This window comes from Mesorhizobium sp. M0904, from assembly GCF_040319475.1.
Classification (GTDB): domain Bacteria; phylum Pseudomonadota; class Alphaproteobacteria; order Rhizobiales; family Rhizobiaceae; genus Mesorhizobium.
Window position 1 is genome coordinate 1 of the sequence record NZ_JAMYOC010000006.1, and the last position, 230686, is coordinate 230686.

At 62.7% G+C, this 230686-nt stretch carries 200 protein-coding genes, 2 tRNA genes and 6 pseudogenes (1 of these 208 cut by a window edge); 99 read left to right on the forward strand and 109 right to left on the reverse strand.

Going from position 1 to position 230686, the window contains the following annotated elements; all coding sequences use genetic code 11:
- The first annotated feature begins 167 nt into the window (after positions 1–167).
- Complete coding sequence (locus NKH80_RS08125; RefSeq protein WP_352877600.1) at positions 168–782, forward strand: alpha/beta hydrolase; 615 nt, start codon at positions 168–170, stop codon at positions 780–782.
- 317 nt (positions 783–1099) lie between these two features.
- Here NKH80_RS08125 and NKH80_RS08130 read toward each other — a convergent pair.
- The 3 genes and pseudogenes from NKH80_RS08130 to NKH80_RS08140 form a co-directional block, all read right to left on the reverse strand.
- Positions 1100–1221, reverse strand: a pseudogene (locus NKH80_RS08130) (DUF4326 domain-containing protein); the annotation flags it as partial.
- Positions 1222–1797: 576 nt separating this feature from the next.
- A complete protein-coding gene (locus tag NKH80_RS08135) occupies positions 1798–2514 on the reverse strand; it encodes a pentapeptide repeat-containing protein (protein WP_352990851.1) in 717 nt (238 codons plus the stop codon).
- Positions 2515–4715: 2201 nt separating this feature from the next.
- On the reverse strand, positions 4716–4877 hold the full coding sequence (locus NKH80_RS08140) for a hypothetical protein (RefSeq protein ID WP_167522729.1): 162 nt from the start codon (positions 4875–4877) through the stop codon (positions 4716–4718).
- 224 nt (positions 4878–5101) lie between these two features.
- Between NKH80_RS08140 and NKH80_RS08145 the strand changes: the two genes are divergently transcribed.
- A complete protein-coding gene (locus NKH80_RS08145) occupies positions 5102–5773 on the forward strand; it encodes a Crp/Fnr family transcriptional regulator (RefSeq protein ID WP_352478425.1) in 672 nt (223 codons plus the stop codon).
- Between the two features lie 36 nt (positions 5774–5809).
- Here the strand turns inward: NKH80_RS08145 and NKH80_RS08150 are convergent, their stop codons facing one another.
- The gene (locus NKH80_RS08150) at positions 5810–6037 is read right to left on the reverse strand and encodes a hypothetical protein (RefSeq protein WP_352506240.1); all 228 of its coding nucleotides are present in this window, start codon (positions 6035–6037) and stop codon (positions 5810–5812) included.
- Between the two features lie 81 nt (positions 6038–6118).
- Here NKH80_RS08150 and NKH80_RS08155 point away from each other — a divergent pair, with 81 nt between their 5' ends.
- Positions 6119–6391, forward strand: coding sequence for a hypothetical protein (locus NKH80_RS08155; protein WP_352478423.1), 273 nt, complete (start codon positions 6119–6121; stop codon positions 6389–6391).
- Position 6392: 1 nt separating this feature from the next.
- Here NKH80_RS08155 and NKH80_RS08160 read toward each other — a convergent pair whose 3' ends face one another.
- From NKH80_RS08160 to NKH80_RS08175, 4 genes are all read right to left on the reverse strand, one after another.
- Positions 6393–6662 (reverse strand): hypothetical protein, encoded by a 270-nt coding sequence (locus NKH80_RS08160; protein WP_352478422.1) that lies wholly within the window; start codon positions 6660–6662, stop codon positions 6393–6395.
- 246 nt (positions 6663–6908) lie between these two features.
- Positions 6909–7088 (reverse strand): YodC family protein, encoded by a 180-nt coding sequence (locus NKH80_RS08165; protein ID WP_352478420.1) that lies wholly within the window; start codon positions 7086–7088, stop codon positions 6909–6911.
- Positions 7089–7168: 80 nt separating this feature from the next.
- The gene (locus NKH80_RS08170) at positions 7169–7405 is read right to left on the reverse strand and encodes a DUF982 domain-containing protein (RefSeq protein ID WP_352478418.1); all 237 of its coding nucleotides are present in this window, start codon (positions 7403–7405) and stop codon (positions 7169–7171) included.
- A gap of 98 nt (positions 7406–7503) precedes the next feature.
- The gene (locus tag NKH80_RS08175; protein ID WP_352478416.1) at positions 7504–7764 is read right to left on the reverse strand and encodes a hypothetical protein; all 261 of its coding nucleotides are present in this window, start codon (positions 7762–7764) and stop codon (positions 7504–7506) included.
- Between the two features lie 50 nt (positions 7765–7814).
- On the opposite strand from NKH80_RS08175, the gene NKH80_RS08180 reads away from it, so the two are divergent.
- On the forward strand, positions 7815–8198 hold the full coding sequence (locus NKH80_RS08180) for a DUF6894 family protein (protein WP_352478415.1): 384 nt from the start codon (positions 7815–7817) through the stop codon (positions 8196–8198).
- Between the two features lie 211 nt (positions 8199–8409).
- On the opposite strand, the pseudogene NKH80_RS08185 reads toward NKH80_RS08180, so the two are convergent.
- From NKH80_RS08185 to NKH80_RS08195, 3 genes and pseudogenes are all read right to left on the reverse strand, one after another.
- A pseudogene (locus tag NKH80_RS08185) lies at positions 8410–8577 on the reverse strand (DUF982 domain-containing protein); the annotation flags it as partial.
- 166 nt (positions 8578–8743) lie between these two features.
- Positions 8744–8986, reverse strand: coding sequence for a DUF982 domain-containing protein (locus tag NKH80_RS08190; protein WP_352478412.1), 243 nt, complete (start codon positions 8984–8986; stop codon positions 8744–8746).
- Positions 8987–8990: 4 nt separating this feature from the next.
- Complete coding sequence (locus tag NKH80_RS08195; protein WP_352478410.1) at positions 8991–9167, reverse strand: hypothetical protein; 177 nt, start codon at positions 9165–9167, stop codon at positions 8991–8993.
- Positions 9168–10785: 1618 nt separating this feature from the next.
- Between NKH80_RS08195 and NKH80_RS08200 the strand changes: the two genes are divergently transcribed.
- The 11 genes and pseudogenes from NKH80_RS08200 (at position 10786) to NKH80_RS08245 (ending at position 20809) form a co-directional block, all read left to right on the forward strand.
- Positions 10786–11988 carry an ABC transporter substrate-binding protein gene (locus NKH80_RS08200; RefSeq protein ID WP_352478408.1) on the forward strand — a complete coding sequence of 401 codons (1203 nt, stop codon included), beginning with the start codon at positions 10786–10788 and terminating at the stop codon, positions 11986–11988.
- A gap of 77 nt (positions 11989–12065) precedes the next feature.
- On the forward strand, positions 12066–12932 hold the full coding sequence (locus tag NKH80_RS08205; RefSeq protein ID WP_352478406.1) for a branched-chain amino acid ABC transporter permease: 867 nt from the start codon (positions 12066–12068) through the stop codon (positions 12930–12932).
- 5 nt (positions 12933–12937) lie between these two features.
- Complete coding sequence (locus NKH80_RS08210) at positions 12938–13912, forward strand: branched-chain amino acid ABC transporter permease (RefSeq protein WP_352506249.1); 975 nt, start codon at positions 12938–12940, stop codon at positions 13910–13912.
- Between the two features lie 4 nt (positions 13913–13916).
- Entirely contained in the window at positions 13917–14696 is a 780-nt protein-coding gene (locus tag NKH80_RS08215) for an ABC transporter ATP-binding protein (protein WP_352478402.1), read from the forward strand.
- A gap of 2 nt (positions 14697–14698) precedes the next feature.
- Positions 14699–15421 carry an ABC transporter ATP-binding protein gene (locus NKH80_RS08220; protein ID WP_352478401.1) on the forward strand — a complete coding sequence of 241 codons (723 nt, stop codon included), beginning with the start codon at positions 14699–14701 and terminating at the stop codon, positions 15419–15421.
- An 8-nt stretch (positions 15422–15429) separates the two neighbouring features.
- On the forward strand, positions 15430–16170 hold the full coding sequence (locus tag NKH80_RS08225; protein ID WP_352896956.1) for an aspartate/glutamate racemase family protein: 741 nt from the start codon (positions 15430–15432) through the stop codon (positions 16168–16170).
- A 102-nt stretch (positions 16171–16272) separates the two neighbouring features.
- A complete protein-coding gene (locus NKH80_RS08230; RefSeq protein ID WP_352478397.1) occupies positions 16273–16977 on the forward strand; it encodes a GntR family transcriptional regulator in 705 nt (234 codons plus the stop codon).
- 680 nt (positions 16978–17657) lie between these two features.
- Positions 17658–18800 (forward strand): MFS transporter, encoded by a 1143-nt coding sequence (locus tag NKH80_RS08235; RefSeq protein WP_352991093.1) that lies wholly within the window; start codon positions 17658–17660, stop codon positions 18798–18800.
- 812 nt (positions 18801–19612) lie between these two features.
- Entirely contained in the window at positions 19613–19804 is a 192-nt protein-coding gene (locus NKH80_RS08240; RefSeq protein ID WP_023679340.1) for a DUF6494 family protein, read from the forward strand.
- A 178-nt stretch (positions 19805–19982) separates the two neighbouring features.
- A pseudogene (locus tag NKH80_RS30095) lies at positions 19983–20103 on the forward strand (AAA family ATPase); the annotation flags it as partial.
- A gap of 478 nt (positions 20104–20581) precedes the next feature.
- The gene (locus NKH80_RS08245; protein WP_352478395.1) at positions 20582–20809 is read left to right on the forward strand and encodes a hypothetical protein; all 228 of its coding nucleotides are present in this window, start codon (positions 20582–20584) and stop codon (positions 20807–20809) included.
- 14 nt (positions 20810–20823) lie between these two features.
- Here the strand turns inward: NKH80_RS08245 and NKH80_RS08250 are convergent, their stop codons facing one another.
- The 3 genes from NKH80_RS08250 to NKH80_RS08260 form a co-directional block, all read right to left on the reverse strand.
- Positions 20824–21024, reverse strand: a complete 201-nt coding sequence (locus NKH80_RS08250; RefSeq protein WP_352702909.1) for a hypothetical protein — start codon at positions 21022–21024, stop codon at positions 20824–20826.
- Positions 21025–21222: 198 nt separating this feature from the next.
- Positions 21223–22317 carry an S-adenosylmethionine:tRNA ribosyltransferase-isomerase gene (locus NKH80_RS08255; RefSeq protein ID WP_352990857.1) on the reverse strand — a complete coding sequence of 365 codons (1095 nt, stop codon included), beginning with the start codon at positions 22315–22317 and terminating at the stop codon, positions 21223–21225.
- Complete coding sequence (locus NKH80_RS08260) at positions 22314–23036, reverse strand: SDR family NAD(P)-dependent oxidoreductase (RefSeq protein ID WP_352990860.1); 723 nt, start codon at positions 23034–23036, stop codon at positions 22314–22316. Before NKH80_RS08260 ends, NKH80_RS08255 begins: the two co-directional genes overlap by 4 nt.
- An 85-nt stretch (positions 23037–23121) precedes the next feature.
- Here NKH80_RS08260 and soxR point away from each other — a divergent pair, with 85 nt between their 5' ends.
- A complete protein-coding gene (gene soxR, locus NKH80_RS08265) occupies positions 23122–23556 on the forward strand; it encodes a redox-sensitive transcriptional activator SoxR (protein ID WP_127862987.1) in 435 nt (144 codons plus the stop codon).
- A gap of 924 nt (positions 23557–24480) precedes the next feature.
- Here the strand turns inward: soxR and NKH80_RS08270 are convergent.
- Positions 24481–25002 carry an OmpA family protein gene (locus tag NKH80_RS08270; protein WP_352990863.1) on the reverse strand — a complete coding sequence of 174 codons (522 nt, stop codon included), beginning with the start codon at positions 25000–25002 and terminating at the stop codon, positions 24481–24483.
- Positions 25003–25012: 10 nt separating this feature from the next.
- Complete coding sequence (locus tag NKH80_RS08275) at positions 25013–25672, reverse strand: L,D-transpeptidase (RefSeq protein ID WP_352736943.1); 660 nt, start codon at positions 25670–25672, stop codon at positions 25013–25015.
- 583 nt (positions 25673–26255) lie between these two features.
- Between NKH80_RS08275 and NKH80_RS08280 the strand changes: the two genes are divergently transcribed.
- Positions 26256–26507, forward strand: coding sequence for a hypothetical protein (locus NKH80_RS08280; protein WP_352647464.1), 252 nt, complete (start codon positions 26256–26258; stop codon positions 26505–26507).
- A 66-nt stretch (positions 26508–26573) separates the two neighbouring features.
- Here the strand turns inward: NKH80_RS08280 and NKH80_RS08285 are convergent.
- Together NKH80_RS08285 and NKH80_RS08290 are read right to left on the reverse strand one after the other, a co-directional pair.
- Positions 26574–26752 (reverse strand): annotated as a pseudogene (locus NKH80_RS08285) (FAD-dependent oxidoreductase); the annotation flags it as partial.
- 93 nt (positions 26753–26845) lie between these two features.
- The gene (locus NKH80_RS08290) at positions 26846–28195 is read right to left on the reverse strand and encodes a PQQ-dependent sugar dehydrogenase (RefSeq protein ID WP_352990866.1); all 1350 of its coding nucleotides are present in this window, start codon (positions 28193–28195) and stop codon (positions 26846–26848) included.
- A gap of 399 nt (positions 28196–28594) precedes the next feature.
- On the opposite strand from NKH80_RS08290, the gene NKH80_RS08295 reads away from it, so the two are divergent.
- Positions 28595–29557, forward strand: coding sequence for a DMT family transporter (locus tag NKH80_RS08295; RefSeq protein WP_352647721.1), 963 nt, complete (start codon positions 28595–28597; stop codon positions 29555–29557).
- Positions 29558–29704: 147 nt separating this feature from the next.
- Here the strand turns inward: NKH80_RS08295 and NKH80_RS08300 are convergent, their stop codons facing one another.
- From NKH80_RS08300 to NKH80_RS08325, 6 genes are all read right to left on the reverse strand, one after another.
- Positions 29705–30430: an ABC transporter ATP-binding protein gene (locus tag NKH80_RS08300; protein WP_352478380.1), complete on the reverse strand. Its 726-nt coding sequence runs from the start codon at positions 30428–30430 to the stop codon at positions 29705–29707.
- On the reverse strand, positions 30430–31578 hold the full coding sequence (locus NKH80_RS08305; RefSeq protein ID WP_352478379.1) for an ABC transporter permease: 1149 nt from the start codon (positions 31576–31578) through the stop codon (positions 30430–30432). The genes NKH80_RS08300 and NKH80_RS08305 overlap by 1 nt, the downstream gene beginning before the upstream one ends.
- Positions 31575–32711: an efflux RND transporter periplasmic adaptor subunit gene (locus NKH80_RS08310; protein ID WP_352478377.1), complete on the reverse strand. Its 1137-nt coding sequence runs from the start codon at positions 32709–32711 to the stop codon at positions 31575–31577. The genes NKH80_RS08305 and NKH80_RS08310 overlap by 4 nt, the downstream gene beginning before the upstream one ends.
- Before the next feature lie 58 nt (positions 32712–32769).
- On the reverse strand, positions 32770–41937 hold the full coding sequence (locus tag NKH80_RS08315; RefSeq protein ID WP_352990870.1) for an SDR family NAD(P)-dependent oxidoreductase: 9168 nt from the start codon (positions 41935–41937) through the stop codon (positions 32770–32772).
- A 272-nt stretch (positions 41938–42209) separates the two neighbouring features.
- The gene (locus NKH80_RS08320; protein WP_352990873.1) at positions 42210–42947 is read right to left on the reverse strand and encodes a 4'-phosphopantetheinyl transferase family protein; all 738 of its coding nucleotides are present in this window, start codon (positions 42945–42947) and stop codon (positions 42210–42212) included.
- Positions 42948–43206: 259 nt separating this feature from the next.
- A complete protein-coding gene (locus NKH80_RS08325) occupies positions 43207–44445 on the reverse strand; it encodes an ROK family transcriptional regulator (RefSeq protein ID WP_352736949.1) in 1239 nt (412 codons plus the stop codon).
- Positions 44446–44546: 101 nt separating this feature from the next.
- On the opposite strand from NKH80_RS08325, the gene NKH80_RS08330 reads away from it, so the two are divergent.
- From NKH80_RS08330 to NKH80_RS08360, 7 genes are read left to right on the forward strand one after another with little or no spacing between them, the layout of a single operon-like run.
- On the forward strand, positions 44547–45812 hold the full coding sequence (locus NKH80_RS08330; protein WP_352990877.1) for an ABC transporter substrate-binding protein: 1266 nt from the start codon (positions 44547–44549) through the stop codon (positions 45810–45812).
- Positions 45813–45868: 56 nt separating this feature from the next.
- A complete protein-coding gene (locus NKH80_RS08335) occupies positions 45869–46807 on the forward strand; it encodes a carbohydrate ABC transporter permease (RefSeq protein ID WP_502900932.1) in 939 nt (312 codons plus the stop codon).
- Positions 46800–47702, forward strand: a complete 903-nt coding sequence (locus NKH80_RS08340; protein ID WP_292660005.1) for a carbohydrate ABC transporter permease — start codon at positions 46800–46802, stop codon at positions 47700–47702. The genes NKH80_RS08335 and NKH80_RS08340 overlap by 8 nt, the downstream gene beginning before the upstream one ends.
- A gap of 10 nt (positions 47703–47712) precedes the next feature.
- Entirely contained in the window at positions 47713–48810 is a 1098-nt protein-coding gene (locus NKH80_RS08345; protein WP_352664522.1) for an ABC transporter ATP-binding protein, read from the forward strand.
- A 3-nt stretch (positions 48811–48813) separates the two neighbouring features.
- Positions 48814–49587: an SDR family NAD(P)-dependent oxidoreductase gene (locus NKH80_RS08350; RefSeq protein ID WP_352896825.1), complete on the forward strand. Its 774-nt coding sequence runs from the start codon at positions 48814–48816 to the stop codon at positions 49585–49587.
- Positions 49588–49624: 37 nt separating this feature from the next.
- Positions 49625–50626 (forward strand): sugar phosphate isomerase/epimerase family protein, encoded by a 1002-nt coding sequence (locus NKH80_RS08355; protein ID WP_352990880.1) that lies wholly within the window; start codon positions 49625–49627, stop codon positions 50624–50626.
- Positions 50623–51435 carry an SDR family NAD(P)-dependent oxidoreductase gene (locus NKH80_RS08360; RefSeq protein ID WP_352506266.1) on the forward strand — a complete coding sequence of 271 codons (813 nt, stop codon included), beginning with the start codon at positions 50623–50625 and terminating at the stop codon, positions 51433–51435. The genes NKH80_RS08355 and NKH80_RS08360 overlap by 4 nt, the downstream gene beginning before the upstream one ends.
- Before the next feature lie 139 nt (positions 51436–51574).
- On the opposite strand, the gene NKH80_RS08365 is transcribed toward NKH80_RS08360, so the two are convergent.
- Both NKH80_RS08365 and NKH80_RS08370 read right to left on the reverse strand, forming a co-directional pair.
- Entirely contained in the window at positions 51575–52015 is a 441-nt protein-coding gene (locus tag NKH80_RS08365) for a DUF2267 domain-containing protein (protein ID WP_352990883.1), read from the reverse strand.
- A 119-nt stretch (positions 52016–52134) separates the two neighbouring features.
- Positions 52135–52548 carry a type 1 periplasmic-binding domain-containing protein gene (locus NKH80_RS08370; protein WP_352990885.1) on the reverse strand — a complete coding sequence of 138 codons (414 nt, stop codon included), beginning with the start codon at positions 52546–52548 and terminating at the stop codon, positions 52135–52137.
- 150 nt (positions 52549–52698) lie between these two features.
- Here NKH80_RS08370 and NKH80_RS08375 point away from each other — a divergent pair, with 150 nt between their 5' ends.
- Together NKH80_RS08375 and NKH80_RS08380 are read left to right on the forward strand one after the other, a co-directional pair.
- Positions 52699–53070, forward strand: coding sequence for a VOC family protein (locus NKH80_RS08375; RefSeq protein WP_352506268.1), 372 nt, complete (start codon positions 52699–52701; stop codon positions 53068–53070).
- A gap of 848 nt (positions 53071–53918) precedes the next feature.
- On the forward strand, positions 53919–54383 hold the full coding sequence (locus NKH80_RS08380) for a hypothetical protein (RefSeq protein WP_352689994.1): 465 nt from the start codon (positions 53919–53921) through the stop codon (positions 54381–54383).
- A gap of 39 nt (positions 54384–54422) precedes the next feature.
- On the opposite strand, the gene NKH80_RS08385 is transcribed toward NKH80_RS08380, so the two are convergent.
- The 3 genes from NKH80_RS08385 to NKH80_RS08395 form a co-directional block, all read right to left on the reverse strand.
- A complete protein-coding gene (locus NKH80_RS08385; protein WP_352689993.1) occupies positions 54423–55097 on the reverse strand; it encodes a response regulator in 675 nt (224 codons plus the stop codon).
- A complete protein-coding gene (locus NKH80_RS08390) occupies positions 55094–56512 on the reverse strand; it encodes a sensor histidine kinase (protein WP_352991100.1) in 1419 nt (472 codons plus the stop codon). The genes NKH80_RS08385 and NKH80_RS08390 overlap by 4 nt, the downstream gene beginning before the upstream one ends.
- A 172-nt stretch (positions 56513–56684) precedes the next feature.
- Complete coding sequence (locus tag NKH80_RS08395) at positions 56685–58202, reverse strand: S10 family peptidase (protein WP_352689992.1); 1518 nt, start codon at positions 58200–58202, stop codon at positions 56685–56687.
- Positions 58203–58481: 279 nt separating this feature from the next.
- On the opposite strand from NKH80_RS08395, the gene NKH80_RS08400 reads away from it, so the two are divergent.
- Complete coding sequence (locus tag NKH80_RS08400; protein WP_352689991.1) at positions 58482–58985, forward strand: hypothetical protein; 504 nt, start codon at positions 58482–58484, stop codon at positions 58983–58985.
- 62 nt (positions 58986–59047) lie between these two features.
- On the opposite strand, the gene NKH80_RS08405 is transcribed toward NKH80_RS08400, so the two are convergent.
- Positions 59048–60439 carry a four-carbon acid sugar kinase family protein gene (locus tag NKH80_RS08405; protein ID WP_352990888.1) on the reverse strand — a complete coding sequence of 464 codons (1392 nt, stop codon included), beginning with the start codon at positions 60437–60439 and terminating at the stop codon, positions 59048–59050.
- A 4-nt stretch (positions 60440–60443) separates the two neighbouring features.
- Positions 60444–61706: a 3-oxo-isoapionate-4-phosphate decarboxylase OiaX gene (gene oiaX / locus NKH80_RS08410; RefSeq protein WP_352990891.1), complete on the reverse strand. Its 1263-nt coding sequence runs from the start codon at positions 61704–61706 to the stop codon at positions 60444–60446.
- Positions 61707–61889: 183 nt separating this feature from the next.
- Between oiaX and NKH80_RS08415 the strand changes: the two genes are divergently transcribed.
- Together NKH80_RS08415 and NKH80_RS08420 are read left to right on the forward strand one after the other, a co-directional pair.
- On the forward strand, positions 61890–62603 hold the full coding sequence (locus tag NKH80_RS08415) for a transcriptional regulator NanR (RefSeq protein ID WP_023720267.1): 714 nt from the start codon (positions 61890–61892) through the stop codon (positions 62601–62603).
- Between the two features lie 277 nt (positions 62604–62880).
- Positions 62881–63849: a GlxA family transcriptional regulator gene (locus tag NKH80_RS08420; protein ID WP_352689988.1), complete on the forward strand. Its 969-nt coding sequence runs from the start codon at positions 62881–62883 to the stop codon at positions 63847–63849.
- A gap of 77 nt (positions 63850–63926) precedes the next feature.
- Here the strand turns inward: NKH80_RS08420 and apnL are convergent, their stop codons facing one another.
- From apnL to NKH80_RS08455, 7 genes are all read right to left on the reverse strand, one after another.
- The gene (gene apnL / locus NKH80_RS08425; RefSeq protein WP_352990894.1) at positions 63927–65834 is read right to left on the reverse strand and encodes a D-apionate lactonase; all 1908 of its coding nucleotides are present in this window, start codon (positions 65832–65834) and stop codon (positions 63927–63929) included.
- Entirely contained in the window at positions 65831–66865 is a 1035-nt protein-coding gene (locus NKH80_RS08430) for a Gfo/Idh/MocA family protein (protein ID WP_352877656.1), read from the reverse strand. Before NKH80_RS08430 ends, apnL begins: the two co-directional genes overlap by 4 nt.
- 1 nt (position 66866) lies before the next feature.
- Entirely contained in the window at positions 66867–67931 is a 1065-nt protein-coding gene (locus NKH80_RS08435) for an ABC transporter permease (protein WP_352702875.1), read from the reverse strand.
- Complete coding sequence (locus tag NKH80_RS08440) at positions 67928–69472, reverse strand: sugar ABC transporter ATP-binding protein (protein ID WP_352990899.1); 1545 nt, start codon at positions 69470–69472, stop codon at positions 67928–67930. The genes NKH80_RS08435 and NKH80_RS08440 overlap by 4 nt, the downstream gene beginning before the upstream one ends.
- Positions 69469–70119, reverse strand: coding sequence for a DUF2291 family protein (locus NKH80_RS08445; RefSeq protein ID WP_352990902.1), 651 nt, complete (start codon positions 70117–70119; stop codon positions 69469–69471). Before NKH80_RS08445 ends, NKH80_RS08440 begins: the two co-directional genes overlap by 4 nt.
- A gap of 111 nt (positions 70120–70230) precedes the next feature.
- On the reverse strand, positions 70231–71172 hold the full coding sequence (locus tag NKH80_RS08450; protein ID WP_352647513.1) for a D-ribose ABC transporter substrate-binding protein: 942 nt from the start codon (positions 71170–71172) through the stop codon (positions 70231–70233).
- A 264-nt stretch (positions 71173–71436) separates the two neighbouring features.
- Entirely contained in the window at positions 71437–72264 is an 828-nt protein-coding gene (locus NKH80_RS08455; RefSeq protein WP_352990905.1) for a phosphogluconate dehydrogenase C-terminal domain-containing protein, read from the reverse strand.
- 334 nt (positions 72265–72598) lie between these two features.
- On the opposite strand from NKH80_RS08455, the gene NKH80_RS08460 reads away from it, so the two are divergent.
- The 3 genes from NKH80_RS08460 to NKH80_RS08470 all read left to right on the forward strand — a co-directional run bounded on the left by NKH80_RS08460 (position 72599) and on the right by NKH80_RS08470 (position 75119).
- On the forward strand, positions 72599–73273 hold the full coding sequence (locus tag NKH80_RS08460) for a DUF2161 domain-containing phosphodiesterase (protein WP_352990908.1): 675 nt from the start codon (positions 72599–72601) through the stop codon (positions 73271–73273).
- A 163-nt stretch (positions 73274–73436) separates the two neighbouring features.
- Entirely contained in the window at positions 73437–73862 is a 426-nt protein-coding gene (locus tag NKH80_RS08465; RefSeq protein ID WP_352990911.1) for a hypothetical protein, read from the forward strand.
- A gap of 66 nt (positions 73863–73928) precedes the next feature.
- Entirely contained in the window at positions 73929–75119 is a 1191-nt protein-coding gene (locus tag NKH80_RS08470; protein ID WP_352990914.1) for an NADH-quinone oxidoreductase subunit D, read from the forward strand.
- 263 nt (positions 75120–75382) lie between these two features.
- Here the strand turns inward: NKH80_RS08470 and NKH80_RS08475 are convergent, their stop codons facing one another.
- Positions 75383–75814 carry a hypothetical protein gene (locus NKH80_RS08475; protein ID WP_254817079.1) on the reverse strand — a complete coding sequence of 144 codons (432 nt, stop codon included), beginning with the start codon at positions 75812–75814 and terminating at the stop codon, positions 75383–75385.
- 350 nt (positions 75815–76164) lie between these two features.
- Here NKH80_RS08475 and NKH80_RS08480 point away from each other — a divergent pair, with 350 nt between their 5' ends.
- From NKH80_RS08480 to NKH80_RS08490, 3 genes are all read left to right on the forward strand, one after another.
- Positions 76165–77268 (forward strand): HlyD family secretion protein, encoded by a 1104-nt coding sequence (locus NKH80_RS08480; protein WP_352990917.1) that lies wholly within the window; start codon positions 76165–76167, stop codon positions 77266–77268.
- On the forward strand, positions 77265–78878 hold the full coding sequence (locus tag NKH80_RS08485; protein WP_352736960.1) for a DHA2 family efflux MFS transporter permease subunit: 1614 nt from the start codon (positions 77265–77267) through the stop codon (positions 78876–78878). The genes NKH80_RS08480 and NKH80_RS08485 overlap by 4 nt, the downstream gene beginning before the upstream one ends.
- A gap of 93 nt (positions 78879–78971) precedes the next feature.
- On the forward strand, positions 78972–79151 hold the full coding sequence (locus NKH80_RS08490) for a hypothetical protein (RefSeq protein ID WP_352736961.1): 180 nt from the start codon (positions 78972–78974) through the stop codon (positions 79149–79151).
- Positions 79152–79199: 48 nt separating this feature from the next.
- Here the strand turns inward: NKH80_RS08490 and NKH80_RS08495 are convergent, their stop codons facing one another.
- On the reverse strand, positions 79200–79952 hold the full coding sequence (locus NKH80_RS08495; RefSeq protein ID WP_352478321.1) for a metallophosphoesterase family protein: 753 nt from the start codon (positions 79950–79952) through the stop codon (positions 79200–79202).
- Positions 79945–80757: a nucleotidyltransferase family protein gene (locus NKH80_RS08500; RefSeq protein ID WP_254817010.1), complete on the reverse strand. Its 813-nt coding sequence runs from the start codon at positions 80755–80757 to the stop codon at positions 79945–79947. The genes NKH80_RS08495 and NKH80_RS08500 overlap by 8 nt, the downstream gene beginning before the upstream one ends.
- 711 nt (positions 80758–81468) lie before the next feature.
- On the opposite strand from NKH80_RS08500, the gene NKH80_RS08505 reads away from it, so the two are divergent.
- On the forward strand, positions 81469–82332 hold the full coding sequence (locus tag NKH80_RS08505; RefSeq protein ID WP_352689986.1) for a hypothetical protein: 864 nt from the start codon (positions 81469–81471) through the stop codon (positions 82330–82332).
- A gap of 59 nt (positions 82333–82391) precedes the next feature.
- Here the strand turns inward: NKH80_RS08505 and amaB are convergent, their stop codons facing one another.
- From amaB to NKH80_RS08585, 16 genes are all read right to left on the reverse strand, one after another.
- Entirely contained in the window at positions 82392–83903 is a 1512-nt protein-coding gene (gene amaB / locus NKH80_RS08510) for an L-piperidine-6-carboxylate dehydrogenase (RefSeq protein ID WP_352689998.1), read from the reverse strand.
- Between the two features lie 183 nt (positions 83904–84086).
- Complete coding sequence (locus NKH80_RS08515) at positions 84087–85349, reverse strand: RNA polymerase sigma factor (protein ID WP_254817008.1); 1263 nt, start codon at positions 85347–85349, stop codon at positions 84087–84089.
- Complete coding sequence (locus NKH80_RS08520; protein ID WP_254817007.1) at positions 85346–85720, reverse strand: YciI family protein; 375 nt, start codon at positions 85718–85720, stop codon at positions 85346–85348. Before NKH80_RS08520 ends, NKH80_RS08515 begins: the two co-directional genes overlap by 4 nt.
- 81 nt (positions 85721–85801) lie before the next feature.
- Complete coding sequence (locus NKH80_RS08525) at positions 85802–86923, reverse strand: DNA topoisomerase IB (protein WP_352820682.1); 1122 nt, start codon at positions 86921–86923, stop codon at positions 85802–85804.
- 118 nt (positions 86924–87041) lie between these two features.
- Entirely contained in the window at positions 87042–87926 is an 885-nt protein-coding gene (locus NKH80_RS08530; RefSeq protein ID WP_352689984.1) for a transglutaminase family protein, read from the reverse strand.
- 7 nt (positions 87927–87933) lie between these two features.
- On the reverse strand, positions 87934–90345 hold the full coding sequence (locus tag NKH80_RS08535; RefSeq protein WP_352689983.1) for a circularly permuted type 2 ATP-grasp protein: 2412 nt from the start codon (positions 90343–90345) through the stop codon (positions 87934–87936).
- A gap of 6 nt (positions 90346–90351) precedes the next feature.
- Positions 90352–93723: a transglutaminase family protein gene (locus NKH80_RS08540; protein WP_352689982.1), complete on the reverse strand. Its 3372-nt coding sequence runs from the start codon at positions 93721–93723 to the stop codon at positions 90352–90354.
- Between the two features lie 447 nt (positions 93724–94170).
- Positions 94171–95376 carry an acyl-CoA dehydrogenase gene (locus tag NKH80_RS08545; protein WP_352689981.1) on the reverse strand — a complete coding sequence of 402 codons (1206 nt, stop codon included), beginning with the start codon at positions 95374–95376 and terminating at the stop codon, positions 94171–94173.
- A 238-nt stretch (positions 95377–95614) separates the two neighbouring features.
- Positions 95615–97927, reverse strand: coding sequence for a Tex family protein (locus NKH80_RS08550; protein WP_352990921.1), 2313 nt, complete (start codon positions 97925–97927; stop codon positions 95615–95617).
- A gap of 123 nt (positions 97928–98050) precedes the next feature.
- On the reverse strand, positions 98051–99232 hold the full coding sequence (locus tag NKH80_RS08555; RefSeq protein WP_352990924.1) for a serine hydrolase domain-containing protein: 1182 nt from the start codon (positions 99230–99232) through the stop codon (positions 98051–98053).
- A gap of 25 nt (positions 99233–99257) precedes the next feature.
- On the reverse strand, positions 99258–100454 hold the full coding sequence (locus NKH80_RS08560; RefSeq protein ID WP_352990927.1) for a serine hydrolase domain-containing protein: 1197 nt from the start codon (positions 100452–100454) through the stop codon (positions 99258–99260).
- A 64-nt stretch (positions 100455–100518) separates the two neighbouring features.
- Positions 100519–101553: an ABC transporter substrate-binding protein gene (locus NKH80_RS08565; protein WP_352990930.1), complete on the reverse strand. Its 1035-nt coding sequence runs from the start codon at positions 101551–101553 to the stop codon at positions 100519–100521.
- Positions 101554–101576: 23 nt separating this feature from the next.
- Positions 101577–102377, reverse strand: a complete 801-nt coding sequence (locus NKH80_RS08570) for an ABC transporter permease (RefSeq protein ID WP_352478301.1) — start codon at positions 102375–102377, stop codon at positions 101577–101579.
- The gene (locus NKH80_RS08575) at positions 102370–103290 is read right to left on the reverse strand and encodes an ABC transporter permease (protein ID WP_352478299.1); all 921 of its coding nucleotides are present in this window, start codon (positions 103288–103290) and stop codon (positions 102370–102372) included. The genes NKH80_RS08570 and NKH80_RS08575 overlap by 8 nt, the downstream gene beginning before the upstream one ends.
- Complete coding sequence (locus NKH80_RS08580; protein WP_352478297.1) at positions 103290–104384, reverse strand: ABC transporter ATP-binding protein; 1095 nt, start codon at positions 104382–104384, stop codon at positions 103290–103292. The genes NKH80_RS08575 and NKH80_RS08580 overlap by 1 nt, the downstream gene beginning before the upstream one ends.
- A 139-nt stretch (positions 104385–104523) precedes the next feature.
- Positions 104524–106191, reverse strand: coding sequence for an amidohydrolase (locus tag NKH80_RS08585; protein WP_352990933.1), 1668 nt, complete (start codon positions 106189–106191; stop codon positions 104524–104526).
- A gap of 141 nt (positions 106192–106332) precedes the next feature.
- On the opposite strand from NKH80_RS08585, the gene NKH80_RS08590 reads away from it, so the two are divergent.
- The 6 genes from NKH80_RS08590 to NKH80_RS08615 all read left to right on the forward strand — a co-directional run bounded on the left by NKH80_RS08590 (position 106333) and on the right by NKH80_RS08615 (position 113209).
- Positions 106333–107364 carry a histone deacetylase family protein gene (locus NKH80_RS08590; RefSeq protein ID WP_352702840.1) on the forward strand — a complete coding sequence of 344 codons (1032 nt, stop codon included), beginning with the start codon at positions 106333–106335 and terminating at the stop codon, positions 107362–107364.
- 201 nt (positions 107365–107565) lie between these two features.
- Positions 107566–109209 (forward strand): MFS transporter, encoded by a 1644-nt coding sequence (locus NKH80_RS08595; protein ID WP_352702838.1) that lies wholly within the window; start codon positions 107566–107568, stop codon positions 109207–109209.
- Positions 109210–109346: 137 nt separating this feature from the next.
- The gene (locus tag NKH80_RS08600; RefSeq protein WP_352702836.1) at positions 109347–110207 is read left to right on the forward strand and encodes an FAD binding domain-containing protein; all 861 of its coding nucleotides are present in this window, start codon (positions 109347–109349) and stop codon (positions 110205–110207) included.
- A complete protein-coding gene (locus NKH80_RS08605) occupies positions 110207–110683 on the forward strand; it encodes a (2Fe-2S)-binding protein (RefSeq protein WP_352478287.1) in 477 nt (158 codons plus the stop codon). Before NKH80_RS08600 ends, NKH80_RS08605 begins: the two co-directional genes overlap by 1 nt.
- A 16-nt stretch (positions 110684–110699) precedes the next feature.
- A complete protein-coding gene (locus NKH80_RS08610) occupies positions 110700–112964 on the forward strand; it encodes a xanthine dehydrogenase family protein molybdopterin-binding subunit (RefSeq protein ID WP_352689976.1) in 2265 nt (754 codons plus the stop codon).
- Positions 112964–113209 carry a MoaD/ThiS family protein gene (locus tag NKH80_RS08615; protein ID WP_023675441.1) on the forward strand — a complete coding sequence of 82 codons (246 nt, stop codon included), beginning with the start codon at positions 112964–112966 and terminating at the stop codon, positions 113207–113209. The genes NKH80_RS08610 and NKH80_RS08615 overlap by 1 nt, the downstream gene beginning before the upstream one ends.
- A 193-nt stretch (positions 113210–113402) precedes the next feature.
- Here NKH80_RS08615 and NKH80_RS08620 read toward each other — a convergent pair whose 3' ends face one another.
- The 7 genes from NKH80_RS08620 to NKH80_RS08650 all read right to left on the reverse strand — a co-directional run bounded on the left by NKH80_RS08620 (position 113403) and on the right by NKH80_RS08650 (position 119987).
- Positions 113403–113822, reverse strand: coding sequence for an Ohr family peroxiredoxin (locus tag NKH80_RS08620; RefSeq protein ID WP_112563035.1), 420 nt, complete (start codon positions 113820–113822; stop codon positions 113403–113405).
- A gap of 56 nt (positions 113823–113878) precedes the next feature.
- Positions 113879–114913: an alpha/beta fold hydrolase gene (locus NKH80_RS08625; RefSeq protein ID WP_502900929.1), complete on the reverse strand. Its 1035-nt coding sequence runs from the start codon at positions 114911–114913 to the stop codon at positions 113879–113881.
- A 28-nt stretch (positions 114914–114941) separates the two neighbouring features.
- Complete coding sequence (locus NKH80_RS08630; RefSeq protein WP_352990940.1) at positions 114942–116060, reverse strand: redoxin domain-containing protein; 1119 nt, start codon at positions 116058–116060, stop codon at positions 114942–114944.
- Positions 116061–116132: 72 nt separating this feature from the next.
- Positions 116133–116729, reverse strand: a complete 597-nt coding sequence (locus NKH80_RS08635; RefSeq protein WP_352702832.1) for a VOC family protein — start codon at positions 116727–116729, stop codon at positions 116133–116135.
- Positions 116730–116778: 49 nt separating this feature from the next.
- Positions 116779–118113 (reverse strand): epoxide hydrolase family protein, encoded by a 1335-nt coding sequence (locus tag NKH80_RS08640; RefSeq protein WP_352702830.1) that lies wholly within the window; start codon positions 118111–118113, stop codon positions 116779–116781.
- Complete coding sequence (locus tag NKH80_RS08645) at positions 118110–118538, reverse strand: DUF6130 family protein (protein ID WP_352647557.1); 429 nt, start codon at positions 118536–118538, stop codon at positions 118110–118112. The genes NKH80_RS08640 and NKH80_RS08645 overlap by 4 nt, the downstream gene beginning before the upstream one ends.
- An 87-nt stretch (positions 118539–118625) precedes the next feature.
- Positions 118626–119987, reverse strand: a complete 1362-nt coding sequence (locus tag NKH80_RS08650; protein WP_352702826.1) for an epoxide hydrolase family protein — start codon at positions 119985–119987, stop codon at positions 118626–118628.
- A 224-nt stretch (positions 119988–120211) separates the two neighbouring features.
- Here NKH80_RS08650 and NKH80_RS08655 point away from each other — a divergent pair, with 224 nt between their 5' ends.
- Positions 120212–123064 carry an ATP-binding protein gene (locus NKH80_RS08655; protein ID WP_352877717.1) on the forward strand — a complete coding sequence of 951 codons (2853 nt, stop codon included), beginning with the start codon at positions 120212–120214 and terminating at the stop codon, positions 123062–123064.
- Between the two features lie 403 nt (positions 123065–123467).
- On the opposite strand, the pseudogene NKH80_RS08660 reads toward NKH80_RS08655, so the two are convergent.
- The 3 genes and pseudogenes from NKH80_RS08660 to NKH80_RS08670 all read right to left on the reverse strand — a co-directional run bounded on the left by NKH80_RS08660 (position 123468) and on the right by NKH80_RS08670 (position 127154).
- Positions 123468–124549, reverse strand: a pseudogene (locus NKH80_RS08660) (aminopeptidase).
- 302 nt (positions 124550–124851) lie between these two features.
- Positions 124852–125271 carry a DOPA 4,5-dioxygenase family protein gene (locus NKH80_RS08665; RefSeq protein ID WP_352702823.1) on the reverse strand — a complete coding sequence of 140 codons (420 nt, stop codon included), beginning with the start codon at positions 125269–125271 and terminating at the stop codon, positions 124852–124854.
- Between the two features lie 149 nt (positions 125272–125420).
- Positions 125421–127154 (reverse strand): chloride channel protein, encoded by a 1734-nt coding sequence (locus NKH80_RS08670; protein WP_352990946.1) that lies wholly within the window; start codon positions 127152–127154, stop codon positions 125421–125423.
- A gap of 342 nt (positions 127155–127496) precedes the next feature.
- Between NKH80_RS08670 and NKH80_RS08675 the strand changes: the two genes are divergently transcribed.
- Positions 127497–127781 (forward strand): SCP2 sterol-binding domain-containing protein, encoded by a 285-nt coding sequence (locus tag NKH80_RS08675; protein WP_352478267.1) that lies wholly within the window; start codon positions 127497–127499, stop codon positions 127779–127781.
- Positions 127782–127841: 60 nt separating this feature from the next.
- Here NKH80_RS08675 and NKH80_RS08680 read toward each other — a convergent pair whose 3' ends face one another.
- Together NKH80_RS08680 and odc2 are read right to left on the reverse strand one after the other, a co-directional pair.
- Complete coding sequence (locus NKH80_RS08680) at positions 127842–128405, reverse strand: GNAT family N-acetyltransferase (RefSeq protein ID WP_352702960.1); 564 nt, start codon at positions 128403–128405, stop codon at positions 127842–127844.
- A 265-nt stretch (positions 128406–128670) separates the two neighbouring features.
- Positions 128671–129804 carry an ornithine/lysine decarboxylase gene (odc2, locus tag NKH80_RS08685; RefSeq protein WP_352506312.1) on the reverse strand — a complete coding sequence of 378 codons (1134 nt, stop codon included), beginning with the start codon at positions 129802–129804 and terminating at the stop codon, positions 128671–128673.
- A gap of 564 nt (positions 129805–130368) precedes the next feature.
- Between odc2 and NKH80_RS08690 the strand changes: the two genes are divergently transcribed.
- The 4 genes from NKH80_RS08690 (at position 130369) to NKH80_RS08705 (ending at position 134375) form a co-directional block, all read left to right on the forward strand.
- A complete protein-coding gene (locus NKH80_RS08690) occupies positions 130369–131568 on the forward strand; it encodes an amidase (protein WP_352506313.1) in 1200 nt (399 codons plus the stop codon).
- Between the two features lies 1 nt (position 131569).
- Entirely contained in the window at positions 131570–132469 is a 900-nt protein-coding gene (locus tag NKH80_RS08695; RefSeq protein WP_352688077.1) for a LysR family transcriptional regulator, read from the forward strand.
- An 86-nt stretch (positions 132470–132555) separates the two neighbouring features.
- Entirely contained in the window at positions 132556–133224 is a 669-nt protein-coding gene (locus NKH80_RS08700) for a DUF1007 family protein (RefSeq protein ID WP_254816980.1), read from the forward strand.
- On the forward strand, positions 133221–134375 hold the full coding sequence (locus tag NKH80_RS08705) for a nickel/cobalt transporter (protein ID WP_352506400.1): 1155 nt from the start codon (positions 133221–133223) through the stop codon (positions 134373–134375). The genes NKH80_RS08700 and NKH80_RS08705 overlap by 4 nt, the downstream gene beginning before the upstream one ends.
- A gap of 25 nt (positions 134376–134400) precedes the next feature.
- On the opposite strand, the gene denD is transcribed toward NKH80_RS08705, so the two are convergent.
- The 4 genes from denD to NKH80_RS08725 form a co-directional block, all read right to left on the reverse strand.
- Positions 134401–135378, reverse strand: a complete 978-nt coding sequence (denD, locus tag NKH80_RS08710; RefSeq protein WP_352702815.1) for a D-erythronate dehydrogenase — start codon at positions 135376–135378, stop codon at positions 134401–134403.
- Position 135379: 1 nt separating this feature from the next.
- Positions 135380–135586 carry a hypothetical protein gene (locus NKH80_RS08715; protein ID WP_254816978.1) on the reverse strand — a complete coding sequence of 69 codons (207 nt, stop codon included), beginning with the start codon at positions 135584–135586 and terminating at the stop codon, positions 135380–135382.
- Between the two features lie 62 nt (positions 135587–135648).
- A complete protein-coding gene (locus NKH80_RS08720; protein ID WP_352702813.1) occupies positions 135649–136632 on the reverse strand; it encodes a cation diffusion facilitator family transporter in 984 nt (327 codons plus the stop codon).
- Between the two features lie 111 nt (positions 136633–136743).
- Entirely contained in the window at positions 136744–137430 is a 687-nt protein-coding gene (locus tag NKH80_RS08725) for a GNAT family N-acetyltransferase (RefSeq protein WP_352702812.1), read from the reverse strand.
- 82 nt (positions 137431–137512) lie between these two features.
- Here NKH80_RS08725 and NKH80_RS08730 point away from each other — a divergent pair, with 82 nt between their 5' ends.
- The gene (locus NKH80_RS08730) at positions 137513–138697 is read left to right on the forward strand and encodes a pyridoxal phosphate-dependent aminotransferase (protein WP_352990953.1); all 1185 of its coding nucleotides are present in this window, start codon (positions 137513–137515) and stop codon (positions 138695–138697) included.
- A gap of 22 nt (positions 138698–138719) precedes the next feature.
- Positions 138720–139100, forward strand: a complete 381-nt coding sequence (locus NKH80_RS08735) for a YciI family protein (RefSeq protein ID WP_352702808.1) — start codon at positions 138720–138722, stop codon at positions 139098–139100.
- A gap of 22 nt (positions 139101–139122) precedes the next feature.
- Here the strand turns inward: NKH80_RS08735 and NKH80_RS08740 are convergent, their stop codons facing one another.
- Together NKH80_RS08740 and NKH80_RS08745 are read right to left on the reverse strand one after the other, a co-directional pair.
- On the reverse strand, positions 139123–139878 hold the full coding sequence (locus tag NKH80_RS08740) for an SDR family oxidoreductase (protein ID WP_352688061.1): 756 nt from the start codon (positions 139876–139878) through the stop codon (positions 139123–139125).
- A gap of 222 nt (positions 139879–140100) precedes the next feature.
- Positions 140101–140847 carry a tellurite resistance TerB family protein gene (locus NKH80_RS08745; RefSeq protein WP_352469546.1) on the reverse strand — a complete coding sequence of 249 codons (747 nt, stop codon included), beginning with the start codon at positions 140845–140847 and terminating at the stop codon, positions 140101–140103.
- Between the two features lie 276 nt (positions 140848–141123).
- Here NKH80_RS08745 and NKH80_RS08750 point away from each other — a divergent pair, with 276 nt between their 5' ends.
- On the forward strand, positions 141124–141489 hold the full coding sequence (locus NKH80_RS08750; protein ID WP_352990957.1) for a Cif family virulence factor: 366 nt from the start codon (positions 141124–141126) through the stop codon (positions 141487–141489).
- A gap of 16 nt (positions 141490–141505) precedes the next feature.
- Here the strand turns inward: NKH80_RS08750 and trhO are convergent, their stop codons facing one another.
- A complete protein-coding gene (gene trhO / locus NKH80_RS08755) occupies positions 141506–142426 on the reverse strand; it encodes an oxygen-dependent tRNA uridine(34) hydroxylase TrhO (RefSeq protein WP_502900930.1) in 921 nt (306 codons plus the stop codon).
- A 171-nt stretch (positions 142427–142597) separates the two neighbouring features.
- On the opposite strand from trhO, the gene NKH80_RS08760 reads away from it, so the two are divergent.
- On the forward strand, positions 142598–143236 hold the full coding sequence (locus NKH80_RS08760; protein WP_352990963.1) for a 2-dehydro-3-deoxy-phosphogluconate aldolase: 639 nt from the start codon (positions 142598–142600) through the stop codon (positions 143234–143236).
- Between the two features lie 41 nt (positions 143237–143277).
- On the opposite strand, the gene NKH80_RS08765 is transcribed toward NKH80_RS08760, so the two are convergent.
- The 3 genes from NKH80_RS08765 to NKH80_RS08775 form a co-directional block, all read right to left on the reverse strand.
- Positions 143278–143351: transfer RNA gene (locus NKH80_RS08765), tRNA-Gln, on the reverse strand.
- A gap of 83 nt (positions 143352–143434) precedes the next feature.
- Positions 143435–145279 carry a peptidoglycan L,D-endopeptidase MepK gene (gene mepK / locus NKH80_RS08770; RefSeq protein ID WP_352990966.1) on the reverse strand — a complete coding sequence of 615 codons (1845 nt, stop codon included), beginning with the start codon at positions 145277–145279 and terminating at the stop codon, positions 143435–143437.
- 360 nt (positions 145280–145639) lie between these two features.
- Complete coding sequence (locus tag NKH80_RS08775) at positions 145640–147217, reverse strand: sigma-54-dependent transcriptional regulator (RefSeq protein WP_352832445.1); 1578 nt, start codon at positions 147215–147217, stop codon at positions 145640–145642.
- Between the two features lie 152 nt (positions 147218–147369).
- Between NKH80_RS08775 and NKH80_RS08780 the strand changes: the two genes are divergently transcribed.
- From NKH80_RS08780 to NKH80_RS08805, 6 genes are all read left to right on the forward strand, one after another.
- On the forward strand, positions 147370–149205 hold the full coding sequence (locus NKH80_RS08780; RefSeq protein ID WP_352742847.1) for a M3 family oligoendopeptidase: 1836 nt from the start codon (positions 147370–147372) through the stop codon (positions 149203–149205).
- 391 nt (positions 149206–149596) lie between these two features.
- Positions 149597–150403 carry a helix-hairpin-helix domain-containing protein gene (locus NKH80_RS08785; protein WP_352742849.1) on the forward strand — a complete coding sequence of 269 codons (807 nt, stop codon included), beginning with the start codon at positions 149597–149599 and terminating at the stop codon, positions 150401–150403.
- A gap of 155 nt (positions 150404–150558) precedes the next feature.
- A complete protein-coding gene (locus tag NKH80_RS08790; RefSeq protein ID WP_352990969.1) occupies positions 150559–151710 on the forward strand; it encodes an aminodeoxychorismate synthase component I in 1152 nt (383 codons plus the stop codon).
- Positions 151659–152321, forward strand: a complete 663-nt coding sequence (locus NKH80_RS08795; RefSeq protein WP_352990971.1) for an aminotransferase class IV family protein — start codon at positions 151659–151661, stop codon at positions 152319–152321. The genes NKH80_RS08790 and NKH80_RS08795 overlap by 52 nt, the downstream gene beginning before the upstream one ends.
- Before the next feature lie 17 nt (positions 152322–152338).
- Positions 152339–152626, forward strand: a complete 288-nt coding sequence (locus tag NKH80_RS08800) for a YciI family protein (RefSeq protein WP_352990973.1) — start codon at positions 152339–152341, stop codon at positions 152624–152626.
- Positions 152623–153561: a heme-dependent oxidative N-demethylase family protein gene (locus NKH80_RS08805; protein WP_352990976.1), complete on the forward strand. Its 939-nt coding sequence runs from the start codon at positions 152623–152625 to the stop codon at positions 153559–153561. The genes NKH80_RS08800 and NKH80_RS08805 overlap by 4 nt, the downstream gene beginning before the upstream one ends.
- A gap of 122 nt (positions 153562–153683) precedes the next feature.
- On the opposite strand, the gene NKH80_RS08810 is transcribed toward NKH80_RS08805, so the two are convergent.
- A complete protein-coding gene (locus NKH80_RS08810; RefSeq protein WP_352688043.1) occupies positions 153684–154127 on the reverse strand; it encodes a hypothetical protein in 444 nt (147 codons plus the stop codon).
- Positions 154128–154141: 14 nt separating this feature from the next.
- Positions 154142–154471 carry a MoaF-related domain-containing protein gene (locus NKH80_RS08815; protein ID WP_352688041.1) on the reverse strand — a complete coding sequence of 110 codons (330 nt, stop codon included), beginning with the start codon at positions 154469–154471 and terminating at the stop codon, positions 154142–154144.
- Positions 154472–154660: 189 nt separating this feature from the next.
- Between NKH80_RS08815 and NKH80_RS08820 the strand changes: the two genes are divergently transcribed.
- The 8 genes from NKH80_RS08820 (at position 154661) to NKH80_RS08855 (ending at position 164403) form a co-directional block, all read left to right on the forward strand.
- The gene (locus NKH80_RS08820; RefSeq protein ID WP_352990978.1) at positions 154661–155710 is read left to right on the forward strand and encodes a LacI family DNA-binding transcriptional regulator; all 1050 of its coding nucleotides are present in this window, start codon (positions 154661–154663) and stop codon (positions 155708–155710) included.
- Between the two features lie 158 nt (positions 155711–155868).
- Positions 155869–157107: a hypothetical protein gene (locus NKH80_RS08825; RefSeq protein ID WP_352990981.1), complete on the forward strand. Its 1239-nt coding sequence runs from the start codon at positions 155869–155871 to the stop codon at positions 157105–157107.
- A gap of 122 nt (positions 157108–157229) precedes the next feature.
- A complete protein-coding gene (locus tag NKH80_RS08830; protein WP_352990984.1) occupies positions 157230–158675 on the forward strand; it encodes a homospermidine synthase in 1446 nt (481 codons plus the stop codon).
- Positions 158676–158862: 187 nt separating this feature from the next.
- Positions 158863–159237: an outer membrane lipoprotein Omp10 gene (omp10, locus tag NKH80_RS08835; protein ID WP_352991107.1), complete on the forward strand. Its 375-nt coding sequence runs from the start codon at positions 158863–158865 to the stop codon at positions 159235–159237.
- 291 nt (positions 159238–159528) lie between these two features.
- Complete coding sequence (locus NKH80_RS08840) at positions 159529–161640, forward strand: 5'-nucleotidase C-terminal domain-containing protein (RefSeq protein ID WP_352990987.1); 2112 nt, start codon at positions 159529–159531, stop codon at positions 161638–161640.
- 150 nt (positions 161641–161790) lie between these two features.
- Positions 161791–162855 (forward strand): ferrochelatase, encoded by a 1065-nt coding sequence (gene hemH, locus NKH80_RS08845; protein ID WP_352990990.1) that lies wholly within the window; start codon positions 161791–161793, stop codon positions 162853–162855.
- A 131-nt stretch (positions 162856–162986) separates the two neighbouring features.
- Complete coding sequence (locus NKH80_RS08850; RefSeq protein WP_352990993.1) at positions 162987–163934, forward strand: SPFH domain-containing protein; 948 nt, start codon at positions 162987–162989, stop codon at positions 163932–163934.
- 4 nt (positions 163935–163938) lie between these two features.
- Positions 163939–164403: an NfeD family protein gene (locus NKH80_RS08855; RefSeq protein ID WP_254816927.1), complete on the forward strand. Its 465-nt coding sequence runs from the start codon at positions 163939–163941 to the stop codon at positions 164401–164403.
- A 13-nt stretch (positions 164404–164416) separates the two neighbouring features.
- Here the strand turns inward: NKH80_RS08855 and NKH80_RS08860 are convergent, their stop codons facing one another.
- Positions 164417–165418, reverse strand: a complete 1002-nt coding sequence (locus NKH80_RS08860) for a KpsF/GutQ family sugar-phosphate isomerase (RefSeq protein ID WP_352991110.1) — start codon at positions 165416–165418, stop codon at positions 164417–164419.
- Positions 165419–165568: 150 nt separating this feature from the next.
- Between NKH80_RS08860 and NKH80_RS08865 the strand changes: the two genes are divergently transcribed.
- A complete protein-coding gene (locus tag NKH80_RS08865; protein ID WP_352990996.1) occupies positions 165569–167326 on the forward strand; it encodes an outer membrane beta-barrel protein in 1758 nt (585 codons plus the stop codon).
- Positions 167327–167457: 131 nt separating this feature from the next.
- Here the strand turns inward: NKH80_RS08865 and galU are convergent, their stop codons facing one another.
- Complete coding sequence (galU, locus tag NKH80_RS08870; protein ID WP_352990999.1) at positions 167458–168363, reverse strand: UTP--glucose-1-phosphate uridylyltransferase GalU; 906 nt, start codon at positions 168361–168363, stop codon at positions 167458–167460.
- Between the two features lie 207 nt (positions 168364–168570).
- Here galU and NKH80_RS08875 point away from each other — a divergent pair, with 207 nt between their 5' ends.
- On the forward strand, positions 168571–169797 hold the full coding sequence (locus NKH80_RS08875) for a lytic murein transglycosylase (RefSeq protein WP_352564889.1): 1227 nt from the start codon (positions 168571–168573) through the stop codon (positions 169795–169797).
- A gap of 26 nt (positions 169798–169823) precedes the next feature.
- Complete coding sequence (locus NKH80_RS08880) at positions 169824–171071, forward strand: SGNH/GDSL hydrolase family protein (protein WP_352991001.1); 1248 nt, start codon at positions 169824–169826, stop codon at positions 171069–171071.
- Between the two features lie 22 nt (positions 171072–171093).
- Here NKH80_RS08880 and NKH80_RS08885 read toward each other — a convergent pair whose 3' ends face one another.
- Both NKH80_RS08885 and gltB read right to left on the reverse strand, forming a co-directional pair.
- Complete coding sequence (locus NKH80_RS08885) at positions 171094–172548, reverse strand: glutamate synthase subunit beta (protein WP_352469525.1); 1455 nt, start codon at positions 172546–172548, stop codon at positions 171094–171096.
- A gap of 143 nt (positions 172549–172691) precedes the next feature.
- Positions 172692–177422, reverse strand: coding sequence for a glutamate synthase large subunit (gltB, locus tag NKH80_RS08890; protein WP_352991004.1), 4731 nt, complete (start codon positions 177420–177422; stop codon positions 172692–172694).
- Positions 177423–177897: 475 nt separating this feature from the next.
- Here gltB and NKH80_RS08895 point away from each other — a divergent pair, with 475 nt between their 5' ends.
- Complete coding sequence (locus NKH80_RS08895; RefSeq protein WP_352501928.1) at positions 177898–178950, forward strand: threonine aldolase family protein; 1053 nt, start codon at positions 177898–177900, stop codon at positions 178948–178950.
- Between the two features lie 89 nt (positions 178951–179039).
- On the opposite strand, the gene NKH80_RS08900 is transcribed toward NKH80_RS08895, so the two are convergent.
- Positions 179040–179504 carry an Hsp20 family protein gene (locus tag NKH80_RS08900; RefSeq protein ID WP_023675381.1) on the reverse strand — a complete coding sequence of 155 codons (465 nt, stop codon included), beginning with the start codon at positions 179502–179504 and terminating at the stop codon, positions 179040–179042.
- Positions 179505–179980: 476 nt separating this feature from the next.
- Between NKH80_RS08900 and NKH80_RS08905 the strand changes: the two genes are divergently transcribed.
- Both NKH80_RS08905 and NKH80_RS08910 read left to right on the forward strand, forming a co-directional pair.
- Entirely contained in the window at positions 179981–180955 is a 975-nt protein-coding gene (locus NKH80_RS08905) for an alpha/beta fold hydrolase (RefSeq protein WP_352991006.1), read from the forward strand.
- Between the two features lie 133 nt (positions 180956–181088).
- Positions 181089–181547, forward strand: a complete 459-nt coding sequence (locus tag NKH80_RS08910) for a styrene oxide isomerase (protein ID WP_352682506.1) — start codon at positions 181089–181091, stop codon at positions 181545–181547.
- Positions 181548–181692: 145 nt separating this feature from the next.
- Here the strand turns inward: NKH80_RS08910 and hisN are convergent, their stop codons facing one another.
- Together hisN and NKH80_RS08920 are read right to left on the reverse strand one after the other, a co-directional pair.
- On the reverse strand, positions 181693–182466 hold the full coding sequence (gene hisN, locus NKH80_RS08915; RefSeq protein ID WP_352682504.1) for a histidinol-phosphatase: 774 nt from the start codon (positions 182464–182466) through the stop codon (positions 181693–181695).
- Between the two features lie 328 nt (positions 182467–182794).
- Positions 182795–183736: an N-formylglutamate amidohydrolase gene (locus NKH80_RS08920; RefSeq protein WP_352539364.1), complete on the reverse strand. Its 942-nt coding sequence runs from the start codon at positions 183734–183736 to the stop codon at positions 182795–182797.
- A 153-nt stretch (positions 183737–183889) separates the two neighbouring features.
- Here NKH80_RS08920 and cpdR point away from each other — a divergent pair, with 153 nt between their 5' ends.
- Positions 183890–184252, forward strand: a complete 363-nt coding sequence (gene cpdR / locus NKH80_RS08925) for a cell cycle two-component system response regulator CpdR (protein ID WP_006199474.1) — start codon at positions 183890–183892, stop codon at positions 184250–184252.
- Positions 184253–184356: 104 nt separating this feature from the next.
- A tRNA-Val gene (locus NKH80_RS08930) sits at positions 184357–184431 on the forward strand.
- A 66-nt stretch (positions 184432–184497) separates the two neighbouring features.
- Here NKH80_RS08930 and fcl read toward each other — a convergent pair.
- A complete protein-coding gene (gene fcl / locus NKH80_RS08935; protein ID WP_352991011.1) occupies positions 184498–185460 on the reverse strand; it encodes a GDP-L-fucose synthase in 963 nt (320 codons plus the stop codon).
- A 161-nt stretch (positions 185461–185621) separates the two neighbouring features.
- Positions 185622–186776 carry a dihydrodipicolinate synthase family protein gene (locus NKH80_RS08940; protein WP_352991015.1) on the reverse strand — a complete coding sequence of 385 codons (1155 nt, stop codon included), beginning with the start codon at positions 186774–186776 and terminating at the stop codon, positions 185622–185624.
- 243 nt (positions 186777–187019) lie between these two features.
- On the opposite strand from NKH80_RS08940, the gene NKH80_RS08945 reads away from it, so the two are divergent.
- From NKH80_RS08945 to NKH80_RS09005, 13 genes are all read left to right on the forward strand, one after another.
- Positions 187020–188075 (forward strand): LacI family DNA-binding transcriptional regulator, encoded by a 1056-nt coding sequence (locus NKH80_RS08945; protein WP_352991018.1) that lies wholly within the window; start codon positions 187020–187022, stop codon positions 188073–188075.
- Positions 188072–189088 (forward strand): Gfo/Idh/MocA family protein, encoded by a 1017-nt coding sequence (locus NKH80_RS08950; protein ID WP_352991021.1) that lies wholly within the window; start codon positions 188072–188074, stop codon positions 189086–189088. Before NKH80_RS08945 ends, NKH80_RS08950 begins: the two co-directional genes overlap by 4 nt.
- Entirely contained in the window at positions 189085–190686 is a 1602-nt protein-coding gene (locus NKH80_RS08955) for an acyl CoA:acetate/3-ketoacid CoA transferase (RefSeq protein ID WP_352991024.1), read from the forward strand. The genes NKH80_RS08950 and NKH80_RS08955 overlap by 4 nt, the downstream gene beginning before the upstream one ends.
- The gene (locus NKH80_RS08960) at positions 190679–191455 is read left to right on the forward strand and encodes an enoyl-CoA hydratase/isomerase family protein (protein ID WP_352991027.1); all 777 of its coding nucleotides are present in this window, start codon (positions 190679–190681) and stop codon (positions 191453–191455) included. The genes NKH80_RS08955 and NKH80_RS08960 overlap by 8 nt, the downstream gene beginning before the upstream one ends.
- A 15-nt stretch (positions 191456–191470) precedes the next feature.
- Positions 191471–192982 (forward strand): aldehyde dehydrogenase family protein, encoded by a 1512-nt coding sequence (locus tag NKH80_RS08965; RefSeq protein WP_352991030.1) that lies wholly within the window; start codon positions 191471–191473, stop codon positions 192980–192982.
- Between the two features lie 60 nt (positions 192983–193042).
- Positions 193043–194296 carry an ABC transporter substrate-binding protein gene (locus tag NKH80_RS08970; RefSeq protein WP_352991033.1) on the forward strand — a complete coding sequence of 418 codons (1254 nt, stop codon included), beginning with the start codon at positions 193043–193045 and terminating at the stop codon, positions 194294–194296.
- A 140-nt stretch (positions 194297–194436) separates the two neighbouring features.
- Positions 194437–195396, forward strand: a complete 960-nt coding sequence (locus NKH80_RS08975) for a carbohydrate ABC transporter permease (protein WP_352991036.1) — start codon at positions 194437–194439, stop codon at positions 195394–195396.
- A complete protein-coding gene (locus NKH80_RS08980) occupies positions 195393–196337 on the forward strand; it encodes a carbohydrate ABC transporter permease (RefSeq protein WP_352991040.1) in 945 nt (314 codons plus the stop codon). The genes NKH80_RS08975 and NKH80_RS08980 overlap by 4 nt, the downstream gene beginning before the upstream one ends.
- 4 nt (positions 196338–196341) lie before the next feature.
- A complete protein-coding gene (locus NKH80_RS08985) occupies positions 196342–197457 on the forward strand; it encodes an ABC transporter ATP-binding protein (RefSeq protein ID WP_352478183.1) in 1116 nt (371 codons plus the stop codon).
- A 5-nt stretch (positions 197458–197462) separates the two neighbouring features.
- On the forward strand, positions 197463–198977 hold the full coding sequence (locus tag NKH80_RS08990; RefSeq protein WP_352991043.1) for a GMC oxidoreductase: 1515 nt from the start codon (positions 197463–197465) through the stop codon (positions 198975–198977).
- Positions 198974–199735 (forward strand): 3-ketoacyl-ACP reductase, encoded by a 762-nt coding sequence (locus tag NKH80_RS08995; protein ID WP_352991046.1) that lies wholly within the window; start codon positions 198974–198976, stop codon positions 199733–199735. The genes NKH80_RS08990 and NKH80_RS08995 overlap by 4 nt, the downstream gene beginning before the upstream one ends.
- Before the next feature lie 12 nt (positions 199736–199747).
- Positions 199748–201376 (forward strand): GMC family oxidoreductase, encoded by a 1629-nt coding sequence (locus NKH80_RS09000; protein ID WP_352991049.1) that lies wholly within the window; start codon positions 199748–199750, stop codon positions 201374–201376.
- Positions 201377–201386: 10 nt separating this feature from the next.
- A complete protein-coding gene (locus NKH80_RS09005; RefSeq protein ID WP_352991052.1) occupies positions 201387–201698 on the forward strand; it encodes a Dabb family protein in 312 nt (103 codons plus the stop codon).
- Here the strand turns inward: NKH80_RS09005 and NKH80_RS09010 are convergent, their stop codons facing one another.
- From NKH80_RS09010 to NKH80_RS09065, 12 genes are all read right to left on the reverse strand, one after another.
- Positions 201699–202544, reverse strand: coding sequence for an EamA family transporter (locus NKH80_RS09010; RefSeq protein ID WP_352506363.1), 846 nt, complete (start codon positions 202542–202544; stop codon positions 201699–201701). It abuts the gene before it with no gap.
- Between the two features lie 7 nt (positions 202545–202551).
- Positions 202552–203466 carry an endonuclease/exonuclease/phosphatase family protein gene (locus NKH80_RS09015; RefSeq protein WP_352991055.1) on the reverse strand — a complete coding sequence of 305 codons (915 nt, stop codon included), beginning with the start codon at positions 203464–203466 and terminating at the stop codon, positions 202552–202554.
- Positions 203467–203555: 89 nt separating this feature from the next.
- Entirely contained in the window at positions 203556–205106 is a 1551-nt protein-coding gene (locus tag NKH80_RS09020) for a cation:proton antiporter (RefSeq protein ID WP_352702750.1), read from the reverse strand.
- Positions 205107–205266: 160 nt separating this feature from the next.
- On the reverse strand, positions 205267–206331 hold the full coding sequence (locus NKH80_RS09025; RefSeq protein WP_352991058.1) for an ABC transporter ATP-binding protein: 1065 nt from the start codon (positions 206329–206331) through the stop codon (positions 205267–205269).
- A 16-nt stretch (positions 206332–206347) separates the two neighbouring features.
- A complete protein-coding gene (locus tag NKH80_RS09030; protein ID WP_352478173.1) occupies positions 206348–207139 on the reverse strand; it encodes an ABC transporter permease in 792 nt (263 codons plus the stop codon).
- A complete protein-coding gene (locus tag NKH80_RS09035; protein WP_023675356.1) occupies positions 207136–208050 on the reverse strand; it encodes an ABC transporter permease in 915 nt (304 codons plus the stop codon). Before NKH80_RS09035 ends, NKH80_RS09030 begins: the two co-directional genes overlap by 4 nt.
- A 64-nt stretch (positions 208051–208114) precedes the next feature.
- The gene (locus tag NKH80_RS09040) at positions 208115–209221 is read right to left on the reverse strand and encodes an ABC transporter substrate-binding protein (protein WP_352991061.1); all 1107 of its coding nucleotides are present in this window, start codon (positions 209219–209221) and stop codon (positions 208115–208117) included.
- Positions 209222–209463: 242 nt separating this feature from the next.
- Positions 209464–210636 carry an iron-containing alcohol dehydrogenase gene (locus NKH80_RS09045; protein ID WP_352991064.1) on the reverse strand — a complete coding sequence of 391 codons (1173 nt, stop codon included), beginning with the start codon at positions 210634–210636 and terminating at the stop codon, positions 209464–209466.
- A 17-nt stretch (positions 210637–210653) separates the two neighbouring features.
- Positions 210654–212042 (reverse strand): aldehyde dehydrogenase family protein, encoded by a 1389-nt coding sequence (locus NKH80_RS09050; protein WP_352991066.1) that lies wholly within the window; start codon positions 212040–212042, stop codon positions 210654–210656.
- Positions 212043–212222: 180 nt separating this feature from the next.
- Positions 212223–213593, reverse strand: a complete 1371-nt coding sequence (locus NKH80_RS09055) for a glutamine synthetase family protein (RefSeq protein ID WP_352752563.1) — start codon at positions 213591–213593, stop codon at positions 212223–212225.
- Positions 213594–213693: 100 nt separating this feature from the next.
- Positions 213694–215256: an amino acid permease gene (locus NKH80_RS09060; protein ID WP_352752565.1), complete on the reverse strand. Its 1563-nt coding sequence runs from the start codon at positions 215254–215256 to the stop codon at positions 213694–213696.
- Positions 215257–215278: 22 nt separating this feature from the next.
- Positions 215279–216103, reverse strand: coding sequence for an N-formylglutamate amidohydrolase (locus NKH80_RS09065; RefSeq protein WP_352991069.1), 825 nt, complete (start codon positions 216101–216103; stop codon positions 215279–215281).
- Positions 216104–216248: 145 nt separating this feature from the next.
- On the opposite strand from NKH80_RS09065, the gene NKH80_RS09070 reads away from it, so the two are divergent.
- The 3 genes and pseudogenes from NKH80_RS09070 (at position 216249) to NKH80_RS09080 (ending at position 218950) form a co-directional block, all read left to right on the forward strand.
- On the forward strand, positions 216249–217076 hold the full coding sequence (locus tag NKH80_RS09070; RefSeq protein ID WP_352991071.1) for a MurR/RpiR family transcriptional regulator: 828 nt from the start codon (positions 216249–216251) through the stop codon (positions 217074–217076).
- A gap of 522 nt (positions 217077–217598) precedes the next feature.
- A pseudogene (locus tag NKH80_RS09075) lies at positions 217599–218416 on the forward strand (SDR family oxidoreductase).
- 39 nt (positions 218417–218455) lie between these two features.
- Positions 218456–218950 carry a MaoC family dehydratase gene (locus tag NKH80_RS09080; protein WP_031211357.1) on the forward strand — a complete coding sequence of 165 codons (495 nt, stop codon included), beginning with the start codon at positions 218456–218458 and terminating at the stop codon, positions 218948–218950.
- Between the two features lie 22 nt (positions 218951–218972).
- On the opposite strand, the gene NKH80_RS09085 is transcribed toward NKH80_RS09080, so the two are convergent.
- Positions 218973–219680, reverse strand: coding sequence for a hypothetical protein (locus NKH80_RS09085; protein WP_352991073.1), 708 nt, complete (start codon positions 219678–219680; stop codon positions 218973–218975).
- Between the two features lie 192 nt (positions 219681–219872).
- Between NKH80_RS09085 and NKH80_RS09090 the strand changes: the two genes are divergently transcribed.
- Together NKH80_RS09090 and NKH80_RS09095 are read left to right on the forward strand one after the other, a co-directional pair.
- Positions 219873–220514, forward strand: a complete 642-nt coding sequence (locus NKH80_RS09090) for a TetR/AcrR family transcriptional regulator (RefSeq protein ID WP_352991076.1) — start codon at positions 219873–219875, stop codon at positions 220512–220514.
- Between the two features lie 177 nt (positions 220515–220691).
- Complete coding sequence (locus tag NKH80_RS09095) at positions 220692–220931, forward strand: DUF680 domain-containing protein (protein ID WP_352752569.1); 240 nt, start codon at positions 220692–220694, stop codon at positions 220929–220931.
- A gap of 101 nt (positions 220932–221032) precedes the next feature.
- Here the strand turns inward: NKH80_RS09095 and NKH80_RS09100 are convergent, their stop codons facing one another.
- From NKH80_RS09100 to NKH80_RS09125, 6 genes are read right to left on the reverse strand one after another with little or no spacing between them, the layout of a single operon-like run.
- A complete protein-coding gene (locus NKH80_RS09100; RefSeq protein ID WP_352506379.1) occupies positions 221033–221257 on the reverse strand; it encodes a hypothetical protein in 225 nt (74 codons plus the stop codon).
- Between the two features lie 53 nt (positions 221258–221310).
- Positions 221311–221889 carry a sarcosine oxidase subunit gamma gene (locus tag NKH80_RS09105; protein WP_352877831.1) on the reverse strand — a complete coding sequence of 193 codons (579 nt, stop codon included), beginning with the start codon at positions 221887–221889 and terminating at the stop codon, positions 221311–221313.
- The gene (locus tag NKH80_RS09110; RefSeq protein WP_352991082.1) at positions 221882–224875 is read right to left on the reverse strand and encodes a sarcosine oxidase subunit alpha; all 2994 of its coding nucleotides are present in this window, start codon (positions 224873–224875) and stop codon (positions 221882–221884) included. Before NKH80_RS09110 ends, NKH80_RS09105 begins: the two co-directional genes overlap by 8 nt.
- Entirely contained in the window at positions 224872–225168 is a 297-nt protein-coding gene (locus tag NKH80_RS09115; protein WP_254816882.1) for a sarcosine oxidase subunit delta, read from the reverse strand. The genes NKH80_RS09110 and NKH80_RS09115 overlap by 4 nt, the downstream gene beginning before the upstream one ends.
- An 8-nt stretch (positions 225169–225176) precedes the next feature.
- Complete coding sequence (locus tag NKH80_RS09120; protein ID WP_352991085.1) at positions 225177–225599, reverse strand: hypothetical protein; 423 nt, start codon at positions 225597–225599, stop codon at positions 225177–225179.
- Positions 225599–226852 carry a sarcosine oxidase subunit beta gene (locus NKH80_RS09125; protein WP_352991088.1) on the reverse strand — a complete coding sequence of 418 codons (1254 nt, stop codon included), beginning with the start codon at positions 226850–226852 and terminating at the stop codon, positions 225599–225601. The genes NKH80_RS09120 and NKH80_RS09125 overlap by 1 nt, the downstream gene beginning before the upstream one ends.
- Positions 226853–227052: 200 nt before the next feature.
- On the opposite strand from NKH80_RS09125, the gene NKH80_RS09130 reads away from it, so the two are divergent.
- From NKH80_RS09130 to NKH80_RS09155, 6 genes are all read left to right on the forward strand, one after another.
- Positions 227053–227427, forward strand: coding sequence for a YrdB family protein (locus tag NKH80_RS09130; RefSeq protein ID WP_254816879.1), 375 nt, complete (start codon positions 227053–227055; stop codon positions 227425–227427).
- A 106-nt stretch (positions 227428–227533) separates the two neighbouring features.
- Complete coding sequence (locus NKH80_RS09135) at positions 227534–228292, forward strand: SDR family oxidoreductase (protein WP_352991090.1); 759 nt, start codon at positions 227534–227536, stop codon at positions 228290–228292.
- A gap of 107 nt (positions 228293–228399) precedes the next feature.
- Positions 228400–228786, forward strand: coding sequence for an SET domain-containing protein (locus tag NKH80_RS09140; protein ID WP_254816877.1), 387 nt, complete (start codon positions 228400–228402; stop codon positions 228784–228786).
- A gap of 266 nt (positions 228787–229052) precedes the next feature.
- Entirely contained in the window at positions 229053–229325 is a 273-nt protein-coding gene (gene rpsU / locus NKH80_RS09145; protein WP_023675331.1) for a 30S ribosomal protein S21, read from the forward strand.
- 161 nt (positions 229326–229486) lie between these two features.
- On the forward strand, positions 229487–230332 hold the full coding sequence (locus tag NKH80_RS09150) for a tetratricopeptide repeat protein (RefSeq protein WP_254816876.1): 846 nt from the start codon (positions 229487–229489) through the stop codon (positions 230330–230332).
- Positions 230333–230468: 136 nt separating this feature from the next.
- A protein-coding gene (locus NKH80_RS09155) for a DUF992 domain-containing protein (RefSeq protein WP_254816875.1) crosses the window boundary here: on the forward strand, positions 230469–230686 show its start. Its footprint extends 256 nt past the window's final position; the window shows 218 of its 474 coding nt (coding positions 1–218); the start codon lies at positions 230469–230471; its stop codon lies beyond the right edge, outside the window.

Genomic DNA, 230686 nt, shown 5'->3' on the forward strand with positions numbered 1-230686 from the left:
CACGGCATCAACACCTCCCGGCAAAAACCGAAAAGTGTTACCTATGTGTCCGGTACAAATCGTCACCTATGTCTCGGGCCGCTCAAATAAGTTACTGAAATAACTAGTAAATCATGCATATGTGGTAGCGCCCCCAGACGGCTCCAGCTGGAGCAAGGTCATTTCCATTGCTGCAGAGCGCCGGACTTCGCGTCGTTGCCGTCCAGAACCCACTGACCTCGCTTGCAGACGACGTCGCTGCCACTGAACGGGCCATCGAGGCCGCGCCGGGAGATGTGATCCTCGTTGGCCACTCCTGGGGCGGAATGGTGATCACCGAGGGCGGAACGGCGGACAAGGTCAAAGCCTTGGTCTACGTTGCCGCCTTCGCCCTGCCGAAGGGCCAGTCAGTCACCAGCGCTACGGCGGGAAGTCCGCCGGCGCCTTGGACGTCGACCCTGCAGAAGGACAGCGGCGACTTCCTGACCGTACCCCAGGAGGGGCTGGGCAAGTATTTCGCTCAGGACGCGACGCCCGAGGAGGTTGCGGTTCTCGCGGCGACGCAGCAGCCATCGGCGGCCCGTCTCTTCGACGAACGGCTGACCCGGGCGGCGTCCGAGACCAAGCCCAGTTGGTTCGTGGTTGCGAAGGCTGACGGTGCGATCCCGCCGGCGTTCGAAGAGTCGATGGCCAAGGCCATCAAAGCGCATATCACCGAGCTCGAGGGCAATCACTTGATCATGTTGACCAAACCTCGTTCGGTCGCAGACGTGATCATCGACGCTGCAAAATCGGTGCGGTAGCTGTGACGGCGATGTCTCGATAGCGGTGGCAGCGCGCCTAGTGTGCGCTGTCGCTTAGGACTGTGCGAGTGGCGCCCTCTCGTGACCATCCAGCGACGCTTGCCGCGGGTCAAACTTAGCTATCCACATGCCATTGTGCGCCAAGGCCCGACACGGTGACTTACGGGCCCCTAGCGCGACTAATTCCGCTATGAAGGGACCCTGTCGATTTCAGTTCGTTGCTAGGTCTTTTGGTTCAATAGGTCCGCCAGCAAGTGCCTGCTTGGAACTACGGGCCAAGAGCGAGGGAGGGGGTTCGTTTCTTTCACTCCAAGGCGCCAGCAGGCGAGGTTCTTGTTGCGCAGCCGTCGGCGTTCTCGGCGACGAACTGGCATGTTCGCTCCAGCGCCTCAATATCGGGATCGGCGCCGACGCGCAGAAGGCCGGCGAGCAGCGCCTGCACCTCAACGGTCAACGGTCACGATCTGCGCGAGATGGCCGTCGAGGAGCGCCGCGAGTTCCTGGGCGTCATCCCGCTGGACATCCGTATCCAGTTCAGCTAGGCGCTGCCGATGCGCTTCGATACCATGCCCTCCAGTCCGGCCTGATAGAGGAATATCACCTGCACGTGAGGCCGTTCGTGCTCGGCAGGGGCAAGCAAGGCCTCCGCTGCAACTGGTGTCGAGCACATTGATCGATGACGATACGGTTCATTTGATCTATGTGTGCCGCGAGACTGAACGATAAGGCGCTTCGGCGCCAACAGGCGAACCAACACGTACGTCCGCAATGGGCCTGATCCCGGACCTTCGCACCGAGGTCTCACATGTCCGCTCGCGTGCTGGGTACCCTAGCAGCGGACGGTCTGCTCGGCCCCATTTCTGCCGCCTCGGACCGCGTGGGTAGTGGAGAAATACGCCCGATTCCATTCATCCGCCCCCGGCTGTCGCAAAAGTTATATAGCGCAAACGATGACATAGGGGTTCTCAGTTTCATCCTGTCGGGCGCAGCATTGCCGCGGTTCGCTTGCCGACAACTATTCCTGCTGGAATTGACAGGGCCAATCTTCAGGCCTCGTCAGGCCAGAAGGCAACTCGGTCCGGGCGTCTCCGCAAGCCATGTTGAGCTGCCACTGGGACAGACCCACCGAATTGGAAAGGTCGACGCCCTCGATACGGGTCAGAAAGAAAAAGGCGCGGTCAAAGTCTATCGGCGCGGTGAACCTCGCTCCTCGGAAGTCCGCCCGTGCGAGATTGGCAAACGAGAAGCGGCTGCCGCTGATATCGGCGTCATGGAACTGCGCACGCCCCAATTCTGCCTTTGTGAAATCAACATTGGTCAGATTGGCGTCCTGGAAATTCGAGCGCTGTATTTCCGCGCTCGCAAACACAGCGCCCTGCGCGTCCATACGGCTGAAGTCGGTCCTGTAGCCCTCGATTCTGTCGAACCGGGCGCCTTTGGCGGTCGAGTCGGCCAGGGAAGCACGCACAAGAGTTGCCTTCTCAAGATTTGCCGCACGGAGATTGGTGTTCCTGAGGTCGGTCGAAGTGAAATCAACACCGAACAGGTTCGCCCCGCTCAGGTCCTGTCCATCTAGGATGAGAAGCTTCTTGTCACACTCCTGCCAATTGACGCCAGGCGTCGCGGCTGCGTCGCAATTTTGAGCGGCAGTGGCGTTCTGCCAAGCAAACACAGTGCAAACCGCTAGAACCAAGCCGGATGCGCCGTAAGCTCTGGTTCGTCTCAAAGTCATTGTTGCTGGACCTCTGCCACTCGCCGACACTCAACCTTACCACATCTGCTGACACACGAGCCACGGTGACCACCGCCGTCACAGTTGGCGCATTTCTGATATTCAAGCTTTGATGTTAATCAACCGATCAACCCGCGCGTAGGGCGCGATTTGCGAGCGCCTCCCCATATCATCCGCGGTCCAGCAGAGATTCATTTGTCACCGGCCAGGCGCATCATTCCGCAGGTATGTTTGACTAAGCCGAGGAGAGCGGTCGTTCAGGATGGCGCAGTCGCGTGCCAAGATTGGCCTCCGCTCTGGACGTTTGTCTTGCTAATGAGGAGCCTGCTCGGGTGCTGATCGCCACCGCCGGCGTCCGCTGCCGACAAGCGTGATTCCGCTTGGTTCCGCACCGATCGGTACTTGCCGACGGCGAGGTTGACCCGGCACGGGGTGCTCGTCGCGTATCCTGATTCCGCTGTCGGATAAACCCCACGACTTCGCTTAGCGAGGCCGAAGTTGATCTCTGCCATCTACCAGGTCGAACCATCAACCCCGCATATTTGTGTCGTAAGCTGACGTGCCGCGAATACGCCGTTTTCGGTGAGGGAGGATTCGAACTCCGCGCTTGGAAGAGCGTCCTTCTCGTCTTCACCGTGCATGCCGGTTACGTGGGCGGCCGAGTGCCCTTCCGCGCTTCGCCAAACCTGCCGTGGAAAAGGCCCTGCCGTTTTTTTCCGGCGGGGCTTTGGTCAGATCGCGACTATTAGTGATTTATGCTGAAACTGGTTGCGGAGTCCGGAGTCGGACTTATTTGCACTGATTAAGAGGCCCCGTCAGCAAACGAACTCGGTCACAGCACTGTATTGGCGGTATCCCTCTACCGACTCGAACCGCGACCGTTTCTTAGGTCGCGCCTACCGTTTTGCACGCCCTCCCCTGCCCGGCCGTGGCGGAAGGTTGAACCAGTTGGGCGACTGCTAGGTTCCAGACTGGAGGTAAGGTCGGCTCGCTGAAAGCGCGGCAGGTGGCACGCGGCACATGCGCGACAACGGCGGTGGAGGGTTTGAGAGGGCCGGAGCCCCGACAGCTTTCGGGAGTTCGAACGATATAGTCGAACGGGCGAAATCGGGGCGCAAAGCTGCCATTCGGCACAAAGATAACAAATAGCATCGGCGATCGGCTGAAGCCGCTCCTTCTCAGTCTGCTGGCGAACCGCGTAACCGGGGCAGATTTCCGGGCGAAGGGGTTTGCAGGCGAGCGCGTTCGTGATTCACCCTATGCGTGACGCTACCACCGACTGATTCGTTTGAAGGCTGTCGCTCGCGGAACTCCGCGGGTTGGTTACTGCGCTGATCGGCGAAGTGCGCGGTCCAAACATGGTTCGAAGTGGCCGATCGCAGGGCCGCGTCGCACGGTGCAGAAGGCCATGCATCGTTGATTATGCGCAAACTGCTATCGCGCGCCTAGTCGGAACTCGCGCATCGAACAGTACATCACATCGTCCGTCCCCAGCGCACCGGCGGCCTCCCCGCTCGCAATCCAAATAGACGTCTTTCAGCTGTTTGATTGGCATGTCAGCGTGAGCGAACGCGAGGTCCTGGGCGTCAGAAGCCGACAATGAAGCCGGACTGATTGCGATCAGCACGGTGCCGAGCGTCACAGGCGCGAGGGACTTAACAACTGACATGATCATTTTGAGATCCTCCCCAGCTCCCGTCGGTCAACATCCAGTCCTTGGGGTCGCAGGTGTAGTGCCGTTCGAAGGTCCCGTCCGCGCGCCGCTGCTTGTCGAAACCTCGATGTAAGGCTCGATCGCGCGCTCGTGGACCAGCCAAAGGGGATCTCGGCCGAGGCGTAGCCACTGCCGGCGGCCAACCGTTTCGGGATCGAGGCCGAAGCGATCCTGGTGCGCTCGATCGTCGTGCCGGCCGCGCCTGCCTCCGCATGACGGATGGCGCGGCTTCGCAAATCGCACATGATTTCGTCACGTGAGATGCCGATGTCGCCAAGGACGTCATCGGGTAAACGGCTCAACTGGTCCGTTGCCGACAAGAGAGCTTTTCGCTCGGCGCGGAGGCGTAACCACCTGCGAAATGGACCAATGGCGGCAGCATGAATTATAACCATGATTAGATCCTCCCTTCATTGATCTGAATTGACCGGTACGGAACGGCGCGAACGGCACTCCGGGCGAGAGCGTCAGCCGTCCGCGAGGCAAATTAGGCGTAGTGGTCGATGGATTGGTTTTGCCGCGGCGTGCCCATACGGCGGGCGGTGGCTGGCCCCGGGCCACGCATGTAATAAAGCTCCGGGCGGTAGCGCGGCGCGACGAATTTGCGAAACCCCGCAGCAAGTTTTGTGACGGGAGCCAAGAATTTCATGACTGTTCCCTTTCCCTTCGCCGGCTTGCACACGAGCCGGCGGGCCTGACGTTGCAACAAGGATATGACAGTCGAACCAGGCTCGGCTGTGGGAATTCCCACACCGGGAAAAAGATTGGCGAAATCCGCTCCCAGTTTGCATCCCGGAAAGCGGGGCCTGCGGCCATCAAATTTCCTTGGATAGGGAGTAAGGTGAAGTACACTTGATTGAACAAGAGACCGTTGTGACAGGCTCTCTGGCCTTCATCTCAAGACTTTGCGATGCCGACCTCGCCGCGCTGACCAAACGGTGGCACGAGCGCAGCTATCGACACAACGAGCTAATCATTTCCCACGGCGACACTGGTCGCGATGTCTTCTTCCTGCTGGAAGGACGTGCTCGCGTGACACTGGTTTCAGCGGACGGCAGGGAGATAGCGTATCGCGATGTCGAACCGGGTGACATTTTCGGGGAGCTCGGAGGCATTGACGGGATTGCACGCTCCGCCAGCGTAGTCGCGCTGGAGGCAACCCGCGCTGCACGGCTGTCCGGCACAGCATTCCGGGATATCGTGATGACCCACCCGACTTTTGCCTGGGTGCTGCTTGAGCATCTGTCTGCCCAGCTCCGGCGCATGACCGAGCGGGTATTCGAATACAGCACTCTGGTCGTGCGAAAACGGCTGATCGTCGAGATCCTGCATCGGGCGGAGAAAGCCGCACTCGTGGACGGCGAGGTGTCCATAAGCCCGGCACCGACGCATTCCGAGCTGGCGGCAACGATGAGCACGCACAGGGAAGCGGTCTCGCGCGAAATGAGCGACCTCGCCAAGAGAGGCCTGATCGAAAAGCGCGGCAGCAGGTTATTGCTGCATGACGTCTCGGCACTACGGGCGCTGGTCGACAAGAAGGAATAGCGAAGGCTGTCGCTGCGGCGGGGGGCACCGCACGTTTCATACTCCTCGGCCGCAAGTGAAGCGTTCCCGCATCTCCCGGTTCAAGGTGATAAAGGCGCTCCCGACATAGCGTCCTGTGCCACGCTCGGCCATTAGGGCGAAAGCCGGCTCGGCGTAGATGATCGACTGGATGTAGAACGCTTCGTGAGGGGGATAAATCCCGCCATACTGAACTGCAGTCAGCGTCTCCCGCCGTTTCCGAGTGTCTTCGTCCAAACCTTCCACGGCAATGCTCCCGATCCCGTCTTCTGGCCCCACTTAGTCCTTCCCGAGGACAAGGCGCAATCGTCGGTCGAAGTAACGCTTGTGAAAGACCTCACGGCCGCTCCGGAGCTTATAGGTCGTCCAGAAGTAAATGGCGTTTCTGTTGCTGCCGGCGAGATCAATCCCGGCCATTGCCTCCATGTTCGGCCTCGAAGCGGTTCGGCGGCATTCCTCAAGAAGTGCCTCGAATGGCACCGTCAGAAACTGCTTCAGTTCCGCTTCCGCGAACAGGTCCTCCACGGGATCGAACTTGCCGATGCCGACCCGCTCGCATTCGCCCAGCGGCCTAGCTGGCTTAATGCTGCGAAACGCTAGTTCAAAACCCCTGATTTCCCCCCTCCACCGGTCGCCGGTCCATCACCTCGCATACCCGCGCGGCGTGTTCAGGTTTGACACGGGGACCCAGGCACACGCGACGAAGCGCATCGTCGAGAAAGTGCTTAGGCCCGGCTTGGCCAGTAACGAAGCGCCATTCCTTCTCGTGAGCCCATTCACCGCGCTTGCGCGTGATGCGAGCGATCACCGCCTCTTCGAGATGCTGCGCCCCCATGTCGGCGAGCGTGAGCGATGGCAGAGCGTTGCGCACGCATAGGTCACCGGGCGCAGTTTCTCTGCATGGAAGTCACTGATCATGAGGTCAGCAGTATCGAACTCTAGGCACATGCCCGCGAAGTTGCTGCCGTGATAAGCCCACATCGGCAGATGGGTGGGCCGATCTTGCTCATGAGGTTCTGGGCTTTGGTAACGTTCTCCAAGATCAGCGCCATCAAGCAATGCTCCGTTCGTAACAATCAAAGGCAACGTGGGACCCCCTGTCAGGAAGGCGCGGCGACTACTTCGGCACGGCTTTGAGCATTTCACCTTTAATCCTGACGGTCTCAAGCTTGTACGCCCCGCCGTCGTTGTTGAACCATTGACACATAAACCCGCCGGCACTCTGCGCCTCGTTGATCGTCATGTTAGGACCGCCAGACTTTAGCTCCACCACATCGCCAACTTTGAAATCAGACATAAATTCTCTCCCAATGTTTGAGAACGACCAGTAATCAGACGTGGGACGCGGTGGAAAGCGGAATGGAGACCTAGCTAGATTTAGCGTAGCACCCCCTCCTCCTCGGCAGCTTCCTCGAAGGCTTTACGGACATCGTTGGGCGAGACCCGGCCCTCAAAGGCGTCGCTGCAGGCTTGCACCGCCAGATTCCACTTCGGTCCCCTCTCGGTCCACTTCATGAGTTCCTCGGCGGCACCCTCGACATTGTTGCAGCCGTAGGTGATCCCAGGTCGGTCGGTCTTGACGTACACCGGAGGGGAGAACCAATGGGTTGCCATGAGGGGGCCGCTCTGCGCTCATCATCGAAGGCCGTGGGCATACCGCTTCGCGAGCCAGAGGTCCGCTTTCGTTGCCAGACGGGCAGAGCGCCTAAACTTCAAATCGCACGGCCCAGAGCAGATGAAACTACAGCCGCATGTGTTGCCGGCAGTTCGAACAGCATGGGCAGGTGGCGACACTCGGCTTCGTCCACGATCAGCGCCTCAATAGTCGCAATGGAAAGATGGCTTCTGAGGCGCAGCCGGACAACCGCGGCGAGCTTGTGAACGGGCACCGGTACCGCCCCTGCGTACTGGTCTAGAAGATTGTTGATCTCGGCAACTACTTTTGGATCGACGGCGTGGGGCAATGGCAGCATGAGAGCGCTTCCTTTCGGAAGTAACTCTAAGCCGATCGGGGCGATGAGTCTTGGCGCGTACGTTTTTAACCAATGTCGCGGACATCATTGGACGTCAGGTCACGCTCGTTAGCGTTGCGCACATTAGAGCGGCAAGGGCCCGCTGCACAGCCAATCGCAACGCAAGCGTGAACCATTCTCGCGTTACTGTGTTTGTAGGGACGCCGCGCTATTTCTTCGACTTCACCGACACTGGCAAAGTCTTCCTTGACGTTGTGGGTACCGATCTCCCGGACCTCGAAGCTGCAAAGGCGGAGGCGGTAAAGGCCTTGGTTGAGATTACTAAGGATAAGCTGCCGGATGGCCCCTCTCGAGAATTTGTGATGACCGTTCGCGACGAGTCCAACGAAACGTTCTTAGAGGCTATGATCAAGTTTGAGATGCGGGCGCGCTAGTCTAGCTCTGCAAAGATGGTTTCCGATTGGTATCACTTAATAGACAGCTCTCGCTTACAAATGGACAGTTCTCGGTTGAATGAGCGTCGCGCGCGCGCAGACATCGATGACCTTCGGCTCTCCCTTGATGAAACCCGCCGCGTAATTGCGGCATCCCGTAAGCTGCTGGACCGGATCGCGAACCGGGTCGATGAACACGAGTGGAGGGTTCCTACTCTCGTGAGAGATACACCTTGGCTTCCTTGGCGGCAGCCTCAAAGGCCTTTCGTACCACCTGAGGGTCAATCGGATCGCCCTCTAGATCTGACAGGCAAAGGTTCACCGCCTTGTGCCAGCGGGGTCCTCTGCGGGTCCACCTCTTGAGTTGCTCAAGGGCTGCCCTCGCATTGTTGCAGCCTGCCTGTCGCCGGTTTCAGTCTTCACGAACACCGGAGGGACGAACCAATGGGTTGCCATTGAGGGATAATTAGAGGGGGTGGGAATGTTTGGTAGAGATGTCTGGGCCGGTGATCGAATTTGGCTCGCGCGAAGAGCGACGCGACCTGCTAATCAGGAAAAAGCCTACCCTCCTCCTTAGCGGCAGCCAGGAATGCCTTACGGGCCTCCTCAGCTTCCATCTCGTCGAATATCACGGCCATGCAAACGCTCACCGCGAGGTCCCAGCAAGGGCCACGCTTCGTCCACTTCAGCAGCTCCTCGCCGGCTGTCTCGGCGTTGTTGACGTTGCGAAGGGTCCCGGGACGCTCGGTCTTGACGGGGACCGGAGGGGAGAACCAATGGAGTGCCATACAGTCACTCTTTGTCGGCCCTATCAAGTTCCTGCAGCAAATGCTTTTGCTCAGCCGGCAGCTCCCGTTCTACAGGCAGATTTAGCAGGTTGCGAAGGTGATTGCGGATTACCTCTGAAGTGATCCACCGCCGCACAACTTCGGCAATAACCTTCTGTTTGGCTTTATCGATTTCAGCCATGTTCGGGCCTGCATGCTTAAAAGGACCGAACTGCACCGCGAGCGGATTTGTTCCTTTGAATGATGGGCGGAATGTTTGGTAGAAATTTCTCAGCAGGGGATCGGATTACTGGCTCGCGCGAGGACCCCCTGCCCTCTCGACCCTATAGAGCGCGCCTCGATCCGCCTTTGGTCCCACAACCCCGGATCGGTCGTCCCGACGTACACCTGAGGTCGAACCAATGGGCTGCCGGGAGGACTATTCGTGGAGGTCGAACGCGACTGACAGTCCGAAGGCCGGGGCCGCAGTGACTATAAGGTAGACCAGCCCATCGTCAGCTTAGCGCGCTGTTTCCGCCCGGGTGGAGCTAGGCTGTCAGTTTAGTGAAGTCGTGGCGCCGCGCGCGAACATGTGCCAGCAAATTCGTTTCGTTTACGACCCCTGATTGAAAGAGATTCAGCGTGGTCGAGACCAGAATCTGACCGTCTATCGAAGTGCTGTACCATTTAGCGTCGGCGGTTATCTGGTCGACAACCCGCTGGCAAATCGCCCGATCTTTAGGTCTAGGGAACTGACTTTTCAGTGCTCGGAGCATCTCGATGCCTTTAAAGGGGAGTCACTTGTCTCCCACGCGACCACGCGTGGGTCTCCCGAGAATGGATACTAAACGCATCTAGACAGAAAATTGCCATTCGTTTGAGCGGTACCGATGCGGGGCGTTGGGTCGATGACGTGGTTGCGATCCTGGCCGCGGTACGGAGGCGGGTCACCGACGACCGCCTCAGGGATACACGCACTTCCTTAGGGGGCGGCCCAGCAGCTTGGGTTAGGGGGCCGCTTGGCCTGACCAGCGAGCGTTCGGGAATGCTCGACTGACTGGTTAGTACATTAGACAAATCTAATGTACTTGAACCATGCGAACGAAGTACGCGGCGGTAAGAAAGTGGCTGGCACGATTCACTTACCGCGCGCTTTTGCCTTGGGTTCTGGCGAGCTTTCTGACGGGTTTGCAGCCAATTTTGCAGATCGCCGATCTGTTACCCACAGGGACTTTTTCCTCGCCACCAAATCGTCACGATCGCCCTCAGCGGTCGCTCGGCTATGCATCGCAGCTGTGGCGTAGTCGGCTCTGTTGGTTCGATAGTCTTCTTTTTGGACAGTCATCGTTTGCTCCCAGTTTCATAGCCCCTCTTTTTGCCCTGGCGGGGAGATTAACTGCCGGTGCATTACGCGAGTCAATCGATTAAACGACCACCCCGCAGTCGCGAGGGGCGGGAATCAAGCCGACAATTTTAACGTTGGAACGGCTTACAATGTGCCGGCAACACAGCCGCCCTTTCGTCGGTGTGCGTTGATCGCGTCCATGTTGCCCTTCAGCTCCCCGATACGAGCATGCGCTGAGGGCGGGACGAAGTCTATGTGCCTTGACGGCGGAATATAATCCTATTTTGTGGATGCCGCACCCTCGCCGACACGAAGCCGTTTCGGTCCTACGACCTTCATCTACGACCGCATAAGATTGTCAACAATCTGTAAAAGTTTTGTTGACAGATAATTGATTTGAGCCTTGACTCACAAAAGTCCGCGTATCGGTCGAGTTCTGTCGCAACAATGCGCGGCCTCCAAAGGGGAAAGAACAATGATCAACAGACGTTCAATAATCACATTCGCCGCACTCGGCGCCGTCTCTGCGCTGGCAATCATGGCCGGCGGCACAATCACAGTGCAAGCCGCCAACAAGGAACTCAAGATCGGCTTTGTCGGCGTGACGAGTGGCGCGGCCGCTGCGTGGGGCACATCCAACGTCCGCTCGATGCAGACGCGCGCCGCCTGGATCAACGAAACCGGAGGTGTGAAGATTGGTGACGAGACCTATGACATCAAAATCGTCACCTTTGACGATCAGAAGGACCCGAAGCGGGCGATCGCCGGCATGGAGAAGATGGCCCAGGAGGGCATCCACTATGTCGTCGGTCCGAATGTCGACGACGGCGCGGCGGCGGTGCGTCCTGTGGCTGAATCCAAGGGCATCATCTATTTTCCCTACGCATTCCCGAAGGAACTCTACACCCCGCCGGCGTCCAACGCCGTGCTCGGCATGATCGCCAACTACCAGTCAGCTCCGGCGATCTACAAATATCTCATGGAAAACAGGGGCGTGAAAAAAGTTGCCTTTGTCGCCGCCAACGAATCCGATCCGCTGAGCCAGCGAGATGGCGGTGTTGCCGCGGCAAAGGCGCTCGGGCTTGAGGTTGTGGCTGCCACGGACGTCTACCAAAACGATACCCGCGACTTCACGCCGGTACTGACGCCGATCGTTTTGCAAAAACCGGACCTGCTGGTGCTTTCGGGTGTCGCGCCCGGCAATGCTCCGCTGCTGATCCGCGCCGCGCGCGAGCTCGGCTACGAAGGTCTGATCTCCACCGAAACGGCGCAGGATGCCAAGGTGCTGGAAGAGGGCGCGGGCGAGTTGGCCAACGGCTTCATCTCAGTCGGCGGCGCATCGACGCCCGAAATCGCGTCCGACATGATGAAGGAGTTCGTCGACCGCTATACGAAAATGTTCGGCGAATACAATGACGAGTCCAACACCAAGGTCTACGCGCTCGAATACATCATCGAGACGCTGAAGGCGAATCCGGCCGCGATCGACAATGTCGAGGAGTTCAAGAAGACGATCGACACTTTCTCGGCGCCCAATCCCTATCTGAAGGGCGATGCCAAGCTGACCTATGTCGGAATGACGTCGTTTGGCCAGAAGCGCCAGCTTTCGGTCCCGATGGTGGTCACGGAATACCGCGACGGCAAGTTCGAGACGCTCTTCGTCGCTCAAGTCGATTGACGCAATTGCACTGAAGCGGATTGCCGCAGAGGCTCGTGCATTCGCCTTGAGCCTCTGAATGGCCGGGAACCATCCTGATGGAACAAGTCATCGCCAACGGGCTTTATCTTGGTGCGCAATACGCCTTGATCGCGCTCGGTCTGACCCTGATCTTCGCTCTGATGAACGTGCTAAACTTTGCCCATGGGCAGATGTACGTTCTCGGTGGCTTCATCACCTACACCGTCTATGGCCAGCTCGGCATGCCTTTCGTCGTCGCGCTCGTCGCGTCCGGGATCACGCTGCTGGTCATTGGAGCGCTGGTCGAGAAATTCCTTTTCAGAACGGTGATTAGGCGAAGCGTGCGGGAGGAAAGTACGATGCTTCTCGCGGCGGCGGTCGCATTCTTCCTCGACGCCGTGATCCTCCTCCTGTTCGGCGAAAAGCAGCGCGGCGTGCCGAAGATCGTCAACGGCGTCTTCGTCTCCGACAGCCTCATAATGCCTTACGACCGGCTGCTGGTCGGCGCACTCGCCATACTGTTCATCGCCTCCTTCGTGCTTTTCATGCAGTACAGCAAGCCGGGACGCGCCATGCGGGCGCTGGCGCAGGACCGGGTCGCGGCACAGCTTATGGGCGTCGAGGTCGACCGCTATTCGATGATCGGCTTTGCGCTCGGCGCGATGCTTGCCGGCATAGTCGGCGGGCTGCTGGTCGCCATCACCGGCGTCAATTCGGGCATCGGCGGGCCGATCTCGATCAAGGCGTTCTTGATGGTGATGATCGGCGGCGCCGGCGTGGTCAGCGGAGCGATCGCCGGCGGCTTCATCCTCGGCATGATGGAATCGGTCGGCCTGACGGTGCTACGCCAATATGGCGACGTCACTTATCTCGTCATCTTCGCCGCGCTGATGGTGTTCCTGAGCATCCGCCCGAACGGGCTCATGGGCAAGCCGTGGGGGTGATCGACATGAAGCGTACACGCAACATCCTCGGCGTCGCTGTCTTCCTGCTGGTCGTACTCATCGGCGTGCCCTGGCTGATCGAGGCGACGGGTCGGCTCGACCTCTACTACACGCTGACTTCGGTCGCGCTGCTCAGCATCGCCAGCGCCGGGGTGTGGGTGACTTTCTACATCGGCCGCATCAATATCGGCCAGGGTGCCTTCGCGCTTATGGGCGGCTATGTTTCGGCCATCCTTGTCGTCCAGTATGGTGTGTCGTTCTGGCTGACACTGCCGCTGGCTGGGCTATTCTGCGCCGCTGCAAGCGTGCTGATCGGGCTGCCCATCCTCAGGCTTCGCGGCGTCTATTTCGCCATGGTCACGCTGGTTTTGACCGAAGTGGCGCGGCTGCTCGCACTGGCACTGCCGATCACCAACGGAGCCAAGGGCATGGTCAGCATTCCGCTCCCCGGCGGCATCTCGATATTCGGGCTGACCATCCTTCCGGATTTCGCGACGCTCGCCAATCCGCGTCCCGCCTTCTATCTGGTGTCGGTTGTGCTGATGGTGCTGTGCTTTGCAGCGCTCTACCGCCTAGTCCATTCGCGCATCGGCAAACTCTGCCAGTCGTTGCAGCAGAACGAGGAACTGGCCTCCTCGATCGGCGTCAATATCGCCTATCTGCGCGTCATCGCCTACGCCATCTCCTCGTTCCTCGGCGGTCTCGGCGGCGCGATGTTCGTCGCCATCTCTCAGTCGATCTATCCGTCCAGCTTCACCGTCACCGACTCGGTGAACTTCATGCTGAACTGCTTCCTCGGCGGGCTCAGCTACGTCTTCGGGCCGATGATCGGCACCTTCGTGCTCTATTTCGGCTGGGATTTCCTGTTCGAGACCGGCGAGTTCCAGTTGCTGATCTTCTCGTCGGTGCTGATCGCGCTGATGCTGTTCCTTCCCAACGGCCTGCTCAGCCTCCGGCTGTTCGGCAAGAAGCAGGGCTAGGACCATGACTGACCTTCTCCAGATCAAGGCAGTGACCAAACGCTTCGGCGGGCTGGTCGCGGTCAACAATGTTTCCTTCGCGGTCCGCGAACGCGAGATCCTTTCCGTCATCGGCCCCAACGGCGCCGGCAAATCGACGCTGTTCAAGCTGATTTCCTCTTTTCTCAATCCGACCTCGGGCGAAGTGCTGTTCCGGGGAGAGCGGATTTCAGGCCTGGCGCCGCATATCGTCGCCCGGAAGGGCGTCGTGCGCACGTTCCAGGAGACGACGATCTTCAAGGGCATGACGGTGCGCGACAATGTCATAATCGCGCATCACCTGCGTTCCAATGCCAGCCTTGCCGGCTTCTATCTCGGCACGAATACCGCACGGCGCGACGAAGATGAATTCGGCCGCTCGGCCGACGAGATCATCGACTTCCTCGGTCTCGGCGCGCAACGGCATGAGATCGCCAGCACGCTGCCGCACGGCCATCTGCGCGCGCTCGGGATTGCCATCGGGCTCGCCACGAACCCGACCGTCCTTCTGCTCGACGAGCCCTTCGCTGGCATGAACCATGACGAAACCGTGCGCGCGGTGGAGATGGTGCGCGGCGTGCGGAAGCGCGGCGTGACTGTCCTGCTGGTCGAGCACGATATGCCCGCCGTCATGAACATTTCCGACCGAATCGTCGTCCTGAACTTCGGTGTGAAAATCGCCGAGGGAACGCCGAAGGAAATCCAGGAGAACGAAAAGGTCATCGAGGCCTACCTCGGCGCCGAAGATGAGACGATCGGATTTTAGCCATGAGCGAACTGCTGAAAGTCTCCGACGTCGAACTCTACTACGACCATGTCTATGCACTGAAGGGTGTGTCGCTCAACGTCAACGAGGGCGAGACCGTCGCGCTAATCGGCGCGAACGGCGCGGGCAAATCTTCGATCCTGCGCGCCATCACCGGCCTGAAGAAGGTCCGCAGCGGCGAGATTCATTTCCAGGGCCACCGCATCGACGGAACGCGCCCTGACGAGCTGGTCAGGATGGGCATCGCCATGGTGCCGGAGGGTCGGCGCGTCTTTTCCTACATGACGGTGCGCGACAATCTGATGATGGGCGCCTTCACCCGCATCGACAAGGCCGAAATCGCAAGGACGCTGGACATGGTGCTCGGGCGCTTCCCGCGCCTGAAGGAACGCTATTCCCAGACGGCGGGTACGATGAGCGGCGGCGAACAGCAGATGCTGGTGATCGGGCGGGCGCTGATGGCCAAACCGAAGCTTCTGCTGCTCGATGAACCCTCGCTCGGCGTCGCGCCGAAGCTCGTTCAGGACATCGCCCGCTCCATCGTGGCGATCAATCGCGACGAAAAGGTCAGTGTTCTCTTGGTCGAGCAGAATTCGCGCATGGCGCTGCGCATCTCGCAGCGCGCCTACGCACTGACGACCGGAAAGATCGCGCTGGCCGGACATTCGGCTGAGCTGCTTGGCGACGACCGGGTCAAGAAACTCTATCTCGGCGGCGAAATATGAAAGCGCAAATGGACGTACTCGTCGTCAATCCCAACACCACCGCGTCCATGACCGAAAAGATCGGCGAGGCGGCGCGCCTTGCGGCTTCGGCCGGCACCAGGATCATCGCCGTCAATCCGAAGGACGGGCCGCCGAGCGTCGAAGGCTATTTCGACGAGGTCTTCGCCATCCCGGGAATGATCGGCGAGATCCTGAGACATCCGGCGGCGAGCGCCTGCGTCATCGCCTGCTTCGACGACACCGGCCTCGACGCAGTACGCTGCGTCGGCGAGATGCCGGTGGTCGGCATCGGCGAAGCGGCGTTTCACATGGCGAGCCTGATTGCCGGCAAGTTCAGCGTGGTGACGACGCTGTCGCGTTCGGTGCCGGCGATCGAGCACAATCTGGTGCGCTACGGCCTCGCCAGCCGCTGCGCCAGGGTGCGGGCAAGCGACGTTCCCGTTCTGGAGCTCGAAGTGCCCGGCTCCAACGCCCGCCATCGAATTTCGGAGGAGATCGAGCGCGCCATCCGCGACGACCGGGCCGAAGCGATTGTGCTGGGATGCGCCGGCATGGCCGACCTCGCCGCCGCGCTCAGCCGCGAACATAGCCTTCCCGTGCTCGACGGCGTCGCCTGCGCAGTAAAACTCTGCGAGAGCCTCGTCGGCCTTGGCCTGTCGACCTCAAAGCGCGGCGGCTACCAGGTTCCACTCGAAAAATCCTTCGCCGGAATCTTTGCGCCCTTTTCGCCCTCCGGCCGTGTATCCTGATGCGTGCAAAATTGTTGACATTCCCACACAGGATGTTCGATGTGCGGCCGGAAACGCGGTGTTCGTGCCGCTATGCGATCCGGCCGCCGGGACAATGAGACGATGGACCTGCTTGGGCCAAAGCCACGGGATGGCGACAAGCCGACGATGCGCTGGTTTCCGGTCTATGCCGGCCTGCGCGACGCCATCGTCAGCCACCGCCTCGCACCGGGCACAAAACTACCCGAGGACGAACTCGCCTCGATCTATTCGGTGAGCCGCGCGGTGATACGCGCGGCGCTGCAGGCGCTGTCGCATGACCGCTTGGCTCGGCTCGAGCCGAACCGCGGCGCGTTCGTCGCCCAGCCGACCAAGCAGGAAGCGCGCGAGGTCTTCGAGGCGCGGGCGCTGATCGAGCCCAAGGTCGCGGCGCTTGCCGCCGAAGTGGCAAAGCCGGCCGAGATCGCGCAACTGCGGCTTCATCTCGAAAAAGAGCACGAGGCCCTGCATGCCGGCCGCGACAGCGACGCCATCATGCTGTCGGCAAAATTCCATGTCGGCATAGCCGAAATCGCCGGCCATTCTATCCTGACCGGTTTCGTCAAAGACCTGCTGTCGCGGTCGTCGCTGATCATCGCGCTCTACTGGCGCCGCCGCGACACCACCTGCGAAAGCCACGCCCATCACGCCCTCGTCGATGCCATCGAAAAGCACGACGCACAAAACGCGTCCGACCTGATGCGAAGCCATCTCGTCGAACTTCTGTCCGGCCTTGATCTGTCGCTTGGCGAGAAGAAGCCCGAGAGCCTGTCGGACATCTTGCGCTGATCTGCGCTGTCAAACTCTTCGCCAAGCTTCGCATTGCAGATGTCGTCGCGATGCTGGACGAATATCGGATCACCCGCAACCGACACCGGCCAACGAAGCTCGCGCGTAAGTGGCCGCTCTCAAAGCTAGTAAAGCCGAAGTGCCATACTTGATCGCCCCCGATCGGGCGCTCACGGCGAAGCCAGGATGCACGTCACCCCGCAATCCTGACTTGGCGCCTACCCCTGAAACGTCCCAATGCGACATTTCTACTTGCCAGCAACGCGACATTCGAACTTGGTTGCAACATGATCCCAGGTTGATTGGCGATCCTGCCCCCGGTCCACCCGGTTCCGAAACGGCACTATGCGCCATCTTGGGACGTTCAATGCGGCGGGGAACTTCGCGATCCGACCCTTCTTCCCGACCTTGACAGCCAAGTGCAATATGCGCCAGTTGCGTCTTCGGTCGTTGCAAGCCGTTGACACGATATGATTCAGCATTGTTGGGCGGTAGCCCGAGGATTGAATCCGATATTCGCCTTGCTGGAATGTCTAATGCGACTCCGTCATGATCTTTCCGGCCCTGTCGAGCGACGCTGCCAAAGCCGGTGACGCCAATGCAGGTGACGAGGTCAGGCTAGATCAGTGCAGCAGATCCGCCCGGCGACTTTTCTTTTTGCGGCCCGAGCCCTGCGGGACATGGGCGACGGCTTCGTGGCCGTTCTGTTGCCGGTCTATCTCCTCGCATTAGGCTTCGCGCCTCTGCAGGTCGGCATCATTGCAACCGCATCGCTGCTCGGTTCAGCGCTCTTGACCATCGCCGTCGGACTCCTTGGTGCCCGACACGATCACCGCCAACTCCTGCTTACCGCCGCCAGTCTGATGGTCGCCACGGGTGTGGCCTTTGCTGTCGTCCACGACTACGCGCTGCTTTTGGTGATCGCCTTCGCAGGCACCATCAACCCGTCGGCCGGCAGCGTCAGCGTATTCGTGCCCTTAGAGCATGCCGTGCTAACACGCGAAGTCACCGACGCCGCGCGGACCAAGATGTTCGCGCGCTACAGCCTTGTGGGTGCGCTCGCAGCCGCGGTTGGCGCGCTCGCTTCGGCGACACCTGATCTTCTGGCTCCAGCCGGCCTCGATCAACTCACCGGCATCAAGGCGATGTTCGTGCTCTATGCGTTGCTGGGCCTGCTCGGCGGTCTCCTTTACGCGCAGGTCCCGCAGCGCCGTCCAACGTCGGACTCCGGCAGCACGTCCGCGCTTGGCCCCTCGCGGAATATCGTTTTCAGGCTTGCGGCCCTTTTTAGCCTTGATGCCTTTGCCGGCGGCTTCCTCGTCCAGTCGTTGCTTGCCCTGTGGCTTTTCGAAAAATTCGACCTGTCGCTTTCGGAAGCGGGCTTTTTCTTCTTCTGGTCCGGCGTCCTTTCGGCGTTCTCATCCCCCGTTGCCGCCTGGCTGTCGCGGCACATCGGACTCATCGACACGATGGTGTTCACACACATTCCGTCCAGCATCGCCCTGATGCTGGCGGCGCTTGCGCCGACGCTCCCTCTGGCGCTCGCCCTGCTGCTGATCCGTGCCGCGCTTTCGCAGATGGACGTCCCGACGCGCTCATCTTACGTCATGGCAGTCGTCACGGAGGCGGAGCGGGCAGCCGCCGCGAGCTTCACATCGGTACCGCGCAGTTTGGCTGCCGCAGCCAGTCCCGCCCTGGCGGGCGCTCTGTTCGCTGCCTCGTTCCGGGCATGGCCCCTCCTGATCTGCGGCACACTCAAAATCATTTATGATCTGCTGCTGCTGATGCAGTTCCAGAACGTCAAGCCGCCAGAGGAACGCTGATATTTGGGTTGCTTGACCGGGAGGGGTCAATGGCGAAGGCAAATGTTGGAAAGGTCGTCGATCATTTCGGCTCTGACTCCGGACTTGTTGAATGCCTAATGTGACCCGACATCCTCGACGCGAGGCCTGCAGACCATCACCCGCCAGCGCAGCAGACAACGAAATTCTCCGCTGGGCTCTGCCGATCAGGCAGGCCGTGCTTTGTAAAAGCGGCACCAACCATCGGGGCTAATTTCACCGGCGACAATCTCGGATGCATTCGGCTTCAGGAAATGGGAGCACCCGGCGCAGCGGCGACCTTTCTTTGGAACATCCTAATAAAGCGCCACAGGCTTTTGGGGTTGTTTCGGCGCCGCGCCGCAGGCTGACCTGTCATGCAGGAAGCAAGCCCACCTGCACCGGCAGTCGCCGCGCCGGTCATCGACACCTTAAGAATTTCCGGCGAGACAGCGCTTGGCCTGGCTCACGTTGTGCCGACCCGCAATTTATCTCACCACGATCTTCTTTGATGATCTTTCCTCCCAATCGTACCCAAAGAAGCGCCGAGTGCTGATCAGATCGATTTGAGGTACTCGATCAGATCACTCTTTTCCTGGTCGGTCAGAGCAAGGCCGAGATGGCCGTCATAGTGCTCCTTCTGCGCAAGACGTCGATCGGTTCCACTCCTCCTGCCAGGGGTCGATCAAGTTTAAGGACCCGACGTCTCCTCCCGGCTCCAGGTCTATTTCTATAAAACCGTGCGTCACACCGTCCTGCTTCCTTGATCCCTTGCCTTCCCTTACAATCCCTTCCGGATACAGAGGAGTTCCGCCATGAGCGAAGACGCCGTCAACATGTCGATCCGCAAGTTCCTGAAGGAAGTCGGCGTCACCTCCCAGCGCAAGATCGAGGAGACGGTGCGCGAAGGGCAAATCGGAGGCAAGAAGCTGAAGGTCCGCATGACGCTGACGGCGGAAGGCACCGGCCTCAACCACGTGGTGGACGGCGAGATCGAACTTCCATAAGCGGGGCGAAGCGACCTAGCGAAACGGCCGAGGCGGCCGAAAGCGTCGAGACGGATCAGCGGTTGGAATGGCGTCTGGCCGGGTGGATGTAGTACCGCTCACCCCGCGCTCTTGCGACTCTGACGGAACGCGAAACACCGATCCTTTCCAGTCGTTGGTTCAACGAATCTATGGAGGCGCCCGACGAGGATATGCGGTTGTCGAGGAACCGGGCCGACGTGTCGTCGCGGAGGAACTTGATCGGAACGGCGATGTGCTACCCCTGGGTTGACGGGGCGGCGTTCGCCCGCCGCGCCGTTATGTGAAGCGGCCGGGCGACCGTCTCCAACGCCGGTTGCCCGTTTGAAACTCGAGCGCGGCCGCAGCATCGATTTGATCTGTCGCCGGCGCGCAGCCTCTCCAGCGCCTCCAATTTGCCGTGCAACCATTTCCAAGGCTGGCAGGCTAATTTCGATGGGGCGCACCTCGTCCACTCTGGCGCCCGATCCCATATCGCGTTGCCCAACGACGAATGGTCCTGTCATCGCGGCCAGCATAGTCGGCGGCTGATTTGATATCCCGCACTTCATCGGGCCGCATCAGGATGGATCGAGGGGGGCGCCTTGTTTCTGGCGCTGTTTTGACAGGGAGCGCGTTGGTCATTCGGCCCATCGCGCCTGTCGCGGCTGCAAAGACGGCCGGACCATATTGGCAGCGCTCATCACCTGATAGAGGAACGGCGGCACCCCGCTCGCCCGATATCAGGGAACGATATCGCCCCCCATGTATTAGAAACTGATGGACACTATGGAACCCCACGGCCACGGGATAGCGGCCGATATTTTGACATCGGAAGTTGCCATTGCCAGGCAGCGCATCCATCGGACCGAGCTCGCGCTTCAACGCACTGAAGAAATGCTGGCCAAGAATCTCGCGCTGCGCAGCAGGATACGAGCTGCGGTCGAGGCCGCAGACCGCTTGGTGAAGATCGATCCCCCCAGCTTTGAACGGCGTCGCCCAGGTTGAACTGGGCCGGCGCTTCATTCGTCGCGCCCCACCGGCCACCGGCGCCACCACTCAAGCACCGCGGCAACCATGTCCACAGACGGCGAGCGCGGTTCATCGTGGGCGGACTGGTGCTCGGCCAGGAACCGATCGTCGTCCATGCGGCCGATGGCTTCAGCGACGTGGGCCAGCGGTTGGTCGATCCAGGCCGCCGCGGAGCGATCGGTCGACGTCATGCCGACGGCTCGGTGTCGGGAATGCTCGGGGCGGCGGTGGGTAGTGGTACACTCGCCGGAAAGGTCGGCAATTGGCGCGTTGTGCCGGTTCGGAACCGGGTGGACCTGGGGAGAACCGTCAATCAACCTTCGGTCTGTTACACTTCTCCGAAGCTGACGTTCGCGGTGCGGCCCGGAATGCCACCGAACCTGCCGACATCATAGCCACGCCTCGAGTAGAGGCTTCGTCTCGAGCACCTCGGCACGGTTCTGTTCGCGCGATAGAAGCAGCGGTTGGCGATTGAGCAGCATGGAATCGCCGAATTCATGCGCGCGGTATCGATACGCGGTGAAGGCTGCGGAGGCCTTAGCGAGCAGAGCATCGTCGGCAAAGGCGCGCAGGAGCTCGAAATGGCTTTCGCCGGGCTGGTGGACGCCTGTGAGAATCGCATCGACCACGCGAAGCCGCGTGCCCCGCGCGATGCACCCTGTCGCAATGCCATTTCCGGCACGCACATTGCCGCCGGGATTGGCGGCTGCCTCAAGTGCGCGCACTACGCTCGTGCCGATCGCAATGATGCGGCTGCCGCGCAGCTTCGCCCGCGCGACCTGCGCCGCGGTGCGCCCAGGGATGCGGTATGGCTCGTCGAAGGGAAGGCGCGAGTCGAGCGCGGGATCGCCGGTGGAAGACACGCCCGAAGCATGCGTGAGTGTTGCAAAGCCAACGTCGTGCCGACGCCAGGCTTGGAGCGTGCGCCAGTCGAGCGCGAAGCCTGCCGACGGCGCCTCGAACGCGACCGGCCCGGCGGCAATCTTCGTCCAAACATCCCACAGTGCCAACGGCTCGGGAACATGCGCGTATTGGATCGGCCGGCCGTGCTGCGCCAATCCTGCAAGCACTGCTGCGCGGTTGCCGGGGAAGTGCAACTCGAGAAGGCGTGGATGGTCGAGAAGGCGCTCGACGACGGCGTCAAGCGAGCCGAGCCGGAGGCGATCGCCTGGTGACAGCGGAGGTGGGGGCAGCCGGTCTTCCGTGCGCGTGCGGTGATCGCCCGAGCCGAAGGCAATCGCCACGAAACGGGTTGGATCGGGAAGTGACAGCCAGCCCGCCAGGCGGATCTCGATCGCCTCACCGCTTGGGACATGCGTGCCGTGCAAGCTGGCAGGCAAGGTCGCGGCGTCATTGGCGACGACCTGATCGCCGGGACCGAATAGCGTTGCGATTCCAGCGCGCGGCAGGTCGCGTATCGTGCCGTCCGCCTCGACGACCAACAGCCTGCCTGCGCGCCGATCGGAACGATCGGCGGCAATCATGCGCATGCCCCGGCGTGAAGCGTAGCGCGGACCTGTAACGCGTCGATCATCTTTTCGATGATCTCGGCAGCAGCCAGCTCGGGGCGTTTCAATGTAGACGGATCGGCGTCAGGAAGCGCTAGCGCGTGCAGCGGGGTGTCCATGTCGCCAGGGTCGGGTGCGAGGAGCTGTATGCCGTCGGCTTTCGCCTCCTCCTCCCAAATCGCCGTCAGATGGGCAAGAGCGGCCTTGCTCGCCCCATACGCGCCCCAGCCGGGATAGGCGTTCACCGCCGCGTCGCTGGAGATGTTGATCACCATCGCGCCACGGCCCTCGCGTGCGGACGCGGCAAGCGCACCGAACAGGGCCTTCGTCAGCCGGAACGCGCCGACCAGGTTGACCGCGAGCGCCACTTCCAGCTCCTCGCACTCAGTATCGGCGAGGAGCGCCAGAGGGACAGGGCCGAGGCTCGAGGCATTGTTGATCAGGACGTCGAGCCCGCCGAGGCTGGCAGTGACCTGTAGCGCGATCGAGTAGGTGTCCTCCTTCTTGCCGACGTCGCCGACAATGCCGTGCGCGCCCGTCTCGTCAGCGATGCGTTCGACATTCGCGGCGGTGCGAGCGACGAAGGCCACGCACGCACCCTGCGCGGTCAGCTGCCGCACAAGCGCCATTCCGAGCCCGGAGGTGCCGCCCGTGACCGCCACGCGAAGTCCTTGAAGATCAATATTCGACTGCATTACCGGTGCTCCTTCAAGCTTTATGGCCCTTGCTACAAGTTCAAGTTAACTTGAAGTCAAGCGGGAATCGTGCTTTCGTTCATGCATGGATTCCATGCTGACCATCACCGACGTGTCGCGGCGCAGCGGCGTCGCCTCATCGGCCCTGCGCTTCTACGAGGAGCGCGGCCTAATCGCGTCCGAGCGGGCCGGCTCGGGACACAGACGCTATCCGCGATCCGTGCTGCGCCGGATCGCCTTCATCGTCTTCGCGCAGCGAATTGGGCTGACGCTTGAGGAGATCGGCGCCGAGCTCGCCAAGTTGCCAGCCGATCGCGTGCCGTCGCGTCGGGATTGGTCGCGGTTGTCGGGCCAGTGGACTAAGCGCATCGACCAGCGCATCGCCGAGTTGCAGCGCCTGAGGTCCGGGCTTACCGAGTGCATCGGTTGCGGCTGTCTGTCGATCGACCGGTGTAGCCTTGCGAACCCTGCCGATATGGCAGGACGCAAGGGGCCGGGGCCGAGGTATTGGCTGGGGTGAGTTGGCAGCGTGCCTGTCACTATTGCAGGACTCGGCAGCGCAAGACTTCGCCAAGTGCGAGACGTTGCGGCCCGGTAAGGTTCAGCGGCGGTATTGTTCGTCGCTGACTTTCTCCATCCGCTCGACGGCCTTGCCATCAAGTGCTTGCGTCGTCCTGCCAGACGGTCGTTCCTTCTAAAAACGCGGCTGCATTTCAGCAGGCCAAGCGAAATAAGGAAATACGTCGAACTGCTCCGGGTGCGGCAGTCATCAACCTCTTCAGTCCCGCCCGAAACGTTTGAGTATTGGAGCCGTTGCGCGTTGGCACAGGCTGATCGGATTGATCCGGCGGTTGGGGAACCTTTCTTGCGGCAACGAAGGACGAAGATGGTGTTTAGGCCATCGGTAATGGTAGCCCGTTCAAAATTTCGCCAATCGTTGGTTGATCGCCCGAACGGTACTGCATTCGGTACCGCATGACCCAAGGTTTTACGTTAAGTATCCGAATTTGTCAGCTTTTTCGGCGCAGTTCGTCCCATCCATCATCGTCGAGTTCGTGGTTGCTCGATCTCGATTTGCTGTCAGGCCGCTTGCCAACGATAGCAAAAAAGCGCCGCCTCAATAGTGGGTGTCGCGATGTAGCGGTCTCCCACTACCAAGAATTTCTCAAGTAAACTTGACAATCGGCTAGCCCTTAAAGCTGGCCGATTGTGTTTCGCGCCATGTTGCAAGCAGCTACCGGTGATTTGCAAGGATTTCCTGCGACACTCGGCAAATCCACGCGACACGCGCGCGACATGGATTGACCTTTTCAGGAACCGGCTTCGAAACTGGCCCTGGCAGCTTGGTTCCTTTCGTTATGCTTGCCACCGAGGCTGCGGGCGTATCCCAGCGATCCGGAACAGCGTTATCGCCGCACACAGGGCGCTCCCTTCAACGTCCGCTTCAAAGTGTCGGCATTGAGTCCCTCTCATCGCGCAAATTAGACACAACGCGGCGGTTCTGCGACCTGCAGGCGGTGTCGGGGCAGTCGCGGACGAGCCTGTCCTTGCCGTAGCCCTTGGCCCACATGCGATTGCGGTCTATACCGCCGGCGGCGAGGTAGTCCATCACCGCATCGGCGCGCTGCTGCGACAGCGCCATTTCACTTGCGCCGGGATCGTCGGCGAACCCCTGCAGCTTGAGCAGCCAGCGCGGATGCTTTGCTAACCAGGCGATCTGGGTGTCGAGGGTGGCCTTGGCGACAGAATCGAGCGCGGCCGAACCTTGCGTGAAATAGGTGCGGCGGCCGACATTGAGGATAAAATCCTCCTCGCTGCCCGGCTGCACGTTCTGGAAGCCGGCAACCTCGGTGTTGGTGATGTCAGGCGTGGAAGGGGCGAGCGTGTTGCTGGTCGAGCAGGATGCGACCAGCATCAGCAGGCCGGCAGCGAGCAGCCGGCGCGTGTTTTCAATCATGCGGTTCATGAGGCGCCAATCATTCGACAGTGGTGGAAGCGGGCGCCTGGTCGGCGATATGCGGCAGGACCTGCACCGCGGTGCCGATCGGGCAGCGCTGGTAGAGGTCGATGATGTCTTCCGGGAACATGCGGATGCAGCCGCTGGAAGCGTCGGTGCCGATGCTCCATGGCTCCAGCGTGCCATGCAGGCGGTAGCCGGTGTCAGCGCCGTCGCGGTGCAGATAGAGCGCGCGCGGCCCGAGCGGATTGTTGGACGCGCCGCCTGCGATCATGGGCGGTAGTTCCGGCCTGCGCTTACGCATTTCGGGGGGCGGGACCCAATCCGGCCACAGCGCGCGGCGGTCGATCGTCGCGCGGCCGTACCATTTGAAGCCGTCCTTGCCGACGCCGACGCCGTAGCGGATGGCGGTCTTGTTTTCCATGATGACGTAGAGGAAATGGTGGCGGGTATCGACCACGACGGTGCCGACCGGCTCGCTGCTGAAATACTTGACGATCTGGCGATGCCATCTCTTGTCGATCTTGGCGAAGTTGGTCTTGCGATAGACAAAATTGTTGTCGCTGGCGGTACCCGCGAAAAAGGATTTTGCCGCCGCGGCTTGAGCAATATTGCTGGTTGCACCCACCGCGACCAGCGCCAGGCCGCCGAGCACGACACCCCTGCGTGACGAAACCATCGGCAATATCCCCCATGCCAAAAGCCTAGCTCAAGCATAGTTGAGAATTACTTCGCCTCAAAGTGGAAAATGCCGCGTTGCTGCAGTCCGCCGGAAGCGGACTGGCGGGAGGTGAATAGCTGCCATTCCAGCACTCCGCTGTACGCGCCCGCCGGTGCCGCAACGAAGCTGCGCCGAGTGAGCCTTGAGCACGTATGTCCATGACGGAGACGAGCCAAATCCCGTCGTCGACTTTGGTGATTCCGAGCCTCTGGCCGGCGAGCGTTGCGCTCGAAGCAGAGCTGTCGGTCTATTCTGCCAGCCTCCTGCATAGCCGCATTCCGTCGCGATCGACTGCGTCGCTCTCAGAAGGCGCCCGGCGGCGGAAACGGCTAAAACGCCTGCCTTTTCGCCGGCAGCTCAGCCGCTTTCCGTCGAAGGGTGAACCCGCTGCCTAGTCCGAAATGGTTACTTGCGCTTCAGCTAATGTAGTCACATTCTTGGGCAGTCGGAAGCCGCATGGATCGGCCAGGCGCGAGTAACCTCTTCGCCGGCGTCTCAAGGCAGTCGACCACACGTTTTCGGTGCTCTAAGGGGGAAATCAATGAGATTGGTGATTATTTGTGCGGCAATGGTGATTGCCGTATCCACCGCCGCCGTTGCGCACGAGAAAAAGAGGGTGGTCAACACAGCGTCGGCCTGCGCCGACCTGTCGCGCAGCACGATCAAGAAAACCAGGGAAACAAAGCTGGATCGCAGTTCAACCGGAACTGTCTCCAGCGGGATTTCGAAAGACAAATCGGAGCCGCGCCTGGGCTATGAAATGGTTAATCCTGCAATCATATCTATCTATTAGCTGCGGAAAAGCAGGCACGTCTACGCAGGCTTGATCCTGCGGGACAGAAGTTGCCACTGCCTGCGCTCAATGTTTGATGCGGTCGCGCAGTGCGTACCAAAGCATGCCGAGCACGTGGAGCGGGCCGCTCAGCGCCGTGCCGCCGAGGAACGGCAGCGTCGACAGGATCACCCCTGGCCCGAATAGCCATGCGCAAAATAGACCTCGCCGTAGCGGCCGACATGCGGCAGGCGCGGTGTCGTCAACTGGCATTTGCATCGAGTCGCAGCCGAATGAAGTCATATCGGGCGTGGCGCTGTAGCCGAAGGCTGAGGTCGGAATCAGAAAGGCACCTGCGCTCAACGGCCATTCGCCCGGCGGACCCGCCAGATGACATTACCGACGTCGTCGGCGACGAGCAGTGCGCCAGTCTGATCGATAGCTACGCCGACCGGACGGCCCATCGCCTCGCCATTACGCCCGATGAAGCCAGTGAGCACATCTTTCGGAGGGCCGCTCGGTTTGCCACCACGGAACGGCACGAAGATCACCTTGTAGCCGCTATGCACGCTTCTATTCCACGAGCCGTGCTGGCCGACGAAGGCGCCGTTGCCGTAGGCCGGACCGAGCCGGGCGCCTTTGGAGAAGGTCAGTCCCAGCGAGGCGGTATGAGAGCCCAGGGCGTAATCGGGCTTGATCGCCGTCGCCACGAGATCGGGGCGCTGCGGCTTGACGCGTTCGTCGACGTTCTGTCCGTAGTAGCTGTAGGGCCATCCGTAGAAAGCGCCGTCACGAACCGAGGTCATGTAATCCGGCACAAGGTCGTCGCCGATTTCGTCACGCTCGTTCACGGCGACCCAAAGCTCGCCAGTTTCAGGATTCCAGGAGAGCCCGTTTGGGTTGCGCAGGCCCGAGGCGAAGACCCGAGTGCGGCGGGTAGACCGATCCACTTCAAGAACGGCGGCGCGGTTCTTCTCCGCGGCTATGCCGTTTTCTCCAACGTTGCTGTTGGAACCAACGGTGACATAGAGCTTGCGTCCATCCGGACTTGCGATCACGTCCTTGGTCCAATGATGGTTGAGGTCCCCGGCCGGCAAGTCGATGATCTTTTCCGGCGACGCGCTGACTCGGGTCTGGCCGTTGGAGTAGGGGAAAGCGACGAGTGCGTCGGTATTCGCGACAAAGAGCTTGCCTTTGGACAGCGTCATGCCGAACGGCGAATTGAGGCCTTCCGCGAACGTCGTGCGCACATCCGCAATGCCATCGCCATCTGTGTCGCGCAGGAGCGTGATGCGGTTAGCACTTTTGGTCGCGGCGCCGGCCCGCTTCATAGCCAGGTCCATGAAGACCTTTCTGAGACTAAAGCCTTCGTCATGCTTGGCAGGGGCATTGGTCTCAGCAACCAGCACGTCGCCGTTCGGAAGCACATGCAGCCAGCGCGGATGGTCGAGGCCGGTGGCGAAGGCGTTCACTGTCAGCCCCTTCGCCGGGGTCGGCATACCTCCTTTCTGCCAGCCTTTCGCCTCGGCGATGTTAACAGTCGGGATCAGCGTCGGCCTTGGTTTCGGTAAGGTGGGGTTGGGGCCATAGCCGGTTATTGCCCCGGTTTTTTGCGCCGGCCCGGTTTTTTGCGCCGGAATACCGACGCAGCTCGCCATGACGGCTCCCAATACCGCCACGAGTACGCTTCCTCGGAAGCCGGCATGCATCGGACGTCCTCCGCATGGATCTGTGTCGCGCTCTTTGTGCAAACGGAAGTCAGTGGCTTATTCTTCCAATTGCTTCGAAACAGCGGCGCTCGTGATCCGCGGACCAGGAATTCGCGACAGATCTGCTCTCGGTAGAAATATGGCGCGAGGAGATTGTGGCAACCGCCCGAATATCTGTCGCGCGATATGAATCTCACATTCGTATCGCGCGAAATCGATACGGCTTGCGCTTTTCGGTATCGAGTTGCTCAATGGGCCAACATGCGTTGGAATGGAGCGAGACCGTGAACGGCGGGACCCACAATGACCCACCGATTGCACTGGCTGGTGAAACAGCTGTTGTCGCTGCTTAGCAAGGCGCTGCAAATCTGCTAAAGTCCGCGGTGGGAGGAGACGGATATCCAATCGCTGCCGATAGCACATCCAAGTGTAGCGAAGGCGAGACCCGACGCATCACTCCCGCTCGCCTATTCTCTCGCGACGCTCTGCTGGCTCCTGTCGGCCGGCGTCTATATCGCAGCCAAGTGGGTTGCCCCCGAGATGCCGCCTTGGGCACTCTGCTTCTGGCGGCTGACGCTTGCCTGCGCGATCCTGCTGCCTATCGTCCATCGTCATCACGGGGCGATGCTCGAGCTGATCCAATCCCGGGTGATCGAGGTGCTGGTCATCGGCGCCATCGGGCTGACCTTGTGTCAGGGCATGATCTACACGGGCCTCAACTACACCAACGCGACAACCGCCGGCATCATCATGGCGCTGTCGCCGATCATGACCATGGTGCTTGCCCGCTTCGTGCTCGGCGAGCCCCTCGGTGTCTGGAAAGCGCTTGGAGCGCTGGTCGCTCTGGCCGGGATGGTGGTGATCGTGGCGCGCGGCGACCTTGCCGCGCTGATGCAACTGCAATTCAATCCCGGCGAGTTGTGGATCGTCGGCAGCGCCTTTTGCTGGGGCCTCTACACCGTGCTGCTGCGTCGCGCCAAATTCGCTATCGAGCTTCTGCCGATGGTGGTCCTGCTGCTGGGAGCCGGCGCGCTGGCCGCACTGCCCCTTTATCTCTGGGAACTGTTTTCCGGGGATCGTTCGGCGCTGCATGCGAACGGCCTGCTGGCCCTCGCCTATGTTGCTGGCCCGGGCGGCGCCCTGATGTACTATCTCTACAACCGTAGCGTCGAGACGCTTGGCGCCGGGCGCGCCAGCATGCTGCTCTATCTGCAGACCGCCTTCGTCGCCGTTCTCGCTTATCTGTTCCTCGGCGAAAGCTTGCACGACTACGATCTCGCCGGCGCCGCCCTCATCATCGCCGGCCTGCTGCTCGCCACCGCGATCAAGCCGAGGCAGCGCACGGTGCGTGTCGCGTGGTGAACCTCAGCACCGCCGCTTCGGCCAGCAACTCGTAAGTCTTTGACAGTCCTTTCGGCCGGTGCAGCCCATGACATTGAAGGCGGCGCGTGTTGGATCGCGATAACATCTTCTCTGCGGAAATACCGCCATGGCCGCGTCGAGCGGTGATCAATGCCGTTCAGCCATCATGCCAAAGGGAGACGGCTCTCGTGCCCGCCCATCCTCGAGCTCGAGCATCGAATCGAAATAAGTCTTCCAGCGCGTATCGTGGGTCACAACGCAGATCGCGACATTGCGGCTGTCCGCCAGATGCCTGAACACCTTCATCACCATCTCCGCCCGTGTACCATCCAATGCGGCGGTAGGTTCGTCGGCTAGAATAACGGTGGGATCGTTTGCCAAGGCCCTGGCGATTGAAACGCGCTGCTGTTCGCCGCCGGAAAGTTGGGAAGGATAATTGGAGCCGCGATGTTCGATGCCCAACGCGGCGAGAAGCCGGCTGGCTCGCGCCTGCGCCTGCTGGCGACCGACATCATTGACCTGCATGGCGATGGCAATGTTTTCGGCGGCCGTGAGAAAGGGGATCAGGTTCGCTTTCTGGAACACAAACCCAAGATGGGTCCGCCTGAAGGCCCGTAGCTCGTTGAGCTTCGCACCGGGACGCGAAATCACCTTGCCGTCGAACAGGACCTCTCCCGTTGTCGGTGTCTCCAGCAGACCGGCGATCATCAGCAGCGTCGTCTTGCCAGAGCCGCTGGGCCCGACGATGCCGGTAACACTGCCGGGGCTCAAGGTCAGCGAACCTGCCGCCAACGCGGTGACCGGCGAGCCGCCGCTCTCGTAGACCTTGCTGGCATTCCGAACCTCCAGCGTGGCGAGGCGGCGCTTCGACATCAGGCCAACACTTCCTGGGCACGGACCGCGAGCGCGCGACGAATCGCAAACCAGCTGGCCGCAAGGCTGAGTGCCATCAGCACGAACGACAACACGCCAAGATCGGATTCGGTCATCAGCACAGTTCTCGGAAATCTCGGATAGATCGTAAACGAGATGGCTATGGCCAGAACGAGGCTGCAAAAGCCGATCAGCCCCGCCTGCTGCGCAATCATGCCGATGATCACCCGGTCACGGGCGCCGATCAGCTTCAGAAGTGCTATCTGCGCGACCTTCTCGATTGTCATCGTATAGATGGTCAGTGCTATGACGGCGCAGCAGATCAGCAGCGTCATCGTCGTGAAAGCCAGGATCTGGACGCGGAGCTTGCCGAGGCGGCCGTCCAGTAGAAGCGTTTCCTGGTCCTGCTGCGTGAGGACCTCGACGTCGCCCCAGCGTTTGATCGAGTCACGCACGACCTCCTTGTCAGCGCCCGGGAGAGTTTCGACGATGACCGCAGCGACACTTCCGGTCTCGTCGCCGAGACCCATGCGCGTCTTGCCCTTGGCCGCACGGTTGAGGAGGATCGCCTCGCTGGGCAGCAGTCGGTTGATGACCTGCGCGTCCGGGATGGTGACGAACAACAATCCGTCGCCACCCATGTCGACCTGCCCGGCCGACACGCCGACAATCGTATAGCTATCTCGTCCAAGCCGGATCTCGTCACCCACAACCAGGCCTAAAGTCTTGTCGGCTATGGCCTCGTAGCGATTTGATTGGAAGTACCGGCCGGCGATCAACGGTATCCAGCTGCCACTGTCGCTTGGATAGTCCACACCAGTGACGGACATTCGCAGCGGAAGCCCGTCAATTTCGAACTGCTGGTTGTATTGGATGAACCGCCGCGTTGCCGCCACACCGGCCACACCGGCCACGCGGCGATCGAGATTCGCCGGTACGGCGGAGGATTCGGCGAACGGTCCGGACTTTCCCCCTTCGACGACCCAGAGGTCGGCACCAATGCCGTCGATCACGATCAAGGCTTCGTAGACGATGCCGCGATACATGCCCAGCATGCCGATCGTCGCCGCCATCAGCAGGCCGACGCCGAAAACGGTCAGGATGAACCTCAGCAGGTTATGCCTGATATCTTTGACCGCGAGATTCACCTGCTCAATGCCTGGAGGTTAACCGCTTGGTACTGGAAGCGGCCTGTCGGACTGAGCACGACATCACCGACCTTTAGGCCGCGCGTGATCTCGATATCGGTGCCGCTGGAGTAGCCCAGCGAAACAGGAGCCCAATAGGCCCGCCCGTCATGTGCAATCCAAAGACCCACCCGTCCCTGGTTTCTCGCCAGGAATCGCTGTGGCACCGCGATGCCCGGTGACGGCGATTCCGCTTGGATGGTGACGCTTGCACGCTGACCCACAGCCCAGTTCGCCGGCACCTCGCGCAATTTAAGATCGACCGTGAACTCGCGCGTCTCTTGATCGACCTGCCGGCCGATCCGCGCAATGGAAGCAGCGTAGGGCCGTTGCGGATCCGATGAGAAGGTGACTTTGGCTACTTGCCCCGGCCGAAGCGACCCCATCGCGGATTCGTCGAAGCGCGCCATGACCAGCAATGACGTCGGGTCGACGATCTGCATCAGTTCGACGCCCGGAGAAAGCAGGTCTCCCACCGTGCGGCTGCGGGAAACCACCACCCCATTGACAGGCGAGCGTATCGAGGTTTCGCCGAAACGGCTCCTTATCTGCTCGACCTCGGCGGAGGCGGCCGCGGCCTGGGCCTTTGCGCGCTCGATGCTAGCGGTCGCTCGCGCCAATGCGGCCTCGGCTTGCTTCTGGGTGCCTTCGAAGAGGTCGAACTCGGCCTGAGAAATCGATTTGCTGGCGAGCAGGCTCTTCCTGCGATCCAGATCTGCCTTTGCAGTACGGGCGGCGATAACCAGCCGGTCACGCTCCAATTCGGCCTCGCGCACGCTCTCCGCCGCGGCCCGGTCGTTGGCGACCGCTGCGGCAAGCTGATACTCGATTTCAGTCGCGTTTAGCGTGGCGAGGATATCGCCGGTCTTTACCTCGTCATTCCGGTCGACGCGAACGTCGGCCAGGAATGCCTGGATCCTTGCCGTCACGACGACCTGGTTGGTTGCACCAAGGAGGCCGGGTCCGGCGATTTCACGCGCGATCAGCCTTCGCTGGGCGACATAGGACTCCACCTGAGCAGGCCAGATATACCAACCAGAAAAGAGCCCGACTGCCGCCAGAACGGCAAACAAGATTAAGATGAAGCGAATCACGTGCCTTTTACCTGCACCGGCTTCCACCGGCCCCGCTGACCCCTGAATCGACGCATCACTATATCGCCGCCTGCTCGGCTGCATCGACCGCCGGTTGCCCAGCCAACAGTCGTTCGATGACTTCCCTCAGGATATCTTCTGCTTCTGCACGGTCATAGCCCAATTGGTCGAATATCAAGGTCAGACCAAGACCGTTCGCGGTCGGAAAGGTACGCAGATCCATCTCGCTGGTACGTGGTTTTTCTCGTCGCATGTCAGGCAGGGGCGTCACTTTGAACATGCCGAGATCAAGTTCGCCACCGGCATGGGCCCTTTGAAGGGGGGCCGACTGCGTGGCGCGTGTCCATCTGTCGACTGTTTGGGTGCCGGCGACGAAGAGGGAGGTATAGGAGCCCTTGGCCACGACTTCGTCATGCACGTCTCCGAAGTAGTTCGAATCCATGAAGGGCGCGAACTGGATAGCCTCTTCGATCCCTTCTCCGAGCGAACCGGCTAACGCTTCGATTGTCTCGAACCGAGACAGCCGCGCACGCACAGGGACGTCCGAGGCGACGAAATTGACATAGTTCTCCAGCCGCCGGTCGTGGCGCAACGCTGCTGGAACCTGCATCACCATATCGTCCACGCCGCCGCGCGACCCGATGGTCTGCGCAAAGGCCGCGATGATCATGGCCGTTTCCGTCGTGCCGGCTGCCCTGGCACGCTTGCGCAGCGCATCCTGCTGGTCGCTGGCTATCGAGAGCGTCACGTCCTCGCTAAGGCTGCAATCGATCAGGTTGACATTCGTCCGGCGGCCTTTCGCCTTGCGCCCGAGATTGGGAATTTGCGGCAAGGGCTCGGCGAATACCTTGCGCAGGAATGCGTCGCGCCGTTCGAACGAACCAGGCTTTCCGACATGGTCGAAATCCCGGATGAATCGGTCGATACTCATTTCCACCGGATCAAGAGGCAGGCCGAGATAAGCCTTGACTGTTTCCTCGACGATGAGGCCGAGGGAATAGCCGTCAACAACGAGATGATGTGCCTTGGCGACGATAAGGTCGCTCTCGGAGCCGAACCGGATGACGGTGACACGGAACATCGGCGCCTGGATATCTATGCCTTCCTGCGCGAGTTCGGTTGCGCGCTCTAACGCTTCGGATTCGTCGGCGACTTGCTCGACCCTGAAGAAATCGGTCGGGGTCCTTTCCAGATACGCGCCGTATCTAGCCCCCTTGCGGAAGAACCGGGTACGCATCACCTCGTGTCGCGCCATGACCGTTTCGATCGCCCGTCTGAGACGATCGGCGTCCATTTGCGGCCGGATCTTGAACTCCTTGCTTACAATGAATGCGGCACGCGCATGCGAAGTCGCGTCTGGATGTTCCTGGAAACGCAGTAATCCCAATTGCGTGCTAGTTACTGCTATCTCTCTTTCGACGTTGGGCACGCCGTTGAGCGGTGAGCGCTCGACATCCTGGCCTCCACTCGGCTGACCGGACCACTCGCGCAGACTCCAGCCCATTGCGATGGGCACCAGGCGGCCTGACGTTTCGAGCTCGGAGGAAAGCTCGTCGAGAAACTGATCGAGTAGCAACCGCGCTGCTGCTTCTTCGACAACGTCGAGATCCACGGTCAGCCGGCAGACAACGCCGGCTTCGCTGGTCGCTACGGACAATTGTATCTCGTGCGCGGATGCGGGGATCGCATCGAGAGGATGGTCCAAGGCGGCGAGCGCCGTAACTTGGCTACGGTCGAGAAAAGCGAAGCCGAATTGGCGCAGCGAAACATGGCGAATGCGCAGATCTTCTTCGAGCGCCAGTTCCAGAGACGACGTATCCATTGACCGATGCGCGTGGCCGTTTGCGTCGGCACGCTCGACCTTCCTCAGCAGATCGTAACCGAGTTCATTCATGGCTCGCAGGACAATCGGATAGGACCCATCCAAGGGGCCTATCAATCCGCTTGGTGCTCCCTGCCCGCGCTCGCTATACCAGCGGTCGACGACGATTGATTGGAGCGAGAGGCGGCTTGCCAAGGCCTTGGCATAGGCGGCCAGAAAGCGCGCGGCCGGCAACTCCGATCCCGACGCGAATGCTGCTGCTGGAAGCGTGATCTCCAGCAACCCGATACGGCCCCTGTTGGTTCCCATACCGACGGGAGACGCGGCACGACTGCGGCCGGGGATCGGTGCGATCGCAGGCGCGTGGTGAAGTATCTCCTTCCAATAGGCGAGGTCGCGACGATACTCGCTCGATCCGGGCATCGGATGAGCTGCGCGCGCGTAGTCGGTAAAACTAGGCCCTGCTTCGACCGCTTCTGCTTCGTCTTGCACAAGCTGCGCAAGCAAAAGATGAACCGACAACGTGTCGGCAGCCGCGCGATGAGCCCGGATTTGTAGATCGTGACCGCCATCCTGCCGCTGCCACGCGCCGATCCGCCATAGCGGACCAGGCAGCGCCACATCGCCCAAACGACCGCCCGGCGAAAGCACTTCAACAATCGGTTGAGCCTCGAAGCCGATCTCCACGGCGCCGGACGCCGATATCGCACCGGTCATCCGGAGCGCGTCGTGTCGCTCGACCAGTCGCGCCAATCTTGTCGCAAGCGCGGCCAGCGACACGCCAGGCTCAATACTCGTCTCGACCAGGATCTGATTGTCCGCCTTTGCGACCGCCGACGACATCGGCAGTCCATCCAGCATCATCGCATTGACCTGGCGGCCAAGAGGTCGGAAGGCTTCCTGCGCTGCAACGCCATCGGAACTCGCTTGTGCGGCCAGGACCTGCAAGGCGGACGCCTTCAGTTTCGCCTCAAAAGCGGAAGCAACGAGGCGCGACAGTCCCGCGATCGTCGGCGCTTGCAGGAACTTGGCGACAGGGATGTCGACTTCGACCTGAGCCTCGACGCGGTTTTTCAGTTCGAACGATGAGAGGGAGTCGAGACCGAGCTCACTGAGCTTGCGGTCATCCGCCAAGGCGCTTGCCTCGACCTTGAGGACTTTCGCCACTTCGCGCCGGATCATGTCGGCGAGCAGGTCGTCCCACGCCTCGCGCGGCGCGGCTGCAAGCTCGGCCTGAATGCGAGACCGCCCTCCGGTTCTGTCTCCAAGCAGCGGCGAAATCCTCGGATTCGTCGCTGCGCCGGGGTTCGTGCGTGCGATCGCAGCCCAGTCGATATTGGCAAAGCCGAGATTCTCCGATCTGGCGCGCACAAGATAGGACAGGGCCGCCGCCGCTTCAGAATCCTGAACCGGCTTGATGCCTACGCTATCGAGATAGTTGGTCATTGCTTCCGACCTGGCAACGAATCCACTGCCGGCGATCATGCCCCAGGCGGTGGACGAGCCGGCCAGGTTGCGACCCCTGCGGTACGTGGCGATTGCGTCCAAAACAGAGTTGGCCGCTGTGTAGTTGGCCTGCCCAGACGAACCGATAAGCTGCGCGATCGACGAGAAATTCACGAAGAAATCCAGCGGAATATCGTGTTCGACAACGGCGACATGCAAGTTCCACCCGCCGGCTATCTTCGGCCTCAGCACGCGGTCGATCTTGCCTGCATCGAGCTGCGAGACGAAAGCGTCCTCGATCACCGCGGCGCCGTGCACGATGCCGCGCAGAGGAGCGTCACCCCCAGCATATTCGCCGATCAGCCTGCCGACGGCAGTAGCATCGGTCACGTCCAGAGCGGCGCGAACGATGCGCGTGCCACGTTGCTCCATGATCTCGATGGCCACAGCCGCTTCGGCAACTGGAACACCGCTTCGATTGGCAAGGATGATGGTTCCCGCGCCTTTCTGACTGAGCCACTCGGCGATCGCAACGCCAAATCCCTTGAGCCCACCAGTGACGAGGTAGGAAGCCTGAGCGGAGACGGCGAACTGTGCGCCGAGGTCAAGTTCGATGTCCACGGAAGGTTCGTCGAAAGTGACGATCACCTTACCGATGTGCAGCGCTCGCGAAAGCATGCGCATGGCTTCTGCCGCGCGCGATGCCGGGAAGCGGGTCGCCTCCAGCGGCTTATAGACGCCGGCGGCAACCTTAGCCTCCACCTCCACCAGCAATTGCCTGAAGAGGCTCTCCTTCTCGACGGGGAGCGTCGAGAGATCGATGACCGAATAGGCGTTGTTGCGATAAAGCGAGCGAAGCCCGATCGGCTTGTCGTCGGCGAGATCGCGCTTGCCGATTTCGACCATCCTGCCGAAGGGCGCCAGGCACTCCAGACTCTTGTCGATGCCGTTGCCAGACAGCGCGTTCAGCACCACGTCGACGCCGCGGCCACGCGTAAGGGAACGCACCTCGTCGGCGAAATCGAGAGCGCGCGAGTTCATGACCTCATCCACGCCCCATGTCTTCAGGAAGGCGCGTTTTGTGTCGCTGCCTGCAGTGCCGAAGACTCGAGCCCCCACATCATGCGCGACCTGGATGGCGGCGAGCCCGACACCACCCGAAGCCAGATGGATCAGCGCGGTTTCGTCCTGTGCCAATCGGCCGATATGTTTGAGAGCGTAGTGAGCGGTAAGGAAGGCTGTCGGGAGGGTCGCGGCCTGGATCAGATCAATACCATCGGGTACGCGCATGGCGAGATCCGCCCGGAGCTTGGCGAAGCGTCTGAGGTAGCCCTTGCCCATACCCATGATGCGATCGCCGGGCTTGAGATTGGTCACCCGTTCGCCGACCCTGCGGACGGTGCCGGCGAACTCCAGCCCGAGATTGCGCCAGTATGCCTCGTCATTCTCCAACTCGTCCGGCAAGATGCTGGTGGCCGCCATGATGTCGCGGAAGTTCAATCCGACCGCGGCGACCTCGACCATGACCTCGTCTGGCGCCAATTCGGGATCGGCGATTTCGCGTAGTACGATGTTGTCGATGGTGCCAGGCCCCGTCATGGTGACGGCGAAGTTGGAAGAATCCCGCGCGGTCTCCAGCGTCCGCCGCAACGGCGCCACTTCGTGCAAAGCCAGTTGCTCCAGCCGCGGGACATAGCGTTCGGCGCCACGCAGGATGAATTCCGTCTCTGCGGTTTCCTCCAGCACGGCGCCCGAAATGCTCACCCCCGACTGCAGCGATGTGGGATCCGCATCGATAAGGCGGATGCCCAAACCTTTGAACTCGTTTGCCATTGTGCGAGCAATGCCGATTAAGGCGCTCTCACTCAGGCCTGAAAGGCTCATCGGCTGGTCACCTTGCACAAGCCGGCTGCCGGACGTGACGACAACCAGTTCGGGCCGCTGTTCGGACGAACTGTGCAGCCGGTCGATGACTTTTCCAAGCGTGATCAATTGGTGCACGATAGGCGTGATCCTGGCGAGAAGCTCGTCCCCGCCTGCTTTGTCGTCGAGTTTTTCGGGGGTGGCGGCGCTGAACAGGATGCCACCTGTCCCACCCGATTTGGTCATGAATGCCCGGATCGTGGCGAGCGCTTCATCCGCATCGAGGTTCAGGAACGGCGCGGGGTTTGCGACCTCGACCGTCGCTCCGCGGCTAACCAGCTCAGCCAATGTCGCTTCGAGGCGCTGCGTTCCATCACCCACCACCAACCAGTGGGCGCAACGCAATGAGGGCGCTGCCGGTTTGGCTTCCTGCTTCTCGAAATGCTCCTCGAAAACACTGGAGCCCGAGCCGGCACCTTGCTTGGCCCTGCTGCTCCTGACCTTGCCCAGCGCCTTGGTCTGAAGGTTGTCGAGAACGATGAGCGGCTGCCCTTCCGGCGAGAACACGCTGAACCGCATCGAGTACGGGTCGAGACCCGGCTGGATGTCGACGATCACCTCGGGCGTCAAAGGAGCGCCCAGCAGGATCTTGCGGGCGCCGGTCGGCAGGCGCAACTGATACTGGGCCTTGTCTTCATTAGCCGGCGGCAGCGATTCACCTGGAACCCACACGCCGTCTCGATGTGAAGCCAGGCCGATGCCGGCCTGGAGCACCGCGTCCAGCAATCCGGGGAAGGCGAAATACTGCTTCGCCAAGTTGGGATCCTTGCTTGACAGCTTGGCAACCAGGCGGTCGCCGACAATGTCGAGTGCGTTCACCGACTGGAAATAGGGACCGTATTCAAGCCCGTGCCGTTCGGCGAGACGGTAGAATTCCGTCTTTTCGACTAGGTTCGGGCGATCCAGCAGCAGGTCGGCAGGAGCTGGTGCAAGTTCATATTTGTGGCTGAAGCCATAAGCTTCGGCACGCGTCCTCCAGCCATCCTCCGAACCTCGATGGAACGTGGCGATGCGCAGCCTGCTACCGACCGGATCGAACGTCGTCGTAAACAGTACGACGTCGTCCTCCGCGATGGAAAGCGCTTCGTACAGTTTGAAATCACGCAGTTCCACGGACTCAGAGCCGAAATGGTCGCGCAGTGCGGCCCCCATGATTTCGATGTAACCGACGGCCGGGAAGAGGCAATCGCCGCTGACCCGATGGTCAGCCAGGAATTTGAAGCCTCTGAGCGTGATTTCGTTCGTCCAGGACGGCGCCGCAGTGAAGTCGCGCCATCCAAGCAGTGCGTGCCGGGGTGCCTCGAACAGGAAGTTCTTGGTTTCCTCGGATGTATTCAGCAGGCGCTGGTTGTTCCAGGGTAACTTGGGAACGGCCACGTGGCCACTCAACGATTTCGGCCGGTCGAATTCGACGCCGGCAACATGAAGGCTGCCCTCGGCCCGCGCCAGCGTCCAGAAATCGTCAGTTTTGCGATCGAGCGAGTTCACCGCGGCGGCGTCTACCCCGCGCTCCTGCGAGATGCCTCGGATGAGCGGCGTCAGCGTGCGGTGCGGACCTATTTCCAGGAAAGTATTGATGCCGAAATCGAGGGTGAAATCCAAGGCCTTGGTAAAGCTGACGGGTTGGCGCAAATTGGCCCACCAGTAGTCGGCGTCGAACTTCGTCTCGAATATGCCGGTGACCGTCGAGATGATCGGCAGACGGCCTTCTTTCCAGGCGACCGGACCCAGTTCGCCGAGGAACCATTCCTTGCAGTCTTCCAGATGCGCGCTGTGCCATCCGAAATCCATGGTCATCCGGCGGGCCGTCGCATCGGGATAGGCTTCCGCGACCTTGGCCAGCACGCCAAGCACCGCGTCCTCCATGCCGGAAATCGTTTGCGCGATCGGGCCGTTGTAGGCGGCAATGACAACGCTTTCGTCACCGGGCAGCAAAGGTTCGAGTTGATGGACCGTCAGCCCTATCGTGGCCATTGCACCGCGCCGCTCGCTCTTCAGCGGGATGAGGCCGCGTTTGGCAATGATGCGAGCCGCCGTCTCGATATCGATGATACCTGAAACGTAGGTGGCCGCGACCTCGCCGAAGCTGTGGCCGATCAGAAGCTCAGGCCGCACGCCGGCCTTTGTCCAGCGCTCGTAGAGGGATATCTGCGTGGTGAAGATGGATGCCTGGGTAACGTCGGCATCGTTGATGCGGGTCTTCGTCTCGTCCCGCAGCATCTCCTCGACGGTCGACCAGCCGACCATCGGACGCAGCACTTCGTCGAACATCTCGGCGGTTCGGCGAAACGCACGGTCTTCCTTCAACAGGCGGCGCGCCATGGCCCACCACTGGCCGCCCTGGCCCGAGAAGGCGATGGCGAGCCGACGGTTGGATGCCCTGCCGGTGATGATGGTTGGCCCTTCCGCGCTTTGCTCGATGGCTCCCTTAGCCAATGCGCGCAGTTGGGTCTGGAGCGCGGCACGCTCCGGCTCGACGATGAGCGCAGCCCGTTGGGCGAAGTTATCGCGCGCGCTGCTCAAATGGGCGGTGATGTCTTCGACCGGCGTCTCCGCAAGGGAGCCTCCCTGCTCCAGCGCATCGGCTAGACGGCCGGCCCACAGTTCCAGTCCCGCCGTGCTGCCGGCCGAGATCGGGACGGCTATCGGATGGCCGGCTATCACCGGCCTTGGCGCACGGTTGGCGCTGGCGGACAACCCCCGCCATCCTTCCACGGCGATGGAGGCATTGGTACCGCCAAAGCCGAAGGAGTTGACGACGGCCAGGATCGGCCGGCCGTTGTGGTCGATCGGCGTCGGCTTCGTTGCCACAGCGATGTTGAGCGCGTCGAACGGAATGCTCGGATTCGGGCGCTCGAAATTCCGGTTCGGCAGCACGATGCCCTTTCCCGCCGTCAGCACCGTCTTGATGAAACCCGCAATGCCGGACGCCGATTCGAGGTGGCCGAGATTGGGCTTGAACGATCCGACATAGGCCGGTTTTGGGCGTGAATTCACACCGAATACGCGGCCGATAGCAGCCGCCTCGATTGGATCGCCGACCGGCGTGCCGGTTCCATGGGCCTCGACATAGTCGACATCGGCCGGATCGATGGAGGCGCCTTCCACCAGCGCCTCCAGCATCGCTTGCTGTGCTTCCCCGCTCGGAGACGTCAGGGTCGGCGTATACCCGTCCTGATTGACCATCGAATGACGGATCACGCCATAGATCCGGTCGCCGTCGGCAATTGCCCGGTCGAGAAGCTTCAGCAAAACGAAACCGCAGCCTTCGCCGCGCACGAACCCGTCCGCCCTTTCGTCGAAGGTGTAGATACCGCCGGTCGGCGAAAGCATGTTGGCGCTGGAGAATGCGATAAACGGGCCTGGATCGAGCATGCAGTTGACGCCGCCGGCGAGCGCCGTCTCACAGGTGCCGGTGCTCAGGTGGCGCACCGCTTGGTCGATGGCAACGAGCGCCGACGAGCATGCCGTGTCGACGGCGATACTCGGCCCTTTCAGATCGAAACGGTGGGATATTCGGTTGGCCGCGATCGAGAACGCCGAACCGGTGCCGGCAAAAATATCCCCACCACCGACACGTCCGCGGCGCAGGTTCTGCGCGAAATCGTTGGTCGAGATTCCGATGAACACGCCGGTGCGCCCGCGGCGCAGGTCGGCCAATGTGCGCTCCGAATCCTGGACGGCCTCGAAGGCCACTTGCAACGCCAGGCGCTGCTGCGGGTCCATCGTTGTCACCTCGCGGGGCGACATGTCGAAGAAACTCGGGTCGAAGCCGAAAACGTCGCTGGCAAGAAACCCACCCCAGCGCGTCCGCATCTTTCCCCGGGCATCGGGCTCCGGATCATAGAATGCATCGACATTCCATCGATCCGCCGGGATATCGACGATGCCGCAGTTCTTCTCCAAGAGAAAGTTCCAGTACGAGTCCGCGTCCTGGATTCCTCCAGGAAACCGGCAACCAATTCCGATAACTGCGATTGGCTGTGTTGACTCAATGACCTGCTGAGGGGCATCGCCCCCACGATGAATGTTCATGCCCAGACCCCCGCCTAGTATACACCGTGGGTTGCCCAACCCACGGCGCACTTACAGTCACGGCGTATTTAAGTGCATGTCCTAACGGAAGCTCCAAGAGCAAAACTCGCCAGGTTAGCATTTTATCGCAAAATGTGTCTTTTAAGCCGATTTGATTACTTTTTAGGCCAATTTGATTAGTTTTTAGGCCGATGTGGCTGCTTTTGAAGAGAAACCCGTCCGCTCGATCCTCGTCGCCAAAAACAGGCGTCCCCGAGGCCCGTTCCGGAGCGTCAACGCAATCCCAAGTCGAAATCGAAGCGGCGTGCGACGACCTGAGGACTGCGTGCACTCCAGGCGACGGCGGCCACGTGGTGCGCGCTTGGGCGGAACTCAATGAGCCTGAGGGGTTCAACCAATTCCAGTGGCGGCGAGAGGATATAGGCCTCGCCGCTCCCGTCCATCCCAATCTCGAGTCCCACCCCGGAGAGGCCGACGCCGGCAGCCTTGAGCACGGCTTCGCGACAAGTCCAAAGCCGGCAGAACATGAGGCGGCGGGCCTCTGGCGCCAGTGACTCAAGTTGTGCGATCTCGCCGGGCGTGAACAGAGAACGGGCCATGGACATCTCGCCGCTCCGCGGGGCGACGCGCTCGACATCGACGCCGACTTGCCCGGCGGCAGCCACGGCCACAAGGGCAAGATCCCCCGAATGCGAAAGGTTGAAGGCGAGGCGCCCGTCCGCAAGGAACGGCTTTCCCTGTGGGGTCTCCCGCAGATCGAGTTCTCCCGGCGCTCGGCCGGTGTACATGGACAGCACCCGGCGTAAGCCGGCATGAGCTGCCAGATGGCGCCGCTGATCCTGCTCGAAAACAAACCGTCCGCCCCTGGTCAATTCGGCTGGATTGAGCACGGCCATGTCCGACTGCGAAAGGGGAGCATCGAGAGCAACCCGCCACACATGGACGTCGATCCCGAGAGCCGGCACCACCCGCCCACCGCCGTGCGGCAAGACAACTCCGCTTTGCTTCATCTTACAGTTTTCCCGGCCGGGCGAGAGGTAGGGCTCGGCCTGCTGCAGCAATACGGCATTGACGACTGCTCCCCAAGCTTTGCCCGTTAACACCATAAACCTACGCGATTCTTGTGACACCTCTCGGCACGCTCATCATCGGCCACGCTCTAACGCGCCAGAGTGAACCAGTCCAAAGGCCGGAGGGACTTGGCTGCGATGCGGGTGCGCACCGATTTGGAACAACGAGCCTCAGAGTACCACCCGGAGCGGAGTCAGGTCATTGAAGCCGGCTGTTGTGGCGCAGCACGAGGCCGACCGCGCCGAGCAGTGCGTCGTTCTCCGTGTGCTTGCCAACGATTATCCGCGTGCGCAGCGCAGGCGCCACATCGCGGGACTTGATGAGCGTATGGCGTTCATATGACGCGATCAGTGGCGCCAGGAGAATGTCGCCCGCCAAGGCCATGCGGCCGCCGATTATGATGAGCGGCGGATTGAGCACCGAACCGATCAGGCCAAGGCCACGGCCGGCGAACTCTGCGGTGTCCTCGATCATCCGCAGCGCCCTCACGTCGCCCTGCTCGGCCATCATGATCACATCGTCCATCGTGACCGGCCGCCGCACGATGCGCGAAATCTGCTCGAGCGGCCGGGCAAAGCTGGCATAGAGCTCCAGGCATCCGCGATTGCCGCACCGGCAAAGGTCGCCGCCGGGATCGATGCTGATGTGCCCGAATTCGCCGGCGCCGCCGGCGATGCCGCTCACCAGCCGGCCGTGCTGGACAATGGCCCCGCCCACGCCCAGATCGACCTTGAACAGCACGAAATCGTCGTGGCCGACGGCCGCACCCCACATCAGCTCGGCAATTGCCGAGCAGTTGCTCTCATTGTCGGCGAAGATCGGCTGTTCGAGGACCGGCCCGAACACATCGCGGATGTTGACCCCGGCCCAGGTCGGAACAATACTCGCGCGCAGCACCACTCCTTCGCGGCTGACTGGGCCCGAGACGGAGACCCCAACCCCCAGGAGCCCCGCCATCGGCAGACCGTTCTCTTCGTAGCATCGGGCAATTACTGACTTGGCAAGCTGGGCCGCCTGTTGCGGTTGGTAGTCCAGACCCATGGGGATAGTTTGTTCAGCAACGAAAGAATGCGAGACGTCGGCGACGACGCACCGCATCTCGTCGAGGCCCAGGTGGATACCGACGCAGGTGCCCGCAGCGGGATTGAGCGTCAATGCCGTGGCCGGCCTGCCAATGCCCCTGGCCGCGTCATGATGGGCCGAGGATTCGATCACCATCCCTGACTTTCTCAAGCCGTTGAGCGCGGTTGAAACCGTCGACCGCGCCAAACCGGTAATGCGGGTAATTTGCGACGCGGAAAGCACGCCGCGCTCGCGCAAGCATCGGACGATCAGGCTCTCCGGCGACGCGGACGGCCTGTCGATCAGCCAATTTCTAAGCGAAGGTTTGTTCATGATGAGCACAAAGCATGTTGACTGATAGCTCAAATATGTCATCTTGGAAAGAACGGAGATTACTGCATCTCGCCGGCCACGACCTCAAATCGCAGGCCACAAGCGGTCGATACGAACCGTGCATCACATATGGGAGTGAAACGATGAAATACCTGAGGACGGCCTTTGCGGCCGCTACCGCCTTCACCTTGATTACCGGAACAGCGCTCGCGGAGCCGAAGACCAACCTCTTGCATCAATGGGCCACCGGATCGGACGCCCAGGCTATCGCCAAGCTCGGCGAGATGTTTACCGCCAAGGGTGGCACCTGGCAGCAGACCTCCATCGCAGGCCATACGGCCAATACATTGGCCAAACTGCGTGCCGATGTGATCGCCGGCAACGCACCTCCCGCTGTGCAGCTAAAGGGCCCCGAGATCGCCGAATGGAACGAGACGGGCATGACAGCCAATCTCGACTACCTAGCGAAGGCGGAAAATTGGGAGAAGGTCGTCGCTCCCGAATTGCTGCCGGTGATGAAGCCGACCGGGAATTGGGTGGCAGCGCCGATGAACATCCACCGCATCAACTGGCTGTGGGCATCGCCGAAGGTCATGAAGGATGCCGGCGTCAACGAGATGCCGAAGACATGGGCGGAGTTCAACGCCGCCTGCGACAAGATCGTGGCCAGCGGCAAGATCTGCATTTCACACTCGACCGCGGACTGGACCGACTCGACGGTCTTCGAAGTGGTCGTGTACGGTCAGGACCTAGATCTCTACAGGAAAGCTTTCGTCGAGGGCGACGTCGATGCCATGCGTAGCGACGGCATGGTCAAGGCCTTCGAGCAGTTTCGCACCATGACCTCGAAGTACATGGACCCCGGCATGAATGGACGTGACTGGGATACCATGTCGCATCTCGTCGGCCGCGGCGAGGCCGCCTTCCACATCATGGGCGACTGGACGATCGGCCTGCTGACGGCCGGCGGCTTCAAGGAGGGAACCGACTATGTCTGCGCCCAGGCGCCGACCGATTGGGGCAAGCCCGGCTTCATCTTGAATTCGGACTCGGTCGTGTTCTTCAAGCAGAAGGACCCGGACTATATCGAGGGACAGAAGCTGCTTGCCAGCATCATCCTGTCGCCCGAATTTCAGACCATTTTCAATCAGACCAAAGGGTCCATCCCGGCCCGCCTCGACGTCGATCTTTCGAACGGCTTCAATCCTTGCCAGCAACTCTCGCAAAAGGATCTGCAAGCCTCGATCGCCGCCGGCACGCTCGTCCGTTCGATGGCGCACAACATGACGGTGCCACAAAAGGTCCGCGGCGCAATAATGGACAGCATCACCGAGTTTGTAGCAACGCCGGATATGAGTGCGCAGGACGCGGCCAATGCGATGGCGGATGCGGCCGAAGCGCAGGAGTGACGCTGCCGATGATGGCCGGGGCGAAGCGCCTGGCCAGACCTCGCCGGAGCAGCCCGATGTCCACCCATGATCTGATTGTACCAGCCGCAGCTGCCGCGGCCCGTCCGTGGCGCGAGCGCCTGGGCACGATGGTGCCCATTCTGGTGCTGGCGCCATCGATAGCGGCGAGTTTCATCTATGTTTTCGTCTTCACACTCTGGACGCTCTACATCTCCCTGTCCAATTCGTCGCTGTTGCCGACCTATGGGTTCGTTGGCCTGGACAACTACGCTTCGCTTTGGGCAAACCGGCGCTGGAACATCGCCTATACGAATCTCTTCCTGTTCAGCGGCTTCTATATCGTAGGCTCGATGGCGGTTGGCCTGCTGCTCGCGATCGCGATCGACCAGCGCGTCCGCGGCGAGGCGGTTTGGCGCACCATCTTTCTGTACCCGTTGGCGGTGTCCTTCATCGTCACCGGTACGGTGTGGAGCTGGCTGTATAACCCTGTCGACGGTATCCAGGCCTTCGTTCGAGGGCTTGGCTGGACCGACTTCAGCTTCGCCCTGACGGCCAACCGCAACACCGCGATCTATGCGGTGATCATAACCGGTATCTGGCAGTCGTCCGGCTTCGCAATGGCACTTTTCCTGGCTGGTCTGCGGTCCGTCGATCCGGACCTCGTCAAAGCCGCGCAAATCGACGGCGCGTCGGTTTTCCGGACCTATCGGAGGGTCATCCTGCCAACCATCGCTCCGATATTCCTGGCGGTCGCGGTCATTCAGATACAATTCGCCATCAAGACCTTCGACCTGGTGGCGCCGTTGACGCGTGGCGGGCCAGGTGTGTCCACGACCTTCCCCGCCCTCTATGTCTACGACCTGATGTTCCAGCGCGGCCAAATCGGCGAGGGTGCCGCCGCGGCGATGATGATGCTCGCGGCGGTCGCGGTGGTGCTGGTGCCGTACTCCTTGTGGATCGTCTGGCGCCGGCGGGCGGAGGGCCGCAATGGCTGAAATTGCCCCCAATGCCCGTTTTGATCCGGAGGAAGCCGCTGCCACGCGCCGGCATTTCTGGAGCCGCTTCCTTGTCTATGCCGTGCTGACGCTTTTCGCGGTCGTCTATCTCGTGCCATTGCTGGTGGTGATCTTCAACTCGTTGCGCGAGCAGTCGGAGATTGCCCGCAACGGCCTCATCTCCGTACCGCGCAGCTTCCGGTTCGATGCATGGGCGCAGGCCTGGGGATCCTACTGCGTCAGCGGTACCTGCGAGGGCATGAAGCGCAATTTCTTCAACTCGCTGGCGATGACGATCCCCGCCACCATCATCTCGACCATTCTCGGAGCCATGAACGGCTACATCCTCTCCAAATGGCGCTTCAGGGGTTCCGAACTGATCTTCAATCTGATGCTGCTTGGCGTATTCATGCCCGGCCAGATTTCGCTGATGCCGTGGGCGTTCCTGCTCGGCAAGCTCGGCCTGACCAATTCCACATACGGGCTGGTGCTTATCCACGTCGTCCAGGGCATCTCGTTCACCACCCTGTTCTGCCGCAATTTCTACGTCAGCATACCGGACGACCTGATCAAGGCGGCACGCATCGACGGCGCCGGCTTCTGGCGGATCTTCCGCAAGATCATCCTGCCCCTGTCGCCGCCCATTCTGATTGTCACCGTCATCTGGCAGTTCACCGGCATCTGGAACGAGTATTTGTTCGGCGTCGTCTTCACATCAGGCCAGCAGCAGCCGATTACCGCGGCACTGGTCGCGCTCACGGCCGGCGGCACGACCGCGCGTGCTTACGATGTGATGAGCGCAGCCGTGCTGATCGGCGCGTTGCCACCGCTGCTGATCTATCTGTTCGGTGGAAAATACTTCGTGCGCGGCCTCACCCAGGGCGCCATCAAATGAGGCGTCGCCCATGTCCGCGTTGATGATCCGCAACCTTCACAAGAGCTACGGCTCGCTCGAGATTCTTGCCGGCATCAATCTCGAGGCTAAGACCGGAGAATTCGTCGCCCTTGTCGGCCCGTCGGGTTGCGGCAAGTCAACCTTGCTCGCCATGATCGCCGGCCTCGAAACCGTCACGTCGGGCGAGATATGGATCGGCGACCGGCTGGTTAACTCCGTGCAACCCAAGGACCGCGACATTGCGATGGTGTTCCAGTCATACGCCCTCTATCCCACCATGACGGTGCGCCAGAACATCACCTTCGGCATGGAAAGCCGCGGCGTGCCAAAAGCGGCGCAGGCGGAAGCTGTCCAGCGGGTTGCCGCGCTCCTTCAGATCGAACAGCTGCTTAAACGCAAGCCCGGCCAGCTCTCGGGCGGCCAGCGGCAGCGCGTCGCGATGGGGCGCGCCCTCGTACGCGACCCGAAGCTGTTTCTGTTCGACGAGCCCCTGTCCAACCTAGACGCCAAGCTGCGCGTCGATATGCGCACCGAAATCAAGAAGCTTCACCATCGCGTCGGCAAGACCACGGTGTACGTCACCCATGATCAGGTCGAGGCGATGACGCTTGCATCCCGCATTGCGGTGATGAACCAGGGCTCGGTACAGCAGTTCGACACGCCGAAGCGGATCTACGACCGGCCGACCAACATGTTCGTTGCCGGTTTCATGGGATCGCCGGCGATGAATTTCATCCCCGCCCGGCTTACGGGCTCGACCAGCATCTCGGTACGCGCCGCTGACGGCAGCGACGCCAGCCTTGCTCTTGCCGCGCCGATGCCCGCCGGTGCGCCAAAGGACGTCGTGCTCGGTATCCGGCCGGAACACATCTACCGTTTCACGACCGACCTGAAGTCGCGCAAACCTGCTGTGGCGTCCATGCAGGCGCCGGTCGAACTGGTCGAGCCGACCGGGGCCGAGACGCTTGCCGTGCTAAGGCTGGGTGACCTGGAGATCACCGGCCGTTTCGAGCCGGACGACGCTCCCGTCATGGGCGAGACGATAACGCTGGGCATCGATATGTCGCGCGCCTGTCTGTTCGATCCAACAACCAAGGCGCTTCTGTAATCGATGTCCGTACAATTCGCGACTTATCCGAGCTTGACCGATCGGGTCGTGCTGATCTCCGGCGGCGCCTCCGGCATCGGCGCCGACATGGTCCGTGCCTTCGCCTCGAATGGCGCCCGGGTAGCCTTTCTCGATGTGCAAGACGAGCCAGCGGAGGCGTTGGTGCGCGAGCTCGCTGGTGCCGCCGGGCAGGCTCCCTTATATCTCCATTGCGATGTTACCGACGTCGATGCGCTAAAGGCGGCGGTAGAAGGCGTGCGCGCGCGGCTTGGTCCGGTCGCCGTCCTAGTGAACAACGCCGCCAATGATCAACGCCATCCCATCGACGCGGTAACGGCTGACTATTGGGACCGCAGTTTCGACGTCAATCTGAGGCATCACTTCTTCGCCGCGCAGGCTGTGCATCCGCATATGAAGGAACTCGGCTTCGGGTCGATCATAAACTTTTCCTCCATTGCCTGGCGTTTCGGAGCGGACCAGATGGTGGCCTATGCCACCGCCAAGGGGGCTGTGGTGGCGCTGACGCGTGCTTTGGCGCGCTCGTTCGGACCGGATAACATCCGCGTCAATGCGATCGAACCCGGCGCCGTCATGACCGAGCGGCAGCGCGAGCTGTGGTTCAAGACGCAGGAGGCAGTCGACCAGACGGTGCAGCGGCAATTGATCCGCCGCGTCCTGCTGGGCGAGGAGATTGCACGCACAGTGCTCTTCCTGGCAGCCGACGACAGCCGCATGATCACCAAACAGTCCATTACCGTCGATGCTGGTCTGCGCTAGTGACGCTTCTCCGCTCTCCATTGGAACCGCCAAGCTGATGCTTCGTCTCGGCCTCAACCCCTACGGACTGACCTATCATCTCGGACTGCAGGGCCGCGGCACGCCGCGGCACAATCCGGACGGGGTGGGGCTGGAGGGCTTCATTACGCTGGCGCAGGAACTAGGCGCACGCACGCTCGAGATCTACGAACCCTGGTTGACCGACTTGACTGACGCCGAAATCGTCGCCCTGCGCAGGCGTCTTGCCGCGCTGGGCATCGTCCCGGTGGTGAGCGGCGGACTTCTAGTGGCAGGTCCGCTGGACAACGCCTTTCGGGCTGCGCGCCTGCTCGAGGCGACGACGATCCGTATCGCACTGACGCCTGTCCTGTGCGGCGACCGCAATGCGTGGGGACCGAAATGGAGTGAGTTCAACGCAACGATTCGCGCTGCCTTGACGGAATGGGGGCCGCGTGCGGCGGCCGAGGGCTGGATGCTCGGCATCGAGAACCATCAGGACTTCGGCAGCGACGAACTGGTTGCGTTCTGCGAACTCGGCGGGCCGGGTGTCGGCATCACCTACGACACCGGCAACACCTTTCCTGTCGGCGAGGCGCCGCTTGCCTTCACGCGCCGGATCGCGCCCCATGTCCGCCATGTTCACCTCAAGGATTATCGCATTCAGTTCACGGATGAGGGCTACCGTCTGGTCCGCTGCGCGATCGGCGACGGCGCCGTGCCATTCGCCGAACTGGCAGCCATCCTTGGCGAGCACCACGACACGCTGACGGCGGTGCTTGAGCCAGGCGCGCTGGAGGCCCGTCACGTTCGCTGGCTCACCGACGACTGGTGGAACGGATATGCGCCGAAGACCGCCCGGGCGTTCGCCGCGTGCCTGAGTGCTGCGCGCGTGAACCGCCTTGCGGACGACGCCGACTACCGCACGCCATGGGAACGGGACGATGACGGCGCGCTCGTTTCGTACGAGCTCGACATGATCCGGCGCAGCGCCGCCAACATGAAGAAGTTCGATTTCATTGCAATGGAGAAATCAGCATGACTGCCCGAGAACTCAGCGGCCTGACCGCCTTCGTAACCGGCTCGGGACGCGGCCTCGGCCGCGTGATGGCCGACCGCTTGGCCGGACTTGGCGCAAACGTCGCGGTCCACGACCTCGATTGGACCCGGCCATCTCAATATGGCGAATTCGCGGATCTCGGCGACTCTGCTCGGGGCTTGGAGAAGCATGGGACCCGGGTGACCGCAGTCACCGGCAATATAGGCGACAAACAAGCTGTCGCCGAAATGAAGAGGAAGATCGAGGCCGATCTCGGCGACGTGCACATTCTGGTCAACTGCGCCGGCGGCGACATCGGCGCCAAGGGCGTAAAGCCCAATCCCAACAACGCACTCGATATCGACTACGAAGACATCAAGGTTCTAACCGAGAACAATCTCATCGGCACGATGCTGGTCTGCCAGGCGTTCGTTCCGCCGATGGTCAAGCGCGGCTCAGGCTCGGTGATCAACATCGCCTCGGCGGCAGCGCATATCGGATGCTCGCCCGAGGTGGTCTACTCGACGCTCAAGGCGGCTGTCGTCCATTATACGCGCTGCCTCGCCAAGGAATTGATCGACGATGGCGTACGCGTCAATGCGGTGAGCCCTGGCGCCACCAAGACGGCACGCTTCCAGGCGAGCCGCGTGGTCGATCCGCAGCGCATGGATTCGAGCAAGAAATCGCTGAACCGGTATGCGGAGCCTGAAGAGATCGCCGAAGCGGTGGCCTTCCTCGCCGGCCCGCGCGCGCGCTTTATCAACGGACAGGTCATCCGCGTCGACGGCGGTTTCACGATCTTTCCAGGTTAAGCCGCGACAGTTCACATCGGCTGCCCAGCTAAGCCTTGCCATCGAGCGCGGCACATAGCGTCACCGGGGTCGACCAGACCCACTCGCGCTTACGTTCGAAGCTTCGGTCCGTCGCGCGTCCGCATGAGCAGGATCGCCCCTATTTGACGCCCACGCTTTCAGGCCAGAGGACCTGGATTTCCTTTGGCAGCGCATCCCGCACCTTTGCCGACTGGCCAAGGTCGATATGCCGTGCAAGCACACGCAGCACCGAGCGTGCCGCATCCTCGGGATCGACAGCACGGGTCGATTTCAATTCATCGGCGATGTGTTGCAGGAACTCCTCGAGCGAGCGTGTCTTGTCGGGCATGTCGGCGGGCCGATAGCGATCATAGTAGGCGCCCCGCACGAGCAGCGGCAGTTCCGCTCCCAATTTGGCCGCCAGTCCGATCTGCAGCCTGTCCCGAAGGGTTCGCAGAACGGCGCCCAATGTATGCCAGGCGACGTGTCGATCCGGACCGAGATCCACCATGATCTCGTCGAGCCAGATGTTTGTTATTTGCAGCGTTTTGTCAAAAACGTCCAAGCCGGTTGCGCTCATCGTCGCCTCCTCGAAAGGTTCTGCGGGCGAAACGGCGACCGGAGATAATTGTTTCGTCGTCATGTGAAAATCGCCTGGCAAAGCGGCGGAGCCGGTTCGGTCGGAGAGGCCCGTCGGCGTCAGGTCTGCTCTACGCTCTGCATCTGCCGGATTTCGGCGATCTGTCGGAAGTGGCCGTTTTCCACCACGTTGAGTGCAGTCACCGCGGCCGGATTGTCGCCTTTTTCATCCCACCGTACGGGCTCGCGATAGGCGATTCCCTCGAAACGGATATCGCGCACCGCCGCTAGAACGTCGCATCGACTCGGATGTCCCTTGGATACAGTGCTGGCGTCTTTGATCGCGGCAAGAAGAAGACACGCCGAATCGTGGGCGTTCGCGGCATAATTGCCGATCGGTCCGAAGCGCGCTGCATAGCGCGCGGCAAACTCGGCCGAACCGGCCACCCTGCCCGGTTCGGGCGTGGCGGAAAGCACGAGAACGCCTTCGCTCACACTGAGCTTGCGCTTATCGGTTCCGAACGCCGTCGGCAATGAGACCGGCCCTCACGTTGCCCGAACCCGGCTTTTGCCGGATATCTCTTGACCGATTGAGCGGCCCGCGCCGACAATGGCATTGGGAAGATGGCGGGATGTCGCCCACGGTGTTCGGCACCACTTGGCGAAAGCTGCGAAAGGGTTGTGATGGATTGGAAGCTGGAACTGGTCCCGGTCCCCGTATCGGACGTCGACAATGCCATCGCCTTTTATGTTGGGAAGGTCGGCTTTCACCTCGATCATGATCACACGGTAAGCGACGAGATACGTTTCGTGCAATTGACGCCGCCCGGTTCGGCCTGTTCGATTGCCATGGGCAAAGGCATCGTCGACAGCACCCCGGGATCCATACGGGGTCTGCAGCTGGTTGTGCCCGACATCGATGAGGCGCACCGGCATCTGGCCGCCCAAGGCATCGAGGTCAGCGATATCAAGGATTTTCCCTGGGGCAGATTTGTCTTCTTTGAGGATCCCGACGGCAACACCTGGTCTGTCCAGCAAATTCCACCTCGCAGCTGAGGCGGCGCGCTGCGGCAGAACGATGCTCGACCCAGACAGCGATGACCAAAAGAAAAGGCCGGACTGTTGAGCCCGGCCAAGCGTGAAGGTCTGTAACCTCCAGAGGGGAACGCGCCGGACGCAATGGGAGGAGACATCCGACGCAATCCGCATATGGGTCTCTACTGGTGACGTTTCAATGACATGCAGTGGACCAATGTCGCTTCGCCATAGAGCCAGGAAGGTAAAGCATTCGAAGGGACCGGTGGATCGCGCCGCCTGGTGGACACAAAGGTCGCCGAATGCAGGCGGCTCCTTGCATAGGGACTTCAGTCTGTAGGCCTGTCGACCAAGGGCCTGCACAGCCGAACTTTGGTCCGAGGCTGCTATCGCAAAAGCCCGAAACGCGAGAGTTTCAGGAACCGAGTTCAGAAGAGCCCCGTTGCGATGCCGACTGTTACAGGAGGCCGCTATGGATTCGAGCGTTCACCAGGCGCGTTGGCTGCTTTTTCCGTTATTTGGCCTGTGTTTCGGGATCGCAGCCATTGGATTTATTGTTGGCTGACGGTGAGAACTCGGCGCCCCCCGCCGAGAGACGCAACGAAGCGAAGGCAAAAGACTTGCGCAGTAAATAGTCCCTTCCTGCGCCAGCGAGACCCACCAGTTACCCTCGTGGGACTGGTGGGTCTTGACCTTACCGATACAAACCATTGTTTTAAGCATCGCACGAATTCGAACAGGAGGCAGCACGAAAGGTCCGTATGATTAAGGGGATTTCCGCCATGCGACTGGCAAGTTCATTGATGACGACCCGGAGACGAAGGACCGGATCTTCGCGAGGACGTCATGTCGGCATTTCTGTAGTCGTTTTGACCTTCGTTCTCGTCGTGAGCCCCTATCGCGTCGTGTTCGACGGACTATCGCAGCCGCTCGGCCGGCTGGCTGCCTGGGCCAAAGACGGCGGGAACGGCAACGGCAATGGCGGGAACGGAAATGGGAATGGGGGCGGCAATTCCGGCAATCCGGGTGGAAACTCCGGCAATTCAAACTCGAATGCCGGAGCCGGCAAGGGCAAAGCAAAGTCGCAGGACGACAATCTCCCTGATCCCGCCGCCGCGGTAACCCCGGGCAGCAGGCCAAAACTCTTTATCAATGCAACCACGGGAGACCGGATCGAGGTGAGTGGGCCGAGCATTGGCGTGGTGCATTCGAACGGCCTCAGCGAGCGCGTTGATAGCGGCCAATATGAAATGCGCGATGCCAAGGGCCGTACCATCATTCGGCGCCTGGCGACGCGTTCCGATCGGGACAGGTTGCTTGAAATGATCAACTGACGGCCAGATCACACAGCCGCCCCGTGAGGCTGTTTCGGCTCAAGCATGATCGCGAACAGGCGAATGCCGGCGCTCAGTCGCATCGCGTAAAGTCATTGCGGCTTCGGTCCTGTTGCTGACGTTGAGCTTGGCCAGGATTCGCGTCATGTGGTGCTTTATCGTTTTCTCATGCAGGTTCAGCCGAAGCCCAATCCGTTTGTTGCTCAGGCCCGCGGCAACCAGCGTCAGGATCTCCCTTTCGCGGCTGGTGAGTTCGGCAAGTCCGTCAACTTTCGCTGGCTCTTTTGATTGAGCCGACAGATCGGCCAGCAGGCGCGCCGACAATTGTGGACAAACATATCGTTCGCCCGAGGCTACCGTGCGCAGGATCGCAGCCAACGTCCTCGACCCGACCCCTTTCAGAACATAGCCTCTCGCCCCGCTCTGCAACGCGGCCATCACATGCTGGTTTTCTTCCGAAACGGTCAGCATCACAATTTTCAGTGCCGAATGCCGTTCCAGGGCCGGTTCGATCACGCCAAGACCACCCCCAGGCACCGAGATGTCCATCAGCAGAATGTCGGGCCGCCGGTCTTCAACTATCCGCAAGGCATCATCCCTGCTGCTTCCTTCGCCGACGATCTCGAACCCGCCGATCTGATCGAGCGTGCGCACAACGCCTTCCCTGAACAGCGGGTGGTCGTCGACGATGGCGAGCTTGATGGATGTCGTCATGTCTGCCCCATTTCAACGATGTTGAGAGCCATTTTCACGATCGTGCCACTTTGTGAGGACGTCACGGTAAACTGGCCCCCTAGGCTTTCCACCCGCTCGCGCAGCCCAACGAGCCCCAGCCCCTCGGGACGCACGATTTGTGGATCAAAGCCGGGGCCGGCGTCGGACACTTCGATACAAACGCGTTCGCCGTCGAAATGTTTCTCGACCGACTGACCTTCACCTCCGGCATGACGGAATCCATTGTTCAGCGTCTCCTGGACGAAGCGGAAGATGCAGATCCTGGCCGCCGGCGACAACGGGGTATGGCCGCCGGTCATCGATAGTCTCACTTTGACGCCGGTTCGTTCTTCGTGCGCCCGTACGGCAAGCTGGAGAATCTCACCCAGTTCGGCATGCTCGATATGCGGCAGGACAAGGCCCTTGCTGATGCTCCTGATCTCGCGCATGGCATCGTCCAAATGTGCTTTGATGGCCCGCAATTCCTGCGCACGCTTCGATTGCGACGTAGCAGGATCGGCAATGACCGGGCTATCGATCCCTAGCGCCGCGAGAGCAACCAGTTGCGCGGGGCCATCGTGCAAGTCCGCGCCGATGCGCCTGAGATAGCGTTCGTTGAGTGCGGTGGCACGCTGCGAAGCGCGCTGCACCCGCAGCCTCAAAAGTCTGTTTTGAGCGAGCAGATCGGAAAGCTCGGCAATGCGCTGCTTCAACGAGCGGCTCTGTGAGCTGATCGTGCGGCTGCCACGGAACACGATTGCCGACAGCCCAAGAAAGAAGGCCGCTGTGACGGCGGCAACGTCCAGCCAGGTTCGAATGAGTGCCTGATGCAGGTTTTTTTCAAAATCAGTGGCGACCTCGTAGAATTCCGAAACGGCCACCACTTCCCCCGACCATGGCTGCAGCACCGGATTGTAAATCTCGAGGAGATGCAAGCCGCTGGCTCTTTCGGCCTCACTGTCTGGATCGTCGAGCCTGTCGAACTCCGAAACCATTTGGCCGGCGAATGCCGCCCGGAGATTGTCGCTGGGTTCAAAGCGCTTGCCGATCAATGTCTTGTCGGTCGAATACAGGATGGTTCCGTCGCGACGCCAGAGCTTGAAGGATTCGAGCCTTGTGCCGAGTGCCCCTTGTCCCAGCGTTTCATCGAGCGCATGGGCTACGCTCTCGTCGAGGACTTCGCTCTTGCGCATATCCGGAAGCAGCGGCGCAATAACGCTGTCCACGTAAAGAGCCGTAGCGGAAGCCGAATTCTGCGTGACCACGGTTTCTATATGGTTCGTGACTGAAATCCCCACCACCACCATGGCCGACAGGGAGAATAGACCACCCGCGAGCAGGAACTGCGTGGCCAGCGACAGCGCGTTCCAGCGGTCGACGAGGCTTGTCAGCCTGTGTGGCCTGGTATTCCGCATGGCCCGCTCGGCAGCACGCCGCGCCAGTGGCGCGATTCTGGAGAGCCGGCTAATCCGCTGTCGAACGTCGCTAAAAGACGCCATCCTAGGTGTGTAACCGATCAATCGCGATGGAACTAGGGCCTGATGAGAGGGCGAACAGCGCATCCGACGCTTTTTTGCGCAAATCGTCTCATTGCGTCGTTCGGTAAAGCTCGGACGCAGCCTGCTTCAGCGCCGCCCGCCCGTCCGGCCTCAGATACATCATGTGCCCGCCTTCCAGCACCTCGCTGCGAATGGGCTTTGCGCCGGCAAGCGAAGGAATTTGACCAAGCAGGTAGCGCGAGCCCATGTACGGCGTCACCAGGTCGCTATAGCCGTTGACGATCAGCACGCCGAGGCTGGGGTTCAGCGTGCGCGCCTGCTGAAGGTCGTCCATGACACCCGCATAGCCCTGACGCGTCGGGCTCGTTCCATAATCCCAATTGCCGCTGACTTCGCGGTTGAGAAGCCGATAGCTGATATCCGTACGGAAGTTCAATTCATCACGCACATAGCCGACGAAAGCGGAGGTAAGCGCCGGCACGCTTCGGTCGAGCACCGGATCGGGACCCTCGACTCCCAGGCTCTCTGGCGCCACGTCCGCCGTTGCGATGTTGCCGTCATAGGCGCTGAGAACATTGCCCTTTGCCCGTGCAAACTCCTTGGCGAACAGCCCTATGGGAATGCGTGCAAAGTGCCGCTGGACGAGATCGAGCGGCAGACCGGTGATTGCGGCGACACGCTGGCTCGCCAGGCCTCCACCCTGCTCCAGCCCACCTGCCAGCGCGGCCAGATATTCGCCGAGCGCATAGCGTTCGACTTCCGCCAGCCGTGCCTGCAGAGCCGGGCCAGAAACGCCTTCGCTGTGCAGGCGCACTGCCGCCAGCGACGGCAGTTCGAGCGCCCAGTGGAGCGGCTGGAACTCGTCCGGACGCACCAGTGTGAATTCGAGGGCCGGCGAAATCAGCACGACGCCGCTCGGGCTGATGCCGATGTCTTCCTGAAGCTTCCTGGCGAGCAATGCTGCTCGAAAGCCGCCATAGCTTTCGCCAGCCAGGAAGACAGGCGATGCCGTACGGTTGGTCTGCGCCAGATAGAGCCGGATAAACGCGCCTATCGACGCAGCGTCCTGGCTGACGCCCCAGAAGCTGTGTGCTTCCGTGCCGGGCGCTTCACGGCTGTAACCGGTTCCGACAGGGTCCACAAAGACCAGGTCGGTCATGTCGAGCCAAGTGTCGGGGTTGTCGAACAGCCTCTGCGGCGGCGGCAGGAAACTTCCATCGGCCGCTGTCGCCAGAACCCGCGGACCGAGCGCGCCCAAATGAAGATAGGCGGAAGCTGCTCCCGGACCGCCATTGAAAACGAAGGTGATCGGGCGACGCGGATCCGGTCCCGTTTCTTTCCCGGCGTGCAGAGCATAGGCGACATAGAAGATCTCGGCGGTGATATCGCCTTTGCCGGACGGTAATGACAGCGTGCCGGCCCTGGCCTCGTAATCGAGCGTGCGTCCGGCAATGACGATCGAATGATCGGAAGTCTGCGGCGGTGGCAGGAGCGAGAGAACCCCGCCGGTGGGCGGCGGCCGCTGGGCCGTCTCCGCGTGACCGACCCCAGTTCCGGCAACCAACAGCAGAAGAGCGAGGGCGATTTCTTGCAGCTTGATAGGCATGACGTCTCCGGAGCAATCGGCAGAAACTAGCACACCGTCGGCCGAACCAAAGTCACAGCACCGTGCGCCAGTACGTCTGACAAGAAGGGGTCGGTTTGGGAAATCCGATGCCCAGGCGGAAGATAGGGCGCGAGGGTCACGGCGGCAGCCTCAACCTCTTGCAGCGGATGCGCGCGGCGGAATGACCTACCAAACGACTTCGTGAATTTTCTGCCGGTTGACTCGATTGGCCCACTTCCTAGGTTGGCATTCGGGGCTCCCGTGCAATCCGAAGTCGGTATGACATCATTCCACACCCGAAAGCTTTCCCTTCTCCTTCTATCGGCAGGCGCCGCCATCCTGTCTTCCTGCGTCATGCCCGACGACACCTCGAGCACCGCGAGGGAAGACGCCACGGCGGCGGCAGCCCGCAAGGAGATGGTCGGCCTTAGCGAGGCGGACGTTCGAATGTGCGCCGGCTTTCCGACCGCCACTGCCGATGTCGGCAAATCCGGCCAGATCTGGACCTATCAGCGGGTCGTTCAACGCGGCAATCTCAACATTGTGGTTCCGACCGTGGCGATTGGCCCGGTCCCTGCGCTCGGAGGTTCCGTCAACGTCGCCCCCGGCGGCTATTGCAACACGCAAATTCGAATGGTTGACGGTCGTGTTGCCGAGGTTGCATACGCCGGCGACAACAACCTGCCGAACAACCGCGATGCGCTCTGTGTCAGCACGGTGGACGCCTGTGTCGCCTATGCCCGTCAGTATCATCCAAGCAGGGCAAGGGGCCGTACAAGATAGCGGAATGAGTCGCATTGCCGCCGACCTAAAATGTCTGGGGTTTCTGGTTTGCCGGCTGATGACTATCCCTGATCTCGATCGAGCATCACCGATTTGAACGGATGTTTCCCGCTCTCAACCGCCGACCCGACTCCATCGCGAATAGTGGAGAAATAGCGGTCGGTTCCGACCTGCCCGCCCTTGAGGGCAATTTCCAGCCCGTCGATCGCCTTTACGCGCGAATGCGCCACACAAAGCGGCGAGCCCGGCGATGCCGGCAGCGGCATTCGCACCGTCAGCGCGTCGACGCCCATCTGGCCAAGTGCATGGCTCGACGTGTCGCCGCCGGCGATGACCACGCGCGGCAGCTTCTCTTGAAGCGTCAGTTCGCGGAGAAGCTCGCCAAGGCCGCGGCCGAGCTTATGGCGGGCGCCTTCCCTGAGATCGATTTCAGCACCGCGGTCGGCCGCAGGTCCGAGCGCGGTGTAGAGGATGACGCTCCGCCCGGCCCGTAGGCTGGAGCGGCCGGTTGCGACCGCGCGCGCAATAGCGTCGTTCGAAGCCTCAGAAACCAGTTCGACCGGGTCGAGCTCGATCCCGTCGAAGCCTTCGGCCAGGGCATGCCGGATCTGTCGTTCCGTCGTCGGCGAGCAGCTCCCCGAGACCACGGCGATCCTGTCGGCAGCGCCCGGCGGCGAAAAGGCGGGTTTGGCATCCACGATGCGGTTCGATGCCCATTCGACCAGCAACGCATATTCGATGCCAGAAGAGCCGACGACGAAATAACCGCCCGGCTTGCGAGCGCGCCAAATCTCCTTGCCGGCAAGCGCCTGGGTTTCCAGGCTGTCGACATCGACAAGCACGATACCTGTGCCATCCTCCACAAGCCGATCGAATGCTTCCGACCGCGACGCAGACTGCAGCGTCGCCAGGTCGACCAGGCCCGAGGCGAGGCTGGTCTGGCGCGACAGGTGGATCAGCAGGTCGGATTCGTCCATCGGCGTGATCGGATGGCGGCTCATCACGGGATGGCGGTCGATGCGGAAATATTTTTCGCGATAGGCCGCGAACAGATGGCCGAAGGCGGTGTAGCGCTTCAGTTGCGGCGCGCCGACCACCAGCGGCACGCCGTCTTGCCGGAAAACCGAGCAGCCGATCTCGATCGCCCGGCCGATGCTGCCGATCACCGGGCTGGAATCGAAGGTCGAGCAGACCTTGTAGTGGCAGATCTCGGCGTTAAGGGTCTTCAGCCAGGCGAAGGCATCTCGCAGATGCGTGTCCATCCACTGCGGCGTCTCGCTGCGGCTGGTGCCGGCCAGCCCAAGGGCGCGGCAATGCGCAAATTGCGAAAGCAGCGCCTCGTCCGGCTGGCGCATGAACAGCACGGTCGGCACGCCGCCGAGCTCGAGCGCCTCCATCACGTCGGTCGAGCCGGTCAGGTCGTCGCCATAATAACTCAGAAGCAGGTTCTGCATGGCGTCAGGCCGCCTTGCCGTCGCCGAACTTCTCGATCGACCGCGCCAGCTCGACATGGCTCAAGGCATAATCCGACAACGGAATGTCCTGGACCGCCGCCTGCCAGGCCTGCTGCACGGCGCGCACGCCGGCGCCCGGCCCGTCCGGGTGGCTGACGATGCCACCGCCGCACAGATAGAGAAGATCCACCGTCCGGCCGGTTCGCTGGAACGTTTCAGGCGCCTGCCCGCCCCACTGGCCGGAACCGGCGACCGGCAATGCGCAATCGGCCGGCGAAAAGATCGGCGAGGCCACCGCCTTGAAGGATTCGACGAAGGACCAGTCGGGTTCCCAGTATTTCGAGGCGATGCCGTTGATCTGGAACTGGTCGACGCCGAGCAACCGCCAAAACTGCTGCCAGATCTTGAAATCCATGCCGAGGCCGGGATGGCGGGTGAGAATGTCCCAGCCATTGCGGTGGGCATGGAGCACAAGGCTGGAGCGTTTTCGAAGGTAAGCCATGCCGCCGAAACCGATCGAATTGATGTTGACCACGGCGCAATTGCCGCCGGCCTTTGCCACCAGGTCGTGGTTTCGCATCATCTCGTCGGGATCGGCATGTGAGATGCCGAAGGCATACATGACCTTCTTGCCGGTCTTCTGCTCGTGGTCGAGGATCAGCGGCATGATTGCCCTCACCCGCTCCGACAGCGGTGAATAGGCCGGGCTCATCAGCTTCTCGTCGTCCTTGATGAAATCGACGCCGGCGGCAATCAGCTCTTGCACCATTGCGGCCGTCTCGGGCGGGCGGAGCCCCAGCGCCGGCTTGACGATGGTCCCGATGATCGGACGATCCGCGACACCGGTCAGCCTGCGGCTGCCCGTGACGCCGAATTGCGGGCCCGGATGCGCGCCCCGGTACTCCTCGGGTAGCCTCATGTCGACGATCCGGATACCGGACAGGCCCTTGATCGAAAATGTGCCGCCGATGGCGATGGTCATCAACGCCGACAAGTCGGTGCCGATGGCGTCTAGCGGAAACGCGATGTCGACGTCGGCGCGCTTGACCGGGCCATTGCGCGCTTCGGGACCGGTTTCGGGAAGAGACGGCCGATCCGCATCGGGCAGATGCCGTATCGCCAGGACTCGCGCCGCGACCCTGGCCTTGAGTTCTTCGGTCTCGCCGGCCAGCGCGACGAAGGTTCCGGTCGACTGGTCGCTTGCGATCTTGGCCGCCAGCGCCTCGACATTGCCGGGCGTTTCGATGCGATAGGTTAGAACAATCATATTCGCGCGGCCTGCCGGGGTGGTTCGAAAAAGGTTCCTTGGCCCTTGAAATCTGGTATAATGAGTACATAAGCTTTGCAAGCCCTATCCGGCTGGGCAGAGCCGGGCGAGCCGGCAGCAGGCGTTCCGGAATTCGCGCCGGAAATGCTAGATAGGGGCCGGTCAAAGGAGTGATTCGCGACGATGAACCGTTCGGAGCCGATCGTCCGGCGCAAGCTTTCCGACGAAGTATTCTTGAGACTGAAGCGCCTGATCACCAGCGGCGAATTGCTGCCGGGTGACGACATGCCATCGGAGCGCGAATTGATGGAGCGCTTCGAGGTCGGCAGGCCGGCGATCCGCGAGGCAATGCAGGCATTGAGCAATATGGGCCTCGTCGCGATCTCGCATGGCGAACGGGCGAAAGTGCTGCAGCTGACCGCCAAGTCGATCATCAAACAGGTCGACGGCGCCGCCAAGATCATCCTGTCGTCGTCGAAGGACACGCTGGAGCACCTCAAGAACGCGCGTATCTTCTTCGAGCGCGGCATGGTCAGGGAGGCCGCGGAGAAGGCAACCGCCGAGGACGTGCAGCGGTTGCGCGCAACGGTTGCAGAGCAGCGCAGCCATCGTGGCGACTCGGAAGCCTTCATATCCGCCGACATGAAATTCCACACCCAGATCTCGGCGATATCCGGCAACCCGATCTATGTCGCCGTCAGCGAGGCAATGCTTGGCTGGCTAAAGGAATACCACACCGAAATGCTGATCTGGACCGGCAAGGAAAAGTTCACGCTGACCGAGCACGAAGAGATCATCGGACGCATCGAAGCCAAGGATGCGGATGGCGCCGAGAAGGCGATGATCAAGCACCTCGAACGCTCGCGTGCGCTTTACGTGATGAACTCCGGCAGCTGAAAACCAAGAGCAAGGTCCCGACCGGCGTAGCGGCCGGCACCTGCTCTCGGCCTACTGACTGACCACAGATCAGCCTGAGCCGGACCGACGCAGTTTTCTGTTGCCCTCTGAATCCGATGTATTTGCCGCGTGTTTTCATTCAACGATTTCCGCGGCCCGCTTTCGTCAGCAAGCCCGCATAGGCCCTCCTGGAGCCCGCGCGCTTGGCCTGGATTGGCAATTCTTGCAAAGACTATGCTAGGCTTGCCATCCACGAGAACGACACTGGAGTACCGCAATGGCTGTCAGGAGCCTCCACGTTGTGATCTGGCTGCCGTCGAATTTCTATTCGGCCGTCGTCTCGACGCTCGTGGAAATGTTTCAGCTTGTGAATGATGTCTGCCGTTCGCAGGTTCTCTCCTGTGAGTTCGTTTCAAGGAGCGCGCCGTCGGCATCAAGCACCGGAATTTCCTTCCCGACAAAAGCTCAACCATCCCGGAAAATGGATGTCCTGATTCTCATTGCCATGCCGGGTGTCGAGATTCCGGAGCTTCTGCGCTCGCTCGACGAGGAGAGTGAACATTCAAAACCGCTGATCGCGCTCGCGCAGCAGCAGGACGCAATCATCGCAGCACATTGCGGCGCGTGTTATCTGCTCGCCAATTCGGGATTATTGGACGGTAAACGCGCGACGATATCCTGGTGGCTGAGAGCCGAGGCAAGCCGCCGGTTTCCGCAAGTGCGATGGGACGCTTCCCGGCTCCTCATTCGCCAGGACCGCCTCTACACATGCGGAGGCGGGTTTTCCGGACTCGAACTCGCCAGGGCTTTGCTGATCGATCTGGGCTTCTCGAAGGAAGAGCGGATCATTCGAAAACTTCTGGTTCTCCCGCCGCCGCGCACATTCCAGAGTCCCTACGAATTTTCCCTCGATGGAATTTCGTACGGAGCCAGCCCATTCGAGGACAAGTTGCGTGAGCTCTCGAAAGACAAGATGTCGGAAATCGATCTGAAATTTCTGGCAACCGAATTGGGCATGTCTTCGCGAACCCTGTCTCGCAGGTTTTTCGACGAACTCCAGACAACGCCGGGAAAATGGATCCAGGAAAGGCGGCTGGAGTTGGCAAGGTCCATGCTTGAGGAAACGAAACTGAGCGTTTCAGAAATTTGCTATCGGGTGGGTTATCAGGACGTCGCCTCGTTCAGCCGTCTTTTTTCCAAGACAACTGGAATGGCACCGGGCGAGTTTCGAAAGCAAATCCGGTGACAACTCGGCAGCGGAGTGCTGCGGCTACACGCAACCGCTACGCAAGTGCGGCTACCCATGAGCCTCGGCAAATGACTTCAGCCGATCCGGACGATTGCGTAGGGTGTCATCACAAGATGGTCTCGGCCCGACGTATCGCGCGGAATCTGGCGTGACAGTCGTCCATTCCAAATCTTGAGAGGGCCCTGATCGGAGCCGAGCCCGGAAACGTCGACCGGAACGTCGACCGGGGTAAGGTTCGCCAGCCAGATGATGATCTTGCCTGTCTGGGAGCGGCCGGCAAGTGCCAGCACCCGCCTCTCATCGGTCGTTGTCGCCGCCACATGCGCATGGCCGGCCAGATCGCAAAGTCCTTTCACCGCGTGGAAAATCGGCCGGGGTGTACCTTCTTCGACAGGTTCGCCCGACGAGGCCAGCACGCCGAATGGTCCGGTGAAGCTGCAGAGCGTCAGCATTTCGAGTCCGGCCGGCGCAACACGTGCGGCATAGCCGATCGTCCATGCGGCTCCGAACAGCCCGGTATGGCGAGGGTCGCGGTCGGCCATAGGAATGCACTGACTGTCGGGATTGGCTTTGGTCGCACCGCCATAGGGGTTCTGGCGCATGGCAATGGTCGACGGCCCGATCCGATAGGGTTTTGCCCCGAAGATCGCCCTCACCGAGGCTGTGATGGAAGGCAGCGCCTCCAACGATTGCATGACGCTGAGATCGTCGGCGGCGTGCACGATCGGGCAGGTGCAATGCGTGACGAAATCGAGCGGATCGGCCGGCACACGCTTGCGATTGAGTTCGGTGAAATAGCTGAACATGCCGCCGCCGAGGCGGCTGTCGGGAAAGGCGCGCCGCGTCGCGGCATAGACGTCCTCGAGCGGCGGGCAGTGCGGCCACGCGCTGCCCGGTGGCGTCGATTGCCGGTCGGCCGAGGGCGAGACGGCAATGGCCGAAAGCTCGAGCCCGGCCTGCCGCACCCTGTCGGCGACGCCTGAAAGCTCGGCGTCGAGATCGCCGTCGCCGGCAATGACACATTCGAGCGTTGTCCGGACCGGATAGGCGGCGGCGAGCTGGGCGTAAGATCGCAAGGCATCGAGCTCGTGGCCGCGCGTCGGGTCATAGTGGAACATCAATTGCTGCGGGCCAAGCTCGGACAGCATCGGCAGCTTGCCCAACGCCGCCTCGACCTCATCCGGGTAGATGATCACGCCGATATCCGGCAGCGCCGGTCCGGCTTGGCCGAGCGTGACACGAATCGGTTCGGCGCTTGCCGCGACAGCCGGCGCTTTCCCGCCACCCTCCATCCGCAAGCTGATGGTCTGGCGGAAGGTCTCGCCGGCAGGCAGCACGTATGGCCATGGCAGCGCGAGCGGCCGGACATAGGTCTTGTAGGAGGCATCCGACCAGTTGCGCTGGTCCTCCATCTCGAACACATCGCCTTCCATCCGGCATTCGGCGGTGACGCCCGGCCGGACCTCATGGGTGATCGCCCGCAGGTCTTTGAAAGGCTGCCAGGGATCGATCAGCTCTGGAAGCCTGGTCGCGACCACGCTGCCATCGGTATGCTCGATCGCGACCGGGCTGCCGGCCAAGCCGGCAATCGGATGCAGGATGCAGAAGCCACAGCGATTGGTTTCGAAATCGCTGTCGGGAAGAGCGCTCACGTCGAAGACCAGCTGGCCATCGGAGGAGCCCTTGATGGTCGCACGAAAGCCGAGCCGGCTGCCGTCCGGTGCTTGGCAACTTGCCGTATAGCTGACGGAAAAAGCCTCGGCATTTTGTTTGATGGCAAGATCGGCCAGTCTCGGCTCGTAGGTGCCCCAGTCGCGATCCCTGACGATGTAGGCGATAGCGCGCAGAACTTCGGTGCCGCCATGCCGAATGGTGCGCAGATTGCCGTTGACGAAGTCCGCCGTCAGCGCGCCGGCTTGCAGCCTGACCGGTTCGGCTTCAACGGCACGTGTGCCGTAGAGGAGGAAGGGGTCGGCTGTCATTTCAGCAAGGCGTCGAGTTGCACCGGCTCCCGGCTTGCGGCGCCGGCGTACGCTGCCTCGACCAGCGCTAATGTCTTGAGGTTGTCCGCGCCTGAGGTCGCGGGCTCGGTTCCGTTGGTCAGGCAATCGACCCAATGTTTTTGAATGGCGACGACGCTTTCCTGGATGTTGTGCCACGGCCGCGATGCCCAGGCCAGCAGCGGCGGCGAGACGTCGCTAACGACCGTCCCGCTCCTGCCGGTGACGGTGAGGTGGTAGCCCTGCGCCAGCCGGATCGTGCCGTCCTTGCCGTCGATCTCGATCAGCATCTCGGGGAACGGCTCTGTCGCGAGCTTGCTGGCGTAGCTACAGTCGACCACGGAAGTGGCGCCGCCCGTGTGGTCCATCAGCATCGTCGCAACGTCCTCGCCGGTTATGCCGGGATTGACGCGCGCCGTTCGCGCGGTGACCGTCGAGACGTCGCCCAGCAGAAAGCGGGCGATGTCGAGGATATGGATGCCGAGATCCTCGATAATGAAGCGCCTTCCGGTCGCCAGATAGGGCTGGCCGGAAAACACGTCATAAGCCGATCGGAACGAGATCCGTCCGAAGAAGGGGGTGCCGATTTCGCCGCTGTCGAGCACCGCACGCACCGCCTGGATCGGCGACTGCCAGCGAAAATTTTCATGCACCATCAACGGCACGCCGGCGTCGGCGCAGGCTTTCACCATGGCCTTGGCGTCGGCAAGCGACGGCGCGAACGGCTTTTGGCAGATTACCGGAACGCCATACTGCGCCGCCATCTCCACCAGCGTTCTGTGGCTTGGTGCGGTGGTAGCGATGTCGACGAAATCCAACCTTTCGCCGGCAAACAGCGCAGCCGCGTCGGTATAGCGCCGCGTGATGCCGAACTGGTCGCCGACGACCCTCAACCGGTCCGGATCGCGGTCGCAGATGGCGGCAATCGAAGCACCCTCTATGTCGCGCCAGGCATGCATCTGGTTGACGGCAAAGAAGCCGCAGCCGATCAGCGCGCCACGCAGCTCCGCCATGTCAGCCGGCCTTTGCCATCTGCATCAGCGTGACACGGCTCTGCAGCCGGCGCTGGGCTTGGTCGACGACAACGGCTACGATGATGACGAGGCCCTTGATTACCATTTGCCAGAACGAGCTCACCCCCATCATCACCAGCCCGTCCGAAAGGATGCCGATTACGAAGGCGCCGACAATGGTGCCGCCGATGGTGCCGCGTCCGCCCGACATCGAGGTGCCGCCGAGCACTGCCGCGGCAATGGCGTTGAGTTCGAAGCTCTCTCCGGTCGCCGGATGCGAGGCCATCAGTTCGGACGAGATGATCAGCCCGACGATCGCCGCGCAGAACCCGGAAAACATGTAGACGAACATCTTCACCATGTTGACGCGGACGCCCGAAATGCGCGCCGCCCGCTCATTGCCGCCAACGGCGAAGATATGGCGGCCGAGCGGAGTGTATCTGGCGAGATAGGCCGCCCCCAGTGCGACGACGACCAATATCCATATCGAAACCGGCAAGCCGAGCAGCCGGCCGGCGCCGAGGAAGCCGAACCCCGTGGTGCCGAGCTCCGGCTTGCCGACGAGATTGGGGAAGGTGCGCCCGTCGGACGACAGCAGTGCCAGGCCGCGTGCGACATAGAGCACGCCGAGCGTGGCTATGAACGGCGCAACGTTAAGCCTGGTGATCAGCAAGCCGTTGACGGCGCCGATCAATATGCCGACGGCAAGCGTGATCAGCGCGATCTCGAAGACGTTGAAATAGATGGTGTAGCCGACCTGCAGGTCGACGCCGTTCAGCACGAGATAGCCGGCCACCATGCCGCACAGGCCGACGATCGAGCCGACCGACAGGTCGATGCCGCCGGTGATGATGACGAAGGTCATGCCCATTGCGAGGAATGCGTTCAACGCCACGTGCTTCGACATCAGGATAAGATTGGCGGCCGATAGGAAATTGGGCGCAGCTATCGAGAAGAATAACAGCACGGCGATCAGCGCGATGAACGTCCTGGCCTTCATCAGCGTCAGCAGGACCGAGCCGCTCGAAATGGAGTTGACCACCGCCTTGGCTGGAATGTCAGTCATGCACCTTGCTCTCCGTGCGGGACCGGGCCGTGGCCGAGGGCCGAGGCAGCGACGAGCGCGGCCTCAGTCGCCTCCGCGCGATCGAAGATACCGGTCAATTTTCCATTGCTCATCACTGCGACACGGTCGGACAACGCCATCACTTCGTCGAGATCGGAGGTGGCAAACAGGATGCCCAGGCCGTCGCGCGACAGCTTGCGCATGGTGCGGAAAACGTCGGCCTTGGCGCCGACGTCGATGCCGCGGCTCGGCTCGTCCATCAGCAGCACCTTCGGTCCGGTGAGCAGCGCCTTGCCGATCACCACCTTCTGCTGGTTGCCGCCCGACAGTGACGAGACTTCCTGCGTCGGATCGGCGACCTTGATGGCCAGTTCGCGCACCGTCTGGGTCACCGCCTGTCGTTCGGCGGCACCACGAATGTGGAACAGGCGCACGAACCGCGACAGGCTGGCCAGAGTCAGATTGCTGGCGACGGAGAGGATCGACACCAGCCCTTCGCGTTGGCGGTCTTCGGGGATCAGCGCCAGCCCGCGCCGGATGCGCCGTGTCGTGTCGCGCTCGTGCACCTTTTTGCCGGCAATGAATATCGCGCCGGTCGAATGGCCGTGGCGGCCCATGATGCAATCGAACAGCTCGCTGCGTCCGGCGCCCATCAGGCCGTAGATGCCAAGGATCTCGCCAGCGCGCAGCGACAGCGAGACGTGGTCGACCGCAAGCCCGCCGGTGACGCGCGGTAGGCAAATGTCCTCGGCGCGGAATATCTCCTCGCCCGGCACATGGCCGTCGGCCTTGGCGAAGTCCTTGGCGTCCGAGCCGATCATCTGCCGCACGATCCACTGGGTGTCGACGTCTTTCATCTTCGCCTGGCCGGTGATGCGCCCGTCGCGCAGCACCGTGATGGTGTCGCCGATGCGGATCAATTCCTCGAGCCGATGCGAGATGTAGACGATTGCCACGCCGCGCGCCTTGAGTTCGGCAATCACCTTGAACAGGATCTCGACTTCCGCCGCGCTGAGCGCCGAGGTCGGCTCGTCCATGATCAGGATGCGCGCATCGAGCGAAACCGCCTTGGCGATCTCGACCAGCTGCTGCTGGCCGATGCGCAGATCCTCGACCAGCATGTCCGGCCGGATGCCAGCCTCCAGGCGTTCAAGAAATTCCGCCGCGCGGCGCTCCTGCTCTTTGCGGTCGATTTTGCGGAAGCGGTTGGTGATCTCGCGGGTGGCAAAAATATTTTCGGCGACGGTCAGATTGCCGAATAGGTTGAGCTCCTGGAATACCATGCCGATGCCGCGATTTACCGCGTCCCCGGATGACGAGAAGGAGACCTCCTCGCCGTCCAGCAGAATGCGCCCAAGCGTCGGCTGCTCGACGCCGGCGATGATCTTCATCAGCGTCGATTTGCCGGCCCCGTTTTCGCCGACCAGCACGTTGACCGCACCCTTGCGCACCTCGAAATTCGCACGTTTGACCGCGACGGTGCCCGAATACACTTTCGAGACATCCTCCAGCTTCAGGATGACGTTTTGATCGCCGGTCATGGCTTCGGCCCGAGCTCTGCCTCCGCCGGCGTCACCAGCGGCAGGTCCTGGCCACTGCCTGGCGTATAGGCGCCGAGGATCTTGACGCTTCGGCCCTCGAGTGCCTCGCGCGGCAGCTTGGAAAGCACGGTCTTGTCGGCGTAGGCGTTGAAGGCCTTGCCGAACTGGGCGAAGTCGATCTGATTGGTGAAATCGTTGAATTGAATGAAGTCAAGGCTGTCGCGCAGCGCTGTACCGCGCAGCGCGGGTCCGATCTGCACCCGCGCATCCGCCTTGCCGTCGCCGTCGGCATCGACGTCCATTGTCGCCGCGCGTGACTGTGTATTGGCTGCAACGACCTTGCCCCCGAGCCGGACGGCGAAGGTCCATGGCGAATTCGCCTGCTTTTTCGGGTTGCCATATTTGGCGCCGGCAGCGGCGGGATCGGTCTTCGCCAAAGCATGAACCTCGGGAAACGGGCCGGCCTTCTGCTGCAGGTAGGGTATCGCTTTCGCCGCCCAGATGTCCTCGACCTTCTTGTCGGGATTGAAGGCCGAGCCAGTGCCGCCATTTTCCGCTGACGGCGTCGGCAGGATCTTGCAGGCGGTCAGGCTGACTATAGCTGCAAGGAACGACACGAGGATCGGCCGGGTCAGCGTGTTGAACATGTCGGCTCGTTCGGCATGGCGGTCAGGAGCACCCAGAGAAATGGAAGCAAGGGCGAAATGGAAGCAAGGGACGAACCGGAGCTCGTCCCTTGCGCTTGATGTTACGCCGGCTCAGTTGGTCAGCGCGAACGTCTCCAGCTTGGCGGCATTGTCGCCATTGACCAGGACGCAATCCATCAATTGCTTTTCCTCGGCCGGAGACTTCTTGTTCTTGATGAAGTCGTTGGCCTGCTCGACCGCCATCTGTGCCTGCGCGAAGGCCGGCTGCAGGACCGTCGCCTTGATGCCGCCGGAGGTTATCGAGTCGCGCACGTCGTTCGACCCGTCGAAGCCGACGACGATCACGTCCTTGCGGCCGGCAGCGGCAAGTGCCGCATAGGCGCCCATCGCCATCGTGTCGTTGCCGGAGATCACGCCCTTGATATCGGGATTGGCCTGGAGGATCGATTCCATCTTTGAATAGGCCTCGGTCTGGCTCCAGTTTGCCGACTGCTGCGCCACCATCTTCAGGTCCGGATAGTCGTCGATGACGTCGTGGTAACCCTTGGAGCGGATGCCGGCATTGGTGTCGGATTCCTTACCGACGAGCTCGACGAAATTACCCTTCTCGCCCATCAGCTTGACGAATTCCTGCGCGCCGAGCTGGGCGCCCTGATAATTGTTGGAGACGATCTGCGCGACGGCAACGCCGGTGGCATTGATCTCGCGATCGATCAGGAAGGAAGGAACGCCTGCGTCCTTGGCCTTCTGCACCGCAGCGACTGTGGCGTCGGCGCCGGCATTGTCGAGGATGATCGCCTTGGCGCCGCGGCCGATCGCCGTATCGATCAATTCGGACTGCTTGTTGGCGTCGTCGTCATGGACGAGCACCAACGCCTCGTAGCCGAGTTCCTTGGCCTTGGCCTCCGCGCCGACAGCTTCCGCCTTGAAGAACGGATTGTCATGCGAGGGCGTGATGATGGCGATCAAATCCGCCGCATAGGCGGGTGCGGCGGTGCCAAGCGCCAGCACGCCGGCGAAAGCCGCAAGCGTCATTCTGCGTGTCAGTTTCATGTATTCCTCCCGTTGAAAATCCGCGCCTTGTCCCAAGGCTATATGCATTCGATTTCGCTAGCCGGCCGTAGGTGGCGGGTCGCGTCAGATTCACAAGCCTTTGCTGGCTTCACTTCGACGGATCGCTTCCCATTAACCCCACTCATCTGGCCCCTGAGCCTGCTGCGAAGCTTGACGGTCCGATCCATCGAACAGCTAAGGCAACTGGTATAATGAGTCAATGACAATTTCAGGTGATATGTTCCGAAAGACCCGTCGCTGCCCTCAAGTGATGCGCTGGATGCTCGCGGCAATCTCCTCCGGCTCGAACACCCGTTTCCAGTCGTCGCGCATCAGAACCGGCTTGCCGAACTCTATCGCCTTGTTGCAGGCGTCGGAGAACACGCCTTTGGTCTCGCCGAAGATGACGGCGCCAAGCACGTTCATATGACCAAGCAGGAAGTCGAGCGCCGCCTGCTTGTCGACCCCGCGCGCCACCACCTCGTCAACCGCCTCTTTCATGACGACGAGCAGCGAAGCGCATACCGTTTCCGAAAGGCCGGGCTCGAGCAGGGCCATCTGATCGACAGTGACGCGATGGGAGCGCATGACCGGCGCCCAGATGATCTTTGCGATCGCCTCACCCTTGGCGAAATCCTCCTCCGGTCCCTGCATCAAGGCGCTGACCATATGCTGCTTGGCCTTGACGCCGCCGAAATAGTCCTTCTTGGCCGCCATGTCGGTCTCATCGTTGAAGATCGGCGGATGACAGGGGTGGGTGACGAAATAGGTCAGATCCGGCCGCTTCGGCAAATGCCCGGCGAAAGGTGCCGCGGCGTCGAGCACGACGACCATCGTGCCTGACGCAAGCTTGCTCTCGATACTCGCCGCAACCTTGCCGATGTGCGTGTCCGGCACCGCCAGGATCACCACATCGGCGCAATCAAGCGCCTCATCGGCGCTGATGGCATCGATGCCGAGGCCCGACTTCAACCGCTCGCGGCCGGCGTCGCTGACCTCGACATGGCGTATCGTATACGAAGATCCACGAAAATTGGTCGCCAGACGGTAACCCATTTTGCCGCCCGCACCAAACAGCACAATCGTTGTCATATGTCCGTTACTCCTGAATTCCAACGACGGCCCTACCGATCGTCATCCCATTGACTTGTATGCACATTGCCGCCGGCTGGCGGATAAAAACGCGGGGAAGCCGCCGCTCAAATGACGATGCCTGGACGATGTCTCGGGCGCCCGGATGTCCAGCGCAGCCACGCGGAGCATGCTACCTCAGGTACACATTATACCAGCATACCAAATTCGCAAGCGGCCGCGGCACTGCTCTGACCATTTGTTTGGCCGTCGTTTACCTCCTGTTCAACGGCAAAGAGCGATCATCGCGCTGAACCGCGGATCGGCGGGATGATTCGCAGCCAACAAAAGGCCCATGCTCGAAATTTCACTCTACAGCCCGGTCAAGGCCTTCCTCGAAGGCCTGGGATTTATGGTCAAGGGCGAGATCGGCGGCTGCGACTTGCTGGCGCTGAGTGCCGACTCTCCACCGATCGTCGTCATCTGCGAGCTGAAGCTGAAGTTCAATCTCGAGCTCATCCTCCAGGGCGTCGACCGTATGGCGGCGAGCGACGAGGTCTGGCTCGCGGCATGCATGTCGGCCCGTGGCAAGGGCCGCGAGAGCGATGTGAGATACCGCAATCTCTGCCGTCGGCTCGGCTTTGGCCTGCTTGGTGTGCGACCGAATGGCGAGGTTCAGGTGCTGCTCAGCCCGACGGCATTGGCTCCGCGTCGGGATCCCCGGCGCCGCTCGAAACTAATCGACGAACATCGGCGTCGGCAGGGCGATCCTGTCGCCGGCGGCGGCTCACGTGCGCCGATCATGACCGCTTATCGCCAGCAGGCACTGGCATGCGCCGCAGCACTCGCCGACGGCCCAAAACGGCCGCGTGACTTGAAGCCCAACCTGCCGAACGCACCCAAGATTCTGCTGCACAACGTGTATCGCTGGTTCGCGCGCACCGATCGCGGGATCTACGAACTGACCGCTCAGGGCCGTGAAGCCTTGCAGCGCTGGCCGCAGCCCGATCGCAGCCACGCCGCTGCCTGAGACAGGCAACGCCGGATTTCGCGCCCTGCTCTCCGCGACAATCACGGCTTTCGGCCAGACAGCACTCAGTACAGACAGCACCTCAGTCACGGAACCATATTTCGACACGATGGTTTTGTCGTCACCGAATTGATCGTCCGCTGAGCAAACGGAAGGAACGGCCATGCGCCTATCGACGACAATTGCCACACTTTCGGCACTGGCCCTTGCCTCGCCGGTCTATGCGCAATCCGTGGGACCAGAGCTTGCCCCTGTGCCGCCGACGGCGCCGCAAACCTTGCCAGAGCAAGCCACGCCCCAAGGGACCACTCCCGACCAGGCTACACCGGACGATCCCTTCTCCGCCCAGAATTTCACCGCAGTGACAATCGTGGCGATGGAGGATCTGCCTCCTGACATCAAGGCACAGGCGGAGGCCGTCGTCACCCAGACCAGCGCCGAGGATTTGCGCATCCTGCAAAGTTCGATCGACGCATCGCCGCAGGCGGCATCGGCACTGGCGGCGAACGGGCTTAATTCCACGCAGGTCGTGGCGGCCAATATTGACGGCGACGGCACGCTGACGCTGATCATCCAGACGACGACGTGAGCGGCTGAAAGCGGACAAGCCGGCTCCGGCACGGAACCAAAGCCCGCCTGATCGCGGAGGACTGTCATGGTCGAGGCTGCAGTTCGCAACTTCACCATCAATTTCGGGCCACAACATCCCTCCGCTCACGGCGTCCTGCGGCTGGTGCTCGAACTCGACGGCGAGATCGTGGAACGCGCCGATCCCCATATCGGCCTGCTGCATCGCGGCACCGAAAAGCTCATCGAGTACAAGAACTACCTGCAGGCCTTGCCCTATTTCGACCGGCTCGACTACGTCGCGCCGATGAACCAGGAGCATGCATTCTGTCTCGCCGCCGAGAAGCTCCTCGAAATATCGGTTCCGAAACGCGGACAGCTCATTCGCGTGCTTTTCTGCGAAATAGGCCGGCTGTTATCGCACCTCCTCAACGTCACCACGCAAGCCATGGACATCGGCGCGCTGACGCCGCCGCTCTGGGGTTTCGCCGAGCGCGAGAAGCTGATGGTCTTTTATGAGCGCGCGTCCGGCGCCCGCATGCACGCGAATTATTTCAGGGTCGGCGGCGTGCATCAGGATCTGCCGCCGGAACTCCTCGACGACATCTGGAGGTTCTGCGATCCCTTCCTCAAGGTCTGCGACAATCTCGAAGAGCTGTTGACCGAGAACCGCATCTTCAAGCAGCGCAATGTCGATGTCGGCGTGATCGGCCTCGATGATGCCTGGGCCTGGGGCTTTTCCGGCGTGATGGTGCGCGGATCGGGCGCCTCATGGGATCTGCGCAAGGCGCAGCCATACGAATGCTATTCGGAGATGGATTTCGATATCCCAGTCGGCAAGCATGGCGACTGCTACGACCGCTATCTCGTACGCATGGAGGAAATGCGCCAGTCGGTGCGGATCATGCGGCAATGCCTGGAAAAGTTGCGCTCACCCGACGGCCAGGGACCGGTCGCGATCCCGAACCACAAGATCACGCCGCCGCCGCGTGCCACGATGAAGCGCTCGATGGAAGCGACGATCCACCACTTCAAACTCTACACCGAAGGCATTCGCGTGCCGAGCGGTGAAGTCTATGCCGCCGTCGAGGCGCCGAAGGGCGAGTTCGGCGTCTACCTCGTGTCGGACGGAGGCAATGTTCCCTACCGATGCAAGATCCGCGCACCTTCGTTCGCCCACCTGCAGGCGATGGATTTCCTGTCCCGAGGCCATATGATCGCCGATGTTGCCGCGATCATCGGCTCGCTCGACATCGTGTTCGGAGAAATCGATCGTTAGCCACGTCGAAGGGTCGCGGGTCCATCCTAGCCAGATCGCACCTGCCTCGACTGCGCTCGAACGCCGGTCGGACGACGGCTCTCACTTGCGGCGGGCCAACTCAAATTCTCGCATCAAAACGGACGCATGGCCGCGACAAGGCGCAGCCAAGCGTCGAGGACTTTCACAATCTGCGCGGCCCGACGTGGCACGTGCCCTTCCAAGTTCGGAAGCGCTCTCCACGGCGCGGAAAGAACGCGTGTTCCGCCGTTCCTCGTACCGCGTCAATGCGCGATCAATCCCTTCAACCAGGCAACAAATCTGTTGCCGCGGACTATCCCGCGCACCCTGGCAGCGGCCCATCGCGCTTGCATCGTAGCACCGACATGGCAATGGCAAACGATTTGGTGCAACTGCCGGTCGCTCAGTTCGAAGAAGCGCTTTGCCTCACCGTAGGTATCGTCCTTCAGCCCCATGGCACGCAGAACCGGATCCTCGAAGGCGACGGTGAGCGGCGTTCCAGCACCACGCGATCTGTCGCGCGCTTCCCTGTTCATATATTCGGTGCCTGGAAGCGCCCCAAGGCATCGCGTCGGATTTTGTTCGAGAAGTTCCGCCCAACGTTCAATCCGCTGGTTTCGAGTCATCGCCGGATACGCCGCGAAGGACTCAACTTCCGCGACGGCTTGCAGTTGGTCGAGTGTTTGATGTTTCATGGTCGGCTCCTGTCGACAGGTGAATTTGCCCACGCCTTTATGAGCAATTATCGCGCCGTGGAGCGCTGACAAGGCCGGACCGCCGCAACATGAAGCATATGAATCACCTACCCGGTGAATCGGCGCTCTAGTTCGAACGCGCCGGCACCGCTCGGTGGGGTTCGATGTCGACCCGTTAACCGGACCACCCCATTCCGGACAGGAACTTTTGCGGAGGCTTGCCGTTTGGCTTTGCGTCCGCTTCGGCGGCTGCAATATCAGTCTTGAAAGCAATTCCGTTGGACACGAAGCCTCAAAGCGTCGAACGAGACGTCGAGCCTGTAAATGAAACTCGGGAGCAACCGGCCCGGGTGCGAGAATCTCGTGGGCGATCGGCACAGCCCCGGCAGGAAAAGCCCGACGGGAATGCCTCGCAGCGAAAGGCCGGTCTGCTCGGCTTTCCCAGGCGCCATCCCTATGCGGCCGCAGCGATAGCACTTGCGCTGTTGCTGGGCGCGGCAGGCATCGCGATCTGGTGGCTGAACGCTCGCCAGTACGAATCGACCGACGACGCCTTCATAGACGCGCGCACGGTGACGATCGGCGCGCAAATAGCCGGCCGCGTTACCGAGCTGGCGGTTACCGACAATCAGCATGTACAGGCCGGCGATGTCCTCCTGCGTATCGATGACAGCGACTATCAGGCAAACCTGAAGCAGGCCGATGCCGGCGTCGCTGCGGCCGAGGCCGCAATCGTCAATGTCACCGCCCAGATCGAGGCTCAAAACGCGAAGGTGAACGCTGCCCAGAGGCAGGTTGCCCAGGCCAAGGCAGCGCTGGATTTCGCCAAGGCCGAGGATCAACGCAACCGCGAACTCCTGGCAAGGGGCACGGCAACGCAGCAGCAGGCGCAGCAGGCGGCATCGACGTTGCGTCAGGACCAGGCCGCGCTGGACAGCGCCGAGGCCAATGTCGCCTCGGCAAAAAGCCAGGTTTCGGTCTTGCAGGCACAGGCCAGGAGCGCCGAGGCGCAGCTCAAGCAGGCCAAGGCCAGCCAGGAGCAAGCCCGCACGACGCTGTCGCGCACGACTATCACAGCACCCGCAGCCGGGCGCGCAACGAGCATTTCCGCCGCGAACGGCACCTACGCCCAACCCGGCCAGGTATTGATGATGTTCGTTCCCGACGAGGTCTGGGTGAAGGCCAACTTCAAGGAGACGCAGCTCGATCTGATGCGGCAGGGACAGCCGGTCGACATCGACATCGACGCCTACCCGCACAAGTCCTTCCATGGCCGCGTCGACAGCATCCAGGCCGGCAGCGGCACCGCCTTCAGCCTCCTGCCGGCTGAAAATGCCACCGGCAATTACGTCAAGGTGGTGCAGCGCGTGCCGGTCAAGATCGTCTTCGACAAGCCGCCGGATGTGCTTCTCGGTCCAGGTCTGTCGGTGGTGCCGACGGTCAAGGTGCGATGAACGGCGAAACCGCCAGAAATCAGGGCGAAAGCCGATCCGCCGCCGGGACGCACAATCCCTGGCTTATCGCCGTCGCCGTCTCCATCGCCACTTTCATGCTGGTGCTGGACACCTCGATCGCCAATGTAGCCCTGCGCAATATCGCCGGCAGCCTGGCGGCCGGAATGGACGAAAGCACCTGGGTGATTACCACCTATCTCGTTGCCAACTCGGTGATCATCCCGGTCAGCGGCTGGCTGGCAAACGTCATCGGCCGCAAGCGCTACTACATGCTCTGCGTTGCGACCTTCACCGTCGCGTCGCTGCTGTGCGGACTGGCGCCCAACCTGGAACTGCTCATCCTGTTCAGGGTCCTTCAGGGACTCGGCGGCGGCGGCATGGCGCCAAGCGAGCAATCGATCCTTGCCGATACCTTCCCGCCAGAAAAGCGCTCGCAGGCCTTCGCGCTTTACGGCATTGCGGTCATCGTCGCACCGACGGTCGGGCCGACGATCGGCGGCTGGCTGACGGACCATTTCTCCTGGCACTGGATCTTCTTCATCAACGTGCCGTTCGGCATCCTGTCGCTGGCGCTGGTGCAGTGGCTGTTGGTCGAACCGGACGTACTCGAACGCGAACGCAAGGAACGGCTGAAAGGCGGCCTGAAGATCGATGGGGTCGGTTTCGTCCTGGTCGCGATAGCCTTGGGGTGCCTGGAGATCTTTCTCGACCGGGGCCAGCGCTACGATTGGTTCGACTCGAATTTCATCACCACTTTCGCAGTGATTTCCGCGATCGCGTTCCTGCTGCTTATCCCATGGGAAATCAGTCGCAGCGATCCGGTCGTCGACATGCGCCTATTATTCACGCGCCAGTTCGGCACGGCGTTCCTGGTCATGATGGCGGTCGGTGCTATCCTGTTCAGCACCACCCAGATCGTGCCGCAGCTGCAGCAGACGACATTTGCCTACACCGCGACGCTCTCGGGCCTTTCGATGATGCCGGGCGGCATCGCCATGCTGATCTTGATGCCGGTGTCCGGATTTGTAGGCAGCATCGTGCAGCCCAAATATCTGATCATGATGGGCATGTCGGTGGTCGCAGTGGCCCTTTGGCATATGACCGCGCTTACTCCGGACGCCAGCTTCCGCTTCTTTGCCTTTGCCCGTGTTTTCCTGATGGTCGGGCTGCCGTTCCTGTTCATTCCCATTTCAACCGCGGCCTATGTCGGCCTGCCCCCGCAGAAGACCAACCAGGCATCGGCGCTGATCAACGTTGCACGCAATATCGGCGGCAGCATCGGCGTCTCGCTGTCCAACACCGTCATTTCGCAAAGCTCCCAGATCCATCAATCGAATCTGGTCGGCCACACCGTGCAATCGTCGCCCGCCTATCAGCAGGCGCTTCGGCAGGCGACTGAGCATTTCGTCGCCCAGGGTTCGCCGATGGTCGAGGCGAAGCAGCAGGCGATCGGCTGGCTTGGTCAGTTGATCGCCCGCCAGGCAACGCTGCTCGCCTATGTCGATGTCTTCCGCTACTGCGCGGTGGCAACCGCCCTGCTGGTTCCGCTGGCGCTGCTGCTGCGGTCAAGCAAGTCGGGTGGCAGCCAGCCGAATCCCGAAATGGGCTGACCGGCAAGTGCGACGGTGTGGTTTTCCAAAAACGCGCAAGCCGGGAACCAGCCGACCCGCTGCGTTGTTCTGCGCCAAGAGGAGATGATTACGATGGCCACTATTCCCACACCCGAGCCGATACCGACGCCGGTGCCACCGCCTCCCATTCCCGATCCCAAGCCCGTGCGTGAGCCGGACCCCGACAGGCTCCCCGACGAGGACCCCGTTCCCAACCCGGATGAAAACGACATTCCACCGAAGCGGACGGCTTTTAGCCGGCAATTGCCGTGATCGTTCTGCAGTGTGTACTGCGATTGCCTGCGCCAGTGGCGCCGCCTGTCAGATTTCGAGCATGGCGTAGGGGCGGCCGGTCGGCTTGGCGACATGCATGGCAACGTTATAGACCGACGCCCCGCCCGGCGTGCGGCCCTCGTAAGCGCCGCGATGCGCATGACCATGCACAACCGCGCTGACCTGGAACCGGTCTATCGTCTCGGCCAGACGTGACGAACCGAGAAACGGGAAGATCTCCAGCGGCTCGCCTTCGACCGTCTCGACGACAGGCGCGTAGTGCAGAACGACCAGCGTGCGTTTGGCGCGGACCTGCCGCATCGCGTTTTCAAGCCGCATCGCTTCGTTCACGCTTTCCGCCACCATCGACTTGATGGCCGGTTCGCCGAAGGAGCCGAGCATGCGCGACCCGAAACCACCAACGAAACCCTTGACCCCCACGAACCCGACCTCGTGAATCTCCGTCGCCTCGCCGTCGAGGAGGTGAACGCCCGCCTGGCGCAGAATATCGGTAACCTGCTCGACGGCGCCCGACTCATAGTCGTGGTTGCCAAGCACGGCGACGACCGGGATCGTGCAGGCACGCAGTTCCTCGGCAAGGATTTCGGCCTCCCTAGGCTTGCCGAGATTGGTAAGGTCGCCCGTCAGCACGAGAACCTGGGCTTCACGCGACATCTCGCCGAAAAGGTCGCGGTACGAGGCCTGGTCCTCCTTGCCGACATGCAGATCGCCGATGGCGGCGACCTTGAGAGTGCCGCCATTTTCCGCCTTTGCCGAAGCAGATTCGAGCCCGTCAGCCATCGCTATATTCTCCTTCACCGCCGACGTCGGCAAAGCCCCATTGCTTGACGTCGATCTCATAGTCGGTTCGTGAAAGCATGCGCCCGCGGCAGATCCGCATCCGGGAAGGCGGCAATTCGCGCTGCTTGGCCAGCCGGTCAAGCAGTTCGTCGAGCAGCCACGCGGGCACCCGGTCGCGCTCCGTCGGATAGATCCATCGGAAGTTCAAGAGATGCATCAGCAGAACTTCCCAATGGACTTCCATGTAGGAAAGCAGCCTTTGCCAGTCGATCTGGTCGTGCGCCTTGAGGATGGTATGCGCGACGTCGGCCCCATCGTGGCGGCCGCGATCCTGGATGAAGCATTTGGACCAGATGAGCTCGGTTGGGCCGATGATCCGCACCTGGCTGCCCAGCAATTCGGCTTGGCGAGCATGCTCCAGCCACTGGTCGTCGACAGGCATTGTGCCGTTCATCGAGGTGAAGATGACGTCGAAAAAATGCGTGCCCTTGAACACTTTGCCCAGCCACCGGTCGTCCTCGACCACGACGGCGTAGCCGATCTGCTTGAAATGGGCGAGGATGCGCGCGCAGTCGCCGGCCTTGCAGAAAATGTCCAGATCCTTGGTCGGGCGGGTGATCCCGGTATAAGCGCTTACGGCATAGGTGCCGGCGACGAGAAAGGGGATGCCGGTCGCGACAAGCTCGCGGATCGCTTCGATATAAAAGACCTCCGCTTCGGCGTTGCGAGGCGTCGGGGCGGCTTTTGGATCGACCGACGGAACTGATGCCGGGATGGCGCTTTTCGGTGGGGGATCGATGATCATAAGCAATGGCTCCTGGCCCGGCAGACCAGCAGCCGCCTGTATCTAATAGCCAAGCCTGCCCGATGGTTCCCGCCTGCTGCATCAGGCCGACACGCCGCCGTGGCCGGCCTTCGAAGCGGCTATGGGCGAGGTTGCGGCGGCGGCCATAAAAAGAAAAAATATGTGAGCGGCTATTTTTGGAGTCAAAATCGCAGCGCGGTCGGCCTCAAACGCGTCGAGATCGGCTCAAACGCGTCGAGGCGGAGTGGACCCCGCCATCCTCCGGTCCAGCAAGGATTGGCTTCAACATGGTTCCGGAGCTGTCGGAGGCGCTGCGCACCCGGCTTAACAGCCACTTGAGCGCCCGTAGCCAAACCGACTCTGTTTTTCGGAACGCTGCAGGCGGCGTGGCGAAAAGCCCATTCTCCATTTTGTAATTCCTCACTGTCTCAGTCCAATCAGCGTTCTTCAACGAGCAAAACTGGTGGTGGTTCCGCCTCGCCGTCGGGGAATGCGGGCTGGCCAGGCGAAGCCACCATTATGGGTTCAAGCAGGCTAGTCTCGCGCGGCAAGATCAGCGCCTCGCGAGATCGCATCCTCGGCGACCAAGTCGCGTAATTGCTAGCCGGCGGGATTCAGCTCGTATCCTGATGTGCCGGCTCTGGACACGGTCCGCGAAGGCTGAAATTGTGACCGGTATTTCCAGTTGCAAATTTGGTTGGGCTCGGCGGGATGGCGCTGGTTTCTGAAGATATTGCCAGCCATCCGGCATTGCGTCGGCACGTCCAGGCTCAGTCGCGGGCGCTGCTCCAGACCTATGAAGCGAACCCGCGGCTGGCTTCGGTGTTCGCCACGCAACAACGCTGGCTGATGGCCCATATCGGCCTTGCCTTGTATTTCGATCGAGAGCCGGACGACCATCGCAAGGGACTTACGTCCGCACGGTTCATGGACGGAATCCGCCGGCATTCGGTGGCCAGCCGCAACACCGCCGATGCCTTCCTGAAGGAGATGCTGCATTACGGTTTCATCCGGCATCTGCCGATTAAATACGGGCGCATCCGCCCCTTTGAGCCGGTCGCGGGCACTCTGGAGACGGTTGCCGGCTGGGTCATGGCTCATCTGAAAACGCTGGACAGCCTGGACGGTGGATCTCGACTGGCTGCATTCGTCGCACAACCGGACGTGCTCGCCAAACTGCAGCCGCTGGTGGCCGACGGCCTGCTTTCGTCGCATGCCGTGCGCGAGCCAAGACAGACTTTTTCCTTGTTCACCTGGCTCGACAATGGCGGCATCGTGATGGATTGGCTGATGTCCGGCGTCGATCCCGATCATGCCGACCTGGACCGAATTCCGACCGGTGTCGTCTCAATCGGAGATTTCGCGAACTGGCTCAAGCTTTCCCGGACCCACCTTTCACGCAAATTGCGCGATGCGGAGGAACTCGGCAGCATCGGCTGGCTGGGCCAGCGCGGTCATTCGGTCATGTGGGTGTCGAGCGAGTTCTATCAGGAATACATGACCGCCCAGGCGGTCAAGCTCGCCATCATCGATTCAGCCTTCGACAATTGTGTTGTAACTCCCGACGCCAGCTGAACCGCAAGCCGAACGCCGTCGTGGCGGCCTTGGCGCCGCCGCGACGGAGGTCTGGCATTTCAATCGATGTCGAACGACACGCCCTGCGCAAGCGGCAGCGCCTTGGAATAGTTCACCGTATTGGTAGCGCGCCGCATATAGGCCTTCCAGGCATCGGAACCGCTCTCGCGGCCGCCGCCGGTTTCCTTCTCGCCACCGAAGGCGCCGCCGATCTCGGCCCCTGACGTGCCTATATTGACGTTGGCGATGCCGCAGTCCGATCCGTCGACGCTAAGAAAGCGCTCGGATTCCTGCAGGTCGCGGGTAAAGATCGACGATGACAGCCCCGCTCCCACCGCATTGTGTTCTTCTAGCACGGCGTCGAAGTCCGAATATTTCATCACGTAGAGGATGGGCGCGAAGGTCTCCTCCGTCACTGGCGAAACCTGCCGCGGCATTTCGACCAGCGCCGGACGCACATAGTAGGCCTCGGGATGGCCGTTCTCGACCCGCATTCCGCCGGTTATCTTACCGCCATGCGAAGCCGCCTCCTCCAGCGCCTTCTGCATATTCTTGTAGGCAGCCTTATCGATCAGCGGGCCGACCAGAGCGCTTGTCTCCAGCGGATTGCCGACCGAGACGCTTCCATAGGCCTTCTTCAGGCGCGGAACGAGCTGGTCGTAGACGCTCTCATGCACGAACAGGCGCCTGAGCGTCGTGCAGCGCTGGCCGGCCGTGCCCATGGCGCCGAAGGCGATTGCGCGGAGCGCCATGTCGAGATCGGCCGTCGGGCAGACGATGCCGGCATTGTTGCCGCCGAGCTCCAGCACGGCACGGGCAAAGCGCTTCGCCAGCCGTGGTCCGACGTCCCTGCCCATGCGCGTCGAGCCGGTCGCCGAGACCAGCGGCACCTTGGGATGATCGACCAGGATCTCGCCGACGGCGCGATCGCCGATCAGAACCGGCGCCAGCCCCTTCGGCGCATCGCCGAAACGCTCTGCTGCACGCTTGAAGATCGCTTCGCAGGCGAGCGCCGTCAGCGGTGTCTTCTCGGACGGCTTCCACACCACCGCGTCGCCGCAGACCAGCGCAAGTGCTGCGTTCCACGACCATACCGCGACCGGAAAGTTGAAGGCCGAGATGACCCCGACGACGCCGAGCGGATGCCAGGTTTCCATCATACGATGGCCGGGACGCTCGGTGGCGATGGTCAGGCCGTACAGTTGCCGGGAAAGACCGACGGCGAAATCGCAGATGTCGATCATCTCCTGCACTTCGCCAAGACCCTCGGATGGGATCTTGCCGACTTCGATCGATACCAACCGGCCAAGCTCGGCCTTGTGTGTGCGCAATTCCTCGCCGAGCAGCCGTACCAGTTCTCCACGCTTGGGAGCTGGCACCTGCCGCCACGCCAGGAAAGCTTTGTAGGCATTGTCGATGGTCGTCGCCGCATCGGCCGGCGAGATGGTCTTCAGCGCGGCGATCTGCTCGCCGGTCACCGGGCTGCGGACGATGAGGTCGCCGCCCGTGAGCGCGCCTTCGGCAACGCCCAGTTTCGCCAGAAGCCCGGCCGTTTCCTTCGCAATCGTCATTTTCATCCCTTTCAGATCCCGTCGCTCATATGGCGTCGGTCCAAGCCTGGCGCCATACCCGCCCCCTGCCGGTTGGCACACCAGGCGCTGTCATGGCGTGGCATTACTCGTTTCAGGGAAAAATCGCCACCCCGGCATGGTCTAAGCAAAGGTCAGACCGTTGAACCAGGCGAAGGCGTCGGATCAATGCGCCGTTTGCTTGGCGCCTTCTTTCATCAGCCGGTCGATATGCATGCGGATATGCGCGGCCTCGGCGGCGGTATTGGCAAGCGCGATGGCGCGGTCGAAAGCGACGCGCGCCTCCTCGCCGCGGTCAAGCTGCATCAGCAGTCCGCCCTTGAGGCCGAAGAAATGGAAATAGCCGGAAAGCCGCCCCTCCAGCGGCTCGATCATGGCGAGTGCGGCTTCCGGTCCACGCACCTTGGAGACCGCGACGGCGCGGTTGAGCGTCACCACCGGCGACGGCTGCATCTGCTCGAGCAGGCCGTAGAGCAGGTCGATCTCGTTCCAGTCCGTATCCTCGGGCTTTTCCGCCCGCGCATGCAGTGCGGCGATCGCCGCTTGCACCTGGTACGGACCGGGCTTGCGATGGCGCAACGCCTTATCGACCAGCGCCAGGCCTTCATCGATCATCTTGCGGCTCCACAGGCTGCGGTCCTGGTCTTCGAGCAGCACGATCTCGCCGTTCTCGTCGAAGCGGGCAGGCGCGCGTGCATGTTGCAGCAGCAACAGCGCCGTCAGCCCCATGATCTCCGGCTCGGTCTGGAACAGCCTGAGCAGCAGCCGGGCCAGCCGGATCGCCTCTTCGCAAAGCGGCGCACGCGCCGATGCCTCGCCGCTGTTGCTGGAATAGCCTTCGTTGAAGATCAGGTAGACCATGGCAGCGACGGCGGCGAGCCGTTCGGAGCGCTCGACCGCTCCCGGCGTCTCGAACGGCACCCCGGCGTCGGCGATACGCGCCTTGGCGCGCGTGATACGCTGCTCCATCGCGCTCTCACCGACGAGGAAGGCGCGGGCGATCTGCTTGACCGTCAGGCCGGAGACGATGCGCAACGCCACGGCGATCTGCTGTGTGGCCGGCAGGTCTGGATGGCAGCAGATGAACAGCAGCCGCAAAATATCGTCACGGTAATGCGCCCCGTCCAGCCGCTCGGCGACGTCGCTCTCGGCATCTTCCAGGTCGGAGATCTGGTCCTCCTCCGGCAGCGGCGCCTGCTTGGCGCGCTTGCGCACCGCATCGATGCCGCTGTTGCGGCCGACGAAGATCAGCCAGGCTGCCGGATCGCGCGGCGGGCCGTTTTTCGGCCAGTTGTTCAGTGCCCTCAGGCAGGCGTCCTGGAATGCTTCCTCCGCCGCGTCGAGGTCGCGGAAGTAGCGCAGCAATGCCCCCATCACCTGCGGGCGAGCGGTGCTGATTGCCGTGCTGATCCAGGCGAGTTCGGTCATGCGGAAACCTTGGCGGGATTGAAGAGCGAGACCGGCCGGATTTCATAGGAGCCGCCGCTCGGGTTGACCTCGGAAAGCTCACGCGCGAAGTCGACCGCCTCATCGAGGTCGGCGCATTCGAGCGTGTAGAAGCCGAGGAACTGTTCCTTGGTTTCGGCAAACGGGCCGTCGATGACGATCGATTCGCCCTTGACCTTCCTCAGCGTCGTCGCCGCGGTCGTCGGCAAGAGCCGCGCCACCGGGCCAAGGCGGCCCGCCTGGGCATATTTTTCCTGCACACCCAGAAGTTTTTCCATGACGGCATCGTCCTGCTCCTTGCTCCAGGAGCAGACGACGTCTTCAGAGGCATAGCAGAGGATCGCGTAGAGCATGGTTCGTCCTTTTCTCAAAGGACGAAACACTAGGACCGATGCCGACATGGCGTCGACAAAAAAATACGCCGCGGTCCGACGTCAGCTTTCTCTCGCCTTCAGCCATCTCAAGACCAGGGCCTCCTCGTCGTCTAGCCCGGCGACCGAGCGCTTGCCTTTGTTGGCATCCGCCATTTCGTCGAGCAGCCGTCCTTCGGACCAGGCGCGGAAGACCTCCGGATGAATATAGCATTGGCGACAGACCGCGCGTGTGTTGCCAAGCCGCTCGGCAACCTTGTCGATGACATTGTTCATCACCCGCTTTTGCTGCGCCTGGCTTTCGGGACGTTCGGTTTGGGCAAACAGCGACGCGGCATGAATGGTGCCACCCCAGGTTCTGAAGTGCTTGGAACTGAACTCCGCTCCGGCGTGTTCCCTGATATAGCGGTTGACGTCGTCTGAGCGCACCGGACGCCTGTTTCCCTCCTCGTCGAGATACTGGAACAACTTCTGCCCCGGCAGGTCCTGCGCTCCACGCACGACCTTGGCAATCCGGCGATCGACAAGCTTCAATCTCCATTCCTTGCCGGATTTGCCGATGAAGGCGAAGCGCAGGCTCGAGCCCTTGATGTCGACATGGCGGTCGCGCAGCGTGGTCAACCCAAAACTCTTATTGTCGCGCGCGTAGGCGGCATTGCCGACACGGATCATCGTGTTGTCGAGCAGCCAGACGATAGCCGAAACGACGCGTTCCAGCGGCAGGCCGTGACGGCGCAAATCGACGTCGATCTGCCGCCGCAGTTCGGGCAGGCTCTCGGCGAAGGCGACCAGGCTCGAATATTTGACGCCGTCACGCTCCTCCGCCCAGTGCGGGTGATAGCGGTATTGTTTGCGTCCACGCTGGTCCCTACCGGTCGCCTGGATATGACCATCGGAATCCGGCGAGATCCAGACGTCCGTCCAGGCCGGGGGGATGGCGAGCGCCTTGATGCGTGCCAGCGCCTCCCCGTCGACAATCCGCCCGTCGGGTCCTTTGTACGAGAACCCCTTGCCCGAACGCAGCCGGCGAATACCGGGTTCAGTGTCGGTGACATAATTGAGCGAGGCCCGAACGGCCGAGGCTTGCGCGCCATTCTCCAGCGCCCCGTTCCGCGGCACCCCGTTCTTTGGTGCAGCTTTCCTCATAGCCGATCGGCCAGACGACGACTCGGATTTGTCGAGCATGTCCTCTCCACGGAATTTCCGTAGATAAGCCGCTTGCCGGCTGCGGGTTCCACCGCCTCTTGATCTCTTGGTTCCAGAACAGCCTATCGACGTCGCCGTGCAACGAAGACATGCGTCATCACGCCTTTTCGAGCACGACCGGTATGACGTCGACCGCCTGTTCGCCGACCTGCCCGCCCGTGGTTTTCAACACGCCGACGATCGGCGCCACATCGGAGTAGTCGCGGCCGTAGCCGACCGTGATATGGTCGTTGCTTGCCCGCATGCCATTGGTCGGATCGAATTCCTGCCAGCCGGCATCGCGTCCGCACCACACCTTGACCCAGGCATGCATGGCGTCGGCGCCTTCGAGCCGCGGCTTTCCGCGCGGCGGGATGGTGCGCAGGAACCCGCTGACATAGCCGGCAGGAATGCCGAGGCCGCGCAGGCCGGCGATCATGATGTGGGAAAAATCCTGGCAGACGCCGCGCTTCAGGCCGAAGGCGTCGCTGGCCCGCGTCTGCACGGTGGTCGCCTCGCCGTCATAGGTGAAATCGCGGTGAATGCGGTTGCACAGAGCCATGGCCGTGCCGACTGTCGAACTGCCGGCACTGTCTTTCGCATAGGCAGTGATTGCCGGGTCGATGCCGGCATGATCGCTGGTGGCCAGAAAGTGATGCGGCGACGCCGGCGCCAGCGAGTGCACGGCGCCGAGTTCTTCCCTCAGCCGGCGTATGTCCGGCGATACGTCGAGCCCGGGCTCCGGCCGCGACACTGAAACACGCGCGCTCATCCTGATGTCGAGCGCATCATGCGCGTCACGAAAGGCGATCGAGGTGACACTGTTGCCGAAAAAGTCGGAAAAGTCGGAGCGTTCGCTGGGCGCCGGCACAAAAGACAGTGAAGCGGCGACGACGCGCTGCACGCCAGGGATGGTCGGCGGCAGCACGCGCACCTGATGGCGGCCGCCACCGGCCGCCGCATCATAGTCGTAACGCAGGTGAAGCCTGATGTCGTAGAGCATGCTGTCTCTACCCGAAATAGGCTTTGGCGAGGCTGTTGTAGAGCCCGCCGATTTCATTGGCGAGATCGCCGAGGGCCTCGGCCGTCATGTCCGAGGGCTCCTTGATGGCGATCGACGTGTTGAGCTGCAGAATTTCCTTGGCCGCCGGCGACATATGGCCTTCAGCCCCGACGGAGGGCAGCAGCGCGATTTCGGCCTTCAGCCGTTCGAGCTGGAAAAGGATCGAGCGCGGGTTGAGCGGATCGAGCGCCAGAAGGTCGACCACCGTGCGCCGCCCCGCCTGCACCGGATATTGCCGACGGTGCGTCATGACGCTGTCGCCGATCTCCAGCATCATGTCGAGTGCGCCTTCAGGCGCCTGGGCTCTGGTCAGCCGGGCGAGCGTGCGGGCGATCTGGATGCCGCGTTCGAGCCTGCGGCCGATTTCGAGGAAACGCCAGCCGGCAAAGCGGTACATGTTCTCGTGCAGCAGGCCGGAAAACCCGGCCAGCTTGCGCAGGATCACCGTCATTGCCCTTGTCGCGTCATCGCCCGGCGCCACAGTGGCGGCAAATTGATGGATGGTCTTCGACAGATCCTTCAATGCCAGCCAGCCATCCGGCGAGAAACGGTCTCGGATCTGTCCGGCACTGTAGACGGCGCTGTCCAGGGTGCTGATGAGCCCCAATGGGATTGCCGTCTCGACGTCGATGCCGAACGGCGCGAGATGGTCCCTGATATCGGCGAGCAGCGGCATCTCGGGATCGGATGTCTCGGCCAGCCGCACATGGTAGGCGCGCAGGATGCGCACCGTGTCTTCCGACCGCTCGATATAGCGCCCAAGCCATGTCAGGTTTTCCGCCGCGCGGCTGGGCAGGCTGCCTGGCAAGGTTCGGGTAAAGCTGTCGTGCTCCTGCGGCAGCAGCGTCTCGCGCTCCACCGGCCTGTCGCTGACCACCCAGACATCCGCCGCCTGGCCGCCACGCTGCATGGCGATGGCCGTCGGGTCGAGCGAAAAGCCGACACGGGCAAAACCGCCCGGCATCACGGTCCAGCCTTCGGGCGTCCGCGCCAGATAGACGCGCAGGCTTGCCGGCCGCGGCTCCAGCCAGCCGCCGACATAGACCGGGGTGGTCGACAGCGTCACCGCTTCCTGGCCGACGAAGTCGCCGCCGTCCCGTTCGATCCGGGCGACGAGTTCGGCCCGCTCCTCGACCGACAGCGCTGACCCGAGCTTGGTCGAGCCGTCATCCTCGAAGGCGAGCCGCGTCGACAGCGCCGGACCGATCACCATGCTATCGATATTGGCGAGCACATGCTCGCGCTCCGCCTCCTGCCCGCACCACCACGTCGCCACGGTCGGCAGCAGCAGTTCCTCGTTGCGCAGGGCGCGCGAAATCTTCGGCAGGAAGGCGAGCAGCGCGCGTGTCTCCATCAGGCCGGAGCCCAGCGCGTTGACGGCCGAAACCGCCCCCTGCCGGACCGCTTCGACCAGCCCCGGCGTGCCGATCTGCGAGTCCGGCCGCAGTTCGAGCGGATCGGCGAAGGCGGCGTCGAGCCGCCGCCACAAGACGCTCACCGGCATCAGCCCCGAAACCGTGCGCACCATCAGCCTGCCGCCCGAGACGGTCAGGTCCTCGCCCTCGAGCAGCATGATGCCGAGATAGCGGGCGATATAGGCATGTTCGTAATAGGTTTCGTTCAGCGGTCCCGGCGTCAGGATGGCGACACGGCCACCGGCTTGCTTGGCCATGCCGATCAGCGCATCGCGAAAACGGCGGAAGAAGCCGGCCAGGCGGTGCACATGCATTTCGCCGTAGATGTCGGACAGCGCCCTGGTGGTGGCGACGCGGTTTTCCAGTGCGAAGCCGGCGCCAGATGGGGCCTGTGTGCGGTCGCCAAGCACCCACCAGCGGCCGTCCGGGCCACGACCGAGCTCGAAGGCGCAGAAATGCAGGAAATGGCCGCTGGCCGGCCTGGTGCCGACGACCGGCCGCAAATATTCCGGGCTGGCCGCGATCAATCCGGCCGGCAGAATGCCTTTCTCGACCAGCCGGTTCGGCCCGTAAATGTCGGCGATGGTCTCCTCGAACAGATCGGCGCGCTGGACCAGGCCGGCGCTGATCTCAGCCCATTCCTGCTCCTCGATCAGCAGCGGCACATGTGCCAGCGGCCATTCCCGCTCGTTGGCGCCGGCCTTGTCATAGACTCGGTAGTAGACGCCGGCGTCGCGGAGGTATTGGTCGGCGCGGGCGAAGCGCTGGGCAAGCTTTTCCGGCCCCAGGTCCTCCAGCGCCTCGATGAAGTGCCGCCAGGCCGGCCGCGGATTGCCCGACGCATCGACCATCTCGTCGACGACGCCGTCGATCGGCTGGTAGTGCTCCAGCAGACTGTGGGTCTGCGGCTTGCTGCGCAGCCTTTTGTGATTCCCCTTCGCCATGGCTGATCAGAGTCTTTGCGGTCGCCGAAGGTCAAGGGTCATCGGGAAATCTTCAGAGCCTTCTTCGTTGCGCAGCACATAGCTGGACGGCGTATGGCCACGCGGCTCGAAGCGGGCGAGCCGCCGCGCCTCCGCTTCGTTGCCGTTGACGGGGAACGTGTCGTAGCTGCGCCCGCCGGGATGCGCGACGTGGTAGACGCAGCCGCCGACCGCGCGGCCCGACCAGCGGTCATAGATGTCGAAGACCAGCGGCGTGTTGACCGGCAGCGCCGGATGCAGGCCCGACGCCGGCTGCCAGGCCTTGAAGCGCACGCCGGCCACCGCGATCTCGCGGTTGTCGGTCACCTTCATCGGCACCAGGCGGCCGTTGCAGACGACCGCGTGACGCTCCGGGTTGAGCCCCTCGGTCTTCACCTGCAGCCGCTCGACGGAGGAATCGACAAAGCGCACGGTGCCGCCGATCGCGCCTTGCTCGCCCATCACATGCCACGGCTCCAGCGCCTGCCTGAGCTCCAGCTTGATACCGGCATGCTGGACCTCGCCGCAGAACGGGAAGCGGAATTCGAGCTGGGCGTCGAACCATTCCGGACGGAATGCAAAGCCGTTCAGCTTGAGGTCGTCCAGCACATCGAGAAAGTCAGCCCAGACATAATGCGGCAGCATGAAACGGTCGTGCAGCGAGGTGCCCCAGCGCACGAAGCGGCCGTCGAGCGGGTTCTTCCAGGCCCGAGCGATGATGGCGCGCACCAGCAATTGCTGCGCCAGGCTCATGCGCGCGTTGGGCGGCATCTCGAAGCCGCGGAATTCGACCAGCCCGAGCCGGCCGGTCGGCCCGTCCGGCGAAAATAGCTTGTCGATGCAGATTTCCGAGCGATGGGTATTGCCGGTCACGTCGGTCAGAAGGTTGCGGAACAGCCGGTCGACCAGCCACGGCAGCGGTGCCGCGCCCTTGTCCGGATGCGGCACCTGCGCCATCGCGATTTCGAGTTCGTAGAGCGAATCGTGGCGTGCCTCGTCGAAGCGCGGCGCCTGGCTGGTCGGGCCGATGAACAGGCCGGAGAACAGATAGGACAGCGACGGATGCCGCTGCCACTGCAGCACCAGGCTTTTCAACAGGTCGGGGCGGCGCAGGAACGGACTGTCATTGGGCGTTGCGCCGCCGACGACAACGTGGTTGCCGCCGCCGGTGCCGGTATGGCGGCCATCGATCATGAACTTGTCGGCGCCAAGCCGCGTCTGCCGCGCCTCCTCGTAGATCGCCGTGGTCGTCGCCACGCAATCCTGCCAATTCGCGGCGGGGTGGATATTGACTTCGATGACGCCGGGATCGGGTGCCACACGGATGACGTTGAGGCGCGGATCGTGCGGCGGGCCGTAACCCTCGATATGCACAGGCAGGCCAATAGCCTTTGCCGCGTTCTCCGCCGCCGCGACCAGTTCGAGATAGTCCTCCAGCGCCTCGACAGGCGGCATGAACACACAAAGCCGTCCGTCGCGCGGCTCGGCCGAAAGTGCCGTGCGCACGGCGCCGCCGATCTCGGTGATCTCCTGTTCGACGCGGTCCTGCTGGCCGGTAACGGCCGTGAAGGAAACGGCCTGCTGGCGTCGCGCCATTTCGTCGGCGCCTTCAAGTTCGGCCGACGCAGGCGAAGAAGCAGAATCGGGCAAGATCGCCTCACGCGCCGGCAATGGTCCGCGCGGCAGCGATGGGTCGACCGGCACGATGTAGGGGAACTGCGCCGGCGGCACGTAAGGCAGCGTGCCGAGCGGCAGGCGGTAACCTACCGGTGAATCTCCCGGCACCAGGAACAGCCTGCCGCGCCGCGTCTTCCACTTCTCCGAGCGCCAGCGCGGTCCTGACGCCTGGCTGTTCCAGCGCTGGACAGGCAGCACATAGCCCGACGGCTTGGTCAGCCCGCGTTCGAACACCCGCGCCATGCGGCTGCGCTCCTCCGGGTCCTCCAGCTTCGAATTGGAAGGATCGACGTTGTCAGGCAGCTTGCCTTCCTTGAGCAGCCATTCGGCGGGGTCCTCATAGGCTTCGCTGACCATCGTCTTGTCGATGCCGAGTTCGTCGGCAATCGCGGTCAGCAGGCTCTCGGCCTGCATCGGTCCGACATCCGCCTCGCTCTTTTCATGCGCGATCAGCGACGGGTCGCTCCACACCGGCTCGCCGTCGGTGCGCCAGTAGAGCGAGAAGGTCCAGCGCGGCAGGCTTTCGCCGGGATACCATTTGCCCTGTCCGTAATGCAGGAAGCCGCCCGGCGCGAAGCGCTCGCGCAGCCGGCGGATCAGCGCATCGGCCTTTTCGCGTTTGGTTGGCCCGACGGCGGCGGTGTTCCACTCTGCAGCCTCGAAATCGTCGATCGAGACGAAGGTCGGCTCGCCGCCCATGGTCAGCCGCACGTCGCCGGCATCAAGCGCGGCGTCAACCTGGTTGCCCAGCGCATCGAGCGCCTGCCAGCTTTCGTCGGAAAACGGCTTGGTAATGCGCGGATGCTCGGCGATGCGGTCGACCCGCATGTCGAAGCCGAACTCGACATTGGCGAAGCTCGCCATGCCGGAGATCGGCGCGGCATTGCGGAAATGCGGCGTTGCCGCGAGAGGCACATGGCTTTCGCCGGTGAGCAGGCCGGAGGTCGGGTCGAAGCCGATCCAGCCGGCGCCCGGCAGATACACCTCGCACCAGGCATGGAGATCGGTGAAGTCGACTGCGGTGCCGGGCGGTCCGTCAAGCGCGACGAGGTCGGGCTTCAGCTGGATCAGGTAGCCGGAAACGAAGCGCGCAGCGATGCCGAGGTTCCTCAGTATCTGCACCAGGAGCCAGCTGGAATCCCGGCACGACCCCTTGCCGGCGGCCAGCGTTTCCTCGGGCGAGAAGACGCCGGTTTCCATGCGCACGATATAGGCGATCTCGCGCTGCAGCCTCGCATTGAGGTCGACGACAAAATTGACGGTGTTGGTCGGGCTGCGGTCGAGGGTTTTGAGGAATGCCTCCAACAGCGGCCCCGCCGGTTCCGGCGTCCGGTAGATGGTCAGATCGTCCCTGATCTCTTCGGGGTATTCGAACGGAAACGTCTCGGCCGAGGGCTCGACGAAGAAATCGAACGGATTGTAGACCGTCATGTCGGCAACGAGATCGACCTCGATCTTCAGTTCCGTCACCGGCTCGGGGAAGACGAAGCGGGCAAGGAAATTGCCGTAGGGATCCTGCTGCAAATTGACGAAGTGATTTGCCGGCCCGACCTTCAGCGAATGGCTGAGCACTTTCGTGCGGGAATGCGGCGCAGGCTGCAACCTTATGACTTGCGGGCCCAAGACGACCGGCCTGTCGTATTTGTAGTGGGTCAGGTGATAGACGGCTGCCAGAATTGCCATGGTGCCCCTGAGGTCGGCGTTTCAAAAGGAGTTCGCTGAACCCTGACACGAATGCTGAGCATTCTCCAAGCAGAGATGTTGCGCTGCACCTAAATTAAGAAGCTTTCATAGCTTCACGAAACGGAGCGCCGACCTTGGGATTCCGCGTGGCGGCATGACGTTGCAACGGTGCTGGGCCGAGGTGCGGCGGGTCCAGCACCGGGCGCTTCCCGCCGATATCGATGATCGGCAGCACACGCGATGCTTCGTCGAAAACAGCGGAAAAGAAAAACCCGCCTCGGCGGGCGGGTCGTTGGAGCCAATTAGCACCATATCCAAATTAGTAGCATAGCTGCCGGCACAAAGCAAGAACAAAATGTGGCACCGCCGACGAAAGCTGCCGATCGCCCGCCTTGCGGGGGAGATGCCAGGCAATGGCCCCCTGGAAGCGGAGGACCCCTGCCGATGCTAAAAGAACGCCTGCAACCCGGTCTGCGCCCGTCCGAGGATCAGCGCATGCACGTCATGCGTGCCCTCATAGGTGTTGACCGTCTCCAGGTTCTGCGCGTGGCGCATGACGTGGTAGCCGATCTGGATGCCGTTGCCGCCATGCATGTCGCGGGCTTGGCGGGCGATGTCGAGCGCCTTGCCGCAATTGTTGCGCTTGACCAGCGAGATCATCTCCGGCGCCATCTTGCCTTCGTCCATAAGCCGCCCGACGCGCAGGCTGCCCTGCAGGCCGAGCGCGATCTCGGTCTGCATGTCGGCGAGCTTCTTCTGGAAAAGCTGCGTGCCGGCCAGCGGCTTGCCGAACTGCTTGCGGTCGAGGCCATACTGGCGAGCACGGTGCCAGCAATCCTCCGCCGCGCCCATCGCACCCCAGGAGATGCCGTAGCGCGCCCGGTTGAGGCAGCCGAACGGTCCTTTGAGACCCGAGACATTGGGCAGCAGCGCGTCCTCGCCGACCTCGACGCCTTCCATCACCACTTCGCCGGTGATCGACGCGCGAAGCGACAGCTTGCCGCCGATCTTCGGCGCCGACAGCCCGTTCATGCCCTTTTCCAGGACAAAGCCGCGAATCTGGTTGTCATGCGCGCCCCCACTTTCGTCGGACAACTTTGCCCAAACGACGAAAATGTCGGCGATCGGCGCGTTGGAAATCCACATTTTCGAGCCGGAGATCCTGTAGCCGTTCGCGGTCTTCTCGGCCCGCGTCTTCATGCCGCCCGGGTCGGAACCGGCATCAGGTTCGGTCAAGCCAAAGCAGCCGATCCATTCGCCCGACGCCAGCTTCGGCAGGTATTTCCTGCGTTGTTCTTCCGAGCCATAGGCATGGATCGGATACATCACCAGCGACGACTGCACGCTCATCATCGACCGATAGCCGGAATCGATCCGCTCCACTTCCCGCGCGACCAGCCCGTAGGTGACGTAGTTGGCGCCGAGCCCGCCATATTCCTCGGGGATGGTGATGCCGAGCAGACCCGCCTCGCCCATTTCGCGAAAGATCCCGGCGTCGGTCTTTTCCTCGAGGTAGGCTTCCTCGATCTTCGGAGCGAGCTTGTCGGCGGCAAACGCCGCGGCGCCATCGCGCACCATGCGCTCGTCCTCCGAAAGCTGGTCCTCGATCAGGAAAGGATCATCCCAGACGAATGCGTTCTTGTCGGCGGCCATGGCTCTCGGTCTCCCAAACTCGTGCATGTCGCCCAAAGCTTGCCCGCGGGCCTGACCCGAGGGTGTTCGGCAGCCTGGAGATAACGACATGCATCGAAACAGAAATCTTGAAACGCGCGGCTTATCGGCTCCCGTCCTGAAAAAATCAAACGAAATAGCTTCGCCGATCCATGAGCATTGGTGATGGATCATCAATGTCGAGCGCCGCCGTCTGACCTGCCACAGCCCGGCTCGCGAATTATTTCCGCTTCAACGCATCGGCCAACGCGGCGCCGAACGCGCCCTGCTGCGCCGGCCGCTCCGACTGGCGTTGGGGCGCCGGCGCGCGCGGCACCGGCCTGCTGCCATTGTCGCGTGGCTTCGGTGCGCCACCGTCGCCATCCTTGCGCATCGACAGGCCGATGCGCTTGCGCTTGATATCGACGTCGACGACACGCACCTTGACCACGTCGCCGGCCTTGACCACCTCATGCGCGTCCTTGATGAACCGATCAGCCAGTTGCGAGACGTGCACCAATCCGTCCTGGTGCACGCCGATATCGACGAAGGCACCGAAGGCCGCGACATTGGTGACGGTGCCTTCAAGCTGCATGCCGGGCTTCAGATCCTTGATGTCGTCGATGCCATCGGCAAAGGTCGCGGTCTTGAAGCCGGGGCGCGGATCGCGGCCGGGCTTTTCCAGCTCCGCCAGGATGTCGCGCACCGTCGGCAGGCCGAAGCGCTCATCGACGAAGACGCGCGGATCGAGCGCCTTGAGTGCGGCGCTGTCGCCCATCAGAGAGCGAACGTCGCGCCCGCAGGCCGCAACGATCTTCTTGGCCACGCCATAGGCTTCCGGATGCACGGCGGAGGCATCGAGCGGCTCGCTGCCGTCGGGAATGCGCAGGAAGCCGGCGCATTGCTCGAACGCGCGGGGTCCAAGGCGGGAGACCTTCAACAGCTCGCGGCGGTTTGCGAACGGGCCGGTCGCGTCCCGGTGCGCAACGATCGCCTCGGCCAGCGATGCGCCGAGACCCGAAACCCGCGCCAGAAGCGGCGCTGACGCCGTGTTGAGGTCGACGCCGACGGCGTTGACCGCATCCTCGACCACCGCTTCCAGCGAGCGGCCGAGGCGGTACTGATCGACGTCGTGCTGATACTGGCCGACGCCGATCGACTTCGGCTCGATCTTGACCAGTTCGGCGAGCGGATCCTGCAGGCGCCGGGCGATCGACACCGCCCCGCGCAGCGACACGTCGAGGCCGGGAAATTCCGCCGCCGCCGTTGCCGAGGCGGAATAGACCGAGGCACCGGCTTCGCTGACGATCACCTTGAGCGGCTTCGGCCCGGACCCGGCAGGCATGTCAGCCAGCATGTCGGCCACCAGCCTTTCAGTCTCGCGGCTGCCGGTGCCGTTGCCGATCGAGATCAGCTCGACTTTATGCAGCCGGATGAGCTTGGCCAGTTCGGCCTGCGTGCCGCGGACATCATTCTTCGGCGGGAACGGATAGACCGTCGTCGTCGCCAGCAGCTTGCCGGTGCCGTCCACCACCGCCACCTTGACGCCGGTGCGAATGCCCGGATCGAGGCCCATCGTCGGCCGTGAGCCGGCAGGGGCGGCAAGCAGCAAATCCTTGAGATTGCGGGCGAAGACATGGATCGCTTCTTCCTCGGCCCGTTCACGCAAGTCCCGCATCAGATCGAGCGTCAGGTGCAGCGACAGCTTTATGCGCCAGGTCCAGCTGGCTACTTCCATCAGCCAGCGGTCTCCCGGCAACTGGCGGCCGATGGCATAAGCATCGGCAATCATCCGCTCGACCGGCTTCACCGGCGAGGCATCGTCGGCATCGACCTCGATGTCGAGCGACAGAACCTCCTCGTTGCGGCCGCGCAGCATGGCCAGCGCGCGATGGCTCGGCACGTTGGCCCAGCGCTCTACATGGTCGAAATAGTCCGAAAATTTGGCGCCGGCCTCCTGCTTGCCGTCGACGACGCGCGACCGCAGGAATGCGCGTTCCTTCATATAAGTCCGCAATCTGCCGACCAGGTCGGCATTCTCGGCGAACTGCTCGGACAGGATGTCGCGCGCACCCTCGAGCGCTGCCTTGGCGTCTGCCACGCCTTCGCTGATGTAGGCCAGCGCCAGCTCGGCGGGCGTGGCCGCACGGTCGGCGAGAATAGCTTCCGCCAGCGGGCCCAGCCCACGCTCGCGCGCGATCTCGGCCTTGGTCCGGCGCTTCGGCTTGTAAGGCAGGTAGATATCTTCGAGTTCCGCCTTGGTCACGGCAGCAGCGATTTTCGCTTCAAGCCCCTCGGTTAGCTTGCCCTGCTCGCGGATCGAACCAAGGATGGTGTCGCGGCGCGCGTCGAGTTCGCGCAGATAGGCGAGCCGCTCGGCAAGATCGCGCAGCTGCGTGTCGTCGAGGCCGCCGGTGACCTCCTTGCGGTAACGCGCCACGAACGGCACTGTCGCGCCGTCGTCCAGCAAACCGATCGCCGCCGCAGCCTGTTCGGGCCGCGCGCCGATTTCGGCGGCTATGATGGTTGCGATGCGCTTGATGTCGGATGCCATGTCCTACCTGTCGTTGGTCGAAAAGAGCAGCGACCATAGGCGGAGACGCCCGCTGCGCCAACCGCAGCGTTTTCAACCCGCTGAAAGGTCCACAGGAAAGCTGCATAAGCGGTACGGATCGGATCAGACCATCCGGCTCAGCGCCTCGAAGAAAGAAATCATATCCAGATCGAGCGGATCGTCGACCGGTACCGGCTGCGACGACATCTTTGCGATCACAATTTCGGCCATCGGATTGACGTAAAGCCACTGGCCGTGGATGCCGATGCCGCAGAAGGCGCCGCTTGCCGAGCCCGTCTGGTACCATTTGTTGCGATACCGGCCACGCGGAAACAGGGACGCCATCGTGCCGCGCCGCCATGCCTCGGCGTCACCGCCGGTTTCGGTCGTGTCGCGCATCCAGGCTTCCGGCACGACGCGGCGGCCATTGGCCACGCCACCTTGCCGCATCATCTCGCCGACGCGCGCAAGGTCGCGCGGTGTCACCGAAATGCCGCCGGCGGTACGCGCCGTGCCTTCCATGTCGACTGTCACCGAGGCGTCGCCGACGGCGCCGAGCGGCTCCCATAATTTCTCGCGCATCAGATCGGCGAAACGCTGGCCAGACGCGCGTTCGAGCAGGATGCCGAGCAGGTCGGAATTGGGCGAAAGGTAGCGGAACGTCCGGCCATGCGGCTCGGTCAGGCCCTGCAGCGTCATGAGGAAAGTGGCCAGGCTCTCGGTGCCCCCGCCTGGATTCCACAGCATGGCGCGGCGATAGCGGGCGAAGGCGCTTTCCGGATCGAGATAGGCCTCTTCGAAGTCGAGGCTGACACCCATGTCGAGCACGTGCCGCACACTCGCATCGCCATAGGCCGAGCCGGCAGCTTCGGGCAGATAGCGGCTTACCGGAGCCTGCGGATCGAAAATCCCCTCGCCTGCCAATATCCCGGCAACAATCGCGGTCAGCGACTTGCTGATCGAAAAGACGATGTGGCGCGCCCCGAACTCCATATGCGGTGCGAACCAGTCGCCGACGAATTTGCCGCCTTTCATGATCGTCAGCGCGTCGGTATCGGAGCGCTTGAGAAAAGCTGCGACAGTCCCCGCGCCGCCTGCAAGAGCGACCTTTTCACCAAGTAGCCCGCCGAAATCCTGCGCCGGCGCCTCGCTGCTGCCCGGCTTTGCCGCCACGGCAGCGCTCGGCACCAGCTCGCCGGCATTCTGGAACGACCACCGGCTGAACGGGCTTTCTCGCCAATTGCCGAGCAGCACTTGGTTTCGGGCAAAGCCATACCTGGTCTCGAACGCGGTCCTGCCGGCCATTGGAGCTTCCTTCGGTCTTGGCGTTCTAGGCGAGCGCCGCGGCGATCGCGTGCACGGCTTTCAAAGTCGCCACCGAATAGGCGACGTTGGTAAAATCCGGATAGCTCGAAAGCTTCACCACGACCATTTTCATGTTCCAGTCGATATGGATCAGCTGCCCGAACACGCCCCGGCACATCAGTGCCCGCGAGCGCGGGTCCTCGATCCAGAACTGGTTGCGGTAGCTGCCTTCCGGCAGGCTGGGACTGAAGTCCGGTCCATGCCTGCCATTGCGCGTCGCCTCGATCCAGTCGGCCGGCACCACGCCGCCGCCATTGTCGAGGATCAGCTGGCCGAAGCGGCCATAGTCGCGCAGCGTGGCGTTGAAGCCGCCGTCGGCAACTGCATAACCGGCGCTGTCGACGGTGAAGCAGGCACTTTCATCCGCGCCGAGCTTTTGCCAGAGCTCTTCCGAGACCAGCTGCGCCAGGCGCTTGCCGCTCACCCGTTCCATGATGAAGGCAAGCACGTCGGTCTCGATCGAGCGGTATTCGAAGGCAGCGCCGTGCGGTCGGCTCTTTTCCTTAAGCCCCAGGATCAACTCGAATATGTGCGACGGCCAGCGGAAGGCCGGATCGCTGTCCGGCGGCACCGGCTTCCAGCCGGTGGCGACATCGACCTGGCCGATGTCGGAATAGGGGTCGGTGTATTCCTCGGAAAAGCGCACCCCGCTCGTCATGTCGAGCACATGCTGCACGCTGGCGCCCTCCCAGCCGGTCGCTTCCAGCTCCGGCAGATAGGTGGTCACCGGCAAACCCGGATCGATCAGTCCGCGTCCGACCAGTATGCCGAACACCGATGCGGTGACCGACTTCGCCATCGACTGCGACAGATGCAGCGTGCGCTCGGTCATGCCGTTGAAGTAGCGCTCATAGGCGACCTTGCCGCCCTTCAGCACCAGGAAGCCGTCGGTGTAAGTCTCGTCAACCAGTCCAGCCAGCGTCGTCGGCTGCCCCATGCTGTCGCCCACCGGCAGCACGTCGAGATCGACCTCGGCTCGCTCCAGCCTGTGGCGATGGCCATTGCCGCGCCAGACCTCGACGGTCGGCAGGATTTCGCGAATATGCTGAAACGCCCAGCGGTTCCATGGCGGCCGGTCCCAGTCGAGCTTCGGCGGCACCATCCGCGGCGGCGAACCCTGCATGATCGGCGGCGCCGGTTCGCTGTTGCGATAAGAAATCATAGGCAGTCCGATCGCCGGGAAAAGGCCCGGCGGCAATTGCCGCCGGGTTTCGTCCGGATGTGGATTACTTCTGCAGTTCGATCCAGATCTTGCTGTAGATGGCCTGCACTTCCTCTGAACACAATTTTTGCAGCTCGCCATGCGCCTTGACGTCTTCCGGGATGATGACTTCCGGCGCATCCTTCATATCGGCTGGCATGTACTTGTCGGAACCGGCAATGCCGTTGGCGTAGCGGTGGAAGGCGGACAGGCCGGCGGCGTTTTCCGGATCCATGATGAAGTTCTGGAACAGCTTGGCGTTCTCGACATTCTTTGCGTCCTTCAGGACCATGACATTGTCGCTCCAGAGGCCAAAACCTTCCTTGGGATAGAAATAGTGGATCTTGGGATTCGCCAGCCGCTGGCGCAGGGCTGAGCCGTTCCAGTCGCTGGTTGCCTTGAAATCGCCGGCGCCCATTTTCTCGATGGTATTGTATTCCATCGCGATCCAGTTCGGCTTGGCAGCAACCAGCGTGTCACGCACCTTCTTCAGCGTTTCCTTGTCGCTGGCGCATTGCGCGCCGCCGACATATTTGGTCGCCGCGAACATGACGTCGTTCATTTCCGGCACGACGTTGACCTTGCCCTTCAATTCGTCGGGTGTGTTGAAGATGACGCCCCAAGTGTCCGACGGCCCCTTGTAGACATCGGTGTTCACCACGATGCCCACCGTGCCCCAGGCCCACGGCACGGAATATTTGCGGCCGGGATCGAAATCGGGATTGGCCCATTCTGGCGCCACGTTCTTGAAGTTCTCCATCTTGCCGGGATCGGTCTCCTGCACGAGGCCTTCCTTGATCCAGATCGGCACGAACGTTTGCGAAGGCACCGCGATGTCGAAGCCGGTGCCGCCCTGGCGAACTTTGGCCAGCGCCGTATCGTTCGAATCGTAATCGGTGATGGTCACCTTGACGTTGTATTTCTGCTCGAACTTTTTGATCACATCGGGGCTGGTGTAGTTGCCCCAATTGTAGATGTTGAGCTCACCGTCGGCGCGAGCAAGGCTCGTCGAGGCGAGCAGCGCCAGCCCGATGGCGGTCGCCGTGGTCTTCCAGTTCATGGTCTTAGCTCCCATTTTCATGTTTAGTCCCGCTTCCTGCTGATGAAGAAAAACAACGTCACGATGGCGACCGACAAGAGCAGGAACACGGTCGATATCGCGTTGATCTCCGGCGTTATCCCTCGACGTATCTGGCCAAGCATGTAGGTCGGCAGCGTGTCCTGGCCGCCCGATTTCACGAACTCGGTGATGACAACATCGTCGAGCGAGATGACGAAGGCCAACATCAGTCCCGCCAGAATGCCGGGCCACAGCAGCGGCAATGTAATGCGCCTGAACGTCTGCCACGGCGTCGCGTAGAGATCGGCGGCGGCGCGCTCCAGCGTCAGGTCCATGTTCTCCAGCCGCGCCCGGATCGGCAGATAGGCAAAGGGAATGCAAAACGCGGTATGCGCGGCGATCAGATAGCCGAGCCCCGAATAGCCGGTGAATATCTTTATGCGCGAAAAAAAGATCAGCAACGCCACGCCAGTGACGATCTCGGGCACCATCAAAGGCTGGTTGATGGCGGCATATTTGAAGGTCAGGCCGGGATAGGGCGGCGTGCGCGTGGTAGCGAGCGCCGCCATGGTGGCGAAGACGGTGGCCAGGATCGCCGCCGTGGCGCCGATCTGAAAGGAACGCAAGGTGGCGTCTATGACTTGCGTGTTCTGCCATGCCGACTGGAACCATTTGAGCGAAAAGCCGCCCCATTCCGACGTCGAGGTCGCGGCGTTGAAGGCATAGACGACGAGCACGACGATCGGCAGATAAAGCACGACGAAGCAGGTGGCGGCGATCGCGGTGAAGCCGGACTGATGCTTGATGGAGAAGCTGCTAGCCATGACGCATCTCCGATTGTCCGGCATTGCGCACATAGGCAAGCAGCGCCACCATGACGATGACCATCACGGCGATCGACAGCGCCGAGCCGAGCGGCCAGTTGCGGCCTTGCCCGAACTGCAATTCAATCAGGTTGGAAAGCATCATGTTCTTGCCGCCGCCCAATAGGCTCGGCGTGACATAGGCGCCCAGCGCCGGGATGAAGACGAGGATCGAGCCAGCGACGACGCCGGGCTTGACCAGCGGGAAAATGATGCGCCTGAGCACCTGGAAGCGCGTCGCATAAAGATCGTAGCCGGCTTCGACCAGCCGGAAGTCGAGCTTCTCCATGCTGGCATAGATCGGCAGCACCATCAGCGGCAGATAGACATAGGCCATACCGATAAGGATCGCCGTGTCGGTGAAGAGTATCTGGATCGGCGCGGAGATAATGCCGAGCTTGAGCAGCACCGTGTTGATCAGCCCTTCGTTGCGGATGATCTGCAGCACGGCGAAAGTGCGGATCAGCAAGTTGGTCCAGAACGGTATGGTGATCAGGAACAGCCAGAGATCGCGCGTCTTCTCGCTGCGCGTTGCCATGAAATAGGCGGTAGGAAAACCAAGGACCAGGGTGGCGAGCGTGGTCACGATGGCAAGCTTGATCGAGCGCCAAAAGATGGTGACATGGGCAGCGGCGAGCGACAGCGTGTCGTCGAAGATGTCGCGTTCCATGAACACCGAAATCCACGCCTCCGGCGAGAATTGCCACTTCACGTCGCCGTAAGGACCGGGTGTCAGGAACGAATAGACCAACACGATCAGCAATGGGCCGGTCGCTGCCAGGAAGATGATCAGCAGGGCCGGCGCCGACAGCAGCCAGCGGTCGCGGATGTCGCGCCGCTCGGCCGCCTTGGCGACTTCTTCCGCGCTCGCCATCAATCCCTCAGCACTTGCGCGGCATCGTTGCCGATCGAGACGCCGACCTTGTCGCCCCGCTCGAAACCGCAGCCTGCGCTGCGCGTGTTCTGCTGGCGCACGGTGAAGGCTTCGCCGCTGTCCAGTTGGACATGAATATGCGTATCGGTACCGAAATAGACGATGTTTTCGACGGTTCCGGAAAGATCGCCCTTGCCGCCGGTCAGCTTTGCGTGTTCCGGCCTGACCACCAGGGTGGCATTCGCCTTCGGCTGGAAGCCCTCGGCCACGGTCGCGTCGATCGTCGCGCCGGACTTTAGTGTCGCGCGCGCCTTGCCGTTGCCGATGCCGGTGATGGCCGCGGTCAGGAAATTGGTTTCGCCGATGAAGTCGGCGACGAAGCGCTCGGCTGGCTTGTCATAGATGTCCCAGGGCGTGCCGACTTGCAGGATCTTGCCAGCCGACATCACGGCGATGCGATCAGACATGGTCAGCGCTTCTTCCTGGTCATGGGTAACGAAGATGAAGGTGATGCCGGTCTGGTGCTGCAGCCGTTTCAGTTCGATCTGCATTTCCTTGCGCAGCTTGTAGTCGAGCGCCGACAATGGCTCGTCGAGCAACAGCACTTTTGGCTGCGGCGCCAGCGCGCGCGCCAGTGCCACGCGCTGCTGCTGGCCGCCGGAGATCTGGCTGGTGCGGCGGGCGCTCAGCGCTTCCATCTTGACCAGCTTCAGCATCTCGGCGACGCGCGCCTTGATTTCGGTCTTCGGCTTGCCCAGCATCTCAAGGCCGAAGCCGATATTCTCGGCCACCGTCATGTGCGGGAACAGCGCATAGGACTGGAAGACGGTGTTGACCGGCCGCTTGAACGGCGGCAGCGGCGCGATGTCCTGGCCGTGCAGCAGGATTTCGCCTTCGCTGGGGAAGTCGAAGCCGGCGATCAGCCGCAGCAGCGTCGTCTTTCCGCAGCCCGACGGCCCTAGCAGCGTGAAGAACTCGTTCTCGCGGATCGACACCGAAACCGTGTCGAGGGCGGCGACTTGTGCGTCCCCGATACCGAACACCTTGCGGACGCCGCGAACCTCGATTGCACTCTTACCCGGTTGATCCGGCACGCATTACCCCATTTTCATGTCCGCTCTTGATGGCGGATCCAGTTCCCATTCGATTGTCAGCATATGCCGGTCGGCTTGGCAACCACGCATCTGGGCCTCGGCTCAAAACGCAAGCTCCGTGCCATCGTCAGCGCCATCATCAAACCTGATAAGTGATCTTGCCGCCGCAGATGGTGCTGACCGGATGCACCTTGTGCAAGGAAGGCGGTTCAGTCGCCTCGATATCGGCCGACAGCACCACCAGATCGGCCAGATAGCCTGGTTTCAGCCGGCCCTTACGGTGCTCCATGAATTCGGCATAGGCGCCTTCGACCGTGTAGCCGGCAAGCGCCTCGATCAGCGAGAAGCTCTGGTCGGGGTCGCCTTCTGCCCATGGTTTGCGCAGCACCGCCGCCTGAATGCCCAGGATCGGGTCGACCCGCGACACCGGCCAGTCGGAAGCGAAGACGACATGCGCGCCCGCCTGCTTCAGCGTCCGCCAGGCATAGCTGAGCGGCCATCTTTCGCGGCCGATGCGCGAAAGCGTCGGTTCCAGCGGGAAGTCCATGGCGCCGGGCGGGTGCGGCGGCTGCATCGAGGCGATGACGCCGAGTTCGGCGAAGCGTGGCACGTCGGCGCCGGTGATAACCTCGATGTGCTCGACGCGGTGCCGGCTGTCGCGCCTGCCGTTCTTCCGCCGCGCCGCCTCGTAACCGTCGAGGACCGCGCGCACCGTGCCGTCGCCTATCGAATGCACGGCGATCTGCAGGCCGCGTCGGTCGGCCTCCAGCGCCACCTCGGCGAAATGCTCCGGCGTGAACAGCGGCTCACCGCGCCAGCCCGGCCGGTCGGCATAGTCATCGACCATGACCGCGGTCCAGCCTTCCAGCACGCCGTCATAAAACATCTTGACCATGCCGGACGACAGCCATTCCGATCGGTAGGCGGAGGCCATCCTCGACGCTTTTTCCAGCCTGTCGAGCGTCATGAAGTTCTTGAAATGAAAAGGTATCTTGGTGCGGCAGAGCAGCCGCCCTTCCTGCTCCAAACCGGCAAGTAGCTCGAGCTGGTAAAAATTGCCGTCCATGTTCTGGATCGAGGTGATGCCGTGGCGGGCGCACCATTCCAGCCCGCGATGCATCAGGTCGCGATCGGCAGCGACTTCGGCGGCGGAAGGGTACGGCTCGGGCTCGCCGCCTGTCGCAAGGCCGAGCCGCACGCGGTTCTGCCCGGAAAGCTCGAGGATCGGCCCGAACGCCTCGCCCTCGCGCAATTCGCCGGCCGCGAGGCCGTCGGCGCCCATGACGATCTCGTTGCCGGGCCCGAGTTGTCTGCCGTGCAGGATGCCGGCCAGCTCCAGCGCCTTGGTATTGGCCCACATCGTGTGGTGATCGGAAGCCGACATCGCGAACGGCCGGTCGGGGATGATGCGGTCGAGATGGTGGCGGGTGACCGGCTCTTCCCTGGACAGGATGGTGTAGTCGACGCCGGCCCCAAGCAGCAGCTTGGCGTACGGTCGTGCCGCCGCGTAGGCACGGATCGCTTCGCTCAGCGCATCGAAGCCATGCACGCCCTGAAGGTGCAGATTGTCGAGTTCGGCCGCGCCGCCGAAAAGATGCATATGCGCTTCGATGAAGCCCGGCACCACCGACCCGCCTTGCGCATCGATGACCTTCGTGGCCGGCCCTTTCAGCGCCTCGACCGTCCGGCGATCGCCGACCGCCAGGATGTTGCCGTCCTTTATCGCCACCGCCTCGGCCGTCGGATTGCCTTCGTCCATGGTCAGCACACGGGCATTGGTGACGATCAGGTCGGCATTTGAACTCATGATTACCCGCGGTTCGGTTGCGCTGCCGACAGGCTAGACGACCGGCTGCCGGGCCAGCAAGCCATGGCCGGTTGGCCCAGCGCCTTGTGGAGGGCCATGCAGGACGGTTAGGGTCGCCGCGTCTCACCACGGAACAAGTTCATGAAGACTGTTTTTTCGCCTCTCCATGCCGGCCATTCCGGCAATGTCGAATTGATCGCCGGCGCCATCGTGCCCGCATTTGAAAAGCCTTCGCGCGCCGAGTTCATCAGGGCGCGGGTGGAGAGCGAAAAACTCGGTCCGATCCTGCCGCCGGAAATCCACGACCTCGCCGCCGCCAGGAAGGTGCATGACAGCGACTACATCGATTTCCTGCCGACCGTGTGGCCGCTCTGGGAAGCATCGGGCCGCAGCGGTTCGGCCATTCCCTTCACCTGGCCGACGCGCGGCCTGCGCGGCGACGTGCGACCGAATGGCATCGATGCGCTGCTCGGCTTCTACTCCTTCGATGGCGGCGCGACGTTCGTCAAAGGTACATGGGACGCGATCAAGTCGTCCTATGACGTCGCGCTGACAGCCGCCGCGTTGGTCAAGGCCGGTGACCGTTCGGCCTTCGCGCTCTGCCGACCGCCGGGGCACCATGCCGGCGCAGCCTTCATGGGCGGCTATTGCTTCATCAACAACGCCGCCGTCGCCGCGCAATGGTTTCGCGACCATGGCGCCGGGCGCGTGTCGATCCTCGACGTCGATTATCACCACGGCAACGGCACCCAGGAGATCTTCTACCGCCGCGGCGACGTGCAGGTGCTGAACCTGCATGGCGATCCGATGACCGAATATCCCTTCTTCCTCGGCCATGCCGACGAGCGCGGCGAGGGCGACGGCGAAGGCTTCAACGACAATTATCCGATGCCCTTCGGCACCGGCTGGGAGGTGTGGAACGCCTCACTTGAGGACGCCTGCACGAGGCTTTTGGCTTATGCTCCTGACGTCGTCGTGGTTTCGCTCGGCGTCGACACCTTCGAGAAGGACCCGATCAGCCAGTTCAAGCTGAAAACGGGCGACTATCCCAGGATCGGCCGCCGCATCGCCAGGCTCGGCCTGCCGACGCTGTTCGTCATGGAAGGCGGCTACGCCGTCGAGGAGATCGGCATCAACGCCGTCGGCGTGCTGACCGGTTTCGAGGACCGCTAAAAGTGCCGCCGTGCCCGCAACTCATATGGCGCACTCGGCGCGGCGAGCGCCACGGCGGGCCGGCGCTATCTTGTTGTTGGACCATGATGTTTTTCCAGAATGCGTTCGCCCTTTGCGACGTGATGTTCTATTTTTTGAATCCATGGCTTGAGGGGCCGATTCATCGGAAGAACAAACGCATTTGAGCCCGGGAAAGCATTTATGAGGGACGACACACCGGAAAGCGAAAGCGCCTCGGCGCTGGCGCCGTTCCGGCACGGCATCTTCCGGGCGGTGTGGTCCGCCAGCCTGGTTTCCAATTTCGGCGGTCTCATCCAGGGCGTTGGCGCCGCCTGGATGATGACGACGATCGCCACCTCGTCCTACCAGGTCGCGTTGGTCCAGGCCTCGACCACCTTGCCGATCATGCTGTTTGCGCTGCTGGCCGGCGCTATCGCCGACAGCTTCAACCGGCGCAAAATCATGCTGATCGCGCAGATGTTCATGCTCGTCGTCTCGGCTCTTCTGACCGTCTTCACCTATCTCGACCTGATGACGCCGTGGACGCTGCTCGCCTTCACCTTCCTGATCGACAGCGGCACCGCGCTCAACAGCCCGTCCTGGCAGGCTTCGGTTGGCGACATGGTGCCTCGCACCAAGGTGCCGGCGGCGATCGCGCTCAACTCGATGGGCTTCAACCTGACGCGCAGCGTCGGCCCGGCGATCGGTGGTATCATCGTTGCCGCGGCAGGTGCCGCCGCGGCCTTCGCCGTCAACACGCTGAGCTATGTCGGCCTCATCGTCGTGCTGGCCCGCTGGAAGCCGGAACTGCCGGCATCGACCTTGCCGCGCGAGACGCTGGGCGCCGCAATGGGCGCTGGCCTGCGCTACGTCGCCATGTCGCCTAACATCGGCAAGGTGCTGGTCAGGAGCTCCGCTTTCGGCTTCAGCGCCGGCGCGGTCCTGGCATTGCTGCCGCTGGTCGCACGTGACGTCGTCAAGGGTGATGCCCTGAGCTACGGCATCATGCTCGGCGCCTTCGGCATCGGCGCCGTCGGCGGCGCGCTGATCAGCGTCAGGCTACGGCAGCTGCTGTCCAGCGAAACCATGGTGCGCACGGCATTCGCCGGTTTCGCCGTCTGCGCCGTCAACGCCGCCGTCAGCAATCATGCGTGGCAGACGTCGCTCGGCCTGCTGGTCGGCGGCGCCTGCTGGGTGACGGCGCTGTCGCACTTCAACGTCACCGTACAGATGTCGACGCCGCGCTGGGTGGTCGGCCGCGTGCTCTCAGTCTACCAGACCGCGACCTTCGGCGGCATCGCGCTCGGCAGCTGGGTCTGGGGCGTCGTCGCCGACGCGCATGGCGCCGAAGTCGCCCTGATGGCGGCCAGCGTCGCCATGCTGGCGGGAGGTGCCATCGGCCTGCTGCTGCCGCTGCCGCAGCAGGCGGTGCTCAACCTCGATCCGCTCAACCGCTTCCAGGAGCCGCATCTGGCGCTTGATCTCAAGCCGCGCAGCGGTCCAATCGCCATCATGATCGAATATGTCATCCGTAACGAGGACGTGCCGGAATTCCTCGCCACCATGGCCGAGCGCGGCCGCATCCGCCGCCGTGACGGCGCCCGCAACTGGACATTGGCGCGCGATCTCGAGAATCCGTCGATATGGATCGAGCACTACCACACGCCGACCTGGGTCGAGTATATCCGCCACAATCGGCGCGCCACCTACGCGGACGCCGTCATCGGCGAGCGTATAAGGGCGCTGCACAGCGGCAACGAGCCACCGCGCGTCCGCCGCATGATCGAGCGCCCGACGACAGCCGGCACGGCGCTGGTCATGCCGAAGGGGCCGATCGAGCATTAGTGGCTGGCGGTGCGTCCAGTTGGACGAGCAAAATGAAATTGCGGCGCCTGGCCCAATCCGCGAATGCACGAACAGGATGGCCATTGTCGAGAGACGGTTATATCAGTTGATGTGACTATGACCAGTAAGGGGAGACGATGCGTTACATACGTCCGCTTTCAATTGAAGACGCCGCCGGCCTGTTGGCCGACTCAGCCGGCACGGCCGCCATCCTCGCCGGAGGCAGCGACCTCTTGGTAAGAATGAAGGGCGGCTTTATCGAACCCGACCTGATCGTCGACATCAAGGCGATCGACGGGCTTGGCGAGATCAGGGAAACAGCCGAGGGCTTCAGCATCGGCGCGGCGGTCCCATGCGCCGTGCTGGGCGAGAACACGGCCCTGCAGAAGGCATGGCCCGGCGTCGTCGAAGCGGCCAAGCTGATCGGCTCGAAGCAGGTGCAGGGACGCTGCACCATCGTCGGCAATCTCTGCAACGCCTCGCCGGCCGCCGACAGCGTGCCGGCACTGGTGGCCGCTGGCGCCAAGGCGGTGGTCGTCGGCCCTGGAACCAGGCGACCGATTGCCGTGGAAGCGGTGCCGACTGGGCCGGGCAAGACGTCGCTGGCCAAGGGCGAGATCATCGAGGCAATCCTGCTCGACAAACGTCTGCCGCGTTCGGGCGATGCCTATCTGCGTTTCATTCCGCGTACCGAGATGGACATCGCGGTGGTCAGCGCCGGCGTGAACCTGACGCTCGATGAGCAAGGTCGCGTCAAATCCGCCCGCCTGGCGCTAGGCGCCGTGGCGCCGACGGTGGTTCTGGTCGAGGAGGCTGCCGAGGTTCTCATCGGCTCCAAGCTGGACGAAGCCACGTTGGAAAGGCTCGCCAAAGTCTGCTCGGGCGCCTGCCGTCCGATCGACGACAAGCGAGGCACTATCGAATTCAGACGGAAAGTTGCGGGTGTGCTGGCCAAGCGGGCCGCCACGACCGCCTATGCACGTGCAGGAGGCAAGTGATGGCCGGTGTAGCAGTATCAACGACAATCAACGGCGACAATGTCGAGTTCCTTTGCCAGCCGGACGAGACGCTGCTTGATGTCCTGCGCGATCGCCTGGGGCTGACGGGCGCCAAGGAAGGCTGCGGCACCGGCGACTGCGGCGCCTGCAGCATCATCCTCGACGATCGGCTGGTGTGCTCGTGCCTGGTGCTCGGTGCGGAAGCCGAGGGCCGTCACCTCGAGACCATCGAGGGTATGGCGCATGGCGACAGGCTGCATCCGCTGCAGCAGAAATTCCTGGAGCACGCCGCACTTCAATGCGGCGTCTGCACGCCGGGCTTCCTCATGGCGGCCAAGGACCTTTTGGCCAAGAACCCCGATCCGACCGAGGAGGAGATCCGCTTCGGCCTCGCCGGGAACCTCTGCCGCTGCACCGGCTATGACAAGATCGTGCGTGCCGTTCAGGACGCCGCCATCGTAATGAAACAAGCGTGATGAAGGGAGCATAACGATGAATTTCGATCCGCGTTACTCCGGACGCAATTTCACCTCTGTCGGCACGCGTCCCATTCGTCCCGATGGTGTCGACAAGGTGACGGGCCGCGCACGCTATGGCGCCGACTTCAACATGGCCGGGCAGTTGGTCGGGCGCGTTCTCAGAAGCCCCCATGCGCATGCCACGATCAGGAAGATCGACACGTCGAAGGCGCAGATGCTCCCCGGCGTCAAGGCGGTGATCACCGCGGCCGACCTGCCCGACCTGACCGACGGCGATGCCGCCATGTACGACATCCTCGACAACTGCATGGCGCGCAAGAAAGCGCTCTATGACGGCCATGCCGTGGCCGCGGTCGCTGCGGTCGATGCCCGCACGGCGAGGCAGGCACTGAAGCTGATCGAGGTCGACTACGAGGTGCTGCCGCATGTCACCGACGTCGACGAGGCGATGAAGCACTCCGCACCCCTGATCAACGACGCCATCTTCACCGAGGGCCTCGAGGAAAAGCCCGTCAAGCCTTCAAACGTCACCAAGCGCACCCAGTACGGCCATGGCGACATCCATGAAGGCTTCGGCCAGGCCGATTACGTCGTCGAACGCTCCTTCAAGACCGAGCAGACGCACCAGGGTTATATCGAGCCGCATGCCTGCGTGGCCAATGTCAGCTCGGACGGCACTGCCGACCTCTGGGTCTGTACGCAAGGCCATTTTGTCTACCGCCAGCACTGTGCACAGCTGCTTGGCATGGAAGCCTCGAAGCTGCGCGTCACCTCGTCGGAGATCGGCGGCGGTTTCGGCGGCAAGACCCATGTCTGGGCCGAGCCGGTGGCACTGGCGCTGTCACGCAAGGCCGGGCGGCCGGTCAAGCTGGTCATGACGCGCGACGAAGTGTTCCGCGCCTCCGGCCCGACCAGCGCCACCTCGATCGATGTTCGAATCGGCGCCCGCAAGGACGGCACGATCACGGCGGCCGAGGCGACGCTGCGCTATTCCTGCGGCCCCTATGCCGGCATGTGGGCCGAGATCGGCGCCATGACCGCCTTTGCCTGCTACAAGCTCGAGAACGTCAAGACGGTCGGCTACGAAGTGCTGGTCAACCGGCCCAAGACCGCGGCCTATCGCGCGCCGTCGGCGCCGATGGCGGCGTTTGCGGTGGAAAGCGCGGTCGACGAGCTGGCCAAGGAGATCGGCATGGACCCGGTCGAGTTCCGGATCAGGAACGCGGCGCAGGAAGGCACCAGATCGTCCTACGGCCCGGTATATGGGCCGATCGGCATCGGGCCGACGCTGGAGGCGGCGAAGAACCATCCGCACATGAAGGCGCCGCTCGGCAAGAATCAGGGTCGCGGCATGGCCTGCGGCTTCTGGTTCAACTTCGGTGGCCAGACCTGCACCGACCTCAACATAGGCATGGATGGCTCGGTCTCGCTTGCCGTCGGCACGGTCGATGTGGGTGGTTCCCGCGCGTCGCTGTCGCTGGTGGCGGCGGAGGAGCTCGGTATCCCCTATGAGCAGATCAAGGCGGTGGTCGCCGATACCTCCAGCCTCGGCTACAACGACATGACGGACGGCAGCCGCGGCACCTTCTCGTCTTCGATGGCGACGATCTCCGCCGCTCGCAACGCCATCAAGATCCTGCGAGAACGCGCCGCGCAGATGTGGGACATAGCCGTCGACGACGTGGTCTGGGAAGAGGGTCATGCGATTGCCAAGGGCGCGACGCACGGCAACCTCTCGCCGCTGTCGCTGAAGGAGATCGCGGCCGCTTCCGGAAAGACGGGCGGACCCATTGCAGGCCATAGCGAGCTCGTCGCCGACGGCGCCGGCGTCTCCTTCGCCACCCATATCTGCGATATCGAGGTGGACCCCGAGACAGGCTCGACCAGGGTGCTGCGCTACACCGTCGTTCAGGACGCCGGCAAGGCGGTGCATCCGACCTATGTGGAGGGGCAGTACCAGGGCGGTGCCGCGCAAGGCATCGGCTGGGCGCTCAACGAGGAGTATATCTACGGCAAGGACGGGCGGCTGCAGAACCCTGGCTTCCTGGATTACCGCATCCCGGTCTGCTCGGACCTGCCGATGATCGACACGCAGATCCTCGAGATCCCCAATCCTAACCATCCTTACGGGGTGCGCGGCGTCGGCGAGACCTCGATCGTGCCGCCGCTGGCGGCGATCGCCAATGCGGTGTCGAACGCCGCGGGCGTGCGGATGACGCATATCCCGATGTCGCCGCCGCGCATCCTGGCGGCGCTCGAGGCGGAACGGGGAGGCTGATGGTCGAAGTAACGCTCTGGGGGTCGCTCGGCGCGATCGCCGGAGGCAAGAGCAAGGTCGAGATCGAGGCCAAGGATATTCGGGAGCTGTTCAGGAAACTGGCTGAACAGTATCCCGGCCTCGAGCCATACATCGATCGCGGCATCGCCGTCGCCATCGACGGGACGATCTATCGCGACACCTGGTCGAAGGAACTGCCGGAAGGGGCGGAGATTTTTTTGTTGCCGCGGTTGGCTGGGGGGTAGGCGAGGTCGTCGGCATTGCCTAGCATCAAGGTCTCAAACGTCGTTGATGGGGCCGACAACGGACCGGCAGCTTCGAGCCCGCGGATATCGAAAGCGGACATTCACGTCGAGTGGGCATGATCATGATCTGACCCCGAACAGACTGGGAGCGAGGTGCCAAAAGCTTCAACGCCGAAGAGCGATGTAGGTCAAATCAGACGATCCTCATTATGACATCGATATTGCCCCGTGTCGCTTTGGAGTAAGGACAAATCTCGTGCGCTTCATCCACCAGAATTTGTACCACATCGCGCTCCAGACTCGGCACGGCAATATCCAGTTGGACGCTAAGAAAGTGGCCGTTTTCTCCGTAGTTCAGATTCACCTCGGCCTCGATGCTCATCCCTGCAGGCAGCGCGATTTTTCGTTCGTGGGCCGCAGATGCGATTGCGCTTGCGAAGCTGGCCGACCAGCCGGCCGCGAGCAACTGCTCCGGATTGGTGCCGATGCGCGCCGATCCAGGCGTCGATAGCCAGATGTCCAGAAGGCCGTCGGAACTGCGCGAGGCGCCATTTTCGCGGCTGCCCGTGGTTGCGGTCCTGGCCGTATAGACAACCCTTGCGATGTGGCTCATTGGCATTCTTTTGCTGGTAGCGGTAACCGCCGCTTGGGCGGTTGCCGCGAACTCCATCAGGCGTCGACTTCGACAACTGCATCGGCAAAGGCCTGCGGCGCTTCCTGGGGCAGGTTGTGCCCGATGCCGCCGCTGACGACCCGATGCGCGTATCTGGCCGGGAACATCGTGGCGTACACGCTGGCGTCCGGATGCGGCGCGCTATTGGCGTCGCCTTCGAGGGTGATCGTCGGCACGCCGATGACCGGTGCCTGGGCGAGTCGCTCCTCGAACGCGTCGTATTGCTGCTCGCCGGCGGCGAGTCCGAGCCGCCAGCGATAATTGTGGACCACAATGGCCACGTGATCGGGATTGTCGAAGGCTGCGGCGCTGCGCTCGAATGTGGCATCGTCGAAATTCCACTGCGGCGACGCAAGTTGCCAGATCAGCCTGGCGAAATCCCGTGTGTATTTCTCGTAGCCGGCGCGGCCGCGATCGGTGGCGAAGTAATATTGATACCACCATTGCAGCTCAGCCTTGGGTGGCAGCGGCAGCTTGCCGGCTTGCTGGTTGCCGATGAGGTAGCCGCTCACCGAGACCATCGCCTTGCAGCGTTCAGGCCATAGTGCGGCAATGATGTTCGCGGTGCGGGCGCCCCAGTCGCAGCCGCCAATCGTCGCCTTTTCGATGCCCAGCGCGTCCATCAGGGCGACAATGTCCGCGGCAATCGCAGACTGCTGACCGTTGCGCATCGTGTCATCCGACAGGAATCGGGTCGTGCCGTATCCGCGCAGGTAGGGCACAATCACGCGGTACCCCTTTGCGGCAAGCAGGGGAGCGACATCGGCATAGGTGTGGATGTCATACGGCCAGCCATGTAGCAGGATGACGGGCGGGCCGTCGGTCGGTCCAAGTTCCGCATAGCCGACGCTCAGCACGCCGGCCTCGATCCGCTTCAAGGGCCCAAAGGACGCCGCAGGCTCGCCAGTCGTCTGTTGCGCTTGTGCCGGGCCGATCAGGCCGAACTGAGTGGCGGCGACAGCCATCGCGGCGGCGCCAAAGAACCGACGGCGATCTTGGTCGATCTCATCCGGGATATTGAGTGAATGCATTTGGGAACCTCTATCCTTGCGCGGGCGATCAGCCGAACGTGAATGCAAAGACCTCCACGCCTGAGTCGAGAAACTCGATCTCGAACTGCCGATCGATGATGGGTTTCGATTGTCGGATCAGTTGGTACAGGCGCTGCTCTGTCACTGCGCCTTCGCCCTTTTCATTGACGTCGATGCCGTGAGCCGTGCCTGGCGGCTGTCCGTCGATCAGCACGCGAAATCTCACAGACGTTCCCGGCGCTGCCGGACCCATGACCAGATGAAGGTCGCGCGCGTGAAAACGGTACGCGATGCGGCCATCGGCCTTGTTCAGTACGGCGGTTTCTTTCCTTACCGTCCAACTGCCAGACAGCCCCCACTCATTCAGGCGTAGTCGCGCCGGCACGTCGTAGATGTGCGGCGCGTCCAAGACCGCTTCATCGCCGGAGGCAAAATTCTGGGTGCGTTCGTAGCCGAGATAATTTTCCAGAGACTTGAGGGTCTCCCAATCGGCCGCGGCTTCGATGCCGCGGGCATCGACCGACACAGGCTCACGGTCGAATCCGCCGGCGCCAGCCTCAGTCAGCAATTCCTGGATGACCATTTCCGACTGTTGGTATGAGCCCTCGCCAAAGTGGTGATACCGGACGCGTCCTCGCGAATCGACGAAATAGAGTGCCGGCCAGTACTGGTTGCTGAAAGCCCGCCATATGAGATGGTCATTGTCGACGGCGATCGGGTAATCGATCCCCAGGTCTTTCACCGCCCGGTGCACGTTGTTCAGGTCTTTTTCGAACGCGAACTCCGGCGCGTGGATTCCGATCACCACCAAACCATGCTTCCGGTATTTCTCGTCCCAGGTCTGAACGTAGGGAAGCGTGCGCAGCCAGTTGATGCAGGTGTAGGTCCAGAAATCGATGAGGACGACCTTGCCATGCAAAGCCGACGCCGTCAGCGGCGGCGAATTTATCCACTCGTTCGCCACGCCAAGCGAAGCAAGCTCGGATTGACCCTCAAACTGGAGGGAGAAAAGTCCGTGAAGAAACGGAACCCTCATCGGTGCGGAGGCTATCGGCTGAGCCACATTCGTGTCTCCCAGAAAACTGGCAATCGGAGCCCCGATTGCCGGTGCGAGCACCACGGCGACGAGCAGCTTGGTTGCTTTCATCGACGACGCCTTTTCAGTTTCGATCGATATCGCCGCGGAGACGATTCGGCGACGCGCTGCGCGCTGAATCCTTCAAAGCGGAAGCTCTTTGCCGGCCTGCTCAGCCACCATGTATTCCGCGTACCAGTCCGGCCAGTTCTCATCGCGCTGGCCGCCGTTGCGCTTCTCGTGCTCGCCGTGGGCCTCCGACGCGCGTCGCAGCGCGGCAGCAAGATCCGCTCCGGAAGCGTAGGTCGTGACATTGGAGTCGATCCGGCCGGGAAAGCGGGTGGTGATTTCCTGCAGCAGCCATTCGTTGCCGTCCGGGTCCTTGAACGTCGCGAACGAGGAGTAGCTGCGCCGCTCGGGATCGCGCCCCTTGACCGCCGGCTTGCCGGGACCTGCGCGGTGAAACGCCTCGCTGACCTCGGCGCCGTGGCCAATGAGCTCGACGCGCGCCGCCTCGATGTCCGACACGACAAGATAAAGTCCGCTTGCCGAGCCGGGCGCCGCCGTCGTGATCCCCGTGCCGAAGTGGATCGAGGCAGGCGAGCCCGGAGGTGTGAACTGCACACCCCGGAACGTATCGCCGACGACGAAATCGCCGTCGAGCCGCCAGCCCAGGCCGCTATAAAAGCTCTTGGCGCGATCGACGTCCGAGACGGGGATGACCACGACCTCGAGCTTCATGTCGAGCGCCTGCTTTTTGAGGGTCCCGGTCGCAGTTTCGCGCTTTTCGTCATGGGGCGGTTTCATGGTTTGAGACATTTGTCGTTCCTTTCGAGTAAGGTGGTTGTTTGGTTTGCCGCAGCGGCCTGAACGCGGCGCGCAACTCGGCAGAAAAGAGCTCCGGCTGCTCCCACGCGGCGAAGTGGCCGCCTTTGTCGGCCTCATGGAAGTAGATCAGGTTGGGGTAGGCGCGCCTGGCCCAGGTCTCGGGGGCCCGATAGCCTTCCCCCGGAAAGACCGTGATGGCCACCGGCAGCGAGACTTCGCTGGTCTTTTCAGCGCCGGCAAAAACGGGACTGCGCCCGCCGCCGTACTCCCAGTAAATTCGCCCGGACGAGGTGGCGGTGTTCGTCAGCCAGTACAGCGTGATATCGTCCAGCACTTCGTCAGGCGACTTTTCAGGGTCGCTTTTGTCGTAGGTCCAGCCCGAAAAGCCCGGATGTCCGAGCATCCAAGCGGCGAGCCCTGCGGGGGAGTCATTGATGGCGTAACCGATCGTCTGGGGCCGGGTGCCCATCATCGTGGCGTAGGATCTGTTCCCCATCTTGGCGGCCATGCTGAGCGCATCGAACGCCGCGCGCTCCTTGTCCGTGAGCCCCGACGGCGCCGGTCCGCCGGCGGCGAGCACCGCGGCAATCTCTGGCGGTACGACAGCCGGCAGGTTGACATGAATGCCGAGCAGGCCTGCCGGGGCCAGACGTCCCATTGCATTCGAAACGGGAGAGCCCCAGTCGCCGCCCTGGGCGACGTAATCTGTGTAGCCAAGGCGCTTCATCAGCTCTGCCCAGGCTCGTGCAATGCGGTCTGTACCCCAGCCAGTATCTGTGGGTTTGCCGGAGAAGCCGAAACCCGGCAACGACGGCAGTACGAGGTCGAACGCGTCTTCCGGGCTACCGCCATGCGCCGTGGGATCGGTGAGCGGGCCGACGGTCTTGAGCAGTTCGAGCACCGAGCCGGGCCAGCCATGCGTCATGATCAGCGGCAGGGCATTGGGATGTTTCGAGCGAACGTGAATGAAGTGGATTTCCACGCCGTCGATCGTGGTCATGAACTGGGGCAGGGAATTCAGCTTCGCTTCCGCTGTCCGCCAGTCGTAGGCCGTGCCCCAATACTCGACGAGCGGCCTGATCTTCGCGAGCTGTATGCCCTGCGACTGGTCATCGACCGTCTCCCGGTCGGGCCACCGTGTCTGCGCAATGCGACTGCGAAGATCATCGAGCGGCGCTTGCGGCACATAGACTTTGAAGGGCCGGATCGAGCGATCCTCAACCGGGTTGGCGGAGGCGGGCGCGGAAAGGACGCAAAGCCCGAATGCCAGCACGGCCGCCAGTTGGTCGAGCCTCATGGCTGCACCGTCTTGTCCGGAGTGTGGAACGTCACCGTTTGTTTGGTGAAGACTTTGCCTTCTGGATCCACCACCTCGATCAGCACCATGTGCTGGCCGCTTGGCATTCCCACCAAGATGATGGTGTTGCTCTGACCGTAGTCCGCCCACGCCCAAGGCAGGTCGTCGACGGTGACGTGCAGATGCCCGACCCGCGGAGACACGTTGCGCGCGGCCGCCCCGCCCACAGGCAGGATGCGCAAGTTCTCCACCCGGTACGGGATGAACACGACGCCGCCGGCCAGCGGACCCGGAAGCGGCGGCTCCACGATCAGCTTGGGTGCGGGCTCGTTGTCGATGGGAACGACTGTACTCTGGGCAAACGCGCCCGTGGCGAGCACGGTGCAAGCCGCGAGTGCGGCGAGCGTCTTGATGAGAGGGTTCATTGCAGTCGCTCCCTTCGGAGGTTCGCTACGCAGCTATCGCTGGGCGGAAGATGACGCGCGTCCGGCGCGCCATCCCCCGCCAACACGTCATGTCTGCAACGTCTTGAATGTTGCGCGCACCTCATCGGTGAAACTCTTCGGCTGCTCCCAGGCGGCGAAATGGCAGCCCTTGTCCGTGCGGCCATAGTGCAGAAGCTTCGGGAACGCGCGTTCGGTCCAACTCTTCGGTGCGGTGTAGATTTCGCTGGGGTTCGCAGTCGCACCGACGCGAATTGTGATGCCCTTGGCGTCGAAGAAGCCGGCCTTCGCCGTTTGCGTATGTTCCCAATAGAGACGCGCCGACGAGATCGCCGTGTTCGTCAGCCAGTAGAACGTGATGTTGTCGAGGATGTCGTCGCGGGTAAGGCCCTCCGGCTCTCCATCGAAGGAACGGGCGATCAGCGCATAACTATCCGCATCGTGATCGAGGATCCACGCCGCCAGGCCGGCCGGTGAATCGACGATCCCGTAGAGAGTTTGCGGACGAAGAGCCATCTCGTTGGCGTAGCCCAGGCCGTTTTTGTAGAAGAACGCTACCTGCTCGTAGGCACGCTTCTCGTCGGGGCCAAGATCAGCGGGGGGCGGACCGCCGGAGGCTAGCGCCTTCACGATCTCCGGCGGAATGGTCCCCGGCATATTCGTGTGGATGGCGACCAGCTCGGGAGGTGCGATCAGGGCCATCTGTTCCGTGATGAGTGCTCCCCAATCGCCGCCCTGCGCGACGTAGCGGTCGTAGCCGAGGCGTCTCATCAGCACGATCCACGCCCGCGCGATGCGCCCCGGATCCCAACCGGTTTCGGTGGGCTTGCCGGAAAAGCCGTAGCCCGGCATCGACGGGATCACCACGTCGAACGCGTCGGCCGCGGTACCGCCGTGCGCAGTGGGATTGGTGAACGGATCGATGATCTTTAGGAGTTCGATGACCGAACCGGGCCAGCCATGCGTGATGATGACAGGCAGTGCGCCCCGATGTTTGGATTTCACGTGGATGAAGTGGATGTCCAGGCCGTCGATCTCGGTGACGAAATTCGGCAGCGCCTTCAACCGCGCCTCGCATTTGCTCCAATCATATTCCGTTCCCCAATACTGCATGAGCTTCTGCATCGTGGCGAGTTGCACGCCCTGCGTTGGCCCTACCGTCGCAGGGGTCGACCAGATCCGCCGGGAGGCCTCGTCGGATACGAGCTCGCGCTCGGGCCAGCGCGTAGCGACGATGCGCCGGCGAAGCTCGGTGAGCTCCTCCTGCGGGAAGCTAACGGTGAAGGGGCGGATGCCATCGCTGGTTGATGCGGCGGCCTTTTGTGACGGGAGCAGGCTCGCGGCGCCTGCGGCGGCGATGCCGACCGCGGCAGTGCCCAAGAGTCGCCGGCGATCCTGGTCGATTGTTTCGGAGGTTCTGGTCGTGTCCATGGGACTCTCCTGGGGTTGATGGATGCGATCTGCACTGCTTGACGTACCCCCGGGAGATGGGATTAGCCCGTTATGCGTCGTGAGCTCTTGTTAGTCGCTGCCCGCCAGCCGCTTTTTTGAGCAGATAGGAGGGGCCAGACAGTGGAGACTCCCTATGGTGCGGGAGCGTTCCTTGACTTAAACTGAGGCGCTGGGTGCAGGCGGCTCCCAAAAGAAGAGACGCCATGACGATAACGGCAAGTCAGGCCAAAGACAGATTGTCGTTTGGCCCTTTCTGCTTGGCTGCGGGTGAAAGGCTCCTGACAAGAGAGGGCGCTCCCGTAGAGCTGGGCTCGCGCGCCCTTGAAATTCTCATCGTCCTGACTTCCGCGCCGAATGAAGTCGTCAGCAAGAAGGATCTGATGTCGCGGGTCTGGCCCGATGTGGTTGTCGAGGAAGGCAGCCTGCGGTTCCATATGACCGGGCTGCGCAAGGCGCTGGGCGATGGAAAGGATGGCGCGCGTTACATCGCGACGCTTCCGGGGCGCGGCTATTGCTTCGTTGCACCGGTCTCGCGATCAAGCACACACGACGAAGCCCCATTGATCGCCGCTGGGTTTCCGCATGCGAATCTTCCAAACCGCTTGGGCAGAATGGTCGGGCGGGATGAGGACGTTCTCAAGCTTTCGGCGCAGCTGAATGCTTCGCGGTTCGTCACCATCGTTGGCGCCGGCGGTGTCGGTAAAACCACCGTCGCGATCGCAGTCGGGCATCATCTGATCGACGCATTTTATGGGGCAGTTCTGTTCGTCGATCTGGGAATGATCGGTGATCCCGGTCTGGTGACGACAGCCGTCGCCTCGATGCTTGGGCTGTCCGTTCAAACAGAAGATGCCACGCCAAACCTAATCGCTTACTTGCGCAACAAGCGGATTCTCTTGATCCTCGATACCTGTGAGCATCTCTTGGATGCGGTGGCGCCTTTGGCAGCAAGCATCGTCGATGCGACGTCACAGGTCCACATTCTGGCAACGAGCCGCGAGGTGCTTCGGGTTGAGGGCGAGCATATCTATCGATTGGATGCGCTTGCCTATCCGCCCGACGAACCTGGACTAACGGCGGCCATTGTCCAGACCTTCCCGGCCACCCAACTGTTCCTCGAACGAGCGGTGGCAGGCGGCGCTCGTTTGGACGTCAGCGATGCGGAAGCCCTGCTCATCGCAAGCATCTGTCGAAAGCTTGACGGCGTGGCGCTCTCCATCGAACTGGCGGCCAGGCGCGTCGAATCCTATGGGCTGCAACAGACCGCCGCGCTTCTTGATCAACGCCTGACACTGCTGTGGCTCGGTTCGCGGACCGCGCCGCCGCGTCAGCAAACCCTGCAGGCGACACTAGACTGGAGCTTGGGCCTCCTGACCGACCTTGAGCGCGTGGTGCTTCGCAGGCTCGCTGTATTCGTCGGTCATTTCACGCTCGATGCCGCACTGGAGGTGGTGACGAGCGCGACCCTCGACCGATCGACCGTCCTTGGCGCCATGGACAGTCTTGTCGCCAAATCGATCGTGGCGACGCGTCCGGTCGGAGCAATGATGCGCTACAGGCTCCTCGATACGACGCGCGCCTACGTTCTCGACATCCCGATCGATGACGCCGAGGCTGCCGATCTGGCAGTGCGCCACGCCGCCTACTATCGGAGATGGCTGGAGCAGACCGGGATCGAGTGGCCAAGCCTGGCGACCGGTGAGGAGCGGGCGCCTCACTTCGCCGCCATCAATAATGTCCGGGCTGCCTTGGAATGGTGCTTCGGCGACAGCGGAAACGCCGACATCGGCGTCGGACTCGCCACCGCTGTCGCGCCGGTTTTCCTGGCAATGTCCTTGTTGCCGGAGTGTCATCGCTGGTCTGAAAGAGCAATATTCGCTTTCGACGATGCCGCCCGCGGCGGACTTGACGAGATGCATCTTCAGGCAGCCCTCGGCGTGTCCTTCATGTTCATGCGGGGAGGACGCGACAGGGCGCGCGTAGCTCTGGAGAGGAGCCTGGCGATCGCCGAGGAGCGCGGCGATCCGCTGGACCGGGTGCGTCTGCTGGGTCCGCTCAACATGTTCCATCTGCGGACGGGCAATTTCGCAACCGCCCTTGAGTTTGCAAGGCGTTGTTCGGCCACAGCCGCGACCTTGGACGACTCGGTCGCCAGCGCGCTGGCACACTCGATCCTGGGCATCTCGCTCCACCTGCGAGGCGACCTTGCGCAGGCCCGCGCAGAGCTGGAGGCGGCGCTCGACCGTGGGCCGCGCTCCCAGCGGACCACGACGATCTATCTGGGCTTCGAAGGCAAAATCCTGGCCAGGGCCATCCTGGCGAGGAACCTTTGGCTACAAGGCCATCCGGATCAAGCCATGGCACACGCCCGACAGGCCGTCGAAGAGGCTGCCGCCATGGATCATTCTCTAACGTTGGCGATCGCGTTGATCTGGGCGATATCGGTCTTCCTTTGGACCGGCGACCTGAATAGCGCCGAGGCGTACATAGATATGCTCATCGCCCGCGCGGAATCCCATTCCATGACTCCTTACCTGCTGGTCGGTCGGGGTTTCAAAAGCGAAGTCGCGATCCGTCACGGCGATGCAAAAAGCGGCGTCGAGGGCCTGCAGACATCTCTTCAGAAGCTCCACGCGGCGCCTTATGAATTGCTCACGACGCCGCTCAATCTCTCGCTAGTTAGGGGACTGTCCGCGATTGGTCAGGTTGATGAAGCCATTGCGTTGATCGACGAGTCGCTTGGTCAAGTCGAAAAGAACGGCGATCAATTGTACCTCCCGGAGTTGCTGCGGATGAAGGGAAGCCTCCTTCTCCAGTCGGAGCGCAACCGTGATGAAGCTGCCGCCTACCTCATGCAGGCACTGGAGTTGAGCCGAAGTCAGCGCGCACGGGCATGGGAGTTGCGAACCGCAATCGACATGGCGACGCTGATGGCCGGGCGAAGGGAGGCGGATAGCGCTCGCGAGCTCTTGCAACCAGTCGTGGAGCATTTCGTTGAGGGCCAGGAGACTGCGGATGTTATGGCTGCCGAGCACCTTCTGGCTACGCTGAGGTAGCAATCGTCAACGAAACTTCTTTCACTGATGATGACCTCTGCTTTGGGAGTAAAGTTGCTTGGCCTGTGAATTTCGTGATGGCCGCTTTTGGCGAAGGAACGGCGCTGTCGTAGTGACTGGTATTGGGCGCAAAGCGGCCGGTCATGCCAGCCTGAACTGCACTGCAGGCACACGCGATTTCCGACGCCGAACCTCACATACCGAAGGGCTACCCAGCCCCCCTACGCCCCAGCGTCGGCTCCGTATTCACCTCCAGCGCCTCTTCCGCCTCATCGTCCTCGCCGAGAACCTCGCCGTTCACCCCGGCGGCCGGCCCGATCCAGATCGGGTCGACCAGACGGTCGCGCTTGGGGTTGGTGGTGTTGAGGTGGATGAGAATGTTTCGGCCCGCTGCTTGTTCAAGTCACTCACAGCTATTCACCGCCTTCAGTGCTTCGGCACGGGACGGTTTGTCCGCGATGCGTCGAACAGACGCGTAGAACCTTGGATAGTCCCCGCCACACAGGTCGAACAAGTGGAGAAATGCCGGAACCTGTTCGCCGTAGACGGACGTCGCGGCGAGCTTTGCGTTGTTGATCGGCGTATCGAACCAGCGGTCGTATCCCCGGTATCCGGCCCAGCGCCTGTCGCGCATGTGCCGGTAGCGCGTCCGCAGCGTGTCGATCGCCGTTGCCTTGGCGGCCGCCATCTGCTGCGGCGTACGGGGACTTCCATAGATCTGGGCCAGCTCGTCGCGCGTTTTCGCCACCAGTTTGAGAAATCGGCGTTGCGCTTGCGAGCGACTTCGTAGCGGCGCAATCCGGCCCGATCGCCGGCGGCGCGGAGCCATTTCCTTGTGCCGGTGGTTTCGACGGCAACCGCGAAAGCCTCGTTGAACGCGGAATCGCCCTCCACATAGAGGCGCTGATGGGCCAGTTCATGAAAGACAAGGCTTGCAAGATAGGTGTCATCCTGACGAAGCATGGTGCTGAGCAGCGGGTCGCTGGACCAGCCCAGCGTGGAATAGGCGGTGATGCCTGTGACGTAGACGTCCAGTCCCTGTCTCTGAAGCGCGACAGCGCTGTCCGTCGCGGATTTCCGGGAGAAGTAACCCCGGTAGGGAACGCAGCCGAAAACCGGAAAGCACCATGTTTTCGGCGCGAGCGAGAATTGCGGCGCTGCAAAAACGGCCCAGGTCACAGCGTCCCGGTGGATGTCGACGTAGCTGCGGTAGCTGCTGTTGTCAGGCAGGGCCAGTTCATCTGTCGCGAATTGTCTTATGGCGCTCGCCGACGTCAGCTTGCTGCGCAATGCCTCAGGTGTCGAAGGATCGCGGATCAGTCTTCCAACATTCTTGCGCGCCGCCATGATCCGAACATGACCCTCCAGCGACTGCGCGTAGTAGGAAATGCTTGTGCAGCCGGCCACCCCGAACGCCATGGTCAGCGCGGCCAGTATTCGAAGAACGCGCCTCACAATTTGCCCACCGCTTGCTTGTCTCCCCATGCAGCTCCCGTTCTCAAACAGAGCACCGATCTTCGTCAAGCAGACACCGGCCCAAAGTTACCGCACTCTTCGCCCGCCCCGACAACCGCATATGAGATTCTTGCGAGGAGGACCCCACCCTAACCCTCCCCACAAGGGGGAGGGAACGCTGCCGCGCACCTTTACGTCCTCCTTGGCATTGAAAGGGCATGCAATTTGCCGAGGTCAGCGCCAACAGAAGTTTCCCTCCCCCTTGTGGGGAGGGGTTAGGGGTGGGGGTACTCGTAGAGCGAAGACCTTGGTTGCCCTATGCGATTGCCCTGCTACACCCCCACCGTCGGCTGCGTATTCACCTCCAGCGCCTCCTCCGCCTCATCCTCCTCGCCAAGCACCTCGCCCTTCACCCCCAACGGCCGCCCTATCCAGATCGGGTCGACCAGATGGTCGCGCTTGGGGTTGGTGGTGTTGGGGTGGATGAGGATGCTCAAGCCGCCATGGTTCAGCATCAGCCATGGAACCAGCGTAGCGAAAATCCCGGTGGCGAAGGAGACCTGGTACATGGCCTGCTGATGCGGGCCGACCGGCTCGTCGCGCCAGTTGCCCAGGCGCACGCGGAAACGCTCGCCGATGCGCAGGCGCAGCCATTCGGCATGCTGCCGCTCGGCCTGCCCGTCATAGTAGATGTGCGCGTGATAGCTGACAATTTCCGAAAGCGGCCTTGGACTGACGGCGTCTTCGTTCACCTTGATGCTCTCCTTCGATGATAACCGGCAGACCCGAAGCATGGAAGGTCGACCTTGTCGAGGCTGCGTTGATGCCGCCTCTTACAGGGGGATAACCGGGACATCCGTCTCACTACCATCGATGACCAAGACTTGGCCTGTCACGTTCGCTACCCCTCGCCCGACAGATCGCGCCGCGCCTTGTCGAGTTCCTCGGCATAGCGCCGCATCAGATGGCCTTCGGTCAGCAGCCCGACCACCTTGCGGTCGGTGAAATCCTCGACCACCGCCAATTCCTCGGCGCCGGCGCGCTGAAAAGTCTCGGCGGCCGATTGCACGTTCATGCTCGGCACCAGCACCGCGTCCTTGAACTTGACGAAGGACAGCACCGGCATCTCGTCGTCCGACAAATGGCTGTGCAATTCGGCGACGATCAGCACACCGACATAATGCAGGTCGGCGTCGACCGCGATGACGCGCTGCGAGGCACCGAGCGGCACCTGCTTGCGGAATTCCGCAAGCGTCGTCGAGGCGTCGATGGTGCGGACATCCTTTCGCATCATCGAGCCGACAGTCAGGCTGCGCATCCAGCCGACATCATGCGCGCTGCGGATGGTTTCGCCGCGCAGATGAAAACGCCATGTCGAGAAGGAATAGCCGAAAGTTTCGCGCACCAGGATCGCCGCCATGAGCGAGGACGCCAGCACCACGCCGGTCAGCGTCAGGTCACGGGTCGATTCCAGCGCCAGGAAGGTCATCGTCAACGGGCCGCCGACGACGCCTACGGCGAGCGAGGTCATGCCGACGACGGCGGCGACGGCCGGGTCGATGCCGGTCGCCGGCGAGACGAATGCCATAGCGCCGGCAAACATCTTGCCGAGCAGCGCGCCGAGGAACAGCGAGGCAAAGAACAGGCCGCCGCGGAAGCCGGAGCCGAGCGAGATCGCCGACGCCGCCAGCTTCAGCACGAAGACGCTGGCCACCACGGCCAGCCCGTAATTCATCGCGAATTCGCGGTGCAGCGCGCCATGGCCGCTGGACAGGACCTGTGGCGTGACCAGCCCCAGCAGCCCGACCATCACGCCGCCGATGGCTGGGCGCAGCGAGGCGTCGATCGACAGCCGCGCAAAGACGCGCTCGATCATGCTCACCAGATGCATGATGGCGATGGAAGCGCCGCCGCCCAGAAGCCCGAGCAGCATGAACGGCAAATACTGGCTGACGGTGAGCGCCGGCAGACCGGCGAGTTCCAGCGGAAATGGCACGCCGCCGAACACCTCGGCGGTCAGCGAGGCTGAGATCGCGGCGGCCATTACCGGTGCGACATTGGCGACCGAGTAGATGCCGATGACCAGCTCGAACCCGTAGAAGGCGCCGGTCAGCGGCGCGTCGAAAGCGGCGGCGATCGCGCCGGCGGCACCGCAGCCGACCAGGATGCGAACATCGTTGCGGCGCAGCCTGAACAAGCGCGCCAGCCGCGACGCCAGGCCCGAACCCACCTGCGTATAGCCGGCCTCGAGCCCGACCGAAGCGCCGAAGCCGCTCGAGATCATCGTCTGCCCGGCGATGATGAAAGTGTCGGTCAGCGACATGCGGCCGCCGTAAATTGCATTGGCTTCGATCGGATCGACCGGCGTGCGGAACTTCCGCTTTCTCAGCCAGATCACCGTCAGCCCGAGCAGGATGCCGCCGATCGCCGGTATCAGCGCCTGCTCCGGCCTTTGCAGCGAAAACATCGCCGAAAGCCGACCGCCGGGCTGAACGCCGAACATGAGCCCATGCAGGACCTGCACCAGTCCGCTCATGCCGGTGACCAGCGCACCCGCCATCATCCCGACCAGGGCCGCCAGAATGACCACGGCAATGCCACGTGCCTCGAGCAGCGGGATAGATCTGATCAGCACCGCGCGCAACCGGCGGGCATAGACTTGCGGTTCGTTTCTGGGCGGTTCGTTTCTGGAAAGCACCGGGCGGCTCGCCGATATCCAAGGGGGAGTGGTGCCTGATACGCCCGGCGGCATCGCATGACAACATGAGCGCCCCCAAGGTGTCATGCCCGCGTGATGCTGCGGCGATAAACCCCATCTTCATCTCGGGGAGCCGCGTTGACGTAAACGTCAACCCGAAGCTATATGCGCCGGCGACCGTGATCGCGAAATGCGCAAGACGGCGACTTCGGCCAGATCGAAGTGTCCCGGATCGAAGTGCCAATGTGCGACAAACGCAACGAGACGAGGAGAACCGCCATGGGCGTTCAGGAGATTGCCGACAAGATCAGCGCGCGCGTGGCGAGCGCCGGGTTCGACCGTTCCGTGAAATTCGACACCGGCAGCGACGGCGTCATCGTCATCGACGGCGCCGATGTCTCGACCACCGATGCGCCGGCCGATTGCACGATAAAGCTGTCGCTCGACGATTTGGACTCGCTGATCTCAGGCGATCTCAACCCGACCATGGCTTTCATGTCCGGTAAGATAAAGGTCGAAGGCGACATGAGCGTCGCCATGGCGCTCAGCCAGCTGATCGGCTGATCCACTCCGGTCCGGAATGAAAACAAGCCGCCGTGCAATGGGCGGCTTGTTTCTGATCCGTCACGCAGCGAGCGGCAGCCGCTGTGCCTTCAGCTTGCGCCCGGCCGCCTTCAGCGTGCCTTGCGCGCCGTCGAGCGCGCCTTCCACCAGTTCCAGCGCCAGCAAGCGGTGCCGTTCGTAAGGTCCAGGCATGGCCAGCGAGCCGGTCTTTTCGGCCGAGAACCCGAAGCGCTCGTAGTAGGGCGCGTCGCCGACCAACAGGATCGCCGCATGGCCAAGGCGCGCGGCCTCAGCGACCGCGTGGTGCATCAGCGCCGAGCCAATGCCGGCATTTTTCAGCGCCGGGTCGACCGCAAGCGGGCCGAGCAGCAACGCTGCCTTGCCGCCTTCGCCCAGCACCACGTCCCACAGCCGTACCGTGCCGGCAACAGTGCCCGACGCGTCGCGCGCGACAAAGGCCAGGCCCTCCGACGGCCGGCGGCCGCGCCGCAGCTTTTCCGACGACTTCTTCCGGCGCTTCGGCCCCATGGCGCGATCGAGCAAAGCCTCGCGCGATGCAATATCTGCCGCAGTTTCGGCGACGATCGCAAAAGCGCCGGTTATCTCCCCCCTTGAGGGGGAGATGTCGCCGCAAGCGACAGAGGGGGTCGGCACGTCCTGACGCGACACCCTATCGTGGACGAAGAACGTCGGCGCTTCACGCGCGGCGACCCCCTCTGGCCACTTCGTGGCCATCTCCCGCTCAAGGGGGGAGATTCCCGCGGCGCCTTCAACAATGAAATCTACAATGTCCATTTCCGCGATCCTTCACGAGCGGAGATCTGTTCCACAGGCGAACCCGGGGCGGGCGACAGGCGCCCACCTCGGGGTGATCTGAGGGCCGAAGCCTTCAGATCACGTAGGATCGGAGAGGCTCGAAGCCGTTGAAGGCGACCGAGGCGTAGGTAGTCGTGTAGGCGCCGGTGCCCTCGATCAGCACCTCGTCGCCGATGGTCAGCGACAAGGGCAGCGGATACGGCGTCTTTTCGTACATCACGTCGGCCGAATCGCAGGTCGGGCCGGCGAGCACGCAAGGCGCGGTCTCGCTGCCGTCATGCGCGGTGACGATCGGATAGCGGATCGCCTCGTCCATCGTCTCGGCGAGACCGCCGAACTTGCCGATGTCGAGGAACACCCAGCGCACATTGTCGTTGTCGGCCTTCTTCGAGATCAGCACGACCTCCGATTTGATCACTCCGGCATTGCCGACCATGCCGCGGCCCGGCTCGATGATCGTCTCGGGGATGGCGTTGCCGAAATGCTTCCTGAGCGCCGAGAAGATCGCCTGGCCATAGGCCTGCGCCACCGGCACATCCCTGAGATAGCGGGTCGGGAAGCCGCCGCCCATATTGACCATCTTCAGCACGATGCCTTCGTCGGCCAGCGTCGCGAACACCTTCTTGGCATCGGCCAGCGCGCGATCCCAGGCAGTCAGGTCGGTCTGCTGCGAGCCGACATGGAACGACACGCCATGGGCGTCGAGGCCGAGCGCCTTGGCATGGCGCAGCACGTCGACCGCCATCGCCGGCACACAGCCGAACTTGCGCGACAGCGGCCATTCGGCGCCCTCGCCGTCGGTCAGGACGCGGCAGAACACACGGGCGCCGGGAGCAGCGCGTGCGATCTTCTCGACTTCCTCGACGCAGTCCACCGCAAACAGCCGGATGCCGAGCTGGTAGGCGCGCTGGATGTCGCGCTCCTTCTTGATGGTGTTGCCGAAGGAGATGCGGTCCGCCGGCGCACCGGCGTCCATCGCCATCTCGACTTCGGCAACGGAAGCGGTGTCGAAGGACGAGCCCATCGCAGCAAGCAGGCGCAGGATTTCCGGCGCCGGATTTGCTTTCACCGCATAGTAGATCTTGGAATCGGGAAGCGCCTTCTCGAAGGCGCGGAAATTGTCGCGCACGACATCGAGATCGACGACGAGGCACGGGCCGTTCGGACGTCGGGTGGCGAGAAAGTCAAGGATGCGCTGGGTAGCCATCGGGTCTCTCCATCAGCGCCTTTCGGCGCGCACAAAGGCTTGCGGACGCGGGCCCTCGGCCTCGCGAACACGCGGTGGACAAAGGCGGGACGTCAAATCCATGGAACCAGCCGGTGGAGACCCCGGAACCATGAAGCGCCGTCTCGCGGCGGTGAACCTTGGCCTTGCCCGGCCTCGGTTCGCTTTGTCTGCCTTGGCTTGGATGGGAGACCCGTCCGCACTGCCGGCAATGAAGGTGTGCCTCTTCAGTAACCCCGGTCTTTGGACGACCGGCAGAACACCAGAAAGGCCCGCACCGTCGTTGCTTCAAGGTGTCCTCGGTTGGCGGTTGGCCGCTAAACCGACTGGAGGGGTTGGCTCCAGTTACCTTACCGATTGCCCTCACCATTCGAGGATCGGCGGACACCCACAGGCACGTGCGACTTTGGGCAAGCGCGATATAAGATCGAAAGATTTCACAATCAATAAAAATCGTATGGCAGGTTGTAAAATTTGTGGCATCGAACAATGCTGCGGCAACCAGAAGAAAAATGCTGCGGCAAGCACATTCCGGATATCGAACGCATGACAGGCACTCGCGGCCCGCTGAACGCTTTTCTCGACCTTGATCCAATCCCTGTAGCCAATGCGCAATCCGGCCCGCTTGCCGGCTTGCGGCTGGCCGTCAAGGACATCTTCGACGTCGCCGGCTACCGCACCGGCTGCGGCAACCCGCAGAAGTACCGGGACGCTTCACCGGCCATGGCGACCGCGCCGGCCGTCCAGGCGCTGCTTGATTCGGGCGCGCGCTTCGTCGGCAAGACGCAGACCGACGAACTCGCATTTTCCCTGCTTGGGCTGAACGCGCATTTCCCGTCGCCGGTCAACCCGGCAGCACCCGACCGCGTCACCGGCGGCTCGTCCTCCGGTTCTGCCGCGGCAGTTGCCGGCAGGCTTGCCGACATTGCAACCGGATCGGACACCGGCGGCTCGATCCGTGCGCCGGCAAGCTTCTGCGGCCTGATCGGCCTCAGGACGACGCATGGCCGCATCTCGCTCGACGGCGCCATGCCGCTGGCGCCTTCGCTGGACACGTTCGGCTGGTTCGCAAGCGACATCGTCATCTACGAAAAGGTCGGCACGCTGCTGCTCGGCGACGATCCGCATCGCCACGAACTGAGGCGCCCCATCGCTCTCGATGCACTAGACGGCCTCGTGCTCGGCACGCTGGAGGCCGCGGAATATCGCTCGATGATCCGCAGTGTCGCGTCCGTACTGGGCGCACCGCGCACCGTCGGCCCGCTGTCGCATTCCACCGACGATCTCTATTGGTGCTTCCGTAAGCTGCAAGGCTATGAAGCCTGGCAAAGTCACGGCGCCTGGATCGCCGGCGGCGACCGCATGCTGGGACCCGGTGTCAAGGAGCGTTTCGAGCACGGCGCGACCATCGACGCGGCAACCGCACAACGTGAAACGGAACGTCGCGTTTCGTTTCGCCTCGCGCTTGCCGGCCTGCTTGGCGATGACGGCGTTCTTGTGCTGCCGACCGCGCCGGGTGCCGCGCCGCTCAAGGCCGCGTCATTCGACGATTTGCAGGCCTATCGCGAGCGCGCGCTGAGATTGCTGTGTCTTTCCGGCCTGTCCGGCTTTCCGCAGATCACGCTGCCGCTCGGCAAGGTCGGCGGGGCGCCGTTCGGGCTTTCGCTGCTCGGTCCGAAGAACAGCGACCGGCAGTTGATTGCGCTGGCCGCCCGCATCCTTTCAGCCCACCAAGGAGGCGCATGACATGGATACGCTGACCCGCATGCGCGCCTTCATCGACGTGGTCGAGGCCGAAGGCTTTTCGGCGGCGGCGCGCAAGATCGGCCGCTCGAAGGCGCTGCTGTCGAAATATGTGCGCGAACTGGAGGACGAACTCGGCGCGCTGCTGCTCAACCGGACCACCAGGCAGTTCTCCCTGACCGAGGCGGGCCACACCTATTACCGGCGCGCCTCGGAGATCGTGCGCGAGGTCGACAGCCTTGCCGATGCGGTGCGCGAATCCTCCGGCGACGTGCGCGGCAGGATCAAGCTATCGGCGCCGCGCACTTTCGCCGACGCGCCGATCGGCCAGTCGCTGATCGACTTCGCCAAGCAGCATCCCGATATCGTACTCGACGTTCAACTCGACGACCGTTTCGTCGATCTGGTCGAGGAGGGCTTCGATCTGGCGGTGCGCATTTCGCGGCTGGAAAATTCCTCGTTGATCGCCAGGCGCCTGGCGCCGTTTTCGGTGCGGCTTTGCGCGTCTCCCGAGCTGATCGCCAAGCACGGCATGCCGGTCAGGCCGCAGGATCTTGCGCGTGTGCCTTGCATTATCGACACCAATGGCCGCTGGCTGACCAACTGGCCTTTCAAGGGCGACAGTGGCGATACGGTGAGCGTTTCGGTCTCCGGCCCGATGGAGGTCAACAGCCCGATGACGGCAAGGGCGGCGGCCGTGGCGGGCTTGGGGTTTTCCATCCTGCCGGATTTCATCGCCGCGCCCGACATCGAAAGCGGCAAGCTGGTGACTGCGCTGGATGACCGCATCCTGCCTGGTGGCGGCATTTTCGCCGTCTATCCGCACCGGCGCTATCTGCCTGCGAAAGTTCGCGTTTTCGTCGACTTCCTGGTGCAGTGGTTCAAGGCGCTGGACAACGCATGAGCTTTCAGCCGCCTTGCGGTCCCATTTTCGCCCCCTTTCTGGTAACTGTCGGCAATTCACCGAAGCCGATTGAATCGCGACCGAGAATGCACCTGAAACAGCAAGCCATCATGCTGGCTTCGGCCTTGACCGCGACGTTTGCCGCCGTCGGACCGGCTGAGGTGCATCCCCACGTCTTCGCCGAAGCCCGCCTCGAAGTGGTCCTGGGCCCGGATCACCAAACTGTGAAGGCATTGCGCCATGTCTGGCGGTTCGACGATTTGTTTTCGAGCACGGTGATGATGGAGTTCGACAAGAATTCCGACCTGAAGCTCGACGACAAGGAGCTGAAGGATGTTGCCGACACCGTCCATGCCTCGCTTGCCGAATTCAACTACTTCCAGCTCGTCACCGTCGACGGCAAGGACGTGGCAATGACCCCGCCGCCGCATCTGATGGCCAATTTCGATAATGACCAGCTGATCATCCTGTTTGAATCCGAACCGAAGGTGCCGATCAAACTTAGCGGCAAGATCGATATCGGCGTCTACGATCCGACCTTCTACACCGCGATCGATTTCACCGAGGATGCCAATCTGCAGGTCGATGGCTTGCCGCCGGCCTGCACCAGCAAGGTTGTCCGCCCCAACCCGGACGAGGCGATCGCCGAAAACCAGAAGACCCTGACCGAGGCCTTCTTCAACGATCCGACAGGTACCGACATGAGCAAGATCTTTGCCACCAAGCTCGAACTGACCTGTCAGCCGGAAGGATAGATCCAGTGGCGAAACCGTCCCTGCGTTTGGCATTCGGTCTTCTGGCCGCCGCCTTTGTGATGACGCACTTTCTCGGCTCCGCCCACGCCCAGAGTTCGCTGGGCATCGGCACCAATGACGGCATGGCTCCAACCGCCACCGGCCCGTTCGCCCACATCCTGATGTGGATCAATCTGCGCCAGCAGGAATTCTATCATGCGCTTGCCGGCGCGATGAAGGCGATGCGCCAGGATGGCAGCAGGCTGTGGCTGCTCATCGGCCTGTCCTTTGCCTATGGCATTTTCCACGCCGCCGGCCCCGGTCACGGCAAGGCGGTGATCTCGTCCTACATGGTGGCCAATGAGGTGGCGCTCAAGCGCGGCATCATGCTGTCCTTCGTCTCGGCCCTGCTGCAGGCGCTGACCGCGATCGTGGTGATGCTGCTCGCCTATTTCGTGTTGCGCGGCACCGCGATATCGATGACCGACGCCGCATGGTTCCTCGAAATCATGAGCTATGTCTTCGTCACCCTGTTCGGCGCCTGGCTGCTTTGGCGCAAGGCCGGCCCGGCCATCCTTCGCCTGTTCGGCGCAAGCCCCGGCTACAGCCTCTCGGCTGCCCATGCCGGCCATTCACATGCCGGCCATTCACATTCCGCGCATGCCCATGCGGCACATTCCCACGCGCTTCATGCGCATGACGATCACGACCATGCGCACGACCATCATGACCACGGCGCACACGACCACGCCCATGCTGCGCACGATCACCACAGCCATGCGGCGGGCGAGGTCTGCGAGACCTGCGGCCACTCGCATGCGCCCGACCCGGCGCTGCTTTCCGGCGATCGCTTCGATTGGCGCACGGCCTGGTCGGCTGTCGCTGCCGTCGGCATCCGCCCCTGCTCCGGCGCGCTGATCGTGCTGAGCTTCGCCTTGCTGAACGGGCTATGGTTCGGCGGCATCCTGTCGGTGCTGGCCATGGCCCTCGGCACCGCAATCACCGTCTCGGCCCTGGCAACGCTTGCGGTGACCGCCAAGAACTGGGCGGTGTATTTCGCCGGCGACGGCCGCATGGGCAACCGCATCCATTCCTTCGTCGAGATCGGCGGCGCCGCCTTCGTCTTCCTGTTCGGCCTGCTGCTGCTCTCGGCCAGCCTGACCGGCGCCTGACCTCGTTGCGTCCGATCGGAGCGCTTTAACTAGGGATATTGCCGCCCAACTCGTCCTCGATATGGACGCGTATGATCTCGTCGAAGCTCGTCTCGGCGGCAAAGCCAAGGTCCCTCGAGCGCTGCGCCTCGAAGCGTGTCGGCCAGCCCTTGACGATAGCCCAGATCGTCTCGTCGGGCTCCTCGCGGATCAGTTTCACCGCCTTGGCGCCGGCGACACGCTCCAGCGCTTCGATCTGCTCGCCGACGCTGACGGCGACGCCCGGCATCGTCAGGTTGCGGCGCGGTCCGACGGCGGCACCGTCGATCTGAGCCGCATGGATCAGGAAATTCACCGCCGAACGCGGGCTGGCGTGTGTATGGATGACCGAGCGCGGCACCGGCAGGATCGCTTCATGGCCGCTCAGCGGCTCGCGGATGATGCCGGAGAAGAAGCCCGAGGCCGCCTTGTTCGGCTTTCCCGGCCTGACGCAGATGGTCGGCAGCCTGATGCCGATGCCGTCGAAGAAACCGCGGCGCGTATAGTCGGCAAGCAGCGCCTCGCCGATCAGCTTCTGCGTGCCGTAGGAGGTCAGCGGCGTCGGGTGGAACTCGTCCGGAATGACGTCGGGAAACGGTGCGCCGAACACGGCGATCGACGAGGTGAAGACGACGCGCGGCGCAAACCCCGCCAGCCTTATGGCATCGAACAGCGCCCTTGTGCCGTCGAGATTGACGCGGTAGCCGAGATCGAAATTGGCCTCCGCCTCGCCCGACACCACGCCGGCGAGATGAAAGATCACGTCGGGGCGCAGCGCGACCAGATTTGTCGTCGCGCCCGGCGCGGCAAGGTCGCCGGTGTGGGGGGTAATGCTGACACCTTCGAGCACCGGTGCTTGCGGCGGCACGATATCGTGAAGATCGAGCGCGGCGATCTTGCGGCCGCCGAGCGCCCCGTCCTTGGCCAACCTGGCGATGAGTTTGCGGCCGACCATGCCTGCCGCGCCGGTAATCAGAATGCGCATGTCACTTTCCCTTTTTGCGCTGGCTGCGGCTACGCAGCCAGAACACGACGAAGATTGCCACCATGAAGATCGCCGCGACGACGCCGGCAAGAACCGTCGAGATCTTGCCGACCGCCAGCATCACTGTTGGAAGATTATAGGCTGCGATGCCGAACAGCAGCAAAACCCAGGCGGCGCCGATCGCCGCATTGCGAGTGTCGCGGTCCATCACGCGGCACCAGGGCGGCGAGAGTTCATGTCGATCGTTGCCAATGCCCAGAACTCCCGAAGTCAGTGATAATGGCCGCGGTGCGCTGCCGTGTCATGCGCATGCTCGTGCTCGTCATCATATTCATGTCTGTCTGCACATTGACCGAATTCCGGTTCGACCGTGGCATGGGCTATGCCATGTTCCGCCGCAAGCCGCTTCTTGATCGCGCTTACCGCCATATGCGCGTCGACGCCGTCATTGAGGCAGGCATGCAACGTCGCCATGTTGCTGGAGCCGTCGAGCGACCAGACATGCATGTGATGTACCTCGCGCACGCCCTTGATCGAACCTTCGATGTCCCTCGCGATCAGGTCGCGGTCGAGGCTTGCAGGCACGCCTTCGAGCAGGACGTGGGCAGCCTCGCGCATCAGCGACCAGGCCGTGGACAGGATCAGCAGCGAGACCAGGACCGACAGGATCGGATCGATAGGTGTCCAGCCCGTCGCCAGGATCACCAGCGCCGCGACGATCGCCGCCGCCGAGCCGAGCAGATCGCCCAGCACATGCAAAATGGCGCCGCGCATATTCAGGCTGCCGCGGTCGCCGCCGTGCAGCACGTAGAACGAGCCGAGATTGACCAGCAGGCCGGCGATCGCGACGACCAGCATCGGCCCGCCGAGCACCGGAGCCGGCGCTAGCAAGCGGCCCCAAGCCTCGTAGACGATCCACAGCGCAATGGCGAAGATGGCGATGCCGTTGGTGTAGGCGACCAGCGTCTTGACCCGGCCGAAACCGTAGGTGAGGCGCACGGTCGCCGGCCGGCTCGCAAGATGAAAGGCATACCAGGCAAGGCCGAGCGCGACGCAATCGGCAAGCATATGGCCGGCATCCGCCAGCAGCGCCAATGAGCCGGTGAAGATGGCGCCCAGCGTCTCCGCAACCATGAAGCCGGCGGTCAAGCAAGCAGCGATCAGCACGCGCTTCTTGTCGGTCGAGCCGTGCACATGACCTGCGCCATGGCTGTGGTCGTGGCCCTGCGCAGCATGGTCGTGGGTATGGGCCATCTTTGAGCTCCCGCTAGAGCCTGATCCATCCCGGCAGACTCGGGAAGGCTCTGTCTTCATGTTTGACCATGATCTTATCCGAAAACCGGCGTCCACTTTTCGGGGTCATGGTCAGGCGCCGAACTCAGCGCGAAAATCCTCGAGCCGCCGCTTCTGCTGGCCGTCGCCCTCGAAATTGGCCGGATCGAGCCATGCCTCATAGGCTCTGCGCAATGCCGGCCACTCCTTGTCGATGATCGAGTACCACGCGGTATCGCGGTTTTCGCCCTTGACCACAAGATGCTGACGGAAAATGCCCTCGAACTTGAAGCCGAAACGTTCCGCCGCGCGCTTCGACGGCTCGTTGCGATTGTTGCATTTCCATTCGTAGCGGCGATAGCCAAGCTCGTCGAAGACATACTTCATGAACAGGAACTGCGCTTCCGTCGCCGCCGGCTTTCGCGAGATCAACGGGCCCCAATAGATGTTGCCGATCTCGATGACGCCGTAGGCGGCGTCGATGCGCATCAGCGTCTGGCGCCCGGCAACCTTGCCGCTGGCCTTGTCGATGACTGTGAAGAACAGCGGGTCCTCGCTGGCTTCGGCTTTGTCCAGCCAGGGCTGGAAGGCGGCACGGGTCTGCGGCGGGTAGTCGGGCAGCCAGGCGAAGCGGCCATCTATGTCGGGCACCGAAGATGCTTCAAACAAGCCGTCGCCGTGCTTTTCAGCGTTAAGCGGCTCAAGCCTGACAGTTCGTCCCTCCAGCACCTTGCGTTCCGGCCGCGGGCGCGGTTGCCAGTTCTTGAGATTTTCCGACACGCGAAGCTCCGATCCGTTGACTTTTTCGGGCGGACGCTCACAAAAACGCACGCTCGCTGAAAGAACCACACGGACGGGAAAAATGCTCCACACGATTTCGGCCTTCGACCGCCTCGGCGAGGAAAATGCGTTCGCGGTGCTCGCGCGGGCGACATTATTGGCCCATCAAGGCCGCGACATCGTCAATCTCGGCATCGGCCAGCCCGACTTCAAGACGCCGCAGCATATCGTCGAGGCGGCGATCAAGGCGCTGCGCGACGGCCATCACGGCTATACGCCGGCCAACGGCCTGCTGGCGACGCGCGAAGCGGTGGTACGCCGCACACTGGCCACCACCGGCGTCGAAGTCTCGCCGGAAGCGGTGATGATCCTGCCCGGCGGCAAGCCGACCATGTTCGCGGCGATCCTGATGTTCGGCGAGCCGGGCGCCGAAATTCTCTATCCCGATCCCGGCTTTCCGATCTACCGCTCGATGATCGAGTTCACTGGCGCTGCCCCCATCCCGGTGCCGATGCGCGAGGAGAACGGCTTTGCCTTTTCGGCTGCGGAGACACTGGCGCTGATCACCCCGAAGACCAGGCTGCTGATCCTCAACTCGCCCGCCAACCCGACCGGCGGCGTCACCCCCCGAGCCGAGATCGAGAAGCTGGTCAGGGGCCTGGAAGCACACCCGGACGTCGCCATCCTCTCCGACGAGATCTACGACGTGATGACCTATGACGGCGAGACGCACTGTTCGCTGCTCACCTTCCCCGAAATCCGTAATCGGCTGATCGTCCTCAACGGCTGGTCGAAGACCTGGGCGATGACCGGCTGGCGCATGGGCTGGTCGATCTGGCCGAACGGCGACAAGGGCGCGCATCTCTATGACAAGGTGCGCAAGTTGGCGGTCAATTGCTGGTCCTGCGTCAACGCGCCGAGCCAGTATGCCGGCATAGCCGCCATCGACGGCCCGCAGGACGACGTCGACAAGATGATGCGCGCCTTCGACCGCCGCAGGAAGGTCGTGGTTGAGGGGTTGAATGCCTTGCCGGGCGTTTCATGCATCACGCCGAAAGGCGCCTTCTATGCCTTCCCCAATGTTTCCAAGACCGGCTGGAAGGCCAAGAAGCTCGCCTCGGCGCTGCTCGATGATGCCGGCGTGGCGCTGATCGGCGGCCCCGACTTCGGCATTCTCGGCGAAGGCTATGTCAGGCTGTCCTACGCGAATTCCGAAGAGAACATCCTGCGCGCGCTGGAGCGGATCGAGGCGTTCCTGGCGAAGTGAGGACGACGAAAGGAGACGCCAGATGTTCTATGCCATTCTTGCCTATCACGAGGAAGAAGCGATCACGGCGCTGACGGCTGAGCAGGATGCGGCGCTGATGACCGATCTTCTCCAGATCAACGATCGGCTCTACCGTCAAGGCACCCTTGGGCCTGCGGCCCGGCTCGGCGCGACACAAGACGCCTGCACCTTGCGCGGGCCAGGCCCCGGAATGGTTATCGACGGCCCCTTCGCCGAGACCAAGGAACAATTGCTGGGACTCTATGTTGTCGACTGTGCCAACCGTGACGCCGCTATCGACATTGCGCGCGACCTTCGCCGCGTCAATCCGACCGCCGTCTACGAAATCCGCCCGATTTCGCTATATTTACCCGGCGTGCCGCTTCCGGTCACCCGGCCCTGATTTAGGACCGGTTGAGACTAACTTAGCCTCGCCCGACAAATGGCATCTTCGTCGCCATCACGGTCATGAACAGCACGTTGGCGTCGAGCGGCAGGCTGGCCATATGGAGGACCGCATCGGCGACGCGCTCGACATCCATCACCGCTTCGGCGGCAATGGTGCCGTTGGCTTGCGGCACGCCGACCGTCATCGCTTGCGCCATGTCGGTCAGCGCGTTGCCGATGTCGATCTGACCGCAAGCAATGTCGAAGGGCCTGCCGTCCAGCGCCAGCGTCTTGGTCAGCCCGGTGATGGCGTGCTTGGTCGCCGTATAGGGCACCGAGCCCGGCCGTGGCGCATAGGCCGATACCGAGCCGTTGTTGATGATGCGGCCGCCCATCGGCTGCTGCCTGCGCATGGCGCCGAACGCGGCGCGAGCACACAGGAACGAGCCGGTGAGATTGACCCCGACGATGTCGTTCCACACTTCGACCGGGATGTCGTCGATCAATGTCGATTTGTAGCTCGTGCCGGCATTGTTGAAGAGCAGGTCGACGCGCCCGAAAGCCGCTGCCACCGTCTCGAACAGATCGTCGACCTGATCGGCCTTGCTGATGTCGCAGGCGAAGGCCAATGCCTTGGCCCGCGTCGGCCCGGCCGCGGCGATCGCATCCTCCAGCACCGGCTTGCGGCGACCGCAGAAGACCGTATTCCAGCCGGCCTTGAGCAGCGCTGTGGCGACGCTCTTGCCGATGCCCGTGCCGGCGCCGGTGACGATGGCGGTTTTATAGTCGGTCATGGCTGTACTCCCTGAAAGGGATGAGGCATCGCAAATGGCGAGAACCATGGCAAGCCGGCCCAAAGCCTGTGCTCACAAAAAGGGCGGCCGTTGGCGACCGCCCCTGATCCGAACCGGGCATGGGAGGAGGAAAGCCGATCCGACTGCCTGAAATCATGCGCTTCCGCGGTTAACGAGAAGCTAACGCCAACGGCGCCGAGTTCCCAGGCTTCCTCTTTCGAGCTACCAGCGCGAGCCTGCGACCGGCTTGGCTGTGCTGCCCGCTGCCGGCACCTTCGCCGCCGTCACCGTCGCCTCGACATGGTCGACCAGTGCATCCGGCAGGCCGAGACGGCCGGCAAGCAGGTCGAGATAGCCGCGTTCGGCCCGCGTGTCCGGATCGATGGCAAGACGCGAGGCGGTGTAGAGTTCCAGCTTTTGCGCATCGGTCTTGGCCCCTGCGATCAGCACATCCAGATCGAGCGGCGCCTCCAGTTCCGACATCAGGAATTTCTCCGCTTCGGCGCCGACGCCGGCGAGGCTGAGCTTGCCGGCGATCTTCTGCCGCTCTTCGTCATCGACGTGGCCGTCGGCCTTCGCCGCCGAGATCATCGCCCTGACCAGCGTCAGCGTGAATTCGTCTTCGCCCTGCGGCGCTTGCGACGGATGGAAGGCGGTATCGGCCGGCGGCGGCAGCAATTCCGGTTCGCCTGCAGCTTGCGTCTCGGCCGGCGCGTTGCCGTTCTTGTAGTTCTGGTAGGCCTTGTAGGCGAGGCCGCCGATCGCAGCCAACCCACCAAGCTTCACCGCCGCACCGGTGACCTGACGGCCTGGGCCGGTTCCGAGCAGCACCGCGGCCAGCGCACCGGCGGCAAGCGGATTGTCCTTGGCCATCTGCACCGCCTGCCCAGCCTTGTCGCGAACGGTCGATCCGGTGCCAGGAATTTGCGAGCCGAGCAGATCGTCGAGGAGCTTCTTGGGATCGAACATCTATGCCTCCAGAATTGGCCCGGCCGAAGGTGCGCGGGCAGGTTTGGACGTCGAAGACCTAGGTCCCGCAGTTTGACATTACAATGACGGGGTGCATCCTTTTGCCCGCTGCCACGCATGACCTCGCACCGACATCTGCTGGGATTACACGCAGAAATCAAAGAGCTGCAGCCTCCTTCCGCGCCCAAAAACACGTGGCGCTTTGGACATTGGACGTGTCGAAACCGCCCTCGACTTCGACTAATGTCGCGGCATGCCGCTTGAGAGGAGCCTGGCATGACCGATGAGACTGACCGCGAACCGGCACGCGACCCCCAGGAACTGGAGCGCCTGCTGATTTCACGGCAATGGATCGGGGATATTGACGGCATGGCCGCGCTTTTTGAGCCGCATGCAGTCATCGACAGCGGTGGCGGACAGCTGACGTTCGGCCGCGAAGCCATCCGGGCGCTGTTCGCGGAGATCACCGCAACCGGCCGAAAATTTCAATCCGGAGATCAGCGTCCCGGCTGTCATCAATGGCGACCTGGCGCTCACCTCGACCCGGCTTCCCGACGGCACGATCACCACCGAGGTCGCGCGCCGGCAGAACGACGGGACATGGCTGTGGGTCATCGATCGATTCGCTGTTGCTTGACGTGAAGTTGCTTCACGTGAGCTAACTTCCGATGTGGCGGTCGCCGCGTGCTTGCGCCAACTCGACCTGGCGCTGGCGCTCGGCGTAACGGGCGCGATCTTCGTCCGAGCGGGCATCCAAGCAATGCGGGCATGAAACGCCGGTAGCATATCTCGGCGACAGCCGGTCTTCTGCGGCTAGCGGATGCCGACAGGCGCGGCAGAGTTCGGCCTCGCCTTCGACTAGCCCGTGCGATACCGAAACGCGCTCGTCGAAGACGAAGCATTCGCCTTGCCAGAGGCTCTGCTCGGCGGGCACGTCCTCGAGATATTTCAGAATGCCGCCCTTGAGGTGGAACACATGCTCCAAACCGAGCGACTTCACATAGGCCGTCGCCTTCTCGCAGCGTATGCCGCCGGTGCAGAACATGGCGACCTTGCGCCCGTCGAGCTCGTGCCGATGCTGCTCGACCCAGGCCGGGAATTCGCGGAAGCTGTTGGTGGCGGGATCGACGGCGCCCTTGAAGGTGCCGAGCGACACCTCGTAGGCGTTGCGCGTGTCGATGACGATGGTACCCGTATCCGAGATCAGTGCATTCCAGTCGGCCGGCGCGACATAGGTGCCTGCACCTGCCGCCGGATCGATATTGTCCACGCCCATGGTGACGATCTCGCGCTTCAACCGCACCTTCATGCGGTGGAACGGCATCGTTGCGGCGCTGCTGAATTTGATCTCGAGGCCGGCGAGACCGTCGATGGATTCGAGATGATCGATGAGCGCGGCGATTGCCGCTTCGCTGCCGGCGATCGTGCCGTTGATGCCCTCACGCGCCAACAGCAGCGTGCCTTTGATGCGGCGCGCGCAGCAGACGGCAGCAAGCGGCGCGCGCAGCGCCTCGAAGGTGTCGAGCCGGGCGAAGCGGTAAAGCGCGGCAACGCGGAAGGCTTGGCTGGGCAGTGTCATCGCCAAGCCACTAAACGCTCATGGCAGCCGGATCAAGGCAGAGCCGGGAGCGGTCTGACCGCGGGTGCGTTTCGAACATCACGCGTGACATCGCGACACGCCGCGTTTCGTGGACAGAAAAATCGCCTTCTGCTAACCGGTCGACTTGATCAACAGAGGAGATGAAGACGAATGCCCAGCACGACCGAAAAGCTCCTGTCGCTCCTCAACGGCCAGCCGGTCATACCGGTGCTGAAGATCGCCAATCTTGCCGACGCGGTGCCGCTGGCCCGGGCGCTGGCCCGCGGCGGCCTGCCGGCGATCGAGATTACGCTGCGCACCGCTGACGCACTGGAGGCGATCCGCCGGGTGGCGGGCGAGGTCGAAGACGCCGTCGTCGGCGCCGGCACCATCCTGGACGCCCGGCAGTTCGGCGCGGCGGCGGCCGCCGGTTCGAAGTTCATCGTCAGCCCCGGCATCACCCGCGAGCTTCTCGCGGCAGCCAACGACAGCGATGTACCGTTGCTGCCCGGCGCCATCACGCCGGGAGAGGTCATGGCCGCGCGCGAAGCCGGCCTGCGCTTTCTGAAATTCTTCCCGGCCGAACAGTCGGGCGGCATTGCCTCGCTCAAGGCTTTCGCCTCGCCGCTTGCCGACGTGAAATTCTGCCCGACCGGCGGTATCACCGGCAAGAACGCCGCCGATTATCTCAGCCTGCCCAACGTCATCTGCGTCGGCGGTTCCTGGGTGGCGCCGGACGATCTGGTCAAGGCCGGCAAATGGGACGAGATCGAAGCCTTGGCACGCGCGGCAAGCAAGCTCGGGCGCTAGCATCTTCTGCATCAAAGTCGCCGCCGATCTCGTTCGCCGGCTGGTTCCCGCTCATGGACTCGAACCACGATTCACGCCTTCAAAGGGCGCTGTCCTACCATTAGACGAAGCGGGAGAATGCTGACCGCTGGTTAGCATCCCGGGATGAAGGAAGCCAGTGTCGGCGTGGAGGCAGCCGCGCGAGGTGCCGAGCGGGGCCTACTCGGTCTTGAAGCGTGCCACCGACATGAACTTGACGGCTTTGCCGGTGAACCGGTTGGCGTCGGCCATCTCGTTGCCCGGCTGGAAGCCTACCGTATAGACCTCGCTCGGCGCCGTACGGACGAAGTCGTAGGCGTAGCGCGGCGCCGTTGTCGCATCTGAGACGGTTGCTACATACTCACCGCTGTGCAGCGCCCAACGGGCGGCCTGCGGCGCGGCGGCGACCACCACCGGCTTGGGGCCGGGTTTCAGGTCGCGGGCGGTTGCCCTGGGTTCCTTGCGTGTGGTCTTCACGCCTGCACCGATGACGGCAGCCGGATCGGAGCCGGCCGGGCGGGCAACGATGGCCTCGCGCGGCGATGCCCCGTCGTTCGAGGCCCGGTCGTCGCTAGCCGGTTCCTCGAACACCGATGCTTGCTCGGAAAGCGACGCGACCTTGTATTCGTCGGTCGCGCTGACCCTTTCCAGAACGGCCTTGACCTCGTCGGGCTGGGAAGTGTCGGGCCGCGCCGACGGCAATACCGAGAATGCGTCGGTGGCGGTGTTGCTCCGCTCTGCCGCACTCGCCAGCGCCAGCAACACTTGCTTGTCCTGCGGCGCAAGACCCGCCGGCGACAGATCGGCCGGCAGCGAATGATCGGGCCGCCAGCTCGGCACGGGAATGTTGTTTGCCGCGACCTGCACCGGGCCGGCAGCGGCAGACGGGTCTGCTATGCCGAACGGAACACTTGCCGGCGCCACGCTTGCCGGCGCTTGCGCGGTCGCCACCGCCTGTTCAGTCGATCCAGCCGCATCCGCCACGCCGAACGGAACGTTTTCCGGCGGCTGAGCGCCGACGTCGGTCTTCGGACGCGGAGCAAAATCCGGCAGCGGAATGCTGCGCGCCGGCAATGCCGCGATGATCGTCTCCGGCGTGTCGTTCTCCGGTTCAGGCGCCGGAGCATCGGCGACGTCCGGAATCTCGGCGCGCTTGGCATCCTGAGGCGCCACGATGGCAATACCAGGCAGGTTGCTGCTCTTGGCGGACGGCGCCGGCTTCACGTTACGGGGCTTTGGTGCCGGCTCGGCCATCGCCACATCGGCGCTGTCGTCCGCCTCGTCGTCGCCACCGCCGAACAAGGCTGCCAGGAACCCGTGGGATTTTTTGCCGCCGCTTGCGCTGGCCAGTTCAATGGCCGGCGCGCCGGCGCCCTTGCGGGCTTTGTAGGAGGCGAGCGCCTGTTGATAACCAGGCAGCGGCTTGCCGTCGCTCGGCACATGCAGCGTCTTGCCGTTGGGGAACACGCGCGCCAGTTCCTGGCGGCTGATGCCGGGCCAGTGGCGCACATTGCCGACATCCATATGCACGAAGGGCGAGCCGGAGCTGGGATAGTAGCCGACGCCGCCGCCCTGCATCCTGAGGCCGATATCTCGCAGCTTCTTCAATGGGACACCGGGAATGTAGAAATCCATAGCCCTGCCGAGCATGTGCTGGCTCTTCTCGGCGACGCCCCTGCTGCGGCTGCGCAGCATCGAATTCGTGGCCGGCGAACGATAGCCGCAGACGACCTGGATGTAATCGGTGGCGCCGCTCTCCCGGTACGCTTCCCAGACTAGGTCCAGCAGACGCGGATCCATCTTGGTCGGCTCGTTGCGACGCCAGTCGCGCAGGATGATGTTGATCTTTCGCAACCCCGCCTGATCGTAGCGGCCGTTGCGCTTGTAGACGATCTCCGCCTTTTCATGCGTGTGGAGATGATAGAGCTTCAGCGAACGTGTCTCGGCGCGGGCGCCGGTTGCCGCTGCTGCAAGGAACCCGACAGCAACAATCACCGCTGCCAGCCATCTCGGCCAGACGCTCATGTGATAATGCCGCCCGTTTTCGTGTCGTTCGATTCTGTTCAAATCAAAAGGCCTTGCAGGCTGCCGTTTTGTCCCCGGATTTGACCAAACGGATGCGTGGTGTGTGCATCCGAATATCGATCCTAATGGTTAATCATCGCTTATTGAAGCCGAAATGCGGTAACACGGTGGCGATATCCCGCCAAAAATATTGCGCAGGATATCTTGGTAAACCGCTGGTTTAGATCATGTTTTGGCGCCAGCTCGAAACACGATCTGTTACCGTCCGCCTTAATACGTGAACACAGCGGCGAATACCTCGTTTCGAGGCGTGCTTGCTTCGAATGGATGTCCGGATGAGAACCGGCTTGGCCCTGTGACTCAGGAAGCAAGCCGTTCAACGCGGCCGGTTTCCGGGTCGATGCCGTATTCCTTGAGCTTGCGGTAGAGCGTCGACCGGCCGATGCCGAGGCGGCGGGCGACTTCGCTCATCTGGCCGTTATAGTGATCGATGGCGAGCTTGATCATTTCGAGTTCGACGTCGGCCAGCGCACGCACATTGCCGCGCTCGTCGAGCGCCCGCAGCGTGCCGAAACGAGGCTTGGCTGGTGCATCGGCGTCGGCGGCTGCGATGCCGCCAGCGGCCGATATGTTGTCGCGCGGCTGGCTGCCCGAAGCCACTCCGGAAACTGGCCACCCTGGAGTTGGCCCCCCTGAAGCTGGCCACCCTGGAGCTGGCAAGGCGATACCCGAATCGAGATTGACCGTGCCCTCGACTTGCGCCCGGATCTGCGGGAATTCTTCTTCGGTCAGCATGTCGCCGTCGGCAAGCACCGAAGCCCGGAAGACGGCATTTTCGAGCTGCCTTATGTTGCCCGGCCAGTCATAGGCCTGCAGCATGGCAAGCGCCGCAGCCGAGATGCCCCGCAGGCGGTGGCGCGGATCGGCGGGCGCCACCTTCTCCATGAAGTGCTCGACCAGATAGGGGATGTCGTCGCGACGGTCGCGCAATGGCGGCACGACGATCGGGTAGACGTTCAACCGATAGAACAGATCCTCGCGGAACTTGCCGTCCTTGACCTGCTGCAGCAGGTTGCGATGGGTTGCCGAGATCAGCCTGATGTCGACCCGGATGGTCGAACGCCCGCCGACCGGATCGACCTCGCCGTCCTGCACGGCGCGCAACAGCTTGACCTGCACGTCGAGCGGCAGGTCGCCGATTTCGTCAAGGAACAGCGTGCCGGTGTGCGCTTCGACGAACTTGCCGGTATGTTTTTCGGTGGCGCCGGTGAACGAGCCCTTCTCGTGCCCGAACAGGATCGATTCGACCAGATTGTCGGGGATGGCGCCGCAATTGACGGTGACGAAGGGTTTCGAGCGGCGGTCGCCGCTGCCCTGGACGGCGCGCGCCACCAGTTCCTTGCCGACGCCGGATTCACCTTCGATCAGGATCGGAATGTTGGACGCCGCCGCCTTGCGGCCGAGCCGGATCACCCGATCCATCGCCGGACTGTGGGTGATCATGTCCTTGAATGTCAGATGGCCGCCACGCTGTCGTGACGAGCGCTTCACTTCGCCTTCGAGCGCTTCGACCTTGAGGGCGTTGCCGATCGACGCCTGCAGCCTGTCGGGGGAGGCCGGCTTGACGACGAAGTCGAAGGCGCCGTGACGCATTGCCGAAACGACGGTTTCGATGCCGCCCTGCGCGGTCTGCACGATGACGGGAATGTGGATGCCACGCTCGCGCATCGCCTTCAGCACGCCGATGCCGTCGAGCCCGGGCATCATAAGGTCGAGGATGACCACCGACACGTCGCGCGCATTGGGTCCGTCGACAAACTCGAGACCCGCCTCGCCGCCATCGGCGACGATCGCGGTGTGGCCGAATTTCGTCACCGCCGCCTCGAGAAGCCTGCGCTGCACGGGATCGTCATCGACTATGAGTATGGAAGCTGCCATGACTGATCCGACCGTGCCCGCCCGAGAATGCGCCCTATGGATCATCTTGGCACAGGGTTCTAAATAAGCTTTCAAAAAACCCGGTGAATGAATTCCTTAGGATTTGACCGGCTTCTCGTTTCCTCGAATTTTTGTGTCTGGAAGGATCGGCAATGCGCATGGTTTTTGCTCGAAAGCTGGCGGCGGCGCCCGGTCAGGGCGTGGCGCAGCTTGGCGACCTGCCGGAATGGAATCTGGCCGATCTCTATTCGGGCATGGAAGCGCCCGAGTTGAAGCGCGACATCGCCAAGGCCGCCGCCGATGCCATCGCCTTCGAGAGCCGTTGGAAAGGCACGCTCGCCGCCGAGGCCGGGCGTGGCAGCGCCGGCAGGCTGGGCGAGGCGCTTCAGGCCTATGAAGCGCTGGAGGAGCTGATCGGCCGCATCGTCTCCTATGCCGGGCTTGTCTATGCCGGCAACACGTCGGATCCGCAGCGCGCCAAGCTCTATGGCGACATCCAGGAAAAGATGACCGATGCCAGCGCGCACCTGCTGTTTTTCGCGCTCGAGCTGAACCTCATCGACGATGGCGCGATCGAAAACGCACTCGCCGCCGATCCGGCCTTCGCCCATTACCGGCCCTGGGTGCTCGATCTGCGCAAGGACAAGCCCTATCAGCTCGAAGACCGCATCGAGCAGCTCTTCCATGAAAAATCGATCACCGGGCGCGGGGCCTGGAACCGCCTGTTCGACGAGACGATGACCGATTTGCGCTTCGACGTCGACGGCGAGGAGCTGACGCTGGAGCCGGCGCTCAATCGCCTGCAGGACGCAGACAGCGAGGTGCGCCGCCGGGCGTCCGAGGCGTTGGCCACGACCTTCCGCAAGAATTTGCGCGTCTTTACGCTGGTCACCAACACGCTGGCCAAGGACAAGGAGATTTCTGACCGCTGGCGCGGCTTCGAGGACATTGCCGATTCCCGCCACCTCGCCAACCGCGTCGAACGCAGCGTGGTGGATGCACTCGCCGCGGCGGTTCGCGACGCCTATCCGCGCCTGTCGCATCGCTATTACGCGATGAAGGCGCGCTGGCTCGGCATGGAGGTGATGAACCACTGGGACCGCAATGCGCCATTGCCCGAGACCCCACAGGCGGTCATCGGCTGGGACGAGGCCAAGAACACCGTGCTTTCCGCCTACCAGCGCTTTTCGCCCGACATGGCGGAGATCGCCAGAACTTTCTTCGACCGCAACTGGATCGATGCACCGGTGAGACCCGGCAAGTCGCCTGGCGCCTTCGCGCATCCGACCGTGCCTTCGGCGCATCCCTATGTGCTGCTCAACTACATGGGCAAGCCGCGCGACGTGATGACGCTGGCGCACGAGCTCGGCCACGGCGTGCACCAGGTGCTGGCCGGCGGCCAAGGCGCCTTGATGGCGTCGACGCCGCTGACGCTGGCCGAAACCGCATCGGTGTTCGGCGAGATGCTGACCTTCCGCTCGCTGCTCGAGCAGACCACCGACAAGCGCGAACGCAAGGCCATGCTCGCCCAGAAGGTCGAGGACATGATCAACACGGTCGTGCGCCAGATCGCCTTCTACGAGTTCGAGCGCAAAGTGCATGCCGAGCGCAGGAGCGGCGAACTGACCTCCGACAAGCTCGGCCAGTTCTGGTTGGAAGTGCAGGCGGAAAGCCTCGGGCCGGCGATCAAGCTGCGCGAAGGGTACGAGATTTTCTGGACCTATATCCCGCACTTCATCCACTCGCCTTTCTACGTCTATGCCTACGCATTCGGCGATTGCCTGGTGAACTCGCTCTACGCGGTCTACCAGAACGCCGAGCGCGGCTTTCAGGAGAAATATTTTGCCATGCTGCGCGCCGGCGGCACCAAGCATCATTCCGAGCTTCTAGCGCCGTTCGGCCTCGACGCGGCCGACCCTGCCTTCTGGCAGATCGGGCTTGGCGTGATCAGCGGACTGATCGACGAGCTGGAAGCACTGGACAATTGATGCGCAAGACTGGGTGATGCGCAACACCGGATGACCGGCTTTCCAGAACAGTTTAGCAGCAATGCATATTGGCGATGGTTCTATTCTTGTCTTGGTTATTTGTTCTTAAATAACTTTCCATGGAAGTTTTCCGTTAGATTCCCGTAAGCTGTATGATAGCGTCCGCCCTCAAGCTCAGCCGGGCACGAATGGATCCGTCGGAAAATCCCGACCGGCCATGGCGTGTCGGCGGATGCGACAACGGTTGTTGGCTAGGGGCAAACCGGTCGCCGACAGCTCGATCGAAGCCGGCTGTTCTGCAAATTGCGGAACCACCATCGAATGGTCCTTCGCCGAGGTCATGGCTCTACAGGCCAGGGCGGACGGATCGGACTGGAGAGAGAGAAAGACAATGGGCACTTTTTTCTACATGCTCCTGGCGTTCCTGGTAGGTGTGTTGGTTGGCTGGTTCATTTGGGGACGCCTGCGTGGCGAACTCGACAGTTTGCGCGGCGATCTAGACCGCACGCGCAGCGAACGCGACAGATTGCGCGCCGATAGCGACCGTCTGACCGGTGAGTTGGATGCATGCGGCCGCGCCCGCGCCGATCTCGAACGCCGGCTGGGCGAGGCGAAAACCACCCAGGCGCCAACCGCGAAGGCGGCAACAGCCAAGGCGCCAGCCGCCAAGACCGGCGCGACCAAAGCCGCGATGCAGGCGCCGTCAACGCTGATGTCGACATCCGCACCGGCCAAACCGGCGCCGAAGAAATCTGCAACGGCCAAAGCCGCGGCTGCGCCGCGCGCAACTGCCGCTAAACCGGCAACGCCGAAACCGGCCGCATCGAAAGCGACCACCGCGCCCAAGACTGTGCCAGTGGCAAGCAAGGCTGCGCCGGCAAGCAAGACCGCGCCAGCGGCAAAGAAAGCCGCGACCGGCAAGGCAACAGCCGCGGCAGCAGGCAACGCCAACGATCTGCGTCGCCTGATCGGCATCGGCCCGACCAACGAGCGGCTGCTCAAAGGGCTTGGGGTCACGACCTATGCCCAGATCGCCGCCTGGACACCCGACGATGTCAAGCGGATCGAGGCGACGTTGAATTTCGACGGCCGTATCGAACGTGAACGCTGGATCGAGCAGGCGAAACTGCTTGCCGCCGGCGACGAAAAGGAATTTGCGCGCCGCTTCCCGACCGCGGGAGAAGCAAGCAACACCTGATCCATCGCAGGCTGCATCTGGAACAAGGCGGCGCCCTCTGGCGCCGCTTTTGTTTTTGCCGCCGCGCCTTTGCGTCTTGAGACGCCGTTCCCTCGATTGCGCACGGTCGAGCCCCCATATAGATCGATCGCTGGTGACCGCAGCATCCGAGCCTTATGTCCCTGCCCCTGCCCTTTGCAATTTTCCGGAACGACGAGACCGCGCGTCAGCTCGTTTTCGACCGGCCGGCCGAGATAATCGCAGCGCATGGCGAGGCGGACTTTTTGCCGGCCCTGGAAGCAGCGCAGGCAGCACATGACGGCGGCAAATGGCTGGCCGGCTATTTCTCCTACGAGGCCGGTTACCTGCTCGAACCCAAGCTCGTTCCGCTGCTGCCGGCCGGCCGCCGCGCCCCGCTTTTCTGCGTCGGCGTGTTCGACGCGCCAGTCGAAGAGACGATCGCGCCAGGCGATCTGCCCGCTAGCAACGGCCCAATCTTCGACGCCAAGGCAGCCTGGTCTTCGGACGACTACGCCAAACGCTTTGCCAGGCTGCATGACCATATCCGCAAGGGCGACTGCTACCAGGGCAATCTGACCTTTCCGGTCCACGCACAATGGTCGGGCGATCCACTGGTCGCCTTCAACGCGCTAACCGAACGCCAGCCGGTGAAGTATGGGGCGCTGGTCGCCCTCGGCGATCCGATCGTCTTGTCGCGTTCACCCGAACTGTTCTTCGAGGTGGACGCGGAAGGCATGATCGAGACGCATCCGATGAAGGGCACCGCGCCGCGTGGCGCAACAAAAGCCGAGGACGATCGCCTGAAAGCATTCTTGCGCAACGACGAGAAGAACCAGGCCGAGAACCGGATGATTGTCGATCTCCTGCGCAACGACATCTCACTGATCAGCGAGGTTGGCACGCTCGACGTGCCGGAGCTTTTCCGCATCGAGAGCTACCCGACCGTCCACCAGATGGTGAGCCGCGTGCGGGCGAAACTCTTGCCCGGCCTCACCATCCGCCAGATTTTCGCCGCGCTGTTCCCCTGCGGCTCGATTACCGGCGCACCGAAGATCCGCGCCATGGAGATCCTGCGCGAGCTGGAAGGTGGTCCGCGCGATATCTACTGCGGCGCCATAGGCTGGATCGCGCCCGGCGGCCGGATGCGCTTTTCGGTGGCGATCCGCACCATCTCGCTCTTTGCCAATGGCGAGGCGGTCTACAATGTCGGCGGTGGCGTCGTCTTCGATTCGACAGCCGAAGAGGAGTACCAGGAGTGTCTGCTGAAAGCCCGTTTCGCGACGGGAACACTGCCGATTTCGAACTGATCGAAACAATGCGCTGGGAACCCGGCTCGGGTTTCCTCCGTTTAGACCGCCATCTCGCGCGGCTCTACGGCTCGGCAAACGAACTCGGCTTCGCCTGCGATCCGCAACGGGTCGGCGGAGCGCTGATGAATGCGGTCGGCCGCCAGCACATCGCGTTGCGCACCCGCCTCGTCCTGTCGCGCAATGGCGAAGCAGCGGTTTCGGTGCAGCCCTACGAGCCGCTCGCCGCAGGCAAGGTCTGGACCCTGCAGCTGGCACGGGTGCGGCTTGATTCGAGCGACACGCTGCTGCGTCACAAGACCAGCCGCCGACAAACTTATACGCGCGCCCGCGCCGAATATCTGGCCGGCCGGGCCGACGAGGTGCTGCTCGCCAATGAGCGCGGCGAAATCTGCGAGGGCACGATCACCAACGTCTTTGCCGATTTCGGCGACGGCGTGCTTGCCACGCCGCGGCTCGATTGCGGCCTGCTGCCTGGCGTCCTGCGCGGCGAACTGCTGGATCAAGGCCGCGCCGGTGAAGCGGTCTACACGTGGAACGAACTGAAATCGGCCAAGGCGCTGTTCGTCGGCAACTCGCTGCGCGGATTGATCCCGGCGCGGCTGGGCTGAAGCATCGGGAGACAACGATGTCCGTGGTTTCGCTGAACTACAAGGTGCCGCTGACCGAGATCGACCGCCTGCAGCAAGCGCATGTCGAGTGGCTGAAGGCCTGCTATGCGCAAGGTATCTTTGTCGCCTCCGGGCCAAAGCGGCCAAGGACCGGCGGCATCATCATCGCGCGCGGTCCACGCGAAGTGCTCGATGCCAGACTGGCGGACGATCCCTTCGCCAAGGCAGGTGCCGCCGACTACGAAATCACCGAATTCACGGCGAGAATGGCCGCCGCCGCACTGGAAGTCTACAAAGAAGCATGAGTTTCCGCCCACCGACCCACACACCCTATGACGGCTCGTCGAAACTGTTCACCATCGGGCTGAAGCCGCTCAATCTCGATAGCTGGATCGAGGTCGACGAATATCTGCTGCCCTATCTTGCCGAGAAACGCCGGCTTTACACGGAAATTCCCGACAAGGTTTTTGTTGAGGAGCAAGCAACGCGCGACGCCCAGCGCGAAGTGCTCGATCTGCTCGGTGTGCATCTGGCGGCGAACTTTCCTGTGACCCACAGGCGTACCGACAATGCGATCGAGGTGATCGACGGCATCGACAATCTCGAGGGTTCAGGCACCTCAGCTTCTTTCAGCGATGCGCCGCTTGTCGCGGCCTCGTTGCTCGTCCAGGAGGATTTGATCCTGATGCGCCGTGACGAGAGCGGCTGGCGTCTGGCGGCCGGCTCGCTCTGCTTCCCGTCGTCATGGTCGCTGATCGAAAAATTCGGCAAGCCGCTGCAGCAGATCCACGCGCCGGTACCGGGTTTCGGTCCAGGCACACGCCCGGCCGATCTCATCAACCGCATGTTCGATGGGCTCCAGGGCCAAGCCGTCGAGCGCTACAACTGGTCGATCCAGGCGGGCGACGCACTCTACCATCCGCTCTCCAACATCGAACGCATCGACCGCGCCAGCAATCGCCCGTCGAGATTCCCGGACGGCGACATCGACGCTCATGCTTTCATCCGCGTCGAGCGTCAGACGCTGAGAAAGCTCCCGGTCTCCGGCGACATACTCTTCACCATCCGCATTCATCTCGACCCGCTCGCCCTGCTGGAGCGCCACCGCGACCGCGCGGCGCTCGCAGCGTCCTTTGCCGAACAACTTCTGGCGCTGGACGAGGCACAGCTCGACTACAAGGGGATGACCGCCGACCGTGACCGGTTGGTCGAGCGGCTCGGGGCGCTGGCGCTGTCCTAGTACTACAGTTGCTAGAGCAGTTCGTCGTTTCACGGAAGCGCCGAACCGCTCTATCTCTTTGTCCTTGCTTGTTCTTGCGCAATTCCGGACGGAAAACCGTTTCACACTTTTCCTGGGATTCCCTAAATCGCAGCCACGCCCAGCAGCAGGATCGCGGACATCGCGGTAAAGACTGTGACGTTGACATCCCACCGCCAGCCCGCCGGTCCAAACGGCGGCCGGAACGGCAGATAGCCGTTCTCGTCATACAGCACGCCGCCGTAGATCGGCCGCGAGAGCATGGCCGCGAAGAATGCTCCATACATGGCCGCGGCCAATCCGCCCGCGAGATAGAGCCGCTCGGCTTCGAGTTGCCCCTTGATCCAGATGAGTCCGAGCGCAATCAGCGCCACTCCGGTATAGCTCAACACCTGCCAGACGACGTGAAACCGGGCGTGGGGAGTCCAGAGCGGGTTGGTGGCGTGGGTGGCGTTCAAGTCGGCTTTGATCATCACCACACCGTAGCCCACGGTCGCGACACTCAGCAGAATTCGAGCAAGCAGATGACTGTCGTAAGCGAGTTCCATCGCATTTTCCTCCCTTATGCAGGAACGACTTGAATGGCGCCCTGGGCACAGAAGAGCTGCCCATCGGCCAGCCGCGCATAATTATGAACGATCCCCTCCTCGTGGTCCTGCAACTGCACAATGAAGTTGCCGCTTTTCTCCGTCCAGCTCGCGAGCACGAGATTCTGGCGTACGCTGGTCAGGCCGACATTGACCACCTCGTCGATTTCGGTGGTCCCGATCGACGCCTGGATGTGCAATTCCTGCGCCGAGAGAAACGTCAGCCGCGGCACGAAGGGGCCGAAAACGCAGTCGAAAGTCTTGCCGACGAGCGAGGCTGGAAAAACATTGGTTTCTGCCATCATCCTCTCCTTGGGCATGGCCGCTGCGGCCACGCCATTTGACGATTCTCAATGTCTTAGTCGCAAACACTTCGAATATGTGCTCTTGGAGCGCTCCAAGAGACACGATCCACCTATTTCGGTTTGGAGTCAATAAAATTCTTGGAGCGCTCCAAAAAATGATCTACCTCAGGGAAAACGAGTGAATCGCCAATGCCCACCCTAGCCGATGTCGGCAAGGCTGCCGGAGTTTCCCGGGGGACTGTCTCCAACGTCTTCAACCGGCCGGAGCTGGTCAGGCCTGAATTGCGCGAGCGCGTCGAAGCGGCCGCGCGAGCGCTCGGGTTTGGCGGCCCCGATCCGAAAGGACGATTGCTGCGGGACGGCAAGTTCAATGCCATCGGGTTCATGCCGCCTGGCGCCTATGCCATCTCCGAAGTGATGAGAAGCCCATACGGCCGCGAGCTGGTGCTCGGCGTTTCGCTCGCCTGCGACGAGGCTGGAACGACGCTCAGCCTTGTAAACGGCACCGACAACACGCGCTTCGCCAGCATCCGCGATGCCCTGGTTGACGGCTTTATCCTTGGTCACAGCGCCGACATTGGTCTCATAGTTTCGGTCCAGAGACGCCGTCTGCCCTTCGTCATTCTCGAAAGCGACGCAGGTCCCGATATCAACTCGATAAAGATCGACGGCCGGAGCGGCGCGGTTGCTGCAGTCCGGCATTTGACCGGGCTGGGGCACCGGCATTTTGCCATCCTTTCGGTGCGCCGGACTCCCGGCCCGCCGATTGTCCACATGCCCGGACACGCAACGCGCCCGCTTCTGGCCGGCTTCCCGCTCGACGATGAAAGGCTCGACGGTTTCAAACAGGGTTTGGCGGAGGCGAATTTGTCAATCGATAATGTCCCGATCATCGAGACGATCCCAGGCGAGCCGTCTGCCGGAGCAGTGGTGTTCGACAGGGTGCCTGAAGCAACCGCGATCCTGACCATGTCGGACTGGCAGGCGATCACGATATTGGACGAGGCGGTTCGCCGCGGCATAGACGTGCCGGGCCACGTATCGGTCGTCGGCTTTGACGGCACCGCTGAATCCGCACGCACCACGCCTCCGATGACTACTGTCGCGCAAGACGTGATCGGAAAAGGCAGGCTTGCCGCCCGAATGGTTCTTGACAATGAAGCCCCCCGCCAGGTCGTTCTGCCGGTAGAACTGGTGGTTCGAGCCTCCACAGCCGCGCCGAGGGCAAAAATCCGCTGAAACGGGCGGACGTGCCATCCGCACCAAGGGGCGGCGCTCGCAGCGTCTTTTCGCTGAGCAGCGTCTGGCACTGAACGAGGCACAACTTGACTATAAGTGCCTGACAGCCGACCGTGACTGCCGGCGGTAGACAACTGTAACTTGTGGCTTGGGGAACAATGATCCAGCATCTTGGCAGGCCGGTCACGTTCGTGGCCGCGATCCTGGTACTGTCGACAGCAGCCGAGGCAGAGCCGGTGACTTATGCCGGCAAGCTTGGAAAGAGCGATATCGTCGTCGAATTCACCGACAACCCCGCGGCGCCCGGCAGCCCGCTGGCCGGCCGCTATTTCTACCGCTCGAAGGGCGTCGACATCCCGCTGCAGGCCCGGTCCCAAAAGGGCAGCAGGTTCGAACTGGCCGAGGAGGAGGCATGCGGCGCCGACAATTGCGATGACGGAAAGGCCGCGCCGATTGCCGCCGTGTGGCGCCTGGCCTCATCCAGTAACGGCAAGACCCTTGAAGGCAGTTGGAACGGAAAGAGGGCGCTGCCGCTCAGATTGGAGCGGGTCGCAAGTCGGCAGGTGACCGGGAACGAGCCCGGCAGCCCGCTCGATCTCTACGATTTCAGCTTCATGAAGTTCTTCGCCAATGACACGCCGATCACCATGGAGACGTCCCCGTATGACTATCTGCGGCTGAACACTCAGCTTGATAACGGCAAGACGACTGGCTGGCCGGACGCGACCTACCGCTATGTCGTCGACCCCCGCACTAAATTCGCCACGCCGCGCATTGTCGAACTGTCCGGCAACCTTCCGATCGAGGCCGCGAATGCTCTGCTGCAAGACAGGCACTGGCGCGCAAACATCGGCGCACTGGGCTGCGTGGCGGCGCAATATGCCGGTTTCAACGAAGGCGGGCCGATTGACGGCGTGAACGACGGCACGCTCGGAGGCTATGCGGACAGCACATTCGAAGTGAGCTCGCTGACGCCGCTGCTGATGAGCTGGCGGGAGTCCGGCAGCATCTTCTGCGGCGGAGCGCATCCGACCAACTATTCGGACGCCTACATCATGGATGTGCGGCGCGGCGTCCTGCTTGGCCTTCAGGACATTTTCTCGGATACGGTGGATGGCAAGCCCGGTCCTTCCCTCGTCTCCTTGGTCAAGCAGCGGCGCAAGAAACCGACCGATCAGACCGATATTGATCACGAAGCCGAATGCGGTATGGACGATCTCATCGGCGAATATTTGGCGGTCAGCCTCTGGCGTGAGGGCGACAAGCAGGTTCTGGTGTTCGGGCTCCAGACCCTACCGCATGCCATCCAGGCCTGCGCCGACGATCTGCTGGAACTGCCGGTCTCCGAGGCACATGCCCTCTTCAAGCCTGAATTCGCAAGACAGGTCGAGCCGTAGCCGGGATGGCGCGGCGTGAGGCCGGCCGTCCGCTTTTCGCTTTATTGTGACAATGATCTATGGTTTGTCGCGCCGCGGCCAAGCCGCTGTTCCGAAGCGTTTTTTGAGGGAGTAATCGATAAATGGCGAATGAAAACTGGCCCGTTTACGGTGAGATCACCGGCCCTGTCGTGATGATCGGCTTCGGCTCGATCGGACGGGGAACGCTGCCGCTGATCGAGCGCCATTTCAAATTCGACAAGTCGCGCATGACCGTCATCGACCCGCGCGACGGCGACCGCAAATTGCTCGACGAGCGCGGCATCACTTTCATGCAGGATGCAGTGACCAAGAAGAACTACAAGAAGCTGCTGACGCCGCTTTTGACCAATGGCGGCGGCCAGGGCTTCTGTGTCAACCTGTCGGTCGACACTTCCTCGCTCGAGTTGATGAAGCTCTGCCGCAAGCTTGGCGTCCTCTACATCGACACGGTGGTCGAGCCCTGGCTCGGCTTTTATTTCGACGAAAAGGCCGACAACGCCTCACGCACCAATTATGCGCTGCGCGAAACGGTGCGTACCGAAATCGCGAAGAACCCGGGCGGGACCACGGCGATCTCATGCTGCGGCGCCAATCCCGGCATGGTCTCGTGGTTCGTCAAGCAGGCACTGGTCAACCTCGCCACAGATCTTGGCCTCGACTTCGCGGAACCCGCGCAGCACGATCGCGAAGGCTGGGCCAAGCTGATGAAGAAGGCCGGCGTCAAGGGCATCCATATCGCCGAGCGCGACACCCAGCGCACCAAGAAACCCAAGCCGATGAACGTGTTCTGGAACACCTGGTCGGTCGAAGGCTTCATTTCGGAAGGCCTGCAGCCGGGCGAGCTCGGTTGGGGCACGCACGAGGCGTGGATGCCGAAGAACGCCAAAAAGCACAAGAACGGCTCGAAGGCCGCTATCTTTCTGGAGCAGCCCGGCGCCAACACGCGCGTGCGCACATGGTGCCCGACGGCCGGTCCGCAATACGGCTTCCTGGTGACGCATAATGAGGCGATTTCGATTGCCGATTTCTTCACCTTGCATGGCAAGAAGGGCAAGGTGCAGTACCGGCCGACCTGCCATTACGCCTATCATCCCTGCAACGACGCCGTGCTGTCGCTGCACGAGATGTTCGGTGCCGCCGGCAAGGCTCAGCCCGTGCATCACGTGCTCGACGAAAACGAATTGGTCGATGGCATCGACGAACTCGGCGTGCTGCTCTACGGCCACGCCAAGAACGCCTACTGGTACGGCTCGCAGCTCTCGCTGGCCGAGGCGCGCAAGCTGGCGCCCTATCAGAACGCCACCGGCATGCAGGTCACGTCGGCGGTGCTGGCGGGCATGGTCTGGGCGCTGGAAAATCCGGAGGCCGGCATCGTCGAAGCCGACGAAATGGATTACAAGCGCTGCCTCGACGTGCAGAACCCCTATCTCGGGCCGGTCAGGAGCTATTATACGGACTGGACACCGCTCGACAATCGGCCTGGTCTGTTTCCCGAGGACCTCGACACCAAAGACCCGTGGCAATTCCGCAACATCCTCGTTCGATAGCAGCGTTGCCTCGACACTCCGCCAGCTTGCAATCGCCCGGAAATCGGGCGATTGAAGAGGGGCGGCCTAGAGCGACGTGCGTCCATTTGGACGCACAAAGTACGCTCTAGCACTTTGAATGTGCGCATCGTGCTTTCCGAAAATCGGATCGATTTTCGAGCCGATGCGAGAGGAGAGGATCTTGATGATGACGATTGCGCAAAGACTGCTTTCGGCTGGCATTGCCGCGGCCGCTGCCGTCACGTTGGCGGCCTGCACCACCACCGGCCCGGGCGAGCCACCGATGATCACCGCCAAAGGGGTCGAAGGCTCCTGGATCGACGCGCAGGGCACCGGCTTATCCACCTTCAAGGGCGGCAGCTTCGCGACCCTCGCCACCGACACCGGTCAGAAGCTTGCCGATGGCAGCTACACCATGACCGGCGGCACCTCGGTCGAGATCCATGGCACGTCGCTGATCCGCCAGACGCCGATCAGCTTCAACTGCTTGATGGTCTCCACCAGCCAGCTCAATTGCACCAGCGCGAGCGGACAGAATTTTGTGCTGACCAGGCGCACCTGAAGTTCGATTCCGAATTGACTTTGCACAAGGCGGCGGCTTCAAGCCGCCGTTTTCTTGCGCCGGCAAAGCTGATGCCGATTTCCGCTTGCATCGACTGAAACGCGATGTGAACATGGCCCGAGAGGGCTGTTACATCCAAGTCAAACAAGAGCGTTAAACGCGTCTGCGCATGACCCCGAAAATCGGAGTCGATTTTCGGAAAGGATCATGCGCAAAATAAAAATGGTACAGCGTCCTTTGCGCGTCCCAAATGACGCGCGGCGCTGTACTCGAGTCATCCGGGAGACGAGAATGAAGAAGATCGCTGCCATCGCCGCGCTGTCGGCATCGGCACTTGGCCTGTCGGCAGGGGTATCCTTTGCCGACTACACGCTGAACATCCTGCACATCAACGACTGGCACAGCCGCATCGAGAGCAACAACAAGTACGAATCGACCTGCTCGGCCGAGGAAGAGACCAAGGGTGAATGCGTCGGCGGCGCCGCCCGCCTCGTCACAGCGATCGCGCAGGAGCGCAAGAAGCTGGAAGGCCAGAACGTGCTGCTGCTCAGCGCTGGCGACAATTTCCAGGGCTCGCTCTTCTACACGACGTACAAGGGCAAGACAGAAGGCGAATTCCTCAACCAGATGAAGTTCGATGCCGAGGCTCTCGGCAATCATGAGTTCGACGATGGCGAGTCGGCGCTGGCGCCGTTTCTCGACATGATCCAGTTTCCGGTGCTCGGCGCCAACGTGAAGGCCAATGCGCAATCCAAGCTCGGCGACCGCGTCAAGCCATCGATCGTGGTCGAGGTCGGCGGCCAGAAGATCGGCATCGTCGGCGCGGTCACTAACGACACGCCGGAGCTTGCCTCGCCTGGCCCGAACATCGCCATCGAAGACGACGTCAAGTCGATCACCGCCGAGGTCGAGAAACTGAAGGGAGAGGGCGTCAACAAAATCATCGCGGTCACCCATATCGGCTACAAGCGCGAGCGCGACGTGATCGCCAAGATCCCGGGCGTCGACGTGGTGGTCGGCGGCCACAGCCATTCGCTGCTCTCCAACACCGACCCCAAGGCGGAAGGCCCTTATCCGACGATGGTCGACAATCCGGACGGCTACAAAGTGCCGGTCGTACAGGCGGCGTCCTATTCGAAATATCTCGGCGAGCTCAAGGTCGTGTTCGACGACAACGGCGTCGTAAAAGAGGCCAGCGGCGATCCCATCCATCTCGACAAATCGATCACGCCCGACCCCGCCGTGCTTGCCCGCATCAAGGAACTCGGCGCGCCGATCGAGGCTCTGAAGAACAAGGAAGTCGCCGAGACCACCAAGGCGATCGACGGCAGCCGGGAAAACTGCCGCGCCCGCGAATGCGAGATGGGCAATCTGGTCTCCGACGCCGTCCTCGACCGGGTCAAGGGCCAGGGTGTCGAGATCGTCATCTCGAATGGCGGCGGCTTGCGCGCCTCGATCGACCAGGGCACCGTCACCATGGGTGAGATTCTCACCGTTCTGCCGTTTCAGAACACGCTGGCGACCTTCCAGATCTCCGGCAAGGATCTGGTTGCCGGCCTCGAAAGCGGCCTCAGCCAGGTCGAGGACGGCGCCGGGCGCTTCCCGCAGGTTGCCGGCCTGAAATATGCGTTCGACAGATCGGCGCCGCCTAACGGACGCGTCAAATCGGTCGAGGTCATGGAAGGCGGCGTCTGGACGCCGATCAAGCCGGACAAGGATTACCTGGTCGCCACCAACAACTATGTCCGCCAGGGCGGCGACGGCTACAAGGTGTTCGCCGAGAAGGCCAAGAACGCTTATGATTACGGCCCGGGGCTGGAACAAGTCGTCGCCGATTACCTCGGCGCGCACCGGCCCTATACGCCCAAGCTCGACGGCCGCATCACCGAGATCGCCGCGACCGTGGCTCCGGCCGCGGAACCGGCCAAGCCTGCCGAACCGCCAAAACCTGCTGAGGCTGCGCCGGTAAAGCCTGCTGAACCGGCAATGCCCGAAATGCCGGCCGGCTCAGGCGACATTTCCAAGACGCCGCCGGCCGTCCCGGCGGAAACCGCGCCGGCGGCACCCGCCGAGCCGGCCCAGCCGGCGGCACCTGCGGCTCCCGTCACACCGGCTCCGGCGACCCCTGCTCCGGCCAAGCCCGCCGAGACAGCGCCTGCTCCGAGTCAGCCGGCCCCAAGTGAACCGGCGCCAACCGAGCCGGCAAAACCTGCCGAGCCGGCTGAGCCGGCACCGGCCGAAAGCAGCCATGTAATCGTCGCCGGCGATACCTATTGGGATCTCGCGGTGAAGGCCTATGGCGACGGCACCAAATGGAAAATGATCTCCGATGCCAACAAAGCCTACGAGCCACGCCGGCTGCCGGTCGGCGCAACTTTGACGATCCCGGCGGCGTCGAAGTAATCCGGCCGCAGGACCGCAAAGCACCCGCCCGGCAGACCGGGCGGGTGTTGCATTTCTGGGATAAGGTGCGGCCAGACGCAGCATTTGAAAACCGGCGCGGCATCGCTACTTTCGCCGCGGCACCGTTGGTTCGCGGTGTTGGAGAACCTCATGACGCTTGCCAACCCTGCTGAAATCAAAGCCGAGAAGACCGCCGCCTCGCCGTCGGCAGGGCGCCATCCGGTCAGGACCGGCAAGGTCGGTGTCATGCTGATCAATCTCGGCACCCCCGACGGCACCGGCTTCAAGCCGATGTGGCGCTACCTCCGGGAGTTCCTGTCCGATCCACGCGTCATCGAGCTAAACAACGCGATCTGGTATCCGATCCTCTACGGCCTGGTCCTCACCACGCGGCCGAGGAAGTCGGGCGCCAACTATGCCAGGATATGGAACCGGGAGCGCAACGAGTCGCCGCTGCGCACCTACACCCGCGCCCAGGCCGAGAAGCTCGGGCTCGCGCTCGACGACCTACCCAATGTCGTTGTCGACTGGGCGATGCGCTACGGCAACCCTTCGACCGCGAGCGTGGCCGAGAGGCTGGTCGAGCAAGGCTGCGACCGCATCCTGTCTTTCCCGCTCTATCCGCAATATTCGGCGACGACGACTGCGACTGCCAACGACCAGCTGTTTCGCGCGCTGATGAAGATGCGCCGCGCCCCGGCCATTCGCAGCGTGCCGCCCTATTACAACGAGCCGGCCTATATTGAGGCGCTCGCCCGTTCGATCGAAAAGCATCTGGCGAACCTCGACTTCGAACCGGAAATTGTCATCGCTTCCTATCACGGCATTCCGAAACCCTATTCCGACAAGGGCGATCCCTACCAAGCCCATTGCCTCGAGACGACGCGGCTGCTGCGCGAAAAGCTCGGCTGGGATGAAAACAAGCTGATCACCACCTTTCAGTCGCGCTTCGGCGCGCAGGAATGGCTGCAGCCCTACACCGACAAGACGGTCGAAAGACTAGGGCGCGAAGGCGTGAAATCGATCGCCATCGTCAACCCCGGCTTTTCCGTCGACTGCATCGAGACGCTGGACGAGATCGGCAGGGAAGCGGCCGAGACCTTCCATCATGCCGGCGGCGAAAAGTTCGCACACATCCCTTGCCTCAACGACAGTACCGAGGGCATGGCGGTGATCGAGGCAATGGTGCGGCGCGAGCTGTCCGGCTGGGCCTGAACAGATCACCCGTCTATTCACCGGCAATCCATGATCACCTGATTGTAACGTTGCTGAAACACACTTAAGTGTTTGATCAAGCCGGCCGCGTGGAACTGTCCGGCGTGGCCGGCCTTTGAGGGGAGAGCCAAATGGGTTTCAGTGGTTTCGATATCGCGCTTCTTGTTCTTGTCGCCCTTGTCGTGCTGGTGCTTTTCAAAGGCATCCGGACAATTCCGCAAGGCTATGATTATACCGTCGAACGCTTCGGCCGTTACACCAAGACATTGAGCCCGGGCCTCAACCTCATCATGCCCTTCGTCGATCGTATCGGCGCCAAGATGAACATGATGGAGCAGGTGCTCGACGTCCCGACGCAGGAGATCATCACGCGCGACAACGCCACCGTTGCCGTCGACGGCGTCGCCTTTTATCAGGTGCTCAACGCGGCGCAGGCCGCCTACCAGGTCGCCGGCCTGCAGAACGCTATCCTCAATTTGACGATGACCAACATCCGCACCGTCATGGGCTCGATGGACCTCGACGAGCTGTTGTCGAACCGCGACGCCATCAACGAGCGCCTCCTGCGCGTCGTCGACGAGGCGGCGCATCCCTGGGGCATCAAGATCACCCGTGTCGAGATCAAGGACATCAACCCGCCGGCCAATCTCGTCGAATCGATGGGCCGCCAGATGATGGCCGAGCGCAATAAGCGCGCCCAGATCCTCGCCGCCGAGGGCCTCAAGCAGTCGCAGATTCTGGAGGCCGAGGGGCGCAAGGAAGCCGCCTTCCGCGACGCCGAGGCGCGCGAGCGATCGGCCGAGGCTGAAGCACGCGCCACGCAGGTGGTGTCGGAGGCGATTTCCAAGGGTGACGTGCAGGCGCTCAACTACTTCGTCGCGCTGAAATACACGGAAGCGCTGACCAGGATCGGCTCCGCGACAAACAGTAAACTCGTGCTGATGCCGATAGAGGCTTCCTCACTGATCGGCACGCTTGGCGGCATTGGCGAAATCGCCAGGGAAGTTTTCAAGGGCGAAGGCACCGCCGGTCCAGCACGACAGGCCCGCCCGCCCGTGGTTCGTCCCAGCGAGACCTGAGGCCATGTTCGACCGCATTGTTTCCGAACTCGGCCCGTGGAGCTGGATGGTCCTCGGCCTCATCCTGCTGGTGATGGAGGTCATCGCGCCCGGCATTTTCATGCTGTGGATCGGCATTGCCGCGCTGTTGATCGGCGTCGTCTCGCTGCTCATCTGGGACGCCGGTTTCTGGACCTGGCAGGTCCAGGTCGTCGCCTTCCTCGTGCTGTCGCTGGTCTCGGCTTATGTCGGCAAGCGGCTGGTGGGCGGACGCCACGATGAGACCGACCAGCCCCTGCTCAACCGCCGCGGCGCACAGATGGTCGGCCGGACGGCGACCCTTGCCGAGCCGATCAAGGACGGGCGCGGCCGCATCAAGCTGGGCGACACCTTGTGGCGTGTCTCCGGCCCCGACCTCCCGGCCGGCACGCAGGTGCGCGTGACGGGTGCCGCTGATACCGATCTGGAACTGACGGTCGAGGCGGTCTAGAAAACTCGCCAGACTAGGCAGCACCGATACGCAGCAGGTCGTGCAGATGGACGAGCCCGATCGGCCGCCTGCCTTCGACCACCATCAGGCTGGTAATGGCCGAGTCGTTGATCGTCTGCAGCGCCGTCGCCACCAGCGTGTCGGGCGCGGCCATTTTTGGCTCTCTGGTCATCACCTGATCGACGCTCATGGCCAAGAGATCGCTGCCGATATGGCGCCTGATGTCACCATCGGTGATGATGCCGATCAGCTTGCCGTCCGCGGCAGTGACCGCCACGCAGCCAAACCCCTTGCGCGACAATTCGAGGATTGCCTCGCGCATGCCGGTGCCGGACGACACCAGCGGCAGCCTGTCGCCGACATGCATGATCTCGCGGATCTGCGTCAGGTTGGCTCCGAGCTGGCCGCCGGGATGGAACGTGCGGAAATGGTCCGGAGTGAAGCCGCGTGCCTCGAGCAGCGCGATGGCCAGCGCATCGCCCATCACCATTTGCAGCAGTGTCGAGGTCGTGGGCGCAAGGCCGTGCGGGCAGGCTTCCGGAGCTCGCGGCAGCAGAAGCACCACGTCGGCCGCACGCGCCAGCGCGGATTTTTCGCCCGCGGTGACCGCGACCAGCGGGATCGAGAAGCGCCTCGAATAGGCGATGATGCCCTTGAGCTCGAGGCTTTCCCCCGACCACGAAAGGGCGATGATGGCGTCGTTCCTGGCGATCATACCGAGGTCGCCGTGATTGGCTTCGGCAGGGTGAACGAAGAAGGCCGGCGTGCCGGTCGAGGCGAGCGTTGCGGCAATCTTCGAGCCGATATGGCCGCTTTTGCCGACCCCGGTGACGATGACGCGGCCATCGATCTGCGACACCATGTCGACGGCCCGTGCGAACGGCTCGGCCAGCCCGTTTTCGAGCGCGTCGGCCAATGCCGCGACGCCGGCCTGCTCTGTCGCCACCGTTCTCAGCGCCGAAGCAATCGCGGCCTGCCCGTCGAGCCGCTTCCTGTCTGGGGATTTCACGTCCATGGACGATGCGATTAGCGCTTCGGCACGCGCCTGTCCAACGGAATTGCCGCTCCGAACACCCTGACGGGCCATCCCTCAACGCTCCGTTAACCATCCCCATTTACGGTTTCGTAAGTATGGCGCGCGTGCGCCGCCCAAGCAGTGGTGCCGATGTCCGGGTTTCAGCCTCAAAACAAAATGGGACGAAAGGGCAAGGCGGTCTGCGCATTGCTGCTGGCAACCAATGTCTTTGCGTTGTCGCGCCCGACACTGCTTTGCGCCCAGGAAACCGAGCTGCGCGGCGAGGTTTCGGAATCGACAATCCTGGACGACCAGCAGTACAAGATCAGGCAAACGAGCATGGCTGGAACCCAAGCCGCCCAGGCTGCTGCAACCCCCAACGACAATACGCCGCTGCCTACCTATCGCCCGGCCAGCCAGGGGGCGTTGCCTGACGACGGCACGGGCGAAGCGGCCGCAACCGGCGGCACTTTCGATCCGCCGGCGGCCAGCGGCGACCCATTTCCCGACAACCCCGCTCCGCCGCCGCGACGGCGGCCAAGCGCAACGCGCGCCGCCAATGCGGCCAACGTCGAAGCCGAGACCGCGGACAGCCATACGAGCAAGAGAACAGCGACTGCAGCGACGACCAAGGACACCGATACCGCCGCCATAGACGAGCAGGATACGGCCAACCGCCGTGCGGTGACCATCGATTCCGCCGAAAGGCTCAGGCTCGACCCCGGCGCCGAGCGCACCGAAGCCATCGAAGGCCAGAACAAAAAGAACGAGGACGACCCGTTCGCCGCCACCGGCATCAAGCTCGGCTCGTTCGTGATCCGGCCGACGCTCGAGCAAGGCCTGACGTCTTCGACAAACGCCGATTCGAGCAGCCTCGGCAAGCCGGCCCTGCTGTCGGAAACGACGCTGCGCTTCAACGCCGTCTCCGATTGGCGGGAGAATTCGGCGACGGTTGAGGGCTATGGCATCTTCCGCGAAACCTTGTCCGGCTATGACATTCACGAGGCGCAAGGCCACGTCGACGGCACACTCAACATCGATCTCGACAATGATCTGCGCGCCATCGCCAAGCTGGGCTATGAGGCCGTGCCCGAATCGGCCTCGGCGCCGGACGCAGTCGTCGGCGCCGTTGGCCAGCCGGTGCGCCAGACAGTGAACGGCAGTCTCGCCGTCGAGAAGGATGCCGGCAAGATGCGCTTCGCGCTGACCGGCGCGGTCGAGCACGACATCTTTGGCGACGCTAAGCTTTCGTCGGGCGGATCACTGTCGCAGAAGGGCCGCGACTCGACGCTCTACACGGCCATTTTGCGCACCGGTTACGAGATCTCGCCTGCCATCACGCCGTTCACCGAAATCGAGATCGGCCGGCGCGCTTATGATTTGCGCGTCGATCCAAACGGCTTCCAGCGCTCCTCGACCAGGCTTGGCGCACGGGCCGGCGTCGAGCTCGATCTCCGCGAGAAGCTTACCGGCGAGTTCTCGGTCGGCTGGCTGCGCGAAGCTATCGACGACGACGCCCTGCCGGCGATTTCGGGCGCGACGGTCAATGCCGATCTCAAATGGTCGCCGGAACGCGGCACCACGATCGGGCTCACCGCACAGACGACCGCCGAGAACACGACGAATGCGGGCGAAAGCGGCTCCATGCTCTATTCCGGCAGCCTCACGGGCGAGCGGCAGATCCGCGCCAACCTGACCGGAAATGCCGCGCTCGGCCTTGAATGGCGCGACTATACCGGCTCCGACGATCATGATTTGACGCTGAGCGCCGAGGCTGGGCTGACGTGGTGGCTGAACCGCTACACCGGGCTCACCACCCGCGCCAGGACTGAAAAACTGACCAGCAACCTGGTTGGGCGCGACTACACGGCCAATAGCATTTTCGTTGGCGTGAAGTTGCAGCGCTAAATGCATGTCGCGCAAAGGTGTGCAGCGGTTTTGCGATAACCACTGGCATAAAACAAGAGCTTAAGCGCGTCGCATGAGGCCGATCGAACGCGGCGCGCTTTCGCCGACCAGCGCGGCAACCGGTGCTGACACTACAAGGCTAGGCCGCGGCGCTCTGACGGCGCGAGTTCGTCGAGAAGTGTGCGAATGACGCCGGCCATGCTTCCATTCATGTCGCTGCGCCACAGCGCGAAGGCAACGTTGGCCTCGACGAAGCCTTCGGGCGAGCCGCAGTCGAACGTGCGCCCGCGATAATGATAGCCGTAGAAGGGCTGTTGTTTCTGCAGTTTCAGCATTGCATCGGTGAGCTGGATCTCGTTGCCGGCGCCTTTTTCCTGGCCTTCGAGTATCTTGAATATCTCAGGCTGCAGGATGTAGCGTCCGTTGATGTAGAGGTTGGACGGCGCCGTGCCGGTCTTCGGCTTTTCCACCATGCCGGTGATGCGGAAACCGTGATGTGCGTCATCGCCGCGGCCGACAATGCCGTATTTGTGCGCCTCGGCCGGATCGCATTCCTGCACGGCGACGATGTTGTTGCCGGTCTCGGCGTAAAGCTCGACCATATCCTTCATGCAGCTTTTTTCCGACTGCATGATCATGTCGGGTAACAGCAGCGCAAAGGGCTCGTCGCCGACAAGCTCGCGCGCGCACCAGACGGCGTGACCAAGGCCGAGTGGTACCTGCTGGCGGGTGAAGCTGGTCTGCCCCGGCGCCGGCTGCAGCCGCTGCAGGCGGGCGAGCTGGTCGTCCTTGCCGCGCTGCGCAAGCGTGTCGTAGAGCTCGAACTGGACATCGAAGTGATCCTCGATGACCGCCTTGTTGCGGCCGGTCACGAAGACGAAATGCTCGATCCCGGCATCGCGCGCCTCATCGACCACATACTGGATGACCGGCCTGTCGACGACCGTCAGCATTTCCTTGGGAATGGCCTTGGTAGCAGGGAGAAAGCGCGTGCCGAGACCGGCAACCGGGAACACTGCCTTGCGAACTCTCTTCATGTGCCAATTATCCATTTGCATGCCTGTTCGGCAATCCCGATTCGAGACATTTTCATGCCGAAATCGAGGATTACTGAACGGCGGGTCATAAATCTCAGCTGGTAAAGCATTGACGCATCTTTTCACCCCGCACGGCACCTATGGTAAACCAAATGCTAACCGGGTTCGGCGATGAATAGTCTTCCTGAGATGAAGAAGGAGGAAAAGATGTCCGTTCGCAACGCCGCAAGGCGCTTCACCAGCGTCCTGACGGCCGCCAGCCTCTCGCTTGCTTTGCTCATGCCCAGCGGGCCGGCTTTTGCCGATGCCGGCTTCCGCCAATGGGTCGCCAGCTTCCGTGCTACCGCCGTGGCGAGCGGCGTTTCCGGCTCCGTCTACGACCAGGCATTCAAGGGCATCAACGATGCTGACCCGGTGGTACTGGAAAAGGCCCGTACTCAACCCGAATTCACCGCACCCGCCTGGGATTATTTCGACAACCGCGTCCATGACCAGTCGGTCGCCGTCGGCCAGCAGATGGCAAGGAAATGGAAGCCTTGGCTGGACAGGATCGAGGCAAGATACGGCGTCGACCGCTACATCCTGCTGGCCATCTGGTCTATGGAATCGAACTACGGCGAAACCCTCAAGCGCGATGATATCATGCGCAATGTCGTGCGCTCGCTGGCGACGCTTGGTTATGCCGATCCGAAGCGAGCGAAATTTGCCCGCACCCAGCTGATCGCGGCGCTGAAGATCCTGCAGACCGGCGACATCGACGAAAGCCATCTCAGCGGCTCATGGGCCGGCGCGATGGGCCATACCCAGTTCATCCCCACCAGCTACCAGTCCTATGCGGTCGATATGGACGGCAACGGCAAGCGCGACATCTGGAATTCGATTCCCGACGCACTGGCGACAGCCGCCAATTTGCTGAGGAAGAACGGCTGGCAGGCAGGCAAGACCTGGGGTTATGAGGTCAGCCTTCCGGACGGCAAGAAGCTGCCCGGAGGCTCGAAGTCGCTGTCGCAATGGCAGGCGCTGGGGGTCAGCCGTGCCAACGGCAAGCCGTTCAAGAACGGTGCGGACAAAGCGACGTTGAAGCTGCCCGGCGGCAGCGGCGGGCCGGCTTTCCTGATGATCAAGAATTTCTCGGTCATCAAGCGTTACAACAATGCCGACAAATATGCGCTCGCCGTGGGCCTTCTTGCCGACGAAATTGCCGGCTATGGCGGGCTTGTGCAGGACTGGAAGCGACCGTTTACCAAGCTCTCCTTCGAGGAAAGGCAGGAGCTTCAGAAGCGACTTTCCGAGCACGGCTATTACGACGGCAAGTTCGACGGCAAGATCGGTGACGGATCGAAAACCGCCATCATGGCCTTCCAGGCAAAGGCTGGCTTGACCCAGGACGGGTATCCGAGCAAGGAAGTGCTCAAATGGCTCAGGCAGAACTAGAGCCGGTTGCGGGATGGAGAGGGTGATTGGTTTCGGCTGCGCGCATCCGGTTAATCGTTCGTCGCGTGCCGATCCTCGTTCTGGCGATCGCCGTTCTGGCGGTCGGCGCCGCCAGTGCCTTTCATACCGCGGCCATGGCGCAGGAGCCGGAAAGTCGTGGCTGGTCGCTGCGCGACCTGTTGTTTCCGCGCAGAAGCGAGCGGTTTGAGCAGCCGCCGCCCGAATACCAGCGAGAATTCCAGAGAACAAAGCCCAGGCCCAAGCTGAGAAAGCCCCGGTCAGTTAGCCGGCCGCCGCCGGCCGAGCCGACAACCCCAGTGGCCGAGAAGGCGCCGGGTGCACGCGTCGTTCTGGTGGTCGGCGATTTCATGGCGTCTGGGCTGGCTGAGGGGCTCGACGCCGCGTTTGCTGAAAACACCGGCGTCAGGATCGTCGTCCGTGCCAACGGATCGTCCGGCTTCGTGCGTGACGATGTCTACAACTGGCCAGAACAGGTCAAGTCGCTGATCGCTGCCGAAAAACCGGCAGCCGTCGTCGTCATGCTCGGATCCAACGACCGGCAGCAGATGCGCGTCGGCGATGTACGCGAGCAGCCGCGATCCGAAAACTGGACCAAGGAATACGAGCGCCGGACCGATGCGTTCGGCAAGGCCATCGCCGCAACCAAGGTGCCGTATCTGTGGGTCGGCATGCCGGCCTTCCGGGTCTCGAAAATGACCTCCGACATGCTGGCCTTCAACGACATCTTCCGCTCGTCCGCCGAAAGCCACGGCGGCGAATTCGTCGACGTCTGGGACGGGTTCGTCGACGAGAACGGCGCCTTCATCACCAGCGGACCGGACATCAACGGCCAATCGGTGCGCCTGCGCTCCGACGACGGCATCAACATGTCGAAGGCCGGCAAGCGCAAGCTCGCCTTCTATACCGAAAAGCCGCTGATGAAGATCCTGGGGCTGGCCGCGCCAGGAAGCGTGGTGACGGCTTCTGCCCCGGCCGGCGCTCCCGTCGAGGCGCCGGCACCTGCCGCGGCACCGATAGCTGTCGATCGCACCGTGCCGATGCTGCTCAGCGATCCGGCGCTGGACGGCGGCTCGGAACTTCTCGGCGCCGCCCCGCCGGCAAAAGCTGACAAGAATTTGCCGGGCGAAAGGCTGATCGTCGAGGGCAAGGCGCCCGACGCCTCACCGGGCCGCGCCGACGATTTCTCCTGGCCGCCCAAGACACAGCCTGCGACGGCGGCCGCATCCGATACGACGACGGCGATCCGCCAGTAAACTGAACCTCTTCGGAACGGGCTCAGCGCGGCAGCACGCTCGATCCCATCAGCGCCTCGTCGATGGCGCGCGCCGCCTGGCGACCCTCGCGGATCGCCCAGACGACCAGCGACTGGCCGCGCCGCACGTCGCCCGCCGCATAGAGCCTTTCGACGCTGGTCCTGTAGTCCCGGTCATTGGCCTCGACATTCTTCGAACGGCGGCTGTCGGTGACGATCTTCATCTGCCCGTCGAGTTCCGAGATCGGCCCGCGAGCGGCTGGCCCGGCAAAGCCGATGGCGATGAACGCGAGATCGGCGCGGATGACGAATTCCGTGCCCGCGATCGGCTTGCGCTTTTCGTCGACCTCGCAGCATTTGACCCCGGTCAGCTGGCCGTCTTCGCCGATGAATTCAAGCGTCGCCACCTGGAATTCGCGCTCGGCGCCTTCGGCCTGCGACGATGACGTGCGCATCTTGGTCGCCCAGTAGGGCCAGACCGACAGCTTGTCCTCCTTTTCCGGCGGCTGCGGCCGGATGTCGAGCTGGGTGACGCGCACCGCGCCCTGGCGGAAGGCGGTGCCGACGCAGTCTGAGGCAGTGTCGCCGCCGCCGACGACGACGACGTGCTGGCCGCCGGCGACGATCGGGCGCGACGGCCATGCCACCGACTGGATCGGCTCGCCGCCGATACGCTTGTTCTGCTGCACCAGATACGGCATGGCGTCGTGCACGCCGTCGAGATCGTCGCCCGGGATGTTGGCCGGACGCGGCGTTTCGGAGCCGCCGCAATAGAGCACGGCGTCATATTCGGCGAGCAGTTCGGCGACCGGCTTGTCGACGCCCACATTGACGCCGCAATGGAAGCTGACACCTTCGCCCTGCATCTGCTCGATGCGCCGGTCGATATAATGCTTCTCGATCTTGAAATCGGGGATGCCGTAGCGCATCAGCCCGCCCGGCCGGCTCTCGCGCTCATAGACGTGAACGTCATGGCCTGCGCGGCCGAGTTGCTGGGCAGCCGCCATGCCTGCCGGCCCCGAGCCGATGATCGCGACGCGCTTGCCGGTCTTCCGTTCCGGCGGATAGGGCCGGATATGGCCGGTTTCATAGGCTTTGTCGGCAATGGCCTGCTCGATGGTCTTGATGGCGACCGGAATATCCTCGAGGTTCAGCGTGCAGGCTTCCTCGCAAGGTGCGGGGCAGATGCGGCCGGTAAATTCCGGAAAATTGTTGGTCGAATGCAGGTTGCGGATCGCGTTTTCCCAGTCGCCATTGTAGACGAGGTCGTTCCAGTCCGGGATCTGGTTGTGGATCGGGCAGCCGGTCGGTCCATGGCAATAAGGAATGCCGCAATCCATGCACCGCGCGGCCTGTTTCTCGACCTCCTTGTCCGACATCGGCAGCGTGAACTCGCGGAAATGCCGGATGCGGTCGGAAGCCGGCTGGTACTTGTGCACCTGCCGGTCGATCTCGAGAAACCCTGTTACCTTGCCCATAGTCCAGTCCCTGCTGTCCGGAAGGCACGCCTGGCGACGCACCCGTTAACCTCATAAGGCAGCTGTGGCAACCTTCAGTCCGAGGTCAGGATTGTTGATGAAGATGGTTGCCGGGACGCATGGCCTCCCGGCAATTTCCAAATCTATTCCGCCGCCACGTTCATGCGCATCCGCTCCATCTCGATCAGCGCGCGGCGGTATTCGACCGGCATGATCTTCCGGAATTTCGGCCGGAAAGTCGCCCAGTCGTCGAGGATTTCGCGACCTCGTACCGAGCCGGTGTAGTGGACGTGGTTGGAGATCAGCTGGTAGAGCCGCTCCTCGTCATGGCTGGTCATATCGCCGGATACGTCGACACGGCCCTTATGGTCGAGATCGCCGCCATGGTGGAGCAGCTTTTCCATCAGGTCGTCCTCTTCCGGAACCGGCTCCAGCTCGACCATCGCCATGTTGCAGCGTTCGGCGAAATCACCCGCCTCGTCGAGCACATAGGCGACGCCGCCCGACATGCCGGCGGCGAAGTTGCGGCCGGTCTGGCCGATGACGACGACGATACCGCCAGTCATGTATTCGCAACCATGGTCGCCGACGCCTTCAACGACGGCGGCGACACCCGAATTGCGCACCGCAAAACGCTCGCCGGCAACGCCGCAGAAATAGGCCTCGCCCTCGGTTGCGCCGTAGAGCACGGTATTGCCGACAATAATGGACTCGGCAGCAACGATTTTCGTGTTCTCCGGCGGGCGGATGACAATGCGGCCACCCGACAGGCCCTTGCCGACGTAGTCGTTGGCAGCGCCCACCAGTTCGAACGAGACACCGCGCGCCAGGAAGGCGCCAAAGGACTGGCCGGCCGTGCCGGTGAGCTTGACCGAGATCGTGTCCTCGCGCAGGCCCTTGTGCTTGAAGCGCTTTGCCACCTCGCCCGACAGCATGGCGCCGGTCGAACGGTCGACGTTGCGGATCGGCAGTTCGATACTGACCGGCTGCCTGGCTTCGAGCGCCGGCTTTGCGAGTTCGATCAGCTTGCGGTCGAGCACGTCGTCGATCGGATGCTTCTGCCGCTCGGTCCAGTGCACCGCCTCGTGCGGCGCATCGGGCTTGTAGAACATCTTGCTGAAGTCGAGCCCGCGTGCCTTCCAGTGCTGGATCAGCTCGCGCTTTTCCAGAAGGTCGGTGTCGCCGATGATCTGGTCGAGATGGGTGTAGCCCATCTCGACAAGCAGCGCCCGCACCTCTTCCGCCACATAGAAGAAGAAGTTGATGACGTGCTCGGGCGTGCCCTTGAAGCGCTTGCGCAGCACCGGGTCCTGTGTCGCGACGCCGACGGGGCAGGTGTTGAGATGGCACTTGCGCATCATGATGCAGCCGGCCGCGATCAACGGCGCGGTCGAAAAGCCGAACTCGTCGGCGCCGAGCAGTGCGCCGATAATGACGTCACGCCCGGTGCGCAGGCCGCCGTCGACCTGCAGCGCGACGCGCGACCTGAGGCCGTTGAGCACCAGCGTCTGGTGCGTCTCGGCAAGGCCCATCTCCCACGGGCTGCCGGCATGCTTGAGCGAGGTCAGCGGCGAGGCACCGGTGCCGCCGTCATAGCCTGATATGGTGATGTGGTCGGCACGCGCCTTGGCGACGCCGGCCGCAACCGTGCCGACGCCGACTTCCGAGACCAGCTTGACCGATACGTCGGCCGCCGGATTGACGTTCTTCAGGTCGTAGATGAGCTGCGCCAGATCCTCGATCGAATAGATGTCGTGATGCGGCGGCGGCGAGATCAGGCCGACGCCCGGCGTCGAGTGCCTGACCTTTGCTATGGTCGCATCGACCTTGTGACCCGGCAGCTGGCCGCCCTCGCCTGGCTTCGCCCCTTGCGCGACCTTGATCTGCATCATGTCGGAATTGACCAGATACTCCGCCGTGACGCCAAAGCGTCCCGAGGCGACCTGCTTGATCGCCGAGCGTTCGGGGTTCTTGCCGCCGCCCGGCAGTGGCAGATAGCGGTCGGCCTCTTCGCCGCCCTCGCCGGTGTTCGACTTGCCGCCGATGGCGTTCATGGCGCGCGCCAGCGTCGTGTGCGCTTCCCTTGAGATCGAGCCGAAGGACATCGCCCCGGTCGAGAAGCGCTTGACTATATCGGCCGCCGGCATCACCTCGTCGAGCGTGACCTTCTTACGCCCGGTCTCTTGCGCAAGCTTGATCTTGAACAGGCCGCGAATGGTCTGCGCCTGCGCCGTCTCGCTGTCGATCTGGGCGGAATAGTCCTTGAACGTCTCCCACGAGCCTTGGCGCACGGCGTGCTGCAAGGTCGCCACTGCGTCGGGCGACCAGATATGGGCCTCGCCGCGCATGCGGAACATGTATTCGCCGCCGACCTCGAGGCTGTTGCGCAGCACCGGGTCGTTGCCGAAGCCGTCGGTGTGGCGGCTGACCGTTTCGGCGGCGATCTCGTCCAGCCCGACGCCTTCGATCAGCGTCGCCGTGCCGGTGAAGTACTTCTGCACGAAGTCCGACTTCAGGCCGATGGCGTCGAATATCTGCGCGCCGCAATAGGACTGGTATGTGGAGATGCCCATCTTGGACATCACCTTGAGGATGCCCTTGCCGATCGACTTGATGTAGCGGGAGACGACTTCGTAGGCATCGACCTCCGCCGGCAATTCGCCACGCTTGTGCATGTCGAGCAGCGTGTCGAAAGCGAGATAGGGATTGATCGCCTCGGCGCCGTAGCCGGCGAGACAGCAGAAATGATGCACCTCGCGCGGCTCGCCGGATTCCACGACGAGGCCAACGGAGGTGCGCAATCCCTTGCGGATCAAATGATGGTGCACGGCCGCAGTCGCCAGCAGTGCCGGAATGGCAATGCGATCCGGGCCGAGCTGACGGTCCGAAAGGATGATGATGTTGTAGCCGCCGGCGACCGCCGCCTCGGCGCGCTCGCATAGCCGGTCGATGGCGCCCTGCATGCCGGCCGCGCCTTCATTCGAACCGTAAGTGATGTCGATCGTCTTGGTGTCGAAACGGTCTTCGGTGTGGCCGACGGAGCGCAGCTTCTCCAGATCGCCGTTCGTCAGGATCGGTTGGCGCACTTCGAGCCGCTTGCGGCGCGAATTGCCGACAAGATCGAAGATGTTGGGCCGCGGCCCGATGAAGGACACCAGGCTCATCACCAACTCCTCGCGGATCGGGTCGATCGGCGGATTGGTGACCTGTGCGAAATTCTGCTTGAAATAGGTGTAGAGCAGCTTCGATCTGTCCGACATTGCCGAAATCGGCGTGTCGGTACCCATCGAGCCGACGGCTTCCTGGCCGGTGGTCGCCATCGGCGACATCAACAGCTTGGTGTCCTCCTGGGTGTAGCCAAACGCCTGCTGGCGGTCGAGCAGTGAGACATCCCTGCGCAGGGCGCGCGGCTCGACCGGGTTCAGATCCTCGAGGATGAGCTGTGTGTTGGCGAGCCAGCTCTTGTAGGGATGCCTGGTCGCGATCTCCGACTTGATTTCCTCGTCGGAAACGATGCGGCCCTTGTCCAGGTCGATCAGCAGCATGCGGCCGGGCTGCAGCCGCCACTTCTTGACGATCCTTTCCTCCGGCACTGGCAGCACGCCGGCTTCCGAGGCCATGATGACGCGGTCATCATCGGTGACGATGTAGCGCGCCGGCCGCAGCCCGTTGCGGTCGAGCGTGGCACCGATCTGGCGGCCGTCGGTGAAGGCAACCGCCGCTGGCCCGTCCCACGGCTCCATCAGGGCTGCGTGATACTCGTAGAAGGCCTTGCGGTCCTGACCCATCAGCTTGTTGCCGGCCCAGGCTTCCGGGATTAGCATCATCATGGCGTGGGCGAGCGAATAGCCGCCCTGCGTCAGGAATTCGAGCGCATTGTCGAAGCAGGCGGTGTCCGACTGCCCTTCATAGGAGATCGGCCACAGCTTCGAGATGTCGTTGCCGAACAGTTCGGAATCGACCGAAGCCTGCCGCGCCGCCATCCAGTTGACGTTGCCGCGCAGCGTGTTGATCTCGCCATTGTGGGCGACCATGCGGTAGGGATGCGCCAGCTTCCACGACGGGAACGTGTTGGTCGAGAAGCGCTGGTGGACAAGGATCAGCGCCGTCTCGAAACGCGGGTCGGTGAGGTCCTTGTAGTAGGCGCCGACCTGATAGGCCAGGAACATGCCCTTGTAGACGATGGTCCGCGACGACATCGAGACGACATAGAAGCCGTTATCGACGCCTTTGGTCTCTTCATGGATGCGACCGGAAATGACCTTGCGCAGGATGTAGAGCCGCCGCTCGTAGTCGTCGTCGTTCTCGATCTCGGCGCCGCGGCCCAGGAACACCTGCCGGTGCACCGGCTCGGAAGCGGCGATGTCGGGCGCCTTGGACAGCGACGAATTGTCGACCGGCACGTCGCGAAAGCCGAGCAGCGGCTGGCCCTCGAGTTGCGCCACCTCGGCGATGATGCCTTCGATATGCGCCTGCAGCTCCGGGTCGCGCGGCATGAACACCTGGCCGACGGCGTAGTGGCCGGGCTTCGGCAGTTCGACCCCTTGCTTGGCCATCTCCTCGCGGAAGAAGCGGTCCGGCAGCTGCACCAGCACGCCGGCGCCGTCACCCATCAGCGGATCGGCGCCGACCGCGCCGCGATGCGTCAGGTTTTCGAGCACGGCAAGGCCGTCCTCGACGATCTGGTGCGACTTCACGCCCTTCATGTTGACGATGAAGCCGACGCCGCAGGCATCATGCTCGTTGCGCGGATCATAGAGGCCGTGCGCGGTATAGCCGGTGCTGGTTCGCCGAATATTGGTCAGGGACGGATTTTTGACGGCTGCCGCTGTCGTCTGCGCGGCCTTCGTCGCAGATGGCGTCATGTCCGTCATCGTCCTGTCCTCCGTTCCGTCCCCTTCGGGCGCTGGTTTCCGTCGGGAAGCGCGTGGCTCCCCTTTCAATCTGCGGCACGTCTTGCGAAATTCTTGCCGACCGTGCGGCTTTCCGCATGGTTCGCATTTGGTATTCGTACAGGCCGGAGCCAGACTGTCTAGCTGTCGCTCGCGGCAATGGCCGCAGAGGCGCAATCATATGCCAATGCGGCCAGTTTTGTGCGACAAAATAAGACAGCACTACTGTCCTAAATTTTTATGACAGAAATTTTGGATGCACACAAGACCGATTCACAAATTTCTTGAAGCTTTCGCGACAGAAAATTGCGCGGAACGCCGTGTCAGCGTAACCTTCCGTCGCTGCATCTACGCTCATGCGTTTCACTGGCTTTAGCGGATTTTCGGTATCTGCCCCTTGCGACCGGCATGCGAAAGCGGCCAAGCTCGCACCGATTTCCCCAGCATAGGCAGACGCATGATTTTCGCTTCCGACAATTGGGCAGGCGCCCATCCCCGTATCGCTGCCGGCTTGTCGGCCCATGCCGACGGCTTCTCCACCGCCTATGGCGACGGTGCCCTCGACAAGACCGTTTACCAGCGCTTCAATGAGATCTTCGAATGCGAAGTCGCGGTGTTTTTCGTCGCCACCGGCACCGCTGCCAATTCGCTGTCGCTGACTACCTATAACAAGCCAGGCGGCATTTCCTTCTGCCATCGCGAATCGCACATCATCGAGGACGAATGCGGTGCACCGGAATATTTCACCGGCGGTTCGCGGCTTTGTACAGTCGAAGGCGCACTCGGCAGGATCGATGCCGGCAATCTGGAACGGGCGGTGGACCGTTTCGCACCCGAAAACGTCCATTCCGGGCGGCCGGTTGCCGTTTCGATCACCCAGTCGACCGAAGTCGGCACCGTCTACACACTGAACGAAATCGCCAGGATTTCGGCGATCGCAAAGCAGCATGGACTGCCGCTGCACATGGATGGGGCCCGCTTTGCCAATGCGCTCGTCGCGCTGGAAACGACGCCGGCCGAAATGACCTGGAAGCATGGCGTTGACATCCTCTCCTTCGGCGGCACCAAGAATGGCTGTTGGTGCGCCGAGGCGATCGTGCTGTTCGACCTCGAGCGAGCCAAGGAATTGGCCTTTTTGCGCAAGCGCGCGGCCCAACTGTTCTCGAAATCGCGCTTCATCGCCGCGCAATTCGATGCTTATTTCAGGGGTGGACTGTGGCTCGACACAGCACGGCACGCCAATGCGATGGCGGCACGGCTTGCCGCGGCGATAGAAGATTCCCCTTCGGCCCGGCTGGCCTGGCTGCCGCAGGCGAACGAGGTCTTCGCAGTCATGAAAAAGGCCGAGGCCGAAAGAATGCAAGCGGCAGGGGCGGCCTTCCACGACTGGCACAGGCCGCTCGGCTACGACGGCTACATTGGCGAAGACGAAGCGCTCTATCGGTTTGTCACCAGCTTCGCGACCACGCCCGACGAGGTCGACCGTTTCGGCTACCTGCTCGCCGGATAGCAAGCCTTGCCCACCAGCAAAAAGAGCGGCGCATTGCTGCACCGCCCTTTCTTCCCGGGAGTTGGCGTCCCGGAGTTTAGCTGCCTGGCTTAGGCGGCAGTCTTGGCCTCGATCTGCTTGGCCTTGGCCGGAGCCGAGGTGATCGCGATCTTGCGCGGCTTCAGCTCTTCGGGGATGTTGCGCTTGAGGTCGACGAAGAGCAGGCCGTTCTTCAGCGCGGCGCCGACAACCTCGACGTGATCGGCAAGCTGGAAGCGGCGCTCGAAGGCTCGGCTGGCGATACCGCGATAGAGCAGTTCGGAGCCTTCGCCATTGCCTTCCTCCTTGCGCTCACCCTTGACGGTCAGCACATTGCGGTGAGCTTCGATCGAAATCTCATCTTCCGAGAAGCCGGCCACAGCCATCGAGATGCGATAGGCATCCTCGCCCGTGCGCTCGATGTTGTAAGGCGGATACGTCTGGCCTTCCGGCTGCGCAAGCGAATCGAGCATGGTGAACAACCGGTCAAAACCGACGGTCGAACGGTAGAGCGGGGAAAAATCAACGTGACGCATGGTGTGTTCTCCTGTTGAGCAACAAGGTTGCGTATGGCCGGTGCGAAACCCGTGACGGCGTTCCGGATGGGCCAGCGGCCCCGACATTGGCGACCGCATGACAAATTTGGGAAGCCGGCGACGGCATTTCAAGATTTTCCCGCGTCCGAACGGGACCGGTCCCCGGCCCACGTCCCGATGCCGATGAACGGCAGATGAACCGTGGCTTCGGCGAGCGTTCAGCCAGGCGGCATTAAAACTGTTCTCGAGATAACGAACAGGTCGCCGGAAAAGGCGACACGACGAGGCCGAACCGGGTGTAACGTCCCTTCCTCCCGGTCGACAGAGGCCGGAAGCACGCCAAGGCTGCTTCCGGCCTTACTTGTTCGCTGCCTGGCGGTCGAGCTCCCCGGCGTCCCAAATTCCTTTGCTTTTGGCGCATGGGCGTTTATGCCTGACTTGCGCCCACACCGGCACCGACACCAACCAAAAACCGCATGACCGATCTTCTCCACCAGCCCCCTCTCTTCCAGGAAACTCCGGGCAATCCGCTGCCGGAAAACGCGGCCGGCGGCTTCTTCACCGCGCGCGACGGCAAGAAGATCCGCTATGGGCTGTTTGCCGCGGTTGCCCGCCCGATGAAGGGCACCGTCGTCGTCCTGACCGGCCGCAACGAGTGCATCGAGAAGTATTTCGAGACCATTCGCAACCTTGCCGACCGGGGCTTTGGCGTGGCAACCCTCGACTGGCGCGGACAGGGCGCTTCCGACCGGCTGATCGGCGACCGACAGCGCGGCTTCGTCCGGAGCTTCTTCGATTACACCGGCGATCTGGAGCAGTTCTTCGAGGAGATCGTGCTGCCCGATTGCCGAGGACCCTACTACATACTGGCCCACTCGGCCGGCGCGGTGATTGCGCTGCTCGCCGCGCCCTCGATGGCGAACCGCGTGCGCCGCATGGTGCTGATCGCACCGTTCTTCACCGTGCCGGACCTGCCGGTTTCGGTAAAAACCGTCCGCCGCCTCTGTTCGCTGTTCTGCCTTCTCGGCCTTGGCCGGCTCTATGCCGCATGGGGGCCGCGGCCCAAGGAATCGGTGCCCTTCGCCATAAACAAGCTGACCAGCGACCCGGAACGCTATCGGCGCAACACGCTGATCTACGAAACCTATCCGCAGCTGGCGCTCGGCGGACCGACGATCCGCTGGCTGAAGGCGGCCACCGAGGCATCCTTGATCGTCAGCGACCCGGATTTCATGGCCAAGATCCAGGTGCCCTTGCTGATGATCGCCGCCGGCGCCGACCAGGTCGTCTCGACCAGGGCAGTCGAAGCCTATGCGAGACGTCTGCGCGTCGGCTCGCTAGTGATGATCGACGGCGCCCGCCATGAGATCCTCCAGGAAGCCGACCTCTATCGCGAGCAGTTGTTTGCGGCATTCGATGCCTTCATCCCCGGAACCGGCGACGCTGTTTGACCGCTTCGCCGGCGCCCGCCAACAAAGCCCGCACGGGTCGCTTGTCCGGCGCAGCCCCTTATTCCCGTTAAGGCATCGAGCGCTAGGTTGCTGCCAAAGAGAATGGAGGCCATTCGCCGGGAGAAAAACGACCATGAACGCATCGAATACGCTGTCACGTCAGGGGCATCGGCTACTGCAGATTGGCGTCGCGCTGCTGCTGTTTTCGTCATTCGAAGGGTTTGCAATACCGTATCTCGCCGCACCGCGGCTCGGACTGTCCGCGCACACGCTCAGCGCCCTGGAGGGCGTTCTCTTGCTGGGTCTAGGCCTCACATGGTCTAGGCTCAATCTCGGCGCGGCGACGTCGCGGATTGCTTTCTGGCTGCTGATCTATTCGGCTTTGGCGATCCTGGCCGCCTACGTGATCGCCAGCGCCTGGGCGGCCGGCAACGAGACTATGCCGTTGGCGGCCGGAGCCTTCCACGGAAGTGCCTTTCAGGAAGCTGTGATCAAAGGTGTGGCGTATTCGTCCGCGCCGACCGGCCTCATCTCTTTCGTGCTCATTTTGTGGGGCCTGCGTCTCTCGGACGCTTGGCCTGCCGACAGCTAATGCATGTCGCGCAGCGGTTTTGCGATAACATGCATAAAACAAGCGCGTCACATAAGTTCACTCAAACGCGACGCGCTTTGCTTTAGGACCGTACCGCGGTTTCCGTCGGATTTGCGCAAAACAGACGCGTGGGTGCACCGGATGCTTAGCCGCGCAGCGCCGCCATCGCGGCTGCGTGCAGCTCCGGTGTCGCCGCCGCCAGGATGTCGCCGCCGTTTTCCGCCGGCCCGCCTTCGAAGGTGGTGACAACGCCGCCTGCCTTCTCGATGATCGGGATCAGCGCGACGATGTCGTACGGTTTCAATCCGGGATCGGCAACGATATCGACGCTGCCCGCCGCCACCATCGCGAAGGCATAGCAGTCGGTGCCGTAACGGGCGAGCTGGACCTGTTGCTCGAACAGGTCGTAGCGCAGGCGCGCGTCTCCTTTGAACAGCGCCGGGGTGGTGGTGAACAGCGTCGCCTCGGCGAGATTCGTCGTCTTGCGCGTAGCGAGTTTTCGGGGGCCACCGGGACCTTCATAATGCGAGCCGGAGGCATTGGCGTAGAACAACTCGCCGGTGAAGGGCTGCGACATCATGCCGGCGACGGCATCGCCGTCGACCGTGAGCCCGACCAGCGTGCCCCATACCGGCAGGCCGGAAATGAAGGCGCGCGTTCCATCGATCGGATCGATCACCCAGACATGCCGGCTGGAGATGTTTTCGCTGCCATGTTCCTCGCCGAGAATGCCGTGATCGGGGTATTGCGCTGATATCAGCGCCCGGATGGCGCGCTCGGCCTCGCGGTCGGCCTCGGTGACCGGGTCGAAGCTGCCGCGCTCCTTGTTGGTGACCGCGCCCTGGCTGCGGAAGCGCGGCAAGGTCTCGGCTGCGGCGGCACGCGCAATGCGCCGCATGAACTCGATGTTGATGTCCAACTGATTCTCCCGCTCCAGCATGTTAGGAGATACCCGTTTGCCTACGGATTTATGCCGAAACAAGGGCGTTCGGAGCCTTTCGCATGGTGCCAACTGTTGCTCGAATGCAACGCCGCCGTCATGGAAATGCAGTTTCCACTTCACAGTGAATTAAAAAAGCCGGAACGCGCCTTGACATTTGTGCAGCGCACAATACGTTTGTTCTCGGACAGGGGTTCCTGTCCATGCCCTCCTTGGGCGTTTCCTCCCTAGACTTCGACCGTGTCGTGCAAACGATGCGGTCTTTTTTTACGCTGCCGCATGAGCGGTGAGTACCGCGATTCCGCGGCTATTCGGCGGCCAGCGGCAGATCCATGAAATTGTGATCGGGCATCGCCATCAGTTCGGCCGAAAACCGCGCCAGATCGTCGGCCAGTGCGTCGAAACCAGCCGATCTCTGGAACGTCCGCTCATTCATGTAGAGCCCGCGATTGACCTCGATCTGCAGCGCATGCAGATGGCGCACGGGGCGGCCATAGTGCTCGGTAATGAAGCCTCCGGCATAAGGCTTGTTGTGGGCGACGCTGTAGCCCATGCCGGTGAGCAGGCCGATCGCCGTCTCGGTCAACGCCGCCGCGGCGGAAATGCCAAAGCGGTCGCCGACGATGAAGTCCGGCCGCAATCCGCTGTCGCCGACCCTTATGCTTGCCGGCATCGAGTGGCAGTCAATCAGCACGGCGTAGCCGAAGCGCGCATGGGTTCTGGTCAAAAGCCGTTTCAGCGTCTCGTGATAGGGCTTGTAGACCGCTTCGATGCGCGCCACGGCTTCCGCCAGCGGCAAGCGGCCGGAATAGATGTCGAGCCCCTCGCCGACCAGCTTGGGCACGGTGCCGAGCCCGCCGGCCACCCGCGCCGAGCGGATGTTGCAGAATGACGGCACCGGTTCGGCGAACATGCGCGGGTCGAGTTCCCACGGCTCCCGATTGACGTCGAGATAGGCGCGCGGGAAGTTTGCCGCCAGCATCGGCGCTCCGAGCGCGACGGCGCCGCCGAACAATTCCTCGACATAGCAGTCCTCGGAGCGGCGGATGGCGTTGCGGTCCAGCTTGGCCATAGCCATGAACCGGTCCGGATAGTAGCGGCCGCTATGCGGCGAGTTGAAGAGGAAGGGAACGCGTTGTTCGGCGCCCGATCGGATTTCGAAGGGTGGAACGACCGAAAAATCCTCGGCTGCCGTTTTCAATTTGGACGAACCCGGGAATACCAATGCATCATGATGGGAAAGTGCCACCTCGCCGCCCGCATGTCCAGCCGCCGAAGCGCCAGCCAAATCAGGATTGTGCGGCCAACGTTCACTTGATGTTTACCGTCACCTCCTCATATACAGCATGGTTAACGGGCTTGCCGCACGGCATTGTCGGTTGGGTGATTCGGACGGGACAACATGGCACGCATTCTGCTGGCGGAAGACGACGACGACATGCGCCGGTTCCTCGTCAAGGCGCTGGAGCGCGCCGGTTATCAGGTCAGCGATTTCGACAATGGCGCCAGCGCCTATGAGCGGCTGCGCGAGGAACCTTTTTCGCTGCTTTTGACCGACATCGTCATGCCCGAGATGGATGGCATCGAGCTCGCCCGACGCGCCACGGAGATCGATCCCGACCTCAAGGTGATGTTCATCACCGGCTTCGCCGCCGTCGCGCTGAACCCTGATTCCAAGGCGCCGAAAGACGCCAAGGTGCTATCGAAGCCGTTCCACCTGCGCGACCTCGTCAACGAGGTCGAAAAGATGCTGCAGGCCGCCTGACGCGCTTTTTGTCGCGTCTTGACCGACGCCGCAAGCCAGGCGTTCTTTCCCTTTTCCCGCTATTGACGTGCCGAACCAAAAATGGTGTATGCGCGGCTTCGGATGGGCGTGTAGCTCAGCGGGAGAGCACTGCATTGACATTGCAGGGGTCACAGGTTCAATCCCTGTCACGCCCACCATCCAAATAATCCCTCAATTGGCCGTCGGTATTTTTCGTCGACTGATGTTCCCGGCCAATACCGGCCTCAGGCCGCACCGAGGCGCAGATCCCCGGTCTCGACGTGCTCCAGAAACCAGGCATAGGTCTGTTCCAACCCGCTGCGCAGCGAGTAACGCGGGCGCCAGCCGGTGGCGAACAGACGCGACACGTCCATCAGCTTGCGCGGCGTGCCGTCCGGCTTCGTCGCATCGAATGTTATTGCGGCATCGGCGCCGGCGACCGACACGATGGTGCGGGCAAGGTCGGCAATGGTGATGTCTTCCCCCGAGCCGACATTGATGTGGCTGTCGCCAGAATAATTCTTCAGCAACCAGACCAGCGCGTCGGCGGCGTCGTCGACATGCAGGAATTCACGCATCGGCGTGCCTGACCCCCACACCTCCAGGCTCTTGCGGCCGGCGCGCTTGGCCTCGTGCGCCTTGCGCATCAGAGCGGGCACGACATGGCTGGAATTGAGGTCGAAATTGTCGCCCGGACCGTAGAGATTGGTCGGCATCGCCGAGATGTAGTCGACGCCGTGCTGGCGCCGATAAGCCTGACACAGTTTCAGCCCGGCGATCTTGGCGATCGCATACCATTCGTTGGTGGGCTCGAGCGGCCCGGTCAGCAAGGCGTCCTCGGAGATCGGCTGCGCCGCGAATTTGGGATAGATGCAGGATGAACCGAGAAACATCAGCTTCTGCACCTCGTTGCGGAAGGCGCTGTCGATGACATTGTTCTGCATGACGAGATTGTCCTGCAGAAAATCGACCGGAAGCCTGTTGTTGGCCAGGATACCGCCAACCTTGGCCGCCGCCATCACCACTGCATCCGGCTTGCGGTCGGCCATCCAGCGCCGCACGCCGGCCTGGTCGAGAAGATCGAGCTCGGCGCGCGAGGCGGTCAGGATCTCGCAATCCTCGTCGGCCAATCGGCGCAGGATGGCCGAGCCGACCATGCCGCGATGTCCGGCCACGAAAACGCGCTTGCCCTGAAGGTCGAAGGTCATCAGCTTACCCCAATGCAGACGGCAGCTATGCCAGTTGGCCGGCGGAGCGCCGGATCGGCTTCTCTGTTGCCGGACGCATACCGCATACAGATTTGCCCAGACAAGGCAAATCGCAAAGCCACCCGAAGCAACCTTTGGATCGGACGCCGTAGCGCTGGCGATCAGACGCCCGCTACCGCGCAGAGGCTTGTCATTCTGGCAATGGCAAGCTCGGGGTCGGCCAGCAACCCTGCCTGGTCGGCAAGGCGAAAGACATCGGAATAGTGGCGGATGCCGCGCGCCGATTGCATGCCGCCGATCATCGAAAAATGCTCCTGGTGGCCGTTCAGCCATGCCATGAAGACGATGCCGGCCTTGTAATATTCGGTCGGCGCCTCGAAGATTTTGCGCGACAGCGGCACTGTCGGGGCCATCAGCGCGTCGTAGCCGGCGCGGTCGCCGTCGGCCAGCTTTGCCAGCGCTGCATTGGCGACCGGCGCGATCGCATCGAAAATGCCGAGCAGCGCGTGCGAATGTCTGTCGCCGTTGCCGGCGATCAGCTCGGGGTAATTGAAGTCGTCGCCGGTGAACATCACCACGCCCTCGGGCAGCCGGTCCCTGAGCGCGATCTCCTTGCCGGCATCGAGCATCGATATCTTTATGCCCTCGACCGTGCCGGCGTGGCGTTCGATGATGGCGATCACCGTCTCGAGCGCAGTTTCGAAATCGCTGCTGCCCCAGTAGCCTTTCAGCGCCGGATCGAACACGTCGCCCAGCCAGTGCAGGATAACCTTGCCGGATGCCTGGGACAGGATGCGGTCGTAGACGCTGGCATAATCGTCGGGGCCTTTTGCGATCGCCGCAAGCGCGCGGCTGGCCATCATGATCACCTTGCCGCCAAGCCCTTCGATGAACCCGAACTGCTCCTCATAGGCCGCGATGACATCGTCGAGCGTGCTCGCCGCCCCCGGCGTCAGATGGTCGGTGCCTGCGCCTGACGCGAGAGTGGCGCCCTCGACGCTCCGCGCCTCGGCGATCGAGCGGCGGATCAATTCCCTGGCATTCACCCAGTCGAAGCCCATTCCGCGCTGCGAGGTATCCATCGCTTCGGCGACACGGAAGCCGAGCCGCCAGAGGTGATGGCGAAACGCGATCGTCTTGTCCCAGTCGACCGCGGGCCTCGACCATGGATTGGTCATGGCGAAAGGGTCGGCGACGACATGGGCCGCGGCGTAGGCGATACGCGAGAACCGCGCGCTGGCCACAGGCTGCACCGGCTGGCCGATAAGCCGGTAGAGGACGCGGCCGCCGCCTTCCCCGGGCAAGGTGATGTCCATGGCTCTCTCCTTCCCAGCGCCTATTAAATGGAACGTTCCAATAAATCAAGAGACTTTGCCGCCCTGCCTCGCGCAGCCCAAATTGCTGCATCGCAGCAGGTGAAGCCGTATTTAGTAGACGATTGCACCCACTGAGCCGCACTTTTCTCGGGTTCGCAAAAACACGATTGACTCAAATGCCTCGCAGAGATTAGATCGTTCCAATAGAAATCGCATAAGAAACCTCCGGGAGGACAGATCTGGATGGCCAGCCGGGCCAAGGCAACGATACTCGACATCGCCCGTGAGGCGGGCGTGTCCAAATCGACGGTATCGCTGGTGTTGCAAGGCAGCCGGCTGATCCGGCCTGAGACCGCGCTCAAAGTGCGCAAGGCGATCGAGGATGTCGGCTATGTCTACAACCGCGGCGCCGCCAATCTGCGCAAGGCCCATTCCAACGTCATCGGCATGGTCATCAACGATCTTACCAATCCGTTTTTCGCCGAGATGGCGGTCGGCATGGAGCGCGTCTTCCAGTCGGCCGGCATCGTGCCTTTCATCGCCAACACGGCGGAGAGCCCGGTGCGCCAGGAAGAGGTTTTGAAATCGCTGATGGAGCAGGGTGTCGCCGGGCTCGTCGTGTCGCCGGCGCGCGGCACCACGCCTGGCGCGTTCCGCCGCCTTGAGACCGCAGGCGTTCCGGTCGTTTTCGTCATGCGCCGCCTCCCCGAAAGCCGCATCCCGGTGATCACGCCCGACAATCATCGCGGCGCCTATCTTGCCACCGCCCATCTGATCGGCAAGGGCCACCGCCGGCTGGCCTTCTTCGGCGGCTCGTCCGACCTTGTCGTCTATCACGAGCGGCTGGGCGGCTTTCGCGCGGCCTGTGAAGCGTTCGGCATCGCACCAGCCGACAGGCTGGTCTTTGAGGGCGAAACCAGCCGCAAGGGCGGCATAGCCTGCCTGGAAACCGCGCTCGCCATGGCCGCGCCCCCGACCGCGGCCCTTTGCTTCAACGATGCGGTCGCCTTCGGCGTCTTGCTGGCGCTGCGCAAGCGCGGCCTGGAACCCGGCGCGGACTTTGCCGTCGTCGGCTTCGACGACGTCGCCGAGGCCGAGCACTACATGCCGGCGCTGACCAGCGTCGCGGTGAACACCGCCGGCCTCGGCGAGCGCGCCGCCCATGTCGTGCTGAAGATGATCCAATCGCGCACCACGCGCGCCGAGGATCATATCGGCGCCGTCAACCTCGTGGTCAGGGAAAGCTGCGGCCCCGATCGCAAGGAGCATGGCTGCGCAGGAATAGGAGACGCGGCATGACCGTCAGTTGGGGGCTGATCGGCGCCAGCACGATCGCAAGACAGTTCATGATCGGCGCCATCCGCGCGCAGCCGGACGGCGAGATCGCCGCAGTGATGAGCTCCAGCCCGGAGCGGGCTACCGCCTATGCTCGGGAAAACCGCATTCCGGCGGCGGTCTCGACGCTTGATGAATTGCTCGGCTCCGACATCGACGCCGTCTACATCTCGACCACCAACGAATTGCATCTCGAACAGACACTCGCCGCCATCGAAGAGGGAAAGCATGTGCTTTGCGAAAAACCACTGGCGCTGACCAGCGCCGACGCGCGCAAGATGGTCGCGGCGGCCAGGGCCGCCGGCGTCGTGCTCGGCACCAATCACCATCTGCGCAATGCGGGCTCGCATCGGGCGATGCGCGAAGCGATCGCTGCCGGCCGCATCGGCAGACCGATCGCCGCGCGCGTCTTCCACTCCGTCTATCTGCCGGAAAACCTGCAGGGCTGGCGCATCACCAGGCCGGACGCCGGCGGCGGCGTGGTGCTCGACATCACCGTCCACGATGCCGACACGCTGCGCTTCGTGCTCGGCGACGATCCCGTCGAGATCTCGGCGTTCACGCAATCGGCCGGCATGGCCGCCGGCGGGCTGGAAGACGGCGCCATGTGCCTCTGGCGTTTCGCATCGGGCGTCATCGCCCAGTCGCATGAGGGCTTCACGACAAAATTCGCCAGCACCGGCTTCGAGGTGCATGGCAGCGAAGGCTCGCTGATCGCCAGGGATGTGATGACGCAGAAGCCGGTCGGCTCGGTGTTGCTGCGCACGGCACAGGGCGAGGAGGAATTGAGCTTCGACCGCGAAGATCTCTATGCCCGTTCGCTGCACCAATTCCACGCGGCGATCCGTGGCGAGGGCCAGCCTTCCGCCACCGGCGAGGACGGCGTCTGGTCGCTGACATCAGCCGAAGCGGCATTGCAGTCGGCCAGGTCCGGCAAGGCCGTTGCCATCGACCCGAAGCTCGGGAGTGCTGGATGAGCAAGCTCGTTTCCGCGGCTGAGGCTGCCGGCCTGATCAGGGATGGCGTGGTCGTTTCCGTGTCGTCGTCGAGCGGCCTCGGCTGCCCGGATGCGGTGCTTGCCGCGATCGGCGAGCGCTTCGACGCCGAAGGCCATCCCAAGGACATCACGACGCTGCACCCGATCGCCGCCGGTGACATGTACGGCATCAAGGGCATCGATCACTTAGCCAAGCCCGGCCTGTTGAAGCGCACTTTGTGCGGGTCCTATCCATCCGGGCCGTCATCTTCCGAACCACCCGAGATCTGGAAGATGATCGGCGACAATTCGGTCGCTGCTTACAACGTGCCGTCCGGCATTCTGTTCGACATGCATCGCGAAGCCGCCGCCAAGCGTCCAGGCGTGCTGACCAAGGTCGGGCTCGATACCTTTGCCGACCCGCGCCACCAGGGCTGCGCCATGAATGCTGCCGCCAGCGAGCCGATCGTTTCGGTGCAGCAGTTCGATGGCGAGGAGTGGCTCTATTTCCGCTCGATCGTGCCGCAGGTGGCGATCATCCGCGCCACCACCGCCGATGAGCGCGGCAACCTTACCTATGAGCATGAAGGTGCCTATCTCGGCGGCCTCGAACAGGCGCTGGCCGCCCGCAACAATGGCGGCATCGTCATCGCGCAGGTCAAGCGCGTCGTCGAGAACGGCACGCTGAAGCCACACGATGTGCGCGTACCCGGCGTGCTGGTCGATCATATCGTCGTGGCGCCCGACCAGTTGCAGACGACGCTGACGCCCTACGATCCGGCCATCTCCGGCGAGATTTTCCGGCCGCTGTCGAGCTTTCGTAACGCCGAGATGAACGTCCAGAAGGTCATCGCCCGCCGCGTCGCCATGGAGCTTGCCGACGGCATGGCGGTCAATATCGGCTTCGGCATCTCGGCCAACGTGCCGCGTATCCTGATCGAGGAAGGCCAGCACGGCAAGGTCACCTGGGTCATCGAACAGGGTGCGGTCGGCGGCGTGCCGCTGCTCGACTTCAAGTTCGGCTGCTCGTCGAATGCCGACGCCTTCATGCCCTCTCCGCACCAGTTCATCTATTTCCAGGCCGGTGGCTTTGACGCCTCACTGCTGTCCTTCCTGCAGATCGACCGCCACGGCTCTGTCAACGTCTCGAAGCTTTCGGCGCGGCCCCACGTCACCGCTGGCGCCGGCGGCTTCGTCGACATCACCGCGCGGGCGAAGAAGATCGTCTTTTCCGGTTTCTTCAACGCCGGCGCCAAGCTGTCGCTTGCCGGTGACGGCATCCGCATCGACCAGGAGGGCAAGGTCAAGAAAGTCGTCGACGAGGTCGAGCATATCTCCTTCTCGGGCAAGCGTGCCGTCGCGCAGGGACAGGATATCACCTATGTCACCGAGCGTTGCGTGATGAAGCTGACGCCGGCGGGGCTGATGGTGACCGAGTTGGCGCCGGGCATCGACCTCGAGCGCGATGTGCTGGCGCAGGCCGAGATCCCGCTCGCCGTCGCCAACGACCTGAAAGTGACGCCGGATGCGCTCTACCGGGACCGGCCGATCGGCCTGTCGCTCAATGGCGGCGCGTCGCTTGGAGGCGCACATGGCTGAGCGTCTGGTAACCTTTGAAACCGACGGCGCCATAGGCATTGTCACGCTGCGCCGGCCGGAGAAATTCAACGCGCTCGATATTCCGATGCTGCGGGGGTTGGAAGCAGCGCTCGACGAAGCCGAGGCGGCGCAGACCGTCCGCGTCGTGCTGATCTGCGGCGAAGGCAAGGGCTTTTGCGCCGGCGGCGATGTCGAGGCTTGGGCAGAAATGAGCGCCGCCGATTTCCAGGTGCAATGGGTGCGCTACGGCCATCGCGTCTTTGATCGGCTGGCGCGGCTGCGGCAGCCGACGATCGCCGTGCTTGCCGGCCATGCGCTGGGCGGCGGGCTGGAACTGGCGGCGGCTGCAGACTTCCGCGTGGCGGAAACACAGGTGAAGCTGGGGTTCCCCGAAACCTCGATCGGCGTCGTTCCCGGCTGGTCCGGCACCCAGCGCGCCGTGCGCCGCTTCGGCGCACAGGCAGTGCGGCGGATGGCGCTCGGCGGCGAAGTGTTTCTGGCTACCGAGGCTCTTGCTCTGGGGATTGTCGACCGGGTGGTCGAGACCGGTAAGGCGTTCGCCGAAGCCAAGGCCTGGGCCGGCAAGATCGCCGAGCGCGGGCCACTCGCGACCGAGGCCGCCAAGCTGATGATTGCCATTGCGGAAAGCGAGGAGAGTGCTGCCGCGACCGAAGCGCTGGCCAGCGGCTTCATCGCGCTGACAAGCGATCTCAGGACCGGCGTCGAGGCTTTCAGCGCCAAGCAGAAACCGGCGTTCTCAAGATCTTAGGAACCTGAAACTCACATGAACGCACCTCTCAACATCGCCATGCCCGCCGAGGCAGCCGCAGCGCCGAAAAACTACCGGCTGCTGATCGACGGCAAGTTCGTCGACGCTCGGGACGGCCGCACGCTGGAGCGCAGCAGCCCCGGCCACGGCTTCACCGTCTCGCGCTATGCACAGGCCGGCGCGGCGGACGTCGAGGCTGCGGTACAGGCCGCGCACAAGGCCTTCGAGACCGGCCCGTGGCCGCGCATGAAGGCCGCCGAACGCGCCGCGATCCTGCTCAAGGCTGCTGACCTGATCGAGGCGCGGCTGGACGAGATTGCCCGGCTCGACGCGCTGGAATCCGGCAAGCCGATTGCCCAGGCGCGCGGCGAGATCGGCGGCGCCGTCGATATCTGGCGTTATGCCGCGGCACTTGCCCGCACGCTTCACGGCGAAAGCTACGCCAATCTCGGCGACGCCATGCTCGGCGTCGTGCTGCGCGAACCGATCGGCGTCGTCTCCATCATCACGCCGTGGAATTTCCCGTTCCTTATCGTCAGCCAGAAACTGCCCTTCGCGCTCGCCGCCGGCTGCATGGCGGTGATCAAGCCGAGCGAGATGACCTCGGCTTCGACTTTCGTGCTCGGCGAGATCCTGATGCAGGCCGGCCTGCCGGATGGCGTCGTCAACATCCTTGCCGGTCTGGGCGCCGATGTCGGCGCACCGATGGTCAGCCACCCGCTGGTCGAGATGGTGTCGTTCACCGGCTCTACCCGGGTCGGTAGGATGACCATGGCCTCTGCTGCCAACTCGCTGAAGAAAGTCTCGATGGAACTCGGCGGCAAGAACGGCCAGCTCGTCTTTCCCGATGCCGACCTCGAAGCCGCTGCCGACGCGGCGGTATTCGGCGGCTTTTTCAATGCCGGCGAATGCTGCAATGCCGGCAGCCGGCTGATCGTCCATGAGGCGATCGCCGACGACTTCCTCGGCGCCGTCAAAGCACTCACCGCCAAGGTGGTTGTCGGCGATCCGCTCGACGACCGCACCATGGTGGGCGCGATGATCTCCGCCGACCATGTGGCCAAGGTCACCGGCTACGTGACGGCAGCGGAAAACGACGGCGGCCGGATCTATTGCGGCGGCAAGCAGCTTGCTGCGAGCGCCGGCCAGTATCTTGATCCGACAATCGTTCGCGACGTCACCGAAGACATGGCCATTGCGCGCGAGGAAGTGTTCGGTCCGGTGCTCTCGGTGCTGACTTTTGAATCGATTGAAAGGGCGTTGCACATCGCCAACAACACGCCCTATGGTCTGTCGGCGGGCGTGTGGAGCGCCAGCATCGATACCTGCATGTCGGTGGCGCGGAATGTGCGTTCGGGAACCGTTTGGGTGAACACGTTCATGGAAGGTTATCCCGAACTGCCTTTCGGTGGCTACAAGCAGTCCGGTCTCGGACGCGAACTCGGCAAGCGCGCCGTCGAGGATTATACCGAGGAAAAGACAATCCAGTTTCATCGCGGTCAGCGCACCGGATGGTGGGTCGGCTGAGTTGGGAAGAACCCGGTGGCCATCCGCCGGTCGTTGTAAGTTCAACAAGGGAGGAAGTACATGTTGCGCAAACTGCTTATCGGGACGGCTCTCGCAGCGGGCGTTGGGTTCGCGGCCCATGCCGAGGACGTCAAGGAAGTCCAGATGCTGCATTGGTGGACGTCGGGCGGCGAAGCTGCCGCGCTGAACGTCCTCAAGCAGGATCTGGCCAAGGAAGGCTTTGCCTGGAAGGACGTGCCGGTGGCCGGCGGTGGCGGCGACGCCGCCATGACCGCGCTGAAGGCGATGGTGGCGGCCGGCAACTACCCGACCGCCTCGCAGATGCTTGGCTATACCGTGCTCGACTACGCCGCGGCCGGCGTCATGGGCGACCTGACCGAGACGGCGATAAAGGAAGGCTGGGACAAGTCCGTTCCCGCCGCCCTGCAGAAATTCTCCGTCTATGACGGCAAGTGGGTCGCGGCTCCGGTCAACGTCCACTCGGTCAACTGGCTGTGGATCAACAAGGCGGTGATGGACAAGATCGGCGGCACCGAGCCCAAGACCTTCGACGACTTCATCGCGCTGCTCGACAAGGCCAAGGCGGCGGGCGTCATCCCGCTCGCGCTGGGCGGCCAGAACTGGCAGGAAGCGACCATGTTCGACTCGGTCGTGCTGTCGACCGGCGGGCCTGAGTTCTACAAGAAGGCCTTCAACGACCTCGACGAGGAATCCCTCAAGTCCGACACGATGAAGAAGTCGTTCGACAACCTCGCCAAGCTCGTCACCTATGTCGACCCGAACTTCTCAGGCCGCGACTGGAACCTCGCCACCGCCATGGTCATCAAGGGCGATGCGCTGGTGCAGGTGATGGGCGACTGGGCCAAGGGCGAATTCAACGCCGCCAAGAAGGTCCCGGGCACCGACTTTCTCTGCTATCGCTTCCCGGGCACCGACGGCAGCGTGATCTACAACTCCGACATGTTCGGCATGTTCAAGGTTCCGGAAGACCGCAAGGCCGCCCAGATCGCTCTGGCCACCGCAACTCTGTCGAAGAGCTTCCAGTCGGCCTTCAACGTGGTCAAGGGCTCGGTCCCGGCCCGCACCGACGTGCCGGACACCGACTTCGACGCATGCGGCAAGAAGGGCATGGCCGATTTGAAGGCCGCCAATGAAGGCGGCACGCTGTTCGGCTCGCTGGCGCAAGGCTACGGCGCCCCTCCGGCGGTTGCCAACGCCTACAAGGATGTTGTCTCGAAGTTCGTCCACGGCCAGATCAAGACCTCGGACGAGGCCGTGACCCAACTGGTCAGTGCGATCGAAGACGCCAAGTAAGCACCCGCCCATGTGAACGATCTCCCCGGCGCAGGCCGGGGAGATCCCTTGCGGAGGGGTTTGGCGGTTGCGCTGACCGGCACGCTTCGTGCCGGAGGACGCGACGACAGAATTCCGGACCCGCGATACGGAATGGATCGATGAGCATAGTTGCTGAAACCAGTATCACGCTGACGCCGGAGCACGGTGCCCGTCCGGGCGCCACGGTGCGCTCGCGCCTGCAGGACGCGCTGCCGAAGCTCGTGCTGGCGCCGAGCTTCGCCGCCACCGTCGTCTTCGTCTACGGCTTCATCCTGTGGACGATCTATCTGTCCTTCACCAATTCCAAGACCTTTCCCTCCTATGCGATCACCGGGCCACGCGCCTATCAGCGGCTGTGGCGCTGGACTTTCGAAAGCGATCCGCCGTCCTCCTGGTACACCTCGATCACCAATATGGGGATTTTTGGCTTCCTCTATATTTCCATCTGCCTGGCGCTCGGGCTGTTCCTGGCGATCCTGCTTGACCAGAAGATCCGCGGCGAAGGCATGTTGCGGCCGATCTATCTCTACCCGATGGCACTGTCCTTCATCGTCACCGGCGTTGCCTGGAAATGGTTTCTCGACCCCGGCCTTGGCCTCGAGCAGACGCTGCACCAATGGGGCTGGACGAGCTTCCATTTCGACTGGATCAAGAACAAGGACTTCGTCATCTACACTGTGGTCATCGCCGGTGTCTGGCAGGCGTCAGGCTTCATCATGGCGATGTTCCTGGCCGGCCTGCGCGGCATCGACGGCGAGATCCTGAAGGCGGCGCAGATCGACGGCGCCACCACGTTCCAGCTCTACCGTCGCATCGTCATCCCGCTGCTGCGGCCGATCTTTCTGTCCGCCTTGATCGTGCTCGCGCATCTCGCCATCAAGTCCTATGATCTGGTCGTCGCGCTGACCAGCGGCGGGCCGGGCGGCTCGGCCTGGCTGCCGTCGAACTTCATGTATGAGTACACCTTCAAGCGCAACGAAATGGCCGTCGGCTCGGCCAGCGCCGTGATCATGCTGATGACTATCACCGCGATCATCGTTCCCTATCTCTATTCCGAGCTTCGGGAGAAGCCGCGATGAGCGCCATAGCCACTCCTGCTCGCCAGAGCACTGGCGGTATCCGCGCCAGGACGGTCAACCGTATCGTCATCTACGGGCTGCTGGCGCTGTTTGCGCTGTTCTATCTGATGCCGCTGTTCGTCATGCTGGTGACCTCGTTCAAGACCATGGACGAAATCCAGAACGGCAACATGCTGGCGCTGCCGCAGGCGCCGACCTTCGCCCCCTGGATAAGGGCATGGAGCGAGGTCTGCTCGGGTCTCACCTGCGTCGGCATGAAGGGTTATTTCTGGAACTCGATCAAGATGGTGGTTCCGGCGGTCATCATCTCGACCCTGCTCGGCGCGCTCAACGGCTATGTGCTGACGAAGTGGCGCTTTCGTGGGGCGACGCTGGTGTTCGGGCTGATGCTGTTTGCCTGCTTCATCCCGTTCCAGTCCGTGCTCTTGCCGATGGCAACGATCCTCGGCAGCCTCGGCCGGTTCGGCGTCAAGCTGCAGAACGCGACCGGCTTCACCTTCGGCTTCGGCAATCCAACCGTGAACCTGGTGTTCGTTCACGTCGTCTACGGCATCGGCTTCACCACCCTGTTCTTCCGCAATTATTACGAAGCGTTTCCGAACGAGCTGGTGAAGGCGGCGCAGATCGACGGCGCCAGCTTCTTCCAGATCTTCCGGCGCATCATGCTGCCCAACTCGCTGCCGATCATCGTGGTGACGGTGATCTACCAGTTCACCAACATCTGGAACGACTTCCTCTTCGCCTCCGCCTATGCCGGCTCAGGCGACGTGATGCCGATGACGGTGGCGCTGAACAACGTCGTCAACACCTCGACCGGCGTCGTCGAATACAACGTCAATATGGCGGCGGCGATGATCGCCGCGCTGCCGACGCTCCTCGTCTATGTGCTCGCTGGCCGCTATTTCGTGCGCGGCCTTATGGCCGGCGCCGTCAAAGGATAATCGCATGGCTTTTCTGGAAATTGACGGGCTGAAGAAGCGGTTCGGAGCGGTCGAGATCCTGAAAGGCATCGACCTCGACCTGGAAAAGGGCGGCTTCCTCGTGCTGGTCGGGCCTTCCGGTTGCGGCAAGTCCACGCTGCTCAACACCATTGCCGGCCTGGAAACCATCACCGAAGGGGAAATCCGCGTCGACGGACGCACGATCAACGATCTCCACCCCTCCAAGCGCGACATCGCCATGGTGTTCCAGAGCTACGCGCTCTATCCGAACATGACGGTGGCCGGGAATATTGCCTTCGGCATGGAGATGCGCGGCGTGCCGGCCGATGAGCGCCAGAAAGCGATCGACAAGGTGGCAAAGGTCCTGCAGATCGGCCATTTGCTGAAGCGCAAGCCAAGCCAGCTTTCCGGCGGCCAGCGCCAGCGGGTCGCCATGGGTCGGGCGCTGGTGCGCGATCCAAAGCTGTTCCTGTTCGACGAGCCTTTGTCCAATCTCGACGCCAAGCTGCGCGTCGACATGCGCATCGAGATCAAGCGCCTGCACGCCACCACCGGCACCACCATCGTCTACGTCACGCACGACCAGATCGAGGCGATGACGCTGGCCACCAAGATCGCGGTGATGCGCGACGGCGAGGTGCAGCAGTTCGGCACACCTGCTGAAATCTATAACAATCCGGTCAACCTGTTTGTTGCCGACTTCATGGGCTCGCCGGCGATGAACCTGATCCCGGCGACGATCGGCAGCAACGGATCCGGCTTCTCCGTCGTCATGGAGCGCGAGGCGCGCCAGCCGATTTCGCTGCCGCTGGCCAATGCGCCGGCCGGCCTGTCGGCATTCCACGGAAAACCAATCATCTTCGGCGTCCGCCCGGAAGCACTGACCGATCCCGAAGGCGCCGAACGCAACGCCTCGAACATCGCCCGCGCCGACTGTCATATCGAGGTCATCGAGCCGGCCGGCTCGGATACGTTCGCGGTCACCAATCTCGGCGGCAAGGCGGTGGTGGCGCGGCTGCGCGCCGATGCCAACATCCAGCCCGGCACGGTCACGCCGCTCGCCTTCAACCTGACCAAGGCGGTGTTCTTCGATCCGGCGACCGAGAAACGCATCGTCTGACCGCCATGACAAATCCAGACATCGTCATCATCGGCTCCGGCATCGGCGGCGCCACGATCGCCTCCGGCCTTGCCGGCAGTGGCGCCTCGATTCTGATGCTGGAGCGCGGCGAAGCCCTGCCGGCAACCCCGCACGCACGCGACACCCGCGCAATCTTCGTCGATGGCCACTATAGGCCGAAGGAGATGTGGCTCGAGGCCGGCGCAGCGCCTTTCAACCCGGGCAATTACTACTATGTCGGCGGCAATTCGAAATTCTACGGCGCGGTGCTGATCCGCTACCGCAGGGAAGACTTTTCGGAGATGGAGCACTATGGCGGCATCTCGCCGGCCTGGCCCTTTTCCTACGAGGAATTCGAACCCTGGTATTCCAGGGCCGAGCAGCTGTTCCGCGTGCGCGGTGCACTCGGTGAAGACCCGACCGAGCCATTCCACTCGATGCCCTACCCTTTCGGGCCGGTGCCGGACGAGCCGCCGATCGCGCGTGCCCGCGCCGAGCTCAGGAGCCTGGGCCTGCACCCGGCATCGCTGCCGCTCGGCGTCGACATCGAAGCCTGGCTGAAGGACGGCAGCACGCCGTGGGACGCGTTTCCTAACACCGGCGCCGGCAAGGTCGACGCCCAAACGGGGCCGCTGGCCGTCGCCCTTGCCGACCAGAACATCAAGCTGGAGACCGGCGCCCACGTCGAACATCTCGAGGCATCGCCGGATGCGAGGACAATCGCTGCCGTCCATTATCGACAGAACGGTACGCTGAAGAAAGTCGCGCCGAAGTTGGTCATCCTATCGGCCGGCGCAGTCAATTCCGCCGCCATCTTGCTGCGCTCGCCCACCCCTCAGGGCAGAGGCGGTGGCAAAGGCCTGGCCAACCGCTCCGACCAGGTCGGCCGCAACTTCATGAACCACAATTCGAGCGCCATGCTGGCGATCGATCCACGCCGCCGGAACAAATCCGTCTACCAGAAGACGCTGATGCTGAACGATTATTATCTGTCCGACGGCAGGGGCGGCAAGCCGCTCGGCAATGTCCAGCTCCTCGGCAAGATCGACGGCAATATCCTCAAGGCCAATGTCAGGCGCGCGCCCAAATTCGCGCTCGATTTCATGGCCGGCCACGCCGTCGACTGGTATCTGATGTGTGAAGACCTGCCCGATCCCGAGAGCCGCATCATGGTCGACGGCAAGGACATCGTCATGCAGTGGCGGCGCTCCAACATGCAGTCGCTCGACGGACTGACCAAGGTGATGCGCGAGAATTTCCGCGCCTGCGGCTATCCGATCGTCCTGTCGCGGCCGTTTGACAAGCGCACGCCCTCGCATCAGTGCGGCACGGTGAAGATGGGCAACGATCCAGCGACCTCGCCGCTGGATCCGTTCTGCCGCTCCTTCGACCACAGCAATTTGTTTGTCGTCGATGCCGGCTTCCTGCCGAATTCGGCCGCCGTCAATCCGGCGCTGTCGATCGCCGCACAGGCGCTGCGCGTCGCCGACCACATCCGCAAGACGGAGCTTGCAACATGAGCCGCCCCGCAGCCATCGTCACCGGCGGCGCGCGCGGCATCGGCCTTGCTTGCGCCGAGGCGCTGGCCGATGCAGGCTTCGACATCCTCGTTGCCGACCTTGCCGACGAAGCCGCCGACGGGCTCGCCGCCGACATCACCGGGCGCGGCGCGAAATTGGCCTATGCCAGCAGCGACATCGCCGACCTCGACGGCCATGCAGCGCTGATCGATGCCGCGACAAGCGCCTTCGGCCGCATCGACTGCCTGGTCAACAATGCTGGCATCGGCACTGTCCTGCGCGGCGATCTGCTCGAGCTCAAGCCGGAAAATTTCGACCGGGTGCTCGGCATCAATCTGCGCGGCACGGTGTTCCTCAGCCAGGCCGTCGCCAAAGCGATGCTAGGCCTGCCGGGCGATGGTGCGAGATCGATCATCACCGTCACCTCGGTCAGTGCCGCCATGGCCTCGCCGGAACGTTCCGACTACTGCATTTCCAAGGCCGGGCTTTCGATGTGGGTGAAGAACCTGGCGCTGCGGCTTGCCACCGAAAACATCGCCGTGTTCGAGGTGCGGCCGGGCATCATCCGCACCGAGATGACCGCGGGTGTCACTGCCAAATATGACGCGCTGATCGAGGGCGGGCTGGTGCCGGCGATGCGCTGGGGCGAGGGCCAGGATATCGGTGCCGCCGTGGCGGCGCTCGCAGGCGGCAAGCTCGGCTTTTCGACCGGCTCGGTCATCAATGTCGACGGCGCGCTGTCGGTGCCGAGGCTATGAACAGGTGATGCCATGACCGACTTCATAATCATCGGCGCCGGCCCGGCCGGCTGCGTACTCGCCAACCGGCTGAGCGAAGATCCGTCGCATCAGGTGCTGCTGCTCGAAGCCGGCGGCAAGGACTGGCATCCGCTGATCCACATGCCGGCCGGTTTTGCCAGGATGACCAAGGGCATCGCCGCCTGGGGCTGGTCGACTGTGCCGCAAAAGCACATGAACGACCGCGTCTTCCGATACACGCAGGCCAAGGTGATCGGTGGCGGCTCGTCGATCAACGCCCAGATCTATACGCGCGGCAACGCCCGCGACTACGACGCCTGGGAGAAGGAAGAAGGTCTTGCCGGCTGGGGCTATCGCGACGTGCTGCCCTATTTCAAACGCGCCGAGAACAATCAACGTTATGCCAACGATTTTCACGGCGACCAGGGGCCGCTCGGCGTGTCGAACCCGATCGCGCCGCTGCCGATCTGCGAGGCCTATTTCCGCGCCGGGCAGGAGATGGGCATCCCCTTCAATCCCGACTTCAACGGCGCCAGCCAGGAGGGCGTCGGCTATTACCAATTGACGCAGAAGGACGCAAAACGCTCTTCGGCCTCGGTCGCTTATCTCCGGCCGATCCGCGAACGCAAGAACCTGACGGTCAGGACCGGCGTTCTGGTGACGCGCATCGTCGTCGACAAGGGCCGCGCCATCGGCGTCGAGATCGTCGACAGGCCGGGCGGTCAGCCAGCGATCCTGCGCGCCGAACGCGAGGTGATCGTCTCATCCGGCGCCATCGGCTCGCCAAAGCTTTTGATGCAGTCGGGCATCGGCCCGGCCGACCATTTGAAAGCGGTCGGCGTGACGCCTGTGCACGACCTGCCAGGCGTCGGCTCCAATCTGCAGGATCATCTCGACCTGTTCGTCATCGCCGAATGCACCGGCGATCACACTTACGACAACTACGCCAAGCTGCACTGGATGGCGTGGGCCGGCCTTCAGTACCTGCTCCTGAAGAAAGGCCCGGTGGCCTCCAGCCTGTTCGAAACCGGCGGCTTCTGGTACGCCGATCCGACCGCCGCCTCTCCCGATATCCAGCTGCATCTCGGCCTCGGCTCCGGCATCGAGGCCGGCGTCGAGAAGCTGAACAATCCGGGCGTGACACTGAATTCGGCCTTCCTGCGCCCGCGCTCGCGCGGCACGGTGCGGCTGAACAGTGCCGACCCGGCAGACCGCCCGCTGATCGATCCGAACTATTGGTCCGATCCCTATGACCGCGACATGTCGATCAAGGGGCTGAGGCTGGCGCGCGAGATCATGCGGCAGAAAGCGCTGCAGCCCTATGTGCTGCGCGAGGTACTGCCGGGACCCGACCTGCAGAGCGGCGACGAGCTGTTCGACTACGCCTGCCGCAGTTCCAAGACCGACCACCACCCGGTCGGCACCTGCCGCATGGGCTACGATGCGATGAGCGTCGTGACGCCGGAGCTCAGGCTACGTGGCATCGATGGCCTGCGTGTCTGCGACGCCTCGGTGATGCCGCGCATCCCCTCCTCCAACACCAATGCCCCGACGATCATGGTTGGTGAAAAGGGGGCCGATCTGATCCTTGGCCGCGAGCCGCTGCCGCCGGCGGTGTTTTCCACCAACCGAGCGGCATGAGGGACAAGGAATGATCCGGCACTGTGTTTTCGTCAGATTCCGCAACGATGTCGCTAACGCCGAGCGGGCGGCGATCCATGCCGATCTCGAAGCGTTGCGGTCGATGATCGACGGCATGGGCAAGGTCGAATTCAGCGCCAACACCAGCCCCGAACCCTTCGCCCGCGGCTTCACGCACGGCTTCACCATCGACTTTCGCGATGCCGCCACGCGCGATGCCTATCTCGTGCATGAAGCGCATCAGCGAGCCGGCACCCGGCTGGTGGCGGCGCTCGAAGGCGGCACGGACGGCCTGATGGTGTTCGACCTGGAGATCGCGTGACTATCCCATTCTCAGCGCAACGACGCCGGCAACGATGCTAAGCACCGCGGCACCTCGCCATGCCGTCATCTTCTCGCCGAGCGCGAACACCGAGATCATCATGGCGAACAGGATCGATGTTTCGCGCAGCGACGCCACCGAGGCGATCGGCGCCTTGGTCATCGCCCACATCACGATCCAGTAGGCGCCGCCGCTGAGCACGCCGGTATAGATTCCGGGCTTCCAGTCGCGCGCCAGCACCGGCAGCGCCTGTGGTCCGCGAAAGACGACGCATAGCACCAGCGCCCACAGCGCATCGCAGACGAACAGCCAGGCGGCATAACTCGACGCGGTGGCGGCCAGCCGCGCGCCGCTGCCGTCCGACAGCGTGTAGCTGGCGATGAAGATCGATGTGCCCAGCGCGAAGCCGACGGCGCGCAGGTTCAATTTCTCCAGATGCGCGCCGCCGCGAAACGACAGCACCAGCGTGCCCGCCGACAACAAGAGGATGCCGAGAATGGCGAGCGGCGCCGGCATCTCGGCAACCACCACAACGCCCCCCAAAGCGGCCAGCAATGGCGCGGTGCCGCGCGCCAGCGGATAGGTCTGGGCGAAATCGCCGGCCTTGTAGGCGCCGATCAGGAACGTCCTGTAGCCCATGTGGAAGACAACCGAGGCGAGGATGTATGGCCACACTTCCGGCTTCGGCACCTCGACGAAAGGCAACGTCACCAGCGCAGCGGCACCCATGCCGAGCGTCATCAGTGTGATCGACAGGAAACGGTCGAGATGGACCTTGACCAGCGCGTTCCAGATCGCATGCATGGATGCGGCGGCGAGCACCGCGAAAAAGACAAACAGGCTCATCGGCGGTTCATCCGCCGCCCGTCCCGATGACGATCGGCGTCTCCAGGTCGATATCGACCCAGAGCGGAAAATGGTCGGAAGCGATTTGGCCGATATCGGCGCTGACCGAGCGCACGCGCCCGGCAAACATGCCGCCGACGAAGCAATGGTCGAGCCGGCGCTTTGCCAGCCTGCCATCGATAGTCTTCACATGGGTGTGGAAATCCGCTGTCGGTTCCATTGCGACGGCGGCGGCATCGACAAAACCGTCGAGATAGGCGGCACCGCGATGATAGGGCGCGCTGCCGACAATGCGCCGGTACTCGGCGCTATCCGGCTCCATGTTGAAGTCGCCCAACCAGATCGCCGCTACGGGGTTTTCTGGCTCCTGTTCGCCATTGCTCCAGTTGCGCGCCGGCTCGTCGTCGGCGCCGCTCCATGGACCGCCCTCGGACGGCGCGCTGCGATGCTCGGCGAGCAAATAGTCGATCTGCTCCAGCCGCTCCTCGGCCGCGATATGCGCCAGATGCAACGACAGCACCCGCACCGGACCGGCAGGGGCGCGGATCATGCATTCGAGTGCGGCATTGCGGGTGTTGAGCGGCCGCAGCGTGCGCCTGAGCGGCAGCGTATGCAGCCGCGACCAGACGATCGGCAGCTTCGACAGAACCATGGTGCCGAATTGCCGCCGCCGGTTGACGATGCGGCCGTCACGCCTGTGGCTGGCATCCATGTCGAAGGCCGGGCCGTAGACCCAATGGTAGTCGGGCAGCAATCGCGAAAGAAGTTCCGGCTGGTCGTCCTCGTTGCTGCGTAACCAGTGCCGCTCGACTTCCTGCAAGGCGATGATGTCGGCACCGGCGACGACCTTGGCGCAACGCGCCAGATCGTAGCGGCCATCGCCGCCGAAGCCGTACTGGATGTTATAGCTGACCAGCTTCATTGCTTATCCGGCTCAGTTTCCTGCTGGCAGTAGCCGTTCGGTGGATTGGTTGCAATGTGCAGCCGGACGGAGGGAGCTTGGGCCAGATGCTAAGTCGTCAGTGGCTGGAACCGCCCGGGCGGGGATGCCGCCAGTTCCGACCAGTCGATCTCTTCCTCGAGGCGGTGGTAGGCCTCGTCGCCGATCGTTCCGTCGATGCGCAGGCGCTCCAGTGCATCGCGCTGGCTCTTGATGGCATAAAGACGCAACCTGTCATACTCGGTCGCCGCCTGGGCATCCTCCGGGTTCTCGGCGATGGCGCGCTGGGCGGCATATTGCTCGCGCACCGCCCCCGCGGCGCTCGACGTCTTGCCGCTGAGCACGTCGAGCGCAGCCTGCATGATGGCGACGCGCGCCTGCGCCACCTCCCGGTCGACCGTCTGGTCGGGCTTGAGATTGAGCACGCTGAGCAACGGCTTCAGGCTGACGCCTTGCAGCACCAGCGTGCCGAGCACGACCGTGAAAGCGGCGAGCACGATCGGATCACGGCCCGGAAAGTCGGCCGGCAAGGCGAAGGCTGCCGCAAGCGTCACCAGGCCGCGCATGCCGCACCAGCCGATAAGCACGCCGCCGCGAAATGTCGGTGCGTCCTTCCGCCTGTCCTCGTCGCCCAGACGTGCCAGCGCTCTGAGGATCGCGCCGCAGCCCAGCACCCAGACGAGCCGCGATACGATGACAATGGCCAGCACCGCCAGGGCAAAGACGAACGCCTCGCTTTGTCCTTGCTCGGCAAGTCGACCGACAATCGATCGCGCTTGCAGGCCCATCAGGACGAAGGCCAGGACGTTGAGCACGAACACCGCCGTCTCCCAGACCGAGTAGGAACTGACACGATTCCTTGCCGGCATGCGGCGCGGCGATGTACGGGCGATCGTCATGGCATAGACGACGATCGTGATGATGGCGGACAGCCCTATCCTGTCGGCCAGGATCCAGACGCCAAAGGTTGAGGCGAATTGCACCACGGTGCCGCTCGCCGGGTCGTCGATACGGCCGAGTATGGCGAGAGACAACCGGCCTAGCACATAGCCTGCGGCAAGGCTGCCGACCGTCGACAGCAGGATCATTGGTACGGCACTGCTCAACAGGATGGAGCCGGCGGCTGCGGAAACCGACATTCGGTAGATCAGCAGTGCCGTCGCGTCATTGAGAAGGCTCTCGCCTTCCAGGATGGCGGTGATGCGGTGCGGTACCTTGAACTGCCCGAGCACGGCCGCCGCTGCCACCGCATCGGGCGGCGCCACAATCGCGCCAAGCGCTATGGCGGCGGCGACGGGCAGGCCTGCCATCGTCCAGCCCACCAGAGCGACCGCCACCGTGGTGAAGATGACGGCGCCAAGCGCCAGCAGGATGAGCGAAACCTTGTAGCGGTTGAGATCGCGCAGCGACGTGTCGTAGGCCGCGTCGAGCAGAACCGGCGCGATGAACAGAGCGAGCGCCAGCTCCGGGTCGATCTCGATGGTCGGGGCAAACGGCAGGAAGGCGATGCCAGCGCCGGCCAGCGCCAACAATGAAGGATAGGGAATCTGCAGACGCCGCGACAGCGCGGTCAGGACGACCGCGATGAGAAGCAGGACAAGGGTGAGTTCAAAAAGCGCCATGCCTTATCGTAGCGGTGAAGCCGGGCGATTGGCACTGCAAAAACGGCAACGGCTTTGGCTGATGGTGAGTGGTGATTGGTGAATGGCTGCGTGTAGAGGAATTTGGCGCGTAAAGCGCATTCTCACTATTCACTATTCACTATTCCCTCTTCCCTCTTCCCTAATGCAGCACCAGCATGTCGCCCGACGAGAACGAAATCTCGGCCTTTTCGCCGACGGCCGGCGGCGGCGTGGCCGGGCTGTTGAACGTGTCTAGCGAGACGGTGCTGCCGCCGATGCCGACGCGCACCCGGATCACCGAGCCGAGGAAATGCACCTCGGCGATTTCGCCCGAAAGGCTGGAGTCGCGGCCGGGGTGGCGGCCGAGCGAAATCGCTTCCGGACGCAGTGCCAACGACAGCGTGTCGCCGGATTTCGAGCCGTTGAGCTTGCCCTTGAGCGAAACCTCTTGCGAATTGACGCGCACCTTGCCCGAAGCCGCGTCGGTGACCGTGCCTTCAAGCACGTTCAGCGTGCCGACGAAATTGGCAACGAATTTGGTTGCCGGCCGGTTGTAGATCTCGAACGGCGTGCCTACTTGCTCGGCCTTGCCGCCATACATGACGGCAATGCGGTCGGAGATCGACAGCGCCTCTTCCTGGTCGTGGGTGACGAAGATGGTGGTGATGCCGAGCTTCTTCTGGATCGAGCGGATTTCCTCGCGCAGCGACACGCGCACCTTCGCGTCGAGCGCCGATAGCGGCTCATCGAGCAGCAACAGCTTCGGCTTCGGCGCAATTGCCCGCGCCAGCGCGATGCGCTGCTGCTGGCCGCCGGAAAGCTGGTAGGGATAGCGGTCGCCCATCTGCGGCAGCTTGATGATGTCGAGCATTTCGGCAATGCGCCTGTCGGCATCGGCCTTTGGCATGCCGGCGACCTTCAGCCCGAAGCCGATATTCTGCGCCACGGTGAGGTTCGGAAACAGCGCATAGGCCTGGAACACCATGCCGACATTGCGCTGGTTGGGCTTCAGCCGGGTGATGTCCTTGCCGGCCACGACGATCTTGCCGGCGGACGGCTCTTCGAAACCAGCGACCATGCGGAGCACCGTCGTCTTGCCGCAGCCCGATGGCCCAAGGAAAGAGACGAATTCGCCCGGCTCGACGTCGAGGTTGAAATCCTGCACCACGGTGATGGGGCCGAAGGATTTTCGCACATGCTGGATTGAGAGGAAGGGCTCGGTCATGGCTTTTTCCTTCGGGTCAGTTCGGACGGTTCGCCGATCGCGGCGCGAAACGCGACAGGATCTGGATCAGCGACATGCAGCCCCAGGTGATGGCGAAGGCGATGATGGCAAGCGCCGCCGGCTCGTAGGCTCGGTTAGCGCCGACGTTCTGCAGATAGGGTCCGAAGGCAGGCCGGTTGAGCAGGCTAGCCATGGTGAATTCGCCTATCACGATGGCGAAGGTCAGGAAGGCGCCCGACAGCACCGCGATCAGCACATTGGGCAGGATGACCCGGGTGATGATCGTGCCCCAGCCGGCGCCGAGAATCTGCGCCGCCTCGGTCAGTGTCCGCACGTCGATCGTGCGAAGTCCGGTGTCGACGGCGCGATACATGTAGGGCAGTGCTAGTGTCGCATAACCGATGACCAGCAAGGCATTGGCTCCTGTCTCGCTGCCCAGGAACGGCAGCGGTGAGTTCGACCCGTACATTCTAATGTAGCCGAAGACGATGACGATGGCGGGAATGACCAGCGGCAGCAGCGTGATGAACTCGACGACGGGCCTAAGCTGCGGCATCCGCAGGCGGATCCAATAAGCGGTAGGCACCACGATCAGCACGCCGAGAATGATGGTGAAAACAGCAGCGAGTACGGAATAGCCGAAGGTCGCCTGGAAACGGGGGTCGCCAAACACGACTTTGTACGCATCGAAGGAATAGGCGCCGCGCCGCATGCGCATGGAAAATTCCACCGTCGCGATAAGCGGAATGAAGAAGTAGGCAGCGCCCAGCGCGAAGACGACCCAGGCCCAGAAACGTCCGCTCTTCATTTAAGCCACCTTTCCGAGCGCGTCCGGAACCAGATGTAGAAGACATTGGCAAGCCCGGTGATGACGATCATACCGAAGGCAATGGCATAGCCGAGATGGGCATTGTGCAGCACGTCACCGCGGATCTGCGCGTAGAGCAGGATAGGGACGATGTTAAGCGAGGAGCCGGTCAGAGCGTAAGCGGTGGCGATGGCACCGAAGGCGTTGGCGAACAAGAGGATGACGGTGCCGAGGAAGCTTGGCCAGATCACCGGAATGACGACCATACGCCAGAACTGCGCCTGGGTCGCGCCAAGCGTTGCCGCCGCTTCGCCCCATTCCTTCTTCAGTCCGTCGATCGCTGGCACGATGATCACCACCATCAGCGGGATCTGGAAATAGACATAGGTCAGTGTCAGGCCCCAGAACGACAGGATGTTGAAACCATGGGCATAAATGTTGAAGCCGACCAAGACGTTGAGCAGCACCGTGGCGAGCCCGAGCCGGCCGAGCGTCGCGAGAAAGGCGAAGGCCAGCGGCACGCCGGCAAAATTGGAGGCCACGCCGGAGAAGGTCAGTGTCGCCGAGCGTATCCACTCCGGCAGCCCGCCGCGCACGATGGCGATGGCAATGGCAAGCCCCGCGAAAGCACCGATCAGCGACGAGGCGAGGCTGACCTTGATTGAGATCCAGTAGGCAGCAACGATCGACGGCTGCGCCAAGGCCGCTATGTTTTCGAAAGTGAATTCGCCGGCATCGTTCCGGAATGCGCCCAGCATCAGATAGAGCGTGGGCAGGATCAGGAACATGATGGCGAAGATGAAGAAAGGCGCAACGCCAAGCCATTGTGTCGGCAGCCTCATGCTGCGGGCGTCGGCAGGAGGCGCGGTCTTCCCGGCAACAGCGTGATCGGACAACGAGATATCGGTCATGCGCCGGCTACCGTCCTGGAGGTATGCCGGGCGGCGATCTAAGCCGCCCGGCTGATCTCAAGTCTTACTTGACGTTGGCGCCGACGACGGCATCCCAGTTCTTGGTGATGGCTTCCTTGGCCTTGCCCTGCTCGTCGAGCGTCGGGAACACCGCGGCTGCATAGGACTCGGCCGGCGGCAGCTTGGCCATCACCTCAGCCGGGAGCTTGCCATTCTTGGCGAGGTCGTTGAAGCGGATCGGGTGACAATAGCCCTTCAGCCAGCCGATCTGGCCTTCGTCGGAATAGAGATATTCCAGCCATAGCTTGGCAGCATTCGGGTGTGGCGCGTAGGCGCTGATCGCCTGAACATAGACGCCGGCGACGACACCGGTCTTCGGCACGACGACGTCGACCGGCGGATTGCCCTTCAGCGTATCGCGGCCGGCAAGCGCGTTATAATCCCAGGTCACCAGGATTGGCGTCTGGCCTTGGGCAAGCGTCGCGGGCTTGCCGATGACCGGCACGAAATTGCCGGCGGCGTTGAGCTTCTTGAAGAAGTCGAGACCAGCCGTGCCGGCGGCTTCGCCGGCGGCCGCACCGCTGGAAAGGCCGGCGGCATAGACGGCCTGGATGGCCTGGTTCGAAGCACGCGGGTCACCGGCGAGCGCCACGGTATTGGCAAATTCCGGCTTCAGCAGGTCGGCCCAGTCGGCCGGCGCTTCCTTGACCAGGTCCTTGTTCACCAGAAACGAAAGCACGCCGTAATAGTCGCCGGTCCAAAAGCCTTCGGCATCCTTGGCGCTGTCCGGGATCGAGTCCCAGGTTGATACTTTATAAGCCTGGATCAGGCCATCCTTCTTTGCGGTCGGGCCGAAGGACAGGCCGACGTCGATAACGTCGGGCGCCTGCGGGCCCTTGTTGTCCTTGTTGGCCTTGATCGCCTCGACCTCGTCGCCGGAGCCGGCATCGGGGTTGAGTTCGTTGATGGTGATTTCCGGGTACTTCGCCTTGAAGCCGTCGATGACGGCGCCATAGCCGCACCAGTCATGCGGCAGCGCGATGGTCGTGAGCTGGCCTTCAGCCTTGGCTGCGGCGACCAGTTCATCCATGGACTGGGCCGACGAGATGGCAGAGGTCGCCATCAGGGCGACGGCCGTAAGGGAAAGCAGTTTTCCCGTGAATTTGAACATGTGTTCTCTCCGTTGAACTGACGCCGTTGGACGCCTGCGATGCGGTATCGTTTTCGTGTGACAGCCAGATGAAAGCTCTGTGAAAGCGATGCCCTGCAGTACGAAAAAGTAAACTCTTTTTAACCGGCTGTAGCAATCGCTACGCGGCTATTTTTCCGGCTAACTAGTTTCGGCCTTGCCGTTCATCCTTTCCCCCTTTCTTCGCCTCTTTTCCAAAGTGGATTTCCAATGCGGAAGTTGTCTCAGACGGCGCCGGCGATGGCGTTTTCGAGCAGCGTCAGCGCCGCCTTCTTGGTCAGCTTGACCGGGTTGCCGCCGGCGGTCGGGTCGACCACCGCCATGTCGGCGATCAGGCCCTTGCGCTTCTTGTCCATGTCGAGCTCCTTGATCAGGCCGGGCAGCGCATGCGGCACCTTGAGCTCTTTGCGCAGCTTGATGACAGCCTTGGCAAAGCCGTCGAACCCGCCCTTGATGCCGCAATAGGCGGCGAGCCGGGCGATGCGCGGCTCGATCGCCTCGCGGTTGAAGGCCAGCACATAGGGCATGAACACGGCGTTGGTCATGCCGTGGTGGGTGTCGTAGAGCGCACCGATCGGATGCGACAGCGAGTGAATCGCGCCAAGCCCTTTCTGGAAGGCGGCGGCCCCCATGGCGGCCGCGCTCATCATGTTGGCGCGGGCGACCAGATCCTTGCCGTTGGCATAGGCTTTCGGCAGGTTTTCGAAGACCAGCCTGATGCCTTCCACCGCGATGCCGTCGGCCATCGGGTGATAGCCCGGCGCACAATAGGCTTCGAGGCAATGGGCAAGCGCATCCATGCCGGTGCCGGCGGTGATGAAGCCGGGCATGCCCACCGACAGCTCCGGATCGGCAATGACGATCGCCGGCAAGAGTTTGGGATGGAAGATGACCTTCTTGGTGTGGGTCGCCTCATTGGTGATGACGCCGGCGCGACCGACCTCCGAGCCGGTGCCGGCCGTGGTCGGCACCGCGATGATCGGCGCGATCGCATCGGCATCGGCGCGCGTCCACCAGTCGCCGACATCCTCGAAATCCCAGACCGGGCGTGTCTGCCCGGCCTGGAAGGCGATCAGCTTGCCGAGGTCGAGCGCCGAGCCGCCGCCAAAGGCGATGACGCCGTCATGCTTGCCCTGCTTGAAAACGGCAATGCCGGCGGTCAGGTTGGAATCGACCGGGTTCGGCTTGACCTCGGAAAACACGCCATACGGCACCTTGGCATCGTCCAGTATTTTCAGCGTCGAAGCCACCACCGGCAGTTTGGCCAGTCCCGGGTCGGTAACGAACAGCGGCCGCTTGATGCCGGTCGCCGCCAGCACCTCCGGCAGCTCCTTGATGCGTCCGGCGCCGAAGCGGACGGTCGTCGGGTAATTCCATTTGGAAACGAGTTTTGTCATTTTTGTCTTTCGAAAAATCAGATGGCTTCGCGCAGATGGTATGATTTCGGCCTGGTCAGATTGTCGTAGCCTATGGCCGACAGTGCCGCGCCCTTGCCGGTGTCCTTGACGCCGGTCCAGACCAGCGCCGGGTCGAGATAGTCGCAGCGGTTCATGAACACGGTGCCGGTCTCGACGCGGTCGCCGATCGCCGCCGCATGCTCAATGTCGCGCGTCCAGATCGAAGCCGTCAGCCCATAGGGGCTGTCGTTCATCAGCGCGATCGCCTCCTCGTCGTTGCGCACCTTCATGATGCCGACGATCGGGCCAAAGCTTTCCTCGCGCATGACGCTCATCTGGTGGTCGACCTGGGTCAGCACTTCCGGCGCCAGATAGGGGGAACCTTGCCTGTCGTTGGCCTCCTTCATATTAATGTGTGCCCTGGCGCCCTTGCGCAACGCCTCGGCCTTCTGCTCGCGGATCAGGTCGGCGAAGCGCGCCTGCGCCATCGGCCCCATGGTGGTCGCCTGGTCGAGCGGATTGCCGACGACGTAGTTCCTGGTCTCGGCAATGAAGCCCTCGACGAATTCATCGTAGACCTTCTCGTGGACATAGACGCGCTCGATGCCGCAGCAGCACTGGCCGGAATTGTAGAAGGCGCCGTCGACCAGATTGGCAACGGCATGGTCCATCTTTGCGTCCGGCAGCACATAGGCCGGATCCTTGCCGCCGAGTTCGAGGCCGAGCGTCATGAAGGTGCCCGCCGCCGCCTTCTCGATGGCGCGGCCGCCGGCGACCGAGCCGGTGAAGTTAACATGGTCGATCTTGCCGGAGCCGAGCAGCCTTTCGGTCTGCGCATGGTTCATGACGAGGTTCTGGAACAGGCCCTTGGGCAGGCCGGCGTTGTCGAACGCCTGCTGAAATCGTTCGCCGACCAACAACGTCTGCGCCGCGTGCTTGAGGATAACGGCGCTGCCCGCCATCAGCGCCGGGACGATGGTGTTGACGGCGGTAAGATAGGGATAGTTCCATGGCGCGATCACCATGACCACGCCGAGCGGCATCTTCTTCACATAGCGCCGAAAGCCGTCCTTGGGATTGGAGGCCAAGACCGGCTTGAGGGCCGCCTCGGCGATCTCGACCATGTAGCTGACACGTTCCCTGACGCCGCCGAACTCGCCGCCATAGCGCACCGGGCGGCCCATCTGCCAGGCGATCTCCGGCACGATCTCGCCGGTCATGGCGACCAGCGCTTCCAGCATGGCAAGCATGTATTTGCCGCGCTCGACGACCGGCGTCTCAGCCCACTTCTCCTGCGCCGCCTTGGCACGTTCGGCCGCGGCACCGATCGACTGGTCGGTGGCAAGAGGCCGTTCGGCATAGATCGAACCGTCGACGGGGGATTTTATCTTGACCGTTTCGGTCATGCTTTGGGTCCTCGCATTCTACAATAATGTCGTTGGTTAGCGCCGCCCCTCATCCGCCTGCCGGCACCTTCTCCCGTATACTGACGGGGAGAAGGGACAAGCTCAGCGCCGGGCCCCCTCTCCCCCGTTCTTCACGGGAGAGGCTGAGGGTGAGGAGCGGCGCCAACGTTGCCAGATTATTCAATACCGCTCGAACCCCCTGTGCAGTTCCCAGTCCGTAATCCGGCGGTCGTACTCGAACTGTTCCCAGTGTGCCGTGTGGACGTAATGTTCCAGCACATCGTCGCCGAGCGCCTGCCTCAGCATTTTCGATTCCGCCAGCGTCGCGGTGGCGTCGCGCAATGTCTTTGGAATTTCAGGCAGCTGCGAGGCCTGGTAGGCATCACCGACGAAGGGCTTCTGCAGTTCAAGCTTTTCATCGATGCCGGCAAGCCCGGCCGCGATCAGCGCGGCGAAAGCCAGATAGGGGTTCAAATCGGCGCCGCCGATGCGGCATTCCATGCGGATGCCCTTGGTGCCCTCGCCGCAAAGACGGAAGCCGGCAGTGCGGTTGTCTTCGCTCCACATGATCTTGGTCGGCGCAAAGGTGCCGGCCTGGAAGCGCTTGTAGGAGTTGATGTAGGGCGCCAGGAACCAGGTGAATTCCTTGGCATATTTGAGCTGGCCGGCCGCCCATTGCTGGCCGAGCGTCGACAGCGTCCACTCGGCATTTTTGTCGTAGAACAACGGCGTCTTGCCGTCGGCGCTCCACAGCGAATTATGGACGTGGCTGGAATTGCCGGCGAGCCCGTAATTGTACTTGGCCATGAACGAGATCGCCTTGCCTTCGGACTCGGCGATTTCCTTGGCGCCGTTCTTCAGGATGACGTGGCGGTCGGCCATGTCGAGCGCCTCGGCATAGCGCACGTTGATCTCCTCCTGGCCGGGACCCCACTCGCCCTTCGAATTCTCGATCGGGATGCTGGCCGCCTCCATCTCGTTGCGCAGCCGGCGCATGACGCCTTCTTCCTTGGTGGTGATGCCGATCTGGTAGTCGCCGATGTAGGGCGATGCCGTCTCGAGGCCCTGCCAGTGCTTCCTGCGGGCGGAATCGTAGGTTTCGCTGAACAGATAGAATTCGAGCTCGGAAGCGAAATAGCCGATATAGCCGCGATCCTGCAGCCGCTTGACCTGCTTCTTCAGCATGGCGCGCGGCGAATGCGCTAGGTCGTCATGGGTATGGTGGTCGAGCACGTCGCAGATCACCAGCGCCGTCTTTTCCAGCCACGGAACGCGCCGCAGCGTCGCAAGGTCCGGCTTCATGACGAAATCGCCATAGCCCTTCGACCAGCTCGCCGCCTTGTAGCCGGGCACCGGTTCCATATCGATGTCTGCGGCCAAGAGATAGTTGCAGCCATGCGTCTCGTCATGCGCGGAATCGACGAAATAGCGGGCCAGGAACCGCTTTCCCGCGAGCCGCCCCTGCATGTCGACGATGCAGGCCAGCACCGTGTCGACCTCGCCGCTGGAGACCGCTTGCTTCAACTGATCGAAGGAGAAATTTCCGGCCATTCCTTTGGCACTCCAGCGCTTGTCGTTTCGGGCTTGTCACTTTGAAAAGGAAACGGAAAGCCATGGCCGGCATGATGCCGGCCATGGTCATGAGAGGGCGTCAGGCGCCGGCTTCGCCTATGGCTAGCTCGGCTGCCTTGATCGCCGCCTGGCGCTTTGCGATCTGGTCTCCAATGGGCGGACCCTGGAAGCGGCGGTTCTCGAAACCGAACCAAAGCACCGCAGTCAGCACAATGAAGCCCAGGGTGATATAGAGCACTTTGTCGTTCGGCGGCTGGATGGCGATGTAGAAGATGATCGCCATGCCGATGACCGACAGGATGCAAAACAGCTTGAACAGGCCGGCGCCGAGATTCCATGGGCCGGGGTTCGGCCATTTCTCCGTTCCGAAAGCCATCATGCCGAGCACGATCGGAATGATGAAGGACAGAAACAGGAACACCAATGTCGAATTGACGACGATGGTATAGATGTTCGTGCCGCCGACCGAGATGAACTGGGCAAGAAAGACATAGATGACCTCGAGCACAGCAGCCGTCCAAATCGCATTGACCGGCGTGCGCCAGGTCGGGCTGACCTTGGCTAGCGAGGCCGAGCCGACCGGCATGCCGCCGTCACGCGAAAAGGCGAAAAGCATGCGCGAGGCAGAGGTGACCGTTGCCAGACCGCAGAGGAACTGCGCGATCAGGATGCCCAGATAGAGCAGTGTCTTCAGCCACGCCGGCAAGATTGCGTCCATCGTGGCGAAGAACACGCCCCAGCCCTGCTTGGCGCCGGCCGCCAGATCCGGAATCGCCAGTACGATCGCGCACAGCATCACCCAGCCGATCAGCGACGACCAGAGTACGGACGAAACGATTGCCCGCGGAACCGAGTGGGCCGCCCTCAACGTTTCTTCCGAAGTATGCGCCGACGCGTCATAGCCAGTGATGGTGTAAACCGGCAGCAGCAGGCAGAGCAGGAAGAGATACGTCATGGAATCGGACTGCGGGAAAACACCGCCCCCCGCATCGCCCGAATAGTTCGTGAACGTCCACAGCCGCGTGATGTCGATCGCTGGCGCAAACACCAGGCAAGCGACGATCAGCACGGCTGTCGTTGCCAGGATCAGGAAGCCGGAGGCGTCCGTCAGCATAGCCGTCAACCTGATGCCGAAATGATTGAGCAGCGCCTGCAACACCGTGATGAAGGCGACAAACCCGACGATCTCACCAGGCGTGCCGGTCATGCCGAAGGCTGCGCCGAAAGTGCCGACGAAAAAGAAAGCCGTGCCGATGTTGATCGCACCGAGCACGGTGATCAGGCCGAGCAGGTTGAGCCATGCGGTCAGCCAGCCAGTGAAACGGTTCCCCAGAATAGATGCCCAGTGATAGAGGCCGCCCGCGGTCGGAAATGCAGAGGCGATCTGGGCCATGGCGAGCGCGAAAAGTCCCGAAACCATGCAGCCGACGATCCAGCCGATACCAGCGCCCGCGCCACCGATGGACGATGTCGCTTGCGCGAAGGAATTGATGCCGCCTGAGAGAATGCAGATGATCGAGAACGAGATCGCGAAATTCGAGAAGCGGCTCATGCTTCGAGAAAGTTCCTGAGCATAGCCCATTCCATGGAGAACTTTCAGGTCCTCCTTCTTATCAACTTCAGTGTAACCCGGTGCTACCATTTTGAAGTCCCCTTTTGGTTTCTTAGCTGGCCGATTGAACTGACTTTCCGACTGCGCTTGGTCTGGGGCCATTGGCCGCCTCGGGCTCCAGATTGAGAAAAATGCCGGTGAGCAGATCCGCCCATTTCCGCTGCCCGGCCGCGCCGGAGATCTCGTCGTTGCGGATTTCGATCATCGCGCAAGGCAGCCCGCGCGAGCGCGCATGGCGTTCCAGCGTGAAATAGACCCGGTCGGCCGGCGAATAGGGTTCGTTGACGCCGACGGTGACGCCGGCAAGCCGCTGCAGCGCCGCGATCAGCGGCGCCGCCAGCCGGCGATCCTCGTCATGGATGATGCCGATGTGCCACGGCCGGCTTTTGCCTTTATAGAGCGGCGTGAAGGAATGGATCGAGACCAGCCTGGTCTCCCGCCCGGCCGCCAGGCGCTCGTCGACGATCGTTGCGATCCGCTCGTGAAACGGTCGCCACGCCAGCGCGATGCGCGCCTGCCGCTGGTCGGCCGAAAGTCCCTGGTTGGCCGGGACCACGGTTTTTTCGCTGGCGCTGACCGTCACTATCAGGTCCGGCGCGTCGAGCGGGCGGTTGCAGTCGATGATGAGCCGCGAGATGCAGGTCTCGACCAGCGTCGCATCCAGTGCCTCGGCCATGCGGCGCGCCACCGGCAAGGCGCCGGGATCCCAGGCGATGTGGCGGGAAAGATCCTCGGCGGCAAGGCCGAGCGTTCCGAATTCCGGTGGCAGGAAATTCGAGGCGTGGTCGCAGGTCAGCACGAAAGGGCTCGATCCGCCAGGGTTCGTCACCCTTACGGTTTCAGGCGATGCAAGGCTGGCGGGCCGTGCTGTCTCCATTGTCTGCTGTCCCCGGGGAGCGCTGTATCGTATGTTACGTATTTTGCCTCATTGCGTCCCTGCGGATGATTTCATACAGTTTGGCCGGCTTTGTCAAACGCGATTTCGATAATGCGGTAACGGCACGGCCAGGGTGGGGAAAAACATGGTTTCCAGCATTGCCGAACTGATCTCCGACCGCATGGGCACCATGCCGGCAGGCGAGCGGCGCGCAGCACAAACGCTGATCGCCAGCTATCCGCTGATCGGGCTGAAGACGGTCGCCGAATTCTCGGCTGCCGCCGGCGTGTCGTCGCCGACGATCCTGCGTTTCGTCGCCCGGCTCGGCTTCCAGAACTATCCGGAATTCCAGTCGACGCTGCAAGACGAGCTGGCGGCGCAATTGCAGTCGCCGGCCTCGCGCACGCTCAATCCGCCATCGCCGGGCAGCAGCGCCGTGTCGCCGATGCTGGAAGCGACGCTGGACAATATGCGCGAGACATTCCGGCATCTCTCGGACAAGCAGCTTGCCGACATCGTCGCCAAGCTTGCCGACCGGCGCGGCAAGACATTCCTGATCGGCGGCCGCTTCACCGACCCGCTGGCGCGCTACATGGCGGCCCACCTTGCTATCATCAAACCCAACGTCTTCCATCTCGCCGGCCAGGAAAGCGTCTGGCGCGACCGGCTGATCGACATGGGCAAGCGCGACGTGCTGGTGATCTTCGACATCAGGCGCTATCAGGACAGCCTCGTCCGCTTTGCCGAGACCGCCAACCAGCGCGGCGTGCAGATCGTGCTGTTTACCGACCAGTGGCTGTCGCCGATCGCCCGCTTTGCCCGCCATGTCATCGCCGGGCGCACCGCCGTGCCTTCGGCCTGGGACTCATCCGCCGCCCTTTTCGTCGTTGCCGAAGCGCTGATCGGCGCCGTCACAAGGCAGCTCGAGGCCGACGGCGCCAAACGCATCCGCGAGCTGGAAAGCCTGCGGTAGCGCAGGCTTTTGGAAAAGCACGCTCCTGGCCGCGCCTAGTCAACCAAAAAACTGACCATCTGCAGGATCAGGATCAGCAACAAAACGCCAAAGGCAGACGCCAAAACAGCTGCCAGCAGGACGATGCGTTGTTTCTTACCCACAGCTCCCCCGGGGAAGCATAGCTCCCGTCCACGACGACGAATGTCAGTCCTGCCCTATCGCTCAACCACCGTCCCACGTCATCAAGACCCGCCTGCGGCTTGGCGGAGGAGTAATGACGACTTGCTTCACGCGCGAAATGAACCGCTGGGGCCAAGGTGCTCGCTTGGAGGGACGGCTGCATCATTCATCCGAACCATGTCACGGCCGAATGACCACCTTGCCGTTCGGGCTTAACCATTTCAGCCGCAAACCGTGCCATCGCCGCAGTCCGGATACTTTTGGCGTGGCAAGGATAATCGTAGTTCGGCTAGCCTTGTCGATGCGAAGCCGCTCCTTGAACCATCAGTCAAACAGCGGTGAACTGCGCGGAGGAAATCGATGAGCTATCTGGACGAGCTGTTCTCAGTCGCCGGCAAGACGGCGCTGGTCACCGGCGCCGCGACCGGCATCGGCCGCATGGCGGCGACCGCTCTGGTCAAGGCCGGCGCCACCGTGATGATCGCCTCGCGCAAGGGCGAGGATTGCGTCGGGGTAGCCGGCGAGTTGAACGGCCTTGGCGCGCCCGGCAGGGCGGAAGGTTTTGCCGGCGACGTCTCCAGCGAGGCCGGCATTGCGGCGCTTGTGGCCGAGGTCAGGGGGCGCGGACCGAGCGGCTGCATATCCTGGTCAACAATGCCGGCATCTCCTGGGGGGCGCCGCTGGAAAGCTTTCCCTACCATGCCTGGGCCAAGGTGTTCGGCGTCAATGTGACCGCGGTCTTCCACCTGACGCGCGAGTTGCTGCCACTGCTCGAGGCCGCCGCCAGCGATGCCGACCCGGCCCGGGTGATCAACCTCGGATCGGTGATGGGCACGCAGCCTTTGGCCGAAGATGCCTACTCCTACTCGGCCTCGAAGGCCGAGGTTCACCACCTGACGCGCATCCTGGCGATCGAATTCGCCGCCCGCCGCATCACGGTCAACGCCTTTGCGCCTGGCGCTTTCCGGAGCCGGATGACGGCCTTCGCCACCGGCACCGAAGACCAGGAAAGACATGTCGGCAATCATGTTCCGATCGGCCGCATCGGCGCACCGGATGACATTGCCGGCGCAACGCTCTATTTGTGCAGCCGTGCCGGCAGCTATGTCACCGGCGCCATCCTGTCGATCGATGGCGGGCAGTCGGTGCAACACGGGCTGACATTATTCAAGGAATGAGACGCACGCCATCCGGCGAGTGAAATGCCGGGGGTGAAGATGGAGGACATCAGCGTGGAACCGATCAGTCTCGATGTGCTTCTGGCCAACGTCGGCAAGGAGGTCGGCGTGTCGCCATGGCGGGTCGTCACCCAGCGCATGATCGACCAGTTCGCCGATGCCACCGACGACCATCAGTTCATCCATTGCGATCCGGAACGCGCCAGCCGCGAAACGCCGTTCGGCGGCACCATCGCGCATGGCTTCCTGTCGCTTTCGCTGTTGTCGGCGATGACCTTCGAAACCATGCCGCCGCTGGAAAACAGCAAGATGGGCGTCAATCATGGCTTCGATTCGCTGCGCTTCCTGGCGCCGGTGAAGACCGGCTCGCGCATCCGCACCCGTTTCGTGCTGGCTGACGTCAAGGTCAGGCCGTCCGGCTGGGTGCAGACGGCGCACGACGTGACTATCGAGATCGAGGGCTCGAAAAAACCGGCGCTGACCGCGCGCTGGCTGACGCTGACGCTGATCGAACGCCAACCGGAAGCGGTTTGACTGGCATCCAACGCCCGGGGACCTAAATCTGTTTGGCTTCGGCCGCGACATACTTCATATGGCGGCGGACCTGCAGCGCAATGTAGACGACCAGTGAGCAACCGATTGGAAACACGATCTCGTTGAGGCCGGTTGCGATCGCCTGCGGCAGTGCGAGAGCAGCGTCATTTGCCGCGGCCGTCTCAATCGTCAGCACCGTGATGCCGCCGCCGAATACCGAGCCTATCAGGGCGCCTGCCAGCGCGAAATGGAGCGGACGCGGTTCTTCCTTCGATGCCAGCGACGCCAGTATCCAGCCGAGCAGCCCGTATTCGATCGCCCGCAGCACACCCAAGGTCGTGAGCGACAGGATGGCCGGCTTTGCCGCCGCGTCCAGCGCGCTGAGCATGACCTTTTGCGTCCCTTTGGCGATGCCCATCGCCAGTGGCGCTGAAATCGCGCTGATCAAGCCGCCGAGCGAGGCTCGCACCTTGGTGAGTGCCGTGCCGAGGCTGACGCCGGCGCAGACGAAGAACGACCAGGTCACGCCTTGCGCCAGTTCGATCAGAACCTGCGTCGTCGCGGGGTAGGCACCTGCCGCAAATCTGACGGTCAGAATGAGAGCTTCCATGGCGAAGCCAAGCGCGATCGCCAGCCATGCGACCATGACGACGCGCCTGAGCGCCATCCTGGCGCGATGGGAAAGCGGGTCCACGTCCGGCACGCCGGACGAAAGCTCAGTTCCGGTCATAACGGCCTCCCGAAACGAAATTCTTGCAGAGCCGCGAATTAGTCTTTGTCTGTAACAGTCCGATGTTGCCGGCTTTATTGCCGGGTTACATGGGTATTGCCACAGTCAAGCTTCTGCTTGGTGCCACCCTTGCCCGACGCCGTACAGCGTATATATGCTGCATCCAGCCATCAGTCATAAGGCAGTAGAAAGTTGCAGCTAAGCGTCCAGGAGCGCCGCGAAAAACAAAAGGCCGAACTGCGTTCCGAACTTGTCGACGCCGCGCACAAGCTTGTCCAGGAAGAAGGCTATGACGGCCTCACCATCCGCAAGCTCGCAGAGCGCGTTGGCTATGCGCCGATGTCGGTCTATTCCTATTTCGCCGACAAGCAGGACATCCTGTTCGCGCTGGCCGAGGATGCCTTCGAGACCTTGACCAGGCGCATCGCAAATCATACGGCCGACGACCCGATCGAGGCGCTCAAGGCGGTGCTTGTCGAATACGCCGCCTTTGGGCTGGAAAATCCCAACGAATACCGCACCGTCTTCATGACCGAAAAAGTCAGGCCGCCAGCCGGAAAGACCTTCGCCGAAATGGAGAGCGGCAACCCGGCGATGAAAGTGCTGATCGCGAGGGTCGAAGCCTGCGTTGCCGCCGGCAGGCTCAAAGGCGATCCACGCGCCATCGCTACCATGCTGTGGGCGGTCGGCCACGGCGCCATCTCGCTGCTGATCACCTTCCCGTTCTACCCGTTCGGCGACCAGACGACGTTCATCACACGGATCGGCGACATCATGCTCGAGGCCATCGCCGCGCACGAGATTGCGCCGCTCACGCCGTCGGTCAACTGCTGAAGAGCGGCGCTCCTCCCGATCTGCAGGATCTTCTCCGAACGTTCTGCGCTGCGGCGCCGAGCGTTCGGCAATTCTCCGTACGCGTACGATTTTGCTTGAACACCGGGAGTTCAGGGCGTATCTGTACGCAGTTCCGTACACGTACGAGAAATTCAATAGCTGAACCGGAGACCGACGATGAAGAAGGCAGTCCTCACGCTCGCCGCCCTGCTGGCACTCTCTGGCGCCGCATTTGCCGGCAGCAGTCAGCCAGCCAAGCAAGAAGCGGCCTGCATCGACACCAAGGCCGATGTGAAGCTCGATTGCGCGCCGACCGGATCGCTTGAAAACGCCGATGCCCCGACACACAAGGCCGGCAGCAAGGGCCCGAGACTCGGCATCGGCATCGACCCGTGGATCGTGCCAAGCAGCTTCTGAGCCGGTCGGGCGACAATACGCGGTAAGGAAACGAAAGGGCGGCAGGACTTTCCGGCCGCCGATCTTGTCTGCTTCAGCCCTGCTTTATCGCGGCGTGCAGATCACTTCTTGCGCTTCTGTCCCGCCACGTTTTTACGCTTGCCGGGTCTTGCCGGTGCGCCGGGAATGGCCGTTCCGGTGATCGACACCGGATCGCTGGCCGGGAATGTATCCTCGAGGCCTTCCTCGAGTTCCTCTTCGATATCCGTCCCAGTGCGCTGCTCGTCTTCAAAAGAGCGCACGGCCGGCGTCTTGACCGGCGACTTCGGCGCGGAGTTCGGCGGCATGTGCATTCTCCCTCGGCTCGCTGTCGCAGAACGGGCGGGCGCGGCGAACATGCCTATGCTGCCGCGTCGCGCGCTGCCTCCGACAGAAAAGTAAAGACATAATCGGAAAAGGAACGCCAGCATTCGACGCGGAACGCGTCGGCCGCCGTGCGCAACAGCACAATTTCCACCTTGCCGAGAATGCTACGCGACGCCGCCCCGACCGGAAAGGCGTCGAGCGACAGATCCTGCGGGCAGCCGGCATTGATCGTCGCCGCGGCAGCCGGACCGGTAACCGATATGGCGACGTTGCGGTGCGAGATGCCGACCGCCGAATGCAGTACGGAAATGCTGGCGCAGTCGGGGAGCGGATCTTTTCCGTTCTCGTCGATAACCAGCCATTCGTCCGGCCCGAGCCACAAGGCCGTGCGTCCGGCCTTTGCCGCCGAGGTTTTCGGCCTTTGCGGCAGGACGACACCGAGCGCTTTCGAAAGTGCCGCAATCGAGGCTTCCGGCGCGCGCAACGATATGCGCTCGGCCGGCGGCAGCACGGCAAGTGTAACGCCGGCGGCGGAAAGCGACTGGCCGGCGAGAGCCGGACGGCGCTCGACTGAGGGTCCGGCGGCGTTGGTTTTCACGGCGGCCTTAGCCATTGAGGCGCTCCCCCTTCTCATCGAAGAACACCATGCCGGTGACCTCCACCTCGATCACCCCGTTCGGCATCGGCACATAGAGCGTCTCGCCCGTGCGATCGCGGCCGCCGGCGACCAGCCCCAGCGCGATCGAGCGGCCGCAATTTTGCGACCAATAGCTCGACGTGACATGGCCAATCATCTTCATCGGGATTGCCTGCTTCGGGTCCGCGACGATCTGCGCGCCCTCCTCCAGCACCACCTTGGGATCCCTGGTCTTCAGGCCGACAAGCTGCTTGCGGCCCTTGGCGACCAGATCCGGCCGCGCCATGCCGCGAATGCCGACGAAGTCGGTCTTCTTCTTGCCGACCGCCCAGTCGAGCCCGGCGTCGTTCGGCGTCACCGTGCCGTCGGTATCCTGGCCGACGATGATGTAGCCCTTTTCGGCGCGCAGCACATGCATCGACTCTGTGCCGTAGGCACAGGCGCCATGCTTCTGGCCCTCGGCCCACAACGCTTCCCAGACCGCTTCGCCGTAGTCGGCCGGCACGTTGACCTCGAAGCCACGCTCACCGCTGAACGACATGCGAAACAGCCTGGTCGGCAAGCCGCAGATCCGGCCTTCGCGCACCGACATATGCGGCAGCGCCTCATCCGACATGTCGATGCCCTCGACCAGCGGCGCAATGATGTCGCGAGACTTCGGTCCCTGCACGGCAATCACCGCCCATTGCTCGGTGATCGAGGTCAGCCAGACGTTGAGATGCGGGAACTCGGTCTGGAGATAGTCTTCCATATGGTTCATGACCCGCGGCGCACCGCCGGTCGTCGTCGTCACATGGAAACGGTCGGGTGCAAGCCTGCCGACGACACCGTCGTCATAGATGAAGCCGTCCTCGCGCAGCATGATGCCGTAACGGCAGCGGCCGGGCTCCAGCTTTTCCCATGGATTGGTGTAGAGCAGTTCCATGAATTTGGCCGCATCCGGCCCGACCACCTCGATCTTGCCCAGCGTCGAGGCGTCAAACAGGCCGGCTGTCTTGCGCACCGTGACGCATTCGCGGTCGACGGCGGCATGTATGTCCTCGCCCGGCTTCGGGAAATACCAGGCGCGCTTCCACTGACCGACATCCTCGAATACAGCGCCCTGGCGCTCGGCCCAGGGATGGATCGCCGTCTTGCGGGTCGGGTCGAACAGGGGACCCCGTGCGTGCCCGACGATCGAGCCGAATGTCACCGGGGTGTAGGGCGCCCGGAACGTCGTCAGCCCGACCTGCGGGATCGGCTTGCCCAACGTCTCGGCGGCAATCGCCAGGCCGTGCATGTTGGAGGTCTTGCCCTGGTCGGTCGCCATGCCATTGGTGGTGAAGCGTTTGACGTGCTCGATCGAGCGCATGCCCTCATGCACTGCCTGGCGGATGTCCTTGGCGGTGACGTCGTTCTGGAAGTCGACGAACGCCTTCACCGTCGTGTCGGCGCCGGCACCGGGTGCTGCACCCAGCATGCCGCGCGACCAGCTTTCGCCGGCGTCGACCTTCAGCTTGGTGCCCTTAGCCGGCTTGCCGCCGACATCTTTGGCCGCCTTGGCGCCGGCGGCGTAGGCTTCGTCGATGGTCGCCGACAGCCCGTCGGTGCCGTTGCAGGCGCCGACCGAGACGCAGTCCTGCGCATAGGTTCCGGGCACGAAGCGCTTGGTCTCGTCATTGAAGGCGACCTTACCGCGCGATTGCGAGAACAGGTGCACCGACGGCGTCCAGCCGGCCGACATCAGGATCGCGTCCACCGGAATGGTGCGCTCGCCGCCGCCGTTCTTCGGCTGCACGGTCATCGACGACACCCGCAATTTGCCGCCGGCCCGGATCACCGCGCGACCGAAATTGACCTCGATGCCGAGCGCCCTCGCCTCGTCGATCACCGGCCCGGTCGGGTTGTCGCGCAGATCGACGATCGCCGCCACGTTGATGCCGGCCTTTTTCAGGTCGATCGCCGCCGCGTAGGCGGAATCGTTTGCCGTGTAGACGCCGACATTCCTGCCGACGGCGACGCCGTAATGGTTGAGATAGGTGCGCGCCGCCGACGCCAGCATGATGCCGGGGCGGTCGTTTTCGGCAAACACCATGTGCCGCTCGATGGCGCCGGTCGCCAGCACCACGCGTTTGGCACGAACCTGCCACAGCCGCTCGCGCGGCAGGTCGCGGCCGGGGTTCTGCAGATGGTCGCTGACGCGCTCGACCAGCCCGACGAAATTCTGCGCGTAATAGCCGAACGCCGTGGTGCGCGGCAGCACGCGGACATTGTCCATCGACTTCAACTTGGCGACGGCGGACTGCGCCCAGGCAAAACCATCCTGGCCATCGATCCTGGCGCCGCTCTCGAAATGAAGGCTGCCGCCGAATTCCGCCTGCTCGTCGGCAAGGATGACACGCGCCCCGGTTTCAGCCGCGGCCAATGCCGCGGCGATACCCGCGGCACCGCCGCCCAGCACCAGCACATCGCAGTGGGCGAAGCGCGCCGAATAATGGTCGGGGTCCGGCTGGTCGGGAGCGACGCCAAGGCCGGCGGCGGCCCTAATCTTGGGTTCGTAAAGGTTTTTCCATGCAGTCTTCGGCCACATGAAGGTCTTGTAGTAGAAGCCGGCCGAAAGCATCGGCGAGGCCAAGTTGCTGATCGCGCCGATGTCGAGGGCGAGCGACGGCCAGCGGTTCTGTGACTGTGCGGTCAGCCCGTCATAGAGCTCCTGCACCGTAGCGCGGACGTTCGGCGTCTTGCGTGCCGCGTCGCGTTTGATCTCGACCAGCGCGTTCGGCTCTTCGGCGCCGGCCGACAGAAAGCCGCGCGGCCGGTGGTACTTGAACGACCGGCCGACAAGATGGACGCCATTGGCAAGCAGCGCCGAGGCCAGCGTGTCGCCCTCGATACCGGTATAGGGACGGCCATCGAAGCTGAAGCCAGCTATCTTTGCCTGCTTGAGCCGTCCGGCGCCGGCAATGCGGAATGTCGCGCTCATTTGGTGGCTCCCGGCAGCTTTACGGGCTTCGGCTCGCCGGCCTTGTAGGTCATCAGGAACCTGTCGCTGACGGTGTCGCGCACCGCGTTGAAGAACCGCGCGCAGCCGTGCATGTGCCGCCAGCGCTCATAGATGATGCCCTTGGGATTTGAGCGGATGAAGAAGAACTTTTCGAAATCGTCGTCGCTCTCGCCGGCGATGTTTGGGGAACGCGCAATATGCGCCTCGCCGGCGTTGCGGAACTCGAGCTCCGGACGCTCTTCCTCGCAATAGGGGCAGCGGATGAGAAGCATGGTTGGTCCTACAATTCGCCGTGGCCGAGGCGGGCGCCGGCCGGTTGGTCGCAAAGCCTCTGGCCCAAGGTCACGAAGGGCGCGACGAGCCGGATACGCTCCTCGATGCTTGCCGCAGGGCTGAAGAGGTCGCGGTTGGCCATGTTGCCGATCGTCAGCAGGACCGGATCGACCGTGACGATGACGACGCGCGGCTCGAACGGCTCGTCGTTGTCCAGATCCGCCGGCCGGCCTTCAAGAAACGAGACGACCCTTTGTCCGCCGCTCCAGACGCAGGCCAGAATGCCGTCGTCGACGGAAAACGGCCATTCGGTCTCGTTTTCGGCGCGGCTGATCGGCTGCGTGCGCACCTCGTCCGGCGACGGAAAATGGAACAGGCCTTGCTCGCCGGCGAGCATCAGCGGCATGGCGACGGCCATCTCGGTCATCATCAGTGCGCCACCGCTGCCGCCGCCGCCTCGTCGATGAGGCGGCCGGTGCGGAAGCGCTCGATGGTGAAGGGCGCGTTGATCGGGTGCGGATCGTCCCTGGCGATGGTATGGGCAAAGACATGGCCCGAACCCGGCGTCGCCTTGAAACCGCCCGTGCCCCAGCCGCAATTGACATAGAGGCCGGGCACCGGCGTCTTGGCCAGGATCGGCGAACGGTCCGGCGTCACGTCGACGATGCCGCCCCATGAGCGCAGCATCTTCATACGGGTGAAGATCGGGAACATCTCGCAGATCGCATCGAGCGTATGTTGCAAAATGTGCAGCCCGCCGGTCTGCGAATAGGAGACATACTGGTCGGTGCCGGCGCCGATGACCAGCTCGCCCTTGTCGGACTGCGAGATATAGGCATGCACCGTGTTCGACATGACTACGCAGGGCACCACCGGCTTGACCGGCTCCGACACCAGCGCCTGCAGCGGATAGCTTTCCAGCGGCATACGCACGCCGGCCATGTTCATGATCACCGAGGAGTGGCCGGCGGCGACCACGCCGACCTTCCTGGCGCCGATGAAGCCGCGCGTCGTCTCGACGCCCGTGACCGCGCCGTTCGGCGCCCGCTTGACGCCAGTGACCTCGCAATTCTGGATGATGTGGACGCCGCGCGCCGAGGCGCCGCGCGCATAGCCCCAGGCGACCGCATCGTGACGCGCCGTGCCGCCGCGGCGCTGCAGGGAGGCGCCCATCACCGGATAGCGCGCATTGCGCGAAATGTTGAGCGGCGGGCAGAATTCCTTGGCCTGCTCCGGCGTCAGCCATTCATTGTCGATGCCGTTCAGCCGGTTGGCATGGACGTGGCGCTTCAGCACCTGGATGTCGTGGATGTTGTGGGCGAGCATCATGACGCCGCGCGGCGAATACATGACGTTGTAGTTGAGCTCCTGGCTGAGCCCGTCCCACAGCTTCAGCGCATGGTCGTAGATGCCGGCGCTCTCGTCGTAGAGATAGTTCGAGCGGATGATGGTGGTGTTGCGGCCGGTATTGCCGCCGCCGAGCCAGCCTTTTTCCAATACCGCGACGTTGGTGATGCCGTGCACGGTGGCGAGATAATAGGCGGTGGCCAGGCCGTGACCGCCGGCGCCGACGATGATGACGTCGTACTCCTTCTTCGGCTCCGGCGAGGACCACTGGTCCTCCCAACCCTTATGGCCGCGCATGGCCTCGCGGGCGATGGCGAATACCGAGTATTTCTTCAACGTCGCAGGCCTCACAAATGGCGGCCGGGCAGATCAGCCAACCCCGGCGCGCGAGCTTGTATCACTAGCGAAACGGCGCTGCCAGCCTTGCACTGTTTGCGACGGCGCTTGCCGTTTTGCGCCATGGTGGAGAAGAGGCATGCGGGCAGGTTGATGCAATTGCCTTCGAGCGCTATCCGTTGACTGACGATCGGAGGATTATGGCGGTGGGTAACGTCTGGTGGAATCTGACATTGCGCTTCCTGCTGGAGCTCGCCGCTTTGCTCGGCCTCGGCATGGCGGGCTGGAGCCTCTCAGCGGGCATGGGGCGTTGGATCCTTGCCGTGGCATTGCCGTTCGGCGCCGCCGCGCTCTGGGGAATCTTCGCGGTGCCGAACGATCCGAGCCGCTCGGGGCGGGCGCCGGTTCCGGTGCCGGGCGGTTTGCGGCTGGTGCTCGAACTCGTCATCCTGTTCGGCGGCGCTGCCGGGTTCCACCTGGCCGGTTACACGACAGCCGGCATAGCCGTCGCACTGCTGATCGCCGTCAGCTACGCATTTTCGCTCGATCGGCTCGGCTGGCTGCTTAGGCAATAGTCCAGGCCGACACGACCTCGCAGGTATCGGGTGGCTCGCGCCGCCTCGATTTGCGACCAAGCATCCCGATTGCCGGCAAGGGCCGGCGCGAAAAGGATGCAGGAAAATGCTCACACTTGCCAACAAAGTTGCCCTCGTCACAGGCGCCAGTTCCGGCATAGGCCGCGCCACGGCCAAGCTGTTTGCGGAGGAAGGAGCCAAGGTGGTTGTCGCTGCCCGCCGCAAGGCGGAGCTCGATGCGCTCGTTGCCGAAATCGAAGACGCCGATGGCACGGCCATCGCCCTTGCCGGCGATGTCCGCGACGAAGCCTACGCGAAGGCCCTGGTCGACCTGGCGGTCGAGAAATTCGGCGGGCTGGACATCGCCTTCAACAATGCCGGTTCGGTCGGCAAGACGGGGCCGGTTTCGGAGCTGTCGCTGGAGGGCTGGCGCGAGGCGCTCGACACCAACCTGACCAGCGCCTTTCTCGGCGCAAAATACCAGGTGCCGGCGATGGTCGAACGCGGCGGCGGATCGCTGATCTTCACCTCCACCTTTGTCGGCCACACGGTCGGCATGCCCGGCATGACCAGCTATGCCGCAAGCAAGGCCGGGCTGATCGGATTGACGCAGGTGCTGGCTGCCGAATACGGCGCCAAAGGCGTGCGGGTCAACGCGCTGCTGCCGGGCGGCACCGACACGCCTTCGGCAACGTTCAAGACCCCTGAATCGCGAGCCTTCGTCGAAAACCTGCATGCCTTGAAGCGCGTCGCCGAGCCTGACGAGATCGCCCGCTCGGCGCTCTATCTGGCTTCCGATGCATCGAGCTTCACCACCGGCACGGCGCTGTTCGCCGACGGCGGCGTCTCGATCACCCGCACGTGAAGCGTTTCGCGGTCGGAGAGGCCCGCCAGCCGCAATGCCTGAAAACCGGTCTTGCTTTTCCCGGCGATTTGACGATTCCGTCTTCTCCTCGAAGATGGGTTGGAAACATGCTGCTGATCAGGACCTATATCGCCGCAAGCGCAATCGAAGGCGTCGGCGTGTTCGCCGCCGAGCCGATCCGGAAAGGGGCGCAGATCTGGCGGCTCGATCCAGACTTCGACCGGCTGATCCCGGTGGAAAGATACGAGACGGCGCCGCCGCACCTCAAGGAATTGCTCGACAGATATGCCTATCCCAGTCCGGACCGGCCGGGCTTCATGGTCTATGAGGTCGACAATGGCCGCTTCATGAACCACGCCGATAAACCGAACACCGACTTTTCGCAATATGGCGGGGCCACTGCGACCCGCGACATCGCCGCCGGCGAGGAGATAACCTGCGACTACGGCGAGTTCTTCGAGGGTTTCGAGCAGCTCCACCTGGCCACGGCGTAGCGTCGCCTATCTGGCCCAAGGCGAATTTTGTTCTTGCTTTGTGCCGGCAGCTATGCTAGTAAACTCGGTATGGTGCTGATTCAGACCAACGACCCGCCGCTGAGGCGGGTTTTTCGTTTCGGGGTCGGCACCACCTCTCAATCGGCAGTGGACAGAGCGCCTTGATTCTGCTATCAGCCGCCCCAATTCGTGGTGTAACGCGCCGCGGAGGCTTGTGGCTATGGCCGCTTGCCTGTTGATTTCAAACCCGAAAGACAGGATTGCCCGTGCAGGTACTCGTCCGCGACAACAATGTTGATCAGGCGCTTCGCGCGCTCAAGAAAAAGATGCAGCGCGAAGGCATCTTCCGCGAAATGAAGATGCGCGGACATTACGAGAAGCCCTCCGAGAAGCGCGCCCGTGAAAAGGCGGAAGCCGTGCGCCGTGCCCGCAAGCTGGCCCGCAAGCGTGCCCAGCGCGAAGGCCTGCTGCCGATGACGCCGCGTCCGGTTGCGGCCGGTGCTGCCGGTGCCGGTGCCCCGCGTCCGCCGCGGTTCTGACGCCAATTTTTCGTCCTTTTCCAAGGATATCCAGGGTGGCGCGATGCGGAATCGCCGCCACCTTTTTGTTGTGATGTAGACCCGGTCCGAAAGGACCGGTTGGGAGAGATGCCGGTTCGGAGGGGGAACGGACCAGACGGCGCAGTAAGGACAGGGCAGACATGGACGCAATTACCGTAGAGCGCAGAACCGCGTGGCGCGGCCTCGCCCTGACGGCAGCCCTGCTTTCCGGGATGGCGCTTGCCAGCTGCCAGAGCGTTCCGACCGGCGAGTTCAACAACATCGACAAGGCGCAAGCCTCGAGCGAGAACATCTCCTCGCTGTCGGCGGTGATCCAGCGCAACCCCCAGGATCCGGAAGCCTACAATGTGCGCGGCTCGGCCTATGGCCGCGGCGGCCAGTACCAGGCGGCGCTGAAGGACTTCAACACCGCCATCCAGCTCAATCCGAATTTTTACCAGGCCTATTCGAACCGCGCGCTCATCCAGCGCTTCCTCGGCGACCAGGCGAGCGCGCTTGCCGACTACAACCGCTCGATCCAGATCAATCCCAACTATGACGCCGCCTATATCGGCCGCGGCAATCTCTACCGCAGGGCGGGCCGGGTGCAGGAAGCCTTCAACGATTTCCAGAAGGCCATCCAGCTCGACACGACCGACGCGCGCGCCTATCACAATCGCGGCCTGATCTACCAGAGCCAGGGCCAGCACGCCTTTGCCATCGAGGATTTCTCGACTGCCATTTCGTTGGCGCCGGACGCCTCCGAGCCCTACAATGGACGCGGCCTCTCCTACCTGGCCATGAACGACGAGGACAATGCCTTCGCCGACTTCAACATGGCCATCAAGCTCGACGGCAAGAACGCCGAGGCCTGGTCCAATCAGGCGTTGATCTACGAGCGGCGCGGCGACAAGGCCAGGGCCGCGAAATCCTACCGCGAGGCCGTGCACCTCAATCCGACCTACCAGCCGGCCAAGGACGGTCTGGCCCGCACCAGCACCGGCTGAGCGGCCGGTTAATCGGGCGGCCCTTTCCGCGCCCCGACAACCCTGCGTTTACCCTTGCGTTGCTGGCGCCAAGTTTTCGGCGGAACGCTCGGCGTGCTCAGCCGTTTGTACAAGGCAATTTCGAAAGGACCCTGCCATGATCAAGAAACTCGCTTGTGCCGCCGCTCTCGCGACGACCGTCGTTGCCGCTCCCGCCAGCGCCAGCAAGCTCCAGCTCGGCGTGCTCGACTGCACCATCGACGGCGGCACGGCCTATCTCGTCACCTCCAACAAGGGTGTTTCCTGTGTCTTTCGTCCACATCGTGGCGGCCCCTCCGAAGTCTATACCGGGGTGATTTCCAAGCTCGGCGTCGA

Excerpts from the sequence above, each read along its gene's own strand:
- NKH80_RS08400 (WP_352689991.1), top strand. The coding sequence starts at position 58,482 with ATGACATCATTCCACACCCGAAAGCTTTCCCTTCTCCTTCTATCGGCA.
- NKH80_RS08485 (WP_352736960.1), top strand. The coding sequence starts at position 77,265 with ATGAACGGCGAAACCGCCAGAAATCAGGGCGAAAGCCGATCCGCCGCC.
- NKH80_RS08635 (WP_352702832.1), bottom strand. The coding sequence starts at position 116,729 with ATGAAGCTCGAGGTCGTGGTCATCCCCGTCTCGGACGTCGATCGCGCC.
- NKH80_RS08535 (WP_352689983.1), bottom strand. The coding sequence starts at position 90,345 with ATGGCGAAGGGGAATCACAAAAGGCTGCGCAGCAAGCCGCAGACCCAC.
- NKH80_RS08960 (WP_352991027.1), top strand. The coding sequence starts at position 190,679 with ATGGCTGAGCGTCTGGTAACCTTTGAAACCGACGGCGCCATAGGCATT.
- NKH80_RS09095 (WP_352752569.1), top strand. The coding sequence starts at position 220,692 with ATGAAGAAGGCAGTCCTCACGCTCGCCGCCCTGCTGGCACTCTCTGGC.
- NKH80_RS08550 (WP_352990921.1), bottom strand. The coding sequence starts at position 97,927 with ATGGCATCCGACATCAAGCGCATCGCAACCATCATAGCCGCCGAAATC.
- NKH80_RS08865 (WP_352990996.1), top strand. The coding sequence starts at position 165,569 with ATGTCCGGGTTTCAGCCTCAAAACAAAATGGGACGAAAGGGCAAGGCG.
- NKH80_RS09055 (WP_352752563.1), bottom strand. The coding sequence starts at position 213,593 with ATGGCCGGAAATTTCTCCTTCGATCAGTTGAAGCAAGCGGTCTCCAGC.
- odc2 (WP_352506312.1), bottom strand. The coding sequence starts at position 129,804 with ATGGCTACCCAGCGCATCCTTGACTTTCTCGCCACCCGACGTCCGAAC.
- NKH80_RS08320 (WP_352990873.1), bottom strand. The coding sequence starts at position 42,947 with ATGAAGCAAAGCGGAGTTGTCTTGCCGCACGGCGGTGGGCGGGTGGTG.
- NKH80_RS08165 (WP_352478420.1), bottom strand. The coding sequence starts at position 7,088 with ATGTCTGATTTCAAAGTTGGCGATGTGGTGGAGCTAAAGTCTGGCGGT.
- NKH80_RS08740 (WP_352688061.1), bottom strand. The coding sequence starts at position 139,878 with ATGACCGACTATAAAACCGCCATCGTCACCGGCGCCGGCACGGGCATC.
- NKH80_RS08715 (WP_254816978.1), bottom strand. The coding sequence starts at position 135,586 with ATGGACCGCGACACTCGCAATGCGGCGATCGGCGCCGCCTGGGTTTTG.
- NKH80_RS08970 (WP_352991033.1), top strand. The coding sequence starts at position 193,043 with ATGTTGCGCAAACTGCTTATCGGGACGGCTCTCGCAGCGGGCGTTGGG.
- NKH80_RS08605 (WP_352478287.1), top strand. The coding sequence starts at position 110,207 with ATGGCCGGTGTAGCAGTATCAACGACAATCAACGGCGACAATGTCGAG.
- hemH (WP_352990990.1), top strand. The coding sequence starts at position 161,791 with ATGACGCTTGCCAACCCTGCTGAAATCAAAGCCGAGAAGACCGCCGCC.
- soxR (WP_127862987.1), top strand. The coding sequence starts at position 23,122 with ATGGATTCCATGCTGACCATCACCGACGTGTCGCGGCGCAGCGGCGTC.
- NKH80_RS08720 (WP_352702813.1), bottom strand. The coding sequence starts at position 136,632 with ATGGCCCATACCCACGACCATGCTGCGCAGGGCCACGACCACAGCCAT.
- NKH80_RS08905 (WP_352991006.1), top strand. The coding sequence starts at position 179,981 with ATGACCGATCTTCTCCACCAGCCCCCTCTCTTCCAGGAAACTCCGGGC.
- NKH80_RS08190 (WP_352478412.1), bottom strand. The coding sequence starts at position 8,986 with ATGGCACTCCATTGGTTCTCCCCTCCGGTCCCCGTCAAGACCGAGCGT.
- NKH80_RS08860 (WP_352991110.1), bottom strand. The coding sequence starts at position 165,418 with ATGGACGTGAAATCCCCAGACAGGAAGCGGCTCGACGGGCAGGCCGCG.
- fcl (WP_352991011.1), bottom strand. The coding sequence starts at position 185,460 with ATGACCTTCGACCTTCAGGGCAAGCGCGTTTTCGTGGCCGGACATCGC.
- NKH80_RS08825 (WP_352990981.1), top strand. The coding sequence starts at position 155,869 with ATGATCCAGCATCTTGGCAGGCCGGTCACGTTCGTGGCCGCGATCCTG.
- NKH80_RS08985 (WP_352478183.1), top strand. The coding sequence starts at position 196,342 with ATGGCTTTTCTGGAAATTGACGGGCTGAAGAAGCGGTTCGGAGCGGTC.
- NKH80_RS08570 (WP_352478301.1), bottom strand. The coding sequence starts at position 102,377 with ATGGCTAGCAGCTTCTCCATCAAGCATCAGTCCGGCTTCACCGCGATC.
- NKH80_RS09105 (WP_352877831.1), bottom strand. The coding sequence starts at position 221,889 with ATGGCTAAGGCCGCCGTGAAAACCAACGCCGCCGGACCCTCAGTCGAG.
- NKH80_RS08255 (WP_352990857.1), bottom strand. The coding sequence starts at position 22,317 with ATGATTGCCGCCGATCGTTCCGATCGGCGCGCAGGCAGGCTGTTGGTC.
- NKH80_RS09135 (WP_352991090.1), top strand. The coding sequence starts at position 227,534 with ATGCTCACACTTGCCAACAAAGTTGCCCTCGTCACAGGCGCCAGTTCC.
- NKH80_RS08390 (WP_352991100.1), bottom strand. The coding sequence starts at position 56,512 with ATGCGGAATACCAGGCCACACAGGCTGACAAGCCTCGTCGACCGCTGG.
- oiaX (WP_352990891.1), bottom strand. The coding sequence starts at position 61,706 with ATGATTGTTCTAACCTATCGCATCGAAACGCCCGGCAATGTCGAGGCG.
- NKH80_RS08945 (WP_352991018.1), top strand. The coding sequence starts at position 187,020 with ATGGCCAGCCGGGCCAAGGCAACGATACTCGACATCGCCCGTGAGGCG.
- NKH80_RS08275 (WP_352736943.1), bottom strand. The coding sequence starts at position 25,672 with ATGGTTTCGTCACGCAGGGGTGTCGTGCTCGGCGGCCTGGCGCTGGTC.
- galU (WP_352990999.1), bottom strand. The coding sequence starts at position 168,363 with ATGAAGAGAGTTCGCAAGGCAGTGTTCCCGGTTGCCGGTCTCGGCACG.
- NKH80_RS08235 (WP_352991093.1), top strand. The coding sequence starts at position 17,658 with ATGGGCGACGGCTTCGTGGCCGTTCTGTTGCCGGTCTATCTCCTCGCA.
- NKH80_RS08965 (WP_352991030.1), top strand. The coding sequence starts at position 191,471 with ATGAACGCACCTCTCAACATCGCCATGCCCGCCGAGGCAGCCGCAGCG.
- NKH80_RS08325 (WP_352736949.1), bottom strand. The coding sequence starts at position 44,445 with ATGACATATTTGAGCTATCAGTCAACATGCTTTGTGCTCATCATGAAC.
- NKH80_RS08225 (WP_352896956.1), top strand. The coding sequence starts at position 15,430 with ATGGACGTACTCGTCGTCAATCCCAACACCACCGCGTCCATGACCGAA.
- NKH80_RS08980 (WP_352991040.1), top strand. The coding sequence starts at position 195,393 with ATGAGCGCCATAGCCACTCCTGCTCGCCAGAGCACTGGCGGTATCCGC.
- NKH80_RS08955 (WP_352991024.1), top strand. The coding sequence starts at position 189,085 with ATGAGCAAGCTCGTTTCCGCGGCTGAGGCTGCCGGCCTGATCAGGGAT.
- NKH80_RS08505 (WP_352689986.1), top strand. The coding sequence starts at position 81,469 with ATGGCGCTGGTTTCTGAAGATATTGCCAGCCATCCGGCATTGCGTCGG.
- NKH80_RS08430 (WP_352877656.1), bottom strand. The coding sequence starts at position 66,865 with ATGGCGGAGCTGCGTGGCGCGCTGATCGGCTGCGGCTTCTTTGCCGTC.
- NKH80_RS08990 (WP_352991043.1), top strand. The coding sequence starts at position 197,463 with ATGACAAATCCAGACATCGTCATCATCGGCTCCGGCATCGGCGGCGCC.
- NKH80_RS08555 (WP_352990924.1), bottom strand. The coding sequence starts at position 99,232 with ATGGCCGGCAGGACCGCGTTCGAGACCAGGTATGGCTTTGCCCGAAAC.
- NKH80_RS08375 (WP_352506268.1), top strand. The coding sequence starts at position 52,699 with ATGGATTGGAAGCTGGAACTGGTCCCGGTCCCCGTATCGGACGTCGAC.
- trhO (WP_502900930.1), bottom strand. The coding sequence starts at position 142,426 with ATGACACTGCCCAGCCAAGCCTTCCGCGTTGCCGCGCTTTACCGCTTC.
- NKH80_RS08175 (WP_352478416.1), bottom strand. The coding sequence starts at position 7,764 with ATGCTGCCATTGCCCCACGCCGTCGATCCAAAAGTAGTTGCCGAGATC.
- NKH80_RS08240 (WP_023679340.1), top strand. The coding sequence starts at position 19,613 with ATGAGCGAAGACGCCGTCAACATGTCGATCCGCAAGTTCCTGAAGGAA.
- NKH80_RS09025 (WP_352991058.1), bottom strand. The coding sequence starts at position 206,331 with ATGACCGAGCCCTTCCTCTCAATCCAGCATGTGCGAAAATCCTTCGGC.
- NKH80_RS09000 (WP_352991049.1), top strand. The coding sequence starts at position 199,748 with ATGACCGACTTCATAATCATCGGCGCCGGCCCGGCCGGCTGCGTACTC.
- NKH80_RS08530 (WP_352689984.1), bottom strand. The coding sequence starts at position 87,926 with ATGCTCTACGACATCAGGCTTCACCTGCGTTACGACTATGATGCGGCG.
- gltB (WP_352991004.1), bottom strand. The coding sequence starts at position 177,422 with ATGACGGACATGACGCCATCTGCGACGAAGGCCGCGCAGACGACAGCG.
- NKH80_RS08215 (WP_352478402.1), top strand. The coding sequence starts at position 13,917 with ATGACTGACCTTCTCCAGATCAAGGCAGTGACCAAACGCTTCGGCGGG.
- NKH80_RS08315 (WP_352990870.1), bottom strand. The coding sequence starts at position 41,937 with ATGAACATTCATCGTGGGGGCGATGCCCCTCAGCAGGTCATTGAGTCA.
- NKH80_RS08355 (WP_352990880.1), top strand. The coding sequence starts at position 49,625 with ATGCTTCGTCTCGGCCTCAACCCCTACGGACTGACCTATCATCTCGGA.
- NKH80_RS08290 (WP_352990866.1), bottom strand. The coding sequence starts at position 28,195 with ATGCATGCCGGCTTCCGAGGAAGCGTACTCGTGGCGGTATTGGGAGCC.
- NKH80_RS08900 (WP_023675381.1), bottom strand. The coding sequence starts at position 179,504 with ATGCGTCACGTTGATTTTTCCCCGCTCTACCGTTCGACCGTCGGTTTT.
- NKH80_RS09050 (WP_352991066.1), bottom strand. The coding sequence starts at position 212,042 with ATGACCGAAACGGTCAAGATAAAATCCCCCGTCGACGGTTCGATCTAT.
- NKH80_RS08490 (WP_352736961.1), top strand. The coding sequence starts at position 78,972 with ATGGCCACTATTCCCACACCCGAGCCGATACCGACGCCGGTGCCACCG.
- NKH80_RS08895 (WP_352501928.1), top strand. The coding sequence starts at position 177,898 with ATGATTTTCGCTTCCGACAATTGGGCAGGCGCCCATCCCCGTATCGCT.
- NKH80_RS08610 (WP_352689976.1), top strand. The coding sequence starts at position 110,700 with ATGAATTTCGATCCGCGTTACTCCGGACGCAATTTCACCTCTGTCGGC.
- NKH80_RS08210 (WP_352506249.1), top strand. The coding sequence starts at position 12,938 with ATGAAGCGTACACGCAACATCCTCGGCGTCGCTGTCTTCCTGCTGGTC.
- NKH80_RS08500 (WP_254817010.1), bottom strand. The coding sequence starts at position 80,757 with ATGATCATCGATCCCCCACCGAAAAGCGCCATCCCGGCATCAGTTCCG.
- NKH80_RS08760 (WP_352990963.1), top strand. The coding sequence starts at position 142,598 with ATGCCCAGCACGACCGAAAAGCTCCTGTCGCTCCTCAACGGCCAGCCG.
- NKH80_RS09140 (WP_254816877.1), top strand. The coding sequence starts at position 228,400 with ATGCTGCTGATCAGGACCTATATCGCCGCAAGCGCAATCGAAGGCGTC.
- NKH80_RS09130 (WP_254816879.1), top strand. The coding sequence starts at position 227,053 with ATGGCGGTGGGTAACGTCTGGTGGAATCTGACATTGCGCTTCCTGCTG.
- NKH80_RS08350 (WP_352896825.1), top strand. The coding sequence starts at position 48,814 with ATGTCCGTACAATTCGCGACTTATCCGAGCTTGACCGATCGGGTCGTG.
- NKH80_RS08590 (WP_352702840.1), top strand. The coding sequence starts at position 106,333 with ATGAAGACTGTTTTTTCGCCTCTCCATGCCGGCCATTCCGGCAATGTC.
- NKH80_RS08595 (WP_352702838.1), top strand. The coding sequence starts at position 107,566 with ATGAGGGACGACACACCGGAAAGCGAAAGCGCCTCGGCGCTGGCGCCG.
- NKH80_RS09085 (WP_352991073.1), bottom strand. The coding sequence starts at position 219,680 with ATGACCGGAACTGAGCTTTCGTCCGGCGTGCCGGACGTGGACCCGCTT.
- NKH80_RS08575 (WP_352478299.1), bottom strand. The coding sequence starts at position 103,290 with ATGGCGAGCGCGGAAGAAGTCGCCAAGGCGGCCGAGCGGCGCGACATC.
- NKH80_RS08780 (WP_352742847.1), top strand. The coding sequence starts at position 147,370 with ATGCGCATGGTTTTTGCTCGAAAGCTGGCGGCGGCGCCCGGTCAGGGC.
- NKH80_RS08645 (WP_352647557.1), bottom strand. The coding sequence starts at position 118,538 with ATGAACCCTCTCATCAAGACGCTCGCCGCACTCGCGGCTTGCACCGTG.
- NKH80_RS09115 (WP_254816882.1), bottom strand. The coding sequence starts at position 225,168 with ATGCTTCTCATCCGCTGCCCCTATTGCGAGGAAGAGCGTCCGGAGCTC.
- NKH80_RS08785 (WP_352742849.1), top strand. The coding sequence starts at position 149,597 with ATGGGCACTTTTTTCTACATGCTCCTGGCGTTCCTGGTAGGTGTGTTG.
- NKH80_RS08360 (WP_352506266.1), top strand. The coding sequence starts at position 50,623 with ATGACTGCCCGAGAACTCAGCGGCCTGACCGCCTTCGTAACCGGCTCG.
- NKH80_RS08790 (WP_352990969.1), top strand. The coding sequence starts at position 150,559 with ATGTCCCTGCCCCTGCCCTTTGCAATTTTCCGGAACGACGAGACCGCG.
- NKH80_RS08545 (WP_352689981.1), bottom strand. The coding sequence starts at position 95,376 with ATGGCCGCCGACAAGAACGCATTCGTCTGGGATGATCCTTTCCTGATC.
- NKH80_RS09030 (WP_352478173.1), bottom strand. The coding sequence starts at position 207,139 with ATGAAGAGCGGACGTTTCTGGGCCTGGGTCGTCTTCGCGCTGGGCGCT.
- NKH80_RS08775 (WP_352832445.1), bottom strand. The coding sequence starts at position 147,217 with ATGGCAGCTTCCATACTCATAGTCGATGACGATCCCGTGCAGCGCAGG.
- NKH80_RS08440 (WP_352990899.1), bottom strand. The coding sequence starts at position 69,472 with ATGACCGGCGATCAAAACGTCATCCTGAAGCTGGAGGATGTCTCGAAA.
- NKH80_RS08515 (WP_254817008.1), bottom strand. The coding sequence starts at position 85,349 with ATGACCGAACTCGCCTGGATCAGCACGGCAATCAGCACCGCTCGCCCG.
- NKH80_RS08230 (WP_352478397.1), top strand. The coding sequence starts at position 16,273 with ATGGACCTGCTTGGGCCAAAGCCACGGGATGGCGACAAGCCGACGATG.
- NKH80_RS08245 (WP_352478395.1), top strand. The coding sequence starts at position 20,582 with ATGGACACTATGGAACCCCACGGCCACGGGATAGCGGCCGATATTTTG.
- NKH80_RS08600 (WP_352702836.1), top strand. The coding sequence starts at position 109,347 with ATGCGTTACATACGTCCGCTTTCAATTGAAGACGCCGCCGGCCTGTTG.
- NKH80_RS08135 (WP_352990851.1), bottom strand. The coding sequence starts at position 2,514 with ATGACTTTGAGACGAACCAGAGCTTACGGCGCATCCGGCTTGGTTCTA.
- NKH80_RS09110 (WP_352991082.1), bottom strand. The coding sequence starts at position 224,875 with ATGAGCGCGACATTCCGCATTGCCGGCGCCGGACGGCTCAAGCAGGCA.
- denD (WP_352702815.1), bottom strand. The coding sequence starts at position 135,378 with ATGCGCATTCTGATTACCGGCGCGGCAGGCATGGTCGGCCGCAAACTC.
- NKH80_RS08475 (WP_254817079.1), bottom strand. The coding sequence starts at position 75,814 with ATGAAACATCAAACACTCGACCAACTGCAAGCCGTCGCGGAAGTTGAG.
- cpdR (WP_006199474.1), top strand. The coding sequence starts at position 183,890 with ATGGCACGCATTCTGCTGGCGGAAGACGACGACGACATGCGCCGGTTC.
- NKH80_RS09080 (WP_031211357.1), top strand. The coding sequence starts at position 218,456 with ATGGAGGACATCAGCGTGGAACCGATCAGTCTCGATGTGCTTCTGGCC.
- NKH80_RS08520 (WP_254817007.1), bottom strand. The coding sequence starts at position 85,720 with ATGCTCTACGCGATCCTCTGCTATGCCTCTGAAGACGTCGTCTGCTCC.
- NKH80_RS09065 (WP_352991069.1), bottom strand. The coding sequence starts at position 216,103 with ATGGAGACAGCACGGCCCGCCAGCCTTGCATCGCCTGAAACCGTAAGG.
- NKH80_RS08200 (WP_352478408.1), top strand. The coding sequence starts at position 10,786 with ATGATCAACAGACGTTCAATAATCACATTCGCCGCACTCGGCGCCGTC.
- NKH80_RS08170 (WP_352478418.1), bottom strand. The coding sequence starts at position 7,405 with ATGGCAACCCATTGGTTCTCCCCTCCGGTGTACGTCAAGACCGACCGA.
- NKH80_RS08445 (WP_352990902.1), bottom strand. The coding sequence starts at position 70,119 with ATGTTCAACACGCTGACCCGGCCGATCCTCGTGTCGTTCCTTGCAGCT.
- NKH80_RS08820 (WP_352990978.1), top strand. The coding sequence starts at position 154,661 with ATGCCCACCCTAGCCGATGTCGGCAAGGCTGCCGGAGTTTCCCGGGGG.
- NKH80_RS08885 (WP_352469525.1), bottom strand. The coding sequence starts at position 172,548 with ATGGGCAAGGTAACAGGGTTTCTCGAGATCGACCGGCAGGTGCACAAG.
- NKH80_RS09150 (WP_254816876.1), top strand. The coding sequence starts at position 229,487 with ATGGACGCAATTACCGTAGAGCGCAGAACCGCGTGGCGCGGCCTCGCC.
- NKH80_RS09005 (WP_352991052.1), top strand. The coding sequence starts at position 201,387 with ATGATCCGGCACTGTGTTTTCGTCAGATTCCGCAACGATGTCGCTAAC.
- NKH80_RS08850 (WP_352990993.1), top strand. The coding sequence starts at position 162,987 with ATGGGTTTCAGTGGTTTCGATATCGCGCTTCTTGTTCTTGTCGCCCTT.
- NKH80_RS08745 (WP_352469546.1), bottom strand. The coding sequence starts at position 140,847 with ATGTTCGATCCCAAGAAGCTCCTCGACGATCTGCTCGGCTCGCAAATT.
- NKH80_RS08640 (WP_352702830.1), bottom strand. The coding sequence starts at position 118,113 with ATGAGGCTCGACCAACTGGCGGCCGTGCTGGCATTCGGGCTTTGCGTC.
- NKH80_RS08940 (WP_352991015.1), bottom strand. The coding sequence starts at position 186,776 with ATGGACATCACCTTGCCCGGGGAAGGCGGCGGCCGCGTCCTCTACCGG.
- NKH80_RS08910 (WP_352682506.1), top strand. The coding sequence starts at position 181,089 with ATGAACGCATCGAATACGCTGTCACGTCAGGGGCATCGGCTACTGCAG.
- NKH80_RS09100 (WP_352506379.1), bottom strand. The coding sequence starts at position 221,257 with ATGCCGCCGAACTCCGCGCCGAAGTCGCCGGTCAAGACGCCGGCCGTG.
- NKH80_RS09040 (WP_352991061.1), bottom strand. The coding sequence starts at position 209,221 with ATGTTCAAATTCACGGGAAAACTGCTTTCCCTTACGGCCGTCGCCCTG.
- NKH80_RS08195 (WP_352478410.1), bottom strand. The coding sequence starts at position 9,167 with ATGGCTGAAATCGATAAAGCCAAACAGAAGGTTATTGCCGAAGTTGTG.
- NKH80_RS08810 (WP_352688043.1), bottom strand. The coding sequence starts at position 154,127 with ATGGAACTCGCTTACGACAGTCATCTGCTTGCTCGAATTCTGCTGAGT.
- NKH80_RS08730 (WP_352990953.1), top strand. The coding sequence starts at position 137,513 with ATGCTCCACACGATTTCGGCCTTCGACCGCCTCGGCGAGGAAAATGCG.
- NKH80_RS08345 (WP_352664522.1), top strand. The coding sequence starts at position 47,713 with ATGTCCGCGTTGATGATCCGCAACCTTCACAAGAGCTACGGCTCGCTC.
- NKH80_RS08330 (WP_352990877.1), top strand. The coding sequence starts at position 44,547 with ATGAAATACCTGAGGACGGCCTTTGCGGCCGCTACCGCCTTCACCTTG.
- NKH80_RS08695 (WP_352688077.1), top strand. The coding sequence starts at position 131,570 with ATGGATACGCTGACCCGCATGCGCGCCTTCATCGACGTGGTCGAGGCC.
- NKH80_RS08525 (WP_352820682.1), bottom strand. The coding sequence starts at position 86,923 with ATGCTCGACAAATCCGAGTCGTCGTCTGGCCGATCGGCTATGAGGAAA.
- NKH80_RS08630 (WP_352990940.1), bottom strand. The coding sequence starts at position 116,060 with ATGAAAGCAACCAAGCTGCTCGTCGCCGTGGTGCTCGCACCGGCAATC.
- NKH80_RS08750 (WP_352990957.1), top strand. The coding sequence starts at position 141,124 with ATGACCGATGAGACTGACCGCGAACCGGCACGCGACCCCCAGGAACTG.
- omp10 (WP_352991107.1), top strand. The coding sequence starts at position 158,863 with ATGACGATTGCGCAAAGACTGCTTTCGGCTGGCATTGCCGCGGCCGCT.
- NKH80_RS08540 (WP_352689982.1), bottom strand. The coding sequence starts at position 93,723 with ATGGCAATTCTGGCAGCCGTCTATCACCTGACCCACTACAAATACGAC.
- NKH80_RS08495 (WP_352478321.1), bottom strand. The coding sequence starts at position 79,952 with ATGGCTGACGGGCTCGAATCTGCTTCGGCAAAGGCGGAAAATGGCGGC.
- NKH80_RS08800 (WP_352990973.1), top strand. The coding sequence starts at position 152,339 with ATGTCCGTGGTTTCGCTGAACTACAAGGTGCCGCTGACCGAGATCGAC.
- apnL (WP_352990894.1), bottom strand. The coding sequence starts at position 65,834 with ATGACAGCCGACCCCTTCCTCCTCTACGGCACACGTGCCGTTGAAGCC.
- NKH80_RS08250 (WP_352702909.1), bottom strand. The coding sequence starts at position 21,024 with ATGACGTCGACCGATCGCTCCGCGGCGGCCTGGATCGACCAACCGCTG.
- NKH80_RS08805 (WP_352990976.1), top strand. The coding sequence starts at position 152,623 with ATGAGTTTCCGCCCACCGACCCACACACCCTATGACGGCTCGTCGAAA.
- NKH80_RS09045 (WP_352991064.1), bottom strand. The coding sequence starts at position 210,636 with ATGACAAAACTCGTTTCCAAATGGAATTACCCGACGACCGTCCGCTTC.
- NKH80_RS08620 (WP_112563035.1), bottom strand. The coding sequence starts at position 113,822 with ATGAGCCACATCGCAAGGGTTGTCTATACGGCCAGGACCGCAACCACG.
- NKH80_RS08950 (WP_352991021.1), top strand. The coding sequence starts at position 188,072 with ATGACCGTCAGTTGGGGGCTGATCGGCGCCAGCACGATCGCAAGACAG.
- NKH80_RS09010 (WP_352506363.1), bottom strand. The coding sequence starts at position 202,544 with ATGAGCCTGTTTGTCTTTTTCGCGGTGCTCGCCGCCGCATCCATGCAT.
- NKH80_RS08205 (WP_352478406.1), top strand. The coding sequence starts at position 12,066 with ATGGAACAAGTCATCGCCAACGGGCTTTATCTTGGTGCGCAATACGCC.
- NKH80_RS08405 (WP_352990888.1), bottom strand. The coding sequence starts at position 60,439 with ATGCAGAACCTGCTTCTGAGTTATTATGGCGACGACCTGACCGGCTCG.
- NKH80_RS08735 (WP_352702808.1), top strand. The coding sequence starts at position 138,720 with ATGTTCTATGCCATTCTTGCCTATCACGAGGAAGAAGCGATCACGGCG.
- NKH80_RS09035 (WP_023675356.1), bottom strand. The coding sequence starts at position 208,050 with ATGACCGATATCTCGTTGTCCGATCACGCTGTTGCCGGGAAGACCGCG.
- NKH80_RS08560 (WP_352990927.1), bottom strand. The coding sequence starts at position 100,454 with ATGATTTCTTATCGCAACAGCGAACCGGCGCCGCCGATCATGCAGGGT.
- NKH80_RS08365 (WP_352990883.1), bottom strand. The coding sequence starts at position 52,015 with ATGAGCGCAACCGGCTTGGACGTTTTTGACAAAACGCTGCAAATAACA.
- NKH80_RS08650 (WP_352702826.1), bottom strand. The coding sequence starts at position 119,987 with ATGGACACGACCAGAACCTCCGAAACAATCGACCAGGATCGCCGGCGA.
- NKH80_RS08995 (WP_352991046.1), top strand. The coding sequence starts at position 198,974 with ATGAGCCGCCCCGCAGCCATCGTCACCGGCGGCGCGCGCGGCATCGGC.
- NKH80_RS08815 (WP_352688041.1), bottom strand. The coding sequence starts at position 154,471 with ATGATGGCAGAAACCAATGTTTTTCCAGCCTCGCTCGTCGGCAAGACT.
- NKH80_RS08220 (WP_352478401.1), top strand. The coding sequence starts at position 14,699 with ATGAGCGAACTGCTGAAAGTCTCCGACGTCGAACTCTACTACGACCAT.
- NKH80_RS08465 (WP_352990911.1), top strand. The coding sequence starts at position 73,437 with ATGCGCCTATCGACGACAATTGCCACACTTTCGGCACTGGCCCTTGCC.
- NKH80_RS08395 (WP_352689992.1), bottom strand. The coding sequence starts at position 58,202 with ATGCCTATCAAGCTGCAAGAAATCGCCCTCGCTCTTCTGCTGTTGGTT.
- NKH80_RS08420 (WP_352689988.1), top strand. The coding sequence starts at position 62,881 with ATGGCTGTCAGGAGCCTCCACGTTGTGATCTGGCTGCCGTCGAATTTC.
- NKH80_RS08565 (WP_352990930.1), bottom strand. The coding sequence starts at position 101,553 with ATGAACTGGAAGACCACGGCGACCGCCATCGGGCTGGCGCTGCTCGCC.
- NKH80_RS08260 (WP_352990860.1), bottom strand. The coding sequence starts at position 23,036 with ATGCAGTCGAATATTGATCTTCAAGGACTTCGCGTGGCGGTCACGGGC.
- NKH80_RS09120 (WP_352991085.1), bottom strand. The coding sequence starts at position 225,599 with ATGATGACCGAGATGGCCGTCGCCATGCCGCTGATGCTCGCCGGCGAG.
- NKH80_RS08470 (WP_352990914.1), top strand. The coding sequence starts at position 73,929 with ATGGTCGAGGCTGCAGTTCGCAACTTCACCATCAATTTCGGGCCACAA.
- NKH80_RS09070 (WP_352991071.1), top strand. The coding sequence starts at position 216,249 with ATGGTTTCCAGCATTGCCGAACTGATCTCCGACCGCATGGGCACCATG.
- NKH80_RS08655 (WP_352877717.1), top strand. The coding sequence starts at position 120,212 with ATGACGATAACGGCAAGTCAGGCCAAAGACAGATTGTCGTTTGGCCCT.
- NKH80_RS08690 (WP_352506313.1), top strand. The coding sequence starts at position 130,369 with ATGACAGGCACTCGCGGCCCGCTGAACGCTTTTCTCGACCTTGATCCA.
- NKH80_RS08855 (WP_254816927.1), top strand. The coding sequence starts at position 163,939 with ATGTTCGACCGCATTGTTTCCGAACTCGGCCCGTGGAGCTGGATGGTC.
- NKH80_RS09015 (WP_352991055.1), bottom strand. The coding sequence starts at position 203,466 with ATGAAGCTGGTCAGCTATAACATCCAGTACGGCTTCGGCGGCGATGGC.
- NKH80_RS08615 (WP_023675441.1), top strand. The coding sequence starts at position 112,964 with ATGGTCGAAGTAACGCTCTGGGGGTCGCTCGGCGCGATCGCCGGAGGC.
- NKH80_RS08435 (WP_352702875.1), bottom strand. The coding sequence starts at position 67,931 with ATGACTGACATTCCAGCCAAGGCGGTGGTCAACTCCATTTCGAGCGGC.
- NKH80_RS08585 (WP_352990933.1), bottom strand. The coding sequence starts at position 106,191 with ATGAGTTCAAATGCCGACCTGATCGTCACCAATGCCCGTGTGCTGACC.
- NKH80_RS08415 (WP_023720267.1), top strand. The coding sequence starts at position 61,890 with ATGAACCGTTCGGAGCCGATCGTCCGGCGCAAGCTTTCCGACGAAGTA.
- NKH80_RS08280 (WP_352647464.1), top strand. The coding sequence starts at position 26,256 with ATGAGATTGGTGATTATTTGTGCGGCAATGGTGATTGCCGTATCCACC.
- NKH80_RS08460 (WP_352990908.1), top strand. The coding sequence starts at position 72,599 with ATGCTCGAAATTTCACTCTACAGCCCGGTCAAGGCCTTCCTCGAAGGC.
- NKH80_RS08335 (WP_502900932.1), top strand. The coding sequence starts at position 45,869 with ATGTCCACCCATGATCTGATTGTACCAGCCGCAGCTGCCGCGGCCCGT.
- NKH80_RS08975 (WP_352991036.1), top strand. The coding sequence starts at position 194,437 with ATGAGCATAGTTGCTGAAACCAGTATCACGCTGACGCCGGAGCACGGT.
- mepK (WP_352990966.1), bottom strand. The coding sequence starts at position 145,279 with ATGAGCGTCTGGCCGAGATGGCTGGCAGCGGTGATTGTTGCTGTCGGG.
- NKH80_RS08270 (WP_352990863.1), bottom strand. The coding sequence starts at position 25,002 with ATGAACCGCATGATTGAAAACACGCGCCGGCTGCTCGCTGCCGGCCTG.
- amaB (WP_352689998.1), bottom strand. The coding sequence starts at position 83,903 with ATGACGATTGCGAAGGAAACGGCCGGGCTTCTGGCGAAACTGGGCGTT.
- NKH80_RS08340 (WP_292660005.1), top strand. The coding sequence starts at position 46,800 with ATGGCTGAAATTGCCCCCAATGCCCGTTTTGATCCGGAGGAAGCCGCT.
- NKH80_RS08675 (WP_352478267.1), top strand. The coding sequence starts at position 127,497 with ATGGGCGTTCAGGAGATTGCCGACAAGATCAGCGCGCGCGTGGCGAGC.
- NKH80_RS08455 (WP_352990905.1), bottom strand. The coding sequence starts at position 72,264 with ATGACAACGATTGTGCTGTTTGGTGCGGGCGGCAAAATGGGTTACCGT.
- NKH80_RS08875 (WP_352564889.1), top strand. The coding sequence starts at position 168,571 with ATGTCCGTTCGCAACGCCGCAAGGCGCTTCACCAGCGTCCTGACGGCC.
- NKH80_RS08625 (WP_502900929.1), bottom strand. The coding sequence starts at position 114,913 with ATGCATTCACTCAATATCCCGGATGAGATCGACCAAGATCGCCGTCGG.
- NKH80_RS08385 (WP_352689993.1), bottom strand. The coding sequence starts at position 55,097 with ATGACGACATCCATCAAGCTCGCCATCGTCGACGACCACCCGCTGTTC.
- NKH80_RS08300 (WP_352478380.1), bottom strand. The coding sequence starts at position 30,430 with ATGTCGAAGCGCCGCCTCGCCACGCTGGAGGTTCGGAATGCCAGCAAG.
- NKH80_RS08700 (WP_254816980.1), top strand. The coding sequence starts at position 132,556 with ATGCACCTGAAACAGCAAGCCATCATGCTGGCTTCGGCCTTGACCGCG.
- NKH80_RS08830 (WP_352990984.1), top strand. The coding sequence starts at position 157,230 with ATGGCGAATGAAAACTGGCCCGTTTACGGTGAGATCACCGGCCCTGTC.
- NKH80_RS09060 (WP_352752565.1), bottom strand. The coding sequence starts at position 215,256 with ATGGTAGCACCGGGTTACACTGAAGTTGATAAGAAGGAGGACCTGAAA.
- NKH80_RS08140 (WP_167522729.1), bottom strand. The coding sequence starts at position 4,877 with ATGAAATTCTTGGCTCCCGTCACAAAACTTGCTGCGGGGTTTCGCAAA.
- NKH80_RS08450 (WP_352647513.1), bottom strand. The coding sequence starts at position 71,172 with ATGAAACTGACACGCAGAATGACGCTTGCGGCTTTCGCCGGCGTGCTG.
- NKH80_RS09020 (WP_352702750.1), bottom strand. The coding sequence starts at position 205,106 with ATGGCGCTTTTTGAACTCACCCTTGTCCTGCTTCTCATCGCGGTCGTC.
- NKH80_RS08840 (WP_352990987.1), top strand. The coding sequence starts at position 159,529 with ATGAAGAAGATCGCTGCCATCGCCGCGCTGTCGGCATCGGCACTTGGC.